219 protein-coding genes and 7 tRNA genes (2 of these 226 only partly in view) are annotated in these 226,708 nt (G+C 70.1%); 119 read left to right on the plus strand and 107 right to left on the minus strand.

The features are described 5' to 3' along the window. A protein-coding gene (locus KAF39_RS11250; protein ID WP_210677329.1) for a hypothetical protein crosses the window boundary here: on the plus strand, positions 1–21 show its final stretch. It extends 315 nt beyond the left edge of the window; only the last 21 of its 336 coding nucleotides appear in the window; its start codon lies off the left edge, out of view; it ends in the stop codon at positions 19–21. A 129-nt stretch (positions 22–150) separates the two neighbouring features. Beyond that, positions 151–1,755: a phosphoglycerate dehydrogenase gene (gene serA, locus KAF39_RS11255; RefSeq protein ID WP_210677330.1), complete on the plus strand. Its 1,605-nt coding sequence runs from the start codon at positions 151–153 to the stop codon at positions 1,753–1,755. Between the two features lie 61 nt (positions 1,756–1,816). Here serA and KAF39_RS11260 read toward each other — a convergent pair whose 3' ends face one another. Continuing rightward, a complete protein-coding gene (locus KAF39_RS11260; protein ID WP_210677331.1) occupies positions 1,817–2,359 on the minus strand; it encodes a TetR/AcrR family transcriptional regulator in 543 nt (180 codons plus the stop codon). A gap of 96 nt (positions 2,360–2,455) precedes the next feature. Between KAF39_RS11260 and KAF39_RS11265 the strand changes: the two genes are divergently transcribed. The 8 genes from KAF39_RS11265 to KAF39_RS11300 all read left to right on the plus strand — a co-directional run bounded on the left by KAF39_RS11265 (position 2,456) and on the right by KAF39_RS11300 (position 10,882). Continuing rightward, complete coding sequence (locus KAF39_RS11265; RefSeq protein WP_210677332.1) at positions 2,456–3,991, plus strand: MFS transporter; 1,536 nt, start codon at positions 2,456–2,458, stop codon at positions 3,989–3,991. A gap of 82 nt (positions 3,992–4,073) precedes the next feature. After that, positions 4,074–5,117 (plus strand): 3-isopropylmalate dehydrogenase, encoded by a 1,044-nt coding sequence (locus KAF39_RS11270; RefSeq protein ID WP_210677333.1) that lies wholly within the window; start codon positions 4,074–4,076, stop codon positions 5,115–5,117. A 62-nt stretch (positions 5,118–5,179) separates the two neighbouring features. Next, positions 5,180–6,280 carry a branched-chain amino acid aminotransferase gene (locus tag KAF39_RS11275; protein ID WP_210677334.1) on the plus strand — a complete coding sequence of 367 codons (1,101 nt, stop codon included), beginning with the start codon at positions 5,180–5,182 and terminating at the stop codon, positions 6,278–6,280. Positions 6,281–6,378: 98 nt separating this feature from the next. Continuing rightward, the gene (locus KAF39_RS11280; RefSeq protein WP_149085158.1) at positions 6,379–7,158 is read left to right on the plus strand and encodes a fumarylacetoacetate hydrolase family protein; all 780 of its coding nucleotides are present in this window, start codon (positions 6,379–6,381) and stop codon (positions 7,156–7,158) included. Continuing rightward, positions 7,155–8,414 carry an MFS transporter gene (locus tag KAF39_RS11285; RefSeq protein WP_210677335.1) on the plus strand — a complete coding sequence of 420 codons (1,260 nt, stop codon included), beginning with the start codon at positions 7,155–7,157 and terminating at the stop codon, positions 8,412–8,414. Before KAF39_RS11280 ends, KAF39_RS11285 begins: the two co-directional genes overlap by 4 nt. Further along, positions 8,411–9,175, plus strand: a complete 765-nt coding sequence (locus KAF39_RS11290) for a class I SAM-dependent methyltransferase (RefSeq protein ID WP_210677336.1) — start codon at positions 8,411–8,413, stop codon at positions 9,173–9,175. The genes KAF39_RS11285 and KAF39_RS11290 overlap by 4 nt, the downstream gene beginning before the upstream one ends. A gap of 29 nt (positions 9,176–9,204) precedes the next feature. Next, positions 9,205–10,710, plus strand: a complete 1,506-nt coding sequence (gene gltX, locus KAF39_RS11295; RefSeq protein ID WP_210677337.1) for a glutamate--tRNA ligase — start codon at positions 9,205–9,207, stop codon at positions 10,708–10,710. A gap of 100 nt (positions 10,711–10,810) precedes the next feature. Then, a tRNA-Gln gene (locus KAF39_RS11300) sits at positions 10,811–10,882 on the plus strand. Between the two features lie 80 nt (positions 10,883–10,962). On the opposite strand, the gene KAF39_RS11305 is transcribed toward KAF39_RS11300, so the two are convergent. The 3 genes from KAF39_RS11305 to KAF39_RS11315 all read right to left on the minus strand — a co-directional run bounded on the left by KAF39_RS11305 (position 10,963) and on the right by KAF39_RS11315 (position 14,429). Beyond that, positions 10,963–11,817 (minus strand): class II glutamine amidotransferase, encoded by an 855-nt coding sequence (locus KAF39_RS11305; RefSeq protein ID WP_210677338.1) that lies wholly within the window; start codon positions 11,815–11,817, stop codon positions 10,963–10,965. Positions 11,818–11,913: 96 nt separating this feature from the next. After that, positions 11,914–12,741 (minus strand): hypothetical protein, encoded by an 828-nt coding sequence (locus tag KAF39_RS11310; protein WP_210677339.1) that lies wholly within the window; start codon positions 12,739–12,741, stop codon positions 11,914–11,916. A gap of 59 nt (positions 12,742–12,800) precedes the next feature. Next, entirely contained in the window at positions 12,801–14,429 is a 1,629-nt protein-coding gene (locus KAF39_RS11315) for a DHA2 family efflux MFS transporter permease subunit (protein WP_210677340.1), read from the minus strand. Positions 14,430–14,689: 260 nt separating this feature from the next. On the opposite strand from KAF39_RS11315, the gene KAF39_RS11320 reads away from it, so the two are divergent. Together KAF39_RS11320 and pepN (KAF39_RS11325) are read left to right on the plus strand one after the other, a co-directional pair. Then, complete coding sequence (locus tag KAF39_RS11320; RefSeq protein ID WP_210677341.1) at positions 14,690–15,700, plus strand: DNA topoisomerase IB; 1,011 nt, start codon at positions 14,690–14,692, stop codon at positions 15,698–15,700. A 73-nt stretch (positions 15,701–15,773) separates the two neighbouring features. Continuing rightward, positions 15,774–18,257: an aminopeptidase N gene (pepN, locus tag KAF39_RS11325; protein ID WP_210677342.1), complete on the plus strand. Its 2,484-nt coding sequence runs from the start codon at positions 15,774–15,776 to the stop codon at positions 18,255–18,257. Here the strand turns inward: pepN (KAF39_RS11325) and KAF39_RS11330 are convergent. Continuing rightward, the gene (locus KAF39_RS11330) at positions 18,254–18,787 is read right to left on the minus strand and encodes a GNAT family N-acetyltransferase (RefSeq protein WP_307805195.1); all 534 of its coding nucleotides are present in this window, start codon (positions 18,785–18,787) and stop codon (positions 18,254–18,256) included. The two genes, pepN (KAF39_RS11325) and KAF39_RS11330, sit on opposite strands and share 4 nt — an antisense overlap. Continuing rightward, positions 18,784–19,422 (minus strand): MBL fold metallo-hydrolase, encoded by a 639-nt coding sequence (locus tag KAF39_RS11335; RefSeq protein WP_210677344.1) that lies wholly within the window; start codon positions 19,420–19,422, stop codon positions 18,784–18,786. The genes KAF39_RS11330 and KAF39_RS11335 overlap by 4 nt, the downstream gene beginning before the upstream one ends. 150 nt (positions 19,423–19,572) lie before the next feature. Between KAF39_RS11335 and KAF39_RS11340 the strand changes: the two genes are divergently transcribed. Next, positions 19,573–19,645: transfer RNA gene (locus KAF39_RS11340), tRNA-Glu, on the plus strand. 63 nt (positions 19,646–19,708) lie between these two features. Here the strand turns inward: KAF39_RS11340 and KAF39_RS11345 are convergent. The 4 genes from KAF39_RS11345 to KAF39_RS11360 form a co-directional block, all read right to left on the minus strand. Continuing rightward, entirely contained in the window at positions 19,709–20,923 is a 1,215-nt protein-coding gene (locus KAF39_RS11345; protein WP_307805196.1) for an MFS transporter, read from the minus strand. A gap of 26 nt (positions 20,924–20,949) precedes the next feature. After that, on the minus strand, positions 20,950–21,498 hold the full coding sequence (locus KAF39_RS11350; RefSeq protein WP_210677346.1) for a helix-turn-helix domain-containing protein: 549 nt from the start codon (positions 21,496–21,498) through the stop codon (positions 20,950–20,952). 88 nt (positions 21,499–21,586) lie between these two features. Next, complete coding sequence (locus KAF39_RS11355) at positions 21,587–22,705, minus strand: DUF4349 domain-containing protein (protein WP_210677347.1); 1,119 nt, start codon at positions 22,703–22,705, stop codon at positions 21,587–21,589. Beyond that, on the minus strand, positions 22,702–23,259 hold the full coding sequence (locus KAF39_RS11360) for an RNA polymerase sigma factor (RefSeq protein WP_210677348.1): 558 nt from the start codon (positions 23,257–23,259) through the stop codon (positions 22,702–22,704). The genes KAF39_RS11355 and KAF39_RS11360 overlap by 4 nt, the downstream gene beginning before the upstream one ends. Before the next feature lie 270 nt (positions 23,260–23,529). Here KAF39_RS11360 and KAF39_RS11365 point away from each other — a divergent pair, with 270 nt between their 5' ends. Then, complete coding sequence (locus tag KAF39_RS11365; protein WP_210677349.1) at positions 23,530–24,537, plus strand: TerC/Alx family metal homeostasis membrane protein; 1,008 nt, start codon at positions 23,530–23,532, stop codon at positions 24,535–24,537. Positions 24,538–24,552: 15 nt separating this feature from the next. On the opposite strand, the gene KAF39_RS11370 is transcribed toward KAF39_RS11365, so the two are convergent. Continuing rightward, positions 24,553–25,866 (minus strand): LLM class flavin-dependent oxidoreductase, encoded by a 1,314-nt coding sequence (locus tag KAF39_RS11370; protein WP_210677350.1) that lies wholly within the window; start codon positions 25,864–25,866, stop codon positions 24,553–24,555. Continuing rightward, positions 25,863–27,158: an O-acetylhomoserine aminocarboxypropyltransferase/cysteine synthase family protein gene (locus KAF39_RS11375; RefSeq protein ID WP_210677351.1), complete on the minus strand. Its 1,296-nt coding sequence runs from the start codon at positions 27,156–27,158 to the stop codon at positions 25,863–25,865. The genes KAF39_RS11370 and KAF39_RS11375 overlap by 4 nt, the downstream gene beginning before the upstream one ends. Positions 27,159–27,345: 187 nt before the next feature. Here KAF39_RS11375 and leuC point away from each other — a divergent pair, with 187 nt between their 5' ends. The 6 genes from leuC to KAF39_RS11405 all read left to right on the plus strand — a co-directional run bounded on the left by leuC (position 27,346) and on the right by KAF39_RS11405 (position 33,707). Next, complete coding sequence (gene leuC, locus KAF39_RS11380) at positions 27,346–28,782, plus strand: 3-isopropylmalate dehydratase large subunit (protein ID WP_149085177.1); 1,437 nt, start codon at positions 27,346–27,348, stop codon at positions 28,780–28,782. Positions 28,783–28,784: 2 nt separating this feature from the next. Continuing rightward, positions 28,785–29,405: a 3-isopropylmalate dehydratase small subunit gene (gene leuD, locus KAF39_RS11385; RefSeq protein ID WP_210677352.1), complete on the plus strand. Its 621-nt coding sequence runs from the start codon at positions 28,785–28,787 to the stop codon at positions 29,403–29,405. A 62-nt stretch (positions 29,406–29,467) separates the two neighbouring features. Then, positions 29,468–30,835: a UDP-N-acetylglucosamine 1-carboxyvinyltransferase gene (gene murA, locus KAF39_RS11390; RefSeq protein WP_210677353.1), complete on the plus strand. Its 1,368-nt coding sequence runs from the start codon at positions 29,468–29,470 to the stop codon at positions 30,833–30,835. Positions 30,836–30,840: 5 nt separating this feature from the next. After that, positions 30,841–31,596 carry a 1-acyl-sn-glycerol-3-phosphate acyltransferase gene (locus KAF39_RS11395; RefSeq protein WP_210677354.1) on the plus strand — a complete coding sequence of 252 codons (756 nt, stop codon included), beginning with the start codon at positions 30,841–30,843 and terminating at the stop codon, positions 31,594–31,596. A 7-nt stretch (positions 31,597–31,603) separates the two neighbouring features. Continuing rightward, a complete protein-coding gene (locus KAF39_RS11400; RefSeq protein WP_307805198.1) occupies positions 31,604–32,725 on the plus strand; it encodes an NAD(P)H-dependent glycerol-3-phosphate dehydrogenase in 1,122 nt (373 codons plus the stop codon). After that, positions 32,625–33,707 carry a D-alanine--D-alanine ligase family protein gene (locus KAF39_RS11405; protein WP_210677356.1) on the plus strand — a complete coding sequence of 361 codons (1,083 nt, stop codon included), beginning with the start codon at positions 32,625–32,627 and terminating at the stop codon, positions 33,705–33,707. The genes KAF39_RS11400 and KAF39_RS11405 overlap by 101 nt, the downstream gene beginning before the upstream one ends. A gap of 21 nt (positions 33,708–33,728) precedes the next feature. Here the strand turns inward: KAF39_RS11405 and KAF39_RS11410 are convergent, their stop codons facing one another. Further along, positions 33,729–34,211: a DUF3515 domain-containing protein gene (locus KAF39_RS11410; RefSeq protein WP_210677357.1), complete on the minus strand. Its 483-nt coding sequence runs from the start codon at positions 34,209–34,211 to the stop codon at positions 33,729–33,731. A gap of 23 nt (positions 34,212–34,234) precedes the next feature. On the opposite strand from KAF39_RS11410, the gene thiL reads away from it, so the two are divergent. Further along, positions 34,235–35,230, plus strand: a complete 996-nt coding sequence (gene thiL / locus KAF39_RS11415) for a thiamine-phosphate kinase (RefSeq protein WP_210677358.1) — start codon at positions 34,235–34,237, stop codon at positions 35,228–35,230. Here thiL and rsmD read toward each other — a convergent pair. Beyond that, positions 35,200–35,814 carry a 16S rRNA (guanine(966)-N(2))-methyltransferase RsmD gene (rsmD, locus tag KAF39_RS11420; RefSeq protein WP_210677359.1) on the minus strand — a complete coding sequence of 205 codons (615 nt, stop codon included), beginning with the start codon at positions 35,812–35,814 and terminating at the stop codon, positions 35,200–35,202. The genes thiL and rsmD overlap by 31 nt on opposite strands. A 61-nt stretch (positions 35,815–35,875) precedes the next feature. On the opposite strand from rsmD, the gene KAF39_RS11425 reads away from it, so the two are divergent. The 6 genes from KAF39_RS11425 (at position 35,876) to mutM (ending at position 40,981) form a co-directional block, all read left to right on the plus strand. Next, positions 35,876–38,050, plus strand: a complete 2,175-nt coding sequence (locus KAF39_RS11425) for an ATP-dependent DNA helicase RecG (RefSeq protein WP_210677360.1) — start codon at positions 35,876–35,878, stop codon at positions 38,048–38,050. Between the two features lie 31 nt (positions 38,051–38,081). Beyond that, positions 38,082–38,579, plus strand: coding sequence for a pantetheine-phosphate adenylyltransferase (gene coaD, locus KAF39_RS11430; protein ID WP_210677361.1), 498 nt, complete (start codon positions 38,082–38,084; stop codon positions 38,577–38,579). A 136-nt stretch (positions 38,580–38,715) separates the two neighbouring features. Beyond that, the gene (locus KAF39_RS11435; RefSeq protein WP_210677362.1) at positions 38,716–39,210 is read left to right on the plus strand and encodes a DUF177 domain-containing protein; all 495 of its coding nucleotides are present in this window, start codon (positions 38,716–38,718) and stop codon (positions 39,208–39,210) included. Positions 39,211–39,212: 2 nt separating this feature from the next. Further along, complete coding sequence (gene rpmF / locus KAF39_RS11440; RefSeq protein WP_013586329.1) at positions 39,213–39,422, plus strand: 50S ribosomal protein L32; 210 nt, start codon at positions 39,213–39,215, stop codon at positions 39,420–39,422. Between the two features lie 10 nt (positions 39,423–39,432). After that, entirely contained in the window at positions 39,433–40,125 is a 693-nt protein-coding gene (gene rnc / locus KAF39_RS11445; RefSeq protein ID WP_210677363.1) for a ribonuclease III, read from the plus strand. Further along, positions 40,118–40,981 carry a bifunctional DNA-formamidopyrimidine glycosylase/DNA-(apurinic or apyrimidinic site) lyase gene (mutM, locus tag KAF39_RS11450; protein ID WP_210677364.1) on the plus strand — a complete coding sequence of 288 codons (864 nt, stop codon included), beginning with the start codon at positions 40,118–40,120 and terminating at the stop codon, positions 40,979–40,981. The genes rnc and mutM overlap by 8 nt, the downstream gene beginning before the upstream one ends. Positions 40,982–40,992: 11 nt before the next feature. Here the strand turns inward: mutM and KAF39_RS11455 are convergent, their stop codons facing one another. From KAF39_RS11455 to KAF39_RS11470, 4 genes are all read right to left on the minus strand, one after another. Next, the gene (locus KAF39_RS11455) at positions 40,993–42,312 is read right to left on the minus strand and encodes an FtsX-like permease family protein (RefSeq protein ID WP_210677365.1); all 1,320 of its coding nucleotides are present in this window, start codon (positions 42,310–42,312) and stop codon (positions 40,993–40,995) included. Continuing rightward, positions 42,309–43,004, minus strand: a complete 696-nt coding sequence (locus KAF39_RS11460) for an ABC transporter ATP-binding protein (protein WP_210677366.1) — start codon at positions 43,002–43,004, stop codon at positions 42,309–42,311. The genes KAF39_RS11455 and KAF39_RS11460 overlap by 4 nt, the downstream gene beginning before the upstream one ends. 99 nt (positions 43,005–43,103) lie before the next feature. After that, positions 43,104–44,183, minus strand: coding sequence for a GNAT family N-acetyltransferase (locus tag KAF39_RS11465; RefSeq protein WP_210677367.1), 1,080 nt, complete (start codon positions 44,181–44,183; stop codon positions 43,104–43,106). 113 nt (positions 44,184–44,296) lie between these two features. Beyond that, complete coding sequence (locus tag KAF39_RS11470; RefSeq protein ID WP_210677368.1) at positions 44,297–44,581, minus strand: hypothetical protein; 285 nt, start codon at positions 44,579–44,581, stop codon at positions 44,297–44,299. Positions 44,582–45,104: 523 nt separating this feature from the next. Between KAF39_RS11470 and smc the strand changes: the two genes are divergently transcribed. The 3 genes from smc to KAF39_RS11485 all read left to right on the plus strand — a co-directional run bounded on the left by smc (position 45,105) and on the right by KAF39_RS11485 (position 50,219). Continuing rightward, a complete protein-coding gene (smc, locus tag KAF39_RS11475) occupies positions 45,105–48,647 on the plus strand; it encodes a chromosome segregation protein SMC (protein ID WP_210677369.1) in 3,543 nt (1,180 codons plus the stop codon). A 155-nt stretch (positions 48,648–48,802) separates the two neighbouring features. Then, complete coding sequence (gene ftsY / locus KAF39_RS11480; RefSeq protein WP_210677370.1) at positions 48,803–49,675, plus strand: signal recognition particle-docking protein FtsY; 873 nt, start codon at positions 48,803–48,805, stop codon at positions 49,673–49,675. Between the two features lie 43 nt (positions 49,676–49,718). Beyond that, positions 49,719–50,219 carry a DUF2004 domain-containing protein gene (locus tag KAF39_RS11485; RefSeq protein WP_101845969.1) on the plus strand — a complete coding sequence of 167 codons (501 nt, stop codon included), beginning with the start codon at positions 49,719–49,721 and terminating at the stop codon, positions 50,217–50,219. 15 nt (positions 50,220–50,234) lie between these two features. Here KAF39_RS11485 and lipA read toward each other — a convergent pair whose 3' ends face one another. Both lipA and lipB read right to left on the minus strand, forming a co-directional pair. Then, the gene (gene lipA / locus KAF39_RS11490) at positions 50,235–51,224 is read right to left on the minus strand and encodes a lipoyl synthase (protein WP_210677371.1); all 990 of its coding nucleotides are present in this window, start codon (positions 51,222–51,224) and stop codon (positions 50,235–50,237) included. After that, the gene (gene lipB / locus KAF39_RS11495; protein ID WP_210677372.1) at positions 51,221–51,874 is read right to left on the minus strand and encodes a lipoyl(octanoyl) transferase LipB; all 654 of its coding nucleotides are present in this window, start codon (positions 51,872–51,874) and stop codon (positions 51,221–51,223) included. Before lipB ends, lipA begins: the two co-directional genes overlap by 4 nt. 85 nt (positions 51,875–51,959) lie before the next feature. Between lipB and KAF39_RS11500 the strand changes: the two genes are divergently transcribed. From KAF39_RS11500 to ffh, 4 genes are all read left to right on the plus strand, one after another. Continuing rightward, a complete protein-coding gene (locus KAF39_RS11500) occupies positions 51,960–52,547 on the plus strand; it encodes a TetR/AcrR family transcriptional regulator (RefSeq protein ID WP_210677373.1) in 588 nt (195 codons plus the stop codon). Between the two features lie 66 nt (positions 52,548–52,613). Then, complete coding sequence (locus tag KAF39_RS11505; RefSeq protein WP_210677374.1) at positions 52,614–53,216, plus strand: hypothetical protein; 603 nt, start codon at positions 52,614–52,616, stop codon at positions 53,214–53,216. Beyond that, positions 53,213–53,722, plus strand: coding sequence for an RNA polymerase sigma factor (locus KAF39_RS11510; RefSeq protein WP_307805202.1), 510 nt, complete (start codon positions 53,213–53,215; stop codon positions 53,720–53,722). Before KAF39_RS11505 ends, KAF39_RS11510 begins: the two co-directional genes overlap by 4 nt. A gap of 13 nt (positions 53,723–53,735) precedes the next feature. After that, positions 53,736–55,298 carry a signal recognition particle protein gene (ffh, locus tag KAF39_RS11515; protein ID WP_025103333.1) on the plus strand — a complete coding sequence of 521 codons (1,563 nt, stop codon included), beginning with the start codon at positions 53,736–53,738 and terminating at the stop codon, positions 55,296–55,298. A 12-nt stretch (positions 55,299–55,310) separates the two neighbouring features. Here ffh and KAF39_RS11520 read toward each other — a convergent pair whose 3' ends face one another. After that, a complete protein-coding gene (locus KAF39_RS11520; RefSeq protein WP_210677375.1) occupies positions 55,311–56,219 on the minus strand; it encodes an EamA family transporter in 909 nt (302 codons plus the stop codon). Positions 56,220–56,297: 78 nt separating this feature from the next. Between KAF39_RS11520 and KAF39_RS11525 the strand changes: the two genes are divergently transcribed. After that, a complete protein-coding gene (locus tag KAF39_RS11525; protein WP_210677376.1) occupies positions 56,298–57,173 on the plus strand; it encodes a LysR family transcriptional regulator in 876 nt (291 codons plus the stop codon). A 159-nt stretch (positions 57,174–57,332) separates the two neighbouring features. Here the strand turns inward: KAF39_RS11525 and glpK are convergent, their stop codons facing one another. The 3 genes from glpK to KAF39_RS11540 all read right to left on the minus strand — a co-directional run bounded on the left by glpK (position 57,333) and on the right by KAF39_RS11540 (position 61,441). Further along, a complete protein-coding gene (gene glpK, locus KAF39_RS11530; RefSeq protein ID WP_210677377.1) occupies positions 57,333–58,847 on the minus strand; it encodes a glycerol kinase GlpK in 1,515 nt (504 codons plus the stop codon). A 36-nt stretch (positions 58,848–58,883) separates the two neighbouring features. Further along, positions 58,884–59,639 (minus strand): MIP/aquaporin family protein, encoded by a 756-nt coding sequence (locus tag KAF39_RS11535; RefSeq protein ID WP_210677378.1) that lies wholly within the window; start codon positions 59,637–59,639, stop codon positions 58,884–58,886. Positions 59,640–59,731: 92 nt separating this feature from the next. Further along, the gene (locus KAF39_RS11540; RefSeq protein WP_210677379.1) at positions 59,732–61,441 is read right to left on the minus strand and encodes a glycerol-3-phosphate dehydrogenase/oxidase; all 1,710 of its coding nucleotides are present in this window, start codon (positions 61,439–61,441) and stop codon (positions 59,732–59,734) included. A gap of 102 nt (positions 61,442–61,543) precedes the next feature. Between KAF39_RS11540 and KAF39_RS11545 the strand changes: the two genes are divergently transcribed. After that, positions 61,544–62,515: a sugar-binding transcriptional regulator gene (locus tag KAF39_RS11545; RefSeq protein ID WP_210677380.1), complete on the plus strand. Its 972-nt coding sequence runs from the start codon at positions 61,544–61,546 to the stop codon at positions 62,513–62,515. Between the two features lie 12 nt (positions 62,516–62,527). Here the strand turns inward: KAF39_RS11545 and KAF39_RS11550 are convergent, their stop codons facing one another. Next, positions 62,528–63,679 (minus strand): glutamate--cysteine ligase, encoded by a 1,152-nt coding sequence (locus tag KAF39_RS11550; RefSeq protein WP_210677381.1) that lies wholly within the window; start codon positions 63,677–63,679, stop codon positions 62,528–62,530. Positions 63,680–63,887: 208 nt separating this feature from the next. On the opposite strand from KAF39_RS11550, the gene rpsP reads away from it, so the two are divergent. Genes rpsP through KAF39_RS11580 form a run of 6 tightly spaced genes read left to right on the plus strand, consistent with a single transcriptional unit; the run spans position 63,888 to position 67,145 of the window. Next, on the plus strand, positions 63,888–64,325 hold the full coding sequence (rpsP, locus tag KAF39_RS11555; RefSeq protein WP_210677382.1) for a 30S ribosomal protein S16: 438 nt from the start codon (positions 63,888–63,890) through the stop codon (positions 64,323–64,325). A 6-nt stretch (positions 64,326–64,331) separates the two neighbouring features. Beyond that, on the plus strand, positions 64,332–64,562 hold the full coding sequence (locus KAF39_RS11560; protein ID WP_017830729.1) for an RNA-binding protein: 231 nt from the start codon (positions 64,332–64,334) through the stop codon (positions 64,560–64,562). A 1-nt stretch (position 64,563) separates the two neighbouring features. Further along, positions 64,564–65,163, plus strand: coding sequence for a ribosome maturation factor RimM (rimM, locus tag KAF39_RS11565; RefSeq protein WP_210677383.1), 600 nt, complete (start codon positions 64,564–64,566; stop codon positions 65,161–65,163). 19 nt (positions 65,164–65,182) lie between these two features. Next, entirely contained in the window at positions 65,183–65,878 is a 696-nt protein-coding gene (trmD, locus tag KAF39_RS11570) for a tRNA (guanosine(37)-N1)-methyltransferase TrmD (RefSeq protein WP_210677384.1), read from the plus strand. Positions 65,879–65,931: 53 nt separating this feature from the next. Then, a complete protein-coding gene (locus KAF39_RS11575; RefSeq protein WP_210677385.1) occupies positions 65,932–66,666 on the plus strand; it encodes a class I SAM-dependent methyltransferase in 735 nt (244 codons plus the stop codon). Then, positions 66,663–67,145, plus strand: a complete 483-nt coding sequence (locus KAF39_RS11580; RefSeq protein ID WP_210677386.1) for a pyrimidine dimer DNA glycosylase/endonuclease V — start codon at positions 66,663–66,665, stop codon at positions 67,143–67,145. Before KAF39_RS11575 ends, KAF39_RS11580 begins: the two co-directional genes overlap by 4 nt. On the opposite strand, the gene map is transcribed toward KAF39_RS11580, so the two are convergent. Then, positions 67,108–67,890: a type I methionyl aminopeptidase gene (gene map / locus KAF39_RS11585; protein ID WP_210677387.1), complete on the minus strand. Its 783-nt coding sequence runs from the start codon at positions 67,888–67,890 to the stop codon at positions 67,108–67,110. The genes KAF39_RS11580 and map overlap by 38 nt on opposite strands. A 108-nt stretch (positions 67,891–67,998) precedes the next feature. Between map and KAF39_RS11590 the strand changes: the two genes are divergently transcribed. The 9 genes from KAF39_RS11590 to KAF39_RS11630 all read left to right on the plus strand — a co-directional run bounded on the left by KAF39_RS11590 (position 67,999) and on the right by KAF39_RS11630 (position 75,039). Then, complete coding sequence (locus tag KAF39_RS11590; protein ID WP_210677388.1) at positions 67,999–68,487, plus strand: MFS transporter permease; 489 nt, start codon at positions 67,999–68,001, stop codon at positions 68,485–68,487. Between the two features lie 169 nt (positions 68,488–68,656). Next, positions 68,657–69,007: a 50S ribosomal protein L19 gene (gene rplS / locus KAF39_RS11595; RefSeq protein ID WP_025103348.1), complete on the plus strand. Its 351-nt coding sequence runs from the start codon at positions 68,657–68,659 to the stop codon at positions 69,005–69,007. A 119-nt stretch (positions 69,008–69,126) separates the two neighbouring features. Next, positions 69,127–69,852, plus strand: coding sequence for a signal peptidase I (lepB, locus tag KAF39_RS11600; protein ID WP_210677389.1), 726 nt, complete (start codon positions 69,127–69,129; stop codon positions 69,850–69,852). Further along, entirely contained in the window at positions 69,849–70,508 is a 660-nt protein-coding gene (locus KAF39_RS11605; protein WP_210677390.1) for a ribonuclease HII, read from the plus strand. The genes lepB and KAF39_RS11605 overlap by 4 nt, the downstream gene beginning before the upstream one ends. Before the next feature lie 56 nt (positions 70,509–70,564). Continuing rightward, complete coding sequence (locus KAF39_RS11610) at positions 70,565–70,891, plus strand: DUF2469 family protein (protein WP_017204525.1); 327 nt, start codon at positions 70,565–70,567, stop codon at positions 70,889–70,891. A 121-nt stretch (positions 70,892–71,012) separates the two neighbouring features. Beyond that, positions 71,013–71,375, plus strand: coding sequence for a YraN family protein (locus tag KAF39_RS11615; RefSeq protein WP_210677391.1), 363 nt, complete (start codon positions 71,013–71,015; stop codon positions 71,373–71,375). Beyond that, positions 71,372–72,901 (plus strand): YifB family Mg chelatase-like AAA ATPase, encoded by a 1,530-nt coding sequence (locus KAF39_RS11620; protein ID WP_210677392.1) that lies wholly within the window; start codon positions 71,372–71,374, stop codon positions 72,899–72,901. The genes KAF39_RS11615 and KAF39_RS11620 overlap by 4 nt, the downstream gene beginning before the upstream one ends. Further along, positions 72,898–74,079, plus strand: a complete 1,182-nt coding sequence (gene dprA, locus KAF39_RS11625; RefSeq protein ID WP_210677393.1) for a DNA-processing protein DprA — start codon at positions 72,898–72,900, stop codon at positions 74,077–74,079. The genes KAF39_RS11620 and dprA overlap by 4 nt, the downstream gene beginning before the upstream one ends. 57 nt (positions 74,080–74,136) lie before the next feature. Further along, positions 74,137–75,039: a tyrosine-type recombinase/integrase gene (locus KAF39_RS11630; protein ID WP_210677394.1), complete on the plus strand. Its 903-nt coding sequence runs from the start codon at positions 74,137–74,139 to the stop codon at positions 75,037–75,039. Between the two features lie 23 nt (positions 75,040–75,062). Here the strand turns inward: KAF39_RS11630 and KAF39_RS11635 are convergent, their stop codons facing one another. Continuing rightward, on the minus strand, positions 75,063–75,668 hold the full coding sequence (locus tag KAF39_RS11635; protein WP_246878294.1) for a murein hydrolase activator EnvC: 606 nt from the start codon (positions 75,666–75,668) through the stop codon (positions 75,063–75,065). A 303-nt stretch (positions 75,669–75,971) separates the two neighbouring features. Between KAF39_RS11635 and rpsB the strand changes: the two genes are divergently transcribed. The 9 genes from rpsB to KAF39_RS11675 all read left to right on the plus strand — a co-directional run bounded on the left by rpsB (position 75,972) and on the right by KAF39_RS11675 (position 82,699). Further along, positions 75,972–76,913 (plus strand): 30S ribosomal protein S2, encoded by a 942-nt coding sequence (gene rpsB, locus KAF39_RS11640; protein WP_210677395.1) that lies wholly within the window; start codon positions 75,972–75,974, stop codon positions 76,911–76,913. A gap of 41 nt (positions 76,914–76,954) precedes the next feature. Beyond that, complete coding sequence (gene tsf, locus KAF39_RS11645; protein ID WP_025103357.1) at positions 76,955–77,782, plus strand: translation elongation factor Ts; 828 nt, start codon at positions 76,955–76,957, stop codon at positions 77,780–77,782. A gap of 89 nt (positions 77,783–77,871) precedes the next feature. Next, a complete protein-coding gene (gene pyrH / locus KAF39_RS11650) occupies positions 77,872–78,588 on the plus strand; it encodes a UMP kinase (protein WP_210677396.1) in 717 nt (238 codons plus the stop codon). Positions 78,589–78,657: 69 nt separating this feature from the next. Then, positions 78,658–79,212, plus strand: coding sequence for a ribosome recycling factor (frr, locus tag KAF39_RS11655; protein WP_210677397.1), 555 nt, complete (start codon positions 78,658–78,660; stop codon positions 79,210–79,212). A gap of 5 nt (positions 79,213–79,217) precedes the next feature. Continuing rightward, on the plus strand, positions 79,218–80,351 hold the full coding sequence (locus tag KAF39_RS11660) for a phosphatidate cytidylyltransferase (protein ID WP_210677398.1): 1,134 nt from the start codon (positions 79,218–79,220) through the stop codon (positions 80,349–80,351). Continuing rightward, positions 80,351–80,932: a DivIVA domain-containing protein gene (locus KAF39_RS11665; protein WP_210677399.1), complete on the plus strand. Its 582-nt coding sequence runs from the start codon at positions 80,351–80,353 to the stop codon at positions 80,930–80,932. The genes KAF39_RS11660 and KAF39_RS11665 overlap by 1 nt, the downstream gene beginning before the upstream one ends. A gap of 67 nt (positions 80,933–80,999) precedes the next feature. Continuing rightward, a complete protein-coding gene (locus KAF39_RS11670; RefSeq protein WP_210677400.1) occupies positions 81,000–81,683 on the plus strand; it encodes a transglycosylase SLT domain-containing protein in 684 nt (227 codons plus the stop codon). Positions 81,684–81,692: 9 nt separating this feature from the next. Further along, a complete protein-coding gene (locus tag KAF39_RS16035) occupies positions 81,693–81,980 on the plus strand; it encodes a hypothetical protein (protein ID WP_246878295.1) in 288 nt (95 codons plus the stop codon). 2 nt (positions 81,981–81,982) lie between these two features. After that, positions 81,983–82,699 carry an alpha/beta hydrolase gene (locus KAF39_RS11675; protein WP_210678044.1) on the plus strand — a complete coding sequence of 239 codons (717 nt, stop codon included), beginning with the start codon at positions 81,983–81,985 and terminating at the stop codon, positions 82,697–82,699. Between the two features lie 15 nt (positions 82,700–82,714). Here KAF39_RS11675 and KAF39_RS11680 read toward each other — a convergent pair whose 3' ends face one another. Next, positions 82,715–83,776 carry an AI-2E family transporter gene (locus tag KAF39_RS11680; protein ID WP_210677401.1) on the minus strand — a complete coding sequence of 354 codons (1,062 nt, stop codon included), beginning with the start codon at positions 83,774–83,776 and terminating at the stop codon, positions 82,715–82,717. 180 nt (positions 83,777–83,956) lie between these two features. Between KAF39_RS11680 and KAF39_RS11685 the strand changes: the two genes are divergently transcribed. Together KAF39_RS11685 and KAF39_RS11690 are read left to right on the plus strand one after the other, a co-directional pair. Then, positions 83,957–85,876, plus strand: coding sequence for a glycosyl transferase (locus tag KAF39_RS11685; RefSeq protein ID WP_210677402.1), 1,920 nt, complete (start codon positions 83,957–83,959; stop codon positions 85,874–85,876). Next, positions 85,873–86,808, plus strand: coding sequence for a tetratricopeptide repeat protein (locus tag KAF39_RS11690; protein ID WP_210677403.1), 936 nt, complete (start codon positions 85,873–85,875; stop codon positions 86,806–86,808). The genes KAF39_RS11685 and KAF39_RS11690 overlap by 4 nt, the downstream gene beginning before the upstream one ends. Before the next feature lie 25 nt (positions 86,809–86,833). On the opposite strand, the gene glgB is transcribed toward KAF39_RS11690, so the two are convergent. The 3 genes from glgB to glgX all read right to left on the minus strand — a co-directional run bounded on the left by glgB (position 86,834) and on the right by glgX (position 93,239). After that, positions 86,834–89,035, minus strand: coding sequence for a 1,4-alpha-glucan branching protein GlgB (gene glgB / locus KAF39_RS11695; protein ID WP_210677404.1), 2,202 nt, complete (start codon positions 89,033–89,035; stop codon positions 86,834–86,836). After that, positions 89,032–91,044: an alpha-1,4-glucan--maltose-1-phosphate maltosyltransferase gene (locus KAF39_RS11700; RefSeq protein ID WP_210678045.1), complete on the minus strand. Its 2,013-nt coding sequence runs from the start codon at positions 91,042–91,044 to the stop codon at positions 89,032–89,034. Before KAF39_RS11700 ends, glgB begins: the two co-directional genes overlap by 4 nt. A gap of 122 nt (positions 91,045–91,166) precedes the next feature. Next, positions 91,167–93,239 (minus strand): glycogen debranching protein GlgX, encoded by a 2,073-nt coding sequence (gene glgX, locus KAF39_RS11705; RefSeq protein ID WP_210677405.1) that lies wholly within the window; start codon positions 93,237–93,239, stop codon positions 91,167–91,169. 101 nt (positions 93,240–93,340) lie between these two features. On the opposite strand from glgX, the gene KAF39_RS11710 reads away from it, so the two are divergent. The 3 genes from KAF39_RS11710 to ligA are packed head-to-tail and all read left to right on the plus strand — an operon-like array spanning position 93,341 to position 97,981. After that, entirely contained in the window at positions 93,341–94,516 is a 1,176-nt protein-coding gene (locus tag KAF39_RS11710; protein ID WP_210677406.1) for a cysteine desulfurase family protein, read from the plus strand. A 9-nt stretch (positions 94,517–94,525) separates the two neighbouring features. Then, the gene (gene mnmA, locus KAF39_RS11715; protein WP_210677407.1) at positions 94,526–95,623 is read left to right on the plus strand and encodes a tRNA 2-thiouridine(34) synthase MnmA; all 1,098 of its coding nucleotides are present in this window, start codon (positions 94,526–94,528) and stop codon (positions 95,621–95,623) included. A gap of 42 nt (positions 95,624–95,665) precedes the next feature. Next, a complete protein-coding gene (gene ligA, locus KAF39_RS11720) occupies positions 95,666–97,981 on the plus strand; it encodes an NAD-dependent DNA ligase LigA (RefSeq protein WP_210677408.1) in 2,316 nt (771 codons plus the stop codon). A 3-nt stretch (positions 97,982–97,984) separates the two neighbouring features. Here the strand turns inward: ligA and KAF39_RS11725 are convergent, their stop codons facing one another. From KAF39_RS11725 to KAF39_RS11735, 3 genes are read right to left on the minus strand one after another with little or no spacing between them, the layout of a single operon-like run. After that, positions 97,985–98,464 (minus strand): GNAT family N-acetyltransferase, encoded by a 480-nt coding sequence (locus KAF39_RS11725; RefSeq protein WP_210677409.1) that lies wholly within the window; start codon positions 98,462–98,464, stop codon positions 97,985–97,987. Positions 98,465–98,472: 8 nt separating this feature from the next. After that, positions 98,473–100,329, minus strand: a complete 1,857-nt coding sequence (locus KAF39_RS11730; RefSeq protein ID WP_374093664.1) for a DEAD/DEAH box helicase — start codon at positions 100,327–100,329, stop codon at positions 98,473–98,475. Between the two features lie 46 nt (positions 100,330–100,375). Further along, positions 100,376–102,076, minus strand: coding sequence for a long-chain-fatty-acid--CoA ligase (locus KAF39_RS11735; protein ID WP_210677410.1), 1,701 nt, complete (start codon positions 102,074–102,076; stop codon positions 100,376–100,378). A 64-nt stretch (positions 102,077–102,140) separates the two neighbouring features. On the opposite strand from KAF39_RS11735, the gene gatC reads away from it, so the two are divergent. The 6 genes from gatC to KAF39_RS11765 are packed head-to-tail and all read left to right on the plus strand — an operon-like array spanning position 102,141 to position 107,693. Beyond that, positions 102,141–102,440: an Asp-tRNA(Asn)/Glu-tRNA(Gln) amidotransferase subunit GatC gene (gatC, locus tag KAF39_RS11740; protein WP_210677411.1), complete on the plus strand. Its 300-nt coding sequence runs from the start codon at positions 102,141–102,143 to the stop codon at positions 102,438–102,440. After that, on the plus strand, positions 102,437–103,954 hold the full coding sequence (gene gatA, locus KAF39_RS11745; protein WP_210677412.1) for an Asp-tRNA(Asn)/Glu-tRNA(Gln) amidotransferase subunit GatA: 1,518 nt from the start codon (positions 102,437–102,439) through the stop codon (positions 103,952–103,954). The genes gatC and gatA overlap by 4 nt, the downstream gene beginning before the upstream one ends. After that, complete coding sequence (gatB, locus tag KAF39_RS11750; protein ID WP_210677413.1) at positions 103,954–105,468, plus strand: Asp-tRNA(Asn)/Glu-tRNA(Gln) amidotransferase subunit GatB; 1,515 nt, start codon at positions 103,954–103,956, stop codon at positions 105,466–105,468. The genes gatA and gatB overlap by 1 nt, the downstream gene beginning before the upstream one ends. 48 nt (positions 105,469–105,516) lie before the next feature. Beyond that, positions 105,517–106,773 (plus strand): DNA polymerase IV, encoded by a 1,257-nt coding sequence (locus tag KAF39_RS11755; RefSeq protein ID WP_210677414.1) that lies wholly within the window; start codon positions 105,517–105,519, stop codon positions 106,771–106,773. Between the two features lie 37 nt (positions 106,774–106,810). Beyond that, positions 106,811–107,128, plus strand: a complete 318-nt coding sequence (locus KAF39_RS11760; protein ID WP_210677415.1) for a hypothetical protein — start codon at positions 106,811–106,813, stop codon at positions 107,126–107,128. Then, a complete protein-coding gene (locus tag KAF39_RS11765) occupies positions 107,112–107,693 on the plus strand; it encodes a hypothetical protein (protein ID WP_210677416.1) in 582 nt (193 codons plus the stop codon). The genes KAF39_RS11760 and KAF39_RS11765 overlap by 17 nt, the downstream gene beginning before the upstream one ends. 12 nt (positions 107,694–107,705) lie before the next feature. Here KAF39_RS11765 and KAF39_RS11770 read toward each other — a convergent pair whose 3' ends face one another. From KAF39_RS11770 to orn, 6 genes are all read right to left on the minus strand, one after another. Next, complete coding sequence (locus KAF39_RS11770) at positions 107,706–108,203, minus strand: DUF2017 family protein (protein WP_210677417.1); 498 nt, start codon at positions 108,201–108,203, stop codon at positions 107,706–107,708. Next, complete coding sequence (gene clpS / locus KAF39_RS11775) at positions 108,200–108,487, minus strand: ATP-dependent Clp protease adapter ClpS (protein ID WP_246878297.1); 288 nt, start codon at positions 108,485–108,487, stop codon at positions 108,200–108,202. Before clpS ends, KAF39_RS11770 begins: the two co-directional genes overlap by 4 nt. A gap of 2 nt (positions 108,488–108,489) precedes the next feature. Continuing rightward, positions 108,490–108,837, minus strand: coding sequence for a metallopeptidase family protein (locus KAF39_RS11780; protein WP_210677419.1), 348 nt, complete (start codon positions 108,835–108,837; stop codon positions 108,490–108,492). Positions 108,838–108,870: 33 nt separating this feature from the next. Beyond that, a complete protein-coding gene (locus KAF39_RS11785; protein ID WP_210677420.1) occupies positions 108,871–109,500 on the minus strand; it encodes a LysE family transporter in 630 nt (209 codons plus the stop codon). Between the two features lie 68 nt (positions 109,501–109,568). Beyond that, positions 109,569–109,644: transfer RNA gene (locus KAF39_RS11790), tRNA-His, on the minus strand. Positions 109,645–109,680: 36 nt separating this feature from the next. Continuing rightward, positions 109,681–110,307 carry an oligoribonuclease gene (gene orn, locus KAF39_RS11795; protein WP_210677421.1) on the minus strand — a complete coding sequence of 209 codons (627 nt, stop codon included), beginning with the start codon at positions 110,305–110,307 and terminating at the stop codon, positions 109,681–109,683. Positions 110,308–110,367: 60 nt separating this feature from the next. Here orn and KAF39_RS11800 point away from each other — a divergent pair. Further along, positions 110,368–110,443, plus strand: a tRNA-Arg gene (locus KAF39_RS11800). Positions 110,444–110,469: 26 nt separating this feature from the next. On the opposite strand, the gene KAF39_RS11805 is transcribed toward KAF39_RS11800, so the two are convergent. Next, positions 110,470–110,748, minus strand: a complete 279-nt coding sequence (locus KAF39_RS11805) for a hypothetical protein (RefSeq protein ID WP_210677422.1) — start codon at positions 110,746–110,748, stop codon at positions 110,470–110,472. 127 nt (positions 110,749–110,875) lie between these two features. On the opposite strand from KAF39_RS11805, the gene KAF39_RS11810 reads away from it, so the two are divergent. From KAF39_RS11810 to KAF39_RS11820, 3 genes are all read left to right on the plus strand, one after another. Further along, positions 110,876–111,361, plus strand: coding sequence for a hypothetical protein (locus tag KAF39_RS11810; protein WP_210677423.1), 486 nt, complete (start codon positions 110,876–110,878; stop codon positions 111,359–111,361). 80 nt (positions 111,362–111,441) lie between these two features. Continuing rightward, positions 111,442–113,121, plus strand: a complete 1,680-nt coding sequence (gene ettA / locus KAF39_RS11815) for an energy-dependent translational throttle protein EttA (protein ID WP_210677424.1) — start codon at positions 111,442–111,444, stop codon at positions 113,119–113,121. 7 nt (positions 113,122–113,128) lie between these two features. Continuing rightward, positions 113,129–113,617, plus strand: a complete 489-nt coding sequence (locus tag KAF39_RS11820; protein WP_210677425.1) for a thioesterase family protein — start codon at positions 113,129–113,131, stop codon at positions 113,615–113,617. Between the two features lie 25 nt (positions 113,618–113,642). Here KAF39_RS11820 and KAF39_RS11825 read toward each other — a convergent pair whose 3' ends face one another. Further along, complete coding sequence (locus KAF39_RS11825) at positions 113,643–114,530, minus strand: acyl-CoA thioesterase II (protein ID WP_210677426.1); 888 nt, start codon at positions 114,528–114,530, stop codon at positions 113,643–113,645. A 49-nt stretch (positions 114,531–114,579) separates the two neighbouring features. Here KAF39_RS11825 and KAF39_RS11830 point away from each other — a divergent pair, with 49 nt between their 5' ends. Continuing rightward, on the plus strand, positions 114,580–115,245 hold the full coding sequence (locus KAF39_RS11830) for a hypothetical protein (protein WP_210677427.1): 666 nt from the start codon (positions 114,580–114,582) through the stop codon (positions 115,243–115,245). A gap of 34 nt (positions 115,246–115,279) precedes the next feature. Here the strand turns inward: KAF39_RS11830 and KAF39_RS11835 are convergent, their stop codons facing one another. The 4 genes from KAF39_RS11835 to pepN (KAF39_RS11850) all read right to left on the minus strand — a co-directional run bounded on the left by KAF39_RS11835 (position 115,280) and on the right by pepN (KAF39_RS11850) (position 121,091). After that, complete coding sequence (locus tag KAF39_RS11835; protein WP_210677428.1) at positions 115,280–116,944, minus strand: FAD-binding dehydrogenase; 1,665 nt, start codon at positions 116,942–116,944, stop codon at positions 115,280–115,282. Beyond that, positions 116,941–117,390: a globin gene (locus KAF39_RS11840; protein WP_210677429.1), complete on the minus strand. Its 450-nt coding sequence runs from the start codon at positions 117,388–117,390 to the stop codon at positions 116,941–116,943. Before KAF39_RS11840 ends, KAF39_RS11835 begins: the two co-directional genes overlap by 4 nt. Next, positions 117,387–118,460 carry a mechanosensitive ion channel family protein gene (locus KAF39_RS11845; protein ID WP_210677430.1) on the minus strand — a complete coding sequence of 358 codons (1,074 nt, stop codon included), beginning with the start codon at positions 118,458–118,460 and terminating at the stop codon, positions 117,387–117,389. Before KAF39_RS11845 ends, KAF39_RS11840 begins: the two co-directional genes overlap by 4 nt. Before the next feature lie 78 nt (positions 118,461–118,538). Beyond that, positions 118,539–121,091, minus strand: coding sequence for an aminopeptidase N (gene pepN, locus KAF39_RS11850; RefSeq protein ID WP_210677431.1), 2,553 nt, complete (start codon positions 121,089–121,091; stop codon positions 118,539–118,541). 167 nt (positions 121,092–121,258) lie between these two features. Between pepN (KAF39_RS11850) and KAF39_RS11855 the strand changes: the two genes are divergently transcribed. The 5 genes from KAF39_RS11855 to KAF39_RS11875 are packed head-to-tail and all read left to right on the plus strand — an operon-like array spanning position 121,259 to position 126,137. Beyond that, on the plus strand, positions 121,259–122,443 hold the full coding sequence (locus tag KAF39_RS11855) for a ferrochelatase (RefSeq protein ID WP_210677432.1): 1,185 nt from the start codon (positions 121,259–121,261) through the stop codon (positions 122,441–122,443). Positions 122,444–122,474: 31 nt separating this feature from the next. Further along, a complete protein-coding gene (locus tag KAF39_RS11860) occupies positions 122,475–122,960 on the plus strand; it encodes a ribose-5-phosphate isomerase (protein ID WP_210677433.1) in 486 nt (161 codons plus the stop codon). A 1-nt stretch (position 122,961) separates the two neighbouring features. After that, a complete protein-coding gene (locus tag KAF39_RS11865; protein WP_210677434.1) occupies positions 122,962–123,960 on the plus strand; it encodes an Fpg/Nei family DNA glycosylase in 999 nt (332 codons plus the stop codon). A gap of 42 nt (positions 123,961–124,002) precedes the next feature. After that, entirely contained in the window at positions 124,003–124,644 is a 642-nt protein-coding gene (locus KAF39_RS11870; RefSeq protein WP_210677435.1) for an FMN-binding negative transcriptional regulator, read from the plus strand. After that, complete coding sequence (locus KAF39_RS11875; protein ID WP_210677436.1) at positions 124,641–126,137, plus strand: amidohydrolase; 1,497 nt, start codon at positions 124,641–124,643, stop codon at positions 126,135–126,137. The genes KAF39_RS11870 and KAF39_RS11875 overlap by 4 nt, the downstream gene beginning before the upstream one ends. A gap of 63 nt (positions 126,138–126,200) precedes the next feature. Here KAF39_RS11875 and KAF39_RS11880 read toward each other — a convergent pair whose 3' ends face one another. Then, positions 126,201–126,686 (minus strand): Dps family protein, encoded by a 486-nt coding sequence (locus tag KAF39_RS11880; protein ID WP_210677437.1) that lies wholly within the window; start codon positions 126,684–126,686, stop codon positions 126,201–126,203. A gap of 128 nt (positions 126,687–126,814) precedes the next feature. Between KAF39_RS11880 and KAF39_RS11885 the strand changes: the two genes are divergently transcribed. Together KAF39_RS11885 and KAF39_RS11890 are read left to right on the plus strand one after the other, a co-directional pair. Continuing rightward, on the plus strand, positions 126,815–127,351 hold the full coding sequence (locus tag KAF39_RS11885; RefSeq protein WP_210677438.1) for a gamma carbonic anhydrase family protein: 537 nt from the start codon (positions 126,815–126,817) through the stop codon (positions 127,349–127,351). 29 nt (positions 127,352–127,380) lie between these two features. Beyond that, a tRNA-Ile gene (locus tag KAF39_RS11890) sits at positions 127,381–127,457 on the plus strand. A 2,231-nt stretch (positions 127,458–129,688) separates the two neighbouring features. Here the strand turns inward: KAF39_RS11890 and KAF39_RS11900 are convergent. Together KAF39_RS11900 and KAF39_RS11905 are read right to left on the minus strand one after the other, a co-directional pair. Further along, positions 129,689–129,994, minus strand: coding sequence for a hypothetical protein (locus tag KAF39_RS11900; protein ID WP_210677440.1), 306 nt, complete (start codon positions 129,992–129,994; stop codon positions 129,689–129,691). Positions 129,995–130,081: 87 nt separating this feature from the next. Beyond that, a complete protein-coding gene (locus KAF39_RS11905; protein WP_210677441.1) occupies positions 130,082–130,243 on the minus strand; it encodes a hypothetical protein in 162 nt (53 codons plus the stop codon). A 448-nt stretch (positions 130,244–130,691) separates the two neighbouring features. Here KAF39_RS11905 and KAF39_RS11910 point away from each other — a divergent pair, with 448 nt between their 5' ends. From KAF39_RS11910 to KAF39_RS11925, 4 genes are all read left to right on the plus strand, one after another. Beyond that, positions 130,692–132,458, plus strand: a complete 1,767-nt coding sequence (locus KAF39_RS11910; protein WP_210677442.1) for a DUF5979 domain-containing protein — start codon at positions 130,692–130,694, stop codon at positions 132,456–132,458. Between the two features lie 155 nt (positions 132,459–132,613). After that, on the plus strand, positions 132,614–133,132 hold the full coding sequence (locus KAF39_RS11915) for a hypothetical protein (RefSeq protein ID WP_210677443.1): 519 nt from the start codon (positions 132,614–132,616) through the stop codon (positions 133,130–133,132). An 11-nt stretch (positions 133,133–133,143) separates the two neighbouring features. Next, a complete protein-coding gene (locus KAF39_RS11920; protein ID WP_210677444.1) occupies positions 133,144–134,355 on the plus strand; it encodes a globin domain-containing protein in 1,212 nt (403 codons plus the stop codon). A gap of 120 nt (positions 134,356–134,475) precedes the next feature. Further along, a complete protein-coding gene (locus tag KAF39_RS11925) occupies positions 134,476–134,736 on the plus strand; it encodes a DUF6458 family protein (protein WP_210677445.1) in 261 nt (86 codons plus the stop codon). A 72-nt stretch (positions 134,737–134,808) separates the two neighbouring features. Here KAF39_RS11925 and KAF39_RS11930 read toward each other — a convergent pair whose 3' ends face one another. Both KAF39_RS11930 and KAF39_RS16265 read right to left on the minus strand, forming a co-directional pair. Continuing rightward, positions 134,809–135,126 (minus strand): hypothetical protein, encoded by a 318-nt coding sequence (locus KAF39_RS11930; protein ID WP_210677446.1) that lies wholly within the window; start codon positions 135,124–135,126, stop codon positions 134,809–134,811. Positions 135,127–135,310: 184 nt separating this feature from the next. After that, complete coding sequence (locus KAF39_RS16265) at positions 135,311–136,225, minus strand: AraC family transcriptional regulator (RefSeq protein ID WP_210677447.1); 915 nt, start codon at positions 136,223–136,225, stop codon at positions 135,311–135,313. A 133-nt stretch (positions 136,226–136,358) separates the two neighbouring features. On the opposite strand from KAF39_RS16265, the gene KAF39_RS11940 reads away from it, so the two are divergent. Next, a complete protein-coding gene (locus KAF39_RS11940; RefSeq protein WP_210677448.1) occupies positions 136,359–137,258 on the plus strand; it encodes an alpha/beta fold hydrolase in 900 nt (299 codons plus the stop codon). Here KAF39_RS11940 and KAF39_RS11945 read toward each other — a convergent pair. After that, on the minus strand, positions 137,230–137,703 hold the full coding sequence (locus tag KAF39_RS11945; protein WP_210677449.1) for an Lrp/AsnC family transcriptional regulator: 474 nt from the start codon (positions 137,701–137,703) through the stop codon (positions 137,230–137,232). The two genes, KAF39_RS11940 and KAF39_RS11945, sit on opposite strands and share 29 nt — an antisense overlap. A 172-nt stretch (positions 137,704–137,875) precedes the next feature. On the opposite strand from KAF39_RS11945, the gene pdhA reads away from it, so the two are divergent. The 3 genes from pdhA to KAF39_RS11960 are packed head-to-tail and all read left to right on the plus strand — an operon-like array spanning position 137,876 to position 141,380. After that, a complete protein-coding gene (gene pdhA, locus KAF39_RS11950) occupies positions 137,876–138,991 on the plus strand; it encodes a pyruvate dehydrogenase (acetyl-transferring) E1 component subunit alpha (RefSeq protein ID WP_210678047.1) in 1,116 nt (371 codons plus the stop codon). Positions 138,992–138,993: 2 nt separating this feature from the next. Further along, complete coding sequence (locus KAF39_RS11955; protein ID WP_210677450.1) at positions 138,994–140,004, plus strand: alpha-ketoacid dehydrogenase subunit beta; 1,011 nt, start codon at positions 138,994–138,996, stop codon at positions 140,002–140,004. After that, the gene (locus KAF39_RS11960) at positions 140,001–141,380 is read left to right on the plus strand and encodes a dihydrolipoamide acetyltransferase family protein (protein WP_210677451.1); all 1,380 of its coding nucleotides are present in this window, start codon (positions 140,001–140,003) and stop codon (positions 141,378–141,380) included. The genes KAF39_RS11955 and KAF39_RS11960 overlap by 4 nt, the downstream gene beginning before the upstream one ends. Here the strand turns inward: KAF39_RS11960 and KAF39_RS11965 are convergent. After that, entirely contained in the window at positions 141,373–141,975 is a 603-nt protein-coding gene (locus KAF39_RS11965; protein ID WP_210677452.1) for a TetR/AcrR family transcriptional regulator, read from the minus strand. The two genes, KAF39_RS11960 and KAF39_RS11965, sit on opposite strands and share 8 nt — an antisense overlap. 112 nt (positions 141,976–142,087) lie before the next feature. On the opposite strand from KAF39_RS11965, the gene KAF39_RS11970 reads away from it, so the two are divergent. From KAF39_RS11970 to KAF39_RS11990, 5 genes are read left to right on the plus strand one after another with little or no spacing between them, the layout of a single operon-like run. Continuing rightward, on the plus strand, positions 142,088–143,641 hold the full coding sequence (locus KAF39_RS11970; RefSeq protein ID WP_210677453.1) for a carboxyl transferase domain-containing protein: 1,554 nt from the start codon (positions 142,088–142,090) through the stop codon (positions 143,639–143,641). Positions 143,642–143,646: 5 nt separating this feature from the next. Next, positions 143,647–145,584 (plus strand): biotin carboxylase N-terminal domain-containing protein, encoded by a 1,938-nt coding sequence (locus tag KAF39_RS11975; protein WP_210677454.1) that lies wholly within the window; start codon positions 143,647–143,649, stop codon positions 145,582–145,584. Beyond that, positions 145,584–146,732: an acyl-CoA dehydrogenase family protein gene (locus KAF39_RS11980; protein ID WP_282595530.1), complete on the plus strand. Its 1,149-nt coding sequence runs from the start codon at positions 145,584–145,586 to the stop codon at positions 146,730–146,732. Before KAF39_RS11975 ends, KAF39_RS11980 begins: the two co-directional genes overlap by 1 nt. A 10-nt stretch (positions 146,733–146,742) precedes the next feature. Next, positions 146,743–147,231, plus strand: a complete 489-nt coding sequence (locus tag KAF39_RS11985; protein WP_210677456.1) for a MaoC family dehydratase — start codon at positions 146,743–146,745, stop codon at positions 147,229–147,231. Then, a complete protein-coding gene (locus tag KAF39_RS11990) occupies positions 147,228–148,034 on the plus strand; it encodes a CoA ester lyase (RefSeq protein ID WP_210677457.1) in 807 nt (268 codons plus the stop codon). The genes KAF39_RS11985 and KAF39_RS11990 overlap by 4 nt, the downstream gene beginning before the upstream one ends. A 6-nt stretch (positions 148,035–148,040) precedes the next feature. Here the strand turns inward: KAF39_RS11990 and KAF39_RS11995 are convergent, their stop codons facing one another. Beyond that, complete coding sequence (locus KAF39_RS11995; RefSeq protein WP_210677458.1) at positions 148,041–148,628, minus strand: histidine phosphatase family protein; 588 nt, start codon at positions 148,626–148,628, stop codon at positions 148,041–148,043. Continuing rightward, positions 148,625–149,464 carry a Sir2 family NAD-dependent protein deacetylase gene (locus KAF39_RS12000; protein ID WP_210677459.1) on the minus strand — a complete coding sequence of 280 codons (840 nt, stop codon included), beginning with the start codon at positions 149,462–149,464 and terminating at the stop codon, positions 148,625–148,627. The genes KAF39_RS11995 and KAF39_RS12000 overlap by 4 nt, the downstream gene beginning before the upstream one ends. Before the next feature lie 65 nt (positions 149,465–149,529). On the opposite strand from KAF39_RS12000, the gene KAF39_RS12005 reads away from it, so the two are divergent. Next, positions 149,530–150,330 (plus strand): RNA methyltransferase, encoded by an 801-nt coding sequence (locus KAF39_RS12005; protein ID WP_210677460.1) that lies wholly within the window; start codon positions 149,530–149,532, stop codon positions 150,328–150,330. Positions 150,331–150,345: 15 nt separating this feature from the next. Here the strand turns inward: KAF39_RS12005 and KAF39_RS12010 are convergent, their stop codons facing one another. Further along, complete coding sequence (locus KAF39_RS12010; protein ID WP_210677461.1) at positions 150,346–151,173, minus strand: SGNH/GDSL hydrolase family protein; 828 nt, start codon at positions 151,171–151,173, stop codon at positions 150,346–150,348. Positions 151,174–151,318: 145 nt separating this feature from the next. On the opposite strand from KAF39_RS12010, the gene KAF39_RS12015 reads away from it, so the two are divergent. Both KAF39_RS12015 and KAF39_RS12020 read left to right on the plus strand, forming a co-directional pair. Beyond that, on the plus strand, positions 151,319–153,061 hold the full coding sequence (locus KAF39_RS12015) for a DEAD/DEAH box helicase (protein WP_210677462.1): 1,743 nt from the start codon (positions 151,319–151,321) through the stop codon (positions 153,059–153,061). A gap of 130 nt (positions 153,062–153,191) precedes the next feature. After that, positions 153,192–154,289, plus strand: coding sequence for a VIT1/CCC1 family protein (locus KAF39_RS12020; RefSeq protein ID WP_210677463.1), 1,098 nt, complete (start codon positions 153,192–153,194; stop codon positions 154,287–154,289). A gap of 86 nt (positions 154,290–154,375) precedes the next feature. On the opposite strand, the gene KAF39_RS12025 is transcribed toward KAF39_RS12020, so the two are convergent. Next, positions 154,376–154,458: transfer RNA gene (locus KAF39_RS12025), tRNA-Leu, on the minus strand. A gap of 113 nt (positions 154,459–154,571) precedes the next feature. Here KAF39_RS12025 and KAF39_RS12030 point away from each other — a divergent pair. After that, positions 154,572–155,867: a M20/M25/M40 family metallo-hydrolase gene (locus KAF39_RS12030; RefSeq protein ID WP_210677464.1), complete on the plus strand. Its 1,296-nt coding sequence runs from the start codon at positions 154,572–154,574 to the stop codon at positions 155,865–155,867. Positions 155,868–155,914: 47 nt separating this feature from the next. After that, a complete protein-coding gene (locus KAF39_RS12035) occupies positions 155,915–156,745 on the plus strand; it encodes an undecaprenyl-diphosphate phosphatase (RefSeq protein ID WP_210677465.1) in 831 nt (276 codons plus the stop codon). Between the two features lie 12 nt (positions 156,746–156,757). On the opposite strand, the gene KAF39_RS12040 is transcribed toward KAF39_RS12035, so the two are convergent. After that, complete coding sequence (locus tag KAF39_RS12040) at positions 156,758–157,606, minus strand: PAC2 family protein (protein ID WP_210677466.1); 849 nt, start codon at positions 157,604–157,606, stop codon at positions 156,758–156,760. 80 nt (positions 157,607–157,686) lie between these two features. Here KAF39_RS12040 and KAF39_RS12045 point away from each other — a divergent pair, with 80 nt between their 5' ends. From KAF39_RS12045 to lnt, 9 genes are read left to right on the plus strand one after another with little or no spacing between them, the layout of a single operon-like run. Continuing rightward, on the plus strand, positions 157,687–158,379 hold the full coding sequence (locus KAF39_RS12045) for an HAD family phosphatase (protein ID WP_210677467.1): 693 nt from the start codon (positions 157,687–157,689) through the stop codon (positions 158,377–158,379). Next, the gene (locus KAF39_RS12050; RefSeq protein WP_210677468.1) at positions 158,376–159,395 is read left to right on the plus strand and encodes a tRNA (adenine-N1)-methyltransferase; all 1,020 of its coding nucleotides are present in this window, start codon (positions 158,376–158,378) and stop codon (positions 159,393–159,395) included. Before KAF39_RS12045 ends, KAF39_RS12050 begins: the two co-directional genes overlap by 4 nt. A 10-nt stretch (positions 159,396–159,405) precedes the next feature. Then, positions 159,406–160,338 (plus strand): hypothetical protein, encoded by a 933-nt coding sequence (locus tag KAF39_RS12055; protein WP_210677469.1) that lies wholly within the window; start codon positions 159,406–159,408, stop codon positions 160,336–160,338. Further along, positions 160,338–161,330 (plus strand): YafY family protein, encoded by a 993-nt coding sequence (locus tag KAF39_RS12060; RefSeq protein ID WP_210677470.1) that lies wholly within the window; start codon positions 160,338–160,340, stop codon positions 161,328–161,330. Before KAF39_RS12055 ends, KAF39_RS12060 begins: the two co-directional genes overlap by 1 nt. Further along, entirely contained in the window at positions 161,327–162,310 is a 984-nt protein-coding gene (locus tag KAF39_RS12065) for a YafY family protein (RefSeq protein ID WP_210677471.1), read from the plus strand. Before KAF39_RS12060 ends, KAF39_RS12065 begins: the two co-directional genes overlap by 4 nt. A gap of 45 nt (positions 162,311–162,355) precedes the next feature. Continuing rightward, positions 162,356–162,592, plus strand: a complete 237-nt coding sequence (gene tatA, locus KAF39_RS12070) for a twin-arginine translocase TatA/TatE family subunit (RefSeq protein WP_210677472.1) — start codon at positions 162,356–162,358, stop codon at positions 162,590–162,592. Between the two features lie 57 nt (positions 162,593–162,649). Continuing rightward, complete coding sequence (gene tatC / locus KAF39_RS12075) at positions 162,650–163,408, plus strand: twin-arginine translocase subunit TatC (protein ID WP_210678048.1); 759 nt, start codon at positions 162,650–162,652, stop codon at positions 163,406–163,408. Then, on the plus strand, positions 163,405–165,879 hold the full coding sequence (locus KAF39_RS12080) for an RNA helicase (RefSeq protein ID WP_210677473.1): 2,475 nt from the start codon (positions 163,405–163,407) through the stop codon (positions 165,877–165,879). Before tatC ends, KAF39_RS12080 begins: the two co-directional genes overlap by 4 nt. A gap of 11 nt (positions 165,880–165,890) precedes the next feature. Continuing rightward, the gene (gene lnt / locus KAF39_RS12085; protein ID WP_210677474.1) at positions 165,891–167,414 is read left to right on the plus strand and encodes an apolipoprotein N-acyltransferase; all 1,524 of its coding nucleotides are present in this window, start codon (positions 165,891–165,893) and stop codon (positions 167,412–167,414) included. Here the strand turns inward: lnt and KAF39_RS12090 are convergent. From KAF39_RS12090 to KAF39_RS12105, 4 genes are all read right to left on the minus strand, one after another. Continuing rightward, positions 167,411–167,794 carry an RNA polymerase-binding protein RbpA gene (locus KAF39_RS12090; RefSeq protein WP_210677475.1) on the minus strand — a complete coding sequence of 128 codons (384 nt, stop codon included), beginning with the start codon at positions 167,792–167,794 and terminating at the stop codon, positions 167,411–167,413. The two genes, lnt and KAF39_RS12090, sit on opposite strands and share 4 nt — an antisense overlap. A gap of 118 nt (positions 167,795–167,912) precedes the next feature. Then, complete coding sequence (locus KAF39_RS12095; RefSeq protein WP_210677476.1) at positions 167,913–168,689, minus strand: glycerophosphodiester phosphodiesterase family protein; 777 nt, start codon at positions 168,687–168,689, stop codon at positions 167,913–167,915. After that, entirely contained in the window at positions 168,686–169,615 is a 930-nt protein-coding gene (locus KAF39_RS12100; protein ID WP_210677477.1) for an SPFH domain-containing protein, read from the minus strand. The genes KAF39_RS12095 and KAF39_RS12100 overlap by 4 nt, the downstream gene beginning before the upstream one ends. 8 nt (positions 169,616–169,623) lie before the next feature. Next, positions 169,624–170,097 (minus strand): NfeD family protein, encoded by a 474-nt coding sequence (locus tag KAF39_RS12105; protein ID WP_210677478.1) that lies wholly within the window; start codon positions 170,095–170,097, stop codon positions 169,624–169,626. A 122-nt stretch (positions 170,098–170,219) separates the two neighbouring features. Between KAF39_RS12105 and KAF39_RS12110 the strand changes: the two genes are divergently transcribed. Further along, on the plus strand, positions 170,220–170,984 hold the full coding sequence (locus KAF39_RS12110) for an SDR family oxidoreductase (protein WP_210677479.1): 765 nt from the start codon (positions 170,220–170,222) through the stop codon (positions 170,982–170,984). Positions 170,985–171,046: 62 nt separating this feature from the next. On the opposite strand, the gene KAF39_RS12115 is transcribed toward KAF39_RS12110, so the two are convergent. After that, positions 171,047–171,634 (minus strand): HdeD family acid-resistance protein, encoded by a 588-nt coding sequence (locus KAF39_RS12115; RefSeq protein WP_210677480.1) that lies wholly within the window; start codon positions 171,632–171,634, stop codon positions 171,047–171,049. Between the two features lie 179 nt (positions 171,635–171,813). On the opposite strand from KAF39_RS12115, the gene KAF39_RS12120 reads away from it, so the two are divergent. From KAF39_RS12120 to KAF39_RS12130, 3 genes are read left to right on the plus strand one after another with little or no spacing between them, the layout of a single operon-like run. Next, complete coding sequence (locus tag KAF39_RS12120) at positions 171,814–172,212, plus strand: helix-turn-helix transcriptional regulator (RefSeq protein ID WP_210678049.1); 399 nt, start codon at positions 171,814–171,816, stop codon at positions 172,210–172,212. 5 nt (positions 172,213–172,217) lie between these two features. Continuing rightward, a complete protein-coding gene (locus KAF39_RS12125; protein WP_210677481.1) occupies positions 172,218–172,628 on the plus strand; it encodes a VOC family protein in 411 nt (136 codons plus the stop codon). A gap of 27 nt (positions 172,629–172,655) precedes the next feature. Then, positions 172,656–175,013, plus strand: coding sequence for an excinuclease ABC subunit UvrA (locus tag KAF39_RS12130; RefSeq protein ID WP_210677482.1), 2,358 nt, complete (start codon positions 172,656–172,658; stop codon positions 175,011–175,013). 77 nt (positions 175,014–175,090) lie between these two features. Here KAF39_RS12130 and KAF39_RS12135 read toward each other — a convergent pair whose 3' ends face one another. From KAF39_RS12135 to KAF39_RS12145, 3 genes are read right to left on the minus strand one after another with little or no spacing between them, the layout of a single operon-like run. After that, on the minus strand, positions 175,091–175,909 hold the full coding sequence (locus KAF39_RS12135) for an ornithine carbamoyltransferase (RefSeq protein ID WP_307805205.1): 819 nt from the start codon (positions 175,907–175,909) through the stop codon (positions 175,091–175,093). A 28-nt stretch (positions 175,910–175,937) separates the two neighbouring features. Continuing rightward, positions 175,938–176,723 (minus strand): peptidoglycan recognition family protein, encoded by a 786-nt coding sequence (locus tag KAF39_RS16050; RefSeq protein WP_210677484.1) that lies wholly within the window; start codon positions 176,721–176,723, stop codon positions 175,938–175,940. Beyond that, entirely contained in the window at positions 176,720–176,878 is a 159-nt protein-coding gene (locus KAF39_RS12145) for a hypothetical protein (protein WP_210677485.1), read from the minus strand. Before KAF39_RS12145 ends, KAF39_RS16050 begins: the two co-directional genes overlap by 4 nt. 303 nt (positions 176,879–177,181) lie before the next feature. Between KAF39_RS12145 and KAF39_RS12150 the strand changes: the two genes are divergently transcribed. Continuing rightward, positions 177,182–177,688, plus strand: coding sequence for a hypothetical protein (locus KAF39_RS12150; RefSeq protein WP_210677486.1), 507 nt, complete (start codon positions 177,182–177,184; stop codon positions 177,686–177,688). Between the two features lie 10 nt (positions 177,689–177,698). Here KAF39_RS12150 and KAF39_RS12155 read toward each other — a convergent pair whose 3' ends face one another. Then, on the minus strand, positions 177,699–178,067 hold the full coding sequence (locus KAF39_RS12155; protein WP_210677487.1) for a VOC family protein: 369 nt from the start codon (positions 178,065–178,067) through the stop codon (positions 177,699–177,701). A gap of 54 nt (positions 178,068–178,121) precedes the next feature. On the opposite strand from KAF39_RS12155, the gene KAF39_RS12160 reads away from it, so the two are divergent. After that, positions 178,122–179,447, plus strand: coding sequence for a nitrate/nitrite transporter (locus KAF39_RS12160; RefSeq protein ID WP_210677488.1), 1,326 nt, complete (start codon positions 178,122–178,124; stop codon positions 179,445–179,447). Between the two features lie 18 nt (positions 179,448–179,465). Beyond that, positions 179,466–180,647, plus strand: coding sequence for a DUF4232 domain-containing protein (locus tag KAF39_RS12165; protein ID WP_210677489.1), 1,182 nt, complete (start codon positions 179,466–179,468; stop codon positions 180,645–180,647). A gap of 15 nt (positions 180,648–180,662) precedes the next feature. On the opposite strand, the gene KAF39_RS12170 is transcribed toward KAF39_RS12165, so the two are convergent. From KAF39_RS12170 to polA, 7 genes are read right to left on the minus strand one after another with little or no spacing between them, the layout of a single operon-like run. After that, positions 180,663–181,475 (minus strand): arginase family protein, encoded by an 813-nt coding sequence (locus KAF39_RS12170; RefSeq protein ID WP_210677490.1) that lies wholly within the window; start codon positions 181,473–181,475, stop codon positions 180,663–180,665. 57 nt (positions 181,476–181,532) lie between these two features. Then, positions 181,533–182,279: an SUMF1/EgtB/PvdO family nonheme iron enzyme gene (locus KAF39_RS12175; protein ID WP_210677491.1), complete on the minus strand. Its 747-nt coding sequence runs from the start codon at positions 182,277–182,279 to the stop codon at positions 181,533–181,535. 19 nt (positions 182,280–182,298) lie between these two features. Further along, on the minus strand, positions 182,299–183,054 hold the full coding sequence (locus KAF39_RS12180) for an SGNH/GDSL hydrolase family protein (protein WP_210677492.1): 756 nt from the start codon (positions 183,052–183,054) through the stop codon (positions 182,299–182,301). Positions 183,055–183,082: 28 nt separating this feature from the next. Further along, a complete protein-coding gene (locus KAF39_RS12185) occupies positions 183,083–184,435 on the minus strand; it encodes an MFS transporter (protein ID WP_210677493.1) in 1,353 nt (450 codons plus the stop codon). Between the two features lie 51 nt (positions 184,436–184,486). Beyond that, complete coding sequence (locus KAF39_RS12190; protein WP_210677494.1) at positions 184,487–185,521, minus strand: LLM class flavin-dependent oxidoreductase; 1,035 nt, start codon at positions 185,519–185,521, stop codon at positions 184,487–184,489. Positions 185,522–185,576: 55 nt separating this feature from the next. Continuing rightward, positions 185,577–187,253 (minus strand): DUF885 domain-containing protein, encoded by a 1,677-nt coding sequence (locus KAF39_RS12195; RefSeq protein WP_210677495.1) that lies wholly within the window; start codon positions 187,251–187,253, stop codon positions 185,577–185,579. A 39-nt stretch (positions 187,254–187,292) separates the two neighbouring features. Next, entirely contained in the window at positions 187,293–189,926 is a 2,634-nt protein-coding gene (gene polA / locus KAF39_RS12200; RefSeq protein ID WP_210677496.1) for a DNA polymerase I, read from the minus strand. A gap of 45 nt (positions 189,927–189,971) precedes the next feature. On the opposite strand from polA, the gene KAF39_RS12205 reads away from it, so the two are divergent. After that, positions 189,972–190,400 (plus strand): hotdog fold thioesterase, encoded by a 429-nt coding sequence (locus KAF39_RS12205; RefSeq protein WP_210677497.1) that lies wholly within the window; start codon positions 189,972–189,974, stop codon positions 190,398–190,400. Here KAF39_RS12205 and KAF39_RS12210 read toward each other — a convergent pair. Both KAF39_RS12210 and KAF39_RS12215 read right to left on the minus strand, forming a co-directional pair. Then, positions 190,375–190,938: a GNAT family N-acetyltransferase gene (locus KAF39_RS12210; protein WP_210677498.1), complete on the minus strand. Its 564-nt coding sequence runs from the start codon at positions 190,936–190,938 to the stop codon at positions 190,375–190,377. The genes KAF39_RS12205 and KAF39_RS12210 overlap by 26 nt on opposite strands. 10 nt (positions 190,939–190,948) lie before the next feature. After that, a complete protein-coding gene (locus KAF39_RS12215) occupies positions 190,949–191,566 on the minus strand; it encodes an ANTAR domain-containing response regulator (RefSeq protein ID WP_025103469.1) in 618 nt (205 codons plus the stop codon). Between the two features lie 100 nt (positions 191,567–191,666). On the opposite strand from KAF39_RS12215, the gene KAF39_RS12220 reads away from it, so the two are divergent. After that, positions 191,667–191,752: transfer RNA gene (locus tag KAF39_RS12220), tRNA-Leu, on the plus strand. A 21-nt stretch (positions 191,753–191,773) separates the two neighbouring features. On the opposite strand, the gene KAF39_RS12225 is transcribed toward KAF39_RS12220, so the two are convergent. The 31 genes from KAF39_RS12225 to KAF39_RS12375 all read right to left on the minus strand — a co-directional run. Further along, the gene (locus tag KAF39_RS12225; protein ID WP_210677499.1) at positions 191,774–192,484 is read right to left on the minus strand and encodes a triacylglycerol lipase; all 711 of its coding nucleotides are present in this window, start codon (positions 192,482–192,484) and stop codon (positions 191,774–191,776) included. Next, positions 192,424–193,230 (minus strand): alpha/beta fold hydrolase, encoded by an 807-nt coding sequence (locus tag KAF39_RS12230; protein WP_210677500.1) that lies wholly within the window; start codon positions 193,228–193,230, stop codon positions 192,424–192,426. Before KAF39_RS12230 ends, KAF39_RS12225 begins: the two co-directional genes overlap by 61 nt. 110 nt (positions 193,231–193,340) lie before the next feature. After that, on the minus strand, positions 193,341–194,789 hold the full coding sequence (gene pyk / locus KAF39_RS12235) for a pyruvate kinase (protein WP_210678050.1): 1,449 nt from the start codon (positions 194,787–194,789) through the stop codon (positions 193,341–193,343). Positions 194,790–194,845: 56 nt separating this feature from the next. Next, positions 194,846–196,312 carry a glutamate synthase subunit beta gene (locus KAF39_RS12240; RefSeq protein ID WP_210677501.1) on the minus strand — a complete coding sequence of 489 codons (1,467 nt, stop codon included), beginning with the start codon at positions 196,310–196,312 and terminating at the stop codon, positions 194,846–194,848. Further along, positions 196,305–200,828 (minus strand): glutamate synthase large subunit, encoded by a 4,524-nt coding sequence (gene gltB, locus KAF39_RS12245; RefSeq protein ID WP_210678051.1) that lies wholly within the window; start codon positions 200,826–200,828, stop codon positions 196,305–196,307. The genes KAF39_RS12240 and gltB overlap by 8 nt, the downstream gene beginning before the upstream one ends. 143 nt (positions 200,829–200,971) lie before the next feature. Beyond that, the gene (lgt, locus tag KAF39_RS12250; RefSeq protein ID WP_210677502.1) at positions 200,972–201,997 is read right to left on the minus strand and encodes a prolipoprotein diacylglyceryl transferase; all 1,026 of its coding nucleotides are present in this window, start codon (positions 201,995–201,997) and stop codon (positions 200,972–200,974) included. Between the two features lie 10 nt (positions 201,998–202,007). Continuing rightward, a complete protein-coding gene (gene trpA, locus KAF39_RS12255; protein ID WP_210677503.1) occupies positions 202,008–202,811 on the minus strand; it encodes a tryptophan synthase subunit alpha in 804 nt (267 codons plus the stop codon). Continuing rightward, entirely contained in the window at positions 202,808–204,076 is a 1,269-nt protein-coding gene (gene trpB / locus KAF39_RS12260; RefSeq protein ID WP_210677504.1) for a tryptophan synthase subunit beta, read from the minus strand. The genes trpA and trpB overlap by 4 nt, the downstream gene beginning before the upstream one ends. After that, complete coding sequence (trpC, locus tag KAF39_RS12265; protein ID WP_210677505.1) at positions 204,073–204,849, minus strand: indole-3-glycerol phosphate synthase TrpC; 777 nt, start codon at positions 204,847–204,849, stop codon at positions 204,073–204,075. The genes trpB and trpC overlap by 4 nt, the downstream gene beginning before the upstream one ends. Next, entirely contained in the window at positions 204,849–205,079 is a 231-nt protein-coding gene (locus KAF39_RS12270; RefSeq protein WP_210677506.1) for an HGxxPAAW family protein, read from the minus strand. The genes trpC and KAF39_RS12270 overlap by 1 nt, the downstream gene beginning before the upstream one ends. A 47-nt stretch (positions 205,080–205,126) precedes the next feature. Then, positions 205,127–205,717, minus strand: a complete 591-nt coding sequence (locus KAF39_RS12275) for a Trp biosynthesis-associated membrane protein (protein ID WP_210677507.1) — start codon at positions 205,715–205,717, stop codon at positions 205,127–205,129. Then, positions 205,714–206,088 (minus strand): phosphoribosyl-AMP cyclohydrolase, encoded by a 375-nt coding sequence (gene hisI, locus KAF39_RS12280; protein ID WP_374093885.1) that lies wholly within the window; start codon positions 206,086–206,088, stop codon positions 205,714–205,716. The genes KAF39_RS12275 and hisI overlap by 4 nt, the downstream gene beginning before the upstream one ends. A gap of 5 nt (positions 206,089–206,093) precedes the next feature. Beyond that, positions 206,094–206,855, minus strand: coding sequence for an imidazole glycerol phosphate synthase subunit HisF (hisF, locus tag KAF39_RS12285; protein ID WP_210677509.1), 762 nt, complete (start codon positions 206,853–206,855; stop codon positions 206,094–206,096). Continuing rightward, on the minus strand, positions 206,855–207,694 hold the full coding sequence (gene hisG / locus KAF39_RS12290) for an ATP phosphoribosyltransferase (RefSeq protein ID WP_025103483.1): 840 nt from the start codon (positions 207,692–207,694) through the stop codon (positions 206,855–206,857). Before hisG ends, hisF begins: the two co-directional genes overlap by 1 nt. A 38-nt stretch (positions 207,695–207,732) precedes the next feature. Next, the gene (locus KAF39_RS12295; RefSeq protein WP_149085329.1) at positions 207,733–207,996 is read right to left on the minus strand and encodes a phosphoribosyl-ATP diphosphatase; all 264 of its coding nucleotides are present in this window, start codon (positions 207,994–207,996) and stop codon (positions 207,733–207,735) included. Further along, the gene (gene rpe, locus KAF39_RS12300; protein WP_210677510.1) at positions 207,993–208,673 is read right to left on the minus strand and encodes a ribulose-phosphate 3-epimerase; all 681 of its coding nucleotides are present in this window, start codon (positions 208,671–208,673) and stop codon (positions 207,993–207,995) included. The genes KAF39_RS12295 and rpe overlap by 4 nt, the downstream gene beginning before the upstream one ends. A gap of 4 nt (positions 208,674–208,677) precedes the next feature. Then, positions 208,678–210,045, minus strand: coding sequence for an RsmB/NOP family class I SAM-dependent RNA methyltransferase (locus KAF39_RS12305; protein WP_210677511.1), 1,368 nt, complete (start codon positions 210,043–210,045; stop codon positions 208,678–208,680). A 98-nt stretch (positions 210,046–210,143) separates the two neighbouring features. After that, positions 210,144–211,064, minus strand: a complete 921-nt coding sequence (gene fmt, locus KAF39_RS12310; protein ID WP_210677512.1) for a methionyl-tRNA formyltransferase — start codon at positions 211,062–211,064, stop codon at positions 210,144–210,146. Positions 211,065–211,082: 18 nt separating this feature from the next. Beyond that, a complete protein-coding gene (locus tag KAF39_RS12315) occupies positions 211,083–213,041 on the minus strand; it encodes a primosomal protein N' (RefSeq protein ID WP_210678052.1) in 1,959 nt (652 codons plus the stop codon). 16 nt (positions 213,042–213,057) lie between these two features. Further along, the gene (gene metK, locus KAF39_RS12320; RefSeq protein WP_210677513.1) at positions 213,058–214,251 is read right to left on the minus strand and encodes a methionine adenosyltransferase; all 1,194 of its coding nucleotides are present in this window, start codon (positions 214,249–214,251) and stop codon (positions 213,058–213,060) included. A gap of 88 nt (positions 214,252–214,339) precedes the next feature. Beyond that, complete coding sequence (gene rpoZ / locus KAF39_RS12325; protein ID WP_025103490.1) at positions 214,340–214,594, minus strand: DNA-directed RNA polymerase subunit omega; 255 nt, start codon at positions 214,592–214,594, stop codon at positions 214,340–214,342. Between the two features lie 109 nt (positions 214,595–214,703). Further along, positions 214,704–215,615 (minus strand): guanylate kinase, encoded by a 912-nt coding sequence (gmk, locus tag KAF39_RS12330; protein ID WP_210677514.1) that lies wholly within the window; start codon positions 215,613–215,615, stop codon positions 214,704–214,706. Then, on the minus strand, positions 215,608–216,453 hold the full coding sequence (pyrF, locus tag KAF39_RS12335) for an orotidine-5'-phosphate decarboxylase (protein ID WP_210677515.1): 846 nt from the start codon (positions 216,451–216,453) through the stop codon (positions 215,608–215,610). The genes gmk and pyrF overlap by 8 nt, the downstream gene beginning before the upstream one ends. Further along, positions 216,450–219,737 carry a carbamoyl-phosphate synthase large subunit gene (gene carB / locus KAF39_RS12340; protein WP_210677516.1) on the minus strand — a complete coding sequence of 1,096 codons (3,288 nt, stop codon included), beginning with the start codon at positions 219,735–219,737 and terminating at the stop codon, positions 216,450–216,452. Before carB ends, pyrF begins: the two co-directional genes overlap by 4 nt. Continuing rightward, positions 219,737–220,915 (minus strand): glutamine-hydrolyzing carbamoyl-phosphate synthase small subunit, encoded by a 1,179-nt coding sequence (carA, locus tag KAF39_RS12345; protein WP_210677517.1) that lies wholly within the window; start codon positions 220,913–220,915, stop codon positions 219,737–219,739. The genes carB and carA overlap by 1 nt, the downstream gene beginning before the upstream one ends. After that, positions 220,912–221,424 (minus strand): hypothetical protein, encoded by a 513-nt coding sequence (locus KAF39_RS12350; protein WP_210677518.1) that lies wholly within the window; start codon positions 221,422–221,424, stop codon positions 220,912–220,914. The genes carA and KAF39_RS12350 overlap by 4 nt, the downstream gene beginning before the upstream one ends. After that, complete coding sequence (locus KAF39_RS12355) at positions 221,421–222,725, minus strand: dihydroorotase (RefSeq protein WP_210677519.1); 1,305 nt, start codon at positions 222,723–222,725, stop codon at positions 221,421–221,423. The genes KAF39_RS12350 and KAF39_RS12355 overlap by 4 nt, the downstream gene beginning before the upstream one ends. Next, positions 222,722–223,687: an aspartate carbamoyltransferase catalytic subunit gene (locus KAF39_RS12360; RefSeq protein WP_210677520.1), complete on the minus strand. Its 966-nt coding sequence runs from the start codon at positions 223,685–223,687 to the stop codon at positions 222,722–222,724. The genes KAF39_RS12355 and KAF39_RS12360 overlap by 4 nt, the downstream gene beginning before the upstream one ends. Beyond that, positions 223,684–224,214: a bifunctional pyr operon transcriptional regulator/uracil phosphoribosyltransferase PyrR gene (gene pyrR, locus KAF39_RS12365; RefSeq protein WP_210677521.1), complete on the minus strand. Its 531-nt coding sequence runs from the start codon at positions 224,212–224,214 to the stop codon at positions 223,684–223,686. Before pyrR ends, KAF39_RS12360 begins: the two co-directional genes overlap by 4 nt. Positions 224,215–224,300: 86 nt before the next feature. Then, entirely contained in the window at positions 224,301–225,878 is a 1,578-nt protein-coding gene (locus tag KAF39_RS12370; RefSeq protein ID WP_210677522.1) for a Rieske 2Fe-2S domain-containing protein, read from the minus strand. Positions 225,879–225,959: 81 nt separating this feature from the next. Beyond that, on the minus strand, positions 225,960–226,708 hold the 3' end of the coding sequence (locus tag KAF39_RS12375; protein ID WP_210677523.1) for a DEAD/DEAH box helicase. The gene runs 2,215 nt beyond the window's last position; 749 of the gene's 2,964 nt are visible here — the last part of the coding sequence; its start codon lies beyond the right edge, outside the window — the gene reads right to left on this strand; the stop codon is at positions 225,960–225,962.

Consider the following 226,708-nt stretch of genomic DNA (forward strand, 5'->3'; position numbering starts at 1 on the left):
CTCACGCTTCCCAGCGCCTGAGCCAGCGCCGTGCCCGTCACACGGCACGGAGCGGTCCCGACGCTCCGGTAGAGTTGTCGCGATCGCGCCCCCGACGGTGTGCGGCGCATCGGCCCCTCCCGCCTGTCGCGCTGCCCCGAAGGATCCACTGTGCCGAAGCCTGTCGTGCTCATCGCCGAAGTACTCTCTCCCGCCACGATCGAGGCGCTCGGCCCCGACTTCGACGTCCGCCACGTCGACGGCACCGATCGCGAGGCGCTCTTCGCCGCTCTCGCCGAGTCGGACGCGGTGCTCATCCGCTCGGCGACGCGCATCGACGAGGAGGCGCTGTCGCACGCGCCGAAGCTCAAGGTGGTCGCGCGGGCCGGTGTCGGTCTCGACAACGTCGACATCAAGGCGGCGACGGCTGCCGGCGTCATGGTCGTCAACGCGCCGACGTCGAACATCGTCTCCGCCGCCGAGCTGACGGTCGGCCACATCCTCAGCCTCGCCCGCCGCATCCCGGCCGCGCACGCCTCGCTGGCCGCCGGTCAGTGGAAGCGCAGTTCCTTCACCGGTGCCGAGCTCTTCGAGAAGACCGTCGGCATCGTCGGCCTCGGCCGGATCGGCGCGCTGGTCGCCGCCCGCCTGGCCGCCTTCGACATGCGCGTCGTCGCGTACGACCCGTACGTCACGTCGGCGCGCGCCCAGCAGCTCGGCGTGCAGCTCCTCTCGCTCGACGAGCTCGTCGCCGAGGCCGACTTCCTCACGATCCATATGCCCAAGACCCCCGAGACGACCGGCATGATCGGCGCCGAGCAGTTCGCCGCGATGAAGCCGACCGCCTTCGTCGTCAACGTCGCCCGCGGCGGCCTCATCGACGAGGAGGCGCTGCACGAGGCGCTCGTCGCCGGCGAGATCGCCGGGGCCGGGCTGGACGTCTTCACCTCCGAGCCCCCGGCCGAGGGCGGCAGCGCCCGCGCCCTGCTCGATCTCCCGAACGTCGTCGTCACCCCGCACCTCGGTGCGAGCACGGAAGAGGCGCAGGAGAAGGCCGGCGTCTCGGTCGCGCGCTCGGTGCGGCTCGCCCTCGGCGGCGACCTCGTCCCGGATGCGGTCAACGTCGCGGGCGGCGTCATCGACCCGTACGTGCGCCCTGGCATCGCGCTCGTGGAGAAGCTCGGTCAGATCTTCGCGGCGCTGGCCACGTCGCCGCTCACGAGCCTCGACGTCGAGGTGCACGGCGAGCTCAACGACTACGACGTGAGCGTGCTGAAGCTCGCCGCGCTGAAGGGCGTCTTCACGAACATCGTCAGCGAGACGGTGTCATACGTGAACGCGCCCCTGCTGGCGGAGCAGCGCGGCATCGCGGTCCGTCTGCTCAAGGACGACGTGAGCGAGGAGTACCGCAACGTCATCACCCTCACCGGCGCCCTGTCCGACGGTTCGCAGCTCTCCGTGTCCGGCACGCTGACGGGCCCGAAGCAGGCCGAGAAGCTCGTCGGCATCAACGACCATGCCCTCGAGCTTCCGATCGGGAAGCACCACGTCGTGATGCTCTACACCGACCGCCCCGGCATCGTCGCGGTCTACGGCCAGAAGTTCGGCGAGGCAGGGATCAACATCGCCGGGATGCAGATCTCCCGGCGCGCGGCCGGCGACCAGGCCCTCAGCGTGCTCACGCTCGACTCGCCCGTCTCCGAGGAACTGCTCGACGACGTGCGCGATGCCATCGACGCCGACCTCTTCCGTCAGATCGAGATCACCGAGGTCTGACCAGCGGTCGGATCGAGAGGGGCGGGAGCGTGATGCTCCCGCCCCTCTCGCGTCCCCCTGGTCAGGCGGTGGCGCGCAGGACCAGAGCGATGAGGTCGGCGAGCTCGTCGCTGCGCGGCACCAGGCGCTCCGGCCCGTGCACGTCGAGCGAGTTGTTGAAGTAGAGGCCGTCGCTCACGAGCATCACCAGATCGAGGCTCGCGGTGTCGCGGACGTGCGGGCGGATCTCGTCGGCCCAGCGACGGCGGGTGTCTCGGAGCATGTCGGCCGCCGGGATCGAGCCGCCCTGCGCCAGTCGCGTCGTCGCGATCAAGGCGCGATCGAGCGCGTCGTCCTCCATGACGGAGGTGCGCACGTAGTACGCGACCGGACCCTCGTCGGCCGCACGCATGCGCTCCAGGTCGAGGGCGGTCAGGTGGTCGAGCCGCTCCAGGAGGCCGGCTTCGAGGTCATCCTTGGAGCGGAAATGGTAGAGCAGGCCGCCCTTCGACACCCCGGCGGCCTTCGCGGTCGCCTCCAGCGTCGCGGCGCGCTCGCCCTCGTCGATGAGGATCGCCTCGAAGGCGTCCAGGACCTTCTCGCGGGCGAGGGGAGGGCGGGGCATCGGTCATCCTCTATGCGGGATCGGGAGGGCGGCATCTGTTACTATACCAGCCAGACGGTTCACAAACGACCGGTCCCGGAAAAGGAGAGGTGTTCCATGACCCGTACTGCGTCGATCCCGACGACAGAGACGGAAGCTCCCCGCGTCGGAGCCCGAGGGTGGGCGGCACTCGTCGTCCTCATGCTCCCGGTGCTGCTGGTGTCGGTCGACAACACGGTGCTGAGCTTCGCGCTGCCCGAGATCGCCATCTCGCTCGCACCGAGTGGCGCCGAACAGCTGTGGATCATCGACGTCTATCCGCTCGTGCTCGCCGGACTCCTCGTCACGATGGGCACGCTCGGCGACCGCTTTGGGCGCCGCCGCCTGCTCCTCATCGGCGCGACCGGATTCGCGGTGGTCTCCGCGCTGGCCGCGTTCGCCCCGACCGCCGGCCTCCTCATCGCCGCGCGGGCCCTGCTCGGCTTCTTCGGCGCCATGCTGATGCCGTCGACGCTGTCGCTGCTGCGGTCGATCTTCCAGAACCGCGACCAGCGCCGCATGGCCATCGCGGTCTGGGCGTCCGCGTTCTCCGCCGGATCCGCGCTCGGCCCCATCGTCGGCGGCTTCCTCCTCGAGCACTTCGCGTGGGGTTCGGTGTTCCTCATCGCCGTGCCGGTGCTCATCCCGCTGCTCATCGCCGCGCCCCTGCTCGTGCCGGAGAGCCGCGACCCGAACCCGGGCCGCATCGACCCGCTCAGCATCCTGCTGTCCATGGCCGCGATGATCCCGGTGGTCTACGCCATCAAGTCCTTCGCGGTCGACGGTCCGTCGCTGTACGCCGCGGGCTGGGCCCTGCTCGGCCTGGTGATGGGCACGCTGTTCGTGCGTCGCCAGCTCCGCGCCGAGACCCCGATGCTCGACATGGCCCTGTTCCGCCGCGGCTCGTTCTCCGGAGCGATCCTCGTGAACCTGCTCAGCGTCGTGGCCCTCGTCGGGTTCCTGTACTTCGTGTCGCAGCACCTGCAGCTCGTGCTGGGACTCTCGCCGATGGTCGCGGGCCTCGCTCTCGTGCCCGGCATGGCGGCCATGATCGTCGCCGGTCTCACGGTGGTGCCGATCTCACGGCGCGTCCCGCCGCACGTGCTCATCCCGGCGGCGCTGGTGTTCTCGGTCGCCGGTTACCTCATCGTCGCCGTCACCACGCACGCGCACGGGGTGGTGCCCCTGATCCTCGCCTTCGTGGTCCTCGGCATCGGCATCGGTGCGGCGGAGACGATCTCGAACGAGCTCATCCTCTCCAGCGCCCCCGCGGCGAAGGCCGGTGCCGCCAGTGCGGTGTCCGAGACGGCGTACGAGCTCGGTGCCGTGCTGGGGACCGCGATCCTCGGCGGCATCATGACCGCGTTCTACCGCGGCGCACTGGCGCTGCCCGAGGGACTCCCGGCCGAGGTGGCCCGCGCTGCGCAGGAGACGCTGGCGGGCGCCTACACCGCCGCCCACGAGCTCCCGGCCGCGCTCGGCGACGCCCTGTGGCAGGCAGCGGCCGACGCGTTCGGCTCGGGCGTCACGGTGACCTCGCTCATCGGTGCGGGCCTCGTCGTCGTCGCGGCGGTCATCGCGGCCGTCACACTGCGCAAGGCACCCACGCACTGACCACTACGCTGGGGGGACCGGCCCGTTCGACCCGCGGTCGCGCCGCGGCCGGTCCACCCCCGTGCAGTGCGCAAGGAGTCTCATGTCGCGTGTCGTGAAGCTGGCCGTCATCCCGGGTGACGGCATCGGTCCCGAGGTCATCGCCGAGGCGGAGAAGGTGCTCGACGCCGTCACCGCCGACAGCGCCGTGACGTTCGACAAGACCCGCTTCTCGCTCGGAGCCGACCGGTACCTCGCGACCGGCGACACGCTCACCGACGACGACCTCGCCGCGATCTCCGCACACGACGCGATCCTTCTCGGCGCGGTCGGCGGCACCCCGGGCGACCCGCGGCTGAAGGACGCGAACATCGAGCGGGGCCTGCTGCTGAAGCTGCGGTTCACCCTCGACCACTACGTGAATCTGCGCCCCTCGAAGCTCTTCGCCGGAGCGCCCGGTCCGCTGTCCGACCCGGGGGAGGTCGACTTCGTCGTCGTCCGGGAAGGGACGGAGGGGCCCTACGTCGGCAACGGCGGAGCGATCCGGAAGGGGACGCCGCACGAGGTCGCGAACGAGACGTCCGTGAACACGGCCTTCGGTGTGGAGCGCGTCGTCCGCTACGCCTTCGCGCTCGCGGAGCGTCGTCGCAAGAAGCTCACGCTCGTGCACAAGACCAACGTGCTCGTGCACGCCGGTGCGATCTGGCAGCGCATCGTGAACGAAGTCGCGGCCGAGCACCCCGACGTCGCCGTGGACTACCTGCACGTCGACGCCGCCACCATCTTCCTCGTCACCGATCCCTCGCGCTTCGACGTGATCGTGACGGACAATCTCTTCGGTGACATCCTCACCGATCTCGCCGGCGCCGTCACGGGCGGCATCGGCCTCGCCGCCTCGGGGAACATCAACCCCGATGGCGCCTTCCCGTCGATGTTCGAGCCCGTGCACGGCTCGGCTCCGGACATCGCGGGTCAGCAGAAGGCCGACCCGACCGCCGCGATCCTCTCCATCGCGCTGCTGCTCGACCACCTCGGCCTGACGGCCGAGTCGGCGCGTGTGAGCGCCGCGGTCGAGGCGGACATCGCCGCCCGCAGCGGTGCCCGCACCACCGCGGAGATCGGCTCCGCGATCACTGCCCGTCTCTGAACGGCGGGCGTAGGCTGACAGGGCGCGAGGATGCGCCCACCCCACGAGGATTGGATAACGACATGACGACGATCGATGCCGAGACGAGCGTGGCTCCCCTGGAGTTCGCCGTGACGAAGAACCTGAACGCGGCCTCGCCGGCGCGCGTCGCCGAAGTGCTGGAGAACCCCGGGTTCGGGGTCGTCTTCACCGACCACATGGTCGACATCTGCTGGTCGGTCAAGGGCGGGTGGCACCGCCCCCGGGTGCAGCCGTATGGTCCGATCCCGCTCGACCCCGCCGCCTCCGTGCTGCACTACGGGCAGGAGATCTTCGAAGGCATCAAGGCCTACCGGCACGCCGACGGCTCGATCCACACGTTCCGTCCCGACCGCAACGCCGCGCGCCTGCAGGCGAGCGCCCGCCGCCTCGCGCTGCCGGAGCTGCCCACCGAGTACTTCATCCAGTCGCTGCGCGAGCTCATCGCCGTCGACGGCCGCTGGGTGCCGTCCGGCGCCGACCAGAGCCTCTACCTGCGGCCGTTCATGTTCGCCAAGGAGGCCTTCCTCGGGGTGCGGGCGGCGCAGAAGGTCGCCTACTACGTGATCGCGAGCCCCGCCGGTGCCTACTTCACCGGAGGCGTGAAGCCCGTGCGGATCTGGCTCTCCGAGGACTACGCCCGTGCGGGCCGCGGCGGCACCGGCAAGGCGAAGACGGGCGGCAACTACGCCTCCAGCCTCCTCCCGCAGGCCGAGGCCAGCGCGAGGGGCTGTGACCAGGTCGTCTTCCTCAACGAGAAGCGCGACGTGGAGGAGCTCGGCGGCATGAACGTCGTCTTCGTCTTCAAGGACGGCCGCATCGTCACGCCCGAGTCCGACAGCATCCTCGAGGGCATCACGCGCGATTCCCTCCTGCAGCTCGCCGAAGACCGCGGCTACACGGTCGAGAAGCGGCCGATCTCGATCGACGAGTGGCGCCAGGGCGTCGCCTCCGGCGACATCGTCGAGGTGTTCGCCTGTGGCACGGCCGCAGTCGTGACCCCGATCGGTGCTCTGGTGGGCGAGGGCTTCGATGAGCCGCAGCCGCTGGGCGAGCTGGCGCTGTCGCTCCGCGAGGAGCTCACCGACATCCAGTACGGTCGCCGCGAGGACAAGCACGGCTGGCTCCTCCGCCTCGACGCCTGATCCGCCTCCCCGAGACCCCGCCTTCCCGCCGACACCCCGCCGTGTCGACGCGTGGAAGGCGGGGTCTCGTCGGCAGAGCGGGGATCTAGGCTGGAGCCATGAAGATCGCCCGGTTCAGCCACGACGACGCCATCATGTACGGGATCATCGACGAGCGGGAGCTCGTCGTGCTCGCCGGGGATCCGATGTTCTCCGGATACGAGACCACCGGCGCGCGCGTCCCGCTGACCGAGGTCACGCTGCTCGCGCCCGTGATCCCGCGCTCCAAGGTCGTGTGCGTCGGCAAGAACTACCACGACCACGCTGCTGAGATGGGCGGCGTGGCCCCCGAGGAGCCGTTGCTGTTCCTCAAGCCGAACACCGCCGTGATCGGCCCGGACGACGCCATCGTGCGCCCCACCGCGCTGTCCGAGCGGACGGAGTACGAGGGCGAGCTCGTGGTGGTGATCGGTCGGATCGCGAAGAACGTGAAAGCGGAGAACGCCCTCGATCACGTGCTCGGGTACACGATCGGCAACGACGTCACGGCGCGCGACTTGCAGCGCAAGGATGGGCAGTGGTCCCGCGCGAAGGGCTTCGACACCTTCTGCCCCCTCGGTCCCGTGATCGAGACGGACTTCGACCCGGCGCAGGCCACCATCGAGACGCGCGTGAACGGTGAGGTCCGCCAGCATGCGCCGCTCACCGACATGATCCACTCGGTCGCCGCGATCATCGAGTACGCGTCCGCCGTGTTCACCCTTCTCCCGGGCGACGTCATCATGACAGGCACCCCCGCGGGCGTGGGGACGTTCGAGGCGGGCGACACCGTCGAGGTCGAGATCTCGGGACTCGGCATCCTGCGCAACACCGTGCGCGACGCCGTTCCCGGGTCATGACCGACGTCGCCCTCACGGCGGCGCAGCAACAGGCGGTCCAGCGCCGCACGGTGCTGGTGCTGTCGCTCGGCCAGGTGCTCGGTGGCATCGCCTTCGGCGCCACCGTCTCGCTCGGTGCGCTGCTCGCCGCGGACATCTCGGGCAGCGATGCGCTCTCCGGGCTCGCGACGGCGTCGGTGACGCTGGGAGCGGCACTCTGCGCGATCCCGCTCGCCCGGATGGCCGCTCGGCTCGGACGGCGCCGCGCCCTCACCCTCGGTAACCTCTTCGCCCTCATCGGGATCGCCGTGGTCATCCTCGCGGCATCCGTGCGCGTCTTCCCGCTCCTGCTCGTCGGCATCCTGCTGATCGGAGCGGGCAACGCGGGCAATCTGCAGTCCCGGTTCGCGGCGACGGACCTCGCGGCGCCGCAGCACCGCGGGCGCGACCTCTCGATCGTCGTCTGGTCCACGACGATCGGCGGGGTGGCGGGACCGCTGCTGCTCGGTCCGGGGGAGATCGTCGGTCAGACGATCGGCATGCCGCCGCAGACCGGTTCGTACGTGTTCTCGTTCGTCGCGCAGTGCGCGGCGCTCGTGCTCTACCTCGTCGCCCTCCGCCCGGATCCGCTGCTCGCCGCGCAGCGACTCGCGCAGGCGGCGGCCGCGACGACGAGCGCCGTCGTGGCGGATCGCCCGCGAGTGGCCCGCTATGCGATCTTCGCCATCGCCGGCTCGCACGTGGTGATGGCATCGGTCATGGCGATGACGCCCGTGCACCTGTCCCACATGGCCCACGGCGCCCACGGTACGGCGGCGACACCGGCTGACGTCTCGGCTCTGGTGGGCATCACCATCGCGCTGCACGTGGGCGGGATGTACGCCCTCTCACCGGTCTTCGGCGTGCTCGCCGACCGCTGGGGGCGGCTCCGTGTGGTGCTGCTGGGGCAGGCTCTCCTCGGCGGCGCCCTCGCATTCGCCGTCTTCACCGGCACCGAAGCCTGGGGTGTGATGGTCGCCCTGATCCTCCTCGGCCTCGGATGGAGCGCGGCGACGGTGGCCGGTGCGGCGCTGCTCACGGAAGCCTCGGCGCCGGAGGTGCGCACACGGCGCCAGGGGCGCAGCGACTCGCTGATGAGCCTCTCGGCCGCAGCGGGTTCCGTCCTCGCCGGCATCGTGCTGTCGCACTTCCAGTACGCGGGGCTCGGGATCGCCGCGTCCGTGCTGGTCGTGGCGATCGTGGCGCTGTCCCCACTCGCCCGGAGCAGCGCACGGTGAAGGACTGGGACGGCGTCGGGGAGGCGTACGCCGCCTCCTACGCGGCCCTGTGCGCGGGCACGTTCGATGCCCTTGCCGCCGCCCTCGGCACGGTTCCCGGCGGAACACTCCTCGACGTCGGTGCGGGGGAGGGAGGCATCGCGGCCCGCTTCGCCCATCGCGGGTGGGAGGTCACTGCCTGTGAGCCCGAACCGACGATGCGCGCCGTCGCCCTCCGGACGTACCCGACGCTGCACATGGTGGAGGGCGGACTGCCGTCGCTGCCGTTCGCGGACCGCTCCGTCGACGCCGTCGTGGCGAACTTCGTGCTGAATCACGTGCCGTCCCCGCGCGCGGCCGCCCGTGAGCTCGGTCGTGTCGCGCGGGGCACGGTCGTCGCGACGATCTGGACCCGTTCCCCCTCGTGGTTCTGGACCGGGGTCGTCGAACGCGCGGGGCTGCCGCCGTATGCGGGGGAGAGGCTTCCGGCCGAGGAGGACTTCGCACGCACCGCGGACGGCTTCGCGGCCATGCTCGTCGAGGCCGGACTCCCGGAGGTCGTGGTCAGCGAGCACACCTGGACCTGGGAGGCCGACCCCGAGACGCTGTGGACCTCCGTCGAGGGCCGTGTGGCCGGTGCGGGCGCGCAGTACGCCGCGCTCTCCTCGTCCGAGCGGTCACGGTTCCGCGCGGGGTTCGAGGAGACCGTCGCGGCGCACCGAATGGGCGGTGCGCTGCCCCTGGAGCACCGCGCGGCCGTGGCGGTCTCGCGCCGGGGCTGACCTTCCCGCACCCGTAGAATCGAAGGGCTATGGCTACTCCGCATCCCCTCACCACGACCGCCAGCGGCGCCGACGTCCGCGTCCGCTTCTGCCCCTCTCCGACGGGGCTGCCGCACGTCGGCATGGTCCGCACGGCTCTGTACAACTGGGCCTATGCCCGTCACAACGGCGGGAAGATGGTGTTCCGCATCGAGGACACCGACGCCGCCCGCGACAGCGAGGAGAGCTTCCGCCAGCTCGTCGACGCGCTCACGTGGCTGAAGATCGACTGGGACGAGGGTGTCAAGGTCGGCGGCCCGCACGCCCCGTACCGGCAGTCCGAGCGGCACGACATCTACCGCGAGGTCATCGACAAGCTGCTCGCGACGGGCGCGCTCTACGAGAGCTACTCGACCGCCGAGGAGATCGACGCCCGCAATGAGGCGAACGGTCGCGCGAAGCAGCTCGGCTACGACAACTTCGACCGCGACCTGACGGATGAGCAGAAGGCCGCCTTCCGCGCGGAGGGCCGGCAGCCCGCCCTCCGCCTGCGGGTGCCGGACGAAGACCTCACGTACGTCGACCTCATCCGCGGCGAGGTCACCTTCCCCGCCGGATCCTTCCCGGACTTCGTCGTGGTTCGCCCCAACGGCGTGCCGCTGTACACGTTCGTGAACCCCGTCGACGACGCGCTGATGGGCATCACCCACGTTCTCCGCGGTGAGGACCTCATGCCGTCCACTGCGCGCCAGCTCTCGCTCTACGCGGCGCTCATCGACGCGGGCGTGACGACGTTCGTGCCGCGGTTCGCCCACATGCCGCTCGTGCTGGGGGAGACCGGCAACAAGAAGCTCTCCAAGCGCGACCCGCAGGCCGACCTGTTCCTGCACCGCGAGCGCGGCTTCATCCACGAGGGTCTGCTGAACTACCTCGCGCTGCTGGGCTGGTCGATCGGTCCGGACCGCGACGTGTTCTCGCTCGATGAGTTCATCGCCGCGTTCGACATCGCGAACGTCAACCCGAACCCGGCCCGCTTCGACCAGAAGAAGGCCGAGTCGATCAACGGCGACCACATCCGCATGCTCGACGTGAAGGACTTCGCGGAGCGCACCGTGCCGTACCTCGCCGCGGCCGGCCTGTTCGACGAGCCGACCCATGAGCAGCTCGTCCTGGCGTTCCGTGCGGCGCCGCTGGTGCAGGAGCGTGTGCAGCTGCTGGGCGAGGTGCCGGGCATGCTCGGCTTCCTGTTCCGCGACGAGGTGTCGTATGACGCGGATGCGCTCAAGGGGCTGCCGGCCAACGCGGCCGAGGTGCTGGACGCCTGCGTCGCCGCCCTGGAGCCGGTCACGGACTTCACCCCGGAGAAGATCCAGGAGGCGCTGTCGACGGCGCTCGTGGAGAACCTCGAGCTCAAGCCGCGCGTGGCCTACGGGCCGCCGCGTGTGGCCATCACCGGACGCCGCGTCTCACCGCCGCTGTTCGAGTCGATGGAGCTGCTGGGCAAGGACGAGTCGCTGCGCCGCCTGCGCGCGCTCTCGGCGTTCCTCGCCAACTGATCCGCGACGCGCCCGAGCGGCGACACGGCACCGGTGGTTTTGCTGATCGGTCGCCGCTCGGGTAGGCTTGACTCTCGGTGCGAGGCTCCGGTTTCGCCCTTGGGGTATGGTGTAATTGGCAACACGGCTGATTCTGGTTCAGTTGTTCTTGGTTCGAGTCCAGGTACCCCAGCACTTCGCGAAACCCCCGCTCCGGCGGGGGTTTCTTCGTCTCCGCCGGCGGGCGTTCACAGCCTGCGAGGCGGCTGCTCCTCACGCGGCGCCGAGGAACGGCTCATGGCGGTAGCCCGTCGCGTCGATGATCGCGACCGTCGATTCCGGCACCTCGAGGAACGCCCCCGGCAGATCGGTCAGCGGTTCCGAGACGATCACGTGGGCATGACGGCCGAAGGCGCGCAGGCGTTCGGCATGCGGATACATCTGCCGGAGGACGTCGATGTCGGTGGAGTGGAAGAGCGTGCGGGACCGTCCCACGCTCGAGTACCGGAACGCCCACAGTGTGGTGCCGTCGGAGACGGCGAAGGTGCCCTGCACCGGGAAGCGGATGTCGTGCGCGTTCCCGATGCGCTCCGTCTCGCGGATGGCTGCCCGCATCCCCGCGATCGGGTCGTCCTGCAGGCCGTGGCTCAGCGCGAGATGGAACAAGACCTCCGAATCGGTGGTGCCCTGGATCTCCGGGTACAGCGACGGGTCGACCGCGAGGGTCAGGTCGCGCTTCATCGTCAGGAAGTCCGCGAGCCCGCCGTTGTGCATGAACAGCCAGTTCTCGTGTCGGAACGGATGGCAGTTCGTCTGCTGGATGGGGGGACCGGCGGCCGCCCGCACATGGGCGAGGAACAGCGGGCTGCGGATCGTGCTCGAGATCTCGCGGAGGTTCTGATCGTTCCATGCGGGCTCCGTGCTGCGGAACAGCGCGGGCTGCGGAGGTCGCCCGCCCGCCCCCTCGGTGTCGACCACGGGATACCATCCGAGCCCGAAGCCGTCCCCGTTGACGGTCTCCGCCCCGAGCGGCGAGTTCAGGGACTGCGCCACCAGGGAGTGGCGCGAGTCGAGGATCACCTCCGACGGATGCAGCGGTTCTCCTGCGTAGGCCAGCCAACGACACATGTCGACACCCCGTCCCGGACCTCATCGGGTCCTAACCCGACCATACGCCGCCGAGGCCGACTCGGGGTTTCGATGAGGGAGAAGCAGGCGCCGGCGCTACTCGCACTCTCCGAGGAAGCCGAGGTAGCAGACCGCCTCATGCGTGACGGCGGGCTCGTGGTCGTCGTTCGAGACCTGGCGCGTCGCCATCTCGGCGGTGCGGGTGAGGTGCCCGAAGTCACCCAGCGAGGCGACGTACATCCCCTCCGCGTCCGCCGCGATCATCCGGTCGATCTCAGCGCGATGCTGCGCGCAGAGGTCGGCGGAGGCGGGCACCAGCTCGACCCCGGCGCAGGCCCCGGCATATTCGGCTTCCATCAGTCCGATGCAGTCCGTCCAGTCCTGGTCCACCGCGCACGGGCTCACACCATCGTCCGTGACGATGTACTTGCCGGTCTCGTACTCCTCGCTGTGGAAGGTCTCCGGCTTCTCGGGGACGTCCACCTTGGTCCAGTGTCGCGCGGTCGCGAACGCGAACACCGTGACGATGGCGGCGATCAGCAGCAGTACGCCCACGATGCCGAGCGTCACCCAGAGGCCGACGCGCCGCGTGCGCTCCGGGGCCTCGGGGCCGGGTGCCACCGCGCCGACGGCGGAGCCGCCCTGGTATGCGGATGCCTCGACGGAGGGGGCCGCAGCGGGTGGGGGCGCCGCCGCGAAGCCGGGAGCCGCGGCGACCGGGAGCTCGTGCCCGCCCGGCAGACCCGCAGAGGTCGAGGGCGCCGCCGGGGCGTGGGTCGCCAGCCAGTAGTCATACCAGCTGCGGCTCGCCTGCTCGTCCGCGGCCACTTGCTGGGCTTCGGCGTCGGTGAGCGTGAGCCCCCACGATTCGCGGGTCTGCGCGTGCATCAGGGACGACCGGAACTCTTCGAATGACAGCGGCATGATCGCAGAATATCGGCTTCCCGCCGGTGCATCGGGTCGCCGCGACCGATCGGTGCTCCTCAGGAGCCTCCTGTGGTGGCGCGTCGCAGGCGGGCGGCGCCGGCGAGGCCGAGGATGAGGAATGCGGTGGCGATGAGGAGGGCGCTGCGGGTGCCGTCGGTGAAGCCGTCGGCGAGGGCGTTCACGGCCTCGGTGGTGTCGCTGCCGAGTGGGCTGTCGTCTCCGGCGGTGCGGAGCTGACCGATCGTGGTGCCCGCGGTCTGCCGGGTGGTCTCGGCGAGTCGGTCGGCGGTGGCGTCGCTGAGTCCGGTCTTCTCGAGTGCGGCGGGCAGGGTGATGGCGAGGGAGACGGACAGTGCTGCTCCGGCGAAGGCGGTGCCGAGCGCGGAGCCGATCTGCCGGACGGTGCTCTGGGTGGCCGACCCCTGGCCGGAGAGGTTCACGGGGACGTCGCGCAGGACGGTCCCGGTGAGCTGTGCAGAGGCCAGCCCCAGGCCGAGCCCGTAGACGACGAGCGGGATCGCGACCAGCCATCCGGGGGTGGTGGCCTGGATGATGAGGGCGACGACGACCACGCCGGTGACTTCGAGGCCGAGTCCGATCAGCACGGTCCCGGGGGCGCCGAAGCGATCGGCGAGATGTCGGGCCGCGGCACCGGACAGGAAGGCGCCGACGGCCATGGCCGCGAGCACGAGTCCGGCGCCCATCGCATCGAGACCCAGCGCGTTGACCAGGTAGAGCGGCAGGACGAAGATGATCGCGAACTCGCCCACCGCGACCATCGCCGCGGTGAGGTTGCCCCAGGAGAACGTTCGGTAGCCGAACAGCTCCAGGTCCAGCAGGGCGGAGCGCTGCACCTTCTCGCGGTGCCGCTCCCAGACGACGAACAGGGTCAGAGCGATCGCGGCGATGAGCAGGGCGATCGGGACCGCCGAGATCGGCGCGGTCTGCGGCCACACCCAGCCGAAGATCGTGAGGTCCTGCTGGGGCGTCCACCACCCGAGATCCGGTCCCTCGATCACGGCGAACACCAGGGCACCGAACCCGACGATGCTGAGCAGCGCACCGTCGACGTCGACGCCGGGGCGCTTCTTCGCGCCCCGCGTCTCCGGGACGGTGACGATCGCCGCGACGAACACCACCGCCCCCAGCGGCACGTTGACCAGGAAGATCCAGTGCCAGGAGGTCCACTGCGTCAACGCGCCCCCGGCCAGCGGCCCCACCGCCGCCGCCCCGGAGATCACCGCACCCCACACACCGAACGCGGCCGCCCGATACCGGCCGCGGAACACGGCGTTCACCGTCGAGAGCGTCGAGGGCATGATCAGCGCGGCCCCGACGGCCTGCACGGCGCGGGCGCCGATGAGCGCGCCCGACGACTCCGATGCCGCCGCGAGCACACTCCCCGCGACGAACACGACCAGCCCCGCGAGGAACAGCTTCTTCCGACCCCACCGGTCGGCGAGATTCCCCGTGGACAGCAGCAGCGCGGCTAACAGCACCGCATACAGACTGTTCACCCACTGCGCGTCCGTGAGATCCAGGTGCAGATCCTCGATGATGGTGGGCAGCGCGACCCCGACGATCGTGCCGTCCAACACGATCATCCCCAGTCCGACCGCCAGGACGGCCAGCCCGAGCCAGTCCCGCGCGGTGGGGGCGTCGGTCGTGACGGCATCGGTGGTCATCGAAGTGCCTTTCTGCCGGGGAGGCGTCACTCCGTGTCGTCGGCGCGACCGCGGCGACCTCCGTCCTGACCCTGCGACGGCCGCGGCTCTCCGCGCCCCAGCCTGCCTGGTGGGCGGCGATTCCGGTAGGGACCTCGGTCATCTCGCGACTGTCGCGGTCCGGTCGGCGATAGCACGTCCGCCGGGGGAGACGCCACTCCCTTCCGGCGGCGACCGGTGCCCTCCACACTCGGAGGGGAAACGACGGGGAGGAGACGCGAATGGCGCGACTGGTGCGAGTGGTGCCGGGTCAGGACCCGGGGTTCACGCGGAAGCGGACGAGCTCGGGGTTCCGGTATGTCGACCCCGCGGGGCAGCCTGCTCCCGATGCGGATCGCGAACGCATCAGCGATCTCGTGATCCCGCCGGCGTGGCAGGACGTGTGGATCGCGGCCGACCCGCTCGCGCACATCCAGGCGGTCGGGATCGACGGCGCCGGACGCAAGCAGTACCTCTATCACCCGCTCTGGCGGGTCTCGCGCGACCGCCGGAAGTTCGTCCGCGCCCTCGACCTCGCTTCCGCCCTGCCCAGCGCCCGCGCGCAGGTGACCAAGGCGCTCAAGGACGAAGGGCAGACCAAGGAGCGCGCCCTGGCGATCGCGTTCCGCCTCCTCGACGACGCCGCCCTGCGCATCGGATCGGAGCGCTATCTCGCCCGCCACGGCAGCCGGGGTCTCACCACCCTCCGTCGCCGTGACGTGCGCATCGACGGCGGGGACGTGGCCCTCTCCTTCCCGGCGAAGAGCGGACAGACTGCGGCGATCGAGATCACCGACGAATCGCTGGCCGAGGCCCTCACGGACTTCGCGAGCGGAGCGTCGTCCGCCTTCCTCCTCGCGTACCGCCGAGGCCGTCGACGCGTGAAGATCACCCCCGCGGAGGTGAACGCCTACCTCAAGGAGGTGCTGGGAGCGAGCTTCTCCGCCAAGGACTTCCGCACCCTCCACGGCACCATCATCGCCGCGGACGCCCTGGCCCGCATCGGTGTCCTCGACCGGCGCGGGCAGCGGAATCAGGCCGAGCGTCTGGCCGTGCAGGCCGCGGCGACGGCACTCGGCAACACGACGGCCGTGGCCCGCAACAGCTACATCGACCCGCGGGTGTTCCGGCAGTACGCCCGGGGGAGGACGCTCGACCTCGACGTCACCCCGGAGACCGCGATCAGGCGGCTTCTCGGAGGACCCGAGACATCGCGCAAGGTCAACCGGAGAGGGACGGCCGCTCGACGCTGACGAGCAGGGGGAGTGCGCGCGTCCCGCGCACCGGCCACCCCGCTCGGCGACGGGAAGATGCCAGGATGGAAGGATGCACACCGCGAACCTGACCCGTGAGGAGACCGCGGCGCGATCCGCCGCGATCACCCTGCACCGCATCCGCGTCGAGCTCGATCTGACCGGCGCACCGGAGCGGGCGCGCACGGGCTTCCCGACCACGACGATCCTCGAGTTCGACGCGACCGTCGACCGCACCTGGCTCGACTTCATCGGCGAGGAGGTCCGTCGGGTCGAGGTGAACGGCATCGCGCAGGAGGTCGTCTACGACGGCGCACGGATCGCACTGGAGGGTCTCGCACCGTCGAACGTCGTCCGGGTCGAGGCGGTCGGCGTCTACAGCCGTTCCGGAGAGGGTCTGCACCGGTTCCACGACCCCGTCGACGACCGCACCTACCTCTACACGCAGTACGAGCCGGCCGACTCGCGGCGTGTCATGGCCTGCTTCGAACAGCCCGACATGAAGGCCGAATACACATTCGTCGTGGACGCCCCCTCCGGATGGGAGGTGTTGTCGAACCAGTCGCCCGCCCACGTCGACCTCGGCGTCGGCGTGCAGCGCGTCCAGTTCGCGCCGACGCTGCCCCTCTCCAGCTACATCACCGCCGTCGCCGCCGGACCGTATGCCCGCGTCGACGGGGAGTGGAGCCGGGACGACCAGCAGATCGCGCTGGGGGTCTTCGTCCGGCGCTCGCTCGTGGAGCACCTCGAGGCGGACGAGATCCTCGAGGTCACCCGCCAGGGACTCGACTTCTTCACCGACGCGTTCGCGTACCCGTACCCCTGGGGCAAGTGCGACCAGATATTCGTGCCCGAGTACAACCTCGGCGCCATGGAGAACCCGGGGCTGGTGACGTTCACCGAGGCGTACCTCTCCCGCGGCGCGGCCACCGAGGCGCAGCGCGCCGGCCGGGCCAACACGATCCTGCACGAGATGGCGCACATGTGGTTCGGCGACCTCGTCACGATGACGTGGTGGGACGACCTGTGGCTCAAGGAGTCGTTCGCCGACTACATGGGCTCGCACGCCTCGGCGGTGGCCACCCGCTTCCACGACGCGTGGGTCACGTTCGCGATGCGGCGGAAGGCCTGGGCCTACCAGCAGGACCAGCTGCCGACGACGCATCCGATCGTCGCCGACATCCCCGACCTCGAGGCGGCGAAGCTGAACTTCGACGGGATCACGTACGCCAAGGGAGCGTCGGTGCTCAAGCAGCTCGTCGCGTTCGTGGGGGACGATGCCTTCTTCGAGGGCGCCCGACGGTACTTCGCGGCGAATGCGTTCGGCAACACCACCCTCGACGACTTCCTCGTCGAGCTCAGCGCGGTGTCGGGCCGCGACATGACCGACTGGGCGGCCGCGTGGCTGCAGACCACCGGCGTCTCGACGATCTGGGCGGAGACCGACGCCGACGGGACGCGGTATCTCATGCAGGACGACGTCCGCCCGCACCGTCTCCGGGTCGGTCTCTACGACCGGGTGGACGGACGCGTCGTGCGCCGGGAGCAGCGGGAGCTCGACCTGATCGGCGCGCGCGTGGCCGTCGACCTCCCCGAGGCCGACCTCGTGCTCCTCAATGACGACGACCTCACGTATGCGAAGGCGCGCCTGGACGAGCGCTCGATCCGCACGGTCGAGGAGTCGCTCTCCGACATCGAGGATCCCCTCGCCCGGGCGCTCGTGTGGTCCTCCCTGTGGAACGCCACGCGCGACGGCGAGCTGGACGCGACGCGATTCGTGGCGATCGTGCGCACGCATGCCCCCCGCGAAGGCAACGGCGGACTGCTGGCTGCAGCCCTCCTCGACGCGGCGTTCGCGATCCGGCACTTCGTCGCCGACGACCGCCGCGCCGCCGAGCAGCGGTCCTGGACGGAGGCGACGTGGTCGGCGCTCCAGCACGCCGAACCGGGCAGCGATGCGCAGCTCTCCTGGGCACGGGCGCTGGCGGCCGCCTCCGCGTTCGACGACGTGCACCACGCCGAGGTGCGTGCCCTGCTCGACGGCGAGGTGCCCGACGGTCTCGTCGTCGATCCCGATCTTCGCTGGCAGCTCCTCACCGCCCTCGTCACGACCGGCCACGCGGGCCTCCCGGAGATCGCAGCGGAGGAGCAGCGGGACGACACGGGCGACGGGCGGACGGCGGCGCGTCGCGCGCGCGCATCCCTTCCCGAGGCCGCCGTGCGTGCCGCGGCCTGGACGTCAGCGTGGGAGGACGAGACGCTCTCGAACGATCACCTCGATGCCGAGATCGCCGGTTTCCGCGCCGGAGGACGCCGCGACCTCATCGAGCAGTACGACGAGCAGTACTTCGCGCGGATCGAGCCGGTCTGGGCGCAGCGCAGCATCGAGCTCGCCAAGCGCCTGGTGCTGGGGCTGTTCCCGGCGACGCCGTCGGCCGACCTCGTCGACGCGTGGCTGGCGACGCACCCGGACGCTCCCGCGGCCCTGCGACGGCTGGTCATCGAGCAGCGCGACCACCTGCTGCGCGATCTGCGGGTGCGGGGCGCGCAGAGCTAGCCGGCGGCGGGCTCGACGGTCATCCCCATCACGGTCCGGACGATCCAGGGGTGGGCGTGGTCGTCGTCGATGTGGGTCATCCCGAGCTTGGCGGCCACGCGTCGCGAGGCGTCGTTCGCCGGATGGATGATGGCCGTGAGCAGGACGGGAGCCCACTCGCGCGCGACGAGCTCCACGCAGGCCCGAGCGGCTTCGCTCGCGTATCCGCGGCCCTGGCGGTCGGCGCGCACGTGGTATCCGACCTCGAGCACGGGGTCGCCGTTCACCGACTGCCAGGTGAGTCCGCAGTCGCCGAGGAACTCGCCGTCGTGGGTCTCGATGATCCACAGCCCGTGCCCGTGCTCGGCGTAGCGGGCCTGCATGCGGGCGATCCAGTCGGCGGCTTCGCCTCGGGATTTGGGTGCGGGGTAGTACGCCATGACCTCGGGGTCACCCAGCAGCGCGGCCATGTCATCGAGGTCCGCCTCCGTCATCTCCCGGAAGGCCAGGCGGGAAGTCGGAGCGGGAAGAAGGCGGCGGGAGGCGCTCACAGATCCACGGAGTCGCCGGGCTCGAGCACGAGGAACTCGCCACCGTTCTGTTCGGTGGCCCACTGCAGCCGCTGGCGGTGCATGTTCTTGCCGATCACCGACAGGGTCATGTCGTGCGTGCCGAACGCCTGTCGGGGCTTCACGGCGAGGACGTAGTCGATCGCGTCCCCGATCTTGAGCCAGGGCGCTCCGAGCGGCGCGGCGAGCGTGCCGACCTCGACCCCCGCGGGGACGGCGTAGGAGTCTCCCGGGTAGTAGAAGGTGTCGTTGACCAGCACTCCGACGTTGTCGATGGTCGGGATCGACGAGTGGATCACCTCGTGCGTGCCGCCGAAGAAGCGCAGGGTGAAGGCCCCGACCTCCACGGTGTCGCCCGGGGAGACGACGGTGATCTCGTAGCCCTCCGCGGCCTTCGCCACGCCCTCGGGGCCGAAGATCGGCGTGCCGGGGGCGGCGCGCAGGATGCGGTCGAGGTGCTCCGGCGTCCAGTGGTCGGGGTGCTCGTGGGTGAGCACGATGCCCACCAGGCCGCTGAGATCGTGCAGCGGCGCGGTGAAGGAGCCGGGGTCGATGAGGAGGGTGTCGTCGTTCTGGTCGAGGCGGAGGGTGGCATGTTCGAACTTGGTGACGCGCATGAGACGAGTCAACTCCTTCCCGGGGCCTCCGGCAAACGGAATCCGGCGCGCCACGCCCGGGCGTCGGGCAGGAGTGGCGTCGATTTGGCGCAGCGAGAATCGCCGTGGCATACTTGAACGGTTGTCGCGGAACGGAAAGCTCCGCCAGACGGCCCCATCGTATAGCGGCCTAGTACGCCGCCCTCTCACGGCGGTAACGCGGGTTCGAATCCCGCTGGGGTCACACAACACGACGAAAGCCCTCCGGTTCTCCGGGGGGCTTTCGTCGTTCCCGTGGGCCGGACCATCAGGCGTCGGCGCGGAGCGCGAGCGTCCGGAACGTGCGGGCGCTGAGCGGCATGATCATCAGGGCCATCATCACCCCGCCGAACACGGCGAACGGCACCCACAGGGCGGTGACGGACGCGAGGGCGCCGAACACCGCCATGGCGAGCGGCATCAGGCAGTCGTCGCCGAGCCGGGTGAGGGCGCTCATCCGGCCGAGGTAGGCCGTGTCGACGGTCGCCGCGAACGTCGCGCTCAACAGCACGGAGGCATACCCCGCGGTGGCTCCGATGATCGCGGCGGCCACAGCCACGGTCCATGCCGGGCCGAATCCGAGGGCGACGATCGCGGCCCCCTGCACGACGAGCGCCGCGAACCCGCTCCGCGCCTCGTGCCGGGGCCGGCGACGAACAACCGCCACCGCGCCCGCGGCGGCCCCGAGCCCCAGGAGCGCTTCGAACAGTCCGACGGCCGGAGCGCCCCAGCCCTCGGCATGCGCCCGCAGCGCCAGGCCGATGCCGACGGCGGGGCCGACGGCGAGGTTGAGTCCGGAGAGGGCGATCACGAGGATACGCGTCGTGGGCTCGACCCGCAGGTGGCGGAAGGCGGCCCCGATCGCCTGGAGCGATGAGGTCCGTGGGGAGCGGGCGAGGCGGAACCGCGGGCGCAGAGCGATGGCGAGAAACCCGACGACGAGCGAGAACGTCAGTGCGTTCGCCGAGGCGCTTCCCGCAAGGCCGGCGTTGGCGACGAGCACGCCGCCCACAGCGGCTCCGCCCATCGTCCCCAGACGCGACGCGGTCTGCGCGACGGCCCCGTAGGACGGGAGGTCAGCGGCCCGCACCAGTCGTCGCGAGATCGTGCCGGCGGACGGTTCGAAGAACGCGTCGCACACACCGAAGGCGACCGCGGCGCCGAGCAGCAGCGGAACGGTGGGCGGGGTCTGGAGTACCCAGACGGCGACGGTGCACAGCACGGCCACCCGCACCGTGTTGCAGAGGATCATCACCCGGCGGGCGTCCGTGCGGTCCGCCAGGGCGCCTCCGAAGAGCAGGACGACGGCGCGCGGGAGGGCGCCAGCGGCGACGATGAGTCCCGCGACGGCGGGCGAGGCGATCTGGACCGCGGTCCAGGCGAGGGCGATCGTCCACAGGGCGTCACCCACGTCGGACAGCGCCTTCACGCCGATCCAGGCGTGCACCATCCGGTCGCGCCGGAAGGGGGGAGGGGCGGACACTTCCGTGACCCCCGGGAGGGCGGTCATCACGGTTCCGTGGGGAACGCGTGGGCGAAGAAGAAGACGGGTGTGCGCTCCTGGCCGTCGTCCTCGTCGATCGATGACTGCCAGCCCCGCACCGCCCGCAGGACGCGTGCGGAGAGATCGCGCAGTTCCTCCGGGGTCGCCCACGCGGTGCTCTCCGTGTTGGAGGCGTCGTAGGCGGCCACGGCGGGATCACCTCGGCGGCGGTGCCAGCGCTGCAGGCGCTCGATCTGCATGCGGATCCCCTGTCGCTGCGCCTCCCGGGCGAGGAGGGCGTCGGCCGGGGAGTCCGCGTAGTCGTCCGCAGACCAGGTCAGGCCACGCCGGGCGACCTTCCACCAACTGGTGCGACGGTCGCCGGACGCCTCGGGAACCCGCTCGACGATCCCCGCACGCTCGAGCATCCGGAGGTGATGGCTGATGCTGCCGACCTGGCTGTCGAGCGCGCGGGCGACCACCGTCACCTGCGAGGTGCCGTAGAGCAGGAGGTAGTCGTAGATGCGACGTCGGAGCGGGTGGTGCACGGCGGTGATCACGGAGATGTCTTCCACGCCCGGAAGGCTAGGACGCACCCCGTGACTGCACAAGAGTCCTTGTACATCTCCGGACGGCGGGGACCGCCGGGTCCGCGTCCCCGCTCTACGGGCGGGCGGAGGGCGGCTCCTCCGTCGCGTCGCGAGTCGCCGCGAGGCGCCGATTGCGCCGGACGCGACGGGCGAGCCAGACGATCAGGACGACGATTCCGGCGACGGCGAGCCAGGGGAGGAGGAACCCGATCGCGATCACGAGGGCGTTGAGGGATACGACGAGCCCGTTCCAGCCGGCCCGCAGACCATCGCCGAAGCCCGCGGGATCGGCCGACGCCGTCGTGCCCTCCCGCGTGAGTTCCACGGTCAGGGACGACAGCGCCACCTGGTCGTCGAGCGCGGCGAGCTGCTGCTCGTACGACTCGAGCTGGGCCTGGCGGTCGGTGAGCGCGACCTCCGCCTCGATGAGGTCGGCGACGGAGCCCGATTGCCCCATGAGCTCCGTGAGCCGCTGCACCGATGCGCGGGTGGACTCCACGCGCGCCCGGAGGTCGATCGCCGTGGAGGTGACGTCCTGCTTCGCGATCGAGGACGACAGCACCTCGCCCGTCTCGGAGAGAGCGGCGATCACGGTCGTCAGGTCGTCGGCCGGCACACGGATCGTGATCCAGCCGTACCCCGAGTCCGCGGGCACCCGCTCGGTGGGCGCGTCCGCGGCGACCGTCTTGCCGACCTCGGTGCTCTCGACGTACCCGCCGTGCGCCTCGGCGAGCTCGCCGATGTCGGCGGCCGCGTCGGCGACGTCCTTCACCTCCACCGAGGCCTGTGCGCTCGCGATGATGTCGCGAGCGTCCTCCGCCGTGCCCGCCGCAGCATCTGCGTCGACCGTGCCCCCGATGGCCGGGACGGGCGCCGCGTCGACCATCCGGTCCGGGATGGACGATCCCGATTCCTCCATCGACCATCCCGCGGGCCCGTCCGCGGTGGATACGGCCGACCCACCACCGCCGACGGTGTTGAGGATCGGCGGCGTCACGAGGATCCCGACGACGAAGGCGGCGGCGATCCCGCCGGCCGTGAGCCATCGCCGGCGGCGCGTCCTCGTCCGCGACGCGGGGGCCGACGCGCGGGGACGGTCGTCGGCGATCTCGGCGAACACGGCCTCCTCGATCCGGGCGACGGTGTCGTCCGACAGTGCGGGGAGCCCGGTCTGGGGGGTCTGGTCGTTCATGCGTCTCTCACTTCCTTGACGGCACCGCGCAGCTGGGTGCGCACGCGTGAGAGACGGTTCCGGACGACGGCGTGGGTCACACCGAGTTCCTCCGCGGCGGCCTGGTAGGCGTACCCCTCCGCGGCGCACAACCGGAAGATCTCCCGGTCGAGGTCGCCCAGGGTGCCTACCTCCGCGGCGATCCGCGCGGCGAGCGCGGCCGTGATCACCTGCTCCTCGACGCTCACGACGTCGGGGAGCTGATCGTCCGCCGCCTCCGTCGTGTGCGCCTGATCGCGACGGCGCTGGCGGAGCCGGTTGGCCGCCTGGAAGCGGCAGATCGTCGCGAGCCAGGGCAGGATCGACTCTCCCTGCAGTTCCAGGCCCGGCAGCTTGCGCCACGCGACCACGAAGGTCTCCTGCGTCACGTCTTCCGCATCCGCCGGGGAGCCGAGGATCCCCTGGGCGATCCAGTACACGGGTCGGACATGGGCACGGTACAGCGTGCGGAAGGCGCTCTGATCGCCGGCGGCCGCCAGGGCGGCCCAGCGCTGGTCACTCGTCTGCGGGGGCATCGTCGGTTCCGTTCGGTGTCTCTCACTCGGAGAGTGTCGTCGGCCGCCCCATCGTCTCAGGTGGGGATCCGATCCGCATCCGGCCGTCCACGGCGTGGTCCCGACGCGGCGCTCCTCCGGTAGCATTGCCCGGGCGAGAGGGAGTATCCCGGATCCGCGCGTAACGTCATCACGAGCATCGACATCGCTGCTCCGGGCGCGCGCCGCACGCTGTGCGGGGGAGAGACTTTCGACTCATTCCCGACCCCTCGCGAAAGGTGCACAGCGCCCGTGGACATCCCCGTCTGGTTCGAGATCACCTCGATGGTCGTGCTGTCGATCATCCTGATCGCCGACCTGCTCCTCATCCGGCTGCGCCCGCACATCCCCTCCACGAAGGAGTCGACCCTCTGGGTCGTGTTCTACGTGGGGCTCGCGTTGCTGTTCGCGGTGCTGCTGGGCAATGTCGGGGGCTGGCAGAACGCGGGGGACTTCATCACCGGCTGGGCGCTCGAATACAGCCTGTCGGTCGACAACCTGTTCGTCTTCGTGCTGATCATGGCGCAGTTCGCGGTGCCGCGGCGGCTGCAGCAGCAGGTCCTCATGGTCGGCATCATCATCGCGCTCGTCCTGCGCGGATTGTTCATCCTCGTCGGCGTGACGATCATCGAGAACTTCTCGCCCATCTTCTACGTGTTCGGGGCGTTCCTGGTCTACACGGCCATCCGTCAGGCGATGCCGGAGGGCGACCACGAGGACGAGGTCAAGCAGGAGAACTTCATCGTCCGGCTGCTCCGGCGGCGCATCGACATCAGCGAGACGTACGACGGCTCACGGATCCGGACCACGGTGGACGGCCGGCGCATGTGGACGCCGATGATCATCGTGTTCGTCACGATCGGCGTGACCGATCTGATCTTCGCGATCGACTCGATCCCCGCGATCTTCGAGATCACCACCAACGGCTTCCTCGTCTTCGCGGCCAACATCTTCGCCCTGATGGGTCTGCGGCAGCTGTACTTCCTGTTGGGCGACCTGCTGGACCGCCTCCGCTACCTTCACTACGGCATCGCCGTGATCCTCGGATTCATCGGCATCAAGCTGATCCTGCATGCGCTGCACGTGAACGAGCTGCCGTTCATCAACGGCGGCGAGCACGTCGAATGGGTCCCGGACATCGACAACATGGTGTCGCTCGGCGTGATCCTCGTGTCGATGACGGTCGCCACCATCGCGAGCCTCATCGCGTCGTCCCGGGAGAAGCGCGCCGCGCGTCGCGGCGCCCCGAGCGGCGACTGATCACCACCCGCCTCGTCAGAAGGCGTGCAGATTCGCCTGCAGCCCGCCGTCCGCGTACTCGCGGCGCAGCAGCCCGCGGCGGCGGAGGATCGGCACGAGCTCGTCGAGGGTGCGGTGCAGGGTGACGGGGTGGAAGTCGCCCCAGAGCAGCACGCCGTCGTTGCCCCAGTCGCCGAGCTCCTCGACGAGATCGGCGAACTCCTCCGCGGTGCCGACGAAGCCGCTGCGGTCCCGCAGCCGCCCCGCACGGGCGAGGGCGGTCAGATGCGCCCGCAGCGGCGCATCCTCGCCCCGGTCGCCGATCAGCCGCTGGATGCTGCCCCGCGACACATGCGGGCCGAACAGCGACGGATCGAGGGGACGGTCGAGGTCCAGCGTCGTGAGATCGGTCTCCAGGTCGCTGGACTGCTTCCTGGCGATCTGGGCGAGTGCCGCGTCGTCCGGTCGCGCCGAGGCGGCGACGATCCGATCCGCCTCCTCGGCCGAGGTCGTGATGACGGGCTGGATGGCGAAGAGGATCTTGACGTCGTCGGGGCGTCGTCCCCGCGCGGCGGCCGCGTCGTGCACGCGCTGTCGATACTCCCGCACCGCCTTCTCGTGGAGGGGCGCGAGCGCGAGCTGGACGTCGGAGTTGGCCCCCGCGAACGCGAGGCCGCGTCCGGAGCCGCCCGGAGAGACGATGGCCGGCTCCCCATCCGGAAAGGGCAGGGCGTTCAAGGGGCCGTCGAAGGCGTAGTGGGTACCGCGATGCTGCACGGCGCGCATGCGGGTGCCGTCCGCGTAGACGCCGGATGCGGGGTCGGCGACCAGAGCATCGTCGTCCCAGCTCCGCCAGAGGGCACGGAGGCCGGCCAGCCACTCCTGGGCCCGGTCGTAGGCCTCGTTGTGTCCGAGCTGCGGGGCGTCCGAGAAGTGCCGGGCGCTTCCGGTGTCGGTGACGACGTTGAGGCCGAGCCGGTGCCCGCTGAGATGCTGCAGCGTCGCGAACTGTCGGGCGGCGGTGTAGGGAAGGAAGGCTGCCGGATTGACGGTCGGCACGACCCCCAGGTGCCTCGTCGCCTGGAAGAGGTACGGCGCGAGCAGCAGCGGGTCGTGCTTCGGGCCGCCGAAGGCGTGGCGCACGCGCAGGTCGATCGTGTCCGGGGAGCCGAGTGAGGGGCTGTCCTCGATGATCACGAGGTCGAAGCCGGCCTGCTCCAGGGTGCGCGCAGCCTCCTGGTAGACCTCCGGGCGCGTCCAGTCGTAGTCCCAGTCCAGGGACGGGTACCCCCAGCCCTGAGGACCGAACCCCCGGGCGAGGAACCAGCCGAAGTGCTGCGGGCGGCTCATGACACCGTCTCCCGGACGCTCTCGAGCACGCGCGCGAGATCGCCGATCAGGTCGTCCACATCCTCGATGCCGATCGACAGCCGCAGGGTGCCGGGCCCCACACCGAGGATTCGGCGCTCCTCCTCGGTGCGCTGCGCGTGGCTGGTGGTGCCGGGGTGCAGCACCAGCGATCGCACGTCGCCGATGTGGGTCATATGGGTGAACACGGACACCTCCTCCACGAAGCGACGGGCCGCGGGCAGTCCGCCGCGCAGGGTGAAGGTGAAGATGGAGCCGAACCCGCCGTCGAGGTAGCGCTGTGCGGTCGCGTGGTGCGGGTGCGAGGGCAGACCGACGTAGTCCACGCTCTCCACGGCGTCATGCGCGGCCAGCCAGCGGGCGACGGCGAGGGCGTTCTGCGACTGCCGCTCGACCCGCAGCCCGAGGGTCTCGGTGCCCTGCCCGATGAGGAACGCGTTGAGAGGCGAGGGGGAGGCGCCGAACCGCGGCGCCACCGACTCCCTGGCGTACCCGATCCGGGCGCGGCCGCCGTGTCGCGCGACGACACTCGGAGTGCTGCCCCGGCCCGGAAGCACGAGGTGCGGGGCGTTGTGCCCCGCGCGATCGGCGTCGAAGCGGCCGTCGTCGACGACGACACCCCCGAGCACCGCTCCCTGACCGGCGAGGAACTTCGACGCGGAGTGCACGACGATGGCGGCGCCGTGCTCCAGCGGCCGGAGCAGCGCGGGCGTCGCCAGGGTGTTGTCGACGATCAGGGGGACCGCGATCTCGTCGGCCACGGCACTCACCGCAGCCACGTCCAGCACGTCGTTGCGGGCATTCGCGAGCGATTCCGCGAACAGGGCCCTGGTCGTCGGACGCACGGCCTCGCGCCAGGCGTCCGGGTCGGCGATGTCGTCCACGAACGTCGTCTCGATGCCGAGGCGGGCGAGATTGTCCAGGAACAGCCCGCGGGTGCCCTCGTAGATGTGGGTGGACGAGACGATGTGGTCGCCCGCCCCCACGACCGAGAGCAGGGCGGTCGTCACCGCCGCCTGTCCGCTGGCGACGAGCACGGCGTCCGCGCCGGATTCGAGGCTCGCGAGCTGGCGTTCGACGGCGTGCACGGTCGGGTTCCCGGTGCGCGTGTAGCCGAAGCCCGTGCCGGTGCCGAAGTGGTCCGCGGCATGGTCGAAGTCGTCGAATTCGAACCCGGCCGTGAGGTAGATGGGCGTCACGCGGGAGGCGGCCGACGCCCGGCCTCTCGCGGCGTGGACGGCGCGGGTGGCGAAGCGGGCGGTGTCGGCGGTCATGCGGGGCCTCTCGGTCGGTCGGGTGAGCAACAGAGTGTCACGGCGTGTCTCGGCGTGTCCGAGCGGTGGTAACCTGACGTCATGCGGACCGTGCTCCTTCTTAGCGGCCGCGGCGAGACCTCGATCTGAGCCCCTCCTCGTCGCGGAGTCCATCGTGGGCCGAACCGCCATTCCCAGGAGACACGCCATGACCACCACCGCCGGTGCGGATTCCGCACGCCCCAGGACGCTCGCCGAGAAGGTCTGGGACGACCACCTCGTCGTCAAGGGCGAGGACGGCCAGCCCGACCTCATCTACATCGACCTGCACCTCGTTCACGAGGTCACGAGCCCGCAGGCCTTCGACGGCCTCCGCAGCGAAGGGCGTCCGCTCCGCCGGCTCGACCTGACGATCGCCACCGAGGACCACAACACGCCGACGTGGGAGATCGACAAGCCCATCGCCGATCTGACCAGTCGCACCCAGATCGAGACGCTGCGCCGCAACGCCGCCGAGTTCGGTGTGCGACTGCACTCGCTGGGCGACGCGGAACAGGGCATTGTGCACGTCGTCGGCCCGCAGCTCGGTCTCACCATGCCGGGCATCACCGTGGTCTGCGGCGATTCGCACACGTCGACGCACGGCGCGTTCGGCGCGATGGCGTTCGGCATCGGGACCAGCGAGGTCGAGCACGTCATGGCGACCCAGACCCTGCCGCTGAAGCCGTTCAAGACGATGGCCATCAACGTCGAGGGCACGCTGCGGCCCGGCGTCACCGCGAAAGACATCATCCTCGCCGTGATCGCGAAGATCGGCACCGGCGGCGGCCAGGGCTACGTGCTCGAATACCGCGGCAGCGCGATCCGCGCGCTCTCCATGGAGGGCCGTATGACGATCTGCAACATGTCGATCGAGGCGGGCGCCCGTGCCGGCATGGTCGCCCCGGACGAGACGACGTTCGCGTACCTCGAGGGGCGTCCGCACGCCCCGAAGGGACAGGACTGGGACGACGCGGTCGCCTACTGGCGCACGCTGCCGACGGACGAGGGGGCCGTCTTCGACGCCGAGGTCTTCATCGACGCCGACGAGCTGGAGCCGTTCGTGACGTGGGGGACGAACCCCGGACAGGGGAGCTCGCTCTCTGCCGCGGTGCCGGATCCCGCGCAGATCGCCGACCCGAACGAGCGGGCCGCGGCGGAGCGGGCGCTGGAGTACATGGACCTGACGCCCGGCACTCCGCTGAAGGAGGTGCCCGTCGACGCGGTCTTCATGGGTTCGTGCACGAACAGCCGCATCGAGGACCTCCGGGCGTTCGCGTCCATCATCCAGGGCAAGAAGAAGGCCGACGGGGTGCGGGTCATGGTGGTCCCGGGTTCTGCGCGTGTGCGCCTGGAGGCCGAAGCCGAGGGCCTCGACCAAGTCATCAAGGACTTCGGGGCGGAGTGGCGCTTCGCCGGGTGCTCCATGTGCCTCGGCATGAACCCCGACCAGCTCGCTCCCGGGGAGCGCTGCGCATCGACGTCGAACCGCAACTTCGAAGGGCGCCAGGGCAAGGGCGGACGCACGCATCTCGTGTCGCCGCTCGTCGCCGCGGCGACCGCCATCCGCGGCACCCTGTCCAGCCCGAGCGACCTGGAGGCCTGATCATGGAGAAGTTCATCACCCACACCGGGATCGCCGCGCCGCTGAAGCGGTCGAACGTCGACACCGACCAGATCATCCCCGCCGTGTTCCTCAAGCGCGTCACGAAGACGGGCTTCGAGGACGCCCTGTTCCACGGCTGGCGGCAGGACCCCGAGTTCGTGCTCAACCAGGCTCCGTACCAGGGGGCGTCCATCCTCGTCGCCGGGCCCGATTTCGGTACCGGTTCCAGCCGTGAGCACGCCGTCTGGGCGCTGCGCGACTTCGGCTTCAAGGTCGTGCTCAGCCCGCGGTTCGCCGACATCTTCCGCGGCAATGCGGGCAAGCAGGGGCTCCTCGCCGCGACCATCTCGGAAGAGGACCTGGAACGGTTCTGGGCGGTGCTGGACAAGGATCCCGGCGCGCGGATGACGGTCGACCTCGAGGCGCGCACCGCCGCCATCGGCGACCCCACGGGCGGCGCGGAGGCCGGCTTCCAGGCCGACATCGGGATCGACGATTACACTAGATGGCGGCTCCTTGAAGGGCTCGATGACATCGGGCTCACGCTGCGCAACGAAGACAAGATCGCGCAGTTCGAGGCCCGTCGCGAGTCGTGGCGGCCGCGGACCCTCCCCGTCCAGTGAGACGGAGGGGGGCGGGGGAGCCAGGGGTAACCCCGCCCCCGATGAATGAAGTGAGGCCCCGAATGACGACACCCGTGCGCGACGCTCTCTCCGACGACGCCCCCGCGCTGACCGGAGACGTCCTCGCCATCCGCGGAGGTCGTCCGCTGCGCGGACGCGTCGACGTCAAGGGCGCGAAGAACCTCGCCACCAAGGCGATGGTCGCGTCCCTGCTCGGGGAGACTACGAGCGTCCTGCGCGACGTGCCGGCCATCAGCGACGTCGCCGTGGTGCGCTCGCTGCTCGAGGTGCACGGCGTCCGCGTGTCCGAGGGCGACGAGCCCGGCTCCCTGGTGTTCGACCCGAGCGACGTCGAGTCGGCCCACTTCGAAGAGATCGACGCCCACGCCGGTGCGTCCCGGATCCCGATCCTCTTCTGCGGTCCCCTGCTGCATCGCCTCGGCCAGGCGTTCATCCCCGACCTGGGCGGCTGCCGCATCGGCGACCGTCCGATCGACTTCCACCTGGACGCGCTGCGCAAGTTCGGCGCCATCGTCGAGAAACTGCCCAGCGGCATCCGCCTCTCGACGGGTGGCAGCCGGCTGCACGGGGCGAACATCCACCTGCCGTACCCGAGCGTCGGCGCCACCGAGCAGGTGCTCCTCACCGCGGTCCGTGCGGAGGGCATCACCGAGCTCCGCAACGCGGCGATCGAGCCCGAGATCATGGATCTCATCGCCGTCCTGCAGAAGATGGGCGCGATCATCTCCTACGAGCCGAACCGCGTCATCCTCATCGAGGGCGTCGAGAAGCTCCGCGGCTACGACCACCGCTCGATCTTCGACCGGAACGAGGCGGCGTCCTGGGCGTCCGCCGCGCTGGCCACGGACGGCGAGATCTTCGTCGGCGGCGCCAAGCAGCAGGAGATGCTGACGTTCCTCAACGTCTTCCGCAAGGCGGGCGGCTGGTTCGACATCCAGGAGGATGGCATCCTCTTCCGCCGCGACGGCGACATCAAGCCGGTCGTGATCGAGACCGACGTGCACCCCGGATTCATGACCGACTGGCAGCAGCCGCTCGTGGTCGCACTGACGCAGGCGCACGGCCGCTCAGTCGTGCACGAGACCGTGTACGAGAACCGGATGGGCTTCACGGAGGCCCTCGTCAAGATGGGCGCGGACATCGTCGTGCACCCGCAGGGGCTGCAGGACGGGCCGCGTCGCGTGCCCCGCCGCGACCTGGAGCAGGCGGCCGTGATCACCGGTCCGACGCCGCTGCACGGCGCCGACATCGTGGTCCCGGATCTGCGCGGCGGCTACAGCCACATCATCGCGGCGCTGACCGCGACCGGCGAGTCGAAGGTGTCGGGCGTCGACATCCTCAGCCGCGGGTACGAGAAGTTCCTCGCCAAGCTCGACGCGCTCGGCGCCGACTTCGACGTCATCCGGTGAGCCCCATGGCTTCCCGGTCTCCGGAGAAGACGCGGCCGAGCCTGTTCTGGCCGCTCGCGGCGATCGTCGTGCCTCTCGTGTCGCTGATCGCCAAGATCCGCATTATCGGCGCGGAGAAGCTCCCCCGGGAGGGTGCGTTCGTCCTCGCACCCAACCATTACTCCGAGTTCGACCCGCTCATCGTGGCGATGGCGGTGTGGCGCATGGGGCGGGCCCCGCGGTTCATGGCGAAGGAGAGCCTGTTCCGCGTCCCGGTGCTGGGCTGGTTCCTGCACAAGACGGGGATGATCCCGGTGGCCCGCACCTCGTCCGCCGCTGCCGCGAAGCAGACGATGGCGCAGTCCGCCGCCCTCGTGGAGCACGGACGCGGGGTCATCGTCTACCCGGAGGGTACGCTCACCCGCGACCCGGACATGTGGCCGATGCGCGGCAAGTCCGGTGCGGTCCGCCTCGCTCTCGCCGACGGCATCCCGCTCATCCCGATGGCCCAATGGGGCACGCAGGCGATCATGGGGCGCTACCAGAAGGGGCTGAGCCTGTGGCCGCTCCGCAAGCCCGTCACCGTGATCGTCGGAGACGCGGTCGACGTCTCCGACCTCCGCGACCGGGCCGACGAGCCGGCGGCGCTGACGGAGGCCACCAACCGACTCATGAACGCGATCACGGCGCTGCTGGAACAGGTGCGTGACGAAAAGGCCCCCGCGGAGCGCTGGAACCCGGCGAGCCACGGGCAGAAGGAGACCGGACGCCTTGACTCCTAAGAGAACCGTGCCGACGGGTCCCCGCGTGGCCGTGATCGGCGCCGGCAGCTGGGGGACCACCTTCGGCAAGATCCTCGCCGACGGCGGCGCGCACGTGACGATGTGGGCGCGTCGCGCCGAGCTGGCGCACGAGATCGACGAGGCCAAGCGCAACTCCCGCTATCTGCCGGGCATCAACCTGCCCCGCACCATGGCGGCCACGCATGAGCTGGCGACCGCGCTGGACGGCGTGGACCAGGTCTACCTCTCCGTCCCGAGCCAATCGCTGCGGGAGAACCTCACGGCGCTCCGTCCGCTCCTCGCGTCCGGCGATGCGAAGATCGTCAGCCTCATGAAGGGCGTCGAGCGCGGCACCGGGCTGCGGATGAGTCAGGTGATCCAGCAGGAGCTGCAGTGCGATCCCGACCGGGTGGCCGTGGCGTCCGGTCCCAACCTCGCGTTGGAGATCGCCCGCGAGCAGCCCACCGCCGCCGTGATCTCCTCGCGCAGCCAGGAGACGGCGGACGTTGTCGCCCGGGCGGCGCGCAACTCGTACTTCCGCACGTTCGTGAACACGGATGTCATCGGCACGGAGTTCGGCGGGGTCTTGAAGAACCTCATCGCCGTGGCGATCGGGATCGTGGACGGCGTCGGCTACGGCGAGAACACGAAGGCCTCGATCATCACGCGCGGCCTGGTGGAGATGACCGACTTCGCGGTCGCGAACGGCGCCCAGCCGGAGACGCTGCAGGGTCTGGCGGGCCTCGGCGACCTCATCGCGACGTGCCAGTCGCCGCTGAGCCGCAACAACACCGCGGGTCGGCTGCTGGGGCAGGGCTACAGCTTCCAGGACGTGGTGAAGCAGATGCAGCAGACGGCGGAGGGTCTGGCCTCGGTCGCCCCCGTCCTGCAGCTCGCCCGCGAGGCTGACGTGCACATGCCGATCGTCGAGCAGGTCAAGATGGTGCTCGACGGCAGGATGGATCCCCGGGATATCGCCCCGCATCTGACGACGGACGACGACACCCCGCAGGGGGAGAGGACCAACCATGGACAAGCAGACGGTGGTGGTGCTCTTCGGCGGGCGCTCCAGCGAGCATTCGATCAGTTCCGCAACGGCGGGGGGAGTGCTGGGCGCGATCGATCGTGACCGCTATCGGGTGATCCCGGTGGGGATCACCCGTGACGGCGCGTTCGTCCTCGAGGACGACGATCCGGCGAAGTTCCCCCTGGACGCCGCGCATCTGCCGGAGGTCGTGGACAACGGCACCCGCGTGCTGTGGCCCGAGCCGGGCGGTGATCGCACGCTGCGTGTGGTGCATCCCGACGGGGAGACGCAGGGGCTCGGCGAGATCGACGTCGTCCTGCCCATCCTCCATGGACCGCACGGCGAGGACGGCACCATCCAGGGGTTCTTCGACACGCTCGAGGTGCCCTACGCCGGCGGCGGAGTGCTCGACTCGGCGCTGTGCATGGACAAGCACTTCATGAAGATCGCCCTGCAGGCGGCCGGGATCGCGGTGGCGCCCGGGATCACCGTCCGGCGCCGGGACTGGGACGCGGATGCCGCGGACGTGCGGCAGCGTGCCGCGCAGCTCGGGCTGCCCGTCTTCGTCAAGCCCGCACGTGCGGGCTCGAGCGTGGGCGTGTCGAAGGTGACCGCGCCGGAAGAGCTCGACGCTGCTCTGGCGATCGCTTTCGCCGAGGACGACAAGGTGCTCATCGAGACGGGCGTGACCGGTCGTGAGATCGAGGTCGCGGTGCTCGAGACGGCCGACGGGGTGCGCGCGTCGCTCCCGGGGGAGATCGTGCTGACGGACCGGGGCTTCTACGACTTCGAGGGCAAGTACCTCGGCGGCGACGGGGTCGACGTGGTGTGCCCGGCCGAGCTGAGCGCAGCGGAGGTGGCGGCCATCCAGGACGCCGGTGTCCGCGCGTTCGAGGCGGTGGAGGGCCGCGGCCTCGCCCGCGTCGACATGTTCCTGACGTCGACGGGCGAGCTCATCGTCAACGAGTTGAACACCATGCCCGGCTTCACGCCGATCTCGATGTTCCCGAAGTGCTGGGTCGCCTCCGGGCTCGGCTACGGCGACCTCATCACTGAGCTGATCGAGGCGGGCCTGCGTCGCTGAACCGGTCGTCCCCGCGGGTGCTCAGCTCGCGGGGAACTCGACCCGGTCGGTGCACTGCGCCGTGGCCGGGGCCAGGCCGGACTGGATGTTCGACGAGAGCGTGTCGACGATCGACTGGAAGTCGACCTGCTCACCGCGGCGGATGATGACCTCGATGGCCGGCTCCCGCCCGTAGGTGACGAGGCGCTGACGCTCCTCCTCCTGCTCGAGCACGAGCCAGTCGACCCCGCCGAGGGTGGTGCACACGAGGTCGGACGGGGCGGGCGGCTCCACCCCGCAGCGCAGGACGACGGTGGGGTCTCCCCAGGCGCCGGTGGCCTGGGCGTCGGTCCACACGCGCTCGTAGCCGCCGACCGAGTCCGGCAGCAGCACGGACACGTTCGCGCACGCCGGGTCGTTGGCGTCGTCCGCCGGCTCGAGGTGCACGGTCGTGGAGCATCCGGCGAGGCCGGCGGCGAGAGCGATCGCCCCCGCGACGGCAGCGAGGCGGCGGGAACGAAGCATGCTTCCAGGCTACCTTTGACGACATGCCCTCCCGACCCGACTCCGACGATCCGCGCCTGGGAGATCTCTCGGAGGGTCGCATCCTCCGTGCCATCCTCCAGCGCACCGCGCCCGGCACGCACACGCTTCTCGGCCCCGGAGACGATGCGGCCGTGATCGCCGCTCCCTCGGCCTCGGTCGTGGCGACGACGGACACCCTCGTGCACGGCCCGGACTTCCGGCTCGCCTGGACGAATGGCTATGACCTCGGCTGGAAGGCCGCGGCGGTCAATCTCGCCGACATCGCTGCGATGGGCGCGCGTCCGACCGCGCTGCTCGTGGCTCTGGCGGTGCCGCGTGACCTCCGGCTGTCCTTCGTGGAGCGCCTGGCCGACGGTTTCCGCGAGGCCTGCGTGGCGCTCGCCCCCGGGTGCGCGGTCGTCGGTGGCGATCTCACCGTCTCCGAGGCGCTCACGGTCGCCGTGACGGCCCTGGGCGACCTGGAGGGCCGCCCGCCGGTGACGCGGGCGGGGGCGCGACCGGGCGACGTCGTCGCCGTCGCGGGGGAGCTGGGCCATGCCGCGCACGGGCTGGCGGTGCTGTTCGGACGCTTCCGTGACGGCGACACACCGGTGCCGGTCGATCCCACGGCTCTCGCACCGGGGGAGAGCGCTGCGGTCGCCGCCCAGCTGCGGCCGTCGCCACCCATCGGCCTCGGCGTCGTCGCGGCCGCGGCCGGGGCGACCGCGATGATGGACGTCTCGGATGGTCTCGCCCTCGACGCGCGGCGCCTCGCGGAGGCGTCAGGCGTCACTCTCGCGCTGGACGGCGCATCGCTCGGCAGCTCTCCGCAGCGGGCGCTCGCGGGCGGTGAGGATCATGCCCTGCTCGCGACGTTCCCGAACGACGTGTTGCCGCCGGGATTCCGGGCGATCGGTGTCGTTCGTGCGCGGGGCGCGCACGACCTGCTGTGTGACGAGCAGCCGGTGGACGTCAGCGGCTGGGACCCCTACCGGGACTGGGACTCCGTCTCGGGCTGAACATCCGCCGACGCCGCGTCCTCCCGGTCCGGCTCCGCCCACCAGAGCGTCGTGTCGCCGTATGTCTTCTCGCGGAACACCCGGAGGCCGGCCGCCGGGAAGTCGGGAGCGGTGGACCGACGGGCGCGCTCGACGACCACCACGGCGTCATCGCTGAGCAGCGGCGCGAGGGCGGCGAGGTCGCCGTCCATCGCCTCGTCGTCGATGTCGTACGGCGGATCCGAGAAGACGAGGTCGTACGGTCCGGACGCCCGGCCGAGGAAGGCGCGGACCGTCGCCTCCTGCACACGTGCGGGGGCGGTTCCAGACGCCTTGGCCACCGCCGCGACGTTGCGCCTCACGACCGCGGCCGCCTGACGTCCGCGCTCGACGAGGTCGGCGCTCCGCGCCCCGCGGCTCAGCGCTTCGAGGCCGAGTGCCCCGGAGCCCGCATAGAGGTCCAGGACCCGGGCGTCCGCGATCGCGTCGAGCGACTCGAGGGCGCCGAAGAGCGACTCGCGCACGCGGTCACTCGTCGGCCGGGTCCCGGTACCGGGGACGTCGAGCCGGGTGCCGCGTGCCGTTCCGGCGATGATCCTCGTCACCCGTTCACGATACGACAGCCCGCGGGCCGGACGTGTCCGTGCGGTTCCCTAGACTCGGAGCATGTCGCTCACGCTCGATTCCTCGCTCGAGGAGGCCCTCGGTGCGGCGTCGGCCAAGACGCTCGACCGCGCCTTCGGCATGAAGACCGTGGGCGACCTCCTGGCGCATTACCCGCGCCGGTACGCCGACCCGGGGGAGCTCACCCCCATCCGCGATCTTCCTCTGGGTGAGACGGTGACGATCGTCGCCGAGGTCCTCTCATCGAGCTTCCGCCGCATGCGCAACCGCCCCGGCGCGATGGTCGACGTCGTCATCGGCGACGGTGTCGGGCGCATGTCGCTGACCTTCTTCGCCAAGAACGTCGGGGCGGCGGAGTGGCGCGCGAAGGATCTGGCGGTCGGGCGGCGGGGGGTCTTCTCCGGCAAGGTCGGCGAGTTCAACGGCATGACCCAGTTCGCTCACCCCGAGTACGAGCTCTTCGACGACGAGGACGCGGCGCGACGGCGGGCGGATGCCCGGGCGGCGGTGCCGATCCCGATCTACCCGGCGACGTCGGCGATCCAGACCTGGCAGATCGCCCGACTCGTCGGTCGGGTGCTCGACGACCTCGCGACCGTCCCCGACCCGCTGACCGCCGAGATCCGCGCGCGGGAAGAACTACTGACGGCGCGAGAGGCGCTGGAGGCCATCCACCGCCCGCGCTCCCGCAACGACATCGATCCCGCGGTGCGCACGTTGCGCATGCACGAGGCGCTGACCCTGCAGACCGCACTGCTCCAGCAGCGCGACGCCGTGCGGGCGCTGGCGGCCACCTCGCGTCCGGCGTCGCCGGGCGGGCTCCTGGAGCGCTTCGACGCGGCGCTGCCGTACACCCTCACGCCGGACCAGCAGACGGTCGGCGCGCAGATCGCGGACGACCTCGTGGGCTCGTGGCCCATGAACCGGCTGGTGCAGGGCGAGGTCGGTTCGGGCAAGACGCTCGTGGCGCTGCGGGCGATGCTGCAGGTCGCCGAGAGCGGCGGCCAGGCGGCCCTGATCGCTCCGACCGAGGTCCTGGCGGGGCAGCACCTGCGCTCGATCACCAAGATGGTCGGTCCGCAGCTGGCACCGCTGGTGATGCCCACCCTCCTGACGGGGCAGATGCCGGCAGCGGATCGGCGTAAGGCCGCGTTGCGCGTCGCCTCCGGGCAGGCGCTCATCGTCGTCGGCACGCACGCGCTCCTCGGGGAGAAGACCACCTTCGCGGACCTCGGTCTCGTCGTGGTCGACGAGCAGCACCGGTTCGGGGTCGAGCAGCGCGAGGCGCTCCGCGCGAAGGGGTCGAGTCCGCATGCGCTCGTCCTCACCGCGACGCCCATCCCGCGCACGGTGGCGATGACGGTGTTCGGCGACCTCGACACCTCCGTGATCCGCACCATGCCGGCCGGGCGCGCCGGGATCGAGTCGTATGTCGCGCCGCTGGCCGAGCACCCCGGATGGTTCAACCGCGTGTGGGAGAGGGCGGCGGAGGAGATCGCCCAGGGTCGCCAGGTCTTCGCCGTGTGCGCGGCGATCGATACCGCGGCCAAGACGGCGGAAGCGGGGGAGCAGGCCCTGCTGGCGCCGGAGGGCGGCAAGGGGCCGCGGTGGGGTGTCGTCCAGCTGGACGAGGCGCTGTCCACCCATCCCACGCTCGGCGGACTCCGTCGGGCGGTCCTCCACGGCAAGATGCCCTCGGAAGAGAAGGACGCCGTCATGCAGGCCTTCGCCCGGGGCGAGATCGATCTCCTCATCGCGACGACCGTGATCGAGGTCGGCGTCGACGTCCCGAACGCCTCGACGATGATCGTCCTCGACGCGGATCGTTTCGGGGTCTCCCAGCTGCACCAGCTCCGGGGCCGGGTGGGGCGAGGGGGCGTTCCGGGGCTGTGCCTGCTCGTGACGGAGGCGGAGGCCGGGACGGTCGCCCGGGAACGGGTCGATGCGGTCGCCGCGACGCTCGACGGCTTCGCGCTGGCCGAGGTCGATCTCGAGCTGCGCGGCGAGGGCGATGTGCTGGGCGCCGCGCAGGCCGGGGTCCGTTCCTCCCTTAAGCTCCTGCGGGTGGTCAAGGACGCCGGACTCATCACGCGCGCCCGGGAGCTCGCGGAGGACATCCTCACCACCGATCCGGAGCTCGCGGCTCATCCGGGGCTCCGGGAGGCCATCGGCCGACGGGTCACGGACGAGGATCGCGCCGCCCTCGCGAAGAACTGAGTGTCCGCCGAGGTGCCCTAGGCTGGGAGCCATGAGCAGCCGGATCGCCGTCGTCCCGGGTTCCTTCGATCCGCCGACCCTGGGTCACCTCGACGTGATCCGTCGTGCGGCCGCCCTCTACGACGAGTTGCATGTGCTCGTGGTCCACAACCCGGGCAAGGAGGCGATGCTCCCGATCGCGCAGCGCCTGTCCCTCCTCGAGCGTTCGATCGCCGAGGACGGGATGGAGGGCGAGATCGTCATCGGCTCCTGGAGCATGGGGCTGCTGGTCGACTACGCGCGTGACGTGAACGCCGGTGTGCTCGTGAAGGGCATCCGCTCGCAGGTCGATGTCGCCTACGAGTCGCCGATGGCCATCGTCAACCGGCACCTGGCCGACATCGAGACCGTCTTCCTGCTCCCGGACCCCGCGCACGCGATGGTCTCGAGTTCGCTGGTGCGCCAGGTCGCGAGCCTCGGGGGGGACGTCTCGCCGTTCGTGCCGCCGGCCGTCGCCTCGTTCCTCGACACCGGCGCGCGCGGAATCTGATCGGCGATCGCGGTCCCATTCCCGGCGGTCTCCCGGCCCTCCTCGCCGGTGACCCGGGTAGCATGGCGGGGTGCGTTCCCGACTCAACAGCCCTTTCGTCCTCCCCGTCCGTGACATCGTCCGGCGCCCGGGGGAGATGCGCGAGCACTCCTTCTCGGTGCCCCTGACCGAGCAATGGGGGGAGGGCATCGTCTCGTTCGAGGCGGGCTCCGAGCTCGATCTCGACGTGCGCCTCGAGTCCGTCCACGAGGGCATCCTCGTCACCGGAGAAGCCGAGGGGGAGTACGTCGGGGTGTGCGGCCGATGCCTCACCGACATCGCTCGGCCCGTCGAAGTCGAGTTCCAGGAGCTTTTCGCGTATCCTGGTGAGGAAGAAACTGACTTCGAGGTTCAAGACGACCACGTGGATCTTGAAACTCTCGTCAGGGATGCGGCCGTATTGGCCCTTCCTTTTCAGCCGGTGTGTCAGCCGGATTGCCTCGGGCTCGACCCGGTCACAGGCGAGAGGCTGACCGAGAGCACCGGAACGGAGCAGGTCGCTCCCATCGATCCTCGGTGGAGCGCGCTCCAGCAGATCACAGACCAGGACGGCACGGCAGAACGCGGTGCCGCCGAGAAAGAAGAGAGCTAGTCATGGCTGGTAACCCCCCGAAGCGCAAGGTCTCCCGTTCGAACACCCGCTCGCGCCGCGCGCAGTGGAAGGCGGAGGCCCCCGCGCTCGTCAAGACCATCGAGAACGGCAAGGTCGTCTACAGCCGTCCGCACCAGGCCAAGGTCGTCACCGATTCGCAGGGCACCGAGCTCTTCCTCGAGTACAAGGGCCGCAAGGTCGCCGACGTCTGAGTCGCGAACCGTGACGGAGGTCCCCGGGGGGACGAGACCTCTCCCAGCCAAGCTCCGCGTCGATATCGACGCGGAGCTTCTGGAGTTGGCCCTCACTCACCGCTCCTACGCGTACGAGCACGGCGGCATCCCGCACAACGAGCGGCTCGAGTTCCTCGGCGACTCCGTCCTGGGACAGGCCGTGACGGTGATGCTCTTCACCCGGCACCCCGAGCTCGACGAGGGCGAGCTGGCGAAGCGTCGGGCCAGCGTCGTGTCGACGGTCGCTCTGGCCGAGGTCGCGCGCGGCATCGACCTGGGTAGCCACCTGCTGCTCGGACGCGGTGAGGAGCAGACCGGTGGGCGCGACAAGGACTCGATCCTCGCCGACACGATGGAAGCCGTGATCGGCGCCACGTACCTATCGGCCGGGCCCGAGGCCGCGACGGCGCTCGTGCTCCGGCTGACCGAGCCGTTGCTCGCCGACCCTGAGCGGTACGGCGCCGCCATGGATCCGAAGACCAGCCTGCAGGAGCTCGCGGCCCGCCTCGGCGCCACACCGCCCCAGTATTCGGTCGAGGCCAGCGGCCCCGATCACGACCGCCGCTTCACGGCGACCGTCGCGGTCGGCGACGTCCGGATGACGGGGGCCGGCAGCAGCAAGAAGACGGCCGAGATGGCCGCGGCACTCAGCGCCTGGCGCACGCTCAGCGAGCGTGCCTGAGCTCCCCGAGGTCGAGGTCGTCCGCTCCGGCCTCGCACCCGCTGCCGTCGGCGCGGTCATCACCGGCGTGAGCGTCTTCGATGAGCGAGCCCTCACCCGCCACACCGCCGGCGCCGCCGACTTCGTGCAGCGCCTGGAGGGGCGTCGTTTCACCGCGGCCGCGCGACGCGGCAAGTTCCTCTGGCTGCCGTTGGACGACGAGGATTCCGCTCTGATCGCCCACCTCGGCATGAGCGGGCAGATGCTGCTCCGGGCGCCGGACGCGCCGGCGGAGCGCCATGAGCGCATCCGTCTCGGCATCGAGCACCCACGGCACGGCGAGCTCGCGATCGTGTTCGCGGACCAGCGCACGTTCGGATCGCTCGCCGTCGACGCCCTGATCACCGACGGATCGTCGCGGATCCCGACGCAGGTGGCGCACATCGCCCGCGATCCGCTCGACCCGTTCTTCGACGATGGCGTATTCCGTGTCGCTCTCGCTCGTCGGCACAGCGCGATCAAGCGGGTGCTGCTGGACCAGGGCGTCGTGAGCGGCATCGGCAACATCTACGCCGACGAGGCGCTGTGGGCCGCGCGGATCCACCCGGAGACCCCTGCCGACGCGCTCCCGACGCGGGCCGTGAACCGCCTTCTCGCCGAGGTGCGCTCCGTTCTGCAGAAGGCCCTCGCCGAGGGCGGCACGAGCTTCGATGCGCAGTACGTCAACGTGAACGGACAGGCCGGGTACTTCGCCCACAGCCTCAACGCCTACGGCCGTGGCGGCAAGCCGTGTCCTCGCTGCGGGACGCCGATCACCCGTGCCGCCTTCATGAACCGCTCCTCGCACTTCTGCCCGCGCTGCCAGCGGAGACGCTGAGGTCTCCACCGTCACGCCGGAGCGAAGGCCCGCTCCAGCAGCGGACGGGTCGCCCAGGTGCTGGCCCAGACGACGCCGATCCCGACTGTGAGGACCGTGGCGATCGTGAGCAGCGAGAGCGGAGCGACGATCAGCGCGATGCCGATGAGGGGGAAGACGAGCGCGGCCGCGCAGATCGCCGACCCCACAGCGGTGACCAGCAGGGGCGACATGATGGCCCGGCGACGGGCCCGGTCGACGGTCTCCAGCGGCATGCCCAGATGATGCAGGCTGCGGTGGAGATCGCTCTTGTCCAGCACGTCCGAGGCCTGGTTGACGCCCACGGAGGCGGCGACCATCAGGAAGGACCCGATGAGGGTGATGATGAGCCCGGTCTTGATGTCCTCGGCGAGGGCGATGCTGGCCGGGTCGTCACTTGCCCCGAGCGTGTCGAGAAGAGCGACGCCGGTGCCGGCGAAGACGGCCATGAAGCTGGCCATCGCGATGCCGCCGACCTGACGCCAGGCGGCCTTCGGTGCGTCGAGCACGAGCCGCGCGGCCAGCAGACGCTCGGGGCGCTCGGCCCGGCGGAGCTGACGGCCGGCGGAGACCTTCAGCACCCACGGGCCGAGGACGTTGAGCACGGCGAGGGCCAGGGCGAACATCGCTGCCACGACGGCGATCGTCGCGACGACGCCTCCGATCATCGGGAACACCTTGATGAGGACGAACGCGGTGGCGATCCCGGCGACGGCGATCACCGCACGGATCCAATGGACGTTCGGCGGGGTGGTGCGCGTGCGGACGCCGAGCGGCGAGATCACGACACGACGCAGTCCGACGACCCCGCTGCCGGCCGCGAGCAGCAGGGCTCCCGCGACCACGGCGGCGATCATCGCCGGCGGCAGGACCACGGAGGGGAGACCGAGCGGCTCTCCCCGGAAGGGGATGAGCCCGATGAGCGGGCTGAGGGCGAGATGACCCGCCACCCCGATGAGCGCCCCCGCCGCGGCGACGAAGACGGATTCCACCACCGTCGCGACCGTGACCCCGCCCGGAGTGACGCCGAGCAGACGCAGCGTCGAGAGGCGCTCATCGCGGCGACGGGCCGAGAGCCGGGCGGCGGCGCCGCCGAGGGAGGTCAGCGGGACCACGAGGAGGACGAGGGCGATCGCCGCGAGGGCCTGGTAGAGCATCGCCTCCGGGTCGGTCCAGGTCCAGAACGCCTGGGCGCCGCCGATGACCGTGAGCACGAGGGTCGTGACGATTCCGAACGCGATGATCGGGAGGGCGAGGACGCTGCGCTGCCCGGGCGCGGGACGCAGGAGCAGGCCGAGGACGGAGAGGTTCACGCGTTCACCGCCGAGGAGACGATGCGGCCGTCGCGCACGGCGACGGTGCGTCCGCAGCGGGCGGCCACCTCCGGGTCGTGCGTGACGACGATGAGGGTGCGTCCCTGGCCGGTGGTGGACCACAGCAGGGCGTCCATGACCTCGGACGAGGTGTGCGAGTCGAGGGCGCCCGTCGGCTCGTCCGCGAAGACGAGTTCGGCGCCGGTGGCCTGTGCGCGGGCGATCGCGACGCGTTGCGCCTGCCCGCCCGAGAGCTCGCCGATCCGCCGTTCCTCCATGCCGGCGAGTCCCAGCGCCGCGAGCCAGGATGCCGCGTGCGGCAGGGCGTCCTTCTTCGCGACGCCGTTGATCATCGACGCGAGGGCGACGTTCTCCACGGCGGTCAGCTCGGGGATCAGCAGTCCCTGCTGGAAGACGAAGCCGAAGCGTTCCCGGCGCAGGCGTGACCGGGCGGCCTCGCCGAGCGCGGTCACCTCGATGGGCGTGCCCGTGGACGGGTGGAAGACCACGCGCCCCGTGTCGGGGGCGGTGATGCCCGCGAGCACATGCAGGAGGGTGGTCTTGCCTGAACCGGACGCGCCCATGATCGCGACGGCCTCGCCGCGGTGCACGGTGAGGTCGACACCGGCGAGGGCGTGCGTGACGCCGAAGGTCTTGGTCAGGGCGTGGGCTTCGATCACGGGGGTGTTCATGCTCCCAGCCTCGCGGGACGGCGGGGTCGACGTCGTCGGCCCCGCGGATGAACCGCGGCGGCGGACGTCATCCGGGAGGATGACGTCCGCTGGAGACGCTCAGATCTTCTTCTGCCATGCCCCCGCGTACGACACGGGGACGAAGCCGATGGCCTCGTTGATGTCGAGCATCGGCCGGTTCTCCTCCGCGTTGAAGGTGGACACCACGGACGAATCCGGGACGAGCTCCCGCCAGCGCAGGAGATTGGCGCACTTGACGATCGTGCCGAGCCGGTGACCGCGATGCTCCTTCGCGACGAGGGTGCCGAACTGGTGGGTCGTGCCGGTCCGCTCCGCACCGATCAGCAGCTCGTTGTACGCGACGAGCGTGCCGGACGGGATGTGCTCCACGGCGGCGACGGAGACCGTCTGACCGGCGGCGGTGAGGCGACCGTCGCGGCGGATCACCCGATCCGCGTCATAGACCTCGGCGACGAAGTCCATGTCCCCGCTGGGGGCGTCGGTCGACAGCCGGGCGAGGACGGCGGCGTACCCGTCGCGGAGTTCCGGCGGAGTGGGCAGCTGCCATTCGATCACCCGATACTCCGGCCCTGCGGCTTCGAGAGCCGCCGCCAACGCGCGGCGGAGCGGCTCCGGATCGGCGCGCAGATCGAGTTCGCTGTTGCGCTCCACCTGCTCCAGCGTGAATCCATGCGCCTCGACCGCGTCGCTCAGCGACGTCGCCGGGATGCGCCCCCACCCGGTCCGCGGCACGAGCATGCGCTCCGCCTCCTCGGGCCGGTGGAGCGTCCAGATCTGAAGTACGGTCCGTCCGCGCTCCCTGGCCTCGTCCTCGGCGCGCGTGAGCAGCGCCTCCTCGACACCGCGACCACGGTGGGCGGCGGCAACCAGGAGGTCGATCTCGGCCGCATGCGCCTCCGCCTCCTGGGCGAAGGAGACGGTGACCATGCCGATGATCTCGTCGCCGTCCCGCGCCACGAAGCCGAGGTCGAGCGCGTCCGAGTCGTCCTGCCAGTTGGGCAGCATCTGCGCGGCGTCCGGCGCCAGGTCGGGGAGGCCGACCTCTTCGTCGCAGATCAGCCGGTTCAGGTCCCCGTAGGCGCGGAAGTCCGCGGCGTCGTCGGCGGCGAGGGTGGCCGGGACGATCAGCGGTGTGATCGTCAGAGCGGCGGTCGTCATTGTCAGGTCCTTCGGGGTTCGGCGGGAGGCAGAGGGTGCCGGGTGTCCCGGCGCCCGTCCGGGAGGAACGGACGGGCGCCGGGCCGGCGTCGATGCGGTCGTCATCGCCCGGCTCAGCGCAGGCCGCGCTGCATGTCGAAGACGAGGAGGGCGTGCGATTCCGCGGCGGAGCGGTGACGCTGCTCTCCGACGAGGAGCAGGTCGCCGGGGTCGACCGTCCACGAGCGGCGCGGACGTCGGGGGCGCTGCGCCCGCTGGAGCAGCCAGAGGCCGATCCGGAGGGAGAGGCGGTCCGCGACGCCGAGCCGACGCAGTTCGTCGTCCCGGGGGATGTGGAGGACCTCACGGTCCTCGGTATCGGGCGGATGGGTGATGCTGCGTGACAGCGTGGTGTTCACGATGGTTCCTTCGAAAGGGATGGATGTGGTGCGGAAGCACCGCGTCAGGACCGAGTCGTCGGCCGCGGCGGGTACGGACGAGAGCAGCGCCGCCGGAGCCGCGGAACGCGGAAAGCCGGAGGCGGCGGGGATCCATGATCCGAGGGATCAGAGGGTGGGACGCGACAGAACAGGCGGGAGAAGACCCAGTTCGGGCCTGCATTCCCTGGCTGCGGTTCTAGCCGAGCGAGCCGTGACGGACGCCGGCGGTCACCGATGCCGCAGGGCGCGGCGCGGAGTGCGCGGGCGCGGCGAGGCTGTATGCCTGTGCGGTGTGCTGAGTGATCATCATCGGTAACCTCCTTTCGTGTGGCGATCCGGAGGCCCACCGTAGCGAAACTCACAGGAGAACGTCAAGCATTTCGTGCTAGCACCGGCGTGTCGTGGCCTGAGGAGCCTCCGCGGCCCCCGCGCGGGATACCCGACGATCCGCGGAATTCCGGTAGCGTAGCGACGTGAATCTCCCTGGACGAGCGGTCGCCCCATGCACCTGAAGAGCCTGACGCTCAAGGGGTTCAAGTCGTTCGCCCAGCCGACGACCTTCGTCTTCGAGCCGGGTGTCACCTGCATCGTCGGCCCGAACGGCTCCGGCAAGTCCAACGTCGTCGACGCGCTGGCCTGGGTGATGGGCGAGCAGGGCGCGAAGACCCTGCGAGGCGGGAAGATGGAGGACGTCATCTTCGCCGGGACGTCGACCCGAGGACCCCTCGGGCGTGCCGAGGTCCAGCTCACGATCGACAACGCCGACGGCGCCCTCCCGATCGAGTTCGCCGAGGTGACGATCAGCCGCACCCTGTTCCGGAACGGCTCCAGCGAGTATGCGATCAACGGGGAGAGCTGCCGGCTCCTCGACGTGCAGGAGCTTCTCAGCGACTCCGGTCTCGGGCGCGAGATGCACGTCATCGTGGGGCAGGGGCGGCTGGACACCGTCCTCCAGGCCTCGCCGGAAGACCGCCGGGGCTTCATCGAGGAGGCCGCCGGCATCCTCAAGCACCGGCGCCGCAAGGAGAAGACCCTGCGCAAGCTCGACGCGATGGAGGCCAACCTCACCCGTCTGAGCGACCTCGCGGGGGAGATCCGGCGCCAGCTCAAGCCCCTCGGCCGTCAGGCGGAGATCGCCCGCGAGGCGCAGACCATCGCCGCCGTGGTGCGTGACGCCAAGGCCCGCCTGTTCGCCGACGACGTGGTCGCCCTGCGGACCGCCCTCGCCGATCACACGCGGACCGAGCAGGAACGGCACACCGAGCGGCTCGTGCTGTCCGATCAGGCCGAGGCGGTCCGCGCGGGGATCGCTCGTCTCGAGAAGGACCAGAACTCCATCGCCGTCGACGAGGCACGCAGCGTCGCGTTCGGACTCGAGCAGGTGCAGGAACGCATGCGGGGCCTGTACACGCTCGCCAACCAGCGTCTCGCGTTGCTCGGCTCCGAGGAGGATGACGCGGCGGTCACCGCAGTGACCGTGACGCAGGCGACGATCGACGAGGCGCGGGAGGACATCGAGACGATCTCCTCGGGTCTCGGCGATGCGCAGGATGCCGCCGCGGCGGCGAGCCGCGAGGTCGTGAACGCGCGCGCCGAACTCGACACGTTGGACGTGGACATCGCCGAGCAGAGCGCCCTCGTGTCGGAGTACGACATGCGTCTCTCGTCGCTGCGGGGGACCGCCGACGCCGCCGCTTCCGCGCTGGCAGCCGTCCGCGGCGCGGTGCTCCGCCAGGAGAACGCGCTCGAGGCGGCGCATGCACGTCGACGTGAGGCCGAGGAAGCCCTCGCGGCGACCGACGACGCCGAGGCGCCGGAGGGCACGGCGGTCGAGTATGCCGCCGCCTACGAGAGCGCGCAACGTGCGGCGACGGCGGCGGAGGCCGAGCGGGAGAGCCTGCGGGAACGGCTGCATGCCGCCGAGCGCGAGGTCGACGCCCTCACCGCCAAGGCGGCCGCTCTGAGCAGCGCGCTGTCGTTGTCCGGCGGCGCCGCCGAGATCGTCGCCGAAGGCGGGTCCGGCATCCTCGGCCTCGTCGGAGACGCGGTCCAGGTGCGGGCCGGATACGAGGCGGCCATCGCCGCCGTCCTCGGCCCGCTGGCCGAGGGCGTGCTCGTGGGGACGGCGGACGACGCGTTCGGACTCGCTGCGGAGGCCGCGGAGCGGCGTCGCGGGGTGGTCGACTTCGTGGTCGCCGAGGCCCCGTGCGAGAACCCCGCCCATCCGGTGGTCGACGGGGTGATCCCGGCGGCGGAGACCGTGACGGCTCCCGACGGCATCCTCGGCATCCTCGCGCACGTGCTCATCGCCGACGACCTGGATGCCGCCCGCGCGGCCCGGCGTGCCCTGGATACGGCGGGCGACACCGCCACCACGATCGTGACGACGGGCGGCGACGTCATCACCGCCCAGACGCTGCGGACGGGATCCGGAGGGGAGCGGTCCCGGCTCGAACTCGCGGCGGAGCGCGACGCGGCGACCGACCGGCTCACCGAGATCCAGATCGTCGTAGACTCCCTCCGCGAGGCGCGCATCGACGCCGACGAGGCGGTGGAAGAGACGCGGCGGCAGGCGAAAGACGCCCTGCGTGCGCTGCGTGAGCACGACGCCGCCCTCGCGACGCACGCGGAGCAGGTCAACAAGGTGACCGTGCGGCATGAGGCCGCTGTCGCGGAGTGCGATCGTCTGGAGACCGGTCTCGCCCAGGCGCAGGCCGCCGTGGCCGACGCGGAGGCGAAGGCGGAGGCCGCCAAGGCGGAGCTCGATGCGGCCGTCGCCGCGCCCCGCCCGGTGCTGGACGCCTCGGCCCGGGACGGCCTGCTGGAGGCGCTGGAGCGCGCCCGTGAAGGCGAGGTCCGTGCCCGCCTGGAGGTCGAGACCCTGCGCGAGCGCGTCCGTGCCGCCCAGTCCCGGGTGACCGCGCTGGAGCGGCAACGCGAGCAGGAGCGGGACGCCGCGGCCGAGGCGGCCCGCCGGGCCGTGATCCGTCGCGCCCAGCGCGAGGCGGCATCCGGAGTCGTGGAGGAGCTGCCGCGCATCCTCGACTCCCTCGACCGCTCGGTCACCGAGGCCCGCGTCGCGCTGGCGGAGGCGGAGGCCGCCCGATCGGCGCAGAACGAGGAGCTCGTCGCCCTGCGCGCCCAGGAGTCGTCACTGCGCGAGCGTCTGGCCGGTCTCACGGAGAGCGTGCACGGCTTGGAGCTGCAGATCCACGAGAAGAAGCTCCACCTGAACAGCCTGCTGGAGCGCGTGTCCTCGGAGCTCGCCCTCGACGAGGACGTGCTCGTCGCCGAGTACGGCCCGGACCAGCTCGTTCCGCGGGATCCGGGTGCGGAGCCCGCCGACGGCGAGCTGCTCGACGACACCGCGATCCCGTTCGACCGGCGCATCCAGCAGCGGCGTCTCGCGGACGCCGAGCGCAAGCTCGCCCAGCTCGGCCGGGTCAACCCGCTCGCGCTGGAGGAGTTCGCCGCCCTGGAGCAGCGCCACGCGTTCCTCACCACGCAGCTCGCGGACCTGACCCAGACGCGGCAGGATCTGCTGACGATCATCGCCGACCTCGACGAGCGCATGCAGACGATCTTCGCGAGCGCGTTCGAGGACACCAAGGAGGCGTTCGGCCAGGTCTTCCCCCTGCTGTTCCCCGGCGGCACGGGCAGCATCTCGCTGACCGACCCGGACAACATGCTGACGACGGGGATCGAGGTCTCGGTCCGTCCCGTCGGGAAGAAGATCGAGCGCCTGTCGCTGCTGTCCGGCGGTGAGCGGTCTCTGGCCGCGGTGGCGCTCCTGGTGGCGATCTTCAAGGCGCGCCCCAGCCCGTTCTACATCCTGGATGAGGTAGAGGCCGCGCTGGACGACGCGAACCTCGGCCGGCTGCTCACGGTCTTCGAGCAGCTGCGCGAGAGCTCCCAGCTCCTCGTCATCACGCACCAGAAGCGGACGATGGAGATCGCCGACGCGCTCTACGGCGTGTCGATGCGTCAGGACGGCGTCTCCGCGGTGGTGGGCCAGCGCGTCGGCGACCGCGCCGCCGCTGTCTGACCTCGGTCCGTCCTCCGCCCTCCCGCCCCGGGCACAGCTTCGGAGATCGTGGCCCCCATCCGGCGTGTCGATGGTCGGATCCGGCGTGTCGCCCGCGGTCTCCGAAGCCGTGATCAGCGTCGGAGAGGGGGCGCTGCTACCCGTAGGCTGGACGCATGGCAGAGAAGTCCTGGTCTCTCGGTCGCGCGCTGCGCGGCATGTTCGTGAAGCCCACCATCGACGAGACGACGTGGGAAGACCTGGAGACGGCGCTGATCACGGCGGACTTCGGCCCCGACATCAGTGAGCGCATCGTCGACGAGCTCCGCGACAAGGTCGCGAAGTACCGCACCACCGACCCCAAGGACCTCCAGCGCATGCTGCGGGAGACGCTGGAGGAGCACTTCGCGAAGTTCGACACGACCCTGAAGCTGACCGAGCGGCCCGCCGTGGTGCTCGTCGTCGGGGTCAACGGCGTCGGCAAGACGACGACGATCGGCAAGTTCACGAAGTTCCTGCGCGGCTATCAGCGGAGCGTCGTCGTGGGGGCAGCGGACACCTTCCGCGCCGCCGCCGTCGACCAGCTCGCGACGTGGGCGCAGCGCGGGGGAGCGGCCATCGTCCGACCGCAGCAGGAAGGTCAGGACCCGGCCTCCGTCGCCTTCCAGACGGTGGAGTATGCGAAGCGCGAGGGCATCGAGATCGCGATCATCGACACCGCCGGACGCCTGCACACCAAGGGCGGCCTCATGGACGAGCTCGGCAAGATCCGCCGCGTCGTCGAGAAGCAGGCACCGATCAGCGAAGTGTTGCTGGTGCTCGACGCGACGACGGGGCAGAACGGCGTCATGCAGGCGGAGACCTTCCTGCAGCACGCCGGGGTCACGGGACTCGTGCTCACCAAGCTCGACGGCTCCGCCAAGGGCGGTTTCGTGCTCGCCGTTCAGGAGCGCACGGGCATCCCGGTCAAGCTCCTCGGACAGGGCGAAGGCATCGACGATCTGACCGGTTTCACGCCGCACCTCTTCGTGCAGGCGCTGGTCGGCTGACACAGGGCTACCGTCCCGGGCATCAGGCTGGTTTCATAGCGTTATGGCGATCGAACACGACTACTTCGGACTGCTGTCGTCGGGCCCCGACGGCTCGATCTTCTGGTCGGAGACGGTCGAGCTCGGCGACCAGAGCGTGACCGTGGACCTGACCGCTCCGGACCAGGACGACGTCTCCGCGGATGCCCTCGACATCGCCGCCGGTCTCATCGCGGGGCTGGAGAACGTCGACGCCACCGCGCGCCGGGGCATGCTGTCCGAGGTGGACGACCGGACGAGCGAGGTGACCGAGTACATCCTGCAGCAGCAGGAGGTGTTCGGCGACGACCTCCCGGACGTCCTCATCGACGTGTCCGGAGACGCGGCCGTGGACATCATCCGGTCCCTGCGCCTGATGAGCATGACGATCCTCGCCGACGAGCACGGCGGCTCCGAGCCGTTCGCCGTGCTGGAGTACGCGCTCGACGACAGCGCGACCGACGACGTCCTGCTGGTGAACCTCGGGTCCGACGGCAGCGTGCAGTCGGTCATGAGCGCCGACTGACCGCCCCGCGGCTCGTCAGACCGCCTGCGCGAAGCCGAGCTCGGCGCTCTCGGCGATGTGCGCGAGGTGGGCCGGGATCTCCCGTCCCTTCGACGTCATCGACTGCGCCCACAGACGCCCGGCACGGTACGAGGAGCGCACCAGCGGGCCGGCGAGCACTCCCAGGAAGCCGATCCGCTCCGCCTCCTCCTTGAACTCGACGAACTCGGCCGGCTTCACCCATCGCGACACCGGGAGATGTCGCGGCGTCGGGCGGAGGTACTGCGTGATGGTGATGATGTCGCAGCCGGCGTCGTGGAGGTCCTGCAGCGCCTGGACGACCTCCTCCGGCTCCTCGCCCATGCCCAGGATCAGATTCGACTTCGTGATGAGTCCGGCATCGCGAGCCTGCGTGAGCACGTTCAGGGAGCGCTCGTATCGGAACGCGGGGCGGATGCGCTTGAAGATGCGGGGGACGGTCTCCACGTTGTGCGCGAACACCTCGGGGCGCGCGTCGAAGATCTGCCCGAGGAAGGCCGGGTCGGCGTTGTGCTCGTTGGCCAGCAGCTCCACGCCGGTGTTCGGGTTGAGCTCGTGGATCTTCCGGACGGTCTCGGCATTCAGCCAGGCGCCGGTGTCGGGGAGGTCGTCGCGGGCCACACTCGTCACCGTCGCGTAGCGGAGGTTCATCCGCTGCACGCTCTCGGCCACCCGTCGGGGCTCGTCGGTGTCGTAGTCGGCAGGTTTGCCGGTGTCGATCTGGCAGAAGTCGCAGCGACGCGTGCACTGGGAGCCGCCGATGAGGAAGGTCGCCTCGCGGTCCTCCCAGCACTCGTAGATGTTCGGACACCCGGCCTCCTGGCACACCGTGCGCAGGTCCTCGCTCTTCACGAGCGAGTGCAGGGCGGAGTACTCCGGCCCCATCTTCGCCTTCGTCTTGATCCACTCGGGCTTCCGCTCGATGGGGGTCTCCGCGTTGCGGATCTCGAGGCGGAGGAGCTTGCGTCCTTCGGGGGCGGCGTTCATGCCGGGACTCCTGTCATCGTCGAAGCGGCGTGGGCGGTGAGGAAGGCGTCACGCACGGCGTCGACGAGGTCGAGCGGGCCGATCACGCGGCCGGTCACCTCGCTCACGGTCGTGACTCCGGCGTCGGTGATCCCGCACGGGATGATGCCGCGGAAGGGTGCGAGGCTGTTGTCGCCGTTGATGGCGAAGCCGTGCATGGTCACGCCCTGCTGCACGCGCACACCGATGGCGGCGACCTTGTCCTCCGAGAGCGGCCGACGCACCCAGACGCCGCTCCGCCCGTCGACCTGGTGGCCGTCGACCCCGAACGGTCGCAGCACGTCGATGAGGATGCGTTCCAGACGCCGGACGTGCGCCACCACGTCCATCGGCTCGGGGAGCCGGAAGATCGGGTAGCCGACGAGCTGGCCCGGACCATGCCAGGTGATCTTGCCGCCCCGGTCCACGTCGATGACCGGCGTGCCGTCCTGCGGGCGCTCATGCTCCTCGGTGCGCTTGCCGGCGGTGTACACGGGGGCGTGTTCGAGCAGGATCAGGGTGTCAGGGCGGGCCCCGGAGACCACGTCCGCGTGCACGCGGCGTTGCAGTTCCCACCCTTCGGAGTAAGGGACGGGGTTCGGCATGAAGCCGGGAGTGAGGATGTCGAGCATGCGTCGTCGCTTCCCTCGAATAGATGGAGTGCGTCCAACAATACCCGGTGGTCGGGGGGAGAGGCTCGCGCGGTAGCGTGAAGGCATGAATCGGACTGGTCGCGCCGGCCGCCCCAAGGCCTCCTCACGCGAGACCCTCGCCGAAGCCGCCTGTGAACTGTTCCTCGAGCAGGGGTACGACGCGACGTCCGTGGCCGATATCACGCAGCGCGCGGGGGTGAGCCGGTCGAGCTTCTTCAACTACTTCACGTCCAAGAGCGACGTGCTGTGGTCGGGTATCGACGAGCGCATCGGCGTCGCGGTCGGCGCTCTGGACGACCTCGGCCGCGACGCCACGGGGGAGCGGGTGCGCGGGATCCTGCAGGGGATCGTGGACGACTTCGCCCCGGATCCGCTGGCACTGGCGCTGCGGAACGCGGAGGCCATGGCGCTCGAGGAGGAGCTGGTGCGGGAGACGGGTGTCCGTCTGGCCCGCCTCGCCGCCGCGGTCTCCCGTGCGGCGTGTGCGGCGGGCATCGATGTGATGCGTGCGGACGTGCTGGGAGCGGCGCAGGCGGCGGCTGTCCTGTCCGCCCTGCGCGTCTGGGCCGAGGAGGGGGCGGGCCGGGGCACACCGGAGTCCGTGCTCCGCGAGGCACTCGCTCGGGTGCACGATCTGCCCTGGGGGGAATGACGCGCGGACGGATCGGTGTCGGCCGGACACGTCAGTGATGAAGGCATCCCTGACGAGGAGGACACCATGACCACGGATCCGCTGGACGACCTGCTGGACGGCTCCGCGCCGCCCACCCCCGCTCTCGCTCGACACGAGCTGCGGGCGATGATCGACGCGTCCCGTCGGCGCGCTCGGCCCCGACTCCGGTCACGCGGCGTGATCGCCGCTGTGACGGCGGTGGTCCTGGTGGGCGGCGCCGGGGTGGCGACCGCATCCTCCGACTGGCTCTGGGGTGACGGTCTTGAGGATCCCGCACGGAGCTACCGGTTCACCGCGCCGACCTGGGGGGAGTGCGAGATCCGCTTCAGTGGCCTCGACACGCACAACCCGCTGATCCAGGCCGAAGTCGATCGCGTCATCGATCAGTGGTTCGCCTCGGCGGATGTGGAGGCGGAGGCCGCGCCCTACGTGGACGGCCAGCTGCGGATGCTCGAGCAGGGCGACGAGGCTGCGGGCGTTCCGGCCACGGATCGGAATGCGGCGGACACGCGGGCCTGGATGGCTCATGAGGGCGCGTTGAACGAGGCGCTCCACGCCGAACTCGAAGAGCACGGGTTCGGTCCGATCCCCGGAGCCGACTCCCACTCCCAGGTGCACTGCGACGACGAAGCCTGGAGCGGCGAGTGAGCAGCCGTGCCGACGACACGGCACTGATCGCCGCGTTCGAGGCGTGCGCCCCTGATCTCCTGGCCTATCTCGCGCGCCGCGTCGGGGCGGATGACGCCGGCGACCTGCTCGGCGAGACGATGGTCGTCGCCTGGCGGCGCGTCCGGCATCTGCCCGACGACCCCGAACGGGCGCGGATGTGGCTGTTCGGGGTCGCTCGCAAGACCCTGCTCAACCACGCCCGCGGTGAGCGGCGTCGGCACGCCCTGCACGAGCGGGTGCGGGGAGAGGGAGCGGAAGCCCGGCTCCAGGCACCGCCGGCGGACGGGGGCGCGGAGGTGCGCGACGCCATCGCCCGCCTCGATCCCGACCTCGCGGAGGTCATCCGCCTGGTGCACTGGGACGGATTCAGCCTGACCGATGCGGCCGCGCTGCTCGGCGTTCCGGCGTCCACGGTGAGAGGGCGGTACCAGCGCGCCAAGGAGCAGCTCCGTGCCGCGCTGAGCGTGGAGGCTCCACTCGCGTAGAATCGTAGGCACCATGGCTACCTTTGGCACGCTCTCCGATCGGCTCACCGACACCTTCCGCAACCTGCGCACGAAGGGAAAGCTCACCGCCGCCGACGTCGACGGCACGGTGCGCGAGATCCGTCGTGCCCTGCTCGACGCCGACGTCGCGCTCGCGGTCGTCAAGGACTTCACCGCCAAGGTGCGCGAGCGCGCACTCGGCGACGAGGTCAACAAGGCGCTGAACCCCGCGCAGCAGGTGGTGCAGATCGTGAACGAGGAGCTCGTCCAGATCCTCGGCGGAGAGCAGCGGCGCCTGCAGTTCGCCAAGACCGCGCCGACCGTGATCATGCTCGCGGGCCTTCAGGGCTCGGGTAAGACGACGTTCGCCGGCAAGCTCGCCAAGCAGCTCGAGAGCGAGGGCCACACGCCGCTCCTCGTGGCCGCCGATCTCCAGCGACCGAACGCCGTGAACCAACTCCAGGTCGTCGCGGAGCAGGCCGGGGCCACCGTGTATGCGCCGGAGCCGGGCAACGGCGTCGGCGACCCCGTGAAGGTGTCGCGCGACGGCGTCGAGCACGCCCGCCGCCAGCAGCACGACGTGGTCATCATCGACACGGCCGGACGCCTCGGTGTCGACGCCGAGCTCATGAAGCAGGCCGCCGACATCCGCAAGGCGGTCAACCCGGACGAGGTGCTCTTCGTCATCGACGCGATGATCGGTCAGGACGCCGTCAACACCGCCAAGGCCTTCCAGGAGGGCGTGGACTTCACCGGCGTCGTGCTCTCCAAGCTCGACGGCGACGCGCGAGGCGGAGCGGCGCTGTCGGTCGCCTCGGTCACGGGTCGCCCGATCATCTTCGCCTCCACGGGCGAGCGGCTGGAAGACCTCGAGCCGTTCCACCCCGACCGGATGGCGAGCCGCATCCTCGACCTCGGCGACATTCTCACCCTCATCGAGCAGGCCCAGCAGGCCTTCGACGAGGAGGAGGCACGCAAGGTCGCGGAGAAACTCGCGAACGAGGCGTTCACCCTGGAGGACTTCCTCGAGCAGCTCCAGCAGATGAAGAAGATGGGCTCGATGAAGAAGATGCTCGGGATGCTCCCGGGCATGGGCCAGATGAAGCAGCAGCTCGAGGATTTCGACGAGCGCGAGATCGACCGCACCGAGGCCATCATCCGGTCCATGACGCCGGTCGAGCGTCGCAACCCCAAGATCCTCAACGGCTCGCGCCGTCTGCGCATCGCGCGCGGTTCCGGCATGACCGTCACGGACGTGAACCAGCTTGTCCAGCGCTTCGAGCAGGCCGCGAAGATGATGAAGACGGTCGCCCGTGGCGGCACGCCGAACATCCCCGGCATGGGCCCGGTGCCCGGCATGGGGAAGCCCGGCGCCTCGTCGAAGCGCGGCAAGAAGGGCAAGGGTGGCGGCGGCAACCGCTCCCGCTCCGGCAACCCCGCGAAGCGCGCGGCGGAGAACGCCGGCCTCGCGGCCTCGTCAGCACCGACCGGCTCGGGCTTCGGCCTCGGCGGGGGAGGCGCGGCCCCCTCCGAGGCGGACCTCGCTGAGATCCAGAAGCTGTTCGGCAAGGGCTGAGCGGCAGGGACCTCAGCGCACGGCGACCGGCGCGGCCGAAGGATCGGCCGTGGTCGCGGGCGTGCCTCGCGGCCGTGCCGCGAACTGCCCGCCGATGAGGGCGGCGAGTGTGATCACGATGCCCGCCACCTGGACCGGGGTGAAGCTCTCGCCGGCGACGAGGACGCCGAGCAGCGTCGCGACGACCGGCGAGAGCAGTGCAAGGAGACCGGGCACGATCACCGGCAGGCGCTGGATGCCGCGGAACCACAGCGTGTAGGCGATGATCCCTCCCGCGGTCGCGAGCCAGAGGTAGCCGAAGAGCGCACCCGCGTCGAGGGCAGGCGGCGGGCCCTCGACAGCGAAGGTGAGGGGGAGGAGCAGCAGCCCTCCCGCGGTGAGCTGCCAGCCCGCGTAGGCCACGGGGCCGACACCGGAGGGGCGTCCCCAGCGCTTGGTGAGGATCATCCCGAGGCCGGTGGCGGTCACACCGCCCAGGGCCGCGATGAGGCCACAGAGATCCAGCGCCGCTGCGGGGCCGAGGACGACGAGGGCGACGCCGCCCGCTCCGACCACGGCTGCCGCGGCGGACGCCGGTCGGATGCGTTCCCCGAGGACGAGCGCCCCGAGGCCCAACACGATCAGCGGCTGCGCTCCGGCGACGGCGGCGGCCACCCCGCCGGGGAGGCGTTCGGCCGCGAGGAACAGCAGCGGGAAGAACGCGCCGATGTTGAGGGCACCGAGCACGAGAACCTTGCCCCACCAGGCTCCGTGCGGCAGACGGCGGGCGAGCAGCACCGCGAGGAGACCCGCGGGCAGCGAGCGGAGGAGGCCGGCGAGGAGCGGATGCCCGGCGGGGAGCAGCTCCGTCGTGACCAGGTAGGTCGTGCCCCACGCCGCAGGAGCCAGAGCCGTGACGAGGGTGAGCGTGAGGCGGTTCATGCTTCCAGCCTGCGACGCTCGTCATCATGAGTCCAACGCATTGTTGTCACGTAATCCATGAAGCGAGATCATGGGTGCATGGAACTCCAGCAACTCCGGTACGTCGTCGCGGTGAAGGACACGGGGTCGTTCACCCGCGCGGCGGACCGCTGTCACGTCACCCAATCCGCACTCAGTCACCAGGTCGCCGCTCTCGAACGCGAGTTGGGCGTGCGGCTGTTCGCGCGCACCAGTCGCAGCGTCCGCGCGACCGAGTCCGGTGAGGCTTTCCTCCGCTCTGCCCGTCTGGCGGTCCGCGCGGCAGATCAGGCACGGGAGGATGCGGCGGCGGCGAGCGGTGAGGTGGTGGGAACACTGCGACTGGGCATCATCCCCACGGTGACGGCTGTCGACGTCCCCGCACTCCTCGTGGCCTATCGCGCCGCGCATCCGGCTGCGCGCGTGGAGCTCCGCGAGGGGAACAGCGATTCACTCGCGGCCGCGATCCGACAGGGCGATCTGGATGTCGCATTCCTCGGGCTTCGGGAGGGCGCGGAGCCTGAGGGGGTGGCCTCCCGTCCGTTGTCCCGCGAGCCGCTGGTGGGCGTGGTGCCCCGCGGGCATCACCTCGGGGCGAAGCGGGTCGTGCGGCTCAGCGACCTCGCGGATTCCCCTTTCGCCGACTTCCCCGCCGGCACGTCGGGGCGAGCGCAGAGCGACGGGGCGTTCCTGACGGCACGGGTCCGGCGGGACGTGGCCTTCGAATCCGACACGGCCGCGAGCCTGATCGGCCTGGTCGCTGCGGGCCTCGCGGTCACGCTGCTTGCGCCCGGGGTGGTGCGCGGGTGCCGGGAGATCGTGGACACCGTGGCGGTGCAGGACGGCCCTGTCCGCGTCGAACACCTGGCCTGGGACGCCGCCGCACCGCGCAGCGCGGCACGCGCCTTCCTCGACATCGTGGCGGCGGCCTCCTGAGCCACGTTCCGCCTGCACGACGTGCGGACGACTGCACGACGGAACCCCCGGAACGGGCGGGCCACCGGATCTGGATCGTGCAGGCGAGTCGGCAGGGGTCGAACCGGAGACGACGAAGCGGGCCCGGGGAGAACCCGGACCCGCCACGTCATACGGTGATCAGCGCACGTCGTCGTCGACCCAGTCCATCGACTTGGTGACGGCCTTGCGCCACAGGCGCAGCTGACGGTCGCGCTCGGCGTCGTCGAGCGACGGCTCCCAGCGGCGGTCCTCCTGCCAGTTCGCGGAGAGGTCGTCGAGACCGCTCCAGAAGCCGACAGCGAGACCGGCGGCGTAGGCCGCCCCGAGCGCCGTGGTCTCCGCCACCACCGGGCGCACGACCGGCACACCGAGGATGTCGGCCTGGAACTGCATGAGCGCGTCGTTGGCGACCATGCCGCCGTCGACCTTGAGCTCGGTGAGGTCCACGCCGGCGTCCGCGTTGACCGCGTCGAGCACGTCGCGGGTCTGGAAGGCCACGGCCTCCAGGGCGGCGCGCGCGATGTGGTTCTTGTTCGCGTAGCGGGTGAGGCCGACGATCGCTCCGCGGGCATCCGGACGCCAGTACGGCGCGAAGAGACCGGAGAACGCCGGGACGATGTACACGCCGCCGTTGTCCTCGACCTTCTCGGCCAGCTCCTCGACCTCGGGGGCGGAGGAGATGATGCCGAGCTGGTCGCGCAGCCACTGGATGAGCGATCCGGTGACCGCGATCGATCCCTCCAGCGCGTAGTGCGTGGGCTGGTCGCCGAGCTTGTAGCCGACGGTGGTGAGCAGCCCGTTCTTCGAGCGGACGATCTCCTCGCCCGTGTTGAAGATGAGGAAGCAGCCCGTGCCGTAGGTGTTCTTGCTCTCGCCCTTCTGGAAGGCCGCCTGGCCGAACGTCGCCGCCTGCTGGTCGCCGAGGATGCCGGCGATCGGCGTCTCGCGCAGCAGCGACGAGCTCTCGGCGGCGCCGTACACCTCGGAGGAGGAGCGGATCTCCGGCATCATCGAGCGCGGCACGCCGAACGCTTCGAGGATGTCGTCGCGCCACTCCAGCGTCTCGAGGTCCATGAACATCGTGCGCGAGGCGTTGGTGACGTCGGTCGCGTGCACGCCCCCGTCGATGCCGCCGGTGAGGTTCCACAGCACCCACGAGTCGGTGGTGCCGAAGAGCAGATCGCCCGCCTCGGCCTTCTCCCGAGCGCCTTCGACGTTCTCCAGGATCCAGGTGATCTTGGTTCCGGAGAAGTAGGTGGCCAGGGGGAGGCCGACGATCGACTTGAACCGGTCGACGCCCTCGTCGCCCGCGAGGCGGTTGACGATCTCCTGCGTGCGGGTGTCCTGCCAGACGATGGCGTTGTAGACCGGCTTGCCCGTCGTCTTGTCCCACACGACCGCGGTCTCGCGCTGGTTGGTGATGCCCACCGCGGCGATGTCGTGACGTGTCAGATCGGCACGACCGAGGGCGAGGCCGATCACCTCCTGGACGTTGCGCCAGATCTCGGCGGCGTCGTGCTCGACCCAGCCGGCCTTGGGAAGGATCTGCTCGTGCTCCTTCTGCCCGGTGGCGACGATGCTGCCCTTCTTGTCGAAGATGATCGCGCGGCTCGACGTCGTTCCCTGGTCGATCGCGATGATGTAGTCAGCCATGTGTTCTCCTTTGAATTCCCGAGTGGTCGAGGGGGATCAGCCGGCGAGGCCGAGCAGGGCCGGGGCGGCGAGGGCGGCGATGACACCACCGATGAGCGGACCGACGACGGGCACCCACGAGTAGGACCAGTCGCTGGAGCCCTTGCCCTTGATCGGGAGGATCGCGTGCGCGATGCGGGGACCGAGGTCACGGGCGGGGTTGATGGCGTATCCCGTCGGACCACCGAGCGAGGCGCCGATCGCGACCACGAGCAGAGCCACCGGCAGGGCGGTGAGCGGGCCGAGGCCGCCGGGCGTCCCGATCTCGATGTCGCCGTAGTCCGCGAACGCGAAGATGACGAACACCAGGACGAAGGTTCCGATGATCTCGGTGACGAGGTTCCAGCCGTAGGAGCGGATCGCCGGGCCGGTGGAGAAGACGCCGAGCTTGTTGGCGGCCTCCGGCTCCTCGTCGAAGTGCTGCTTGTAGGCGAGCCAGACGACGATCGCACCGAGGATCGCACCGACGAGCTCCGCGGCGGTCGCCGTGAGGAACATCGCCACCGAGATCTTGCCGGCGACGAAGAGGCCGATGCCGACGGCCGGGTTCAGGATCGCGCCGGAGTACGCGGAGACCAGCACACCCGCGAACACCGCCAGACCCCATCCCCAGTTGACCATCAGGAAGCCGCCGCCGAAGCCCTTGTTCTTCGCCAGGGCGACGTTCGCGACCACACCGCAACCGAGCAGGACCAGCATCGCTGTGCCCACGAGCTCCGAGAGGAAGTAGAGACCGAGATTGACGTCAGTCATGTCTTCGTTGACCTTTCTTGCAGGTCGGGGCCCCTCTGCCCCGACCCCTTATGGGGTAGCACCGCGAGGAGGGCGCGGTGGTCGGAGCCCCGTCAGCCGCGGGCGCGGGACGGGATGTGGAGTCCGTGTCGCTCGTTCAGCAGGAGACGCGTCTGCTCCACCTCGGCGTCATGACGCTCGCGGTCCCACCCGAGGAGGGGGGCCAGCGCGTCGGCGATCTCGTCGAGCACCTCGGCACGTGCGCCGCCGGTGAAGGCGATGCTGGTGCGGCGAAGGATGACGTCCTCCAGTCGGGCGACCATCTCCTCGTCCACCATCCACTCGAGCTCGCGCGTGGACAGGTCGCCGCCGGCGAGGGGCGCGTCGTCGCCCTGCTCGATGTACGCCCAGACCTGGGCGGCCCTGGTGCCGTAGCGGGCGAGCAGCTGGTCGGCCCGGTCGCCGGCACCCGTGAGGTTCTCCTGCATCCAGATGCGCTTCGCCTTCTCGGTGCGCGGGAACTCGCGTCCTCCGCCGATCACGCGTCCCGCCGTGGAGACGGTGCGGCTGCGGCCGAGGAGACCGAGCACGGTGTCGGAGAGCGATTCCCCGAGCGCGCGGAACGTGGTCCACTTGCCGCCGACCAGGCTCACCAGCGGGACCGCGCCCTGACGGTCCACCTCGACGCGGTAGTCACGCGAGACGAAGCCCGGGGCGGTGTCCTCGTGACGGGGGAGCGGCCGGATGCCGGAGAAGTTGTACACGATCTGCTCGCGCGTGACGGCGATCGAGGGGAACACATGGTGGATGAGGTCGAAGAAGTAGTCGATTTCCTCCTCCGTGCACACCGGGACCTCGCGCGGGTCCGCGTCGATGTCGGTCGTTCCGACCAGGACCCGGCCCTTGAGCGGGTAGATCAGCACGATGCGGCCGTCGGAGTGCTCGAAGAAGATCTCGCGGCCGCGCGTGGCCTCGAGCAGCTCGGGGTGGTCGAGCACGATGTGCGACCCCTTGGTGCCGCCCATGAAGTGCGTGTCGGTGCCGAGCGCGTCGTTCGTCAGGTCGGTCCAGGGACCGGAGGCATTGACGACGACATCCGCAGTCACCGCGAACTCGGTGCCGCTCTCGCGGTCGCGGAGGAGGACCTTCGCGCCGTCGCGACCGATCGCCTCGACGTAGTTGAGGGCGACGGCGCCGGGGTGCGCCGCACGGCCGTCCTGCAGCACGTCCAGCGCCAGGCGCTCCGGATCGTGCATCGACGCGTCGTAGTACGTCGCGGTGTACTTGATCTTGGGGTCGAGCGAGGGCAGCTCGGCGAGCGACTTCTTCCGTCCGAGGAAGCGGTGGCGGGGAACGGTGCCGCCGTCGCGCGAGAAGGTGTCGTAGATCGTGAGGCCGACCTTGATGAGGAACGCGCCGCGCTCCTTGGGCTTGCCGCTCTTGTGGGTGAGGAAGCGGAGCGGAGCGGACAGGATCCCGGAGAACGTGGAGTAGATCGGGATGGTCGTCTGGAGGGGCTTGACGTAGTGCGGAGCGATCTTGAGCAGACCGTTGCGCTCCTCGACGGACTCGCGCACGAGACGGAACTCGCCGTTCTCGAGGTAGCGGATGCCGCCGTGGATCATGTGGCTCGACGCGGCGGAGGCGCCGGAGGCGAAGTCGCCGCGCTCGACGAGGACGACGTCGACGCCCTGGAGGGCGAGGTCGCGGAACGTCGAGATGCCGTTGATGCCGCCGCCGATGACGAGGACACTGGTGCGCCCGGAGTCGCGGAGCGCGCGGACCGCGTCCCGCTCCGGGGACGTGTGGGTGGAATCGATCATCATCGACCCTCTCTTCCTTGCTTGCCACCAGCATCGACCTCCGGGACGTCGCGCGCAACCTGGCTGCACATATGTGCAAGGATCGAGGGACAGGAGGTCGTCATGGCGGGATCCGGAGCGCAATCACGCGACGGCAAGTTGATCGCCGCGCTCACAGCCGCGCAGCTCTACTACATGCAGGACAAGACCATGGAGGTCATCGCGCAGGAGCTCGGCACCTCGCGATCGTCGGTGTCGCGGCTGCTGAGCTTCGCGCGGGAGAGCGGCCTCGTCGACATCCGCATCAATTCGCCTCTGGAACGTCTGGGGATGCTCGAACAGCGCATCCGCGACCGGCATCGCGTGGTCGCTCATGTGGTGCCCATGGCGGAGATCGTCAGCGAGGTGGAGCGCCTCGAGCGGGTGGCGCTGACCGCCGGACGCCTGCTGTCGCAGTTCGTCGACTCCAACATGATCGTCGGTGTGGCCTGGGGGTCGACCATCAGCGCCGTCAGCCGCGGTCTCACCCAGAAGGAGACGCACAACACCACGTTCGTGCAGCTCAACGGGGCGGGCAACACCCAGACCAGCGGCGTCGAGTACTCCAGCGACATCCTGCAGCGCTTCGGCAGCGCCTTCGGTGCGCAGGTGCAGCAGTTCCCCGTGCCGGCGTTCTTCGACGACCCGGCGACAAGGGAGGCTATGTGGCGAGAGCGCAGCACCCGACGCGTCCTGGACCTCCAGGCGAAGATGGACATAGCGGTGTTCAGTCTCGGCTCGCCGGCGGCGGAGGTGCCCAGCCGGGTGTACGTGGGCGGCTACCTCGGGCGCGAGGACTACCGCAGTCTGCGGGAGGACCAGGCGATCGGAGACGTGGCCACCGTGTTCTTCCGCGCGGACGGTTCCTGGCGCGACATCCGTCTCAACGCCCGGGCGACCGGACCGGGGCTCGACCGGCTGCGCCGGGTGCCCCGGCGTGTGTGCGTGGTGTCGGGGGTGCCGAAGCTCGCCAGCCTGCGTGCGGCGATGGCCGCGGATCTGGTCACCGACGTCGTGCTCGACGAAGGTCTCGCGCGACGGCTCGTCGAGGACTGAGTCGCCCCCGCGTCACTCGCCTTCGATCGAGGACTGCGGGCCGGTTCGGAACTCGCGGATCAGATGCTGCACGACCGCGCGGAGATCCCCGCCGGTCGCGTCGGCGACGGCGAGCTGTCGCGCGTAGCTCGCCCCGCCCTCGAGGATCGTCGCGATGCTCCCGAACTCGCGCACGCAGCCGAGCTCGACCGCGATCGGCGCGAGCTCCTCGATCTTCTCGGTGAGGTGCTCGCGCACCGGGCGCTCGGTGCCGATCGTGTCGACGATGACGCGGGCGTCGAGCCCGTAGCGGGCCGCCCGCCACTTGTTCTCGCGGTGGAACCATGCCGGCAGGTCGGGCAGTGCTGCCCCCTCGTCCAGCAGACGGGAGAAGTGCTCGACGAGGACCTGCACGAGCGCCGCGACGGCGGCCATCTCCGACAGGGTGGACAGCCCGTCGCAGGCGCGGACCTCGATGGTGCCCCAGCGCGGAGCCGGACGGATGTCCCACCGGACCTCGGTGGCGTCGGCCATCACGCCCGTGCGCACCATGTCGTCGAGGTACCGCTCGAACTCCGACCAGTCGCGGAGCGGCCAGGGCAGGCCGGCGGTGGGCAGCTGCTGGAACACGAGCGCGCGATTGGAGGCGTACCCGGTGCGCTCTCCCGCCCAGTAGGGGCTCGACGCGGAGAGCGCCTGCAGGTGCGGGAGGTACGCGGACAGGGCGTTGATGATGGGGAAGACCTTGCGCTGCTCGTCGATGCCGACGTGCACGTGGATCCCCCAGATCATCATGTTGCGTCCCCACCACTGGGTGCGCTCGATGAGCGTGTGGTACCGGGTCTTGTCGGTCACCTCCTGGTCGTACCACTGCGCGAACGGATGGCTGCCCGCGGAGAGGAGCTCGATGCCCGCGGGATCGGTCGCCGCGCGCACGGCGGCGATGGCGTTCGCGATGTCGTCGACAGCGTGCGCGACCGAGTCGCCGATGCCGCTGGTGACCTCGATCGTGTTGGTGAGGAGCTCGCCGGTGACGGTGTGGCGTTCATCCTCGCTCTCCGCCTCGAGCGCGGCGAGGAGCTCGGGCGCGCGGCCGACGAGATCACCGGTCTCGGGATCGGCGAGCATGATCTCCCACTCGAGACCGACGGTGGAGCGGGCCGAAGCGGCGAAGTCGAGCTGCACGTGCACAGTCTGACACGGTGCCGGGGAGACTCCGCAACGCCGTGTCGCCGGGTTTCGCGCCGGGCGCGCGCATCTGGCAGAATAGAGGGTCGGACGACGTGCTCGACCCTCTATCCAGCGCTCGTCCTCCTCATTTGAGCTTCCGCCGGGTGTGCACCCCACGCTCCAGGCGACCGGTTCGTTTCCTTCCACACCATTCAGGAGAATCGTGGCTGTCAAGATTCGTCTCAAGCGCATGGGCAAGATCCGCGCGCCCTACTACCGCATCGTCGTCGCCGACTCGCGCACCAAGCGCGACGGTCGTGTGATCGAGGAGATCGGCAAGTACCACCCCACCGAGGAGCCCTCGTTCATCGAGGTCGACTCCGAGCGTGCGCAGTACTGGCTCTCCGTCGGCGCGCAGCCGACCGAGCAGGTCGCCGCCATCCTCAAGATCACCGGCGACTGGGGCAAGTTCAAGGGCGACAAGGACGCGAAGTCCACCCTCAAGGTCGCCGAGCCCAAGGCCGCCTTCGAGGCCGACGCGTCCAAGAAGTCCGTCGTCAAGCCCAAGGCGGAGAAGAAGGAGGAGGCCCCCGCTGCGGAGGCCCCCGCTGCCGACGCCGACGCGGAGGCCGCTGAGGCTCCCGCCGCCGACGCCGAGTAATTCATCGTGCTCGCCGCCGCGCTCGAACACATCGTCAAGGGGATCGTCGATCACCCGGAGGATGTCCGCATCAACGAGTCCACATCGCCGCGAGGCGACCTCCTCGAGGTGCGCGTGCACCCCGACGACCGTGGACGCGTGATCGGGCGCGGCGGCCGCACGGCCAAGGCCCTTCGCACCCTCGTCAGCGCTCTCGCCGACGGGCGTCGGGTCCGCGTCGACGTCGCGGACGACTGACGTGGTGTCGAAGGACCGCACCCAGGGCCGCAACCAGCTGCGCGTCGGTCGGCTGGTCAAGGCGCACGGGCTCAAGGGAGCCCTCAAGCTGGAGCTCTACACCGACAACCCCGAGCGGCGCTTCGTGCCGGGGTCCGCGTTCACGTTGCAGGTGCCTGAGGCGTCTCCGTGGCACGGCAAGGACATCACGGTCCGGGAGTACCGGGTGATGAACGGCAACCCCGTCGTCTTCTTCGAGGACGTGGACGACCGGAACGCAGCCGAGAGCCTCGTCCGCGCCATCCTCTGGATGGACCAGGACGAGGACGAGGTCGAGGACAACGCCTGGTTCGACCATCAGCTCGTCGGTCTCGACGTCGTCCGCGATGACACCGTCATCGGGCGGGTCGTGCGGGTCGAGCATCTTCCGGCTCAGGATCTGCTGATCGTGAAGCCGTCGACGTCCGGTGCGGCTGATGAGGTCATGGTGCCGTTCGTCGAAGCGATCGTCCCGACCGTCGACGTCGCCGCCGGCCGCGTCATCGTTACCCCGCCCGCCGGGCTCTTCGAGGAGCTGCCCGAGTCGGAGGACGACGCCGCTCCCTCCGACGCCGCCGAGTGACCGCTGGTACGGTTCCTCCGTGCGCATCGACGTCGTCTCCATCTTCCCGTCGTACTTCGACGGCCTGACCCTCTCGCTGCTCGGCAAGGCCCGTGGATCGGGTCTCCTCGACCTCCGCGTGCACGATCTTCGCGATTGGACGCACGACCGGCACCGCACCGTCGATGACACCCCGTACGGCGGGGGAGCGGGCATGGTCATGAAGCCCGAGCCCTGGGGTCTCGCCCTCGACGAGCTCACGGCGGACGCCGCCCCGGCGCCGACCATCATCTTCCCGTCGCCCGCGGGCGAGGTCTTCACCCAGGCGACCGCGCGAGAGCTCGCAGGGCGAGACCACCTCGTGTTCGGCTGCGGCCGCTACGAGGGCATCGACGAGCGGGTCTTCGAGTACGCGGCCGAGCGCGGGGAGGTGCGGCTGCTGAGCCTCGGGGACTACGTGCTCAACGGCGGCGAGGTGGCGACGATGGCGATGATCGAGGCCATCGGGCGTCTGATCCCGGGCGTCGTCGGCAATCCGGAGAGCCTGGTCGAGGAGTCGCACGAGGACGGCCTCCTCGAATACCCGTCCTACACCAAGCCGTCGGTCTGGCGGGAACGCGCGGTCCCCGATGTGCTCCTCAGCGGCAACCACGGCGCGATCGCGGCCTGGCGGCGCGAGCAGCAACTCGTGCGCACCCGGTCGCGGCGCCCCGATCTGCTTCCTGACGCGGACTGAGGGCTGACCCGGCAGGGACCATCCACCGCGACGACTGCTGTTAGCGTCGTGACATGGTGGATGTGACGCGCGCACGATCGTTCGAAGGAATCGGCGAGGAGTACGACCGGTACCGACCAGGGTTCCCGCAGCGCGCGGCCGACGTCATCATCCCCGAGTCGGTCGACGCGGCCCTCGACCTCGGAGCCGGCACGGGCAAGTTCACGGGCCTGCTGCTCGGTCGCGCGGCGCGGGTGATCGCGGTCGAGCCTTCCGCGCCGATGCTCGCCGTGCTCGCGCGGAACCTGCCGACCGTCGACGCCCGGTCGGGGTCCGCGGAGAGCATCCCCGCGCCGGACGGCTCCGTCGACGTCGTCAGCGTCGCGCAGGCGTTCCACTGGTTCGACCGGGCGGCGGCGTCCGCGGAGATCGCTCGCGTGCTCGTCCCCGGAGGCACGCTCGGGCTTCTCTGGAACCGCGCCGACCCTGCGTGCGCGTGGGATCTCGCCTGCCACCGGGTGGCGCACCCCGCGGTCGGCGCGGATGACGACACGTCCGCATCGGCGACGGACCTCCCCGGCTTCGTCCTGGACCTGCACGAGGAGGTGCGCTGGACGGAGCGGATCACCCGGGAGGACTACCTGCGACGGTGGGGCACCGTCAGCAGTTTCCTCGTGGCGGACGATGCGGAGCGCGCGGCGATGGTGGCGTCGCTGGAGACGGTGCTGGACGGCGCGGACGAGACGCGCGGCAAGGCGGAGTTCGACCTCCCGCACCTCACCGACGTGTTCCGCTACCGCCGCGTATGAGGATCTGGTCGCTGCACCCGGCGTACCTCGACCGTCAGGGGCTCGTCGCCTGCTGGAGAGAGACGCTCCTCGCACAGGCTGTTCTCGCCGACGAGACGAAAGGGTATCGGCAGCACCCGCAGCTCGAGCGCTTTCGAGCGGTGACCGACCCGGTGGCCGCAGTGGGCACCTACCTCGGCGGCATCGCCGATGAGGCGGACGCCCGGGGCTACCGCTTCGACCGCACGCGGATCCGGCAGCCGGGGTCGGCCGTTCCCACGATCCCGGTCACGACGGGGCAGCTCGCGAGGGAGTGGGAGCACCTGCGGGCGAAGCTCGCCCAGCGCAGTCCGGAAGTGCTCGTGCGACATCAAGCCGTGGCACTCCCGCACGCGCACCCGCTGTTCGTCGTCGTCCCCGGGCCGGTCGCGACCTGGGAGCGCGCCGACCCGGCAGCGGAGGTCAGTCCACCCCGAGGAACGACCGATCCGTCAGGATGATGGGTCCGTCGTCGGTGATGGCGATGGTGTGCTCCGAGTGCGCTCCGCGGGAGCCGTCGGCGCTGCGCAGCGTCCATCCGTCGGGGTCGGTGACGAGCTCGTCGGTCGTGGCGAGGAACCACGGCTCCAGGGCGAGGACGAGCCCCGCACGGAGCGGGAAACCGCGGCCCGCACGGCCGTCGTTCGCGACGTGGGGGTCGCCGTGCATCGTGCGGCCCACGCCGTGGCCGCCGAAGTCGGTGTTGATGGAATAGCCCTCGCCGTGGGCGACGTCGGCGATCGCGGCCGAGATGTCTCCGATGCGCTTGCCGACCACCGAGCTTTCGATCGCGGCCGCCAGCGCGCGCTCCGTGGTGTCGATGAGGCGGAGGTCCTCGTCCCGCGGCGTGCCCACGACGAAGGAGACGGCGGAGTCCGCGACCCAGCCGTCGACCGACACAGCGAAGTCGAGGGTGACGAGGTCACCGTCCTTGAGCGTGTAGTCGTGGGGCAGGCCGTGCAGGACGGCGTCGTTCACCGAGGTGCAGATGACCTTGCCGAACGGGCTCGCCCCGAACGACGGGTGGTAGTCGATGTAGCAGGACTCGGCGCCGGCCTTGCGGATCATGTCGTGGGCCCGGCGGTCGATCGCCAGGAGGTTGGTGCCGACCTTCGTCTCGTCGCGCAGGGTCGCCAGCGTCTCGGCGACGAACCGGCCTGCCGCGCGCATCTCATCGATCTCGGCAGGGGTGCGCAGTTCGATCATCAGTGTCCTCTCGTCCTCTCCATTCTCCCTGATCGGGCCGGTGCCCGGCGCCTGCCGCTCTCAGCGAACACCCGTGACGCGCAGGCGGGCTCGCCGTAGCATCGGAGCATGTGGATCCGACAGGCCTTCTTCCGCTGGCTGCTGCCGTCGGCGTTCATCCTGCCGTTGTGGCTGCTCATCGGTTGGGCGGTGTTCCAGGGCGGCTGGTCGATCCTCTGGGTCCTGCTCATCGCGATGCCGTCGGTGTTCGTGGGGCAGCTCCTGCTGACGCTCCTGACGCGGTCCCGTCCCTCGGTCCGCGCCGAGCGCGCACTGTCCTGGTGGGACGTCGCCGGTTTCGGACTGTGGCACGCGCTCACGATCGCGGTCGGCTTCTTCATCGAGGGGGCTTTCGGCTGGCTCCTGGCTGCGGCCATCGTCGTCGGCATCGGACTGGTCTGGCTGCAGCTGTGGCAGCTCTGGAACGAGGCACGGGGGAGCGGGACACGGATCCGCGAGACGATCTCCTGGTCGACCGTCACACCGCCCCGAGCCGACGCGCCGCCGACGAGCGTGCACGAGGTGATCGTGGTCCGGGAGACCGACGACCGGTCCTGACCGACCGTTTTGGTGCGGCCTGTCATCCGTGGCAGAATGGTTGTTTGTGCCGTGACCGGCTCTGCCTCAGGGGAGCCCGCGGACGCGTCAGCGCCGTTCGGCACACACCCATTCTTGTTCCTTCCTAATCCGTGCATCCGACCTGAGGCGAGTGCAGAGAGAGACGATCATGCAGATCCTCGACGCCGTCGACGCGGCTTCGCTCCGTTCCGACATCCCCGAGTTCTTCCCCGGTGACACCGTCAAGGTGCACGTCAACATCACCGAGGGCAACCGCTCCCGTATCCAGGTCTTCCAGGGCGTCGTCATCGGCCGCCAGGGCGACAGCGTCCGCGAGACCTTCACGGTCCGGAAGATCAGCTTCCAGGTGGGTGTCGAGCGCACCTTCCCCGTGCACTCCCCGGTGATCGACCACATCGAGGTCGTCACCCGTGGTGACGTGCGTCGCGCCAAGCTCTACTACCTGCGCGAGCTCCGCGGCAAGAAGGCGAAGATCAAGGAGAAGCGCGTCAACAACTGACGCGTAGCTTCTTCACAGCACCCCGGGACACGATGTCCCGGGGTGCTTTCGTTCCGTCCCCGGTATGCGACCCTTGATACTGCCGTGCGCTCACGGTGCACTCTTCGAGAAGGAACCAGATGACTGACGCTCCGTCCGCACGCCCCACACGACGGCGGCGCGGGTTCCTCATCTTCCTCCGCGACGTGCTGGTGATCGTGGTCATCGCCGCGCTGGTCTCGTTCGTGATCAAGACGTTCGTGGTCCGCTCCTTCTACATCCCCTCGGCATCCATGGAGCGCACGCTGCTGATCGACGACCGCATCCTCGTCGACGAGCTGACCCCGCGGTGGACGGGCTACGAACGTGGCGACATCGTCGTCTTCAAGGACCCGGGCGGCTGGCTCGACCCGATGCCCCAGAAGCCCGCGCAGCCGCCGCTGGTCCAGGCCATCGACTGGGTGCTCACGTTCGTGGGGATCTCGGCCACCGACACCCAGGACCACCTCGTCAAGCGGGTCATCGGCGTCGAAGGCGACCACGTGGTGTGCTGCAACGCGCTCGGCCAGATCACGATCAACGGTGCGCCGATCGACGAGCTCAGCTATCTGAACCTTCCCGAGGGCGACACGGCCGCCTCCAACGAGCCGTTCGACGTCGTCGTCCCCGAGGACTCGGTCTGGCTGCTCGGCGACAACCGCGATCGTTCGCGAGATGCCCGAGCGCACCAGGACCTGCCGAGCGGGGGCTTCGTCCCGGTCTCCAACATCGTCGGCCGGGCGTTCCTGACGACCTGGCCGCTCGACCGGTTCGGGACGATCGATTCGCATCACGAGATCTTCACCGGAGTGCCGGATCCCGAATGACCGTCGTCACGCCTCGATTGACCCTGGAGCGCCGGCTCCTGGGGGAGTGCGGGCTGATCATCGCCCTCGACGAGGTGGGGCGTGGCGCCCTCGCCGGACCGGTGGCCGTCGGTGCTGCGGTGATGGATGCGAAGGGAGCGCGGCGTCGCGTCCCGGAGGGTCTGCGGGACTCGAAGCTGGTTCCGGAGCGGCGGCGTCCGGAGGTCGCCGCCCGCGCAGCCGCCTGGGTGCAGGCCTCGGCCGTCGGCTGGGCCACCGCTCAGGAGGTCGACGAGGTCGGGATCATGCGCGCGCTGGGGCTCGCGGCGTCGCGCGCGGTGGAGGCGGTCGTGGCGCAGGGCGCTGCCGTGGATGACGCGCTGGTCCTGCTGGACGGCAACCACGACTACGTCTCCCGCGTGCATCCGGTCCCGCTCCGTGTGCGCCCGGTGATCAAAGCGGACCGCGACTGCGCGTCCGTCTCCGCGGCGTCCGTGATCGCGAAGGTCGCCAGGGACGGGCTGATGGCGGAGCTCCATGAGGATCACCGCGACTACCAGTGGGACCGGAACAAGGGCTACGCGAGCGCGGAGCATCGGGAGGCCATCCGTGCGCATGGGCTCTCTCCGCACCACCGCTCGTCGTGGGCCATCGCCGACGCGCCCACCCTGTTCTGAGCCCTCAGGCCCGGGATGCCGCGGGCCGCGCCGGACGACCATAGGATGGACTCATCATGGATGAGGAAGCCTTCGACGACTACGACCGCGAACTCGAGCTCGCGCTGTTCCGCGAGTACCGCGACGTCGTCTCTCAGTTCCAGTACGTCGTGGAGACCGAGCGTCGCTTCTATCTGGCCAATGAGGTCAATGTCGTGCGCCGGGACACCGAGCACGACTTCTACTTCGAGATCTCCATGAGCGACGTCTGGGTGTGGGACATCTATCGTGCCGACCGGTTCGTCAAGGCCGTCCGGGTGCTCACGTTCAAGGACGTGAACGTCGAGGAGCTGCAGCGCCGCGAGTTCGAGCTGCCGCAGGAGCTCTCCCTCGACGGCGAGTGACGACGCGGCGGGCACGCGCCGTTCCTGCACCCCCGTCCTGTTCTTCACGATCTCCACAGCCTCCGGGGCAGAGGCCGCGGTCTGACGGCATGGTGGGGGCGCTGACCTCCATCCTGTGGGGATGGCAGCGAAAGACGACCTCGGACGAGCCGGGGAGCAGCAGGCGGCGGACTATCTGACGAGGCGCGGATACCGGATCCTCGACCGCAACTGGCGGTGTTCTCAAGGAGAGGTGGACATCGTCGCGGCCGTCGACACCCATCTCGCCATCATCGAGGTCAAGACGAGGCGATCGGCGGCATTCGGCCACCCGTTCGAGGCGATCGACGACCGGAAGCGGCGCCGACTGTGGCAACTGGCCTACGCGTGGCGCGCAGCGCATCCCGACCTCGCACGGGGGCGGATCCTGCGGGTCGAGGCGATCGGCATCGTCGGCGAGGTCCCCGCGAGCGCCGCGATCGAGCACCTCGAGGACATCGCGTGAGCACGGCGCGTACGTGGTCCGTCGCCCTCACCGGTGCCGATGGCCACGTGGTCGAGGTCGAGGCCGACCTGTCGTCGCAGACACCGGAGTTCCGCATCATCGGTCTGCCGGACAAGTCGCTCGGCGAGGCGGTCCAACGCGTGCACAACGCGTGCACGAATGCAGGACTGCCGCTTCCCCGCCGACGACTGACCGTCAACCTCTCGCCGGCCAGCCTTCCGAAGCACGGCTCGGCGTTCGATCTGGCGATCGCCGTGTCCGCCCTCGCCGCGAGCGACGTGATCGCCCGCGGGGCGGTGCGGCAGACCGTGCACCTCGGCGAGCTCGGGCTCGACGGACGTCTGCGCCCCGTTCCCGGCGTTCTCCCGGCGGTGTTCGCCGCGGCGCGCGCGCGATTCGACCGTGTGATCGTGCCAGCCGGCAATGCGACGGAGGCCGCCCTCGTGCCCGGTATCGAGGTCCGCGCGGCCTCGTCGCTCGCCGAAGTGGCCGCATGGCACGGTGCCGAGGTCGACGTGCCGGAGGTCGAGCCGGTCGCCGGGCCGACCGCGCCCGAGGACGACCCGGATGAGCGGGACCTGAGTGACGTGGTCGGGCAGGAGGAAGCCGTCGAGGCGCTGATCGTCGCCGCCGCCGGCGGCCATCACATGCTGCTGAGCGGACCGCCGGGGGCCGGCAAGACCATGCTCGCCGCCCGTCTGCCCGGCATCATGCCTCCGCTCACCGAGCAGGAGGCCATCGAGGTGGCCTCGATGCGATCGCTCTGCGGCGAGGCGGTGTCCGGGCTCGGCGATCGCCCTCCGCTCGTGACACCGCACCACAGCGCCTCGGTCGCAGCGATCGTCGGCGGCGGGTCGAGAACAGCCCGACCGGGCGCGGTCGCTCGGGCCCATCGCGGCGTGCTCTTCCTCGACGAGGCGGCGGAGTTCTCGCGGGTGGCCTTGGACGCCCTGCGGCAGCCGCTGGAGACGGGGTTCGTCGACGTGCACCGTTCCGGCTTCGTCGTGCGCTTCCCGGCGAGGTTCCAACTGCTGCTGGCGATGAATCCCTGCCCGTGCGGCAATCGGGGCGTGCGGGATGGCGACTGCAGCTGTGCGCCGCAAGCACTGCGGCGGTACGCCACCCGCCTCTCGGGACCGCTGCGCGATCGCATCGACATCGACCTTCCCGTGAGCCGTGTCGGGGCCGCGCGCTCGCTGGCGGCCACGCAGTCCGGAGTGACGAGCGAGCTGGCCAGGGAGCGGGTGTCGCGCGCACGATCGCGAGCCGCGGAGCGGTGGCGCGGGATGCCCTGGCGACGCAACGCCGACATACCGGGAACCGTGCTGCGGCACTCGACGTTCCGGCTGTCGGCGCCGGCGCGGGCCGGGCTCGATCGCGCGCTGGAGCGCGGCGTGCTGACGCTGCGAGGCTACGACCGCGTTCTGCGGGTGGCGTGGACGATGGCGGACCTCGCCGGGCGAGCGCGGCCCGAGGCCGAGGACGTCGGTCGTGCGCTGCTCCTCCGGACGGGGGTCGTTCGATGATCGACGAGCTGCTCGGGCACTCAGAGGCGGTCGAAGCGGCGCGCCGGCTGCGGGGGACGGACGACGTAAGCGAGGCCCTCGCCCGCGTCGCCTGGACCGTCGTCGCGGACCCCGGAGATGCGGTCGCCGCAACGCTGCAGCGGGAGTTCGGCCCCCTCGACGCTCTGCGGTTCGCGCTGGATCCGGGCCGCCGCGCGTGGCCGTCGATACGGTCCGTCGGGGCGCGCCGGGCTCTCGATGCGGCGCGCGCACGTTGGAGCGAGCGCGCCCGCCCGACGTCCGTGGTGCAGGCGCTCGGCGGTGCGGTGCAGGTGGGCGCACGCCTTCTCCTCCCGGGAGATGCGGACTGGCCGCGTGCACTGGACGACCTCGACGCGGAGACGCCCCTTCTTCTGTGGGCCCGAGGGCGCTCGGAACTCCTGACGCTACCGGCGCGGGTGGCCGTCGTCGGCGCTCGGGCCGCGACGGCCTACGGAGAGCGTGTCGCTTCCGACATCGCCGGGGACCTTGCGGCGACGGACGCGGCCGTGGTGTCGGGTGGGGCGTACGGCATCGACGGTACCGCCCATCGCGCTGCCCTGGCCGTGGGCGGCGCGACCATCGCGGTGCTCGCCGGGGGAGTGGATCGCGCCTACCCGGCCGGACACCGCGATCTCCTCACACGGATCGCCGGAGAGGGAGTGGTCGTCAGCGAGATGCCGTGCGGCACGACACCGGCCCGCTGGCGCTTCCTGTCGAGGAACCGCGTGATCGCCGCGCTGGGACAGGCGACCGTCGTCGTCGAGGCCGGCTGGCGCAGCGGATCCCTGAACACCGCCGGTCATGCGGCGACGCTCGGAAGACCGCTCGGCGCGGTACCCGGTCCCGTCACGTCCGCATCATCGGCCGGATGCCACCGGTTGCTCCGTGAGTATGGCGCGGTCTGTGTCACGACAGCCGAGGAGGTGAGGGAGCTCCTTCCCGCCGACGCACACCCGGACCGCGCGCAGATGCCGGCGAGCGAGGGGAACACCCGGATACTGGGCGCGCTCAGCACGCGCACCTCCCGCTCCGAAGAGGAGATCGCACATCGTTCAGGCCTGAGCGTCGACCAGGTGCGGGCCGGCCTGGGGTTGCTGGATCTCGACGGATCGGTCCGACGCGAAGGAACGGGATGGCGACGCGCGGGTGTGGTGTAGCGACCGATGTCGGCGGGGCGCACCGCTCCAGCATCCCGTGACCGGCAGGCTGTCGGTATGGACTTCGCGGTCGCGGTCGAGGCATTCGCCGACCACCTCGAAAAGGTGCGCCGGCTGTCTCCGGCGACCGTGAAGGCCTACCGCTCCGACCTGCGCGATCTCGGGGGCAGCGTCGGTGGTGGCCCCGTCAACCGGATAGATCTCGAGATGCTCCGCGAATGGCTCTGGCAGGCGACGCAACGCGGGGATGCGCGTGCGACGCTGGCGCGCCGGGCGGCCACGGCCCGGGCGTTCTTCGGATGGGCGCGGGAGCACGACCTCATCCCCGTCGACCCGAGTCTCCGTCTGGTGGCACCCAAGCGAGCGAAGACACTGCCGACCGTGGCGTCGAAGGACGCGATGGCGGAGCTTCTGGAGACCCATCGCCAGGCTGCCTCCGAGGGGGACCCCGTCGCGCTCCGCGACCACGCGGTGCTCGAACTCCTCTACGGCGCGGCCGTCCGCGTCTCCGAGCTCTGCGGCCTCGACGTCGACGACCTCGACCTCGATCGCGGGACCGCCCTCGTACGGGGCAAGGGCGACAAGGAGCGCGTCGTCCCCTTTGGCGTTCCGGCCAGGGATGCGCTGGGCGCCTACCTCCGTCGCGCGCGACCCGCACTCCTCGCCCGTGCGGCGGCCACGTCCCCCGCCGTCTTCCTCGGCAGTCGAGGGCGCCGACTCGGCCCTCGCACGGTCTACGAGGTCGTCGCCCGCGCGCTCGCGCCCGTGGTCGGAGCAGAGACGGTCGGCCCGCACGCGCTCCGCCACACCGCCGCCACGCATCTCCTCGACGGCGGCGCGGACCTGCGCGCGGTGCAGGAGATCCTCGGTCACGCGAGCCTCGGGACGACCCAGATCTACACACACGTGTCGGCGGAGCGGCTCACGGCGACCTACCGGCTGGCGCATCCCCGCGCCTGACCGCTACCGGCGGAGGCCGCAGGTCACGAGTCGCAGCAGGGGAGGAGCCGTGCGCGGGGTACCTCCTCGAACAGCAGCATCGGATTGATGTACACCCCGTCGCGTCGCACCCCGACATGCAGCGCACCCGGGGCCGTGTGCCCTCCGGCGGCGACCCGACCGATCTCCTGACCCTGACGGACCGTGTCACCCGGGCGGAGCGACGACTCCAACGGCTCGAACGTGCTCACGAGACCATCGGCGTGACGGATCGTGAGCACAGGACGGTCGACCACCATGCCCTGGAACGCGACGACGCCGTCCGCCGGAGAGGTCACCGCGCTGGCCAGGGGTGCACCGACGTCCATGCCCCGGTGCCCGGGACCGTAGGCATGCGCCGGCGCGCGATACGCCGTGCTCACCTCGCGGGCGCCGTCGACCGGCCATCGCCAGGGGGCCTCGGGTCCGGGCTCATCCTGGAGGGACCGTCCGGGGTGGGACGCCGTCGCCGCCTGCGCGGATGGTGTGTCCGCGAGTGGAGCGCCCATCCCCAAGAGGATGAGGCCGGCGAGCACGGCCGGGATCGCGAGACGAGCGGCGCGCGACCGGCGCGAACTGACGTGGTTGTGAGGTCGGAGGGGAGGAGTCATGGGGTGAGTCTGGGCCGCAGTCGATCGCACGGTCGGACACCTCGGACGGTGGACCCGGACGCAGGGGAGAATGCGTAGGATCACGTGTCTGTGCAGGACGATCCGAGGGTGCGTGATCCTGTATGCTGGACGAGCACCTCGATCTCGGGGTGACTACGCGTGCCCAGAGCGACTCCGTCGTGGCATCCACTCCCGCAGGTCCCGTCTCCGAACGGGTGGGCGTGAGCCGGGCACCAGGATGTCCGACCGTCCGGTCGGCATGACAACCTCAACGGCGCCCTGCGCCAGAATCAGGAGACGACCATGGCTGTGGTCACCATCCGCCAGCTGCTCGACAGCGGCGTGCACTTCGGACACCAGACGCGTCGGTGGAACCCGAAGGTGAAGCGCTTCATCCTCACGGAGCGCAGCGGCATCCACATCATCGACCTCCAGCAGTCGCTCGGCTACATCGACAAGGCCTACGACTTCGTCAAGGAGACCGTCGCGCACGGCGGCACGATCCTCTTCGTCGGCACCAAGAAGCAGGCGCAGGAGATCCTCGCGGAGCAGGCCACCCGTGTCGGCCAGCCCTACGTCAACCAGCGCTGGCTCGGCGGACTCCTCACCAACTTCTCCACCATCGCGAAGCGTCTCGCCCGCATGAAGGAGCTCGAGGAGTTCGACTACGAGAACCCGGCCGCCTCCGGCTTCACGAAGAAGGAGCTGCTGCTCAAGAAGCGCGAGCTGGACAAGCTCCACAAGTCGCTGGGCGGTATCCGCAACCTCACGAAGACGCCGTCCGCCCTCTGGGTCGTCGACGCCAAGCGCGAGCACCTCGCCATCGACGAGGCCAAGAAGCTCGGCATCCCGGTCATCGGCATCCTCGACACGAACGCCGACCCGGACGACTTCCAGTACCCGATCCCCGGTAACGACGACGCGATCCGCTCGGTCTCGCTGCTGACGCGCATCATCGCCGACGCCGCCGCCGAGGGCCTGCAGCAGAAGCACAACCCGGAGTCGGGCGACGCGGAGCCGCTGGCCGAGTGGGAGAAGGAGCTCCTCGAGGCTCCCGTCCAGGAGTCCGCGGACGCTGCCGAGGTCGTGACCGCTGACGACGAGGCCGCTGTCGTCGAGACCCCGGCCGCCGATGCCACCGCCGCCGACGAGGCCGGTGCCCAGGCGCACGACGAGGCGATCGCCGCCGCTTCCGGTGAGGAGACCTCCGAGGTCGCCGCCGCCGAGGCCGCAGACGCCAAGTAATCCCTCCTCCACCCACATAACGAAGCAAGGAGCCACCACACATGGCCAACTTCACCATCGCCGACCTCAAGGCGCTGCGTGAGCAGCTCGGCACGGGAATGGTCGACACCAAGAAGGCGCTCGAGGAGGCCGACGGCGACGTCGAGAAGGCCACCGAGATCCTGCGTCTGAAGGGTGCGAAGGGCAACGCCAAGCGCGCCGACCGTTCGACCAGCGAGGGCCTCGTCGTCGCTCGCGAGCAGGACGGCGCCGTGACGCTCGTCGAGCTCGCCTGCGAGACCGACTTCGTCGCGAAGAACGAGCGCTTCATCGCGCTGGCCGACAAGGTCGCCGACGCCGTCGCGGCCGTGAAGGCCGACTCGGTCGAGGCCGCTCTGGCCGCTCCGGCGGGCGACAAGACCGTCGAGCAGCTCATCTCGGAAGAGGCCGCCATCATCGGCGAGAAGGTCGAGCTCCGTCGCGTGCGCACCGTCACCGGTGACAGCGTCGAGGTCTACCTGCACCGCACGAGCAAGGACCTGCCCCCGCAGATCGGTGTCGTCGTCGCCTACACGGGTGACGACGCCGCGACCGCGCGGAGCATCGCTCAGCACATCTCGTTCGCCAACCCGTCGTACCTGTCCCGCGAGGACGTGCCGGCGGACGCGGTCGAGAAGGAGCGCGAGATCGTCACCGAGATCTCCCGCAACGAGGGCAAGCCCGAGGCCGCCCTGCCGAAGATCGTCGAGGGCCGTGTCGCCGCGTTCATCAAGCAGGTCGCCCTGCTCGAGCAGGACTACGCGAAGGACAACAAGCTCTCCGTCGCTCAGGTGGCGAAGGACGCCGGTATCACCGTGACGGACTTCGCGCGCTTCAAGGTCGGCGCGTAGCACTGTCGAAGGGGTTCGGATCGCACGATCCGAACCCCTTCTTCATGCCCACCAGGCACTATCTTGAATCGGGACGAGAGGACACTCCCATGACTGAACGCACCGGACGCCGTCGCGTCCTCCTCAAGCTCTCCGGAGAGGCGTTCGGCGCCGGACAGCTCGGCGTCAACCCCGACGTGGTCAGCCAGATGGCTCGGGAGATCGCCGCCGCGGTCGACCGTGTGGAGGTGGCCGTCGTCGTCGGCGGCGGCAACTTCTTCCGCGGCGCGGAGCTCAGCCAGCGGGGGATGGACCGCGGCCGAGCCGACTACATGGGCATGCTGGGTACCGTCATGAACGCCCTCGCCCTGCAGGACTTCCTCGAGCAGGCCGGTGCGGCGACCCGCGTCCAGTCCGCCATCGCGATGACGCAGGTCGCGGAGCCGTACATCCCGCGGCGCGCGGAGCGGCACATGGAGAAGGGGCGCGTCGTGATCTTCGGCGCCGGCGCGGGCCTTCCGTACTTCTCCACCGACACCGTCGCGGCGCAGCGCGCTCTGGAGATCGGCGCCACCGAGGTCCTCGTCGCCAAGAACGGCGTCGACGCCATCTACACCGCCGACCCGAACAAGCATGCCGACGCCGAGCGCATCGAGCGCGTCACCTACCGTGACGCACTCCAGCAGGGCCTCAAGGTCGTCGACTCGACGGCGTTCAGCCTCTGCATGGACAACAACATGGACATGCGCGTGTTCGGCATGGAGCCGGCGGGCAACGTGACGCGTGCGCTGCTCGGCGACCCCATCGGCACCCTCGTCACCGCCTGAGCGCCTGCACGGGACGGGAGCCCGCTCCCGATAGAATTTCCAGAACACCCCGACGATAGGAGCACCACCGTGATCGCGGACGTCCTCGCTGAAACCACCACCCGCATGTCCCGAGCTGTCGAGGCTGCCAAGGAGGACTTCGCCACGGTGCGCACGGGCCGTGCGAACCCGCAGCTCTTCCAGAAGGTGCTGGTGGACTACTACGGCACCCCGACGCCGCTCGCACAGCTCGCGTCCCTGGCGAACCAGGAGGCTCGCACCCTCATCATCACGCCGTACGACAAGTCGGCCCTCAAGGCGATCGAGCAGGCGATCCGCGACATGCCGAACCTCGGGGCGAACCCCACGAACGACGGCAACCTCGTGCGCGTGACGATGCCGGAGCTGACGGCTGAGCGCCGCAAAGAGTACGTGAAGCTGGTCAAGTCGAAGGCCGAGGACGCGAAGGTCCACGTCCGCGGCATCCGTCGGAAGGCGAAGGACGAGCTCGACGGCCTCAAGAGCGAGCTCGGCGAGGACGAGATCGCTCGCGGCGAGAAGGAGCTCGATGCTCTGACCCGTCAGCACGTCGACCTCATCGACGACGCGCTGAAGCGCAAAGAGGCCGAACTGCTCGAGGTGTAGCCCGGATGTCCGACGAATCGCGAGGCGCCGAGGGGGACACGCCGGTGTCCCGCCGGGAGGCGCGGCCGGAGGGCGAAGCCGACGCGGGTGTCCCGCTGGCGGATGCCGCGTTCCCGGCGTTCGACGCCGCGCGCGTGCCACCGCGACCGCCGCTCCCCGGGACGCCGGTCACGGTCGATCCGCTCGACACCGCGGATCACAATGCGATCCGCGAGCAGTGGCGCCAGGCGCGGGATGAGTTCGGCACCCACGTCTCGCATGCACGCGATCAGCTCGATCAGGCCAATGAGCGCATCAAGCAGCGCACGGGCCGCGATCTGATCCTCGCGATCCTGATCGGTCTCGCGTTCGGCGCCGCTCTCCTCGGATCGCTGCTGTTCATCAAGGCCCTCTTCGTGCCGTTCGCGCTGGCAGCGGCGCTTCTCGGCGTCTACGAGCTGTCGCGCGCCCTGCGCGCCGCCGGACGACGCGTCGACGTGATCCCACAGCTGGGTGCCGCCGCGTTCCTCGTGTTGTCGGCGTACTTCGCACAGCCGTGGCTGAGCTGGGTGATGCTGTTCGTGTCCGTCGCCTTCGTTATCGTGTGGCGTCTGGTCGCGCAGATGGTCGCCAAGGACGGGCGCACCTATGGCGACGTCCTCACGGATGCGGTCATCGGCGGCTTCGTGCAGATCTACGTACCGTTCCTGGCCGGCGTCGCCCTGATACTGCTCGAACAGGAGGGCGGGCAGTGGTGGGTGCTGAGCTTCATCGCGATCGCCGTGGCCGCCGACACAGGCGCATATGCGGCGGGTCTCGCCTTCGGGCGCCATCCCATGGCTCCGCGGATCAGCCCCAAGAAGACCTGGGAGGGCTTCGCCGGCGCTGTGGTCGCGTCCCTGCTCGTGGGCGTGCTCCTGGCGATGTTCCTGCTCGATCTGCCCTGGTGGGGCGGGGTGATCTTCGGTGCGGCCATCCTGCTCTCGGCCACGCTCGGCGACCTCGGCGAGTCCATGCTGAAGCGCGACCTGGGCATCAAGGACATGAGCTCGTGGCTCCCCGGCCACGGCGGGCTGCTCGACCGTCTGGACAGCATCCTGCCGTCCACGATCCCGGCTCTGTGCCTCTACTTCCTCCTCTCTCCCTGGGTGGTGCTGTGATGACCGAAAACCGGATCGATACCGCGACGCGGAGCACGGCGAAGCCGGCCTTCGCGCTCACCAGCGGGCGGACGAAGGGCTATCACCGCGCCGCCGTGGACAGCTTCCTCGCTTCGGCGCGCCGGGCTTTCGAGACCGGCGGCGATGATCTCACCGCCGCGGACGTTCGGACCGCCTCCTTCCCTCTGGTCAAGGAGGGCTACGTCGTCGCGGACGTCGACGCTGCTCTGGGCCGTGTGGAGGACGCGTTCGCCGCACGCGAGCGGGAGCGCGCGGTGCGTTCCCTCGGTGCAGGAGCATGGGTGGAGCAGGCGCGGTCGGACGCCCAGGTGATCCTCGACCACCTCGCCCGGCCGCGCCGCCATCGCTTCGCACGCACCGGATTCCTCACCTTCGGCTACCGTGTCGATGAGGTCGACCACGTGACCTCGCGCATCGTCCGCTATCTGCGCGACGGCGATGCCCTGACCGCCGAGCAGTTGCGGTCCGCGGCCTTCCGGATGCAGCGCGGCGGCTACCGCGAGGAGCAGGTCGACGCGCTCCTCGACGCCACGATCGACGTCATCCTCGCCGTCCGCTGAGCCTGCCTGATGGCCAGTTCAGGCAGGTATGCGTAAACTGTCCTCCATCGTGAACTCCCGAAACGACATGATTCCCGAACGAAGCGACGCCGCGCTGGTACCCGCAGCGACGGCGACGTCCGCCTCCCGAGGTACGCGCCGCTGGTCGCGGCGTCGTGGCGTCGTCGGCGTCTTCAGCTCTCTCGCCGTCGTGGGTTTCGCCGCGGCGATGGTCGCGCCCACCGGTGTCGCCCTGGCTCAGCCGGTCACCGCGGACGCTCCGGAGTCGGTGTACTCGGCCGCTCTCGCGGACACCCAGAACCTGACAGTGACGGTCGAGGGCGCCGCGATCACGCCGGTCGAGCGCGGGACCTTCGAGGTCTACGTCAAGCCGAAGCCCAAGCCCAAGCCGAAGCCCGCTCCGGCGAGCACATCCTCGTCTTCCGGCTCGCAGGGTGGATCGTCCGGCGGCGGTCTCCCGCCGTACAGCGGGGGCGGCGCCCCCGCCGAGTGGATGGCGGCCGCGGGCATCGCCCAGAGCGACTGGCAGTACGTGGACTACATCGTCTCGCGCGAGAGCGGCTGGAACCCGAACGCCACCAACTCGTCGTCGGGTGCATGCGGCCTCGTGCAGGCACTGCCCTGCAGCAAGGTGCCGGGCAACGGCTACAACCCCGTGGACAACCTGCGCTGGGCCACCGGCTATGCGACCGGTCGCTACGGCAGCTGGGCCGGCGCGTACAACTTCTGGGTCACCAACCACTGGTGGTGAGCCGGCACCATGCCCCGCTCACGCCGACGTCCTTCCGCGCGCCCTGAGGGCGAGGACTCGTTCGACCGTCTGCTCGCGGGGTGGAAGCGCACCGAGGTCCGTCGGGGCGTCGAGTGGACCGTGCAGCCGGTGTCGGCCCTCCAGGCGCAGAAGGCCTATGTGTGCCCGGGCTGCGGCAGGTCTGTGGAGCCGGGGACGGCCCATGTCGTCGCCTGGCGGGCGGACGGCGTTCTCGGTGAAGCGGCGGCCCTGGCCGACCGCAGACACTGGCACAACCACTGTTGGAGGATCGCATGACCATGGAGATCCGCGGACCGCGGGAGCTTCCGGCGCGGCGCGAGGACATCGAGCTGCACACCGCGGACGGGTTCACCCTGGTGGGCGAGCTGGCGCTGCCGGAGACATCCGCATCGGTGGCGACCCTCGTGACGTTGCACCCGCTGCCGACCGCGGGCGGTTTCATGGACTCGCACATCCTCCGGAAGGCGGCCGCGCGGCTCCCGGAACTGGCCGACCTCGCGGTCCTGCGCTTCAACACCCGTGGGACGACCTCGCCGCGCGGCACCAGCGAGGGCACATTCGACGGGGGCGGTGCGGAGCAGTTCGACGTGGCTGCCGCGATGGAGTTCGTCCGCGAGCGAGGACTACCGCGCCCGTGGCTGGTCGGCTGGTCCTTCGGCACGGAACTCGCCCTCAAGTACGGCGCCGACCATGACATCGAGGGCATCATCCTCCTCTCGCCGCCGTTGCACCGGGCGTCGGCCGATGAGGTCGCCGCGTGGGCGGGCGGCGAGCATCGTGTCGTGATCCTCGTCCCCGAGTTCGACGACTACCTCCGGCCGGCGGAGGCCCGCGAGCGGTTCGCAGCGATCCCGCACGCGCAGATCATCGCCGTCGAGGGCGGGAAGCACCTGTGGGTGGGGGAGACCCAGACACGGCGGGTGCTCACCGAGATCGTCGCGGCAGTGAATCCGGAGGCATTGCCTCTGCCCACCCACTGGCCCGCGCAGGACTGAGGGCGAACGCCGCGGTCAGCGCTCGTTCATGCGAGGGATGAGCACCTGCCGATAGATGATCAGGATGCTGGCGGCCACCGGGATCGCGATGAGGGCGCCGAGCAGGCCGAGCAGGCTGCCGCCCGCGAGCGCGGCCACGACGACGACGGCGCCGGGCACCGAGACCGCCCGGCTCATGATGCGCGGGGAGATCACGTACGCCTCGATCTGCATGTAGATGAGGTAGTAGATGGCGGCGGCGAGAGCCGTGCCGGGGGAGCCGAGGCCGGGGATGAGGCACACGAGGACGATGATCGTCGACCCGGTCAGCGTCCCCACCAGGGGGATGAGCGAGAAGAAGAACGCGACCACGGCGAGTACGGCGGGGAAGGGCGCGTCGATGATCGTGAGGTAGATCGCGCTGAGGACGCCGTTGATGACGCCCTGGCTCACCTGCCCCATGACGTAGTAGCCGACCGAGTCGGTGATCTGCTCGGAGAGGTCGATGAAGCGGTCGCGCTTGGACGCCGGCACGAGCTGGTAGACGGCCCGCTTGAGCGAAGGCGTCGAGGCGGTGAGGTAGATCGTCAGGATGAGGACGATGAACGCGCCGAACACGCCGCTGAGCACGGCCCCGCTGGCGATCAGCACGCCCTGGCCGATCGACCCGCCGATCTCGGCGAGATTGGTCGTCAGCCAGTCCTCCACGTAGGCGAAGACGTCATCGACGAGGAGGTTGGGGAAGGAGTCCTGGATCCAGGTCTTCAGATCCTCGATCGCGGTGCCGCGCTGCACGATCGTCGTGATCTGTGCGATGAGCTGCGAGATCTGATCCACCAGAACGGGGAGCACGATGAGCACGATGCCGACGAAGACCGCCAGCACCGCGAGGATCGTCGTCAGCACCGCGAGCCAGCGCGGCAGGCGCCGCCGCTCGAGGAACGTGACCAGCGGATCGAGGCCGAGGCTGAGGAACAGGGCGGTGCCGATGTACAGCAGGACGGTCGACAGCGTCTGCACGCTGCTGATCAGGACGATCCCCAAGCCCACGCCGAGTGTCGCCACGAGGGCGGTGCGGAACGGGTTGTGGATCTTCATGCAGACTCCTCGGGTACGGCTGCAGCAAGGCTACCGATGCGGAGGGCCGTCTCGCCGCCGACGTGCCGGGTCACGGCCCGGGGGAGCCCCCTCGTGGGCAACACACAGGTGACTTCGCTAGTCTGAAATGTCGAGTATGGCGTCGCGGGCGGGAAGCCGCGATGCGTGAGGAGACTATTCGTGCGTTTCGTATGGGCCGTGGTGGCCTTCGTGCTGGCTGCCGTGCTGATCGGTGCGGGCATCGCCCAGCGCACCATCTTCGTCGGCCCCTCGTCGCAGCAGACCAGGGTGGACATCGAGGAGCCGGCACCGTTCGTCCTGATGGACGGCGACGTGCTGCGTCTCAACCCCGGCGCTCAGAAGCTGCTGATCCGCGGCGACGGCGAGATCTTCGCCAGCTACGGGCGCACCGCCGACATGGAGGCCTGGCTCTCCGACTCCGACTACAACCACGTCTCCGTCAGCGATGAGGACGAGCTCGTCGTGGATCACGTCGCCGCGCCGGATGCGGAGGGGGACACCGCGACTCCCGCTCCCGAGGAGGGCGCGGAGGAGCCGGCGGGCCGCAACCCCGTCGGGTCCGACCTGTGGCTCGACTCCTTCAGCGAGGAGAACTTCCTCACCACCGACAACATGCAGCTGCCGGAGGGCACGAGCGTACTGATCGCCTACGACGGCACGAAGGATGCTCCGGACGACATCGTCGTCTCCTGGCCGCTGGACACGAGCACGCCTCTCGCCGGCCCGCTGATGGTCGCGGGCGGAATCGTGCTGCTCGTGGGCCTGGTGCTCTACGTCCTGGCGATCCGCCACCAGCGTCGCGGCCGTGGGCCGCGGCGGAAGGGCCCCGGTCCGCTGCCGACCACCCAGCCCATCGACGTCGCGGCTCTCCCGCCCGCCGAGCGCGAGGCATTGGAGGCCCCCGGTGACGCGGCGCCTCAGGAGGCGCCGGGAAAGGACGACGTGGAGGACGCAGAGATCGTCGACGAGAAGAAGTCGGACGGGAAGACGTCGATGCGCGGAGTGCGACGCCCGCCGCGCCGACGTCTGCTCGCCCTGCCCGCCCTCGGCCTCACGGCCGTCCTCGCCGCCGGCTGCTCGGCGGAGTCGTGGCCGCAGTTCGGTGACGCCTCCAGCTCGCCCTCGCCGAGCCCGACCGTGATCGCCCCGGAGAACCAGAAGCCGCCGGCGGTGACCGAGTCGCAGGCCGATCGCATCCTCCGCGAGGTGTCCGACACCCTCGTGCAGGCCGACGAGGCCAAGGACATCGATCTCGCCGCCACCCGTCTCGACGGTGCCCCGCTGGCGACGCGGACCACGGAGTACACGCTGCGTGAGAAGATCCCCGATCGTCCGGCGTCGGCCGCGATCCCGACCGACGACGTGGAGGTCGTCCTGCCCGAGGCCACGGACCGCTGGCCGCGCACCGTCCTGATGCTCTCGAAGAGCACGGGGGACGACACGGTTCCGCCGGTCCTGCTGACGATGACCCAGGCCGACCCGTGGTCCAACTACAAGGTCACGAACATGGCCGAGATGTCGGCCGACGCCGTGTTCCCCGAGGTCGCCGCGAGCTGGCTGGGCACGTCCCTCGTGCCCGCCGACTCCGCCTTCCTCTCCGTTCCGCCGAACGAGGTGGCCGCCGCCTTCGCGGACGTCGTGGACAACGGCGAGAAGAGTGCGTCCTACGGCATGTTCGACGAGCTGGCGCTCAACCTCGCGACGTCGATCAGGGACAGCCGGCAGACCCTCGTGCAGGGGCTCGCCGACGCGGGCGCCGCCAAGACGTCCAAGGCCGCGTTCGACATGAAGCCGACGGACGCCGAGCCCGTCTCCCTGACGACGCTGGACAGCGGGGCGATCGTCGCCGTCTCCGTGCTCGATGTCGAGACCATCACGCCCACGTCCTCCGATGTCGTCATCCGTTTCGGCGACAACAAGGAGGCGAAGGCTCTCACGGGAGCCAACGAGTCCGCCAAGGGCGCGGAGACGACTTACGAGTTCCAGCTGTTCTTCGCCGTCCCGTCCCAGGGATCGAGCGAACCGATCCGGCTCCTGGCCTCGCGCCAGGACCTCGTCTCCGTGAAGGTGATCAAGTGAGCGAGATCTCTCCCGCCGCCCTGCGCGGTGCCGTCGACCTGTCGAGCCTGCGCAACCGTCCGTCCGGTGCCGCGGGTGCCGCGCCCGTCTCCGCCGGTGGCCCCGTCACCGATGTGGTGGTCGACGCCACCGACGAGAACTTCGGCCAGGTCCTCGAGCTCTCGCGCACGGTTCCGGTCGTCGTCGATCTGTGGGCCGAGTGGTGCGGGCCGTGCAAGCAGCTCAGCCCCATCATCGAGAAGGTGACGCGCGAGCTCGGTGGTCGCGTGCTCCTCGCCAAGGTGGATGTCGACGCCAACCCGCAGCTCGCGCAGAGCTTCCGGGCGCAGTCGATCCCGATGGTCGTCGCGCTGATCGCCGGGCAGCCGGTGCCGATGTTCACCGGGGCCGTCCCCGAGCAGCAGGTGCGCGACGTCTTCGCCCAGCTGCTGCAGGTGGCGGCGCAGAACGGCGTCACCGGCACGCTGCCGATGGGCGACGCCGAGTCCGGCGACGCCGCGGCACCTGCCGAACCGGAGCTGCCGCCGCTGCACGCCGAGGCGTACGCCGCGATCGAGCGCGGTGACTATCGTGCGGCGATCACCGCGTACGAGAAGGCACTAGCGGAGAACCCGCGGGACGAAGAGGCGATCGCCGGTCTCGGGCAGGTGCGCCTGCTCGACCGGGTGCAGGGCCTCGACCTGCAGCAGGCGCGAGCCGCCGCGGCCGACGCGCCCCTCGACGTCCAGGCCCAGTTCAACGTGGCCGACCTCGACCTCGCCGGGGGCCACGTGGACGACGCCTTCGGACGTCTGCTCGATCTGTTCTCCCAGCTGCCCTCCGATGAGCGCGCACCGGTGCGCGAGCGCCTCGTCGAGCTCTTCGGGCTCATCGGCGCAGGCGACCCGCGCGTCGTGGCTGCGCGGAACCGCCTCTCCTCGCTGCTGTTCTGAGAGACGCCGGGCCGACCGGCTGCCGTCAGCCGTTGTTCACGGTGGGCACGTGCGGTTCCGGCTGGTGACGCAGCCAGATCGTGGACAGTGCCGGCAGCGTGAGGGAAGCGGTCGGTGCCTCTGCGTCACCGGACTCCGCGACCACCATTCCGAGGTTCCCCGAGCCGCGTCCCCCGTACACGGCGGCGTCGGAGTTGAGGATCTCCTGCCACACGCCCGCCCGGGACATGCCGAGGCGGTAGCCGGTGCGCTCGACTCCGGCGAAGTTGCTGACCACCACGAGGCGGCCGCCGTGGGAGTCGCGTCGCTCGAAGGCGATGACCGACGGGTCCCAGCTCGGCGCCCCGAGGCGGGTGAACCCTGAGCCGTCACTGTCGCGCTCCCACAGCGGTGCCTGCACCCGGTACACGCCGTTCATCGCGGCGACGAAGTCCTGCAACTGGGCGTGCGACGGCTGGTCGCGGAGCCACCAGTCCAGCTCCCGTCCCTCCGACCACTCGGCGAGCTGCCCGAACTCCTGTCCCATGAACAGGAGCTTCTTGCCGGGATGTCCCCACATGTACCCGAGGAAGGCCCGGGCATTGGCGAGCTTGTGCCAATGGTCGCCCGGCATCTTCGACAGCAGGCTCCCCTTGCCGTGCACGACCTCGTCGTGGCTGATGGGAAGGACGTAGTTCTCCCCGAACGCGTACACGAACGAGAACGTCATCTCGCCCTCGTGATGGGCCCGGTACATCGGATCGCGCCCGATGTACTGCAACGAGTCGTTCATCCAGCCCATGTTCCACTTGAACCCGAAGCCGAGGCCGGCGTGATCGGTCGGCGCCGTGACCCCCGGGAAGCTGGTGGACTCCTCGGCGATCATCAGGATCCCGGGGTGCAGACGGTATGCGGTCGCATTGACCTCCTGGAGGAACCGGATCGCCTCGAGGTTCTCGCGTCCGCCGTGGATGTTCGGCTCCCACTCGCCCTCCCGGCGCGAGTAGTCGAGGTACAGCATCGACGCCACGGCGTCCACGCGCAGCCCGTCGACGTGGAACTCCTCGAACCAGTAGAGCGCGTTCGCGACGAGGAAGCCGCGGACCTCCGGCCGGCCGTAATCGAAGATCAGCGTGCCCCAGTCCTGGTGCTCGCCGCGACGAGGGTCGGGGTGCTCGTACAGCGGCTGACCGTCGAACCGCGCCAGGGCGAACTCGTCCTTCGGGAAGTGCCCCGGCACCCAGTCCAGGATCACGCCGATGCCGGCGCGGTGCAGCCGATCGATGAGGTACCGGAGGTCATCGGGGGAGCCGTAGCGGCTCGTCGGCGCGTAGTACCCGCTCACCTGATAGCCCCAGGAGCCGCCGAAGGGATGCTCGGCCAGCGGCATGAACTCGACGTGGGTGAAGCCGGTCTCCTGCACATGGGCGATGAGCGGGTCGGCCATCTCGCGGTAGCCCAATCCACCGCGCCAGGAGCCGACGTGCACCTCGTACACCGACAGGGGCTGAGCGACGGCATGGGTCGCGGCACGCCGGGTCATCCACGCGCCGTCCTGCCAGGTGTACGAGGACGCGGTCACGACCGATGCGGTCTCGGGCGGGACCTGGGCAGCCTGTGCCATCGGGTCGGCTTTGAGGATCCAGGCACCGCTCCGCGTGCGGATCTGGTACTTGTAGCGCGTGCCGACCGCCAGGTCGGGCACGAAAAGTTCCCAGATGCCGCTGGCGCCGAGGGAACGGAGGGCATGGGTCTCGCCGTTCCAGCCGTTGTGGTCGCCCGCGACGCGGACGGCCGTGGCGTCGGGCGCCCAGACCGCGAAAGAGACTCCCTGCTCGTCGCCGTGCGTGCGCGGGTGCGCCCCCAGCACCTCCCAGAGGCGTTCGTGGCGTCCTTCGGCGATCAGGTGGAGGTCGAGTTCGCCGAGCGTGGGCGCGTGTCTATAGGGGTCGCCGGCGACGGTCTCCTCCTCATCCCGGTAGCGGGTCGCGACCCGGTAGGGGAGCGAGGGCCCAGGATGCGTGCCTTCCCAGATGCCGTGTGCGGCGTGGACGAGGGGGAGGCGGCTGCCATCGCCGAAGACGGCCTCGACTGCTTCCGCGAGAGGACGTCGCACGCGGATCGTGGTGATGGTGCGACCCGCGGCGTCCTTCGTGGGATGAGCGCCGAGAACGGCATGCGGGTCGTGGTGCTGTCCGGCCGCGACGGCCTCCCAGTCCGCCGTCGCGGTGTCGTCGATGCGGCTCATGCGCGCTCCCTCACCTTCAGGATGTGGACCGGCTCGGCGAAGGCGTCGAGCCGCACGTAGTTGTGATCGCTCCAGGTCCAGACGCTCCCGGTGAGGAGGTCCTCCACCTCGAAGGACTCGCCGAGGGGCACACCCCATCGGGTGGTGTCGAGATGGACGGTCGTCTCCCGCACCGAGTGCGGATCGACGTTCGCCACCACGATGAGGGTGTCGGCATGCCCGGTACCGGTGAACGCCGCATCGAGATGCTTGCTGTAGACGAGGATCGCGTCGTCGTCGCTCCAATGGAGCTCGAGGTTGCGCAGCTGCCGCAGCGCGGGATGCTCAGCGCGGATGCCGTTCAGCCGCCGCAGCAGGGGAGCCAGGGACTCGCCCCGCTCCTCGGCTCCGGACCAGTCGCGGAACTTGTACTCGTACTTCTCGTTGTCGATGTTCTCCTCGGAGCCGGGACGCGCCACGTTCTCGACGAGTTCGTACCCGGCATACACGCCGTACACGGGGCCCGCCGTCGCGGCGATGCAGGCGCGGATCCGATAGGCCGCCCGGCCGCCGAACTGGAGGTACTCGGTGAGGATGTCGTGCGTGTTCACGAAGAGGTTCGGACGCATGTAGTCGGCGGTCTCGTGCGAGATCGAGGTGAGGAACTCCTCCAGCTCGGCCTTGGTGTTGCGCCAGGTGAAGTAGCTGTAGCTCTGCTGGAACCCAACCGCGGCGAGCGCGCGCATCACGGCGGGGCGGGTGAACGCCTCGGCCAGGAAGATGACGTCGGGATCCGTCTCGTTCACGGTGGCGATGAGCCATTCCCAGAAGCGGAGCGGCTTGGTGTGGGGGTTGTCGACGCGGAAGATGCGCACGCCCTCGCCCACCCAGTGACGGACGACCCGCAGCATCTCGGCGGCGATGCCGTCCCGATCGTTGTCGAAGTTCAGCGGGTAGATGTCCTGGTACTTCTTCGGCGGGTTCTCGGCGTAGGCGATGCTGCCGTCCGGGAGGGTGGTGAACCACTCCGGGTGCTCGCGCACCCACGGATGGTCGGGGGAGGCCTGCAGGGCGAGGTCGAGGGCGACCTCCAGTCCCTCCTTCCGCGCCGCGCGGATGAAGGCGTGGAAGTCCTGGGCTGTGCCGAGATCCGGGTGGATGGCGTCGTGGCCCCCCTCCGCCGACCCGATCGCGTAGGGGGACCCGGGGTCTCCGGGTTCGGCGACGAGGGTGTTGTTGCGGCCCTTGCGGTTGGTGGTGCCGATGGGGTGGATCGGGACGAGGTAGATGACGTCGAAACCCATGCCGGCGACGTCCGGCAGTCGCTTGGCGGCGGTGCGGAACGTCCCGCTGCGCACGGTGCCGTCCTTGAGCCGTCGCGCGCCCTCGGATCGGGGGAAGAACTCGTACCAGGCCCCGACACCGGCACGCGTGCGCTCGACCCGCAGCACCTGGGGCTCGGACGCGGAGCGGAGAGTCGTGACGGGGCGGTCCCGGAAGATCGCCGCGAGCTCGGGGTCGACCGCCAGCGCCGCCGTGGTGGCCGCGTCTCCGGCCCGGAGCGAGTCGGCCTGTGCGCGCAGGCGGGTGCGTTGCGCGGCGGGGCGGTCCTTCTCGGCGGCCGCCCTGCGCAACAGCTCCGCGCCGAGCGCCGCCATCACGGGGACGTCCACTCCCGCCGCGACCTTGAGGTGCGCCGCATGCGCCCAGGTCGCGAAGTCGTCGGAGAACGCCTCGAAGCGATAGCGCCAGAGCCCCTCCGCATCCAGAGCGATCGGCGCCTCCCAGCGGTCGGTCCCGTCGGCGCGGGGGGTGAGGCGATGCAGGCTCTCCTCGCCGGTCGGCGCGGTCAGCCGCACGTGCACGCCGATGAGGTCGTGTCCTTCCCGGAACGCCACGACGCTGAACGGCACGACCTCTCCGGCGAACGCCTTGGCGGGGAAGCCGCCGGGCACGGAGGGTCTGCCGTCGAGCAGCGGGATGCGGGTGGTCCGCAGATCCCCCGGAAGGTCCGCGTCGGCGACGCGCATCGGGATCTGGGCGGGGCTCCGCAGAGCCGAGGGCCGGGTTCCTGCTCGTGCAATCACATGCCGAATCTACCGCTCGGGGCGCGCGCGAACCTACCGGTCGACCGCGGCGGTGAACCGTGCTATCACTCCACCCGGAACAGGCGCATGGAGGTGCCGGGGATCGGCAGGACGTCGCCGGGCGAGAACGTCTCCTCGGTCTCCGCCGGGCGCTCGTCGGCGCTCGACCAGAGGGACACGAAACGGCTCGCCCCCTCGATCTCCTTCGGCAGCGTGACGTCGATGGGCGCCTCCGTGCCGTGCACGATCAGGAGGATGCGGTTGGCGGCCTCCTTGTCCGGTGTGGAGGCCGCGACGTACTGGATCGTCCGGTTGCCGGGGTCGGTCCACTGCGCGGGCTCCATGGTGGCGCCGTCCTGGTCGTACCAGTCCATGACAGAGGCGTTGGGGATGTGCTCGCCGAGCCGGGCATAGCGACCGGGGCGCAGCGCCGGGTTCTCCCGGCGGAGACGGGTGAGTCGTGCCACGTGGGCACGGAGGTCGTCCTGCCACGGTTCGACCTCCCAGGACAGCCAGGAGACCGGGGAGTCCTGCGCGTAGGCGTTGTTGTTGCCGCGCTGGGTCCGGCCGACCTCGTCGCCGGCGGTGAGCATCGGGATCCCGGCGGAGAGGAGGAGCGTGCCGAGCAGATTGCGCATCGCCTTGCGCCGCGCGGCGAGGATCGCCGGGTCGTCGGTGGGCCCCTCCACGCCGTGGTTGAAGGACCGGTTGAGGTCGGCGCCGTCGCGGTTGTGCTCGCCGTTCGCCTCGTTGTGCTTGACGTCGTACGAGACGAGGTCGTGGAGGGTGAAGCCGTCGTGCGCGGTGACGAAGTTGACGCTCGCCAGGGGCCCGCGCTGCTCGCTGAAGGTGTTCGACGAGCCGGCGAGCCGGGTGGCGAAGCCGCCGATCCCGACCGGCGCGGATGCCCGACGGGCGTAGTCGATGTCGCTCAGCCAGAAGTTGCGCACGCGGTCCCGGTAGCGATCGTTCCACTCGTGCCAGCCGGCCGGGAAGTTGCCCGTCTGCCAGCCGCCCAGACCGACGTCCCACGGCTCGGCGATGAGCTTGGTGTCGGCGAGCACGGGGTCGGCCGCGATGGCCTGCAGGAGCGGATGGTCCGGGGTGTACGCGTGCGACGCGTCCCGGGCGATGGCGGTCGCCAGATCGAACCGGAAGCCGTCGATCTGCATCTCCTCGGCCCAGTACCGCAGGGAATCGAGGACCAGGCGCGCCGCCGCATCCGTCGCCGTGTTCAGCGTGTTCCCGCATCCCGTGGTGTCGATGTAGGCGCCGGTCGCGTCCTGTCGGTAATAGCTCGCGTTGTCGATGCCGCGGAGACTGGAGCGCGGACCCCCGATGCCCTCCTCGGAGGTGTGGTTGTAGACCACGTCCAGGATCACCTCGAGACCGGCCTCGTGCAGCAGGCGCACCATCCCCTTGAACTCGGCGATGATCGCCTCGGGGCCGCGTTTGCGAGCGTCCTCCGTCGCGTAGGCGGTGTGCGGTGTGAAGTAGTTCAGGGTGTTGTAGCCCCAGTAGTTGGTCAGCCCGCGCTCGAGGAGGCGCGGTTCGGGGACGAAGGCGTGGATGGGGAGCAGCTCCACCGCCGTCACGCCGAGCTCGTGCAGATGCGCGATCATCGCGGGATGGGCGAGACCCGCATAGGTGCCGTGCAACGCCGGCGGGATATCGGGGTGACGCTTGGTGAGACCCTTCAGATGCCCCTCGTAGATCACGGTGCGGTCCGTCGGGATGCGCGGCTTGGTCGACGCGCCCCAGTCGAAGCCGTCTTCGATGACCACGCCGCGCCACTCCTGATAGCCGTGCCCCTGGGCGAGACCACGGGCGTACGGGTCGATGAGCAGGGTCTCCGGGTTGAAGGTGTTGCCGGGGCCGTGGGGCCCCTCGACACGCAGCGCGTAGCGCACGCCCGGCTGCAGCAGCGGCGTCGTGACCTCCCAGACACCGCCGGGACGGCGCTCCAGTGCGGCCTGATCGACCACCCAGTCGAGGTCCGTCGCGTCGAACACGACCAGCTCCACGGCGGAGGCGTTCTGCGACCACACCCGCAGCGTGCCGCCGTCGTCGTGCAGACGGACGCCGAGATTGTCCAGGACCGGACCACCGGGCACGACGGAGACGCGGGACGCAGGCATGAGTACACCCTAAACGTGCGGGCATTTCCATCGGATGACGAGCACCTCGCTCTCACCCGGGGGAGCGTGCCCCGTGCGCCGGATCGCGAGAGAATCGACGTATGCGGCACTATCTCGACCATGCGGCGACCACCCCGCTGCGCCCCGAGGCCAGAGACGCCTGGCTCGAGGCGTCGGGGATCGTCGGCAACGCCTCGTCCACGCACGGCGCGGGTCAGGACGCGCGGCGCCTGCTGGAGGAGTCCCGCGAACGCGTGGCCGCGGTCCTGGATGCCGACCCGATCGAGATCGTCCTCACGTCCGGCGGGACCGAGTCGATCAACCTCGCGCTGCAGGGGCTGTGGCAGTCGCGGCCGTCGGAGAGCGATGCGGTCGTGATCCCGGACGGCGAGCATCACGCGACGATGGACACGGTGGGGGCGCTCGAGTCTGATGGCGCGGTGCTCCGCCCCGTCCCGGTGTCGGCGACCGCCCGGATCGACGCAGACCGCTTCGCCGCCGCGCTGCCGGGCGCGGCCCTCGCGACGGCGCTCGTGGCGAACAACGAGACCGGCACCGTGAACGACGCGGCGGCGCTGGCCGAGGCCGCCGCCCACGCCGCCGTGCCCCTGCACCTGGACGCCGTCGCCGCACTCGGGCATGTCCCGCTGTCGTTCCGCGCTCTGCGGGGACCCGCCGCGGACGGTGCGGGATTGGTCGCCCTGAGCATCGCGGGCCACAAGGTCGGCGCCCCCGTGGGCGTCGGGGCTCTGGTGGTCGCACGGTCGGCGCGCCTCGCGCCGCTCCTCCGGGGCGGCGGTCAGCAGCGCGGACTCCGTGCCGGCACCCAGGACGTGCCGGGAGCGGCGGCACTGGCCGTCGCGCTGGAGCTCGCCGAACGGGAGCGCGCAGCGGAGGACGACCGCGTGGGGGCGCTCCGCGACCGTCTCGTCGACGGGGTCCGCGCGCGTGTGCCCGCGGTCGAGCTCCTCGGTGACCCCGTGCACCGCCTCCCCGGCACCGCCCACCTCCTCTTCCCCGGCGCGGTGGGGGAGAGCCTGCTGTTCCTCCTGGACATGGCCGGGGTCTCCGCGTCCACCGGCTCCGCGTGCCAGGCCGGAGTCGCCGAGCCCTCCCACGTCGTGATGGCGATGGGCCGCAGCGAAGCGGAAGCCCGCAGCGTCCTGCGGTTCTCCCTCGGACGCACCTCGACGGACGACGACGTCGATGCGGTGCTCGCGGCGATCGCCGAGGCGTATGAGCGGGCGTCCGGGTCCCGTGCAGGCGCGCACTCGTAGACTGGACCCATGCGGATCCTTGCGGCGATGAGCGGTGGCGTCGACTCCGCCGTGGCGGCCGCGCGGGCGGTCGAGGCGGGGCACGACGTCGTCGGCGTGCACCTCGCGCTGTCCCGCGCGGGAGGCACGCTGCGCACGGGGAGCCGCGGCTGCTGCACCATCGAGGACGCGCTCGATGCGCGCCGCGCCGCCGACCTGCTCGGCATCCCTTTCTACGTCTGGGACTTCTCGGAGCGGTTCCGTGACGACGTGATCGACGACTTCGTCGCCGAGTACCGCGCCGGTCGTACGCCGAACCCGTGCATGCGGTGCAATGAGAAGATCAAGTTCGCGGCACTGTTGGAGCGCGCTCGGGAGCTCGGCTTCGATGCCGTGTGCACCGGGCATTACGCCACTCTCGTCGACGGGCCGGACGGCCTCGAACTGCATCGCGCTTCCGACAACGCGAAGGACCAGTCCTATGTGCTCGGCGTGCTGACGGCCGCGCAGCTCGCGCACACCTACTTCCCGCTCGGCACGACCCCCTCGAAGGCGCTCGTGCGCGCGGAGGCGGAGCGGCGCGGCCTCAGCGTGGCGCAGAAGCCGGACAGCCATGACATCTGCTTCATCCCGGACGGTGACACGCGGGGCTGGTTGGCTGAGAAGGTCGGCACCGCCACCGGGGAGATCGTCGACCGCACGGGAGCCGTGGTCGGTGAGCACGAGGGTGCCCACGCGTTCACCGTCGGCCAGCGACGCGGCCTCAAGCTCGGCGCCCCCGCGCCCGACGGCAAGCCGCGGTTCGTCCTCGAGGTGCGACCGGTGTCGAACACCGTCGTCGTCGGTCCGAAGGAAGCGCTGGCGATCGCCGAGATCGCGGGGGAGCGGTTCAGCTGGGCGGGGGCAGCGCCGACGGCGCGTACGTTCGCCTGCGACGTGCAGATCCGTGCCCACGCCGAGCCGGTCCCGGCCACGGCCTCGGTGACCGCGGAGGGCGTCCGGGTGGTTCCGGACAGCCCGCTCGACGGAGTCGCCCCCGGCCAGACGGCGGTGCTCTACGTCGGCACGCGTGTGCTCGGTCAGTTCACGATCGACACCACGGTGTCGGCGGTGCCGGTCGGCGCCTGACGGCACCCGACGGATGTCGGCGACCGCTCCTAGACTGGCGGGGTGCCGGAGAACATCTCACTGGAAGACGCCCGCAGCGAGGCTGAGGAGCTGACCACCCGCATCCTCGAGGCGAAGGACGCCTACTACGGGCGTGACACGTCGCTCGTCGACGATGCGACCTACGACGGGTGGATGCGACGGCTGGAGGAGATCGAGCGCCTGCACCCCGAGCTGCAGGGTCAGGACTCACCGACCCAGATGGTCGGTGCCGCCGAGGCGACCGGGCTCGCGACGATCGAGCACGCGGAGCGCATGCTCAGCCTCGACAACGTCTTCTCGATCGACGAGCTGCGCGACTGGGCGAGCAAGACGCGGGCGGCCGCCGGCCGCGACGTCGACTGGCTCACCGAGCTGAAGATCGACGGACTCGCGATCAATCTCCGGTACGAGGACGGTGTCCTCACCTCGGCCGCGACGCGCGGCGACGGGCGGGTCGGCGAGATCGTGACCGAGAATGCGCTCCGCCTTCCGGAGATCCCGGCACGCCTCTCCGGCGAAGGGCACCCGCCCCTCGTCGAGGTGCGTGGCGAGGTCTTCATCCCGGTCGCCGCTTTCGAACGTCTGAACGCGGCGCAGGCGGCTTTCCGCGACCGCGCCTACGCCGATGCCCTGGCACGCTGGGAGGCCAGAGGCGGTGCCAAGAAGCCCTTCGACGAGGAGAAGGCGCGCACGGCCGCCGCGCGTCGATTCCCCGCGTTCGCCAACCCGCGCAACGCCGCCAGCGGCGGCCTTCGTCAGCAGATCGACAAGAAGGACGGGCTGGAGCTCGAGGCGGGGCTGCTGCGCATTGAGTCACTCGCCCTGTATGTGCACGGCATCGGCGCCTGGCCCGACCCGCCGGTCGCCGCACAGAGCCAGGTGTACGACCTGCTGGCCGGATGGGGCCTCCCGACCAGCCCGCACACCCGCGTCTGCCACACGATCGACGAGGTGGTCGCCTTCGTCGAGCACTACGGCGAACACCGCCATGATGTCGAGCACGAGCTCGACGGCATCGTCGTGAAGGTGGACGAGCTCGATCTCCACGACGAACTCGGTGCGACGAGCCGCGCACCCCGGTGGGCGATCGCCTACAAGTACCCACCGGAGGAGGTGCAGACGAAGCTGCTCGACATCGTCGTCTCCGTCGGCCGCACCGGCCGCGCCACGCCGTTCGCGGTGATGGCTCCCGCTCACGTCGCCGGTTCGGTGGTGCGCCAGGCCACCCTCCACAACAAGGACGTCGTCAAGGCGAAGGGCGTCCTCATCGGCGACACCGTCGTGCTCCGCAAGGCAGGCGACGTGATCCCCGAGGTGCTGGGCCCGGTGGTGGAGAAGCGCGACGGGTCGGAGCGGGAGTTCGTCATGCCTGCGGAGTGCCCGGAGTGCGGCACGCCCCTCCGTCCGATGAAGGAGGGCGACATCGATCTGCGCTGCCCCAACGCGCGGTCCTGCCCCGCGCAGGTACGCGGGCGGGTAGAGCACATCGGCTCCCGGGGAGCGCTGGACGTCGAGGCCCTCGGGGAGGTCACAGCGGCCGCCCTCACGCAGCCCACCAGCCCGCCAGAGCCGCCCCTCGTCACCGAAGCAGGGCTGTTCGCGCTGACCCTCGAGCAGCTCGTCCCGATCGAGGTCGTCGTCCGCGACGCGGAGACCGGGCTTCCGAGGGAAGACGAGGACGGCCTCGTGAAGACCCGTGCGCCGTTCCGCCGTAACCCGACCGCGGCCGAGAAGAAGTCGGGACTCGAGGGTCCGCAGCCGTCGTCGCAGGCACTCACGCTCCTCGCGGAGCTGGAGAAGGCGAAGACGAAAGACCTCTGGCGTCTGCTCGTCGCACTCAACATCCGCCACGTCGGCCCCGTCGCGGCCCGCGCGCTCGCACAGTGGTTCGGATCGCTCGAGGCGATCCGCGCGGCGTCCCGCGAGGAGCTCGCCGCGGTCGAGGGCGTCGGCGGCATCATCGCCGACTCGCTGCGCGCCTGGTTCGAGGTGGACTGGCACCAGGACATCGTGACGCAGTGGGCGGAGGCCGGCGTGCGCTGGGCGACCCCCGGCCATCCGGGACCGGGAGGAGCTGTGGCCGCCGGTGGCGTGCTCGATGGGCTCACGGTCGTCGCGACCGGATCCCTCGACGGCTACACCCGCGAGGGCGCCCAGGAGGCGATCATCCAGGCCGGAGGCAAAGCGGCATCGAGCGTCTCCAAGAAGACGGACTTCGTGGCGGCGGGGCCGGGGGCCGGATCCAAGCTCGCGAAGGCGGAAGAGCTGGGCATCCGCATCCTCGATGCCGCTCAGTTCCACGTGCTGGTGACGGAAGGCCCCGAGGCGCTCGACTGATCCTCAGGAGGTCTCCGGTGCCGCCGTGGTCGGAGCGAGGAACTGCAGCAGCCGCGGGGAGTCGTCGAAGCCGAGCCCGCGGTAGAGGCCGACGGCGGCCTCGCTCGAATGCACGGTGACGCGTTCGGCGCCGATCGACACGGCGTGCGCGCAGGCCGCCGCGACGAGTCCCCGGCCCGCACCCCGCCCTCGATACTCCGGCAGCACGAACACGCTCTGGACGTCGGCGGAGATCCGGTCGGCCGCTCCGGGTCGCGGAACACGCGGGACGGAGGCCACCCAGGCGGCCCCGATCACGCGATCGTCGTCCGAGCGTGCCACGAACGCGACGTGCGTGCGCTCATGCGCCCGCCACCACTCCTCGAGCTCGACGGTGAAGGCCGCGAGCGATCGACCGGCCGTCAGCTCTGCCGGCACGTCCGCCCACTTCAGGGCGGCGAGCGCGGCGAGATCGTCCCAGCCGGCGCGGTCGATGCGCATCATGCGTCCGTTCAGGCCTTGTGGCGGGGCTTCCGGAACGGCTTGTCGTCGCGCTCACGGTGTGCCGGGCGCTCGTCGCGGTCGCGTCGGTCGGTCCGCTCCCGCTGGTCGTATCGCGGGGAGCGTCCGCGACCGTCGCCGTCGCGCGACGACCCACCGCGCCGTGCACCGGGACCGCGGTCGGGGGCGATCTCGATCAGCCGGCCGGAGATGCGCGTGTCGCGGAGCTTGTCGAGGACGGCCGGGTCGAGGTTCGCCGGGAGCTCGACGATCGAGAAGTCGGGGCGGATGTTGATCGCGCCGAAGTCGTCGCGACCGAGTCCTCCCTCGTTCGCGAGGGCGCCGACGATCTGCCGCGGCTCGACGCGGTGACGACGGCCGACCTCGATCCGGTACGGCGTGTAGTCGCCGCGGCCACGGCGTTCGCGGGGTTCGCGAGGCTCTCGCGTCTGACGCTCGCGCGCCGGCCGGTTGTCGGCGGCGATCGCCTGGGAGAGGGCGTCGTCGGCCGGGTCGAGCAGCAGCGGTGTGGCGCCCTGCGCGACGACCGCGAGGGCTGCGGCGACGTCGCCCTCCGGCACGTCGTGATGCCGGACGTAGTGGGCGATGATGTCGCGGAACGCGTCGATGCGCGACGTCTCAGAGAGCGCGGTCGTGATCGCGTCATCGAAGCGGGCGAGCCGGGTCGTATTCACGTCCTCGGTGCTCGGCAGCTGCATCTGCGCGGGCTGCTGACGCGTCGCCTTCTCGATGTGCTTGAGCAGGTAGCGCTCGCGCGGGGTGATGAAGCTGATCGCGTCGCCCGTCCGACCGGCCCGCCCGGTCCGTCCGATGCGGTGGACGTAGGACTCGGTGTCGGTGGGGATGTCGAAGTTGACGACGTGGCTGATGCGCTCGACGTCGAGTCCGCGGGCGGCGACGTCCGTGGCGACGAGGATATCGAGCTTGCCGTCCTTGAGCTGGTTGACGCTGCGCTCGCGCTGCACCTGCGGCACGTCGCCGTTGATCGCCGCGGCGGAGTATCCGCGGGCACGGAGTTTCTCGGCCAGGGTCTCGGTCTCGTTCTTCGTACGGACGAAGACGATCATCCCGTCGAAGTTCTCGACCTCGAGGATGCGGGTCAGGGCGTCGACCTTCTGCGCGTAGGACACGACGAGGTAGCGCTGGGTGATGTTCGTGTTGGTCGCCGTCTTGGACTTGACGGTGATCTCTTCCGGGTCGCGCAGGTACTGCTGGGCGAGACGGCGGATCTGCGCGGGCATCGTCGCCGAGAAGAGAGCGACCTGCTTCTCCTCGGGGGTCTGAGCGAGGATCTGCTCGACGTCCTCCGCGAAGCCCATCTTCAGCATCTCGTCCGCCTCGTCGAGGACGAGGTACTGCAGTTCGGAGAGGTCGAGCGTCCCCTTGGCCAGGTGGTCCATGATGCGGCCGGGCGTTCCGACGACGACGTGGACGCCGCGGCGCAGGGCGGACAGCTGCACCCCGTAGCCCTGGCCGCCGTAGACGGGGAGGACGTGCACCCCCTTCATACGGGAGGCGTAGGACTCGAACGCTTCGCAGACCTGCAGGGCGAGTTCGCGGGTCGGCGCGAGGACGAGTGCCTGCGGCGTCTTCTGGGCGACGTCGAGCCGTTCGAGGACGGGAAGCGCGAAGGCGGCGGTCTTGCCGGTTCCGGTCTGCGCCATGCCGACTACGTCACGGCCGGCGAGAAGGGTCGGAATGGTCGCGGCCTGGATGGGAGACGGGGTCTCGTAGCCGAGGTCCTTGATGGCCTTGAGGACCGGACCGGTGATGCCGAGGTCCTCGAATCCGGGGGTGGCAGGGGACTCGTCGGGGGCGTCGGCGGGGGGCACTTCTTCAGGGGTCACTTCCCAAGGGTAGCGCGCCTGGCCGCCCGCTTCCTGTGGGGCGGGCTCAGACGCCGGACGTGAGGGCGAGCAGCTTCTCCTTCACCTGCCGGCGGAGCACCTTCCCGATCAGCGACTTCGGCAGCTCGTCCACGACGAAGACCCGGCGCGGCACCTTGTACGGGGTGAGGATGCTGCGGGCGTACTCGCGGATCGCTTCGACGTCGACATCGGCCCCGGGGTCGACGACGATCGCCGCGACGACTTCCTCGCCCGAGTGGTCGCTGGGCAGCCCGACGACCGCGGCGTCGGTGACCGACGGGTGCTGACGCAGCGCGTTCTCCACCTCCGTGGGGGCGACGTTGAAACCCCCGGTGATGATGAGTTCCTTGATGCGGTCGACGATGCGCACGAAGCCGGCGTCGTCGATCGTGACGATGTCGCCCGTGCGGTACCACCCGTCGACGAAGACGGCCTCGGTCTCCTCGGGCTTGCCGTAGTACCCGGAGAAGACCTGAGGGCCCCGCACGATGAGCTCGCCGGCGGAACCGGCTGGGACATCTTCGGTGGGATTCTCCGGATCGACGACGCGGCACTCGGTCCCGGGGAGGGGGAGGCCCACCGTGCCGGGGACGCGGTTGTCGGCGACCGGGTTCGCCATGAGGACGGGCGAGCATTCGCTGAGACCGTAGCCCTCGACGAGGTAGCCGTGCGTGGCGGCCTCGAAGGGCACGACGAGTTCATGCGGCAGGGCCATCGCGCCCGAGATCGCCACCTCGATGCCGTCGAGCGACACGCCCTTGGCGTTCGCGGCGGTGAGCAGCCGATCCGCGATCGGCGGGACCAGCGGGAGGAAGGTGGCCGGGTGCTTCTTGACGACGTCGAGCACGAGGTCCGGATCGAACTTCGGGAACAGCACGAGGCGCGCTCCCATTGACATCGCGAAGGTGAGGCAGAGCGTCAGCCCGTACGCATGGAACATCGGCAGCACCGCGTAGACCACGCAGCCCTTGCCGCGCTGGATCGACGGGACCCAGGCCTGGGACTGTGCCGCGTTGGCGAGCAGGTTGCGATGGGTGAGGGCGGCGCCCTTCGGCGTGCCCGTGGTCCCGGACGTGTACTGGATGATCGCCAGGTCATCCGTGTCGGGCTGCGGATGCGAGGCGGGGATCGGGGTGCTGGCCACCACCGACTCCCACAGCACGGTGCCGCGGACGCGTTCGGTCAGCGCGGCCCGCGACTCCCTGGCCTTCGCGACGGGCAGGCGGAGGGCGAAGCGGGTGAGGGCCGGCATGGCGCGCGTGACATCCACGGACACGAGGGTCGAGACGGCCAGGTCGCTCGGGAACTCCTGCACCGTCGCGACGACCTTGTTCCAGACGATCGCGTGCTTGGCGCCGTGATCTTCGAACTGCTTGCGCAGCTCGCGCGGGGTGTAGAGCGGGTTGTGCTCGACGACGACGGCGCCGAGCCGGAGCACGGCGTAGAAGGCGATGATGTGCTGCGGGCAGTTCGGCAGCACGATCGCGACCGGGTCGCCCGCGCGGACGCCGAGATCACGGAGCCCCGCCGCGGCGCGATCGATCGCCTCCTGCAGCTGCGCGTAGGTCGTCTCCCTGCCGAAGAACTGCAGGGCGGGGGCATCGGGATAGTCCCGCGCCGACGCGGCGACGATGTCCACGAGGGAGCCGCTGACGGGGGCGAGGTCCTCCGGGACGCCGTCGGCGTAGCTGGCGATCCACGGGCGAGGGGGCTGGAACGTGCTCACGCGCCCAGCATAGGCGGGACGTGCCGCGCCGAGCGGTGGGCGGCACGGCAACTAGACTGAGGGCGTGTCTGAAATCACCCCTGATCTTGTGCGCCATCTCGGCGTGCTCGCGCGCATCCAGCTGAACGACGACGAGGTGACACGGCTCACGGGCCAGCTCGACGCCATCGTCGACAACATCGCCAAGGTGTCCGAGGTCGCGACCGCCGATGTCGCGGCGACCAGCCACCCGATCCCGCTGAGCAACGTTTTCCGTCCCGACGCGGTGGGCGAGACGCTCACGCACGAGCAGGTGCTGCAGAACGCCCCGGACCAGGCCGACGGCCGGTTCCGCGTCACCGCGATCCTGGGAGAAGAGCAGTGAGCGACATCATCCGGCTGACCGCGGCGGAGCTCGCCGACAAGCTCGCGGCGCGCGAGGTCTCCAGCGTCGAGGCCACGCAGGCGCACCTCGACCGCATCGCTGCGGTCGACGGCGACGTCCATGCCTTCCTGCACGTCAACGAGCATGCGCTCGACGCGGCGGCCGACATCGACGCCCGCCGCGCCGCGGGGGAGGAGTTCGGGCCGATTGCCGGCGTCCCGCTCGCCATCAAGGACGTCCTCGTCACCACCGACCAGCCGACCACGAGCGGCTCGCGGATCCTCGAGGGCTACCGCTCGCCGTACGACGCGACGGTCGTCGCCCGCTCCCGCGCTGCCGGCCTCATCCCGCTCGGCAAGACGAACATGGACGAGTTCGCGATGGGCTCCTCGACGGAGCACTCCGCCTACGGCCCCACCCGCAACCCCTGGGATCTCGACCGGATCCCCGGCGGCTCGGGTGGGGGTTCTGCCGCCGCCGTCGCCGCCTTCGAGGCCCCGCTCGCCCTCGGCTCCGACACCGGCGGTTCGATCCGTCAGCCCGCTCACGTCACCGGCACGGTCGGCGTGAAGCCGACCTACGGCGGCGTCAGCCGCTACGGCGCGATCGCGTTGGCGTCGAGCCTCGACCAGGTCGGCCCGGTCACCCGCACGGTGCTCGATGCCGGTCTGCTGCACGACGCGATCGGCGGCCACGACCCGAAGGACTCCACGTCGCTCGACGAGCAGTGGCCGTCCTTCGCCGCGGCCGCACGCGAGGGCGCCCGCGGAGACGGCCTTCAGGGCCTTCGCGTCGGCGTCATCCGCGAGCTTCCCGACAGCGGTTTCCAGCCGGGCGTCGCGGCTTCGTTCCGCAGCGCGCTGGCGCTGCTCGAGGCGCAGGGTGCCGAGATCGTCGAGATCGGTGCACCGCACTTCGAGTACGGCGTCGCCGCCTACTACCTGATCCTGCCGGCCGAGGCCTCGAGCAACCTGGCCAAGTTCGACTCGGTCCGCTTCGGTCTGCGGGTCACCCCGGCGGGCAACCCGACCGTCGAGGACGTGATGTCCGCCACGCGCGACGCCGGTTTCGGCGATGAGGTCAAGCGCCGCATCATCCTCGGCACCTACGCGCTGTCGGCCGGCTACTACGACGCGTACTACGGCAGCGCGCAGAAGGTCCGCACACTGATCCAGCAGGACTTCGCCGCGGCCTTCGCCGATGTCGACGTCATCGCGACCCCGTCGGCCCCGACCACGGCCTTCAAGCTCGGGGAGAAGATCGACGACCCGCTGCAGATGTACCTCAACGACATCACCACGATCCCGGCGAACCTCGCCGGCGTCCCCGGCATCTCGATCCCGAGTGGTCTGGCGGCCGACGACGGGCTGCCCGTCGGCATCCAGTTCCTCGCCCCGGCACGGGAGGACGCCCGCCTCTACCGGGTGGGTGCCGCCCTCGAGACGCTGCTCGTGGACTCCTGGGGCGCGCCGCTGCTGTCCCGTGCCCCCCAGCTGGAAGGAGGCGCGCGCTGATGGCCGCCGCCACGCTCATGGACTTCGACAAGGCGCTCGAGCTGTTCGAGCCGGTCCTCGGTTTCGAGGTGCACGTCGAGCTCAACACGAACACGAAGATGTTCTCCGACGCGCCCAACCCCGCGAACGAGGCGTACCACGCGGCAGAGCCGAACACCCTGATCGCGCCGGTGGACCTCGGTCTGCCCGGTGCGCTTCCGGTCGTCAACGAGACGGCCATCCGATCGTCGATCAGCCTCGGGCTCGCGCTCGGCTGTTCGATCGCGGAGTCCAGCCGGTTCGCTCGGAAGAATTACTTCTACCCGGACCTCGGCAAGAACTACCAGATCTCCCAGTACGACGAGCCGATCGCCTTCGAGGGCTCGGTCGAGGTGGAGCTCGAGGACGGCACGATGGTGACGATCCCGATCGAGCGCGCGCACATGGAGGAGGACGCCGGCAAGCTCACGCACATGGGCGGCTCGACCGGTCGCATCCAGGGCGCCGAGTACTCGCTCGTCGACTACAACCGCGCCGGCGTCCCGCTCGTCGAGATCGTGACCAAGACGATCTTCGGAACCGATCACCGGGCTCCCGAGGTCGCCAAGGCGTACGTCGCCGCGATCCGCGACATCGTCCGCGGACTCGGGATCTCCGAGGCTCGGCTCGAGCGCGGCAACCTGCGATGCGACGCCAACGTCTCGCTCCGTCGTAGGGGTGAGGAGAAGCTCGGTACGCGCACGGAGACGAAGAACGTCAACTCCATGCGATCGGTGGAGCGCGCGGTGCGGTACGAGATCCAGCGTCAGGCGCAGATCCTCGCCGACGGCGGCACCATCATCCAGGAGACCCGGCACTGGCACGAGGACACCGGGACCACCTCTCCCGGGCGGCCGAAGTCGGACGCCGACGATTACCGGTACTTCCCCGAGCCCGACCTGCTGCCGGTGCAGCCGCCGCGCGAGCTGATCGATGAGCTGCGTGCCGCCCTGCCCGAGCAGCCCGTCGCCCGCCGACGCCGACTCATGGACGAGTGGGGCTTCACCCCGCTGGAGTTCCAGGACGTGCGCAACGGCGGCCTGCTCGACGTCGTCGAGGCCACGATCGCCGCCGGGGCCACGCCGGCCGCGGCGCGGAAGTGGTGGACGGGGGAGATCACCCGCCTCGCCAACGCGCAGGAGAAGGACGCGGTCGATCTCGTCAGCCCGGAGAACGTCGCGGCGCTGCAGCAGCTCGTCGACGCCGGGACGCTGACCGACAAGCTCGCACGCCAGGTGCTGGAGGGCGTGATCGCCGGCGAGGGCACGCCGCAGGAGGTCGTCGACGCCCGCGGTCTTGCCGTGGTCTCGGACGACGGTGCGCTCATCGCGGCGATCGACGAGGCCCTCGCCGCGCAGCCGGACGTGATGGCGAAGATCCAGGACGGCAAGGTCCAGGCCGCGGGTGCCATCATCGGTGCGGTCATGAAGGCCATGAAGGGCCAGGCCGACGCCGCTCGCGTCCGCGAACTCATCCTCGAGCGCGCCGCGCAGTGATTCGTCCCCCTGGGCCTCGATGTCGGAGGCCCAGGGGACAATGGGTTCATGGGACACGGTGATGGCAGAGGCCGCATGGTGTCCTCGGCCGACGCCGACGACTCCGGCACGCGCATCCTCCACGTCGACATGGACGCGTTCTATGCGGCCGTCGAAGTGCTGGATGACCCGAATCTCCGCGGCCTGCCCCTGATCATCGGGTCTCCCGATGGGCGCTCCGTGGTCTCCAGCGCCTCGTACGAGGCGCGGCGCTACGGCGTCCGTTCGGCGATGCCGGTGTCGCAGGCGCTGCGGCTGTGCCCTACCGCGCGGATCGTCCCGCCGCACTTCCCCCGGTACCAAGAGGTCTCGCGGCAGGTGATGGCGATCTTCGAGTCGTTCACGCCGCTCGTCGAACCGCTGTCGGTGGACGAGGCGTTCCTCGACGTGCAGGGCGTGCGCCGGCTCTGGGGGAGCCCTGCCCGCATCGCCGCCCGGATCCGCGAGCGCGTTCTCGCCGAGGTCGGCATCACCTGCAGCGTCGGGGTCGCCGCGACCAAGCATGTGGCGAAGATGGCATCCACGATCGCCAAACCCGACGGGATGCTCGTGGTCGCCGAGGCCGACACGCTGGCGTTCCTCGCGCCGCGACCGGTCCGGGCGTTGTGGGGTGTCGGGCCGAAGGCCGCGGAAGCCCTCGAGGCGCGAGGTCTGCGCACGATCGGCGATCTCCGCACGGCGCCGCCGGAGATGCTGGACCGCGCCGTCGGGCCGGCACTGAGCGCACGGCTCGTCCAGCTGGCGCGCGGAGAGGACGCCCGTGCGGTCGACACCGAACGGGTCGAGAAGAGTATCGGACACGAGGAGACCTTCGATCACGACATCGTCGATCGGGACTTCCTCCGGGCCGAGCTTCTCCGGCTCGCCGACCGCGTCGGGGCGCGCCTGCGTCGGGCGGGATGGGAGACCTCGACCGTCGCGATCAAGATCCGATTCGACGACTTCCGGACGGTGAACCGGTCGCAGACGCTGGGAGAACCGACCGCGGTCGGTCAGCGCATCGGTGAGGCCGCGCAGGGGCTGTTCGAGCTCATCGAACGTCGAGACCCGATCCGGCTTGTGGGCGTCCGAGCCGAGAACCTCCGGCCGGCGGGAGGAGGTGCGCTGGCCTTGTGGGACGAGGACGAGGGGTGGCGCAAGGTCGAAGGGGCCGTCGACGAGGCCATGGCGCGGTTCGGAGCGGCGACGATCAGCCGGGCGCGCCACATCGGCCGCGGTGAAGGACGGGGTGCCGCGCGGCATCCGAAGGACCACGGCGTCGATTGACCGCGCGCGCGACGCCGGTGTCGGCTAGCGTGGGACCATGCCGAACATTGCACTGGAACTCGGGAATCAGGTCGCCTCCTTCGGCGTGAAGAGCGCGTACGGGGAACCGCAGGAGATCGACGGCGTGACCGTCACTCCGGTCGCGTTCACCTACGCGGGCTTCGGCGGCGGGAGCGGTGAAGGCGGCGAAGGGGGCGGCGGTGCCGGGGTGTCGGTGCCGGTCGGTGTCTACGTGCGTCGCGAAGAGGGCCTGCGCTTCGAGCCGAACATCGTGACGCTCCTCGTCGTGGCCGTGCCCTTCGTCTGGGTCGCCGGTCGGGCTCTCACGCGCATCATCCGTGCCCTCAAGAAGTGACGATGCGGTCGCGGCGGCGCTCGCGCGCGCAGCGGAGCTGATCGCAGCGGATATCCGCGCCCTATCCGCGTCCAACCCCGTCGTACTGATCGATGGGGGCAGCGGAGCAGGCAAGACGTCACTGGCGGCTCGTCTCGCGCAGGGCTGGCCTCTCGCCGGACGCGTGCAGGTCATCGCCCTGGACTCGCTGTACCCCGGATGGGACGGGCTGGACGAGGGCGCGGAGCGGGCCCTCGAGGGCATCCTCCGTCCGCACGGTCGCGGCCTCCTCGGCGCCTGGCGGCGTTGGGATTGGGCACGGGGCGCGGAGGCGGAGACGCACGCCGTCGATCCCGCCCTCGGGGTCATCGTCGAGGGCAGCGGCATCCTGCGCCCGTCGACCGCGCGACTGGCGGACATCCGCGTCTGGGTGGAGTCCGCCGAGACCTCGCGGAAAGCGCGTGCTCTCGCGCGCGACGGCGACACCTACCGTCCGCATTGGGACCGCTGGGCGGCGCAGGAGCGTCGTCACATCGACCGGGATCGTCCGCGCGGGCTCGCCACGCGCGTCATCGAGGTGCCCTGAGCGAGCGCGGACTCAGCGCAGGGCGTCGGCGTCGCTCTCGTCGACGGCCTCGATGAGGAGTTCGAGACGGTACCCCACCCAGTCGTACACGGCTTGACCGTCTCCTCCAACGTCCGGCTGCTCCTCGGTGATGCCGAGACGGGTCGCGATGACGAGCCGGATCGCGGTGAGCGTCCGCAACCACGCATCCACGTCCTCACGCCGCACGATCACATCACGGGGTGCACGGGCGACCTCATCCGTCACGTCGGCGTCCGGGTCGAAAGCGTCGAGCGCGGATCGCATCGTGCGCGCGTCGTGCAGGCGGCGATCGAGCAGGTCCGCGCGGGTGGCCGCGGCGAACGCGGCAGAGGCGTCGTCATCGTCGGGATAAGCGTCCGGGGTCAGCCGGGCGACGCCGGGATCATCCTCTTCGGTCTCCCGCAGCAGAGCGACGAAGTCGTCCACCAGGCGGGCCAGGTGCATTCCTTCGATGGTGGCGACGGTGAGGACGATCGGTGAGGTGTTCATGCGGCCTTCCTGACGGTCGCCCAGAGTCCGTAGTCGTGCATGGCCTGGGCATGCACCTCCATCGTCTCGCGGGGACCGGTCGAGACGATGGCGTGGCCGTCGTGGTGAACGGCGAGCATCAGCCGGGTGGCGTGCTCGCGCGAGTAGCCGAAGTAGGTGCGGAAGACGCGCACCACGTAGCTCATCAGGTTCACCGGGTCGTTCCAGACGACGACCTCCCAGGGCTCCAGGGGAGCGGCGACCAGGTCGAGGTCCTCCTCGATGTCGGGCAGTGCGGTCGACATGGTCAGGCCCATCCCAGCTCGTGGAGCTGCGCATCGTCGATACCGTGGAAGTGCGCGATCTCGTGCACGAGGGTCGTGTGGATCTCGTCGCGGAGCTCATCGAGCGTGTCGCATTGGGCGAGGTGCGGCTCGCGGTAAACGATGATGCGGTCGGGCAGTTCCCCCATGCCGTACTGGGTTCGCTCCGTCAGTGCGAGGCCGTCGTAGAGCCCCAGCAGGTCCAGACTGCCGTCTTCGGGACGGTCTTCGACGACGAAGACGACATTCTCCAGCTGCTCGACCATCTCGTCGGGCAGCTGATCCAGCTCGTCGATCACGAGGGCCTCGAAGGCGGCGGCGTCCAGTTCCATCCCCTCCAGCCTACGGCGACCAGCGGCGAGTCTTCAGTGAAGGAGGACCAGGAGGGCGGCGACACCGATGAAGAGGCTTCCGAAGACGGTGTTGAGGATGCGCTGTCCCCGCGGAGATCGCGTGAGACGCCGGAAGGGTCGTGCCGCGGTGGCGAAGAAGCCCCACATCACCAGGACATCGACGATCACGACCGTCGTGATGAGTGCGAGGTACTGGGGAAGCGGCGGTTGGTCGATGCGGATGAACTGCGGGATGAAGGCGAGGAAGAAGACGATCGCCTTCGGGTTCAGCAGGTTCACCCAGAAGCCCCGACGCATCATCGACCAATGGCTCTCGCGGGAGTCCACGGGGGAGGGGGCATCGTCGATCACGGGGGCGGGTCGGGCGATGATCAGCCGGATGCCGAGGTAGACGAGGTAGGCGGCACCGGCGTACCGGATGACGTTGAAGAGGAAGTCGGAACGCGAGACCAGGAGGCCGACCCCGGCGGCGACGATCGCGACATGGACGATGAGGGCGATCTGCTGGCCGATGATCCCCCAGATCGACCGCTTCCAGCCCTGGGTGAGCGAGTTCGACATGGTGTTGATCGCGCCGGCACCCGGCGTGAAGCTGATCACGACGGATGCGGTGAGCAGGGAGAACCAGACCGCCAGTGACACCAGGACAGTCTAGGGCCGTGGAGGGAAGCGAAGAGGCTCGGACCGTGACGGTCCGAGCCTCTTCGAGCTGGGGTGAGTAACGGGGCTTGAACCCGCGACCTCCTGGACCACAACCAGGCGCTCTACCAACTGAGCTATACCCACCATGCGCCCGCCGTAACAGGCAACCCCACGAGTCTATTACATGTTCGCGGTGAACTCGGACACGGTGCGGGCCGCGATCTCCTTGGCGTCGTCGCTGGACGGTCCGGGCTCGGCCACGAACACGGCGTCGCGGTAGTACCGGAGCTCGCGGATGGACTCGAGGATGTCCGCGAGAGCACGGTGGCCGCCGTCCTTGGCCGGAGCCTGGAAGAACACGCGCGGGTACCAGCGCCGCGAGAGCTCCTTGATGCTCGAGACATCGACGTTGCGGTAATGCAGCCACTGGTCGACCTGCGGCATGTACTTCGCGAGGAACATGCGGTCCGTACCGATGGTGTTGCCGGCGAGCGGCGCGCGACGCTCCAGCGGGACGAAACGGCGGATGTACGCCAGCGTCTGCTCCTCAGCCTCCGCGAGGGTCACCCCGCCCGGGATCTCCTCGATCAGGCCGGACGTCTCGTGCATCTTCGTGACGAAGTCGTTCATGTGGGCGAGGGCCGCCGCGCTCGGACGGATGACGACCTGGAAGCCGGGGTCGAGCGGGCGCAGCTCGAAGTCGGTGATCACGACCGCGATCTCGACCAGCTCGTCGACGGCGAGATCGAGTCCCGTCATCTCGCAGTCGATCCAGACGAGACGGTCGTTCTCGGATGCAGTCACCATGTCGCCATCCTATCGATCGTCCCGACATCGCCCGCCGGAGCGCGGTACGGTAGAACGTCCGCCTCCGTAGCTCAGGGGATAGAGCAGGAGCCTTCTAATCTCTTGGTCGCAGGTTCGAATCCTGCCGGGGGCGCCAACCGTCGTCTCTCTCGACGACCGCCGTCAGCAGTGGCGCAACGCGTCCACGGCGTCGTCGGCACGCCAGAACTCGCCGATCACGCGGAACCCGCCCGTCGCGAGGTGGAGCCGTTCGGCGCGGTACCGCAGGCCCAGGGGATCGGGCACGACGCGGAGGTGACCGAGGACGTGCTCACGACTGTCCTGCACACGCCACAGGTGGTCGGCGGCACGCACGAGGTGCTCACGGCGCGAGGCGAGGTGCGGCGCGGCGAACGGGACACCGGGGACGGGAGCGATGACGGGGCTGGGCGTGGTGGACATGGTCTCTCCTCTCAGGACTCGAACATACGACCGACCTCCGACATTCACGGAGGGACGGATACCGATCGTGATCAGGGGTGTTCCCCGTTCGCAGGAGGATGCGTGGGAAGCGGCTTAGACTCTGCTCGTGCTTCGAACGGTCTTCACCTCCCGCGCTGCGGCGCTGCTCCTCATCGCCGGCGCATCGATCGCGACCCTGGCCGGGTGTGCGGGAGAACCAGCCCCGGCACCCTCGGTCACCCCCACGGCGACTGCCGAGCCCACGGCGCCGGCGGGGCCAGTGCTGCTCCCGGACGGGACGGCGGAGGAGAACCTCCCCGTGTTCACGCAGGTCGTCGAACAGGTCTGGGGCACGGAGCGACGTGCCGAGGGGCGTGCCTACATCGACGCGCTGGTCGCCGCGGGCTTCGATCGCGATGCCATGCAGGTGACGTCCGACCGATCGACGGTGGGGAACCCGGCCGAGAGCATCCAGTTCTCCGTACGCTGGGGCGAGGAATCCTGCCTGGTCGGACAGGTGGGTCCTTCCACCGGCGCAGCGGTCACCATGGCGCTGCCGCAGCTCGCCGAGGGACGCTGCCTGGTCGGCGCGACGCGGCCGATCGACTGGTGACCCGCGCACACAGATAAGGCCGTCCCCGGCCGGTAGGCTGGAGTGTCGATCTTCGACGCCAACAGAAGGAGCGGTTTTCGGTGGCTGAGTACATCTACTCCATGGTTCGTGCCCGCAAGGCGGTGGGTGAGAAGCTCATCCTGGACGACGTCACGATGGCGTTCCTCCCCGGCGCGAAGATCGGCATGGTCGGCCCGAACGGTGCCGGAAAGTCGACGATCCTCAAGATCATGGCGGGGCTCCACACCCCCTCCAACGGTGAGGCCAAGCTCTCGCCCGGCTACTCGGTCGGCATCCTCATGCAGGAGCCGGAGCTCGACGAGTCGAAGACGGTGCTGGAGAACATCCAGGACGGCATCGCCATCAAGGCGAAGGTGGACCGCTTCAACGAGATCTCCGCGCTGATGGCCGACCCCGACGCCGACTTCGACGCGCTCCTCGCCGAGATGGGAACACTGCAGGAGGAGATCGACGCGGCCGACGGCTGGGACCTCGACTCGCAGCTCGAGCAGGCGATGGACGCCCTGCGCACCCCGCCCGGGGACGCCGCCATCGCTCCGTTGTCCGGTGGCGAGAAGCGCCGTGTGGCGCTGGCCAAGCTGCTGCTGCAGAAGCCCGACCTGCTGCTGCTCGACGAGCCCACCAACCACCTCGACGCGGAGAGCGTGCTCTGGCTCGAGCAGCACCTGCAGTCCTACAAGGGCGCCGTGATCGCGATCACCCACGACCGGTACTTCCTCGACCACGTGGCCGAGTGGATCGCCGAGGTCGACCGCGGACGTCTCATCGGCTACGAGGGCAACTACTCCACGTACCTCGAGAAGAAGGCCGAGCGCCTCGACATCCAGGGCAAGAAGGACGCCAAGCTCGCCAAGCGCCTGAAGGACGAGCTGGACTGGGTCCGCTCCAGCGCGAAGGGCCGCCAGACGAAGTCGAAGGCCCGACTGGCCCGGTACGAGGAGATGGCGGCCGAGGCGGAGCGGACGAGGAAGCTGGACTTCGAGGAGATCCAGATCCCCGCCGGTCCTCGACTCGGCAACGTCGTCATCGAGGCCAAGAACCTCCAGAAGGGCTTCGACGGGCGCTCGCTCATCGACGGCCTCAGCTTCAGCCTTCCGCCGAACGGCATCGTCGGCGTCATCGGTCCGAACGGTGTCGGAAAGACCACGCTTTTCAAGACGATCGTCGGCCTGGAGCCCCTCGACGGCGGAGAGCTGAAGATCGGCGAGACCGTCAAGATCAGCTACGTCGACCAGTCGCGTTCGTCGATCGACCCGAACAAGACGCTCTGGGAGGTCGTGTCCGACGGACTCGACTTCATCACCGTCGGCAAGACCGAGATCCCGTCGCGCGCCTACGTGTCGAAGTTCGGTTTCAAGGGTCCGGACCAGCAGAAGAAGGCCGGTGTGCTCTCCGGCGGTGAGCGCAACCGCCTGAACCTCGCGCTCACGCTCAAGGAGGGCGGCAACCTCCTCCTCCTCGACGAGCCCACCAACGACCTGGACGTCGAGACCCTGAGCTCGCTGGAGAACGCGCTGCTGGAGTTCCCCGGCTGCGCCGTGGTCATCACCCACGACCGGTGGTTCCTCGACCGGATCGCCACGCACATCCTCGCCTACGAGGGGACGGACGAGAAGCCGGATCAGTGGTACTGGTTCGAGGGCAACTTCGAGGCGTACGAGCAGAACAAGATCGAGCGCCTGGGCCCGGACGCGGCCAAGCCGCACCGGTCGACGCACCGCAAGCTCACGCGCGACTGAGGCGGCCATGAGCACCACCGCGCCGGGCTCCCGCCTGCACATCCCGATCCACCTCCGCTGGGGGGATCTGGATGCGTTCAACCACGTCAACAACACCTCGATGCTGAAGCTGCTCGAGGAGGCACGCGTCCGCGCCTTCTGGCGGGCGGGACCCGGTGAGGAAGCGCCGTCCACGGCGGTGCTCGACTCCGGGATCGAGGAGGGCATCCTCACCCTCATCGCGCGGCAGGAGATCGAGTACCTCGCTCCGGTGCCGTACCAGCGGCGCCCGCTGGAAGTGCAGATGTGGTTCGGGAAGCTCGGCGGCTCCAGCGTCGAGGTCTGCTACGAGGTGCACAACGACCCGACCGCCGAGCTGCGGGAACTCTACGCGCGGTCCACGGCCGTCATCGTGCTCGTCGATGCGGGCACCGGCCGACCGACCCGGCTGACCGCGGAGATGCGTGAGGCATGGGAGCCGTATGTCGGCCCGTCGATCGAGTACGCCCACCGCTGAGCCGGCCGGCGCTGCGCGTGGCTGATCAGCGGTCGGCGGGCACGCGGATCATGATCTCCTGCGCGACGCTCGCCACGAGCGTGCCCTCGCGCGTGTAGACGCGCCCGGTGGCGAGGCCCCGGCCGCCGCGCGCGCTCGGCGACTCCTGCACGTAGAGGAGCCACTCGTCGACCCGTGCCGGGCGATGCCACCACATGGCGTGATCGAGGCTCGCGACCTTCAGGCCGGGGAGGGACCACGAGACGCCGTGCGCGCGCAGGATCGACTCCTGGATCGTCATGTCGCTGAGATAGGCGAGCGCGGCACGATGCAACCGCTGATCGCCCGGCAACGGGGCCCGCAGACGCATCCATACCGCCTGCCGCGGAACGCGTGCGTCGTCGTTCGGCAGGTAGAGCGGCGAGTCGACATGGCGGATGTCCGCGGCGCGGTCGCTCAGCATGCGTCGAGCGCCGCCGGCGAGCCCGGGGACGCGGTCCTCATCGGGCACGAGCTCCTCGGGGACGGGAATCCCCGACGGCATCGGCTCGGCGTGCTCCACCCCGGGATCGGCATCCTGGAATGACGCGATCATCGAGAAGATCGGGACGCCGTTCTGGTACGCCTGAGTCCGGCGGGTGGAGAACGAGCGGCCGTCGTGGATCCGGTCCACGGCGATCGTGATGCCCTGGCTGGCATCGCCCGGGCGGAGGAAGTACCCGTGCATGGAGTGCACCGCACGGTCCTCGGGGAGGGTGCGCTCCGCGGCGACGAGGGTCTGCGCGAGCACCTGCCCGCCGTAGATGCGCCCACTGGGCATCGGGTGCGACGAGCCGGTGAAGATGTCCTCGGTGGTCCGCGCCTGGGTGGCGTCGAGGTCGAGGACGTCGAGAAGACGCTCCACGGTCTGGATGGCGTGCTCGTCGGCGCTCATGTGTTCCCCTCCGCGGCCCGGGTCGCCGCTCGTTGGTAGTTTAGAACGCGTGACCCCTCAGCTCCTCCTCGCCGATCCGGACACGGCGAAGGATGTCCTCACGTTCACGGGGCGCGCCGCCCGGGTCTCGGACGAGGGCGTGCGGCTGCAGGCGAGCGGGGGCGTTCTCGCCCTCACCACGGCGGTCCTCGCGCCGTCGGGCCTCTTCGACCAGACGCCGACGATCCTCGCCATGCGCATCGTCCGTGCCGATCCGGAGCTCGAATGCGACCTCGTGATCGACAGCCTCACCCCCACGGATGATCCGGAGCGGCTCGCGCTGCCGGAGACGGCGCTGTCTCCCGCGTGGGCCGGTGTCGCGCCCCCACGACAGGGGTGGGCGCTGGAGTCGACCCTTCTCGCCTCCGTCGTCGCGCAACGCGCCCAGTGGGGCATCTCCGCGGTCGCGCACGGCGCCGGGCCGGGATCCGGGGAGGAAGCCGTCCGTTCGCTCCGTGCGGCGATCTGGGGCGAGCCGGACGATGACCTGGGAGGTCTGCCTCGGGGTGTCGCCTTCGCGGCGGATGCGCTCGGTTTCATCTCCGGCGAAGAGGATGTGCCCGTGACGCGCTCCGGTCGCTGGACGCGGCTCGCGTTCCGTCGCGGCCACGTGCTCGCCCGCGGTCCCGTCGCCTCCGGACTGACCGGGGTACGCGCCACCGGCTCCCGCGCCTGACGCGATCACGCGACAGCACCGGGGACGGCGCGGTTCAGCCGAGAGCAGCCGCTGCGCGGCCGGCCTGGCGTCCGGAGAACAGGCACCCGCCGAGGAACGTGCCCTCCAAGGCGCGGTAGCCGTGTGCACCGCCGCCGCCGAAGCCGCTGGCCTCGCCCGCGGCGAAGAGACCCGGAATCGGCGCGCCGCTTCCGTCCAGGGCGCGACCATCGAGATCCGTGTTGATCCCCCCAAGGGACTTCCTGGTGAGCACGTGCAGCTTGACCGCGATCAGCGGTCCGGCTGCGGGGTCCTGCAGCCGATGCGGAGCCGCCGTGCGGATGAGCTTGTCTCCGCGGTACGTCCGCATCGAGCGAAGCATGCCGATCTGCGCGTCCTTGGTGAAGTCGTTGACCATTTCGCGATCGCGGGCCACGACCTCGCGGCGCACGGCATCGATGTCCAGGAGCTCGCCCCCGGAATGCGCCGCCATCTGCTCCAGCAGTGACTCCAGGTCGTTCTCGACGATGAAGTCCTCGCCCTCGTCGAGGAACGACTGCACGGGTCCCGTCGGCCCTTTGGCGAGGCGGGACTTGAGCAGAAGGGCCACGTCCTTGCCCGTGAGGTCGGGGTTCTGCTCACTGCCCGACAGGGCGAACTCCTTCTCCACGATCTGACGCGACGTCACGAACCAGGAGTGGTCGTGCCCGGTCTTGCGCAGGTGCTCCAACGTGCCCAGGGTGTCGAAGCCGGGGAACAGGGGAGTGGGGAGCCGCTTCCCGGTCGCGTCGAGCCACAGCGACGACGGACCGGGGAGGATGCGGATCCCGTGCTGCGGCCACACCGGATCCCAGTTGGTGATGCCCTCGACGTAGTGCCACATCCGATCGCCGTTGATGAGGCGGGCGCCGGCCGCCGCACTCACCTTCTGCATCGAGCCGTCGACATAGGCGGGCACTCCGGAGAGCATGTGCGCCGGGGGCGTGCCGAGGCGCGCCGGCCATGCCGCGCGGACGAGATCGTGGTTGCCCCCGATGCCGCCGGAGGCCACGACCGTCGCGGTGGCATCGATCTCGAACCCGCCGATGACCTCGCGAGAGGAGGGGACACCGCGGGCGGCGCCATCGGAGGACAGCACGCTGCCCCGCGCCCCGGTGACCCGCCCCGCGGTGAGGACGAGCTCTTCGACGCGGTGTCGGGCGAGGACGGTCAGTCGCCCCTCCCGTTCGCCCTGCTCCACCGCCGCCGCGAACGGGGCGACGATCCCCGGGCCGGTGCCCCAGGTGATGTGGAACCGAGGGACCGAGTTTCCCGGACCGATCGCGCCGTACCCGCCGCGCTCAGCCCATCCGACGACGGGGAAGAAGCCGACGCCGCGCGCGCGGAGCCACGATCGCTTCTCGCCGGCGGCGAACTCGAGGTAGGCCTCCGCCCACCGGCGGGGCCACTCGTCCTCAGGCCGGTCGAACCCCGCGTTGCCGAACCAGTCCTGCGTGGCGAGCTCCAGCGAGTCCGTGATACCCAGGCGGCGCTGCTCGGGGGAGTCCACCAGGAACAGTCCGCCGAACGACCACCACGCCTGCCCGCCGAGATTCGTCCGAGGTTCCTGGTCGACGATGACGACGCGGCGACCGGCGTCCAAGGCCTCCGCCGCGGCGACGAGTCCGGCCAACCCCCACCCGATCACCAGGACGTCTGCGGTCGGGGGCGTGGTCGTCATGAGTTCTCCGTTGATTCCTGACGTGAGCGGGTCTCCAGGGTGGTGCGGCCCTGCGGCGCCGCACCGATGCCGGACGGCTCGAATGTGTTCACCATGGCATAGGCGGCGCGCTCGAGGTAGTCCCAGAGGGTGGTTTCGTGCAAGGGCGACAACTGGGCCTCGTCCAGAGCGGTGCGCATATGACGAAGCCACCGATCGCGTGCGTCGGGGTCGACGCGGAAGGGCATGTGACGCATCCGCAGCCGCGGGTGCCCGCGGGTCTCCCCGTAGGTGGTCGGCCCGCCCCAGTACTGCTCCAGGAACAGCAGCAGCCGTTCTTCGGCCGGGCCGAGGTCCTCCTCGGGATACATGGGCTTGAGTACCGGATCGAGAGCGACCTCGCGATAGAAGACCGACACGATCTTCGCGAACGTCTCGCGTCCGCCCACCTCGTCGTAGAAGCTCACTTCTCCGTACTCCCCTCACCGGTGTTCTTCTTGCGCCGCCAGATCCCGCGGTCCGGGACCACCGGGACGCCGGTGACGGCGTTGGGGCGCGTCTTCGGCGGGTTGGCGCCGCGCACGCGGCGTGCGCCCTCCAACCCGGTGGGGACGACGTCCGCGAGGCGCGGAACCTCGATCTCCTTCTCGAGGAGCGCGGCCCGCAGACGACGCCGCAGCTCCTGCGCCACGTCGTCGCGAGCATTGGCCCTCGTCTTGATGACGGCGCGGACGATGAGGGCGTCGCCGTCCACGGACTCCAGCCCCCAGAGTTCCGGCTTCTCCACGATGCGTGTGCGCCACTTCGGGTCCTTCGCCAGCCCCTGCGCGGTCTCCAGGAGGATGTGCTCGACCTGCTCGAGATCGGCGTCCGGGGCCACGCCGATGTCGACGATCGCACGCGCCCAGCCCTGGGACATGTTGCCGATGCGGGTGACCTCGCCGTTGCGGACGTACCAGAGGGTGCCGTTGACGTCCCGCACCTGGGTCACGCGCACGCTGACGTACTCGACGACACCGCTCGCGAGGCCGAGGTCGACGACATCGCCGATGCCGATCTGGTCCTCGGCGACGAGGAAGATGCCGTTCAGCACATCCTTGACGATGTTCTGGGCGCCGAAACCGAGGCCGGCACCGACAGCCGCGGTGAGCAAGGTGAGTGATCCGAGCAGCGCATTGTCGATGGTGTTGACGATGAGGATGATCGCGATGATGACGAGCATCACGTTGACGATGTTCTGCAGGATCGTCCCCAGGGTGCGGGTGCGCTGTACGAGGCGCATGTCCGCGAGCGGGGAGCGCTCGAGCGCCTGCGTGTCGTCGACGGCCGCCTTGTTCTTCGCGCTGTCGACGATGCGGTGTACGACACGCGTGATGACACGGCGCAGGATCAGTGCGATGAGGACGCAGGAGCCGATGATGATGGCGATCGTCAGCAGCTTGCCGCCGACGTCCGTCAGCAGCGCGAGCATGCCCTTCGCCCAATCGGGGAGCTCGGATGGCGTCGGCGCGGGGGTCGTCTCGGCGGGAATCAGCATCGTGTCGATGTTACCGAGCGGGCCTCTGCGCCGGCTGGAAGAGCGGCGTCAGAGGCCCGGAACGGTGACCGTCGGTCGTCAGTCCTCGGCGTCGCGGGACTGCGCGGCGAGCGCGCGCTCCACATCGGCGAGGTTCTCCAGCACGAGCCGACGCAGTGCCGGCGGAGCGTCCTGATGGGCGGAGAGCCAACCGCGGGTCGCATCACGCAGCGCGATGTCCGCGAGAGCCGTCGGGAAGAGCCCGACGATGAGGTACTGGGCGATCTGATAGGTGCGCGACTCCCAGATGGGAAGGAGCATGTCGAAGTACTTCGGCACGAACTCTCCGAGCACCGCGGTCCCGGCTGGGTGCACGAACCCGAGGGCCGCGGAGCGGACGATCGTGTTCGGGGCGTCGTCGCGCTCGATCAGGGCCTCCCATGCGGCCTGCTTGGAGGCGGCGTCCGGAAGCGCGGCGCGCGCCTGTGCGGCGAACTCCGCGCCCTTGGCCGTGTTGTCCGCGGCCAGGGCGGCATCGATGGCGCCGGCGTCCGTGGCGCCGATCGTGGCCAGGCCGACGAGGAGCTGCCAGCTCAGGTCGGCGTCGATCTCCAGTCCGGGCAGCGTCTCCTCACCCGACCGGAGACGGCCGATGATGCCGGCGTGCTCGGGGGTCACGAGCGCATTCGCGAATGCGGTGACGAACTGCAGCTGGCTGTCGCTGCCGGGTGCGGCGGACTCGGCCAGCGCCCAGAGCCCGTCGGCGACCTTGAGGCGCGCGGCCTCGCGCTCCGCGGGGGCGACGTAGAGGGTCGCGGCCGTCCGCAGCTGGGTGAGGGTGGTGCGTACCGTCGTCGACTCGGTCTCGCGCCCGATGTTGCCCAGGACGAGGTCGATGTAGTCGGACGCCGGCGTCTCCGCGTCGCGGGTCTGGTCCCAGGCCGCTCCCCACACGAGCGAGCGGGCGAGGGGGTCATGGATGTCGGCGAGGTGCGCGATCGCCGTCTTCAGCGACTGCTCGTCGAGACGGATCTTCGCGTAGGCGAGGTCGTCGTCGTTGAGGAGGATGAGGTCAGGGCGGGCGAGTCCCTGGAGCTCGGGGATCTCGGTCCGATCACCGTCGACGTCCACCTCGATGTGGTGGGTGCGCGTGAGAGCGCCGTCGGCGAGGGAGTAGAAGCCGATCCCCAAGCGGTGGGGACGGATCGTCGGGTAGTCGGCGGGCGCCGTCTGCGTGACCGCGAAGCGTGAGATCCGGCCGTCGTCGCCCTCGACCACGACCGGCTCCAGGGTGTTGACGCCGGCCGTCTCCAGCCACTTCTTCGACCAGGTGCCGAGGTCGCGGCCACTCGTGGCCTCCAGCTCCGAGAGCAGGTCACTGAGCTCGGTGTTGCCCCACGAGTGCTTCTGGAAGTACTGCGACACACCGGCGAAGAACGCCTCGATGCCGACCCAGGCGGCGAGCTGCTTGAGGACCGACCCGCCCTTGGCGTAGGTGATGCCGTCGAAGTTGACCTGAACGTCCTCGAGGTCGTTGATCTCGGCGACGATCGGATGCGTCGACGGGAGCTGGTCCTGACGATAGGCCCAGGTCTTCTCCATGGCGTTGAACGTCGTCCACGCCTCGGTCCACTCGGTGGCCTCGGCGGTCGCGATGGTGGACGCCCATTCGGCGAACGACTCGTTGAGCCAGAGGTCGTTCCACCACTTCATGGTGACGAGGTCGCCGAACCACATGTGGGCGAGCTCGTGCAGGATCGTCACGACGCGACGCTCCTTCACCGCATCGGTGACCTTGCTGCGGAAGACGTAGGTCTCCGTGAAGGTCACCGCGCCCGCGTTCTCCATGGCGCCGGCGTTGAACTCCGGGACGAAGAGCTGGTCGTACTTGGCGAACGGGTACGGCACGCCGAACTTGGACTCGAAGTAGGCGAAGCCCTGGCGCGTCTTGTCGAAGATGTAGTCGGCATCCAGGTGCTGCCAGAGGCTCTTCCGGCCGTACACGCCGAGGGGGATCACCTGACCGGAGGCGCTGGTCAGCTCCGAGAAGGTGGCTTCGTACGGGCCCGCGACGAGAGCGGTGATGTACGACGAGATGCGAGGAGTGGGCTCGAAGCCCCAGGTCGCCGTCACGCCGTCGTCATGGACGATGGGCTCGGGGGTCGGGGAGTTGGAGACGACCTTCCACTCCGCGGGGGCGGTCACCGTGAACTGGAAGGTGGCCTTGAGGTCGGGCTGCTCGAAGACCGCGAACACGCGGCGGGAGTCCGGCACCTCGAACTGCGAATAGAGATAGACCTCGTCGTCCACGGGGTCGACGAAGCGGTGGAGGCCCTCACCGGTGTTCGTGTAGAGGCAGTCGGCGTCCACGACGAGGACGTTCTCCTCCTGCAGGCCGCTGAGGGCGATGCGCGAGTCCGCGAAGACCTCGCGGGGGTCGAGCTGCTCGCCGTTGAGCGAGATCTCGCGGACCTCCTGGGCGATCAGGTCGATGAAGGTGAAGCTGTCGGGGGACGCGGAGAAGCGGACGACGCTCCGGGAACCGAAGACCTCGGCGCCCTTGGTCAGATCGAGGGCGACCTCATAGGAGTGCGTGTCGATGACATCGCGGCGCTCCTGCGCTTCGATTCGGGTGAGGTTCTCTCCAGGCAAAGCTGTACTCCCAGGGGTGAGGGGACGTAACCGGGGTCGGCGCAGTTGGCGCCGACGGCAACCCTGACAGCCTACGCCAGTGCGAAGCGCCCGCCGGTGACCCGGAAACGGGGCATTGTCACGGCCGTGCGGCCGCTCGCGGTCCTCCGAGGTGGGAAGATGGAGGGGTGACCGCGATCGAGCCGAATGCCGTGCCCTTTGCTTCGCCCGCCGCTGCCGGCGGTGCCCCCTACGTGACGGCCCCCGTCGCCTATGACGCCATCCTCTTGGCGAGCTTCGGCGGCCCGGAGGGCCAGGATGACGTGATCCCGTTCCTGCGGAACGTGACGCGTGGCCGTGGCATCCCGGACGAGCGTCTCGAGGAGGTCGCGCACCATTACCGGCACTTCGGCGGCGTGAGCCCGATCAACGGGCAGAACCGCGTCCTCAAGGAGGCTCTGGAGAAGGCGCTGGTCGCCCGGGGCATCGACCTCCCCGTCTACTGGGGAAACCGCAACTGGGGCCCGTACCTCGAGGACGTCGTGCCGGAGGCCTCCGCCAACGGCCACACCACCCTGCTGGCCTTCGCGACGAGCGCGTACAGCTCGTTCTCCAGCTGCCGTCAGTACCGCGAGGACTTCGCTCGCGTCCTGACGGAGACGGGACTCGGCGACACGGTCACGATCGACAAGATCCGTCCCTTCTACGATCACCCCGGTTTCGTCGAGGCGTTCGAGGCGGGCGTGCGCGAGGCCGTGCAGGGCTACCTCGATCAGGGCTTCGCGCCCTCCGAGATCCAGGTCCTCTTCTCGACCCACAGCATCCCGACGGCGGACGCGGAGCGCTCCGGCGCCCGGGATATCGACTGGGGTGAGGGCGGCGCCTACGCCGCTCAGCACCTCGCCGTCTCGGAGTGGACGATGGACCAGGTCCGCGCGGCCGTGCCCGCGGCCGCCGATGTGCCCTGGGAGCTCGTGTACCAGTCCCGCTCCGGCCCCGCCTCGCAGCCGTGGCTCGAGCCGGATGTCTGCGACGTGATCGCCGAGCTGCCGGGGCGCGGTCGCAAGGCCGTCGTGGTCGTGCCCGTGGGCTTCATGAGCGACCACATGGAGGTCCTGTGGGATCTCGACACGGAGGCATCGGAGGCGGCCGAGGAGGCCGGCCTGGCCTTCGTCCGCACTCCGACGCCCGGTGTCCGCGAGGCCTTCGTGGAGGGCATCGTCGACCTCATCGAGGAGCGGCTGCAGGGGCGCCCCAATGAGGACCGTCCGCATGTGACCGACCTTCCGGGTGCCTTCGACGTCTGCCGTCCCGGATGCTGCGAGAACGTGCGGGCGGGATTCAAGCCCGCAGCCGCCGGCATCGCCCCCTGACCCGCGGACCGCGGATCCTAGGATGGAGACCATGCGCATCCACATCGCCACCGATCACGCCGGACTCGACTTCTCGACCCAGCTGCAGGAGCACCTCCGAGCGGCCGGACACGAGGTCGTCGATCACGGTCCGGTGGAGTACGACGCGCTCGACGACTACCCGGCGTTCTGCATCCGGGCCGCGCAGGCGGTCGTTGCGGACCAGGCGGCGGGCGTCTCTGCTCTGGGGGTCGTCTTCGGCGGCTCCGGCAACGGCGAGCAGATCGCGGCGAACAAGGTCGCCGGCGTCCGTGCAGCGCTCGTGTGGAACCTCTCGACCGCCGAACTCGCCCGCGAGCACAACGACGCGAACGTCATCTCGATCGGGGCGCGTCAGCACACCTACGACGAGGTGACCGGCTTCATCGACCGTTTCATCGCGACACCCTTCTCGGGGGAGGAGCGCCACGTGCGACGCATCGGCCAGATCGCGGACTTCGAGCGCGACGGCTCGCTGCTCCCGGATCCTCGGGCCTGACATGCCCGAGGGGCACTCCGTCCACCGCATCGCCCGGCAGTTCGATCGCAACTTCGTCGGGAAGACGCTGCACGCCTCCAGCCCGCAGGGGCGCTTCGCCGAGGGGGCGGCGGTGCTCGACGGACGCCAGGCCGTGAGCGTGCAGGCGGTCGGGAAGCAGATGTTCCTCGAGGCGGAGGGCGACCTCTGGCTGAGAGTGCACCTCGGCCTCTATGGCGCGTGGGACTTCGCGGGAGAGATCCTCGTCGATCCGACCATCGCCTCCGCGAACGGGCGGATGGGGCAGACGAATCAGCGCGGCACCACCCTCGACGAGCCGATCCTCGACGATGCCGGGGAGAACTCGCTCGCCTCGATCGGGGCTCCGCGCCGCACCCGGGTCCACGTGCGGATGTCCGAGCAGACGAAGGGGCTGACCGACGACGTCGATGAGTGGCCCCCTCCCGTGGTCGGGCAGGTGCGCCTGCGGCTGATGACGGACATCACCGTGGCCGACCTGCGCGGCCCGACCGCGTGTGTGCTGCAGACCCCGGAGGAGATGCTCGCGACCGTCGCGAAGCTCGGGCCTGATCCTCTCGTGGGCGATCCCGCGGAGAACGAGGAGCGCTTCGTCCGCGCGGTGCGGAAGAAGCCGACGCCGATCGCCCTGCTGCTGATGGATCAGGCGGTCGTCAGCGGGATCGGCAATGTGTATCGCGCGGAGATGCTCTTCCGTCAGCGGTTGAACCCGCACACCCCCGGGCGGGATGTTCCGGAGGAGACCGTCCGCGCCCTCTGGCACGACTGGGTGCGGCTCCTCGCGATCGGCGTCGAGACCGGTCAGATGATGACGATGGACGGCCTTTCGCCCGACGAGTACCGTGCGGCCATGGCCAGCCGGGACGATCGGCACTGGGTGTACCACCGCGCCGGTCTTCCGTGCCGGGTGTGCGGGACCGAGATCGCCTTGGAGGAGATCGGCGCCCGCAAGCTCTACTGGTGCCCTCGCTGCCAGGCCTGAGCCCGCGCGCCCGAGGACGTCACCAGCCCTAGGCTGGGATCCATGCGACAGAATCCGAGCTTCACGCTCGCCGATGTGGCCGAGATCCGCCGCGTCATCGACGCGAATCCGTGGGCGACGGTGGTGAGCGCGCCGGAGGGCGGTCTCGTCGCCTCCCACTATGCCGTCCTCCTCGACGAGAGCCGGGACGATCTGACGATCGTCGGCCATGTCGGGCGCCCCGACGACGCGATCCACGGGCTCGGCACGGAGGAGCTCCTCGTCGCCTTCCAGGGCCCGCACGGCTACATCTCGCCGGGATGGTACGGGGATACTCCCGCAGTGCCCACCTGGAACTACACCGCGGTTCATCTGTCCGGTGTGCCGGAGATCCTCAGCACGGCGGAGAACCTGCGCGTGCTGGACGCCCTCGTCGCCCGTTTCGAGTCGCGGTTGCCCGCGCCGCGGCTGATGTGGGAGCGCCCGAACGACGCGGGGTTCATCGAGCGCCTCGAGGCGGGGACGGTCGGCTTCCGTCTCACGCCGACGCGTGTCGTCGCGAAGCGGAAGCTGAGCCAGAACAAGCCCGTCGAGACGGTCGAGGCGGTGATCGCGGCGCTTCGCCATGAGGGGCCGTATGAGAACGCCGCCCTCGCCGCGGAGATGCGTCGTGCGCAGGACGCACGGACGGGAGGAGCCGCGTGAGCGTGCGCGGAGTAGAGATCGGGACGGTTCGCGCGGTGCGGCCGGTGGGGCCGGGACGCGAGTTCCTCATCGACGACGAACCGGTCGATCTGCTCCTGTCCGGGGGTCGCATCGTCGACATCGCACCGGCCGGTGTCCTTCCCGCCCGCGGCGAGGTCGTCGACGCGGAGGGGGCCTGGGCGGTCCCGGGCCTCTGGGACAACCACGTGCACACGGTGCAGTGGGCTCTCGCCGCCGAACGGGTGCCGCTCGGGGCGGCCGATTCGGCATCGGCTGCGGCACGGATCATGCGGGATGCCCCGATTCTGCCGGATGGGCGTCGGATCGGCACCGGGTTCCGCGATGCCCTCTGGCCCGACCGGCCGTCCCTCTCCGAGCTCGACGCGCAGACCGGAGTCGTACCGACCTACCTGATCAACGCCGACGTGCACAGCGTCTGGTTGAACACGGCGGCCCTCGCGCGCGAGGGGTTCCGCGGGGATGACGGTGTGCTCCGCGAGGAGGACGCCTTCGAGATCTCGCGGCGGCTCAATGCCGTCGATCCTCTGCACAGCGATGAGGCGGTGATCCGCGCAGGCCGGGCTGCGGCGGCGCGGGGAGTGACCGGCCTCGTCGATTTCGACATGGCATGGAACGCCGAGGCCTGGCCGCGGCGAGTCGCGGCGGGCTTCGATGCCCACCGTGTCGAGTTCGCGTTCTATCCGGCCGACCTCGAGCGTGCGATCGCCGGAGGGCTGCGCACCGGCGAGCTGCTGGACGTGCCGGACACGACCGGCTTCCTCGGTTCCCTGATCCGGGTCGGGGCCTTGAAGGTGATCAGCGACGGCTCCCTCGGAACGCGGACCGCGGCGTGCTCCCACGCCTATCCCGGCGACCCCGGCAACTACGGAGTCCTGACGGTGCCCCCGGAGGAGCTCACGGCGATGCTGACAAGGGCGACGGGGGCCGGACTGGAGGTCGCGGTGCACGCCATCGGCGACCGTGCGGTCACCGCCGCCCTCGACGCCTTCGCCGCCACGGGCGCGACCGGGTCGATGGAGCATGCGCAGCTCGTCCGTCACGCCGACCTCGTCCGCTTCGGGCGTCTGGGCGTCCGTGCGAGCGTGCAACCTCAGCACGCTGTCGACGACCGGGATCTCGTGGAGCATCACTGGGCCGAGCAGACGGCCATCGGGTATCCACTCGCGTCGCTGCGCGCGGCAGGTGCCGAGCTGCGCTTCGGCTCGGACGCCCCGGTCGCCCCGCTGGACCCGTGGCAGGCGTTGTCGGCGGCGGTCTGGCGCACGGACGACGACCGTCCCGCCTGGCATGCGGAGGAGCGGCTGACCCTGGAGCAGGCGTTGGAGGCGAGTGCGCGCACCTCGCTGCGTCCGGGCGAGGTCGCCGATATCGCGCTCATCGGGCGGGACCCGAGGATCGCGGACGCGATCGAGCTCCGCACGATGCCGGTCGAAGCGACGCTTCTCGGCGGTCGGCTCACCCACATCGTCTGAAAGCCCGCGGATACGGCGAGGGGCGGCCCCGGAACTCCGGGGCCGCCCTTCGTAGCCGTGGACTCAGGCCGCGATGTGCGACACGAGGAACCAGCGGTCCTTCTCCAGGCCGCGCTGGATCTCGATGGCGACGTCCTGGCTGGTGAGGTCGACCTCGTCGAGGCCCTCGACGGCGGCCTTCACGTCCACGAGGATCGCGTCGATGTCGGCGATCACGGCGCGGATGAGGTCGTCGGACTGCGCGAAGCCGGCGGGAACGCCCGTGGGGCCGGCCTTCTCAGCGACGGCGTTGACGCGCGCGTCGATCGGCAGGCCGAGAGCGACGATGCGCTCCGCAGCGGTGTCGGCGAAGTCACCGGCGTGGGCGACGATCGTGTCGAGGAGTTCGTGCACGCCGACGAAGTTCGCGCCGCGGACGTGCCAGTGGGCCTGCTTGCCGTTGACGGTCAGCGCCTGGAGGCCGAGCACGACGGGGGAGAGGAACTGCGCCGCACCCGCGGCGACGGTCGGGTCGATGGCGGTGGTGGAAACGGTCTGGGCCTTGCTCATCTTGTGCTCCTCCGTGAGAGTTCTCTGACTGACGAGTACAACGCTACTCAGGCTCAGACATTCCGCAAGGAAGCTGAGGCTCCACTCACTTCCGCGTGATTCCGCGGAAGTGAGGGTAGTCTCGCCTCATGAGCATCGCCCCCGGAGCTTCCGTCCTCGCCCTGCCGGATCGCACGCCGGAGCTCGACGACACCGCATTCATCGCGGACGGCGCCCGTATCGTCGGCGCTGTCACCCTCGCTGCAGGAGCGAGCGTCTGGTACAACGCCGTGCTCCGCGGGGACTCGTCGGACATCGTGATCGGTCCGGACAGCAATGTCCAGGACAACGTGTCTGTTCACGTGGATGCCGGTCATCCCGTGCGCATCGGGGCCCGCGTGTCCATCGGTCACAACGCGGTGGTGCACGGCTGCACGATCGGTGACGGTTCACTGATCGGCATGGGCGCTGTCGTCCTGAGCGGAGCGGTGATCGGAGAGGGGTGCCTCGTCGCGGGTGGCGCGTTGGTGCTCGGGGGGACCGAGGTGCCTCCGGGCTCGCTGGTGGCCGGCGTGCCGGCGAAAGTCCGGCGGTCACTGTCGGACGAGGAGCGCGCGTCGCTCCTCGACAACGCCGCGATCTACCGGGAGCACTCCGCGACGCATGCCCGCGCGACCGCGCGCTGAGGCCGCGCCCCGTTAGGCTGGTGGGGTACGGGGCGGTGGCCAAGCTGGTTAAGGCAGTGGGCTCATAACCCAACGACCGCGGGTTCAAGTCCCGCCCGCCCTACCACCAGCACGCTGGTCCTCAGCATTCACGGCGAGCAGATGACCCAGGCCGTCAGCGTGTAGTTGTTTGTTCCGGGGCCGACCTGCAACGCGGACACTGACCACCCGGTCGCCGCGGTGCCCGCTGCAGGCAGGCCGCCGGTGGCAGTGATCGGGAGGCTCCGCCAGAGCACGACATTCTGCCCCGAGCCCCAGCCGCTGGTGTTTCCTCCGCCGCCCAGTGCGCTCTGTCCCGCAGGACACTGCACATCCACACGAAGTTGCAGCCCGCTGGAGCCCGGCCCGATCGTGTTACTCGCCGTTCTGACGTTCGTACTCAGTTGCCCAGGCTCTCCCTGCGGTCCTGCCGGACCGGTGGGACCCGCAGGGCCCGTGGCTCCCGTGGGACCGGCCGGGCCCGCCGGGCCAGGTTCGCCTTGGGGGCCGACGGGCCCAGCGAGTCCTGGCTCTCCCTGCGGCCCTTGTTCGCCCTGAGGACCGGCGGGGCCGATACTCCCCTGAGGACCTATCGGTCCGGTGAGCCCTATCTCGCCTTGCGGCCCCGCGGGGCCGGCCTCACCTCGCGGACCGGCGGGCCCGTACACGCCGTTCTCACCCGGGGGGCCCGGGGGTCCGATCGGGCCGGTGAGTCCGGTTTCGCCCTGCGCCCCGGCGGGGCCTGCTTCGCCCTGCGGGCCGACGGGGCCGGTGAGCCCCGTCTCGCCCTGCGGTCCGGCGGGGCCGGTCTCGCCTTGGGGGCCCGTGGCTCCGGTCTCGCCCTGGGGTCCGATCGGGCCGGTGAGTCCGGTGTCGCCCTGCGGTCCGGCTGGGCCTGCTTCGCCCTGGGGGCCGGTGGGTCCGGTGAGTCCCGTCTCGCCCTGAGGTCCGTCGGGGCCGGTCTCGCCTTGAGGTCCGGGAACGCCTTGGGGTCCCGTGGCTCCGGTCTCGCCTTGGGGACCGGTCTCGCCTTGGGGACCGGGATCGCCTTGGGGGCCGATCGGGCCGGTGAGTCCGGTGTCGCCCTGCGGTCCGGCGGGGCCTGCTTCACCCTGGGGGCCGATGGGGCCGGTGGGTCCGGTGTCGCCCTGCGGTCCGGCGGGGCCAGTCTCGCCCTGAGGTCCGGGAACGCCTTGGGGTCCGGTGGCTCCGGTCTCGCCTTGTGGACCGGGATCACCTTGGGGGCCGATGGGTCCGGTGAGTCCGGTGTCGCCCTGCGGTCCGGCAGGGCCTGCTTCGCCCTGGGGACCGGCGGGGCCAGTGAGTCCGGTGTCGCCCTGCGGTCCGGCGGGGCCGGTCTCGCCTTGAGGTCCGGTGTCGCCTTGAGGTCCCGTGGCTCCGGTCTCGCCTTGGGGGCCGATGGGTCCGGTGAGTCCGGTGTCGCCCTGCGGTCCGGCAGGGCCTGCTTCGCCCTGGGGACCGGCGGGGCCAGTGAGTCCGGTGTCGCCCTGCGGTCCGGCGGGGCCGGTCTCGCCTTGTGGACCGGTCTCGCCTTGTGGGCCGGGCTCGCCTCGGGGGCCGATATCGCCTTGGGGTCCGATGGGGCCGGTGAGTCCCGCCTCGCCCTGGGGGCCGATCGGTCCGGCGGGCCCGGTGACGCCCTGGGGTCCGGCGGGGCCTGCTTCACCCTGGCGTCCGATCGGTCCGGCGGGGCCGGTTTCCCCCTGCAGGCCGGCATCGCCTTGGGGCCCAGTAGCCCCGGGTTCGCCCTGAGGGCCACGCTCGCCTTGCGGACCGGGGTCGCCTTGCGGGCCTGCTTCGCCTTGTGGGCCGATGGGCCCGGTGAGTCCGGTGTCGCCCTGCGGCCCAGGCGCTCCGGTCTCGCCCTGAGGGCCGATCGGGCCGGTGGCTCCCGTTTCGCCCTGGGGCCCCATGGGACCCGCGAGCCCGGTCTCGACTCGGGGCCCGACGGGACCTGCGTCGCCTTGTGGTCCGACGGGGCCGCTGGGGCCGGCATCGCCTTGTCGACCGGGCTCGCCTTGCGGACCGACGGGGCCCGTCGGTCCGGTCTCGCCCTGGGGCCCGACGGGGCCTGTCACTCCGCTATCGCCCTGTGGTCCCGAAGGACCGGTCGGACCGGTGTCTCCCTTCCGGCCTGGCTCGCCCTGAGCGCCAGGATCTCCCGGCACCCCGGCTCTCCTGGATCCGCGGACGTCTGTACGACGGGTCCGGCGAGGCCGTTGTCAGGCTCGGGCCAGGGAAGCGACGGGCCCGTTGTCAGCGCGGCCGCCAGAACCGCGGCAGCGATCACACGAACGGTCATGGCCCATCCGTGAGTCCCAGCGGGAACACGTCTCCCGCGCCCACAAGCTCGAACGACTCGCCATCCTCCGGCGAGAAGACCTCGACCTGGAAGGCGCCGCTCGGGAACGCGAAACACGTGCTCTTCGGATTGGCCTCGGGAACAGCGATGAGGGCTCCGGAGTCGGACGTGGAGAGCTCGGCCGAGTCACCCAGGGCTTCGAGCGCGCCGTAGCCGGCGAGGTCTCTGTAGGTCGCTACCGAGATCGCCTTCTCCGCATCACCCGCCGAGGATTCGTCGGGCAGGTAACGGATCAGCACCATGGCGGAGGACACCGTGAGTTCGAGATCGGTGCCGTCGCGGTCGCCCAGCCAATAGACCGTGCCGAGGATCGGTTCGAGCTCCTGGAGCTAGTCGGCGTCGACCATGTGGGGCTCACCGTCCGCGAGGCGCTCGGCGAGCGGCTCCTTCGGCACTTGTGCGGCGCCCCACACATAGCCGACCGCGCCAGCGGCACCTGCGGGGGCGACCGCAGCGACGACGGTCACACCGATCCACGCACGACGATTCATCGGAACCTCGATCCCAACAAACCCGCCCTACTCCTCGCAGTGTGACCACTTCGCGCGGGCATGTCAAGGTCTCCGTCGCTCTGCGGACGGACGGGGAAGGAGGTGCCGGGAGCGGGGAGAGACAGCAAGCCCCCGGCACCACGTAGACGGCGAGTGCCTCTACAGATGGACGGATGCGTCCGAAGGTGACCGCTCCGTCACAGGAGAGATGCGGGGCCGCACGATTCATGACGTCGTTCCGTGCAGGATCACGGCATACTGCGCGACCGACGCGGAAACCGTGTCGGCGAATCGCGTAACAGAACGAGCACTTCTGCATCTCTTTGAGGACACCGTTCGCGCGGGACGAGCCAGCCGCGCGCGTCATCGATAACTGGGGGAATCGAAAGTGCCATCACATCACCATGCCTACGCATCGGCCGCGCCGGGAACGCGCCCGAAGAGACTCGTGGCCGCGCTGCTCGCGCTCTGCGTGGCGGTCATCGCCGCCGTCTTCGCGGTCCCGACGACCGCGCACGCCGCCGAGGTCGACGGGATCACCTCGCTGACGATCACCGAGCCCACCGACCAGATCAATGTCTGGGACAGGATCGCCTTCGAGGCGACCTGGGCGGTGCCGGATTCAGCGACGGCGGGGGACACCTTCCGCCTCGCTTTCCCGACGAGCCCGAGCCTCACGGGAATCCGCGACTCGTTCCCGCTCACCGCTCCGGACGGGCAGACCATCGGGACCTGCGAGGTCTCGACCGGAGAGCTGGTGTGCACTCTCACCGACTACGTCGACAGCCATGACGACGTCAGTGGAACGCTGCACTTCCGTGCGCGTGCCGACGAGGAGACGACCCTGACCGAGATCCCGTTCACCACGGGTGGGGGGACCGTCGTTTCCGTCGAGGTGCCTGGCGGCATCGGGCCGGTGCCGGAGTTCCCGGCACCGACGACCCCGCACAAGTGGGGAGACGTCACCCTGGACGGGCGTCACATCTCGTGGGGAGTCAACATCCCGTCATCCGCGCTGAGCGGCGAAGCGCCGTCTCTCACGGACACCTTCACCGCCGGTCTCGACCTCGACCCGGCGTCCGTGACGTTGGTGTATGTGCTGGCGAAGGACTGGGCCGGCGGCCGGTACACCCAGTCGACCCCGCTGCAGTCGGGCACGGACTACTCGGTCGCAGAGCTCAGCGACAACTCGTTCCGGGTCACGGTGGAGGCCCCGATCGTCACCGATGCCATCTACGTCCTCCGGTACCGCACGGCGCTTCCCGCCGATGTCCAGACGGGAGACGCCTTCCACAACACGGTGACCGGCTCACGATGGGTCGCCGAGAGCACACCGGTCATCTACTCGCAGGGCGGTGGTGACGGCGACGGCACGCTCCCGGTCGGCGGTTTCAGTGTGACCAAGCAACTCGCCGGTTCCGGGGCGTCCCTGGTGCCCGACGACCGCGCCTTCACTGTCGCGTACTCCTACGACAAGGCGGGCACCACCGTGTCCGGAGAGCTCGTGGTCCGCGCCGGGCAGACCGAGAGCCTGACCGGGCTGCCGGAAGGCACCGTCGTCACTCTGTCGGAGAAGGCGCCGGCGGCTGTCGAGGGCATGCAGTGGCAGACCCCGGTCTTCACCGGCAGCGGGGTGCACGCGACGGAGGGCACCGCCACCGTGACGATCGGGCGGGCGACGACCGTCGCCGTGACGCTCACCAACCCGACGGCCATCACCCCGCCGCCGCTCGGTGGGTTCACGGTGACGAAGAAGGTCACGGGTGAGGGGGCGTCGCTGGTGCCCGCGGATCAGGAGTACGCGGTGACCTACTCCTACGAACGCGACGGCAAGACCGTGAATGGAGAGCTGACGGTCCTGGCAGGACAGAGCGAAGGGCTCGAGGGGATTCCCGCCGGGACGATCGTCACGCTCCGCGAGAAATCGCCGGAGCCCGTCGACGGCGCGACCTGGCGGACGCCGATCTTCTCGGGGACCGGTGTAGAGACGGGAGAGGACAGCGCTGTCATCACGATCAGCGCCGGGAGCGCCGTCGCGGTGACCCTCACCAATCCCACCTCGCTCACTCCGCCGCCGGCACCCGGCGGATCGCTCGCGCTGACGGGCACCGAGACGCCGGCAGGGGCGATCGCCCTTGCGGCGCTGCTGCTGCTGACCGGCTTCGCCGCGTTCCACGCGCGACGTCGAGCGACGGGGTCCCGGACCGAGGCCTGAGCGCCGAACGAGCGGCGCGAACCGCAAGCGATCGATCACGCGACGAGTTTTCGCTCGTCGCGTGATCGATCGCGCTTTTCGGCGTCGTGTGTCCGTCGGGGCGGATCGACCCCGACATCGGATCCGCCGGATGGCGTCGTAGAAAGGCAGTGCTCATGAAAAGGATCTCCCTCGTCCGCACCACGCAAGCGCTCGGCGTGGCGACAGCGCTCGTCCTGACCGGCGCCGTCCTCACACCCGCCGCCCACGCCTCGGAGCCTGACCCCGGTCCGTCCTCCTCCTCGATCGTGCCGAGCACCGCGAGCACCGGGGTGCGCACGCAACGGGTCGGCCCGGCATGCCTCACGTTCCACTACACGTTCGATGCGGGCCCGACCGACCCGCAGATCGGCGAGACGGTCACCTACACGATGCAGCTGGCGAACAACAGCGAGGTCGACTCCTCGAGAAGCACGATCGTGTTCCGCGTCGACGGCCTCCTCGACGATTCCACCTGGGCACCGGCGAGCCTCCGTGCCTCTACGGGAGAGGTGACGGTCGCGGGCGACACGATCGCATGGACGGGGCCCCTGGACGCGGGTGAGGACGTGGTACTGCGCTTCACCGGCGTGTGGGACGGTGCGGGGGACGGCTTGGCGTTCCCGCGCGTGGAGTCGTACGGCTACGTCCGCTGAGGGACGACGGCATGCAGCTCTCGCGAGAGTCCGAAGCACTCGTCCGCGCCACGGCCGGTCTCGTCGCCGCGCACGCCGACGAGATCACGACGCTGTTCTACTGGCGGATGTTCGAGGCACACCCTGAGTTGCTGAACGTGTTCAACAAGGCTCATCAGGTGCAGGGCACGCAGGCGCAGGCGCTGGCGGCGGCCGTCGTCGCGTTCGCCGTCCACCTCATCGACCCGACGGCGCCGGACTTCACGCCGACGCTCAGCCGGATCGCCCATCGGCACGTCTCGCTGGGTGTCTCGGCACGGCAGTACACGATCATCGGTCGGCATCTGCTGGCGGCTGTCGACGACGTCCTCGGCGACCGCGTGACGCCGGCGGTGCACGCCGCCTGGGACGAGGTGTATTGGCTCTTCGGGTGCTCGCTGATCGCCGAGGAAGCGCGCCTCTACGCGCGCGCCGGGACGGATCCCGCGCACCCCTGGCGGCCGCACCGCGTGATCGAGCGTGTGGAGGAGGCCCAGGACGTCATCTCGCTCGTGCTCGAACCACTGGACGGTCGCGTGATGCCGCGTCGAACGGGACAGTATGTCGCCGTGTCCGTGCCCGTCCCCGGTGGCGGGCGTCAGCCGCGGCAGTACACCGTCTCGTCGGCAGGTCAAGTCGGCACTCTTCGGATCACGGTGAAGCGGATCCGGGGCGCGGCAGGGGCTCCGGATGGGCAGGTCTCGACATGGTTGCATGTGAACGGTCATGTCGGTGCCGTGATCGACGTCTCCCAGCCCGCCGGAGACGTGTTGCTCGACGAGTCGGACGCACCGCTGGTGCTGATCTCCGCCGGCATAGGGATCACCCCGGTCGCGGCGATGGTCGACGACCTCGCCGCGCAGCCATCCGAGCGTCCTCTGCTCCTGCTCCATGCCGATCGGAGGAGGGAGACCCACGCTCTGGCCCGCATCATCCGGGACAGAGGGCGAGAGCTGGTGAACATGCGCTCGATCACCTGGTACTCGGCCGAAGGGAGAGCGGCGGCGACGGAGCGATCGGGCCGGATGGACCTCGCCCACGTCGAGCTCCCGGAGGAGGCCAGGGTCTTCCTGTGCGGACCGCTGCCGTTCATGCAGTCGATCCGCCGCGTGCTCATCGCACGCGGTATCGCGGCCGACCACATCGAGCACGAGGTGTTCGGTCCGAACCTCTGGGGCGAAGCGCGCACTCCCGAACCTGCCTGACGTCACTCATCTCGTCAACGGCGCAGAAGGTCAGCGGCGCGATGTCAAGCCCCTCGTCCGCGGCGCGCGAGAGGGGCAGAGTGCATCCGTGCGGCATAGCGCCGCGGAACGGGAGTGATTATGAGCATCGGCAGCGGAATCGCGCTCTTCGTCATCGGAGCGATCCTCGTCTTCGCCGTCAACGTCGACGTGCCGTGGGTGAACCTGGACATGGTCGGATACATCCTCATGGGTGCCGGCGTGATCATCTTCCTCATCGGCATCGTGCTGTTGGCCCGGCGCCGTCGCACGGAAACCGTGTCGCGCACCTCGGTGGATCCCGCTACGGGCGCCCCCACCACCCGGCGGTCGGTCAGCTCGACCTCCGACGAAGGACTCTGAGCCGGACGGTTCACGGACACACGAAGGGCCGCGGGAATCTCGCGGCCCTTCGTGCGTCTGGAGGACACGTCGTCAGCCGACGTCAGCCCCCTCCAGGTGCTCTTCGACGAGTGTGATGCCTCCGCTCGAGTTCGCCGAATGGGCGAGTTCCTCGATCCAGCGACGGCTCAGCTCGGGCGGCTCGGCCTCTTCGAAGACGAAGCGGAGCGGAATCGACGGGTGCAGCCACAGGGTGGAGCGGCCGGGCGCATCGCCTTCCGGGTGCCGCCACGACAGCGTGAAGCTCTCGTTGCGGCGGAGCTTCGTGGCGATGACGACCTTCAGGTGCGCCAGCGCGCGGTCGTCGATCTGGATCGGCGTCTGGGTGTCGCCGTAGTAGAGACTGCCCATCGTCAGCCGACCTTCGGGGCAGGGGCGGCGGGGGTTTTCATGGCGCTCCTTCGGAACGTACGTGTGGAGCCCTCACGGCTCAGGGGGATACTTGGACTCTAGTCAAGATGCGCACGTGAGCGTGCGCATTGACGTGATTCACGGCTCTGCGCGCACACAATCTGCGCGCGGTGTCAGTGTGGCCTCAGAGCGGCGTGAGAACCGGCGGGCTGCCATACGCCTCGCGATAGGCGACGGCGAAGCGCGAGACGTTGCTGAAGCCCCACCGCCGGGCCACGGCCGAGACGGACGTGCCCTTGCCGTGCCGGAGGTCGCGGTGAGCCCCGTCGAGCCGTGCGCGGCGCAGCGCTTCGTTCGGGGTGATGTCCAGCGCGCGACGGAACGCATACTGCAACCCCCGAATGGACATGAACGCGGCCGCCGCGACATCGTCCACGGTGATCGGCAGGTGCGCGTTGTCCTCGATGTACGCGAGAGCGCGCCGCACCGAGGCGGGGGCGGCGGACCGCTGCGCCGGACGGTCCAGTGACTCGCTGAACGTCGTGGGGAAGGCGGCCATGGTGAGCAGCAGTGCGTGACGTTCGAGCTCTGCGGCGATGAGGGGATCGGCGCCGTTCGGGCCGAAGGAGCCGTCGACGTACGAGAACATTCGCTCCCAGCGCGCGCCGTCCTCCCGCGAATGGGGGGAGAGCCCGGTGGCGCGGAGTTCGAGCCGGTCATCGCCGGTGATCCGGCGGACCGCATCGCGCGCGGCGACGCGATCGAACACCAGCGCACGGACCCGGGCGACCTGGTTCCACTTCGCCTCGACCCTGGCCCCGTCGGTGAGCCAGGGCTGACCGGCATCCAGTCCCTGCCGACCCGACCAGATGCGCGCGTCGGCGGCGTCGACCCGGCACACGAGAAGCTGGTCCTCAGGTTCGGCACGGGAGTGCACCTGGGCGGCGAGCTCATACCGGACGAGCGACATCGAGCCGAGCTCCACCGAGCGCCAGTCGAAGCGGAAGCGGCGCGGGTCCACGTCCTGCAGGCTCGCCGACGGGACGAACTGCTGCCAGGTGGACTCGACCTGCTCGATGTCCCTGGATGTGAACTGCACCGACGCTCCTTGCTGCTCCCTGTTCCGAACGGTCGGGGCATCTTGGACAGTAACCTATGCCCCCGACAGACGGATGGGGAGAGCCTGGGTGCCCGGGGCGGGCGAGGCGGGTGACGGCTCGTAGACTCGGAGCATGAGCGTGTCTTCCCCGTATGCCGAGCGGCTGAACCGTCTGCCGGTGCAGCGCCACGACATCGAGATCCGTGGCGGGACGACGGCGTACTGGGTCTACGGTCCCGACGATGCGGAGACGACCGTCATCGCTGTGCATGGGTTCCGCGGCGAGCACCACGGCCTCGAGTCGGTCCTCGCGTTCCTGCCGGAGTTGCGGGTGATCGCCCCCGATCTGCCGGGGTTCGGCGAGTCGGCGCCGCTGCCCGGGCGCCGGCACGATCTGGGCGAATACGCCGGGTGGCTGACCGACTTCGCGGCGGCGACCGCCCCCGGCGCCGTGATCCTCGGGCATTCGTTCGGGTCGATCGTGACGGCCGCCGCCGTCGCCGGCGGGCTGGAGACGCCGCGGCTGATCCTCGTGAACCCGATCGGCGCGCCGGCCCTGGAGGGGCCGAAGGGCGTGCTGACGCGCCTGGCCGTGCTGTACTACGCCCTGGGGGCCAAGCTGCCGTCGCGCATCGGGACGGCCCTGCTGCGCAACCGGGTGATCGTGCGGGTGATGAGCATCAGCATGGCGAAGACCAGGGATCCGCAGCTCCGGCGCTTCATCCACGATCAGCACGACACCTACTTCTCCCGGTTCTCCGACCGGGATGTGCTCCACGATGCGTTCGTGGCGAGCGTCTCGCACGACGTCCGGGAGTTCGCCCCCTCGATCGCCGTGCCCACACTCCTCATCGCTGCGCAGCGAGATGACATCACCCCGATCGAAGCCGAACGGACGCTCGCCACCCTCTTCCCCCACGCGTCCCTCGTCGAGATCGCCCAGGTGGGGCACCTGATCCACTATGAGACGCCCGCCGAGGCGGCCGGGGCGATCCGTCGGTTCCTCAGGACTCCCGTCGCGCGAGGCCGATGAGTCCCGCCACCCGGAACGGGATCACCTCGCCCATGGCCAGGGAGGTCTCGGTCCGCTCGACCCCCTCGATGGACAGGATCCGGGCGTCCGTGTCGAAGAGGTGACGCGCATCGCGGCACGCGACCCGCGCCAGCAGGTCGATGGACCCGCTCAGCCCGTGCGCCTGGACGACCTCCGGGATGCGCGCGAGCTCGTTGATGATCCGGGGGAGTTCCGTCTGCCGCACCCCGATGCTCACGAACGCCTGCAGGGGGAAGCCGAGGACGTCGGGGGAGAAGGACCTCTCGTAGGAGAGGAACACGCCGCTCTGCTCGAGCCGCGCCATCCGTGCCTGAATGGTGTTACGGGAGAGACTCATCCGCTCCGCGAGGGCGACGATGGTGACCCTCGGGTCGTCGGCGAGCGCCGTGAGCAGTTCCAGGTCGATGCGGTCGAGTCCAGGCATAGTGCCAAACCCTAGCAGGACGCGATTCGCGGAAAATGAGCAACATGCTCAAGCGGGAGTGAATTGCTTGAGCGAGGTGATGACCGGACGTACCCTCAAACCATGCCGGTGATGACGCCGGCGTCATCGGGTGAAGCCTCACGAGGGTCGCCCAGGGACGAGGAGGACGATGATGTCGCCGCAGACCACCCCCATCGCGGACACCGCCCAGGATCTGGAGCTCTCCGAGCGGATCCTCGCACCGGATGGCTCCCGGATGCCGAACGCGCGCCTGGACGCCTTCGTCGCGGACGTCGATGCCGCGCAGCTGCGCGCCCTCCACCGCGACATGGTCGTCCTCCGCCGCATCGACGCGGAGGGCGTCGCCCTGCAGCGACAGGGCCAACTGGGCCTATGGGCACCGTGTCAGGGCCAGGAGGCCGCGCAGATCGGCACCGCCCGCGCCCTCGACCCGCAGGACTACGTCTTCCCGAGCTACCGCGAGACCGGCGTGATCTACGCACGCGGCGCGCAGCCCGGCGACTACGTGCGCATGTGGCGCGGGGAGGAAGGGGCCGCGTACGACCCCGCGGCGCTCCGGGTCGCCCCGCTCCAGATCATCATCGGTGCGCAGACCCTCCATGCCGTGGGCTATGCGCTCGGCATCCGTCACGAGAACGCCCCGGAGGTCGCGGTCACGTACTTCGGTGACGGCGCGACCAGCCAGGGCGACGTGAACGAGGCCATGATCTTCGCCGCCTCCTACCAGGCTCCCGTCGTGTTCGTCTGCCAGAACAACCACTGGGCCATCTCCGAGCCGGTGACCGTGCAGTCGCAGTACCCGATCGCGGGCCGGGCGCCGGGATTCGGAATCCCGAGCCTCCGCGTGGACGGGAACGACGTGCTCGCCTGCCTCGCGGCGATGCGGTGGGCGCTGGAGCACGCCCGCTCCGGCAAGGGGCCGGCATACATCGAGGCGGTGACCTACCGGATGGGTCCGCACACCACGGCGGACGATCCCACGCGCTACCGCGATGACGCGGAATGGGAGTCCTGGCGGGACCGCGATCCGATCGCGCGACTGGAGGCCCACCTGCGCGCGTCCGGCGACCTGACCGACGAGCACGTCGCGGAGACGCAGGCAGCCGCGGACGCGGTCGCCAAGGAGATGCGCGCCGCCTGCCTCGGCATGGTCACCCGGCCGCCGCTCGCGGTGTTCGACGGCGTGTACGCCGAGCCGCACACCGGGCTGGAGCGCCAGCGCGATGAGTACGCCGCCTACCTCGCGTCGTTCGAGAGCGAGGCGTGACCATGACCCAGCTCACGCTCGGCAAGGCGCTCGGCGCCGGCCTCCGTCAGGCGATGCGGGACGATGAGAAGGTCGTGCTGCTGGGCGAGGACATCGGCAAGCTCGGCGGCGTCTTCCGGATCACCGACGGTCTCCTCGACGAGTTCGGCGCGGCACGCGTCATCGACACGCCGCTCGCGGAGTCGGGCATCGTCGGCACGGCCGTCGGCCTCGCCTTCCGCGGATACCGTCCGGTCGTCGAGATCCAGTTCGACGGTTTCGTCTACCCCGCCTTCGACCAGATCGTCTCCCAGGTCGCCAAGCTGCATTACCGCACCCAGGGGCGCGTGAAGATGCCGGTCACGATCCGGATTCCGTGGGCGGGCGGCATCGGCGCCGCGGAGCACCACTCGGAGTCGCCCGAGGCATACTTCGCCCACACGGCCGGGCTTCGGGTGATCGCGGTGTCGAACCCGGAGGACGCGTACCGCAGCCTCCGTCAGGCGATCGCGTCGGACGATCCCGTCGTGTTCTTCGAACCGAAGCGGCTCTACCACCACAAGGGGGAGGTCGACCTCGACGCCCCGCTCGCCGATGCCCCGCCGATGGGGCTCGCGCGCGTGGTGCGCCCGGGCACGGACGCCACCGTCCTGACCTACGGCGCCATGGTGGGGACGGCGCTCCAGGCGGCCGAGGCGGCCGAGGACGAGGGCATCGCGCTGGAGGTCGTCGACCTGCGCTCGCTGTCGCCGGTGGACTACGACTCGGTGGCCGCCTCGGTGCGGAAGACCGGACGCGTCGTCGTCGCGCACGAGGCATCCCGGGAGGCCGGCCTCGCCGCGGAGGTCATCGCGAGCGTCACGGAGCGCTGCTTCGAGTACCTCGAGTCGGCGCCGCTGCGGGTGACCGGGCACGATGTGCCCTACCCGCCCGCGAAGCTCGAGAAGTACCACCTCCCCGACCTCGACCGGATCCTCGATGCGGTGGACCGGGTACTCGACCGCCCGCACAGCCTGACGGGAGCAGACGCATGATCGCCGAATTCCGCCTGCCGGACCTCGGGGAGGGGCTCACCGAGGCCGAGGTCGTGCAGTGGCTCGTCGCCCCCGGAGACAGCGTCACCCTCAACCAGACCCTCGCCGAGGTCGAGACGGCCAAGGCCGTCGTCGAGCTGCCGTCCCCCTATGAGGGCACGGTCGCCACCCTGCACGCGGAGGCGGGGGAGACCGTCGCGGTGGGCGCTCCTCTCATCGCGTTCGCCGTGGAGGGTGAGGAGGCACCGGACGCGCCGTCGGGCAGCGCCGAGGAACCCACGGACGAGAAGGCGCAGCCGAACCTGGTGGGGTACGGCGCGGCGCCGACGTCGAGTGGCCGTCCCGCGCGACGAGCCCGCCGCCGCGGCGCCCCGGCCACCGTGTCGGGCAGCGACACCGCCGTGCTCGAAGCGGCCCCGCACGACGCCACCCCGTCCGCCGCGGTGGAGACGGTCGTCGAACGACCGCGGTCCACGCCGCCCGTGCGGGCTCACGCGAAGCGCCTGGGGGTCGACCTGGTGCTCGTCGCGGCGGAGGTGGGCGACCGCCTGATCACACGGGCGGATGTCGACGCCTATGCCGCACGCATCGGCAGCGGGGCGGCAGTCCCCATGCCCGCACCCGAGACGCCGGTGTCCGCTCCGTCCCATCCGCATCCGGTCGGGGAGGATCGTCCGCGCGAGACACGCATCCCGATCCGCGGCGTGCGCAAGCACACCGCAGCGGCGATGGTGCAGAGCGCTTTCAGCGCGCCGCACGTCACGGTCTTCCACACGGTGGACGTGACGGCGACCATGGAGATGCTCGGCCGCCTCCGTGACGACAAGTCGCTGTCGGCACACCGGATCGGGCCGCTCGCGGTCGTCGCCAAGGCGGTGTGCCTCGCCCTCCGTCGTGCGCCCGGACTCAACTCCCGGTGGGATGAGGAGGCCGGGGAGATTGTCCAGTACAGCTACGTCGACCTCGGCATCGCCGCGGCTACAGAGCGCGGGCTGATCGTACCCATGATCCGGGATGCCGAGCGGATGAACCTCGTCGAACTGGCGACCGCCCTCAAAGAGCTCGCGGAGACGGCCCGCGCCGGGCGGACAACCCCGGCGGAGCTCGCCGGGGGCACGTTCTCGCTCTCCAACATCGGGGTCTTCGGCGTGGAGGCGGGCACGCCCATCCTTCCGCCCGGACAGTCGGGGATCCTGGCGGTGGGTGCCGTCCGGAGGCAGCCCTGGGAGTACCGCGGAGAGATCGCCCTCCGTCAGCTGCTGACGCTGAGCCTCTCGTTCGACCACCGCCTCGTCGACGGCGCGGAGGGGGCGACGTTCCTCAAGGACGTGGCGGACATCCTGGAAGACCCGGGTCGGGCGATGCTGGTCAGCTAGCGGCGCGGAGCGCCGCCTCGGCCATCGCGACCAGCACGGTCGCGGTGGCCGCGTGCCGCCTCGTGGCCGCGCGCGTGCTGTGCGGCGTGGAGTTGATGAGGCCGAAGCAGGCCTGCACGCGCAGACGCAGCTCGTCCCGTCCGAGTGGTCGCGGACCGTCGAGGGCGGCGAGCGTGTCCATCCACAACTCGATGTACGCGCGCTGCAGGCGGCGGACCTCTGCGCGGTCGACGTCGTCCAGGAACGCGAGATCACGGTCCTGCACCTGGATGACCTCGGCGTTGCCGAGCGCGAACTCCACGTGGAAGCGGATGAGGGCTCGCATGCGCTCGTCCGCGTCGGTCGGCTCTGCGGCGACCCGGCGGCCGCCGGCGACGAGGTCCTGGCTGACCTTCACGAGCACGGCTCCGAGGAGGGCCTGCTTGCCGGCGAAGTGTCGGTAGACGGCGGGCCCCGAGACGCCGACGGCGGCACCGATCTCCTCGAGGCTCACGCCGCTGTATCCGCGCGCGGCGAAGAGACGCGCCGCGGCATGGAGGAGGGCGTCGGAACGTTCCGCCTTGGCGCGGTCGCGAGCCGTGGAGGGGCTTGTCATTTCAGTTAATCCTCGCTAACCTGAATCAACGGGTTAGTGAACACTAACCGAGAATGCATGCAGCGCGCCAGGTGGACACCGCGGCGCGACGTGGGTCGAGGAGGACATCACGATGCCGGCAACCCAGGAAGCGCTCGCCCAGGAGCTCCGGGATCGTCTCGCGACGGCAGCCGAAGGCGGACCCGCGGCCTCGCGTGAGCGGCACGTCGCGCGCGGGAAGCTGCTGCCGCGCGATCGGGTCGCGCGTCTCCTCGACGAGGGCAGTCCGTTCCTCGAGGTCGCGCCGCTCGCCGCCGACGGGCTGTACGGCGGAGATGCACCGGGGGCGGGCGTCATCGCCGGCATCGGGCTCGTCCACGGCCGACACGTGATGGTCGTGTGCAACGACGCCACCGTCAAAGGCGGTACCTACTATCCGCTCACCGTGAAGAAACACCTGCGCGCGCAGGAGATCGCGCTGGAGAACCGGCTCCCGTGCCTCTACCTCGTCGATTCCGGCGGGGCTTTCCTCCCCAAGCAGGACGAGGTCTTCCCTGATCGCGACCACTTCGGCCGCATCTTCTTCAACCAGGCCCGGCTGTCGGCGCAGGGCATCCCGCAGCTCGCCGCGGTCCTCGGATCCTGCACGGCCGGCGGCGCCTACGTGCCGGCCATGAGCGACGAGACCGTCATCGTGCGCGGCCAGGGCACGATCTTCCTCGGAGGCCCTCCGCTCGTCAAGGCCGCGATCGGCGAGATCGTCACGGCGGAGGAACTCGGCGGGGGAGAGCTGCACGCACGTCGCAGCGGTGTCGTCGACCATCTCGCCGACGACGACGAACACGCGCTCGAGATCCTCCGTGACATCGTCGCCACACTGCCACCGCCGGCCCCTCCGGCCTGGGACGTGGAGGAGAGCCGTCCGCCGACCGAGCAGGGAACCCTCTACGACGTCGTCCCCGTGGACGTCAACGCCGCCTATGACGTGCGGGAGGTGATCGCCCGTCTCGTCGATGGCGACAGCTTCCATGAGTTCAAGTCCGAGTACGGCACGACGCTCGTGACCGGATTCGCCCGGCTGCACGGCCACCCGGTCGGGATCGTCGCGAACAACGGCGTGCTGTTCAGCGAGTCCGCACTCAAGGGCGCGCACTTCATCGAGCTCTGCGACCAACGCGGCATCCCGCTCCTGTTCCTGCAGAACATCACCGGATTCATGGTGGGATCCGACGCCGAGGCGGGCGGCATCGCGAAAGACGGGGCGAAGATGGTCACCGCCGTCGCGACCACGCGCGTTCCGAAGCTCACCGTCATCATCGGCGGATCCTTCGGCGCCGGCAACTACTCGATGTGCGGGCGCGCGTACTCGCCCCGGTTCCTGTGGACGTGGCCGGCGAGTCGCATCTCGGTCATGGGCGGGTCGCAGGCGGCCTCCGTGCTCGCGACCGTCAAGGAGGACCAGCTGGCGGCGCGCGGGGGCTCGTGGAGCGCCGACGAGCGTGCCGCCTTCGAGGAACCCATCCGCGCGCAGTACGAGGAGCAGGGCGAGCCCTACCACGCGACCGCCCGGCTCTGGGATGACGGCATCGTCGATCCGGCACAGACGCGCGACCTCCTCGGCCTCGCCCTCGATGTCGTCTCCCGCAGCCCGCTGCCCGAACCGCGCTTCGGCGTCTTCCGGATGTGAGTCCCATGTCGTCATCACCCCCTGTCTCGTTCTCCTCGGTGCTCGTCGCCAACCGCGGCGAGATCGCCCGCCGGATCATCCGGACGCTCCGCGAACTCGGCATCCGCAGCGTCGCCGTCTACAGCGACGCGGACGCCGACGCCCCGCATGTCCGCGAGGCGGACGGCGCCGTCCGGATCGGTCCCGCACCCGCCGCCGAGTCGTACCTCGACATCGACGCGGTGATCGCGGCCGCGCGGGCGACCGGAGCCCAGGCCATCCATCCGGGCTACGGATTCCTCTCCGAGAGCGTCGGCCTGGCCGAGGCGTGCGCGGAGAGCGGGATCATCTTCATCGGCCCGACCGTCGACGCCCTGCAGATCATGGGCGACAAGGCCAGGGCGCGGGACCACGTGGCACGGAGCGGCGTGCCGGTGGTGCCCGGCTTCGATGCCCGGGGACTGTCGGACGCCGAGATCCGGGAGGAGGCGGAGGCGGTCGGTTTCCCACTCCTGGTCAAACCCAGCGCAGGAGGAGGCGGCAAGGGCATGGAGGTCGTTCTCTCGTCCGCTGACCTGCCTGGCGCCCTCGCCTCCGCTCGTCGGGTCGCGGCGTCCGCATTCGGTGACGACGCCCTCATCCTGGAGCGGCTCATCCGTCGGCCGCGGCACATCGAGGTGCAGGTCTTCGGAGACGTGCACGGGACGGTCCTGGCGCTAGGAGAGCGCGAATGCACCCTCCAGAGGCGTCATCAGAAGGTGATCGAGGAGGCGCCGTCGGCGGGGATCCCGGCGGACACCCGCGACCGGCTCCTCGCCGCAGCCGTGCGGGCGGCGGAGAGCGTGGCCTACGTCGGGGCGGGAACGGTGGAGTTCCTGGTCGACGCGGATGCACCGGAGGACGCGTTCTTCATCGAGATGAACACCCGGCTGCAGGTGGAGCATCCCGTGACGGAGGAGGTGACGGGGCTGGACCTGGTGGCCCTGCAGCTCCGTATGGCGGACGGGCAGGCGCTCGATGTGAGACCGCGCACCTCCGGCCACGCGGTGGAGGCCCGGGTGTACGCGGAGTCGCCCGAGCGCGGATTCCTGCCCTCGACCGGGACGGTGCTGCTCTTCGAGCCGCCGGCCGGCGTCCGTGTCGATGCGGCCGTCGGAACCGGGAGCACGGTGAGCGGCTTCTACGACCCGATGATCGCGAAGATCATCGCGTGGGCGGAGGACAGGGAGACGGCGCTGCAGCGACTCGATGACGCGCTCGCACGCACGGTCGTGCTCGGTGTGGAGACCAACATCGGCTTCCTCCGGCGGCTCCTTCACGACCGGCGCGTCATCGAGGGCGACCTCGACACCGGGCTCATCGAGACGCTCCTCCCGATCTCCGCCGCCGCCCCGTCGGCGGCCCTCGTCGCAGCGGCCGCCCACTGCGCGGCGCGCACCGCCGCGGACGGCGCCCCGCGACGGGAAGGCGCCGGCCCGCTGTGGCGGGCCCTCCCGGGCTGGCGTCTCGGCGCGAAAGCGCACGCGCCAGAGCCGTTCGCGGTCCTCACCGACGATGACGCGATCGTCACCGCGACCGCGTCCCCGGTGGATTCCGGCCGGGTCCGCGCGGCGAAGGATGCCGAAGGTGCGATCTGGGTGTGGGACGAGGGGAGGACGCTGCGGCTGCGCCCTCTCGACCGTCGCGCGCGGATGCGGCTCCGGCTCGCCGCCGCCGAGCGTGAGGCACGTGCCACCGAGCCCGAAGCCCGCGCGCCGATGCCGGGCGGAGTGGTCGCTGTCCACGTCTCGGACGGAGCGACCGTCGCCGCGGGGGCGCCGCTGATGTCCATCGAGGCGATGAAGATGGAGCACCCCGTGCTCGCGCCGCAGGACGGCGTGGTACGGATGCTGGTCGCGGTCGGCGACCAGGTGCGGCGCGATCAGCCGGTCGCCCGCGTGACGATGACGGAGGAGGACTCATGATGCACGATCTCACCGAGGAGGAGCGCGAGCTCGCCGCGATGGTCCGCGACTTCGCGGAGTCCGTGGTGGCCCCGCAGTCCTACGAAGCCGACCGCACCCACACGCTCTCGATGGACGTCGTGCGGCAGATGGGCGAGCTCGGGCTCTTCGGGCTCCCGTTCCCCGAGCAGTACGGCGGACAGGGCGGCGACTACATGGCGCTGGGTCTCGCCATCGAGGCGCTCGGGCGAGTGGACCAGTCGATCGCGATCACCCTCGAAGCCGGCGTCAGCCTGGGCGCGATGCCCGTCTTCCGCTTCGGCACCGAAGCGCAGAAGGAGGAGCTGCTGCCCGATCTGCTCGCGGGGCGCGCCCTCGCCGGGTTCGGCCTCACGGAACCCGAGGCGGGAAGCGACGCCGGAGCCACCCGCACGACGGCACGGCTCGACGGCGACGAGTGGGTGATCGACGGATCCAAGCAGTTCATCACCAACTCGGGCACCCCGATCACGCGGTTCGTGACGGTCACCGCGGTCACCGGTCAGAGCGACGGACGCAAGGAGATCTCCACGATCATCGTCCCGAACGGAACGCCGGGCTTCACGGTCGAGCCGCCCTACGACAAGGTGGGCTGGAACGCCTCGGACACGCATCCGCTCACGTTCGACGGTGCCCGGGTGCCGGCCGGCAACCTCCTCGGTGACCGGGGGAGCGGCTTCCGCAACTTCCTCAGCATCCTCGACGAGGGCCGCATCGCGATCGCCGCCCTCTCGACCGGGGCGGCGGAGGGGTGTCTGGAAGCGGCGGTGGAGTACGCACGGAGCCGCACCATCTTCGGCAGCGCCCTCAGCACGCGGCAGAACGCGCAGTTCACGCTCGCTCGCATGCGCGCCCGCGTGCACACCGCCCGGCTCGCGTGGCATCACGCCGCCCGGTTGCGCGACGCCGGGGAGCCCTTCGCCGAGCAGGCCGCCATCGCGAAGCTCGTCGCGGGCGAGGCGGCGATGGACAACGCCCGGGATGCGACGCAGATCTTCGGCGGCAACGGGTTCATGAACGAGTTCCCGGTGGCCCGGCACTACCGCGACTCGAAGATCCTGGAGATCGGGGAGGGGACGACCGAGGTCCAGCTCCTCGTGATCGCCAGGGCGCTCGGTCTCGCCCGGTAGCGTGGAGGGCATGACCATGCGCGAGATCGTGCAGCGCGGCCTCTTCTACGAGGAGTTCGAGACGGAGGTGCGCTACGTGCATCGCCCCGGTCGCACGGCGACCGAGGCGGACAACGTCCTCTTCACGACGTTGACCATGAACACGCAGGCGCTGCACCTCGACGCCGCCTTCGCGGATGCCCAGGAGCCGTTCCATGCGCGCCTCATGAACTCGATGTGGACGCTGTCGACGATGGTGGGCTCCTCCGTCGCGCAGCTGACCCAGGGCACGCTGGTGGCGCAGCTCGGCCTGGGGGACATCGCGTTCCCGCATCCGCTGTTCGCGGGGGACACGCTCACCACCGAGAGCGTGGTGCTCGACAAACGCCTCTCGTCGTCGCGCCCCGGTCAGGGAGTGGTCCGGATCGCGCACACGGGCCGCAACCAGGACGGCACGGTCGTCGCGACCGCGACCCGGACCGTCCTCGTCCGCTGCCGACCGGAGGAGGAGACGGAGTGAGCGTCGAACTCGGTCCTGCCCTGCTGTTCTGCCCTGCCGACCGTCCCGAGCGCTTCGCGAAGGCGCAGGAGCGGGCCGACGCCGTCATCCTCGATCTGGAGGACGCGGTGCTCCCGGAGGCGAAGGCCGACGCCCGGAAGAACATCGCAGCCGCGGACCTCGATCCCGCCCGAGTGATCGTGCGCGTCAACTCTCCCGCGACGTCGCACTTCGCTGACGACCTCGAGGCGTTGGCCCGGTCACCGTTCCGGACCGTCATGGTCGCGAAGACCGAGAGCGCAGAGAGCCTCGACGTCTTCGGCTCCGCCTATAGCGTGCTCGCCCTGTGCGAGACGGCGCGCGGAATCCATGCGGCCCCCGAGATCGCCGCGCATCCCTCCGTCGCCGGGCTGATGTGGGGCGCCGAGGACCTCGTCGCGTCTCTCGGCGGCACGTCGTCCCGGACGGCGGAGGGCGGCTATCGTGACATCGCGCGCTACGCCCGCTCCCGGGTGCTTCTGGAGGCGGGGGCGTACGGCAAGGCGGCGATCGACGCCGTGCACGTCGACATCGGCGACACCGAGGGGCTGGAGCGTGAGGCCCGCGATGCGGCGGCGTCGGGTTTCCGCGCGACCGCGTGCATCCACCCCAGTCAGGTGGAGGTCATCCGTGCGGCCTACGCGCCGGAACCCGAGACGGTCGCCTGGGCGCGAGGGGTCCTCGCGGCGGCAGCGCAGGAACGCGGCGTGTTCCGGTTCGAGGGGCGCATGGTCGACGAGCCGGTGCTCCGCCACGCCCGGGCGGTCGTCGCGCGGGTCGGCTGAGGGCGGTCAGAGGACCGGCGACTCCTCGAGCAACCGGAGGTAACCGGGAGCGGCGACGAACCGGTGCGCGGACCCGTTCCGCAGCACCTCGCCGTCCCGGGGCAGCGTGCCCCCGGAGACATGATCGATCACGGCGCGGATCACTCCGCCGTGCGTCACCACCAGCACGGATTCGGCCTGGGGAGCCGACCGACGGCGGGCGTCCCTGGCGATCCGGTGGAGGGCGGCGATGGCACGGACGCCCACGTCATGGAGGGATTCGGCGCCGGGCACCTCGGCGTGCCAATCGCCGTAGGTGGCGATGTAGTCGGGGACGAGCATCCCCTCGCCCTCGCCGAACTCGCGCTCCCGGATGTCCGGGACGACGCCGGCGATCTCCAGGCCGAGACGGTCGGCGATGATGCCGGCGGTCTCGCTCGCGCGCACGAGCGGGCTCGTGTAGACGGCGTGGTGCGTCGTCCCGGCGAGCTTCTCGGCCGCCCACCGTGCATCCTCGCGGCCGGTCTCGTTCAGGGGGATGTCGGTGGAGCCCTGGATGCGGCGGGCCAGGTTCCAGTCGGTCTGACCGTGGCGGATGAGGGTGAGATAGGTCACGAGAGCATCTCCTGGAGGGCGGGGAGCACGTCGCTGGTCCCGGCGGCGATGGTGACATCGGCCCAGGGGTCCGCACGGGTCGGCTCGCGGTTGATGATGATCAGCGGGATGCCGCGCCGACGGGCGCGGTTCACGAGGCGGACCCCGGAGTTGACGACGAGCGACGAGCCGGCGACGATGAGCGCGTCGCTGGAGCGGAGGAGCGACTCCGCGGCGCGGAAGCGGTCCTGCGGCACATACTCCCCGAAGAAGACGACGTCGGGCTTGAGCATCCCGTCGCAGACCGTGCACGTCGGCACGAGGAAACCGTCCGTGCTCTCCGGCAGCACATCGCCGTCCGGTGCCAGTGCGACGTTCTCCGGGACGGTGATCCAGGGATTGCGCTCCTCGATCTGCACCGCGATGTCCCGCCGGTCGAACACCTGCCCGCAGTGCAGGCACAGGACGCGGCGCATGGTGCCGTGCACCTCGATCACATGGGAGCTGCCGGCGCGCAGATGCAGGCCGTCGACGTTCTGGGTGATGACGCCGGAGACGGCACCGGCGGATTCCATCGCGGCCAGCGCACGGTGCCCGGGGTTGGGGGAGGCCTGCGCGAACGCCCGCCAGCCGAGGTGGCCGCCGACCCAGTACCGCCGTCGCGCCGCCTCGTCGCCGAGATAGGTCTGGATCGTCATGGGGTTGCTGCGGGTGCGCGCGCCCTCACCGCGGTATGCGGGGATACCGGAGTCCGTGGAGATCCCCGCGCCGGTGAGGAGGGCGATCCGCTTGCCGCGCAGCAGGGCGGCGGCGTGGGTGAGCTCGGCCGACGGCTCGACGGTGTTCTTCGCGCGCACAGGACCTCCGGGATCGAGTCTACGGGGCGTGCGGGAGGCCGGAAGCGGGATGGCAGAGTGGAGCAGTGGACCTCCAGCATGTGACCGATCTCGCCGACCCGCGGCTGGACGACTATCGCGACCTCACCGACACCGCGTTGCGCGCGGTGCGGGAGCCCGCGGACGGCCTGTACATCGCCGAGACGTCCAAGGTGATCGCGCGTGCGGTTGCGGCGGGGCATGAGCCACGGTCCGTCCTCGTCTCGTCCCGTCGTGCCGACGAGGTGCGCCGGATCGTGGGGGAGCGGCCGGTGCCGGTGTTCGTGGTCTCCGACGAGGTGGCGGAAGGCGTCACCGGGTACCCGGTGCACCGGGGCGCTCTGGCCGCGATGCACCGCCCGCCGCTGCGTCCGGTCGCGGATGTGGTGCACGGGGCGCGGCTCGTGCTGGTGCTGGAAGACCTCGGCGACCACACCAACGTCGGCGCGGCGTTCCGTGCCGCCGCCGGGCTCGGGGCGGATGCGGTGCTGGTGTCGCCACGCTGCGCCGATCCGCTCTACCGGCGCAGCGTGCGGGTGAGCATGGGGACCGTGTTCCAGGTGCCGTGGACGCGCATCGATGACTGGGACGCAGCCGTGTCGGCCCTCCGCGCCGGTGGCTTCGAGATCGCCGCGCTCGCGCTGAGCGACTCCGCGGTCGATCTGCGGGACTATGCGGCGCGACGACCCGACCGGGTCGCCCTGCTGCTGGGCGCGGAGGGCGATGGGCTCAGCCGTACGGCGCTGGAGAGCGCGGACGCGGTGGTGACGATCCCGATGTCCGGAGGCGTGGACTCGCTCAACGTCGCCGCAGCGGCGGCCGTCGGCCTGTGGGCCCTCGCCCGGTGACCGTCGCCGTCTGACTCACTCCCTGCCGGGGAAGATGACCGGCGAGGGCTCGGGACGCTTCGCGGCGATGTGGTCGCCGGACGACTGGTGGCGCAGGCGGCGCAGCACCCAGGGAACGAGGTGCTCACGGGCCCAGCCGAGGTCTTCCGCACGGGCGGCTCGCCAGTTGCGCAGCGGCAGCGGTTCCGGCTGCATCGCCTCCAGGTCGTTCGGCACGTTCAGGGCCCGGAGCACCATCCGGGCGACCTCGTGGTGCCCGAGCGCGTTGTAGTGCAGGCGGTCGTCGTCGAAGAAGCGGGGGTCCTGCACCACCTTCAGTGCCCACTGGTCCGCGACGATGCAGTCGTGACGCTCGGCGATCGCCCGCACGTTCTCGTTGTAGATGGCGACCTTGCCGCGGAAGGGGCGGAACACCGGGGTGAAACCGGTGTCGATGCCGGTGAAGAGGATGACGGCGGCGCCGGTCGAGGCGAGCCGTGCCACGGCGTCCTCCAGCTGGGCGGCGATGGCGTCCGGGTCGGTGCCGGGGCGGATCACGTCGTTGCCGCCGGCGCAGATCGAGACGAGGTCGGGGTGCAGGGCGACGGCGGGCTCCACCTGGTCGGCCACGATCTGCGCGATGAGCTTCCCGCGGACGGCGAGGTTGGCGTAGGCGAAGTCGTCGACCTGCTGGGCGAGCACCTCGGCGACGCGGTCGGCCCAGCCGCGATGGCCGCCGGGGGCCGCAGGGTCCGGGTCGCCGATGCCCTCCGTGAACGAGTCGCCGATCGCGACGAATCGGCGCCACGGGTGCGGGGTCTCGTTCGCGACGTACGGGGTCCTGGTCGATTCCTGATCGCTCATCCGGCTCTCCTTCACGAACGCGTGCGCGCACGATGGTGACCGCCGCGCAGTGACCGAGCCTACCCGTGCCGCTGCTCGAGAGGGGGACGCGCGCGGCTTCGCGGCGGATGCCCCGGTGTCCGTGGGAGCGATTATCGTGGAGTCGATGCTCTCTCCGTCCTTCCCTCAGCGCGCCCCGTGGGGAACGGCGAACAAGCTGCGGGCATGGCAGCAGGAGGCCCTGGACGCGTACTTCCAGGCCGACCAGCGTGACTTCCTCGTGGCCGCCACCCCGGGCGCCGGCAAGACCACGTTCGCCCTCACCCTCGCGGTCGAGCTCATGCGCATGGGGGTGGTGAACCGCGTCATCGTCGTCGCTCCGACGGAGCATCTGAAGACGCAGTGGGCGGACGCCGCCGCCCGCGTGCACATCCGGCTCGACCCGCGCTTCCGCAACAGCCACTGGGCGCCGGCCCGGCATTACCACGGCGTCGTCGTGACCTACGCGCAGGTCGCCGCGAAGTCGTCCGTCCACCGTCACCTCACGGAGGACGCGAAGACGCTGGTCATCCTCGACGAGGTCCACCACGGCGGAGACGCCCTCAGCTGGGGTGACGCGATCCGCGACGCGTACGGTCCGGCGACGCGGCGGCTGCTGCTCTCCGGAACGCCGTTCCGCAGCGATACCGCACCGATTCCGTTCGTCGACTACCTCCCCGACGAGACCGGTGCCCGGGTCTCGCGCACGGACTACGCCTACGGCTACGGTCGTGCCCTCGCGGACGGCGTCGTCCGCCCGGTGCTCTTCCACATGTACGCCGGCAAGATGCGCTGGCGCACGAGCACGGGAGACGAGCTCGAGACGCATCTCGGACAGGACAACACGAAGGACGTCACCTCCCAGGCGTGGCGCACCGCCCTGGATCCCGAAGGCGACTGGATGCCCGCGGTGCTCTCCGCGGCCGACCGACGCCTGACGGAGATCCGCCACCACGTCCCCGACGCCGGCGGCCTGGTGCTCGCGACGGATCAGACGGTCGCTCGTGCCTACGCGAAGATCCTGCACAGCATCACGCGCGAACAGCCGACCATCGTGCTGTCGGACGATGCCACGGCGTCGGAGCGGATCGAGAAGTTCTCCGCGGGCACCGCGCGGTGGATGGTCGCGGTGCGCATGGTGTCGGAGGGCGTCGATGTGCCGCGGCTCGCGGTCGGCGTCTACGCGACGTCCTCGTCCACCCCGCTCTTCTTCGCACAGGCCATCGGCCGGTTCGTGCGGGCCCGGCGTCGTGGCGAGGCGGCGAGCGTCTTCCTGCCGCACGTGCCGGTGCTCATGAAGCTCGCGAACGAGATGGAGAAGCAGCGCGACCACGCCCTGGACCGCCAGTCGAAGGACGAGGACGGCCTGGACGACTCGCTGCTGGAGAGCGCGAACCGGGAGGACGACGCGTCCGACGCCCTCACCCAGGAGTTCAGCTACCAGGCCATCTCCTCCGTCGCGCACTTCGACCGCATGGTCTTCGACGGCAAGGAGTTCGGGCAGCTCGCCGAGCCGAACACGCCGGAGGAGGAGGAGTTCATCGGCTTCCCCGGTCTCCTCGAGCCGGAGCACGTGCACGAGCTCCTCATGCAGCGGCAGGCGCGGCAGTCCCGGCATCGCGAGGTGCGAGAGGCCCAGGCCGAGCCCACGCAGACCACGACCCTGCCGGCGCCGCTGCACCGCACGCTGCGCGAGCAACGACAGCTGCTGAACAGCCTGGTGGGCCTCTACGCCCGTCAGTCGGGCCAGCCGCACGGTGCGGTCCACGCCGAGCTGCGTCGCATCTGCGGCGGGCCGGCCGTGGCTCAGGCGACCGTGACGCAGCTCCAGTCCCGCATCGAGGTGCTGCGCAAGCGCGTCCGTTCCTGAGCCGCTTCCGGCGCTGCTTCGGATCCCCGAAATGCTGGCAATCGCTGCCAGGACGCGGCTCGCAGGGTGTCCCGCGGATAGCGTGGAACGGTTGCCCGGACGCCGGGCGACCGTGACATCTGGAGGTTCCATGACAGCCCCTGCCGCAGCCGACTCGACGGCAGCCGACCGACGGCGTTGGGCCCGCTATCTCGTCGAGGAGCGGGCGGAGGGCGCCGTGTATCAGCGTCTCGCCGCCCGCCGGTCGGGAGAGGAGAGGGCGATCCTGCTCGGTCTCGCCGAGGCCGAGCGACGCCATGAGAAGCACTGGCTCGATCTCCTCGGCGGCGAGCCCGGCCGACTGCCGCGTGCAGGGGTCCGCTCCCGATTGCTCGGGTGGATGGCGGGACGCTTCGGGTCGATCTTCGTCCTCGCGCTCGCGCAGAGCGCCGAGGCGCGCTCCCCGTACGATGCCGAGCGATGGGCGACCCCCGCCATGCGCGCCGATGAGAAGGTGCACCACGAGGTCGTGCGCGGTCTGGCGGCGCGGGGGCGCCGCCGCCTCTCGGGATCCTTCCGCGCCGCGGTGTTCGGGGCGAACGACGGGCTCGTCAGCAACCTCGCGCTCGTCCTCGGCATCGGGGCGACCGGGGTGAGCTCGGGCTTCGTGCTCTTCAGTGGCATCGCCGGCCTGCTCGCCGGTGCACTGTCGATGGGGGCGGGCGAGTTCGTCTCCGTGCGTTCGCAGCGCGAGCTCCTCACCGCGACCGAGGCGAACGAGGACGCCGCTGCCGCCGCCGCGGATCTCGACATCGACGAGAACGAGCTCGCGCTCGTGTATCGCGCCCGCGGCATGGACCAGAGTGAGTCGCTGGCCAGGGCCCGCCGCATCGTCCAGGCGGCCCAGGAGGGCGTCCGACGAGCGGCCACGGGGCCCGTGACGGTCCCGGGCGGTGACGCCCACGAGGTCGTCGGCAACGACTGGACGGCCGCGATCTCCAGCTTCCTCCTGTTCGCGTCCGGCGCGATCATCCCCGTCCTGCCGTGGATCTTCGGGATGGAGGGCACGGCCGCGATCGTCCTCGCGCTGGTGCTGGTCGGCATCGCGCTGCTGAGCACGGGGGCGATGGTCGGCGTGCTCTCCGGCGGTCCGCCCCTGCGGCGCGCGCTGCGCCAGCTCGCGATCGGATTCGGGGCTGCCGCGGTGACCTATGCCCTCGGCCTCCTCTTCGGCGTCGGCGCCGTCTGACGGCAGAAGCCCCGCCCGGACGGGCGGGGCCGCTGCCGCAGACGACGAAGGCCCCGGATCCGTGGATCCGGGGCCTTCGCTCTCTGTGCGCGGAGGGGGACTTGAACCCCCACGCCCTATCGGGCACTAGCACCTCAAGCTAGCGCGTCTACCATTCCGCCACCCGCGCAGGTGTGGGATTTGATCGTTGCCGACCGAAGAATGAGATTAGCACGTTCTCGGAGACGTCTCGAACCGAGCGTGACGCCCGGGCGTGGCACGGCGTTTCGATAGCCTGAGTCCATGACCGACTCCTCCCTCCCGGAGGTCGCCCGTATCGCGAGCGACCTCATCCGGTTCGACACCTCCAACTACGGCGGCGGCAACGCGAAGGGGGAACGGGAGGCGGCGGAGTACGTCGGTGCGTTCCTCACCGGGCTGGGTCTCGAGGTCGAGTACTACGAGCCGATCCCGCGGCGCACGAACGTCATGGCCCGTGTGCCGGGCCGCGACCGTACCAAGCCGGCTCTCGTCGTGCATGGTCATCTCGACGTCGTCCCCGCGGTGGCCGAGGACTGGACCGTCGACCCGTTCGCCGGGATCGTCCGGGACGGGATGCTCTGGGGGCGTGGCGCCGTCGATATGAAGAACATGGACGCGATGATCCTCACGGCCGTCGCGGACATCCTGCGGGCGGGCGAGCAGCCGGAGCGTGACCTCGTGCTGGCGTTCTTCGCCGACGAGGAGAACGGCGGTGTCGAGGGCTCGGCGCTCGTCGTGAAGGACCGCCCGGAGTGGTTCGCGGGCGCGACCACGGCGATCAGCGAAGTCGGCGGCTACTCGATCTCGGTCGACGATCGCCGTGCCTACCTGCTGCAGGTGGGGGAGAAGGCGCTGATCTGGATCCGGCTGGTCGCGACCGGACGGGCCGGGCACGGCAGCCGCCTGCACGACGACAACGCGGTGACGAAGCTCGCCGAGGCGGTCGCCGCCATCGGTCGCACCCGCTGGCCGATCCGTCTCACGCCCACGACGGAGGCGCTGCTCGAGGGACTCAGCGCGCTCACCGGTCGGAGCACGGAGGACCCCGACGCCCTCGCCGCGGCTGCCGGACCGGCGGAGGCCTTCCTCCGGTCCACGTTCCGCACCACCACCAACCCGACGGCGCTGACCGCGGGATACAAGCACAACGTCATCCCGGAGCGTGCCGAGGCACTCATCGACGTCCGGGTGATCCCCGGGACCGAGGACGATGTGCTCGCCGAGCTCCAGCGCATCGTGGGCGACGACATCCGGATCGAGACGGTCGTGCGCGACATCGGGATGGAGACGCCGTTCACGGGCGAGCTGGTCGACGCGATGGTGGCGGCGCTGGGGCGCCACGACCCCGGTGTCCCGGTCATCCCGTATCTGCTGGGAGCAGGCACCGACAACAAGGCGCTGGCCGCTCTCGGCATCACCGGCTATGGCTTCGCCCCGCTGCGGCTGCCGGCGGATCTCGACTTCACCGGGATGTTCCACGGAGTCGATGAGCGGGTGCCCGTAGACTCACTTGTCTTCGGTCAGCGGGTGCTGGCCGATCTCCTGCGCACGTACTGAGCGGCCTCCGGGCGCTCCGTGCCGTCCCGAAAGACGAAGGCCTCTCCATGCACCTGCTCGAAGCACTGATCCTGGGAATCGTCCAGGGCCTCACCGAGTTCCTGCCGATCTCCTCGAGCGCGCACCTGCGCGTCGTCGGCGCGTTCCTGCCTTCGGGGGAGGACCCGGGGGCGGCCTTCACCGCCATCACGCAGATCGGCACCGAAGCGGCGGTCGTCGTGTTCTTCTGGCGGGACATCGTCCGCATCATCTCGCAGTGGTTCCGGTCCCTCGCCGGCAAGGTGCCGCGGAATGATCCGGATGCGCGGATGGGCTGGCTCATCATCATCGGCAGCATCCCGATCGTGCTGCTCGGGCTCCTGTTCCAGGACCAGATCGAGACGGTGTTCCGCTCGCTCTGGATCGTGGCGATCATGCTCATCGTGTTCGGCATCCTCCTGGGGATCGCCGACCACGTCGGCGCCAAGCGCCGGAAGCTCGACGATCTGACCTACCCGCACGGCATCGCCTTCGGCCTCGCGCAGGCGCTCGCCCTCATCCCCGGCGTCTCGCGGTCCGGGGGCACGATCACCATGGGGCTGTTCCTCGGCTACGAGCGCGCCGCCGCCGCCCGGTACGCCTTCCTGCTCGCGATCCCCGCCGTGTTCGGCAGCGGCTTCTATCAGCTGTTCAAGAGCTGGGGTGAGCCGTCCTTCTTCTCGCTCGGCGACACGGTCGCCGCGACGGGCGTCGCCTTCGTCGTCGCACTCGGCGTGATCGCGTTCTTCATGAGCTGGATCTCGAAGCGCAGCTTCCTGCCGTTCGTGATCTACCGGATCCTGCTGGGCGGCGTGCTGCTCGTCCTGCTCGCGATGGGCGTCATCCCGGCCTCGGCCTGAGCCGAGCGCTGTTCAGCGCTTGCGGTCGCCGCGGCCGTCGTCACGGCGCCGCAGATAGCGCTCGAAGGCCTGGGCGATCGCGTCTCCCGAGGCGTCGGGGGAGTCCCAGGTGTCCCGCGTGCGCTCCAGCTGCCGGATGTACTCGGCCATGTCCTCGTCCTCGGACGCGGCGGCATCGATCGACGCCTCCCACGCGGCAGCCTCGGTCCGGAGGTGCCGGCGGTCGACATCCACGCCCGTCAGCTCTTCGAGGCGATCGAGCAGCGCGAGGGTGACCTTGGGGGACGGCGCAGCAGAGGCGACATAGTGCGGCACGCTCGCCCAGAGGCTCACGGACGGGATGCCGGCGTTCTCGGCGAAGTGCTCCAGGACGGTGAGGATGCCGACGGGTCCCTCGTACACGGACCGTTCCAGGCCGTGCGCCTCCCTGACCTGCTCGTTCTGACTCGAGGCGAAGATGGAGATCGGCCGGGTGTGCGGGACGTCGGACAGCATGGCGCCGAGAGTGACGAAGCCGGAGATGTCGTCGCGCAACGCGACATCGATGAACTCGGAGGCGAACGCCTGCCAGGTCCGCGCCGGTTCGGCACCGGTGAGCAGCCAGAACTCCGGACCGGGCGCGGGGTCGCGCGGACGCCACAGCCCGGCCTCCGGCCAGGTCATCTGCCGCCGCCCCTCGCCATCGAGTCGGGTCGCCGGACGGGTGTACTGGTAGTCGAAGTAGAGCTCCGGGTCGACCGAGTGGACGAGGTCGTACTCGGTCGCGGTCTGCAGCGCGCTCACTGCGCCGGTGGCCGCTTCGCCGGCGTCGTTCCAGCCGTCGAAGGCGGCGATGATGATGCGGGGACCGAGAACGTCCATGCCGTGCTCCCTTCGCGGTCGTGGATGCGATCCCCCCAGGCTAGCCCGCGACGAGGGGATGTGGGCGGGGCCCGGCTAGCATGGGTTCAGTGAGCAACAAGCCCCGCGCGGTCCTCTGGGACATGGATGGAACACTGGTCGACACCGAGCCGTACTGGATGGCGGCCGAGACCGCCCTGGTGGAGTCGTTCGGCGGCACCTGGTCCCACGAGGACGCTCTGCGGCTCGTGGGCAGTGGTCTCATCGACAGCGCGATCATCCTCCAGGGCGCCGGCGTCGACATGGCTCCCGAGGAGATCGTCTCCCGGCTGACCAGTGCCGTGCAGGAATCCCTGCGCGCCCAGGGCGTGCCCTTCCGTCCCGGAGCGCGGGAGCTGCTCCGCGACCTCCGTGCCGCCGGCATCCCGACCGGTCTCGTCACGATGTCGCTGCGGCGGATGGCCCTCGACGTGGTGGGACTGATCGACTTCGAGGCCTTCGACGTCGTCGTCGCGGGTGACGACGTGGAGAACCCCAAGCCGCACCCCGAGCCCTATCTCCAGGCCGCTGCCCTGCTCGACGTCGACATCGCCGAGGTCGTCGTCATCGAGGATTCCCCGACGGGCCTGCGTGCGGGGCTGGCCTCGGGAGCGCTGACGCTCGGCGTCCCGCACATCGTCCCGCTCGACGGGCTCGGCGCCCACGAGCTGTGGCCGACTCTGGACGGCAGGGGAGCGGCCGACCTGGTCGAGCTCTTCGGCTCCCGCACCGCGATCTCGGAGGCGACCCGATGACGACCGCTCCCGCCCCTCGCCCCAGTGGCCCGTTCCGCGAGGGCGATCGTGTGCAGCTCACGGGCCCGAAGGGCCGCCTGCACACGGTGACGCTCCGTGAGGACGGTGAGCTGCACACCCACCATGGCGTGCTCCGCCACCGCGATCTCATCGGGCTTCCGGACGGCTCGGTGGTCGCGAACAGCTCGGGGCACGAATACCTCGCGCTGCGTCCGCTGCTGCGCGACTTCGCGATGTCCATGCCGCGCGGCGCGGCCATCGTCTACCCGAAGGACGCCGCCCAGATCGTCATGCAGGCCGACATCTTCCCCGGTGCGACGGTCGTCGAGGCCGGCGTCGGCTCTGGGGCCCTCTCGCTCTCGCTCCTGCGCGCGGTGGGGCCGGCGGGTCGCCTGCTGTCGTTCGAACGCCGGGAGGACTTCGCCGAGGTCGCGCGGGCGAACGTCGAGACCTTCTTCGGGGAGCGCCCCGACACCTGGAGTGTCGTGGTGGGCGACCTCGTCGCCTCCCTGCCCGAGCAAGTGGAGCCCGGTTCGGTGGACCGGGTGGTGCTGGACATGCTCGCCCCCTGGGAGTGCATCGAGGTGGTGGCGGATGCGCTCACTCCTGGTGGGGTCGTGCTCTGCTACATCGCCACGGCGACGCAGCTCTCCCGGGTCGCCGAGTTTATCCGGGGCACGGGTCTCTTCACCGACCCCGAGGCATCGGAGACCATGGTCCGCGGCTGGCATGTCGAAGGGCTGGCGGTGCGCCCCGACCACCGCATGGTCGCGCACACCGGCTTCCTGCTGACCGCGCGACGGCTGGCACCGGGGGCGGTGGCCCCGTCGGTCAAGCGGCGTGCGTCCAAGAGCAGCTACAGCGACGAGGACGTCGAGCTCTGGACGCCGGGAGCGGTGGGCGACAGGGAGATCACCGACAAGAACCTGCGGAAGCGGGCGCGTGAGGCCGGGAAGGCTGCCGAGGGCGCGCGGTTGGCGGCGGCTTCGCGCGAATCCGAGGACGCGACGGAATAGACTGGAGCGCGTGCGTAAAACGTCCGCCGTTCTGGCCACCCTCAGCCTCGCCGCCCTCGCTCTGACGGGGTGCAGCGTGACCGCGTCGTCCGCCGATGCCTCGTGCGATCGTGATGGGCACGCCAACGGCATCGACAGCGCCGTCACGGTCACCGGCGACATCGGCGCGGAGCCGGACGTCGAGGTCTTCGCGCCGGTGCGCCTCACCGAGACCTCGTATGCCGACGTCGTGACCGGGGATGGACGTGCGCTGGTGGACGATGCGCAGCCGCTGGTCGCCGAGATCTCCATCTACAACGGGTCCACCGGAGAGCAGGTCTTCGAGACCGCGTACGACGAGGATTCCTCGCGGGCGACGAGCATCGGGTACTGGGCCACGCAGTCGCCGGGCCTCGCCGACGTCATGGCGTGCGCTACGGCCGGCACCCGCATCGTCGCCGGCCTCACTCCCGAGGACTTCGGCGAGGCGAACCTCGCCGGACTCGGCATGGAGGACGACGATATCGCGGTCTTCGTGATCGATGTCGTCGACGCCTATCTGCCCAAGGCCGAGGGCTCCCTGCAGTTCAACGACGCGCAGGGCATGCCGACGGTCGTCCGCGCCGACGACGGCACCCCCGGCATCATCATCCCCGACAGTGATGCTCCGGATGAGCAGGTCGTACAGACGCTGATCCGCGGCGACGGCGAGGAGCTGACGGAGGAGGACACGCCTCTCGTGCACTTCGCCGCGGTCGACTGGGACAAGAAGACCGTCCTCCAGAGCACCTGGGGTCAGAGCGCCGCCGCGAACCTCCGCGAGATCGCCGCGCCGGTCGCCGATGCCCTCGTCGGACAGCCCGTCGGATCGCAGGTCCTCGTCGTGCTGCCCAAGACAGAGAACTCCACCGCCATGGCGGTCGTGGTCGACATCCTCGGCGTGTCCCCGGTCTCCGCACCCTGATGGCCGCCCGGATCCCTGCCGAAGAGCGCCTGACGAATCTCGTCGTGGCGCTCATGGCCACGGAGATCGGGCTCACCAAGCAGCAGATCCTCGACAACGTCTCCGGCTACCGCCAGCGCGCCGACGCCGGGACGCGCTCGGACGCGCTCGAGAAGATGTTCGAGCGGGACAAGGACGAGCTCCGTTCCCTCGGCGTCCCGATCGAGACGATCGGCGATGCCGCCGACCCGAACGACCTCCGTGAGGCGCGGTACCGTATTCCGCAAGCGGAATACGACCTGCCAGGAGACATCGAGTTCTCTCCCGCGGAGCTCGCCGTCCTCCGACTGGCGGGGAGCGTGTGGAGCGCGGAGTCGGCCTCGGGCGACGCGCAGTCCGGAGTCCGTAAGATCCGTGCGCTGGGCATCGACGGCGACGAGCCGATCATCGGCTTCGCCCCCCGCATCACGGCGCGCGACGCGGCCTTCGCCCCTCTGCAGGACGCGATCGAGCGCTGTCGGGTCGTCGCGTTCGACTACCTGAAGCCGGGCGAGGACGCTGCGCGGCGCCGCCGCATCCGGCCCCTCGCTCTCGTCGACTACGAGGCGCGGTGGCACGTCTACGGCGTGGATGTCGACATCGAGGAGGACCGCACGTTCCTGCTCAGCAGGATCGTCGGAGACGTGACGGTGAGCGCGACGAGCTTCGACCCCGCGCTGCGCGAAGGGGCGGGGGAGCGGGCGCTGAGCGGACTCGAGCGCGTGGCGGCTGAGAACTCCGCACTGCTGGAGATCACCCCCGGCACGGAAGCGGCGCTGCGGCTGGGGCGTCGCGCGAGCGCGGCGCCCCAGGGCATCCGCGTGCCCTTCGTCGATCTGCACATCTTCGCGGACGAGCTCGCCTCCTATGGTCCGGAGGTCAGGGTCGTCGAACCGGCGCCGCTGCGGGAGGCCGTCATCGCCCGGCTCCGTGCGGTCGTCGACGCGCATACGGACACGGAGGTCCGCTCATGAGCGCCGCTCACAAGCCGCTCCTGGCCGCCGACCGGGTGCGCCTCTACCTCACCCTCGTGCCGTATCTGCTCGAACACGGTCCCGTGTCGCTCGCGGAGGCCGCAGAGGAGTTCGGGGTGACCCCGCGGGAGATGCGGGCGATGGTCGAGAAGCTGACGGTGATCGGTCTCCCCGGTGAGGCAGGCTACTGGCAGCAGCCGCAGGAGATGTTCGACATCAACTGGGACCTCCTCGACCTCGAAGACGTGATCGAGATCACCAACGACGTGGCGCTCCGCCGCGTGCCGCGGTTCACCGCGCGGGAGGCGGCCGCACTCCTCGCCGGCCTCCAGATGGTTGCCGCGGTACCCGCGGTCTCGGACTCCGGACTCGTCGCCGGCCTCATCTCCAAGCTCTCCCGCGGTGCGGCTGACGCCCCCGCGGACGTCGTGATCGCACCCACCGCGGTCGACGAGGTGCGCGAGGTGGTCGCACGTGGCCTCCACAATCGCGTGGCCATCTCGTTCACGTATCAGGCCCCCGATGCAGCGCCGACGACGCGGACCGTCGACCCGGTGCAGATCCTCATCACCAACGGGCAGTGGTACCTCCAGGGGTGGTGCCACATGCGCGAGGCGATGCGCACCTTCCACCTGGATCGCGTGAGCGCCCCCGTCCTCACCGACATCCCGATCACCCACGGTGGCGATCGTGTGCCCGAGGCCTTCGCGGGGCTCGACGAGGAGCGGGAGGTGACGGTGCGGGTGCCGGAGCGCCTCGCACCGCTCCTCGGCGGCTTCGTGCCGTCCGAGACGCTGCGGGCCGACCACGGAATGGTGACCACGCAGCTGCACCTCGCCGACCCGCGGGGCATCAAGCGCCTCGCGGCCCGCTTCGGGGGAGCGATGGAGGTCTGCGAACCCGGCATCGCGCGCACGGCCACGCGTGAGTGGGCGTCCGCCGGACTCGCGCTCTACCACCGGCCTGATGCCGAGGTTTGATCTGTAGACTGGGGCGGAAAGCCCCCCTACGACGGGATTGTCGATATGTTCGCTGGAATGCAAGGCTGGCACCTGCTCATCGTGCTGGCCGTTATCCTCCTCCTCTTCGGCGCTGCCAAGCTGCCGGCTCTCGCGAAGAGCATGGGCCAGTCGGCCCGCGTCTTCAAGGGTGAGATGAAGGCCATGAAGGAAGAAGACGCGGTTCGTGCCGAGTCGGCTCCCGCGGAGCCGACGACGGTGAAGGACTCGGGCATCGACCCTGAGACTCCGCCTCGCGCCTGACCGGCCGTGGCAGCCATCGAACCGACCGTGATGCCGACGGCGGATCGGGATCGGCGGATGTCGCTGGGCGCACATCTCGTCGAACTGCGCAAGCGCCTCATGTACGCGGCGATCGCTCTGGTCGTCGGCATGGTCGTGGCGTTCATCATCGCGGACCCGGTCATCCATTTCATCACCGGTCCGATCCGCATCATCTCGGACCAGCGAGGTGATGACTTCAGCGCCTTGAACTTCGCGACAGTGACGTCCGCGTTCGACATGCGTATGCGCATCGCCTTCACGATCGGCCTGTTCCTCTCCGCACCCGTCTGGCTGTGGCAGATCTGGGCCTTCATCATGCCCGGCCTTACCCGCAAGGAGATCCGCTACACCGTCGGCTTCGTCGTCGCCGCGGTGCCGCTGTTCTTCGCGGGGTGCTATCTCGGGGTGCAGATCATGCCGCACGTCATCGAGCTCATGTGGAGCTTCACCCCGGAGGGCGGAACCAACTTCTACTCCGCGCAGGAGTACTACGACTTCGTGTTCAAGCTGATGATCGTCATCGGCATCTCGTTCGTCCTCCCCGTCTTTCTCGTCGCACTCAACCTCGCTGGCGTGATGTCGGGCCGCGCCATCCTCAAAGGGTGGCGGGTGGCGATCCTCATCGCGACGATCTTCGCCGCGCTGGCGACCCCGGCAGCGGATGTGGTGAGCATGCTGATGCTCGCCGGCATCCTCATCGTCCTCTTCTTCGCGGCCGCCGGCCTGTCCCTCCTGTTCGACCGGCGTAAGCGCAAGCGCGATTCCGCGGCCGGACTCGTGCCGGACGCCGCATGACTTCGCCGTCCGAGCGCTATGCGCGGGCGCAGGAGAGCGCGGCTCATCCGGAGACGGCGGCATTCGCCGCACGGCAAAGGTTCCAGCTCGATCCGTTCCAGGTGGCGGGGTGCCATGCGCTCGAGAACGGGCGCAGCGTGCTCGTCGCCGCTCCGACGGGCGCGGGGAAGACCATCGTGGGGGAGTTCGCCATCCATCTCGCGATGCAGACGGCGACGGACAAGGCGTTCTACACGACGCCGATGAAAGCCCTCTCGAACCAGAAGTTCCGTGAGCTCGTCGATGTGTACGGGCCCGACGACGTCGGGCTGCTGACCGGCGACACGAACATCAACGGCAACGCCCGGATCGTCGTCATGACGACCGAGGTGCTGCGCAACATGATCTATGCCGACTCCTCGGCGCTGCGCGAGCTGCGGTACGTGGTGATGGACGAGGTGCACTACCTCGCCGACCGCTTCCGCGGCGCCGTGTGGGAAGAGGTCATCATCCACCTTCCGCCCCGAGTGCGCCTGGTCTCACTCAGTGCCACGGTGTCGAATGCCGAGGAGTTCGGGGACTGGCTCGACACCGTCCGCGGCGACACCGAGGTCATCGTCTCCGAGATCCGGCCCGTTCCCCTGGAACAGCACGTGCTGGTGCGGGACGACCTCCTGCCGCTGTTCGACGACCGCGCCGGGATTGCCACCGCACAGGTGAACCAGGAGCTCATGCGGATCCGGTCGTTCACCGGCTCCACGTACGACAACAATCGGCAGGCGCAGGCCTATCGCAGCAATCGGCACGCGGGGCGGCAGGCCGCGCGACCGCCGCGGGGCGGCCGGCGACCGGTCAGGGCCGCGAACGCTCGTCGCATCGAGCGCATGGACCGGCCGGACGTGGTCGAGCTGCTCGAGCGCTCCAACCTCCTTCCGGCGATCTTCTTCATCTTCAGCCGTGTCGGCTGCGATGCGGCGGTGCAGCAGGTCCGTCGCTCGGGGCTCCGGCTCACCTCTGCGGAGGAACGAGCCGAGATCCGGGCCATCGTCGAGGATCGGACGCGCACGCTGCAGGACGAGGACCTCGGCGTGCTCGGGTACTGGGAGTGGCTCGACAACCTGGAGCGCGGCGTCGCCGCGCACCATGCCGGTCTGCTGCCGGCGTTCAAAGAGGTCGTCGAGGACCTCTTCCAGAAGAAGCTGCTGAAGGTCGTCTTCGCGACCGAGACGCTGGCGCTCGGCATCAACATGCCCGCGCGGACGGTCGTGCTCGAGAAGATGGAGAAGTTCAACGGCGAGGCCCGCGTCGCCATCACGTCCGGAGAGTACACGCAGCTTACGGGGCGCGCCGGCCGGCGCGGCATCGACGTCGAGGGACACGCCGTCGTGCAGTGGAGCGAGGGCATGGACCCGCAGGCCGTCGCCGCTCTCGCCTCCCGTCGGACATACCCGCTCAACTCCAGCTTCCGGCCGACCTACAACATGGCCGTCAACCTGATCGACCTGTTCGGTCAGACCAGGGCCCGGCAGATCCTCGAGTCCTCGTTCGCCCAGTTCCAGGCCGACCGGGCCGTCGTCGGGCTGGCCCGGCAGGTGCGGGAGGCGGAGGAGTCGCTGGAGGGCTATCGGTCCGCGATGGCGTGCGAACACGGGGACTTCCCGGAGTATGCGGCGATCCGCCGCGAGCTGAGCGACCTCGAGAAGAAGAACCGGCAGGACACCCAGGCACCGCGAGCCGCACGCGACAAGCGCATGAAGCGCATCCAGACGCTCCGCACCCGGATGCAGCGCCACTCCTGCCACCGGTGCCCCGACCGCGAGGCGCACGCCCGCTGGGCGGAGCGCTACTGGAAGCTCAAGCGGCAGACCGATCGCACCCGCCGGCAGATCGAGACGCGGACCGGGACGGTGGCGCGGGTCTTCGACCGTGTCGTCGAGGTCCTGGAGACGCTGGACTACGTGCGGCGCGACGAGGACGGCATGCAGCTGACCGATGCCGGACGCACGATGCGCCGCATCTACGGCGAGCGGGACCTCCTCGTGGCCGAGTCGCTGCGTCAGGGGCTCTGGAAGGGGCTGGACGCGCCATCGCTCGCGGCGATGGCCTGCTGCCTCGTCTACGAGCCACGTCGCGACGAGGCCAACGCGGGGGAGCGGAGCCTCCCGCGGGGCGCCTTCCGGGCCGCCTACGAGAAGACCACGACGCTCTGGGCGGAGCTCGACGACCTCGAGCAGGACCACCAGCTGCCCGGAAGCGAGCCACTCGCCGCGGGTCTCGCCGGCGCGATGCACGCGTGGGCGCGGGGCGGGATGCTCGACCGGGTGCTCATCGACGCGGACATGGCCGCGGGTGACTTCGTCCGCTGGGCCAAGCAGACCATCGACCTCCTCGACCAGCTGTCGATCGTCGCCGAGGACGCGGTGCTCGCGCGGACGGCGCGCGCCGCCCTCGACGGCGTACGTCGCGGCATCGTCGCGTATTCGTCGATGTGAGGTCTCTGCGAATGACTGACACTCCCGCGCCAGCGCGCGCGCTTCTGCCCCTCTGGGCTGCGGTCCCGACCGCCGCCGTCGCCGCACTCCTCATGGATCTGACGTTCCCGGAGGCGGCGATCTGGATCCTCGCGTTCCCTGCCACCGCGCTCCTGCTGCTCGCCCTCATCGGGCGGCGGGCCGGTGGCGCGCTCCTGGTGGGCCTGGTCTACGGGATCGTGTTCTTCGCGTTGCTCGTGTCCTGGACATCGCGCTACCTCGGCCCGTTGCCCTGGGCCGCGTTGAGCGTGGTCGAGGGAGCGCTGACGGCGCTCGCGTTGATCCCGCTCACCCTGGCCTACCGGTGGGTGCCGCGGGCCTGGCCGGGCACCCGCGGACGCCTGCTCACGCTCCCCGCCGTGATCGCGGCGCTGTGGGTCGGCCGCGAACTGTTCCTCGGTTCCTGGCCGTACGGGGGCTTCCCCTGGGCGCGTCTCGGGATGAGCCAGGCGGAAAGCCCGCTCGCGACACTCACCTCGTGGGTCGGTGTGAGCGGGCTGAGCTTCCTCATGGTGTTCCTCGTCGCGATGGCGATCGAGATCGTCCGCACCGGCATCTGGCGTCGGCCCGTCGCCCTCCTCGCGCCCGCCGCGCTCGTACTCGTCCTCTGCGTCACTCCGCTCTTTCCGACCACACCGTCCGGTTCGATGCGCATCGCTGCGGTGCAGGGGAACGGACCCACCGGGTACTTCGACGAACGGGAGCCGTTCGCCGTGGTGCAGGCGCAGACCGACGCGACGGAACCGCTGTACGGCGAGGACGTGGACCTCCTCGTGTGGCCCGAGGGCGGACTCGATACGGACCCGTTCGCCAACTCGATCATCGCGCGCCGGATGACCCTCGTCGCGAACCGGGTCGATGCCCCACTGCTCGCGAACGCGGCGACCGGCCGCGGTGACCGGTACTACAACACCTCCATGCTGTGGCTGCCGGACGGCACGGCGACGCAGACGCACGACAAGCGCCACCCGGTGCCCTTCGGCGAGTACGTGCCCGACCGTGCGTTCTTCAACGCTCTCGTGCCCGATCTCATCGGCCTGATCCAGCGGGAGTACACCCCGGGCACCAACCCTCCGATCGTCGAGGTCGACGACGTCCGCGTGGGACTCGCCATCTGTTTCGATGTCATCTACGACGACGTCATCACCGAGGGTCTCTACGGCGGTGCCGAGGTGCTGGTCTTCCAGACGAACAACGCCGATTTCCGGGGCACGGATGAGAACCTCCAGCAGCTCGCCTTCGCTCGGATGCGCGCGATCGAAACGGGCCGGAGCGTCGTCAACATCTCGACCGTCGGCACGAGTCAGATCATCCTTCCGGACGGCCGGACGGTCACGAGCCTGGATGCGGATGAGGCCGGAGCGATGCTCGAGGATGTCGAGCTCCGCTCCGGCCTCACGGCGGGAATCGTTCTGGGCCCCTGGCTGCAGCAGGTGCTGCTGTGGGGCGGTTTGGGCGCGCTCGGTCTCGGGTGGTGGCGCGCCCGTCGGCGTTAGGCGCCGATCTTCTCGCGGGTGGGGTCTTCCCCGGCACCGCGACGGGCGCGGATGTAGGCGAGGCGCTCTTCGAGAAGCTCCTCCAGCTCCGCACGGGTGCGGCGCTCCAGCAGCATGTCCCAGTGGGTGCGGGCCGCCTTCTCGTCGGTGGCCTCGAGCGTGACGGCCTCGCCGTCGACCTTCAGACGTGCCTCGGCGCCGCAGGAGCGGCATTCCCAGGTCTGAGGCGGCTCGGCATCGGCCGCGAACATGAGCGTGGTGTCGTGTCCGCAGGTGTCACAGGTGTAGGTGGTCTCACGGCGCTCCATGAAAACGACGCCCTCTTCGCTCTGTAGGCTCTGGGCGCCGAGTCGGATGCCGCGCAGGCTGCGATCTGCCATTGTGTGGTCCTCTCGTCGCTGTCAGGTATAACGTTCGAGCCTGTGCGCTTCATCCACGTCCGCGCGTTCTGGGCGGTATTCACAGGGGAATCCCAGCGCCGGAGGTTATGGGGGCTTCTCAGGCGGGGCGGAGGGTCGCGAGTGCCACGTCGGAGTGGTCGGTGACCACTCCGTCGACGCCCGCGGCGACGAGACGCCGCATGTCCTCCGCGTCGTTCACCGTCCACACATGGACTTCGGTGCCGGCGCGGTGGGCGGCGCGCAGGAGAGCGGGCGTCAGCACCCGGATGCCGCCTCGACGCTCCGGGATCTGCAGGGCATCGACGTCACGGAGCAGCCGGCCGGGGGAGAGGCGCGCGGCGGAGAGAGACCGGACGGCCGCGATCGTCCGGGTGCCCCCGGACGTCGCCGGACGGAGATCCGCCCCCGCCTTCCGGATCGAATCGATCGTCGCCCGTCTGTTGGCGTCGGAGAAGCTCGTCACCAGCACGCGATGGGTGTGCGCGGACAGGATGCTGCCGAGCGGGTCGGCCGCCGCCGGGGTCTTCACATCGATGTTGAAACGCATCTCGGGGAAGGCGGAGAGCGCCTCGGTGACGGTGAGCAGGCCGCCGTGCTCGGCGAACAGGGCGGCCAGCTCGCGCGTCCGCACCTCGTGCACTTCCCGAGCGTCATCCAGCAGGCGCCGGAGGTCGGAGTCGTGGAACAGGACGACGTCACCGTCCGCGGTGACCTGGCAGTCGGTCTCGATGTAGTCGACACCCGCGGCGTGGGCGGCGGCGAACGCGGCGGCGGTGTTCTCCCAGACCCCGGACTCCCGGCCCTCCGCGGTGACGAGACCGCGATGGGCGAGGATCCGTGGCTGAGCGGTCTTGGCGAAGAACGGGTGGGTCACGCGCCCGGAGGGGGAGTGGGTGAGCCCGGGCCGGCCTTCGGCGTGAACGCGGTGCCGATGCCCTTCAGCGCCTCGGTCAGCTCGCTGGGGATGATCCACAGCTTGCTCGACGGGCTCTCGCTGATCTTCGGTAGCATCTGCAGGTACTGGTAGGCGAGGAGCTTGTCGTCCGGGGCGCCCTGATGGATGGCACTGAAGACGCTCTGGATCGCCTCCGCCTCACCCTGCGCCCGCAGCACCGCGGCCTGCTTGTCGCCCTCGGCGCGGAGGATCTCCGCCTGGCGCAGACCCTCGGCCTCGAGGATCGCGGACTGCTTCGTCCCTTCCGCCGTCAGGATCGCCGCACGACGGTCCCGCTCCGCACGCATCTGCTTCTCCATGGAGTCCTGGATGGAGACCGGCGGGTCGATCGCCTTGAGCTCGACGCGGCCCACCCGGATGCCCCACTTGCCGGTCGCCTCGTCGAGGACCACCCGGAGCTGGCCGTTGATGTTGTCGCGGCTGGTCAGCGCCTCTTCGAGGTTCAGACCGCCGACGACGTTGCGGAGGGTCGTCGTGGTGAGCTGCTCCACGGCCCCGAGGTAGTTCGCGATCTCGTACGTCGCGGCGCGGGCGTCGGTCACCTGGAAGTAGACGACGGTGTCGATCGAGACGACGAGGTTGTCCTCGGTGATCACGGGCTGCGGAGGGAAGGACACGACCTGCTCGCGCATGTCGATCAGCGGCCGCAGACGGTCGATGAAAGGCACGAGGATGTTGAGGCCGGGGGAGAGGGTCTTGTGATAGCGGCCGAGGCGCTCCACCACGCCGGCGGTCGCCTGCGGGATGATCCGGATCGCTCGGGCGATCGTGACGATCACGAAGATGATGACCGCGATCACCAGGATCCAGATGATCACGGTGGGGATGATCGATGCGTCGTCCACGCGGGCTCCTAGTCGTTGAGGGGTCGGACGATGGCGGTGGCGCCGTTGATCGCGCTGACGGCGACGGGAGCCCCCGCGGGGATGGCGATGGAGGTGGACGTCCTGGCGGTCCAGGTGTCGCCGTTGGCGAGCTTCGCCTGACCCGAGATCTGCGTGATCTCGCTCAGCGCGATGCCGCGGAGGTCGACCAGCGCCTCGACGTTCGAGCGCGTCGGGTCGGCGCCCCGGTGCAGCCGGCGGAGCAACGGCGGACGCAGGAACAGGATGAACAGTGCGGCGGCTGCGGCGGCGATGAGGATCTGGATCCAGACGGGGAGACCGAGGAAGTCGGTCACGAGACCGACGACGCTGCCGAAGCTCAGCATGAGGAAAGTGAAATCGAGGGAGAGCATCTCGATGACCAGGAAGACCGCGATGAGGACGAGCCAGCCGATCCATGCCCACTGGTCGATGAACGTGACGAACGTCGAGAAGTTGTCCATACGGCCTCCTTTGTCGTCAACGTATCACGCGCGCCGGCGCCCAGCCGGCTGCCACCGCGCCCCCTTGGTAATCTGTGAGAGCCGTGCGCTCACGGCGTTCCACGCACCATGAGGAGTCACCCGTGACCGACGTTCTTCCCGCAGGATCCCTCGACGGCAAGGTGGCCCTGGTCACCGGCTCATCCCGCGGGATCGGCGCCGACACCGTCCGGTATCTCGCCGAGGCGGGTGCTGACGTCGTCATCAACTACCGGAACAAGGCGCCGCGCGCGGAGAAGCTCGCGGCGCAGCTTCGCGAGCTCGGCCGTCGGGCACTGGTCATCGGTGCAGACCTCACCGACCCCTCGTCGGTCGCCGAGATGTTCGACGCCGTCCGCGCCGAGTACGGGCGCCTCGACGTGCTCGTCCTCAACGCGTCGGGTGGCATGGAGTCGGGCATGGCCGAGGACTACGCCCTGAAGCTCAACCGGGACGCGCAGCTCAACGTCCTCGAAGCCGCGACGTCGCTGCTGTCGGACGGCGCACGAGTCGTGTTCGTCACCAGTCACCAGGCCCACTTCATCCGCACGACCCCGACGATGCCGGAGTACGAGCCCGTCGCGCTGTCCAAGCGCGCCGGTGAGGACGCGTTGCGGGAGCTCATCCCGGGTCTTGCCGAGAAGGGGATCGGCTTCACCGTCGTCTCCGGCGACATGATCGAGGGCACGATCACCGCGACGCTGCTCGAGCGCGCGAACCCGGGCGCCATCGCTGAGCGGCGCGACTCCGCCGGCCGCCTCTACAACGTGTCGGAATTCGCCGCCGAGGTCGCCAAGGCCGTGATCGACCCCGTCCCGGCGGACAACACCCGCCTCGTCGGCGACGTGAGCGCCTTCGCCGCGGAATAGTCGCCGGACGCGAGACGCCCCGGAACCGCTGCTGCCGGTCCGGGGCGTCTCGCGTCTGCGGATCAGACGTCGGCACCGCCCGTGGTGAAGGCCTTCTCGTCCTTGCCGAGCGTGATCGCGCGGACGATCTGCACGATGCCGAGCACGACGAGGGAGATGCCGAGGAGCAGCCACAGGGCGAAGCCGGCGATCACGGGCGAGAAGAGGACGATGATTCCGGCGATGATGCTGAGGATCGCGTACAGCAGGGTCCAGACGCGCGAACCGTCGCTGCCGAGCAGCGAGAGCGCCACGACGCCGTCCACGATCCAGCTCACGCCGATGAAGATCACGACGACCAGCGCGAGCGTGGCGGCGGCGACGTTCAGGTTGAAGAAGGCGATGACGCCGGCGACGATGTAGAGCAGGCCGAGCACGATGTGTCCCACGCGCGACCAGCCGCCCTTCGCGCGGGAGAAGATGCCGAGGCCGATGTAGACGACGCCCGCGACGATCAGGTAGGAGGCGAAGATCGCCGTCACGATGACGGCGGACTTCACCGGCCAGACGAGCAGCGCGATGCCCGCGAGCAGGGCGAGAACGCCGGAGACCGCGAGAGCGACGCGGATCGACTTGAAGAACAACTTCGTTTCAGAGAGTGCTTCAGACATGGCGGGGAACCCCTTCTGAGAGAATCCTGTGAGGATGCCCCCAGGGTAGCGCCGGATGTCCGCCTGTGGGGGAGGAGAGGCTCCGCGCGTCGCAGATGGTCATTCCCCGTCTTCCGGCGTCATGGCAGGATCATCACGTGACATCGGTGGATGACGCTCGTCTGCGGGAGCTTGTCGTGATGCGGAAGGTCCGCGACCGTATCGATCGGGAGTACGCGAAGCCCCTGGACGTCGAAGCCCTGGCACGGGGCGTCCACATGTCCGCCGGTCATCTCAGTCGGCGGTTCCGCGATGCGTACGGCGAGTCCCCGTACTCGTATCTCATGACCCGCCGCATCGAGCGCGCCATGGCGCTGCTGCGTCGCGGCGACCTCAGCGTCACCGAGGTGTGCTTCGCCGTGGGCTGCTCCTCGCTGGGAACGTTCAGCACCCGGTTCTCGGAGCTGGTCGGTGTCCCGCCCAGCGTGTACCGTGAACGCGCCGCGAGCGTCGAGGGCATCCCGTCGTTCCAGGCCAAACAGGTCACCCGACCGATCAGGAATCGAGAAGCGCCGCGCCCCGAGGCGCACCTAACGTGAGCAGCATGAAGATCAGCATCCACTACGCCTTCCTCCCGCATACCGACGCCGACGCCGCTCTCGGCTTCTACCGCGACGCCCTCGGCTTCGAGGTGCGCAACGATGTCGGATACGACGGCCTGCGCTGGCTCACGGTCGGCCCGGTCGATCAGCCGGAGACCTCGATCGTCCTCCACCCGCCGGCCACCGACCCGGGCATCACCGACGCGGAACGGCAGACCATCCTGGAGCTCATCGCGAAGGGCAGCTACGGCGCTCTCACGCTTGCGAGCGACGACCTGGATGCCCTGTTCGACCGGCTGGTCGCCGTCGGGGCCGATGTCGTCCAGGAGCCCATGGATCAGCCTTACGGCGTCCGCGACTGCGCATTCCGCGATCCCGCGGGAAACCTGCTCCGTATCAACCAGGCCGCCTGACGGCCCCACCACCACGAAGGACGCCGCATGACCGCTGCCGAGCACCCCGCGGACACCCACGATCTCATCCGCGTGCAGGGCGCGCGCGAGAACAACCTCAAGGACGTGAGCGTCGACATCCCCAAACGGCGGCTGACGGTGTTCACCGGTGTCTCGGGCTCGGGGAAGAGCTCTCTCGTCTTCGACACGATCGCCGCCGAATCGCGCCGGATGATCGACGAGACGTACAGCGCCTTCGTGCAGGGCTTCATGCCGTCCGTCCCTCGTCCCGACGTCGACGTGCTGGAAGGCCTCACCACGGCGATCATCGTGGACCAGGAGCGCCTCGGCGCGAACCCGCGGTCCACCGTCGGCACGGTGACGGACGCCAACGCGATGCTCCGCATCCTGTTCAGCAAGCTCGGACGGCCCTACATCGGCGGGCCGACGGCGTTCTCGTTCAACATCCCGACGCAGAAGGCCAGCGGTGTGATGACCGGGCCGGGCGGAGAGGAGAAGATCGTGAAGGATGCGATCTATCTCGGTGGAATGTGTCCACGATGCGAGGGCAGGGGAGTGGTGTCGGACCTCGATCTGTCCCAGATCGTCGATGAGTCGAAGTCCCTCGACGACGGCGCGATCATGGTGCCCGGGTACACCGCAGACGGCTGGATGGTGAAGGGATTCTCCCAGTCGGGGTTCTATCCGGGCGACAAGCCGATCGCGTCGTTCACCGATAAGCAACGCCACCTCTTCCTCTACGGAGAGGTCACCAAGGTCAAGATCTCCGGCATCAACATGACCTACGAGGGCCTGATCCCGAAGATCACGAAGTCGATGCTCTCGAAGGACCTCGACGCGCTGCAGCCGCACATCCGTGCGTTCGTCGAGCGCGTCGCCACCTTCGCCGTGTGCCCGGAGTGCGACGGCACGCGTCTCACCGAGGGGGCGCGGTCGTCGAAGATCGACGGAGTGAGCATCGCCGACGCCTGCCGCATGCAGGTGACGGATCTTGCCGCGTGGGTCCGCGGCCTGGATCTCCCGGGTGCAGGGCCGCTGCTCCAGGCGCTGAGTGCCAACCTCGACGCCTTCGTCACCCTCGGTCTGGGGTATCTGAGCCTGGACCGGCCCTCAGGGACGCTGTCCGGGGGAGAGGCGCAGCGGATCAAGATGCTGCGGCACCTGGGCTCCTCACTGACCGACGTCACCTACGTGTTCGATGAGCCGACCATCGGGCTGCACCCGCACGACATCGAGCGGATGAACGGGCTGCTGCTGCGCCTGCGCGACAAGGGGAACACGGTGCTCGTCGTCGAGCACAAGCCGGAGACCATCGCGATCGGCGATCATGTCGTGGATCTCGGTCCGGGTGCCGGAAGCGCCGGGGGAGAGATCTGCTATCAGGGGAGCGTCGAAGGCCTCACGGCCAGTGGAACGCTGACGGGGCAGCACCTCGATGACCGCGCGCAGCTCAAGGACGCCGTGCGTGACCGCACCGGCGCCATCGAGGTGCGCGGCGCGTCCACGAACAACCTGCAGAACGTGGACGTCGACATTCCGACCGGCGTCCTGACTGTGGTCACCGGTGTCGCCGGATCGGGGAAGAGCTCGCTCATCCACGGTTCGGTGACCGGACGCGAGGGCGTGGTGGCGATCGACCAGTCCGCCATCAAGGGCTCGCGTCGCAGCAACCCCGCGACCTACACCGGGTTGCTCGAACCCATCCGCAAGGCCTTCGCCAAGGCGAACGGCGTGAAGCCCGCCCTGTTCAGCGCGAACTCCGAGGGCGCATGTCCCACCTGCAAGGGCGCCGGCGTCATCATCACCGAACTCGGGTTCATGGACACCATCGAGACGCCGTGCGAGGACTGCGGCGGTAAGCGCTTCCAGGCGGCCGTGCTGGAGTACAAGCTGGGCGGCAAGGACATCACCGAGGTGCTCGACCTTCCGGTATCGGAGGCCCGCAGCTTCTTCAGCGAGGGCGAGGCGAAGCTCCCGGCAGCGGCTGCCATCCTCGGACGTCTGGAAGACGTGGGGCTCGGCTACCTGTCGCTCGGACAGCCGTTGTCGACGCTGTCGGGCGGTGAGCGCCAGCGCATCAAGCTCGCGATCCAGATGGGTGAGAAGGGCGACGTCTACGTGCTGGACGAGCCGACGACGGGTCTGCATCTCGCCGACGTCGACACGATCCTCGGTCTGCTGGATCGCCTTGTCGACGCGGGCAAGACGGTGGTCGTGATCGAGCATCATCAGGCCGTCATGGCACACGCCGACTGGATCATCGATGTCGGACCGGGAGCCGGCCATGACGGTGGTCGCATCGTGTTCGAGGGAACGCCTGCCGACCTCGTCGCGGACGGCTCCACACTGACGGGTGAGCATCTGGCGGCCTACGTCGGCGGCTGACGGCGCCCATATGGATTATCCGATAATGCACATTATGTCAGTAAAGTGAGAAACCGCTCATGCGGCTGTCTCCCCCTTCATCCCTCGATCGCCCATCCCATGATCGCCTTCTGCACGCTCTTCAGGTGACGTTTGAACTCGTAGCCCACGAAGGCAGGATGGTTGGCGGCAGCGACCGAAACCTCACGCCCACGGACGAACGGCGGGCACGGCGCGAAACGAACACCGTCCGGGGCGCTGTCGAGGAGATCCGCAGTGATCCGATAGGGCGCCATGGCCGTGGCGTGCTCCCCCGGCCCGTCCGTGATGATCACATCGGCCTCTTGCACAGCATCGCTGAGATCCTCCTTCCACGGCAGCGCGGGTGTGCGGACCTCCTGCGGGCAGGCCTGCACGACATCGATTCCGAAAGCCCGATGGGCTTCCTCCCAGGCTCGAGCGATGTTGCCGTCCGGTCCCACCACGAGGACTCGGAGCGAGCGGACATCCCTCTCCCGCGATAGCGCGAAGAGATCGGACAGCACCTCGCACGGGTGGTTCACGTCCGTCATCGCGTTGACCACCGGGAGAATCCCAGGGGCAGCCAGCTGCCGAAGGACTTGCAGATCGGGATGTCGGACGACGAGCAGTTCGACCCACGCTGACAGGTATCCGACGACGTCGACCGCTTCCTCGACGGTCTCAAGCGCCTCCGGAGGAAAGACGATCGGCTGCAAACCCATCTCCGCAGCACCGCGTTCGAATGAGACACGCGTCCGCAGGCTCGAAGAAGGGAAGAACAGTGCCGCCGCGCCGTCCCTCCTCGCGAGGGTGCCCGCTTCGATCCGCGCAGCGCGCGCGAAGATCTCCCTCAGATCGTCCTCGGTGAGTTCGGTCAAGGAGAGAAGGTGGCGCACTCCCCTATTGTTGCGGACGGCTCCCGCCTCATGACGTCGTGAAGATCTCCTGTGCCCGCGCCACGATGTCATCCACTCGCGATTGGAGGAACGGACCGGGACACTCCGTTCCCGACCACGTCTCCTGGTGGGTGATGACGTGCTCTCGGTCGATCCGGAAGCGCACCGGAACGCCGTCCAGGGTTCGGCCGTCGAAGCCTGCGAGCCACGCGATCATCTGCGCGATCTCCTCCAACTGCGCCGGGGTCACCGTGTACTCCGGAGCCCCGGTGAAATCGAGCGTCTCCACCGCCACGGACCGCCAGTTCCAGTCCGCGCCGGTGGACGACGGCTTCGCTCCCGGGCGGATGGTCTCGATGACCGAGCCGTCGTGCCGCAGATAGAAGGTGGGAGCCGATGATCTCCTGTTGCAGCGGGAGAAGAAGTCCAACTGGTCGGATGTCGTGCCGGTGTGGTGGATGATGAAGCGGTCGATGACCGGGCCTACGGTTCGACGGTCGCGTCCCGCGATGCTCCGGTCAGCGCGCACCGTCGGGTCTGCGCAGTTCTCGAAGCCGAGCGGTACCTCGAGCCCCGTGACCGCGCGTTCGTAGACCGGCTCGTACTCGGGCAGCGCTCGGGGATTGTTCGGACTGCGTCCCGCGTCGTCTCCCTCTCCCCCGGAGTTCGTAGAGAGCCAGATGCCGACGCCGGTCACCGCGACGCCGGTTCCGGCAGCGATGAGGAATCCCCGCCGCGTGTGCGTCGCGACCCGGTCGTCGACGTCCCGTGCTCCCGGGCCCTCCGGACGCTGGCCCTCCCCGCGTGTGCTCACGCGGCCGGGCCGTTGTGGGGTGGCTCTCGGAGCACGACCGACACGATGCCACCGACGAAGAACTGGCTGAGGATGAGCGAGGCCGTCGAGGCGTCTGCTCCCCGGAAGCCCCCGCGTTTCCGCAGGTCTGCAGGGACACGGCCAGGGGAGGTCATATCGCGATCCTACGAGGTGCGCCTTGCCGAGCGGGTGTGCCCGGCGGGGCTCCCCATAGGTCTCGCGACGGCTAGGGTGAGTGCGGGAGCGATGGGGCCGAGAACGCAACTGCTGACAGTCGAGCGCGTCGGCTCACATGGGTCACCGGCGGAATCCTGCTCCTCCTCTCGGTCGTCATCTGGTTCACAGCCCGCGGGGCGCTCGCGTCCTTCGCGATCGCGAAGGACGCCGTGTTCGCATCGGCGGCCGTTCTGTTCGTGATCGGTTTCGGGCGTGCGGGTAGCGTCACCGATCGGCGGCCCGTGAGCACCGTCGCGGCCTTCGCGCTGGCTGTCGCGCCGTTCGCCCAGTCTCTCTGGTTTGGCCTCGTCCCGGAGTCGCCCGGCGACCCCAACGCGCGCGAAGACGCCTGGGTGCTTGCTGCCGCGCTGTACTACGGGAGTCTGGCCACGTTCGCGATCATCGCCGCTGTCGGAATCGGACGCGCGAGGGTCCTCCCGTCGCCCTGGCGCTGGGCCCCGCTGTGGGTCGTCTTCTGGACGCCACTCGCTTTCGTCGTCGGAATCACCGTTTCCTCGTCGGTGCCCTTTGACACCGCGACATCGAGGATCGCCGGTCATCTCGTCGTCGACGGGCCCGTGATCGGCACCGCCTTGCTCGGCGTCGTCGCCCTCGTCCTCGGCATCCGCGAGCAACGTCCGCGCATCGCGCCGGTCACCAGCACCTGGCCGTCCCCACCAGCCGACGATCCCCCGTCTGTCAGCGACTCATCCTCGCAGTCCGGAACTCATCCGCCCGCCGCGCGGTGATCTGCAACGCCTAGTACGAGGACCAGACGCCGAGCTCGTTGCCGCTCGGGTCGGCGAAGTGCAGGCGCCGGCCACCGGGGAACGCATACGGCTCCTGCAGGATCCGGCCGCCGGCGTCCTGGATCGCAGCGCTGGTCGCATCGAGGTCGTCGGAGTAGAGCAGCACGAGCGGACCGCCGACCGGTCGCGGCGCGTCCGCGAGCAGGAGCCCGCCGACCTCGCTCCCGTCGCCGCGGGGCGAGAGGATGCCCGCATAGCCGGGCCCGTAGTCCCGGAAGCTCCACCCGAAGGCGGTGGTGAAGAAGCGCTTCGCCACGTCGAGATCCGTGACGACGAGTTCAACGTAATCCAGGGCGTGGTGCTGCGAGGAGGCTGTCATGTGGGCACTCTAGCCACGGCGTCGGACATCGCTATGCAGGAGTAGCGTGGAAGGGTGCCTCAGGTCTCCCACTCCCCCGTCTCCACGCCGGGGTGGCGGGCCTGGGCGATCTGGTCCGTCGGCGTCGCGGCCTACGTGCTCGCCATCACCAACCGCACGTCTCTGGGTGCCGTCGGTGTCGAGGCCGCCGACCGGTTCCAGGCGGACGCCTCCACGCTCGCGCTGTTCGCCGTGGTGCAGCTCGCAGTCTACGGCGGCATGCAGATCCCGGTCGGCGTGCTCCTCGATCGCTACGGCTCTCGTCCGATCATCACGGCGGGGATGCTGCTCATGGCGGCCGGACAGCTCACCATGGCCCTCTCCCCCAGCATCGGCATCGCGATCGTCGCGCGCATCCTGCTCGGAGCCGGCGACGCCGCCGTCTTCCCCGCCGTGCTGCGACTGGTGGCCACGTGGTTCCCCGCGCAGCGCGGCCCCGTCATGGTCCAGTTCACCGGGATCATCGGGCAGGCCGGGCAGCTGATCGCGCTGGTGCCGGTCGCCGCCCTGCTGCACGCCACCACCTGGTCGATCACGTTCGGCAGCATCGCCGGCCTCGGCCTGCTCTTCACGATCCTCGTGTGGCTCATCGTGCGCAACAACCCCGCCGAGAGCGGCCCCGACGTGTCGGTGAACACGGACACCGGAGTCGTGCGTGTCGTGACGTCGGCGATCGACACGGGCGTCGGCATCCGGGCGGCGTGGGCGCATCCCGGCACGCGGCTCGCGTTCTGGTCGCACTTCACCACTCCGTTCGCCGGCACGGTGTTCGTGCTGCTGTGGGGCATGCCGTTCCTCACGGCCGGCGAGGGCCTGACCACCGCCCACGCAGCGGGGATCATCTCGATCTACGTGGTCGCGGGCATGATCCTCGGTCCGATCATCGGCGACCTCTCCCGCCGTCTGCCGAATCACCGCTCCCTCGCTCTCGTGCTCCCCGCGGTCGGCCTGCAGATGGCCGCGTGGATCGCCGTCATCGCCCTCCCCGGCCCCGCCCCGGACTGGCTGCTCTGGGTCCTCGCGATCGCTCTGGCGACCGGGGGCCCCGCGTCGATGATCGCCTTCGACCACGCGCGCACGCACAATCCCGTGCATCGCCTCAGCACGGCCACCGGCGTGACGAACGCGGGTGGTTTCATCGCGGCCCTGATCGCCGTGTTCGTGATCGGTCTCCTTCTCGACGCCCAGGGCGCCGGCACTCCGGACACCTACACGCTCGACGCGTTCCGTGTCGCGTTCCTCACCCTGATCCCGCTCTGGGTCCTCGGAGTGGTGTTCATCCTGATCGAACGCAAGCGGACGCGGATCCGCATGGGGCTGGATCCCGAGCGGCGCCGCTGAGCGCCCATAGGATGAGGCATGGCCTCCGCTCCCCCGTCGACCGCCGCCCTCCCGAGCGCCCGAGCCGGCCGCACGAGGCCACCGTTGACGGCGGGGCTGCTCGCCGGACTGCTCCTCGGTGCACTCTGGATCGTCTCCGGCGCCATCGCCCGACTGACCGGTTCCGACATCGTGCTGACGCGGTTGCTGAGCTTTGCCGGTGTCGGCCCGCTGCAGAGTCATGCCTGGCTGCTCCCCGGTGCGTGGGGCATCCTCGTGCTGGCGATGACGGCCGCCGTCCTGTGCAGCGTGGTCTGGATCGTGGGACGCGGAGCGCGGGGCGTCGGCCGGGCTCCCGCGTTCCTCGTGCTCTGGTTCGGTGCCGTCCTCGCCGGAACGGTCGTCGGGCTATGCGACGACGTCACCCGGGTGCTGTCCTTCCTCCCTCTCTCGGGTCTGCACGGTCTCACGGCTGCGGTCGTCGAGTCCGCGCCGGACACCGCCTACTGGGGACTCGCCTGGGGCTGGATCCCCGCCTGGGCGTTCTCGCGCAGAGCCGGTGAGGAATCTGCGCGGCGATGGTCCCCGCGCCTCCTCGGTCTCGCCGTCGCGAGCGCGGTCGCGCTCGTCGTCGTCGGGAGCCTGGCCGATGCCGCGTGGCAGCGCCAGATCGTCGAGGAGAACGCCGCGCTGCAGGGCATCACGGACGAGTCCGGAGCCTTCGTCGATCCGGCGGCCGTGGGCGATCCGGTGCCGGAGCGGGCCCCGGGGGATTCGACACCCCAACTCCCCGCAGACGCTTGCACCCCCGACAACGCCACGCTGCTTCTCGGAACCGCCGACGGGGCCACGGGGCACCGGGCCCAGAGCATCCGTCTGATGAACGTGGGAGAAGAGCCCTGCGTGGTCGAGGGGTATCCCGACATCGCCTTCGCCGACCAGAACGGCCATGCGCTCGACGTCGAGGTGCGGCCCGGTTCGTCCTTCCTGGCGACTGACCCCGGCTCCGTGCCCGTGACCGTGCCGCCCCAGGGCGAGGCGACCGCGGTGATCGGCTGGGACGCCCACGCGACGGACGGCGCTCTCGTGGCGCGTGCGCTGCACGCCGCCCTGCTCCCCGGGTACGACCGCGGTTCGTGGCCGGTGGAGCTCGACATCGTGTCGGGCTCGGTCGTCGAGATCACGGCCTGGCATCTGGGGGACGCACCGGCCGCGCCGTGACGGCGCTCCCCGCCGTCAGCGCAGCAGGTGCTGGAACGTCTCCACGATCAACTCGACGCTGACGCGCTCCGGCACCTCCGCGTCACCCGCTTCGAACTCGGCGAGCTCCACGCCGCGGACGTCGGCGGCCGGGATGGCGGCGAACAGCGCGGCCACCTGGTGCGGCAGCAGACCGTCGCCGACCCGATAGGCCGCGGGGATGTAGCCCGGCTCCAGCACATCCCAGTCGACATGGATCCACACCGGTCGCCCGGCGATGAGAGCGCTCAGCCGCTCCGGCGTGCTCTCCGCAGGGCTGAGGACGGTCACTCCCGCGCCGGCGAGGAGCTCCCCCTCGGCGGGGTCGATGTCGCGGCCGCCGACGACGATGACCTGCCGCGGGTCGATCCCAGCCCCGTGGCCGCTGTCCCACAGCCCGCAGGCGGCGGCGAGGACCATGCCACCGAGGTAGCCGGAGTCGGTGGTGTCGGGCGTGTTGAAGTCGCCGTGCGCGTCGATCCACAGCACCACCGCGTCGGGGTGGTGCTCGGCCACGCTCGGCAGCGTTCCGAGGCTCGCCGCACACGTGTTCGTCACGAGGAGCGGCGTCGCCTCCGCCGCGATCGCCTCCTGCACCGCGGCACGGAGGCCCGCGAGCGTGTCCGCAGCTTCGGGCAGCGCGACCGACCAATCGTCGAGCCGACCGGGCTCCGGAGTGCCGACCACCACCGGCTCCTGACGCAGAAGCGAGGACAGCGCGTCGGCGACGCGGCGCGCCCCGACGAGCGCTCCGTCGGTGCGGTCGGCGACGCGACCCTGGTTGAGGATGAGCGCGAACGGCCTGGTCATCCGATCAGTCTCGCACCCGGCCGAGACGGGAACCAAAACCGGTCCAGGACGCCTCGGCTATCGGCCGCGCGGCGTCCAGCCGGGCGACAGACTCCCGTCGACCATCGCGCGTTCCCTGTCCGCCGCGGCCGACCAGCCCTGTGCCTCGTTTTCGGTGTCGAAAGCGCCGCGCGCGACGCGGAACCCGACGTCCTCGTGATGCATGCGCGGTGCTCCCCCACGGCGGACCGACGCGCGCACGCTCCACGCGTCGTCGGCGAACCCGCCGCCACGGAAGACCCGATAGTCGTCATACCGTGCCGGGTCGAGGAGGTCCCAGCACCACTCCCAGACGTTGCCGAGCGTGTCGAACAGCCCGTGCAGGTTCGGGAGCTTCCCACCCACGTTCTGCGGCGTTCCCACCCCGTCGGCGGCGGTCCACGCGGCCTCGGCCAGCGGGGCATAGTGCGGCCCGGTGGCACCGGCGCGGCAGGCGTACTCCCACTCGGCCTCGGTCGGGAGCCGGTAGCCGTCCGCCGTGGTGTCCCAGGCGACGTCCTCGCCCTCGAAGTGGTACACGGGATCGAGTCCCTCCCACTCCGAGGCGGCGTTGCAGAAGTGGATGGCGCGCAGCCAGCTCACGTCGGCGACCGGGCGACGAGGATGCAATGACGGCGTGCCCAGGACCTCGGTGACCTGTTCTTCGGTCACGGGGAAGACGCCCACGGCGAAGGGCTCGAGCTGCACGGTGCGCCGTGTACGGCGACGGGCGTCGTGCAGCGTCACCGCTCCCGCGGGAAGACGGACCAGCTCGATGTCGCTCATGCGCGGGGCGTCACGAAACTCACGCCGGCGTCCGCTCGACCCAGGTCGGGTACTTCGCCGCACGGCCGTCTCCGGACGAGGTTTTCGTCACACGACGACGCACCCACGGCCCGACGAACTCCCGGTAGTAAGCGAGACCCGCGGGGCCGGCGGTCCACCGATCGACCGGCGCCCACCAGCTCTCCGGAGGCTCGAAACCGAGGCCGTGGAGCACCCGCGCCGCCACACGATGGTGGCCGGCTGCGTTCATGTGCAGGCGGTCCTCCGACCAATAGGCCGGCTGCGACAGCTCCTTGTCCGGCCAGTTGAGGGCGCGGATCACGTCGGGCCGGTCCTCGATCCGCCGCAGGACCGCCTCGGAGAGCAGGTCGCCACGGCGCTGCACGAGAGAGCCCATCGGGAGCTGCCCGCTGGGGTTGGCGCCGGAGAGCAGGATCATCGTCACGCCCTCCTCGTCGCACCGTCGCAGCACCCGGCTGAACGCATCAGCGATGTGCTCCACGTCGGTCCGCGGCCGCAGCATGTCGTTGCCGCCACCGTTGAACGACAGGTGCGTCGGACGCAGAGCGAGCGCAGGCTCGAGCTGCTCCTCGACGATCGGCCAGGCCAGCTTCCCCCGGATCGCCAGGTTCGCGTACTGGATGGGGTGCCCGGCGGCATCCGCCCACCCCTGCGCGGCGATGTCGGCCCAACCGCGCTCGCGCCCATCGGGGAGCACATCGCCCACGCCTTCGGTGAAGGAGTCGCCTATCGCGACGAAACGTACATCAGCCACGCGCCCAGCCTATTCCCGGACCGGGACGTCACCGATCGTCCAGCGCCACTCCGCTCCGGTCGGCGAGTCCCCAGGCCGCCGCCGCAGCGACGAGGAAGCAGGCCGCGAACATGACGAACAGCAGGGGCGCGCCGCCGGCCCCGAGGAGGACGGGAACGGCGAGGGGCGCCACGATGGAGGCGATGCGGCCCACCCCGGCGGCCCAGCCGGCCCCGGTGCCGCGCAGCGAGGTCGGATAGATCTCGGGCGTCACGGCGTAGAGCGCGCCCCAGGCACCGAGCGTGAAGAACGACAGGGCCATGCCCGCCCCGATGATCATCGGCACGGTCGTGGCGGTGCCGAAGACGACGGCCGAGGCGGTCGCCCCCAGCAGGAAGACCGACAGCGTGATGCGGCGTCCCCACACCTCGATGAGCCAGGCCGCCACGGCATAGCCCGGAAGCTGCGCGAGCGTGATGATGAGGGTGAAGCCGAACGAGCGGACGAGGTCGAATCCGGCATCCACGAGAATGCTGGGGATCCAGATGAACGCCCCGTAGTACGCGAAGTTCACGGCCAGCCACACGAGCCACAGGCACGCCGTCCGCACGCGGAACTCGGCATTCCAGAGGGTCGCGAGCCGGGCCCGTGCCGTCATCGCGATCGCCCGCGACGCCGGCTCCTTCCGGATGGGCGGGGTGTGCGCGACACCGGCGTCGGCCTCGAACGCCGCCGCGATGCGATCGGCCTCCGCGATGCGTCCGCGCGACGCCAGCCAGCGCGGTGATTCGGGCAGACCCCACCGCACGACGAGCGCATAGACGGCGGGGACCGCGCCCAGCGCGAAGGCCCACCGCCACCCTGACTCGGACGCGGGGATGACGAAGAACCCGATGAGCGCGGAGGCCGTCCAGCCGACGGCCCAGAACGCTTCGAGGATGACGATCAGCCGCCCGCGGATGCGTGCAGGGGCGAACTCGCTCACGTAGGTCGACGCCACGGGCAGTTCCGCGCCGAGCCCGAGGCCGACGAAGAAGCGCAGCACGAGCAGGGCCGCCACTGATCCGACGAGCGCGCTCGCTCCCGTTGCGATGCCGTAGACGAGAAGCGTGAGAGCGAACACCTGGCGACGACCGAAGCGGTCAGCGAGGAGACCGCCGAGGGTCGCGCCGACCGCCATACCGACGAAGCCGAGCGACGCGATCCAGCCGGCTTCGCTCTTGGTGAGATCCCACTGCTGCGTGAGCGCCGCGATGATGAACGAGATGAGTCCGACGTCCATCGCGTCGAGCGCCCAGCCGACGCCGGAACCCGTGAGCAGGCGCAGGTGCCGGCGGGTGAACGGGAGGACGTCGAGGCGCTCGGCGAGCGACGTGCGGCTCGGCAGGGCGGTATCGGCCATGACTCTCATCGTAGGGCCGCCCGTCCCGCCGAGCCGCGAGATGACGCCTGCTCAGTCGCGGTCGGCGAGGAGCTTCCGCACCCGAGGGATCACCTCGGTGCCGTACAGCTCGATGCTGCGCATCATCGACTCGTGCGAGAGGGTGCCCGTCGCGTACTTCAGGTCGAAGCGGCCGAGGCCCAGGGTCGTGATCGTGTCGGCGATCTTCGCCGCGACACGCTCCGGCGACCCGGCGTAGAGAGAGCCCTCGGGGCCGATGTCGTTCTGGAACCGCGCGCGGCTGTAGGGCGGCCAGCCGCGCTCCCGACCGATGGTGTTGTTCATCGCCTCGAAGCCCGGGTAGGCCTCGTCCCAGGCCTCCGCGTCGGTGGGGGCGATATGGCCGGGCGAGTGCACGGCCACGGGATGGGCGGTGGTTCCGAAGGAGGCGACCGAGCGGTGGTAGAGGTCGACGAACGGCTTGAATCGCCCGGCCGGGCCGCCGATGATCGCCAGCATCAGCCCCAGCCCATGACGCGCGACCCGCACGACGGACTCAGGGCTGCCGCCCACGCCGACCCACGTTCGCAATCCCGTCTCCGTCTTGGGGAAGACGTCCGCGTTCTCGAGCGAGGGGCGCAGAGAGCCGGACCAGGTCACGGGCTCCTCCTTGAGGAGTTCGACGAACAGCTCGAGCTTCTCCTCGAACAGCCGGTCGTAATCGCGCAGGTCGTAGCCGAACAGCGGGAAGGACTCGATGAACGAACCGCGCCCGAGCACCACCTCCGCCCGCCCGCCGGACAGGGCGTCGAGGGTCGAGAAGCGCTCGAACACGCGCACCGGGTCGTCCGAGGACAGGACGGTCACGGCGGTTCCCAGCCGGATCCGCTCGGTGCGGGCGGCGATGGCCGCGAGCACCATCTCCGGGGACGACACCGCGAACTCGCGCCGGTGGTGCTCCCCCACCCCGAAGAAGTCCACGCCGACCGTGTCGGCCAGCTCCGCCTGTGCCACGACGTTCCGGATCGTCTGCGCACCGCTGAGCAGCTCGCCGTCCTGATCCCGGGTGATGTCGCCGAACGTGTCCAGCCCGAACTCGATGTCCATGTCACACCTTCCTATTCAGGTGAATGGAACACGCGGAGGCAGGTGGGCATTCCCGTCACCGAGGGAGCAGCGCGCTCCGCAGCGTGTCCAGCCCGACACCGCCCAGATCGAGGGCCCGCTTGTGGAAGCCCTTGAAGCTGAACGCGTCGCCCTCCGCCTGCTGGACGGCATCGCGCACCTGCTCCCAGATGCGCTGACCGACCTTGTACGACGGCGCCTGACCCGGCCAGCCGAGGTACCGGTTGACCTCGAACTGCACGAACTGGTCCGACATGTTGACGTTGCGACGGAGGAAGTCGAGCGCGTAGTCGGCATCCCAGACGCCGTCACCGTCGAGACGGGGCTTGCCGAGGTGCACGCCGATGTCGAGGACCACGCGCGCCGCCCGCATTCGCTGCCCGTCCAGCATGCCGAGGCGATCCGCCGGGTCATCGAGGTAACCGAGCTGCTCCATCAGCCGCTCCGCATACAGCGCCCAGCCCTCCGCGTGCCCCGACGTGCCGGCGAGCAGCCGCCGCCAGGAGTTGAGCTCGGCGCGGTTGTAGACGGCCTGGGCGATCTGGAGATGATGCCCCGGCACACCCTCGTGGTACACGGTGGTGAGTTCGCGCCACGTGTCGAACTCGGTGACGCCCTCGGGGACCGACCACCACATGCGACCGGGGCGGGAGAAGTCGTCGGTGGGACCGGTGTAGTAGATCCCGCCCTCCTGCGTCGGCGCGATCATGCACTCCAGGGTGCGGATGGCCTCGGGGATGTCGAAGTGCGAGGCGCCCAGCTCGGCGACCGCGCGGTCGCTGGTCTCCTGCATCCACTGCTGGAGCGCGTCCGTGCCGACGAGCTTGCGCGCGGGGTCGGATTCCAGGTGCGCGACGGCCTCCTCCACGGAGGCGCCGGGGAGGATCTCGTTCGCGATCGCCGTCTGCTCGGCCACCATGCGGGCGAGCTCTTCGCGACCCCACTCGTAGGTCTCGTCGAGGTCGATGGTCGCGCCGAGGAACCGGCGGGAGTTCAGAGCGTAGAGCTCGCGACCGACGGCGTCGTTCTCTCCGGCCTCGGGGGCCAGTTCCTCGGCCAGGAACCGGCGCAGCTCACCGTAGGCGACCCGGGCGGCCGCGGAGTTGTCGGCCAGGGCACGCGCGAGAGACGCGGGCAGCTGCCCTTCCTCCGGGTCCGCATGGGCGACGAACGCCGCGAAGAAGCCGTCGTCGGCGATGTAGCGGTCGATCTGTGTCGCGACCTCCGCAACCTGGCGTCGTGCGGGCGTGACGCCCTCGGCGATGCCCAGACGGAGCGTCTCGATGTACCCCCGCAGCGCGGCGGGAACCGCGGAGAGTCGCGTGGAGATGACCTCCCAGTCCTCGACCGTGGCGGAGGGCATCAGGTCGAACGCGGAGCGCACGTCCTGTGCGGCGGATGCGATGACGTTCAGATCGCGCAGGTGCCACTTCGCCTCGTGCAGCTCGAGGTCGAGGCGCAGTTCGGCGCTGAGGTCGGTCTTGGTGACCTCGTCGATCGCATCGACGGGCTCCAGCGCGGAGAGCTTGTCGAGCGTGGCCCGGGTCGCCGCGGCGATCTCCTCATGACCTTCCGGGCTCAGATCGCCGAACCGGTCGTTGACCTCGGAGCGGCCGATGTAGGTGCCGAGAGTCGGCGCCAGGACAGCGATCGTGTCGACCCATTCATCGGCGACCGTGTCGATGGCAGAAGGGGTGCGGGGTGCTGAAGTCATACCTTCCAGCCTAATCCCCGCCCCCGTCGGCCACTGGGATCAGTGCGCTGCTTCGTTCCAGTCCCGACCGCGGCCCACCTGCACATCGAGCGGCACGGAGAGCTGGGCGGCGTCGCCCATGCGCGTGCGGACGATCTGCTCCACCGCATCCCACTCCCCTGCCGCGACCTCGACGACGAGTTCGTCGTGGATCTGCAGCAGCACCCGTGACTCCAGCTTCGCGGCGTGGAGATCGTCGTGGATGTGGAAGAGCGCGATCTTCATGATGTCGGCCGCGCTGCCCTGGATCGGAGCGTTGAGGGCCGCGCGCTCGGCGTTCTCACGCAGCACACGGTTCGGGCTCGCGAGGTCGGGGAACGGCCGTCGGCGCCCGAAGATCGTCTCGGTGTAGCCGACCTCCTTGGCCTTCATCACGGAGGCCCGCAGGTAGTCACGGACCGCGCCGAACCGTGCGAAGTACTCGACCATGAGCTGCTTCGCCTCGGACTGCTCGATGCGCAGCTGCTTGGAGAGTCCGAACGCGGAGAGGCCGTAGACGAGGCCGTACGACATCGCCTTCACCTTGGTGCGCATCGCCGGCGTGACCTCGGAGGGATCGACGCCGAACACGCGGGCGCCGACGAAACGGTGCAGGTCTTCGCCGCTGTTGAAGGCTTCGATGAGCCCCTCGTCGCCCGAGAGGTGCGCCATGATCCGCATCTCGATCTGCGAGTAGTCGGCGGTGAGCAGCGTCTCGTACCCCTCGCCGACCTGGAAGGCGCTGCGGATGCGCCGTGACTCCTCGGTGCGGACCGGGATGTTCTGCAGGTTCGGGTCGGTGCTGGACAGACGTCCGGTCTGGCTGCCGGTCTGCACGTACGTCGTGTGGACGCGGTGGTCGGCACCGATCGCGGTGTCGAGCGACTCGATGATCTGCCGCAGCTTCGTCGCCTCGCGGTGCTGCAACAGCAGGCTGAGGAATGGGTGCGGGTGGGACTCCTGCAGGTCCGCGAGCACCGCCGCATCGGTCGAGTACCCGGTCTTCGTCTTGCGCGTCTTCGGGAGCTGCAGATCTTCGAACAGCACCTCCTGGAGCTGCTTGGGCGACCCGAGGTTGAACTCGCGACCGACGACCGAGAACGCCTCCTGGGCCAGGGCGTCCGCCCGCGTCGCCAGTTCACCGGAGAACGTCGAGAGCACCTCGTGCGACACGGCGACGCCAGCGAGCTCCATGTCGGCGAGCGTGCGGAGCGTCGGCAGCTCGATGTCGCGGAGCACGGCGTCGACCGGTTCCGGCAGGTCGTTCCGCAGCGCCTCGGCCACACGGAGGATGAACCACGCCTCCTGCGACGGGGTGGCGCCCTCGGTCTCGGGCACGAGCTGAGACGGATCGGCTTCGGGGAGCTTCTCCCCCAGGTAGCGCTGGACGAGGTCGGACAGCGTCTTGTCGGGGAAGCTGGGGCGGAGCAGCCAGCCCGCGAGGCTCGTGTCGTAGGCGAGCCCGCCCAGACGGATGCCCTGACGGAGCAGCGCCTTCACCTGTGGCTTGGCGTCGTGCAGCACCTTGGGCGCGTCGGACTCCAGCCACGTGCGCAGCGCCGCAGCGGCCTCGTCCGACCAGTCGAGCTCGCTCAGCTCGGTGCCCGTGGCGGCGCCGATGCGCACGGGTGCTCCGGACTGCACGACGACCCGCAGGGCGACGTCTCCGTCCTGCGCCGTGGCCCAGGCGGCGAGATCGGGGGCGGGCACCTCGGCCGGCGTGGGCATCTCGACGACGGACGCCGGGTCGTCGGCCACCTCGCCCGCGCCGACGGCCTCGAAGACCCGCGGCAGCAGCGTGCGGAACTCCAGCCGGGCGAAGATGTCGCGGACGGCCTCGGCGTCGATCGGTGCGACCGCGAGGTCGGCGGGCGACACCGGCAGCTCGACATCGGTGAGAAGACGGTTGAGCTTGCGGTTGCGCCGGACGTCCTCGATGTGGTCGCGGAGGTTGCCGCCGACCACGCCCTTGATCTCGCCCGCGCGCTCGAGCAGCTCGTCGAGGGACCCGAACTGGGTGAGCCACTTGACGGCCGTCTTCTCCCCCACCTTCGGCACGCCGGGGAGGTTGTCGCTGGTCTCGCCGACGAGGGCGGCGATGTCGGGATACTGCTCGGGGCGGACGCCGTACCGCTCCTGCACGGTCGTCGGGTCGTAGCGCTTGAGCTGCGAGACACCCTGCACGGACGGATACAGCAGCGTGACGTCGTCGGTGACGAGCTGGATGGTGTCGCGGTCTCCCGACACCACGAGAACGTCGTAGCCCTGGGCCGCCCCCTGGGTGGAGAGGGTGGCGAGGATGTCGTCGGCCTCGATGCCCTCCTGCGTCAGCACCGGGATCGACATCGCGGCGAGGCAGTCCTGCAGCAGCGGGATCTGGCCCTTGAACTCCTGCGGCGTCTCCGACCGGGTCGCCTTGTACTCGGGGTACTCGTCGGTGCGGAACGAGTGCCGCGACGTGTCGAAAGCGATGGCCATGTGGGTCGGCTGCTCGGCCTTGATGAGGTTGACCAGCATGGACAGGAACCCGTAGATGGCGTTCGTGTGCTGGTTGTCCTTGGTGGTGAAGTTGTCGACCGGGAGAGCGAAGAAGGCCCGGTAGGCGAGCGAGTGGCCGTCGACGACCATGAGGGTAGGCTTTGCGGAGTCCGTCACCCTGTCAGCCTAACGAGGAGCACGGACACCCGCAGAGGAGGATGCATGAGCGAGGTCGCCACCAGCGAAGGACTCGAGTGGGCCGCCGCCCGCGGCATGGGAGCCCTGGCCGAGAAGATGGGCATGGAGTTCATCGAGTTCGGCGTGGACCGGTGCGTGGCGACCATGCCGGTCGAGGGCAACACCCAGCCGGTCGGCCTCATGCACGGCGGTGCGTACGTCGTCCTCGGAGAGTCACTCGGGTCCATGGCGGCCAATCTGCATGCGGGAGCGGGCCGCCTCGCGGTCGGCGTCGACATCAACGCCACCCACACCCGCTCGGCCACCTCGGGCATCGTGACCGGCGTCTGCACGCCCGTCCATCTGGGCCGCAGCATCACGGTGCACGAGATCGTCGTCACCGACGATCAGGGACGCCGCTGCTCGACCATCCGGATCACCAACATGATCAAGGACGCTCCCGCCGAGCGCTGAGCGGCTCCTCCAGCAGCAGCTGGAACAGGATGTGGTCCTGCCACTCGCCGGCGATCCGCAGATACTTCGGCGCGACCCCGATCCGCTCGAAGCCGTTCGCAGTGAGGACCCGCTGCGACGCCATGTTGTGCAGCAGGGTCGATGCCTGCAGCCGGTGGAGCCGCAGCTCGTCCCTGGCATGGGTCGCGACCAGCGCGACCGCGCGGCGGGCCAGACCCCGGCGCAGCCGGGAGGCGTCGATCCAGTACCCGAGATCCGCACTCCAGAACGCGCCGCGAACGATCGTGTTGAGGTTCATACGACCGCGGATCTCTCCGTCGTCGGACAGGATCACGAATCGGAGACTGCGACCGAGCGCGGCCTCGGCGACGCACTGCTGCGCGTTCTGTTCCTGCCACTCCTCCGAGAAGAAGGCCTCGGTGCGCGTCGGCTCCCACGGGGCCAGATGCTCCCTGTTGGCGCGGTAGGCGCGCGCCAAGGCGGCGCCGTCACCGGAGCGGACAGGGCGCAACACGTGCTCGGCATCGACCCGGAGCACCGGAGGCGTCCTACTTCTTGGGCGCGAGCTGCTCGATGATCGCCTTGGCGACGTCCTGCATCGTCAGGCGACGGTCCATCGACGCCTTCTGGATCCAGCGGAAAGCCTCGGGCTCGCTCAGGCCCATCTTCTCGTTCAGCAGCCCCTTGGCGCGATCGACCAGCTTGCGGGTCTCGAAGCGCTCGACCATGTCGGCGACCTCGGCCTCGAGCGTGATGATCTGCTCGTGACGGGCCAGCGCGATCTCGATCGCCGGGAGGAGGTCGTTCGGGGTGAAGGGCTTCACCACGTACGCCAGGGCCCCGGCCTCGCTCGCACGCTCGACGAGCTCCTTCTGGCTGAAGGCCGTGAGCAGCACGACCGGTGCGATGTTGCCCTTGTGCAGCTTCTCGGCGGCGCTGATGCCGTCGAGCTGGGGCATCTTCACGTCCATGATGACGAGGTCGGGACGCAGCTCGGTCGCGAGGGCCACCGCCGTCTCACCGTCGCCGGCCTCACCGACGACATCGAAGCCGTTGTCGCGGAGGATCTCGACGATGTCGAGACGGATCAGCGACTCGTCTTCGGCGACGACGACGCGTCGGGGTGCGGATGCCGTGGGCTGCTCAGCCTGTTCTTGCTCGGTCACCCCTCCATCCTAACGGAGACGTCCGCTCCCCCGGCTGAAGAGCGCGGGCGCGCGAGGAACCCTCCCTCGTCTGCGCTACAGTCGAAGTCGCGAGACACGGGCCGGCGTGGCGGAATGGCAGACGCGGAGCACTCAAAATGCTTTGTCCGAGAGGGCGTGTGGGTTCGAGTCCCACCGCCGGCACCACGATCTCGCGCCTCTGACCCCTCACTCGGCGAGGGCGGCCAGCTCGGCGAGAACCCGCGGGTGGGCGAGGATACGGAAGTGCCCGCCCGTCTCCAGCACGACGTTCTTGGCCCCCGGCAGTTCGCTGCCCTCGGGGATGTGCGGATCGAAAGCGGCGTAGATCGAGACGATGCGCGCGTTCACGGCGAGTTCGCGATTCAAGGCCACGATCGAGGGATCGTCCGGCGAGAACGCCCGCAGCACCCGGCCGGGCAGCAGCCGCGCGTACCGGGAGCCGCCGAACGGCGTGGCGATGGCGAGCATGCCGCGGATCCGCCCTCCCTCCGGGCCGGTCATCACGAGCTTCCCGGCGAGGCCCCCCTTGCTGTGCGCGACGAGGATGACGCCGGAGAGGTCGTGCGCGCGCAGGTAGTCGGCCACCTGATCTGCTTCGTCCTGCACCGGGAACCGGTTGCGGCGCAGTGCGTCCACGACGTGCACGGGGTGGCCCCGGTCGTGCAGCGCCACGATGAGCGGCTCCAGGAAGCGCCAGGTCTCGTAGACGCCGGCGAGGACGACGATCGGGGCGCGCGCTCCGGTGGCGAAGTCGTCGGCCTGATCCCGGCCGAAGAACGCGCGGACCTGCCAGAACCCCGCATACGCGTAGTCCGCGACCCACCAGCCCAGCCTCCTCAGGACGCCGATGGTGTCCTCCCCCGCCGGGCGGACGCGGTGGGCACCACGGTCGGCCATGCTCCCGCCGTGTGGGCGAGGATCGCCGATGCCACGGCACGCGGTGCGGACTGCTGCGCGACGTGGTGATGCCCGGGGATCTCCACCAGTCGGGACATGGCCGCCGCGTCGCGCAGACGACGGCACCATGCGCGTCCGGCGATCGGATCCTCGCTCCCCCGCACGACCAGGACCGGCATCGTGAGTGCCGCGATCCGTCCCTCCAACGGGTAGGCCAGCATGTGCCGTGCCTGGCGCAGGTACCACCGCACGCCGCACCGGAGGTAGTCGGTGAAGACGACCGTGTTGATCGAGGGTGTCTCACCCAGGGTGTCGAGCGCGAGCGCCCGCGCCTGTGCGCCGAGCGACCGGTGCTCGTCGTCGACGACGGGTCCGATCGGGACGACCGCACGGACATACTCGGGATGCCGCAGCGCCGTCTCGGCGGCCCACTGCACCCCCATCGAATGGCCGACCAGCACGACCCGATCGTCGTCGAGACTCGCGATGGCCTGTGCGAGACCCGCCGCCATCTGCGGGATGGAGACGTCGAAACGCGGCTTGGGCAGGCCGCCGAAGCCGGGGAGGTCGACGGAGACCACGCGGGTCGTGGCCGCGAGCACGTCGTGCAGGCGCGACAGGTACCGGTGGGACATCCCGATGCCGTGCACGAGCACCACGGTCGGGGCGTGGCTGTCGGCGGGCCGCGGACTCTCCAGGATGCGGAACGTCAGCCCGGAGGTGACGAGGAGGCGACGGAGGACCATGGCAGCACGCTAACCGAGGTCGCCGTCACGGCCGAGAGGCTTGACGACCCGCCCCGGAGATGACAGAGAGGGGCGGGGCCGAAGCCCCGCCCCTCTCGGAACGTCCTGCGTCAGACGCCGGCCTTGTAGATCGGTGCCGCGCCACGGAGCGCATCGCCGACCTTGTGCACGCGCAGGTCGTTCGTGGAACCGATGATCCCGGGAGGGGACCCGGAGATGACGACGACCTTGTCCCCCTCGACGGCGAGGCCGTTCTCGAGGAGGTACTCGTCCACCTGGTGGTACATGAGGTCGGTGTGCTGCACCATGTCGACGAGCGTGGAGCGCAGGCCCCAGGTCAGCGCCATGCGGCGACGGATCCCCGGCTCCGGCGTGAAGGCCAGCATCGGGATGCGAGAACGCAGGCGCGACAGGCGGCGCGCCGAGTCACCGGACTGCGTGAACACGCAGAGGAACTTGGCGTCGACGAACTCCGCGACCTCGAGCGCGGCGAGGGTGATCGCCCCGCCCTGGGTGCGGGGCTTCGTCGTGAGCGGCAGGATGCGCTCCAGGCCGTGCTCCTCGGTCGACTCGATGATCCGGGCCATCGTCTCGACGACGACGACCGGGTAGTCGCCCACGCTGGTCTCGCCCGAGAGCATGACCGCGTCGGCGCCGTCGAGGACGGCGTTGGCGACGTCGGAGGTCTCGGCGCGGGTCGGCACCGGGCTGTTGATCATCGACTCGAGCATCTGCGTCGCCACGATGACCGGCTTGGCGTTGCGACGGGCCAGCTCGACGGCACGCTTCTGCACGATCGGGACGGCCTCGAGGGGCAGCTCCACGCCGAGGTCGCCACGGGCGACCATGATGCCGTCGAACGCGTCGACGATCTCCTCCAGCGCGTCCACCGCCTGCGGCTTCTCGATCTTGGCGATGACGGGGACGCGGACGCCCTCCTCCGCCATGATCTCGTGCACGCGGGTCACGTCCGAGGCGTTGCGCACGAACGAGAGCGCGATGAGGTCGGCTCCGGTCCGCAGGCCCCAGCGCAGGTCGTCCTCGTCCTTCTCGCTGAGCGCGGGGACGTTCACGGCGACACCGGGGAGGTTGATGCCCTTGTTGTTCGAGACGGCACCGGCCACGACGACGCGGGTGGTGACGGTCACGCCGTCCGTCTCGACGACCTCGACCCGGACCTTGCCGTCGTCGATCAGCAGGAAGTCGCCGGGCTTGACGTCCTGGGGAAGGCCCTTGAATGTGGTGCCGCAGATCTCCCTGTTGCCGATGATGTCCTCGGTGGTGATCTTGAAGATGTCGCCCTTGGCGAGCTCGTAGGGCCCGTCCTCGAATCGGCCGAGACGGATCTTCGGGCCCTGGAGGTCGACGAGGATCGCGACCGCACGGCCGGAGTCCTCCGCCGCACGACGGACGTTCGCGTAGTTGTTCTCGTGCACGGAGTAGTCGCCGTGGCTGAGGTTCAGTCGAGCGACGTCCACACCCGCATCGATCAGTGCGCGCACCGTCTCATACGTGGAAGTGGCGGGGCCCAGGGTGGCGACGATTTTCGCGCGTCTCAACATGTCTCCAGGGTAGAAGTGGGGGATTACGAACAGGCGACACTGCCGGCCTCAGCCTACGCGGGCTGGAGGCCGATCGCGACATCGCTCGGGCGCACCGGCTCCGGCAGCACGGTGGTGCCCATGAGGAAGCGGTCGACGTTCGCCGCCGCCGCACGGCCTTCCGCGATGGCCCAGACGATGAGGGACTGACCGCGCCCCGCGTCACCCGCCACGAACACGCCGGGGATCGACGACTCGTAGCTCGCGGCCCGGCGGAAGGCGCCGCGGTCGGTCACCTCCGGTCGGGTGTCCTCGGTGTAGCCGTCCTGCTCCGGCCCGGTGAAGCCCATCGCGATGAGCACCAGGTCAGCCGGGATCTCCCGCTCCGTGCCGCTCTTGGGCACGCGGCGACCGTCGATGTACTCGGTCTCGGCGACGCGCAGCGCGCGCACCTCGCCGACGTCGTTCGACAGGAACTCCACGGTGGAGGCGAGGAAGACCCGCTCCCCGCCTTCCTCATGCGCCGAGGCGACCTCGAAGATCGTCGGCATCATGGGCCACGGCTGGTGGTCCGGGCGCGTCTCGCTCGGCTGCTTGCCGATCGCGAGGTTCGTCACGCTGAGCGCTCCCTGCCGATGCGCGGTGCCGATGCAGTCGGCGCCGGTGTCGCCGCCGCCGATGACGATGACGTGCTTGCCCTCGGCGGTGATCTGGTCGGGCACGGTGTCGCCGGCGACCGCGTGGTTCGACTCCACGAGGTACTCCATCGCGAAGTGGACGCCGTCGAGGTCGCGACCAGGGATCGGCAGGTCGCGCGGAACGGTGGCACCGGTCGCGATCACGACCGCGTCGTACCGGGCGCGCAGGTCGGCCCAGGAGATGTCCTTGCCGATCTCGACACCGGCGCGGAAGCGCGTGCCCTCCTCCTGCATCTGCCGCAGCCGGGCTTCGAGCTGCGTCTTCTCCATCTTGAAGTCCGGGATGCCGTAGCGCAGCAGGCCGCCGATGCGGTCGTCCCGCTCGAAGACGGCGACGGTGTGACCGGCGCGGGTGAGCTGCTGGGCGGCCGCGAGGCCGGCGGGGCCCGAGCCCACGACCGCCACGGTCTTGCCCGTCAGCCGCTCCGGCGGCTCCGGCTCGACCCAGCCCTTGGCGAAGGCCTCATCGATGATGGAGACCTCGATCTGCTTGATCGTGACGGCCGGCTGGTTGATGCCGAGCACGCAGGAACTCTCGCACGGGGCCGGGCAGAGGCGGCCGGTGAACTCCGGGAAGTTGTTCGTCGCGTGCAAGCGCTCGATCGCCGCGCGACCCTCGCCGCGCCACGTGAGGTCGTTCCATTCCGGGATGAGGTTGCCGAGCGGGCAGCCGGAGTGGCAGAACGGGACCCCGCAGTCCATGCAGCGGCTGGCCTGGCGGCGCAGCACTGCCTTGTCGCCGGGCTCGTACACCTCTTTCCAGTCCATGATGCGCACGGGCACCGGACGGCGAGCGGGAAGCTCCCGCTCGGTCACCTTCAGAAAGCCTTTGGGATCAGCCACCGGTCACCTCCAGGATGCGGTTCCAGACGATGTCGCCGTCGGGGTCGATCCCCTCGGCCAGAGCCTCCTCGCGCATGCTCCGCACGGCGGCGAAGTCACGCGGGAGCACCTTCACGAACTCCGCAGCACGGGCGTCGAAGTCCTCCAGCAGGGCGGCTGCGCGCGGCGACGCCGTGCGCTCCTCGTGTTCGACGAGCAGACCCCGCAGGACCTCCAGGTCGGCACGGTCCAGCGGCTCCAGACGGAGCTCGCCGCTGCCCAGCGACTGCGCGTTGACCTTGGCGGTGTCCAGAGCGTGCACGTAGGCCACTCCTCCGGACATCCCCGCGCCGAAGTTCCTGCCCGTCGGTCCGAGAATCACGGCCAGGCCGCCGGTCATGTACTCGAGCGCGTGGTCGCCCACGCCCTCGACGACCGCGGTCGCTCCGGAGTTCCGGACGAGGAAGCGCTCGCCCACCACGCCGGAGATGAACATCGTGCCCGAGGTCGCGCCGTAGCCGATGACGTTGCCGGCGATGACGTTCTCGTGCGGCGCGATCCGCGAGCCGCGCGGCGGCCGGATCGTGATGTCGCCGCCGGAGAGGCCCTTGCCCACGTAGTCGTTCGCGTCGCCCTCCAGCCGCAGGATGATGCCCGGCGGCAGGAACGCGCCGAGCGACTGCCCCGCGGTCCCGGTGAGGGTGACGTCGATCGTCCCCGGCGGAAGTCCGGTGGCACCGTGCCGCGAGGTCACCTGGTGTCCGAGCATCGTGCCGACCGCGCGCTCCGTGTTCGCGATCGGGAGCTCCACCACGACCGGTTCGCCGTTGAGCAGCGCCGCCTTCGCGATGTCGATGAGCTTCACGTCGAAGTGCTTGTCGAGCTCGTGGTCCTGGGCGCGGCCGCTGCGACGCGGTTCGCCGGCAGGGAACGCAGGGCCCTCCAGCACCGGACTGAGGTCGAGGCCCTCGGCCTTCCAGTGCGCGATGGCCGCGTTCGTCTCCAGGAGCTCCGTGCGGCCGACGATCTCATCGATCGACCGGTACCCCAGCTCCGCGAGGAGCTCGCGCACCTCCTCCGCGATGAACTCCATGAAGTTCACGACGAACTCGGGCTTGCCGGTGAAGCGGTCACGAAGCACGGGGTTCTGCGTCGCGACGCCCACGGGGCAGGTGTCGAGGTGGCAGACGCGCATCATGATGCAACCGCTGACGACGAGCGGGGCGGTCGCGAAGCCGAACTCCTCCGCTCCGAGCAAGGCGCCGATGATGACGTCCCGCCCGGTCTTCAGCTGACCGTCGACCTGGACGACGACACGGTCGCGCATGCCGTTGAGCATGAGGGTCTGCTGCGTCTCGGCGAGGCCGAGCTCCCACGGGGTTCCGGCGTGCTTCAAGGAGTTGAGCGGGCTCGCACCCGTGCCGCCGTCGTGACCGGACACGAGGATCACGTCGCTGAGCGCTTTGGCGACGCCGGCCGAGACCGCGCCGATGCCGGACTGGCTGACGAGCTTCGTGTGGATCCGCGCCTCGGGGTTCGCCCGCTTCAGATCGAAGATGAGCTGCTTGAGGTCCTCGATCGAGTAGATGTCGTGATGCGGCGGCGGCGAGATGAGCCCGACGCCGGCTGTGGCGTGCCGCGTGCGCGCCACCCACGGGTAGACCTTCGTCGGCGGCAGCTGGCCCCCCTCGCCGGGCTTGGCGCCCTGCGCGAGCTTGATCTGGATGTCGTCGGCCTCGGTGAGGTAGAGGCTCGTGACACCGAACCGACCGGAGGCCACCTGCTTGATGGCGCTGCGCCGCTCGGGATCGACGAGACGGTCGGGGTCTTCCCCGCCCTCTCCGGTGTTCGACTTGCCGCCGATCCGGTTCATCGCGATCGCGAGGGTCTCGTGCGCCTCCTTCGAGATCGAGCCGTAGCTCATCGCCCCGGTGGAGAAGCGCTTGACGATCGCCGAGACGGGCTCGACCTCGTCCAGCGGCACGGGCTTGCGTGTGCCGGTCCGCAGCGAGAAGAGACCGCGGAGCGTCTTCAGCTCGGCCGCCTGGTCGTCGACGAGCTTCGTGTACTCACGGAAGATGTCGTAACGGCGCGTGCGCGTGGAGTGCTGCAGCTTGAACACCGTCTCCGGGTTGAAGAGGTGCGGAGAGCCGTCGCGACGCCACTGGTACTCACCGCCGGTCCACAGACGCTCGTGGGCGCGGGCCGCGGCATCCTCCGGGTACGCGTAGTCGTGGCGAGCCTGGTTCTCGGCGAAGATCTCCTCGATCCCGATGCCGCCGAGCTTCGACTCGGTGCGCGTGAAGTAGGCGTCGATGAACTCCTGGCTGAGGCCGACCGCCTCGAACACCTGCGCGCCCGCGTAGGACGACACCGTGGAGATGCCCATCTTCGACATGATCTTCAGCACGCCCTTGCCGAGCGCGTAGATGAGGTTCCTGACCGCCTTCTCCGGCGAGATCCCCGTGATGTAGCCGGTGCGCACGAGGTGCTCGACCGTCTCCATGGCCAGGTAGGGGTTGATCGCGGAGGCGCCATACCCGATCAGCGTCGCGACGTGGTGCACCTCGCGCACGTCCCCGGCCTCGACGATCAGACCGACCTTCATCCGGTTCTCGCGGCGGATCAGGTGGTGGTGGATGGCCGACACCATGAGCAGCGACGGGATCGGGACGAGGTCCTTGTTGGAGTCGCGGTCCGACAGGATGATGAACTCGGCGCCGTCCTCGATCGCCTGATCGACCTCGGCACACATCTCGGTGAGTCGCTCCGCGAGCGTGTGGGGGCCGGCGTCGAAGTGGTACAGGCCGCGGATCGTGGCGCTCGACCGGCCGGGCAGGGCCTTGTCGATGTGCCGGATCTTCGCCAGCTCGTCGTTGTCGATGACCGGGAAGTCGAGCGACACCGTCCGGGTGTGCTCCGGACCCCACGTCAGGAGATTGACCTCCGGGCCGAGCCCGAGCTTGAGGCTCGTGACGACCTCTTCCCGGATCGAGTCGAGCGGCGGGTTGGTCACCTGCGCGAACTGCTGCGTGAAGTAGTCGAACAGCAGCCGTGGGCGCTTGCTGAGCACGGCGATCGGCGTGTCCGACCCCATGGCGCCCAGCGGCTCGACGCCCGTCTGGCCCATGGGGGTGAGGAGGATGCGGACCTCCTCCTCGGTGTAGCCGAAGGTGCGCTGGCGCCGTGTGATGGAGGCCGGAGGGTGCACGATGTGCTCGCGCTCCGGAAGATCCGCCAGGCGTACCGAACCTGCGTCGAGCCACTCCTGCCACGGGTGCATCGTGGCGAGGTCGTGCTTGATCTCGCGGTCCTCGACGATCCGACGCTGCGCGGTGTCGACGAGGAACATCTTGCCCGGCTGCAGGCGGCCGCGACGCTTGATGCGCTCGGGCTCGAAGTGCAGGACACCGGTCTCGGAGCCGATGACGACGAGGCCGTCGGTGGTCTCCGTCCAGCGTCCGGGGCGCAGGCCGTTGCGGTCGAGGGTCGCGCCGACGAGCGTGCCGTCGGTGAAGATGAGGGCGGCCGGGCCGTCCCACGGCTCCATCTGGTTGGAGTGGTACTCGTAGAACGCGCGCAGCTCCGGCGAGATGTCCGCCTGCTTCTCGTACGCCTCCGGCACCATCATCATGATCGCGTGCGGCAGGCTGCGGCCGGTGAGGGTGAGCAGCTCGAGCACCTCGTCGAACGAGGCGGAGTCGCTGGCGCCGTCGGTGCAGATGGGGAGCAGCGGCGAGATGTCGCCGAGCAGCTCCGACTCGAGCTGCGACTGACGGGCGCGCATCCAGTTGCGGTTGCCGCCGACCGTGTTGATCTCGCCGTTGTGCGCGAGCATGCGCAGCGGCTGCGCGAGCGGCCACGACGGGAAGGTGTTGGTCGAGTAGCGCGAGTGCACGACCGCGAGCTCGGAGGCGAAGCGCTCGTCCTGCAGATCGGGGTAGAACGGCTCGAGCTGGAGCGTGGTGACCATGCCCTTGTAGCCGAGCGTGCGGCTGGACAGGGAGACGAAATAGGCGCCGAGCTCATGGCCCGCACGCTTGCGCAGACGGTAGGCGACGCGGTCGAGCGCGATGCCCGTGAGCGGTGCGTCGGCGAGAGTCGCCCCGCCGGCGCTGACGAAGAGCTGCTCGAAGGCGGGGCGGGCCTCATCGGCGAGCTTGCCGAGGTTCTCGTTGGCCGTGGGGACCTCGCGCCAGCCGAGGACGCGGAGCCCCTCCGCGCGGGCGATCTTCTCGATCCCGGCCTTCTGCTGGCGCCGCTCGCTCGAATCGCGAGGCAGGAAGGCCAGCCCGGCCGCGTACTCCCCCACGGGCGGCAGTTCGAAGCCGGTGACCGCGCGGAGGAAGGCGTCCGGCATCTGGGTGAGGATGCCGGCTCCGTCCCCGGTGCCCGCGTCGGACCCGATGGCCCCGCGGTGCTCCAGGTTGCGCAGGGCCTCGAGGGCCAGCGCGATGATGTCGTGCCCGGCTTCGCCGCGCAGCGTTGCGACCATGGCCAGGCCGCAGGCGTCCTTCTCGAACGCCGGGTTGTACATGCCCTGCTTCGGGGGGTATGCGCCGGAGGCGCCGTAAGGGGGCTGGAAGTACACCAGTTACCGTCCTCAGATCTTCAGTGAAACCCGGGGACGTCGTCGGCCCGCTCGTTCAGTGCAATGGTTCTCCCGCCGCGAGGCGGCGTTTATCGGGAGCCGTCCCCGCTCGAGGGAGCAGCGCTTGTGGCAGTGGCTCCGGCGGCGACTTCTTCGGCCGGAGGCTCGCTCACGTCCACGAAATCAGAGGGATTGTCCTGCGATTGTACATCAGCGTCCAGGTCCTTCCGTCCGCGGCCCGGCCGGTACGGCGAGGGCTCGAGGCCGGGGTGACGACGGGTCTGCACCACGAGGATGACCAGTCCCACCACCACGCCGATGATCGCGGCCCAGACGTTGCTACGCAGACCGAGGATGATCTCGCTCGGGTCGATGCGGATCGACTCCCACAGGATGCGACCGGCGCTGTACCAGATGAGGTAGATCGCGAAGAGGCGTCCCCACTGGAAGAACAGCTTGCGGCCGAGCCAGAGCAGGACGAGGACGCCGAGCCCGTTCCAGATGACCTCGTAGAGGAAGGTCGGGTGGAAGAGCGTCCCCTCGGGGAGGCCGGGAGGGAAGGCCGAGTTGGTCGACTCGATCTCCAGTCCCCAGGGCAACGTCGTCGGCAGACCGTAGAGCTCGTGGTTGAACCAGTTGCCGAACCGGCCCATCGCCTGCGCGAGCAGCAGCCCGGGGGCGAGGGCGTCGGCGAACGTCCAGAACCGGATACCGGTCCACCGGCAGCCGAGGTACGCGCCCACGGCGCCGCCGATAAGGGCGCCGAAGATGGCGATGCCACCCTCCCAGATCGCCCAGACCGAGCCCGGCTCGAACGGGTTCCAGGTGTTCTTCCCCTCCCCGAAGTAGAAGTTCGGGTGGGTGAGCACGTGGAAGATGCGCGCGCCGATGATCGCGAGCGGCACCGCGAGGATCGAGATGTCGATGACCACCCACGGCTCCGCGCCCCGCTTGGTGAGGCGGTGGTTGGTCATCAGCGCCGCGGCGATGATGCCGGCGATGATGCAGAGAGCGTAGAAGTGGATCCGGAGCGGACCGAGGTCGATGTACGACACGGGCGGGCTCGGGATGCTGGCGAGCACGCCGGCGGCGGTGCTGTGGAGCGCGGAGGACATGAGTGCGATCCTACTTCTCTGAGACGAAGCGCGCCGACGCGGTGCCGGCGGCCAGGGTACGGGTGACCTCGGCGAGGGCGGGCACGCCGCCGTCGCGGAGGGCGCGGACGAGGGCGGTGCCGACGATGGCGCCGTCGGCGTACTCCGAGACGCCGGCGATCTGCTCAGGCGAGGAGATGCCGATGCCCACGCACGCGCGGCGGGCGCCGTGGTCGCGCAGCCGCGACACCAGGGTGCGGGCCGCGCGGTCGAGCTCGGCGCGCTCCCCCGTGATGCCCATGGTCGACACCGTGTAGACGAAGCCGGTCGACGAGCGCACGACGAGTCCGAGGCGCTCGTCGGAGGAGGTCGGAGCGGCGAGGAACACCCGGTCGAGACCGAGACGCTCGCTGGCAGCGATCCACTCCCCCGCGGCCTCCGGCGTGATGTCCGGGGTGATGAGACCGGCGCCGCCCGCGGCGAGCAGATCCTCCGCATAGCGGTCCACGCCGTACTGCAGCACGGGATTCCAGTAGGTCATCACCAGGACGGGGACGTCGGTCGCCGCGGTGATCGCGCGGATCGCCGTGAAGAGGTCCTTCATGCGGAAGCCGGCGGCGAGGGCCTTGGTGGTCGCCTCCTGGATGATGGCGCCGTCCATGACGGGATCGCTGTAGGGCGGCCCGAGCTCGATGATGTCGACGCCGTTCTCGGCGAGGGCGATGGCGGCCTGGATGCTCGTCTCCAGGTCCGGGAAGCCGACGGGAAGGTAGCCGACGAAGGCGCTGCGGCCGGCGTCGTGCGCGCGCTGGATGGCCTGTTCGACGCGGCTCACAGCTGCGGCTCTCCCTTCGAGGCCGCTTCCTCGGCGGCGCTCTCCTCGGACACGTCGTGCGCGACGGCTTCCTCGTCGTAGAGCTCGAAGTAGCGGGCGGCGGTGTCCATGTCCTTGTCGCCACGGCCGGAGAGGCAGATCGCGATCAGCCCGTCCGGGCCGAGCTCGCGGCCGATCCGCAGCGCGCCGGCGAGGGCATGAGCCGACTCGATGGCGGGGATGATGCCCTCGGTCCTGCTGAGCAGCCGCAGGGCCTGCATGGCCTCGTCGTCCGTCGCCGGGATGTACTCAGCGCGCCCGATGTCCGCCAGCCAGGAGTGCTCGGGGCCGACGCCCGGGTAGTCGAGACCGGCGGAGATCGAGTGTGATTCGACGGTCTGGCCGTCCTCGTCCTGCAGCACGTACGTCTTCGCGCCGTGCAGCACGCCGGGGCGTCCGCGCTCGATGGACGCCGCGTGCTTGTCGGTGTCGACGCCGTCGCCGGCGGCCTCGACGCCGTACAGCCGCACGCCCTCGTCGTCCAGGAACGCGTCGAACATGCCGATCGCATTGGACCCGCCGCCCACGCAGGCGACGACGGCGTCCGGAAGCCGGCCGACCTCGTCGAGGATCTGGGCACGGGCCTCTTCGCCGATGATCTTCTGGAAGTCGCGGACCATCGCCGGGAACGGGTGCGGGCCAGCGGCCGTGCCGAAGATGTAGTTGGTGGTCTCGACCGAAGCGACCCAGTCGCGGTACGCATCGTTGATCGCGTCCTTCAGGGTGCGCGAGCCGGAGGTGACCGCCACCACCTCGGCGCCCAGCAGCCGCATGCGAGCGACGTTCAGGGCCTGACGCTCGGTGTCGACCTCGCCCATGTAGATCGTGCAGTCGAGACCGAACAGCGCGGCCGCCGTCGCCGTGGCGACGCCGTGCTGACCCGCCCCTGTCTCGGCGATGACGCGCGTCTTGCCGAGACGCTTCGTCAGCAGCGCCTGACCCAGCACGTTGTTGATCTTGTGGGAGCCGGTGTGATTGAGGTCCTCGCGCTTGAGGAACACGCGCGCGCCACCGGCGTGCTCGGCGAACCGGGGCACCTCGGTGAGCGCGGACGGTCGCCCGGCATAGGACGACAGCAGATGGGCGAGCTCGGCACGGAACTCCGGGTCGGCGGCGGCTTCCTCGTACGCGACCGTCAGCTCGTCGATCGCGGCGACCAGGGACTCCGGCATGTACCGCCCGCCGAAGTCGCCGAAGAACGGGCCATGCTGGTCGCGCAGACTCACTTCGCCTCCAGGAAGCTCTCGAGAGTGGCGACCGGGTCTCCGGTCACCAGGGCCTCGCCGATCAGCACGACGTCGGCACCGGCCGAACGGTAGTGCGCGACGTCGGCGGGGGTGAGCACCGCGGATTCCGCGATCTTGATCGCCGTGTCCGGGATGCGGTCCACGAGTCGGCCGAACAGGTCACGGTCGAGCTCGAGGGTCTTGAGGTTGCGGGCGTTCACGCCGATCAGGGCGGCGCCGAGGTCGATCGCGGCCTCCAGCTCGTCCGCCGAGTGGGTCTCGACAAGCGGGGTCATGCCCAGTTCGAGGATGAACCCGTACAGATCGCGCAGGACGTCGGGCTCCAGGCCGGCGACGATCAGCAGCACGAGGTCGGCACCGGCGGCGCGGGCCTCCAGCACCTGGTAGCGGGTGGCGATGAAGTCCTTGCGGAGGACGGGCAGCGACACCCGGGCCGTGACCGCTTCGAGATCGGCGAGACTGCCTCCGAAGCGGCGCTCCTCCGTGAGGACGCTGATCGCCGACGCGCCCCCGGTCTCGTACAGCGCGGCCTGATGGGCGGGATCCGGGATCTCGGCCAGAGCGCCACGGGACGGACTCGCCCGCTTCACCTCGGCGATGATCTTGACCCGCTCTGCGGGGGCGAGGAACGAGAGTGCGTCCTTCGCCGCGGGGCGCGCGAGCGCGTCACGCTCGACCACCGCGAGAGGACGGGAGAGGGAACGACGCTCGGCGTCTGCGACAGCGCCGGCCGTCAGGTCGGCGAGGACCACTAGTGCGCCTTCGGGGCGTACTTGGGACCCTTCACGCCGTAGCCCGCCTTCGCGAGCACCCAGCCGACGATCGCCCCGATCGGGATCAGCGCCGCCGAGATCCACACCAGGGTCGGCTGCTCGAAGCAGAACGCGACGGTGCCGGCGGCGAAGCCGACGAGCATGATCACGACAGCGGTCCAGGCCGCAGGCGAGTGTCCGTGGCCAGGGTCGGCGATCGGGTTGGTCATGTTCTCCTCCGGGGACGACGTGGGGATCTGGATTCAGTCTATCGGGGTCAGCGCGTCGGGTCGGACCCGCGGGACAGCTCGTCCCAGGAATCCACGGCGTCGACGGGCCCGTCGTGCGGTACGTCGCTCGGCGCGTCGGTGCGGTAGCGGCGCCCGCCCGCCTTCCAGCGACGCCAGGTCACCAGCACCAGCACCGCGGCGGCGAGCAGGATCACCCAGCCGCCCAGCGCGAGGAACGGCCATGCCGAGGGCGTGATACTCGCCGCGACGTCATGGACGGCACCGCTGCCGGCGAGACCCGTGGTCTCGGTGACGGTGGCGGCGACCGCACCGTACGCATCCCCCAGGAGGAGCTGCAGGGTGGACAAGCCGAGGAACAACGCGGCGGCAGCGGCGAGGACGCCGAACACGAGCCGCACCGTCCGCCCGGCGATCGCGAGGGCGGCCCCCAGAGCGAGCACGGCGAGGCTCAGCGGGGCGAGCAGGACGAGGGCGGAGGCGCCGGGGACGAGGATGTCCTCTCCCGCATCCGCGCGCTGCACGGTGAACCACGTCTGGGTCGAGGAGATGATGCCGACGGCACCGGCCAGCAGGAAACCGGTCACCGACAGGGAACGCCCGCGCTCCGCGATCGTCACGACGCGCTCACCCCGTCGACGGCCTCGAGGTCGGTGGTGTCGAAGCACGTCCGGGTGCCGGTGTGGCACGCCGGACCGGTCTGGTCGACGAGCAGGAGCAGCGCATCGCCGTCGCAGTCGAGCCGCGCCTCGCGCACGACCTGGATGTGCCCCGAGGTGTCTCCCTTGCGCCAATACTCCTGGCGGGACCGCGACCAGTACGTCGCGCGCCCCGAGGTGAGCGTGCGGCGGAGTGCTTCCGCGTCGACCCAGGCGAGCATGAGCACCTCCCGCGTGTCCCACTGCTGCACGATGATGGGCGCGAGGCCGTCGGCGTTGAAGGCGACCTGCGCGATGCGGTCGTCCACAGAGACGGGCTCCGGATCCGGCATGTCGGTCATCGGACGAGCACCCCTTCCGCGCGCAGCGCGTCCTTCACGTCCCCGACGGTGAGGGCTCCGGTGTGGAACACACTCGCTGCGAGCACCGCGTCGGCCCCCGCCTTGATGGCCGGCGCGAAGTCGGTCGCCCGTCCCGCGCCACCGGAGGCGATCACGGGGATCGGCGCGGCCTCGCGCATGAGGCGGACGAGCTCGAGATCGAAGCCGTCACGGGTGCCGTCGGCATCGATGGAATTGACGAGCAGCTCCCCCGCCCCGCGTTCGGACGCTTCGCGCGCCCAGTCCAGAGCGTCGAGGGTGGTCTGCGTGCGGCCGCCGTGCGTGGTCACGACGAACCCCGAGCGCGTGGTGTCGGCGCGCTTGACGTCGAGCGAGAGCACGAGCACCTGGGCACCGAACCGGTCCGCGATCTCGCCGATGAGCTCGGGACGGGCGATCGCCGCCGAGTTCACGCCGACCTTGTCCGCGCCGACCGAGAGGAGCCGCGCGACGTCGTCGACGCTGCGCACCCCGCCTCCGACGGTCAGCGGCACGAAGACCTGCTCGGCGGTGCGCTGCACGACGTCGTAGGTCGTCGCACGCGCGTCGACCGTCGCGGTCACGTCCAGGAAGGTGATCTCATCGGCGCCCTGAGCGGCATAGTGCCGAGCGAGCTCGACCGGGTCGCCCATGTCGCGGAGATTCTCGAAGTTGACGCCCTTGACGACGCGGCCGTCGGCCACGTCGAGGCACGGGATGACGCGGCTCGCGAGGGTCATCAGAGCCTCGCTGCGTGGATCGCGGTCACCAGGATCGCCCGCGCGCCCAGCGCGTAGAGGTCGTCCATCACCTGGTTCACCCGACGGCGCGGGATCATGACGCGGACGGCCACCCACGCGGGATCGCGGAGAGGCGAGATCGTCGCGGACTCCCGGCCCGGGGCGATGGCGACGGCCTGATCCACGAGCTCGGTCGGCAGGTCGTAGTCGAGCAGGACGTACCGACGGGCCACCATCACGCCGCGCAGGCGACGCAGGAGCGTCTCCACCCCGTCGGCCTCGCCGGGACGGCTGATGAGCACGGCCTCCGACTCGAGGATCACCGGACCGAAGATCTCCAGTCCCGCCTGACGAAGGGTCGTCCCGGTGGAGACCACGTCCGCCACCGCGTCCGCGACACCGAGGCGGACCGCGGACTCGACCGCGCCGTCGAGCTGCACGAGCTCGGCGTTCACGCCCTGGTCACGGAGGAACGAGCCCACGAGGCCCGGATAGGCCGAGGCGACACGGACGCCGTCGAGGTCCTGGACGGAGGTGAAGCGTCCGGGAGGGCCCGCGAAGCGGAACGTGGAGGCTCCGAAGCCGAGCTGCTCGATCTCGCGTGCCGGCTGCTGCACGTCGAGGAGGAGATCGCGACCGGTGATCCCGACGTCGAGCGCCCCGGACGCGACGTACGTGGCGATGTCACGCGGACGGAGGAAGAAGAACTCGACGTCGTTCTCGGCGTCGATGACATGCAGGGTCTTGGGATCGCGGCGGCCGGCGTAGCCCGCCTCCGCGAGCATCTCGGCGGCGGTCTCGGAGAGGGAGCCCTTGTTGGGAACGGCGATGCGCAGCATGAACGGCTTTCAGTTCGAAGGAGTGGGACCGGAGCGCATCACAGATGTCGATAGACATCCTGCAGGGTGAGGCCCTTGGCGAGCATCATCACCTGCAGGTGGTAGAGCAGCTGGGAGATCTCCTCCGCGGCGGCGGCATCCGACTCGTACTCCGCCGCCATCCAGACCTCGGCGGCCTCTTCGACGATCTTCTTGCCGATCGTGTGCACGCCGCCGTCGAGCTCGGCCACCGTGCCCGATCCCTCGGGGCGGGTCTCGGCCTTGACGCTGAGCTCGGCGAACAGCTCGTCGAAAGTCTTCACCCCTCCAGGCTACCGGCTCGCGCGAGGTCCCTGAGCCGGGTGACGGCCGCTTCCACATCGTCCGCCCCGTACACGGCGGACCCGGCGACGAAGGTGTCCGCTCCCGCCTCTGCCGCCTGGGCGATCGTCCGATCGGAGATGCCGCCGTCGACCTGGAGCCACACGGAGGAGCCGCGTCGTCGCGCCTCCGCGGACAGCGCCCGCAGCTTCGGCATGGTCTCCGGCAGGAAGCCCTGACCTCCGAACCCGGGCTCCACGGTCATCACGAGGATCTGGTCGAACTCGTCGAGGAGGTCGAAAAGCCCGTCGACGGGTGTGGCGGGTTTCACCGCGACGCCCGCGCGCGCCCCGATGTCGCGGAGGCGGCGAGCGAGAGCCACCGGCTCCCCCGCTGCCTCCAGGTGGAAGGTGACGCTGGCGGCGCCGAGCTCGGCGTAGCCCGGTGCCCAGCGGTCCGGATCGGTGATCATCAGGTGCACGTCGAGCGGGACCGGGCTGGTCTCCTGGATCCGCTGCACCATCTGCGGCCCGAAGGTGAGGTTCGGGACGAAGTGGTTGTCCATGACGTCGACGTGCGCGAAGTCGGCCGTGGCGATCCGGGCGAGCTCCGCCTGCATGTTGACGAAATCGGCGGCGAGGATGCTGGGATTGATGCGCGGGGCGCGGGGCAGATCCATGGTCTCAGCCTTCCGTCGAGGTGTCGGGTGCGGATGCGGGGCGCTGCAGGAGCGCGAGGAACATCGCATCGGTGCCGTGCCGGTGCGGCCAGAGCTGCGCGCTGCCCGTGCCGGGGCGGCCGTCGTCGGCGAGATCGATCGGCGACCGCGCCACGCCGCGCACGACTGCCCGGGCGTCGAGCTCCACGAGATCCGGACGGTCGCGCAGGACCTCCTGCACGACACCGGTGGTCTCGGCCAGGTGCGGCGAGCACGTGACGTAGGCGACGATGCCGCCCGGCGCCAGGGCGTCCACCGCCGCGCGCAGAAGCCCCACCTGCAATGGCACGAGTTCGGCGACGTCCGCCGGGGACTTGCGCCAGCGAGCCTCCGGGCGTCGACGCAGCGCGCCGAGACCCGTACAGGGCGCGTCCACGAGGATGCGGTCGAACGCGCCCGGCCGCTCCGCCGCCAGCTCACGTCCGTCGCGCTCGTGCACGACGACCTCTCCGGGGACGGCGCGCAGCGCGTTGCGCACGAGCCGGGCGCGGGCCGGCACCACCTCGTTGGCCTCGAGCACCGCGTCGTTCTGCCGGGCGACAGCGGCGAGCAGGGCGGTCTTCCCGCCGGGACCCGCGCACAGATCGAGCCACCGCTCCCCCGTGCGAAGCGGCGTCGCCGCGGTCAGCGCGAGCGCGACGAGCTGAGACCCCTCGTCCTGCACCCGGACCGCTCCCTCGGAAGCGGTGAGCGCGAGACGCGGATCGCCTCCCGGAGACGCGAACGCCGTGGCGGCGTAGGGGCGGCGCGGCTCCTGCGGCTGGGCGAGCCCGGGGAGGGCGACCAGCGTGACCTCGGGCGAGACGTTGTCGGCCTCCAGCAGCGCGTCCAGTTCCTCGACCCGGTCCTCAGCGGCGAGAGCTCGACGCAGGGCCCGGATGATCCACACGGGATGCGCAGCCCGGAGCGCCAGCCGTTCGTCGTCCGATCGCGCCGCATCCTCGACGCGTGCGAGCCACTCACCCGGCGACTCGCGGGCGATCCGCCGGAGCACCGCGTTGGCGAAGCTCGACGCCCCGCGCCCTGCTGTGAGTGCCACGAGGTTCACGGACTCGTTGACGGCGGCGTGCGACGCCACCCGTGTCGCGAGGAGCTGGTGCACCGCGAGCCGGAGGGCGTCGAGCACGGCGGGGTCGATCGCGTCGGTCGGGCGATCGGCGGCGGCGGCGATGATCGCGTCGTAGGTCCCCCGGCGCCGGAGGGTGCCGTAGGTCAGCTCCGTCGCGAGAGCCGCGTCCTGGGGGTCCAGTCCCGCCTCGGCGATCGCGGTCGGCAGCAGCAGGTTCGCGTAGGCGTCGGAGTCCGACACCGCTCGCAGCACGTCGTACGCCACCCGGCGCGCAGGCTGGACCGATCGGTTCGGGCCACGTCCGCCGCCGTTCCGCTCCCGACCCCCGCGCTTTGGGCCGGTGCCGGGGCGTCGTCGGTCGTTCACGATCCGGCCACCGGGGTCGAGCCCTGCAGGCCGCGCCACCAGTCCGCGGCGTTCATGGGGCCCTTGCCGGCGGGCTGCAGACGGGTGACGGCCAGCGGTGAGGTGGCCGTCCCGATCAGGACCGCCGCGCGCGTGCCCGCCATGGTGCCGGGTGGCAGGTGCTCCGCCTCGGCGCCGGCGGGTCGCGCCTCCACGATCTTCAGCCGCTGACCGTCGATGGTGGTGTGCGCCCCCGGCTCCGGAGTGACTCCGCGGAACCGGGCGTAGACGGCGGGCAAGGGCTCGCGGAAGTCGAGCAGGCCGTCCTCGAGCGACAGCTTTCCGGCGAAGGTCGGCTCACCCTCCTGCGGCACCGCGCGGGCAGTCCCGTCCGCGATCTCCGCGACCACGTCCGCGGTGAGGGCCGCGCCGTCGACGGCCAGGGCCTCCAGTGCCTCGCCGGCCGTCGCCGTCGGCGGAAGGTCGACGGCGCGCGTGGCGAACACGTCGCCGGCGTCGAGCTCGGGGACGAGCTGGAACACGCTCGCGCCGAGGACGGCGTCTCCGGCGATCAGCGCGCGCTGCACCGGGGCCGCCCCTCGCCAGGCGGGAAGCAGGGAGAAGTGCAGGTTGATCCAGCCGGCATCGGGCGCCGAGAGGAGAGGTTCGCGCACGAGACCGCCGTACGCGACGATGACCCCGAGCTCCGGGCGCAGCGCGGTGATCTCCGCCGTCACGACGTCGTCGAGTCGCGCGGCCCGGATGATCGGCAGACCGAGCTCCTCCGCCGCCCGGGCGACGGGCGACGGGGTCAGCACCTTCTTCCGTCCCAGCGGGGCGTCGGGGCGCGTCACGACCGCGGCGATGTCGTGGACCGCGGCGAGGCGGCGCAGAGTGGGGACCGCGGCGGCGGGGGTGCCGGCGAAGACGAGGCGCATGAAGGTTCTCCGGAAGGGTCAGAGTTCTGGATCGAGGATATCGAGGCGGACCGAGAGCGTGCTGCGGGCCGCCTTGGTCCGACCGCGGCGGCCGCTGACCGCCTCGGCGACGACGGCCGCGCGGAGGGTGGTGGCCACACGGCTTCCCGCACCGTAGTCGAAGCGCACGAGAGCGCGGACCCGCGGCGGGACGTCGTCCGATTCGACGGGGACGGGACCGAGCACCGCGTCGGTGGGCAGGGAGAGCTCGGACAGCGCCTCCAGTGCGCGCCCCACGGCGGCGGACGAGCCCTCTACGAGCGCGACGCGTGCGGTCGGGGGCATGTGCAGCGGCGCGCGCTGCTCCAGCTCGGTGCGCGCGTAGGCCGGGTGGTTCCAGGTGGCCAGTGCCCTGGCGACGCCACCGTCCACGCCGACGAGGTGGATCGGAGCGCCCGGGGCGGCCAGGGCGGCCGCGTTCGACCACCACCGCAGACACGCTTCGCCGATGCGCAGATCCGGTGCCTGCAGCATGCGCGGGCCGTCGAGCAGCACGACCGCACGGTAGCCGCCCTCCGCGAGTGGCTCGGCGCCGCGCGTGGCGACCACGAGAGCCGGACGCGCGTCGACGCGTTCCACCGGATGGCTGCCGTCGGCGACGATGACGCGGACGCCGGGGAAGGCGCGACCCAGCTCATCGGCGGTGCGTTCGCTGCCGGACGAGGCGAGCCGGAGACGGGTCGAAGAGCACGCCGGACAGGTCCACGCCCTGGCCCCGCGTCCGCACCACCCGCACACGGGGACCGCACCGCGATGGCGGGCACCGAGCGGACCGCCGCAGTGGGGGCACCGCGCGGGTGCCCGGCAATCCGCGCAGACGAGGGACGGCGCGAACCCGGGCCGCGAGACCTGGATGAGCACGGGCCCTTCCGCGGCGGCGTTCCGTGCCGCGAGGAAGGCCGACGACGGCATCCGCTGGGGCGTGGGCTGCTCCATCTCCTGCGGTGTGCTCAGCACGACGCGCGGCAGCACGCGTCGTGCGGCACGGATGTCCTGCAACCACCCGTGTGCGACGAGCCGTTCGATCTCGGTCGTCCGGGTATGTCCGGCGAAGAGGAGGGCCGACCCCTCGGCCTCCTGGCGCAGCAGCGCCGCATCGCGCGCATGGACGTAGGGTGCGAGCGGCTCCCCCAGCAGGCTGTCGCCGTCGTCCCACACCGCGACCAGACCGGCGACGACGGGGGCGTAGACGGCGGACCTGTTCCCGACCACGATGCACGGCGCGTCCTCGAGGGTCCGCAGGAACGAGCGATACCGATCCGGGTTGGTCTGCCGGGAGTCGTGTCGCGCGATCGCCTCCGCCGGGACGAACGCGTCGAGAGCGGCCAGGAGCCGATCGAGGTCGCGGTGGTCCGGCACGACGAGGATGCTCGACCTCCCCGCCGCGAGCGTCGACGCTGCGGCGGCGGCGAGCATCCGCGCCCAGCCCGGAGTGTCATCGGTCAGCTGCGGGATGGCCTCGACCGCCGCACGCCCGCTCTCATCGAGGACCGCCTGCAGGCCGTCGTACAGTCCGACGACGGATGCGGCGTCCTCTCGCCCCTCGGGCGTCGGCTGCGGGATCGGAGAGTCGGCGGTCCACGCCTTCTCGACGCGCACCTGCCGTTTGGGGATGACCAGACGCAGCACGTCGGACGCCGACCCGGCGGCGCGATCCGCGACCCGTCGGGCCAGCCGGTACAGGCGATCCGGCAGCACGGGGACCGCGGACACGACGCTCTCGACCTCGGAGAGGGGCCGATCCGCGTCGTCCTCCACGTCCAGCTCCACGACGAAGCCCTCGACCACCCGGCCGGCCGTCCGCAACGGCACCCGCACGCGGACTCCGGGAACGACATCGCCCAGCTCCGCCGGCAGCGCGTAGTCGAACAGGCGGTCGAGCTGCGGCAGTGGAGACTCGAGGAGCACCCGGGCGATGCGCCGGCTCTCCGGAGAGATCAGCACCGCGGTCCCGTCAGAGCCCGGCAGCGCGCCGCAGCTCCTCGGCCCGGTCCGTCCGCTCCCAGGTGAAGTCGGGAAGCTCGCGGCCGAAGTGCCCGTACGCGGCCGTCTGGGCGTAGATCGGTCGCAGCAGGTCGAGCTGCTCGATGATGGCCTGGGGCCGCAGGTCGAAAACCTCGTCGATCGCGCGGGTGATGACCTCATCCGAGACCCGTCCGGTCCCGAACGTCTCCACGTACAGGCCGACGGGACGGGCGACGCCGATCGCATAGGCGACCTGGACCTCGAGCCGGTCGGCGAGGCCCGCCGCGACGGCGTTCTTCGCCACCCAGCGGGTCGCGTAGGCACCCGAACGGTCGACCTTGGAGGGGTCCTTCCCGCTGAAGGCGCCGCCGCCGTGCCGGGCGGCACCGCCGTACGTGTCGATGATGATCTTGCGTCCGGTCAGCCCGGCGTCGCCCTTCGGACCGCCCGTGACGAAGGGGCCCGCGGGGTTGATGTAGTACGTGACGTCGTCGAGGTCGAGGCCCGTCGTGCCGAGCACCGGGTCGATGACGTGCTCGCGGATCTGCGCCTTGAGGTCGTCCTGGGCGATGTCCGGATTGTGCTGGGTCGACAGCACGACGGCGTCGACGGTCTTGGGCGTGAAGCCGTCGTACCCGAGGGTGACCTGCGTCTTGCCGTCCGGACGCAGGAACGGCAGGAGGCCGCTGCGACGGACCTCGGTGAGGCGCTCCGCGATGCGGTGCGCGGTCCACGCGGCCATCGGCATGAGCTGAGGAGTCTCGTTGGTGGCGAAGCCGAACATGATGCCCTGGTCGCCGGCGCCGAGCCCGTCGAGCGGGTCGACCGACGAGCCGTCGCGGTGCTCCTGCGCGTTGTCGACGCCGTGCGCGATGTCGGTGGACTGCTCGCCCACGGAGACGCTGACCCCGCACGAGTCGCCGTCGAATCCGGTGTCGGAGGATGTGTACCCGATGCCGTTGACGACCTGCCGGACGATCGTCGGGATGTCGACGTAGGCGTCGGTGCGGATCTCGCCGGCGACGTGCACGAGCCCCGTCGTGACGAGTGTCTCGACGGCCACACGGGAGGCCGGGTCCTTCGCGAGGAGTCCGTCGAGGATGCTGTCCGAGATCTGGTCGCAGATCTTGTCCGGATGCCCTTCGGTGACGGACTCGGACGTGAACAGACGCAGGGCGCTCATCGATGCTCCAGAACGGGGACGGACGGTGGGAGGGTGTGGCACCCATTCTGGACCGCGCCACCGACGTCGCGGCGGCGCGGTCGTCGACTCACTCCGCGTGACGCAGGCGGAGCTTGTCCTCGTTGATCTCGTGCAGGGCGATGGTGAGCGGCTTGTCCTCGACCGAGGAGTCGACGAGCGGGCCCACGTTGTCGAAGAGATTGCCCTCGTGCAGGTCGGAGTAGTAGTCGTTGATCTGACGGGCGCGCTTGGCGGCGTAGATCACGAGCTCGTACTTGGAGTCGACGCGCTCCAGCAGGTTGTCGATGGGGGGATCGATGATGCCGTTGTTGCGTCCGGCCATGGGTGGACCTCCTGATCAGGCGACGGGAATCGTCGCGAAGACGGTGCTGCGGGCGCGCGACCCTTCGACGAGCTCAGGGATCGGCGTGGTGCTCGACCCGGGAATCGGGTCAGCGCGCAGAGCTTGTAGACAAGTCTACGACCTCGCGAGCGGCGGTGGCGACGTCCTCGTTCACGATCAGGTGGTCGAACTCGTTCTGCGCTGCCAGCTCCACCTTCGCCGTCCGCAGCCGTCGCGCGCGTTCCTCAGCGTCCTCCGTGCCGCGGCCGACCAGTCGGTGCACCAGCTCGTCCCAGCTCGGCGGCAGGAGGAAGATGAGCGTCGCCGACGGCTCCGCGTCGCGCACCTGACGAGCGCCCTGCAGGTCGATCTCGAGGAGCACGGTCTTCCCCTCGGCCAGCGCCGCGTCGATCGGGGCGCGCGGCGTGCCGTAGCGCGACCGGTTGTGCACGACCGCGTACTCCAGCAGCTCGCCGTCGGCGATGAGGCGGTCGAACTCGGCGTCGTCCACGAAGTAGTAGTGGACGCCGTCGACCTCCCCCGGTCGCGGCGATCGCGTGGTGGCGGACACCGACAGGTGGATCTCGGGGTTGTTCTCCCGGATGTGCGCCGCCACCGTTCCCTTGCCGACCGCGGTGGGCCCGGCGAGGACGAGGAGCCGGCTGCGGGCGCCTCGCGGGGCGGGTGCCGGGAAGCGTTCGTCCAGCCACTCCTCCAGCACCCGCCGCTGACGGGCGCCCAGCCCGCCCAGCCGCTTGACCGGGGAGATGTGGAGCTGCTCGAGCACCCGGTCGCGCTTGCCGGCGCCGATCGCGGGGAGAGCCAGCAGGAAGTCGGTGATGCGCATCGAGCCCTCGACGGAATCGGCATCCTCCGTCGCACGATGCAGCACGGCCTGCGGGGTGACGACCCTCATCGTGAGGTCGCGCTTGAGGGAGGCCCTGGCGCGGCGTCGCTCGACCGCGCGGCGTGCGGCGGCGGCCCGGTCGACCTCGGGGACGGTGCGGCGTTCCTCAGCCACGGCTGACCTCTCGATACTGGGCGGCGCGGTCGGCGATCGTCTCGGCGAGGGCCGCCGGCCCCGCGGAGAGGAGGCTGCGGCTCTCGCTCGCGATGACGGACCCCGCGGTGGGGCCGAAGCGGCGCACGAGATCCGCCGGGGTGGCGCCCTGCGCGCCGAATCCGGGCGCGAGGATCGCGGCGACGGGCGCGAACGGCGCGAGGCCGGCCTCCGCCGCGTCCACGGTGGCACCGATGACGAAGCCGAAACTCCCCCACTCCCCCGCGGGCGTCGCGTCGGCGTTCCGGCGCGACACCTCGGCGATGACGGCGGCGGACACCGTGGCGCCGTCCGCGGTCGTCGCCCGCTGGAGGCCCGTCGCCTCGGGATTGCTCGTCGCGGCCAGCACGAACAGCCCTTTGCCGTGCTCCTCCGCCAGCGCGAACGCGCCATCGAGAGCACCGACGCCGAGATATGGACTCACCGTCAGCGCATCCGCTTCCAGCGGAGCACCGACCGGCAGCCACGCCTGCGCGTAATCCGCCATGGTCGATCCGATGTCGCCGCGCTTGGCGTCGGCGATCACGAGCAGTCCCGCCGCTCGCGCGGCGGCGAGCACGTCCTCCAGCGCGGCGAACCCGGCCGCGCCGTACCGCTCGAAGAACGACACCTGCGGCTTGACGATGCCGACCCGTCCGGCCGCCGCCTCGACCGCGCGCAGGCCGAACTCGCGGACGCCGGACGCATCGGCGGCGAGCCCCCACGCCGCCAGCAGGGCGGCGTGGGGGTCGATGCCGACGCAGAGCGGGCCGTGCGTCTCGAGAGCTGCGCGGGCCCGCTCGCCGAAGCGTGTCGTCATCCCGCAGCCACCCGGTCCTGCGCGTACTCCTGCAGGCTCTTGACCTGGAAGCCCTCGTGCGCGGCGTCCATCCCGCTCACCGCCGCGCCGAGCACAGCGATGGTCGTGAAGAGCGCCTTGTCCGCGGCGACGGCCGCGGCGCGGATCTCGTAGCCGTCGGCACGGGCCGCACCACCGGACGGGGTGTTCACGACGATGTCGATCTCCCCGTCGTTGATGAGGTCCACGATGTTCCGGGCGCCTGACTCCTGGGTCTCGCTGTACTTCTCGACCACGGTGACGGCGATGCCGTTGCGGGACAGGATCTCCGCGGTGCCTTCCGTCGCCACGATCGTGAAGCCGAGCTGCTGGAGGCGGTGCGCCGGAAGGATCACCGCGCGCTTGTCGGAATCGGCCACCGAGATGAACACCGTGCCCGAGGTCGGCATGCCTCCGTAGGCCGCGGCCTGGGACTTCGCGAACGCGGTCGGGAAGTCCCGGTCGATGCCCATGACCTCACCGGTCGAGCGCATCTCCGGGCCGAGGACCGAGTCGACGGTCTTGCCGTCGGCGGTGCGGAACCGCTTGAAGGGCAGCACGGCCTCCTTGACCGAGACGGGGGCGTCCAGCGGCACGCGCGAGCCGTCCTGCTCGGGCAGCATGCCTTCGGCGCGGAGCTCGGCGATCGTCGAGCCGGCCATGATGCGGCTCGCGGCCTTCGCCATCGGGATGCCCAGCGCCTTGGAGACGAACGGGACCGTGCGGCTGGCGCGGGGGTTCGCCTCGATGACGTAGAGCACGCCGGCGCTGATCGCGAACTGCACGTTCAGCAGCCCGCGCACGCCGACGCCCTCTGCGATCGCCAGCGTGGCCTCGCGGACCCGGTCGACGTCGCTGCGGCCGAGAGACACCGGCGGGAGCGTGCAGCTCGAGTCGCCGGAGTGGATCCCGGCCTCCTCCAGGTGCTCCATCACGCCGCCGATGAAGAGGTCGGTGCCGTCGTACAGGGCGTCCACGTCCAGCTCGATCGCATCGTCGAGGAAGCGGTCGACCAGCAGCGGCTTGCCCTCCTCGATGACGACCTCTCCCGCCGTCCGCACGAAGTAGTCGCGCAGCGCGTCGGTGCCGTAGACGATCTCCATGCCGCGGCCGCCGAGCACGAAGCTCGGGCGCACGAGCACGGGGTAGCCGATCTCCTCGGCGATGCGCACCGCGCCCTCGACGTCGATCGCCGTGCCGTTGCGGGGCGCGAGCAGGCCCGCGTCGTCGAGCAGCCGCGAGAACAGCTCGCGCTCCTCGGCGAGGTCGATGGCCTCCGGGCTCGTGCCCAGGACCGTGTACCCGGCCGCCTCGATGCCCTTCGCGAGGCCGAGCGGCGTCTGGCCGCCGAGCTGGCACACGACGCCGAGGATGGTGCCGCTGGCCGCCTCCGCGTCCAGCACCTCCAGGACGTCCTCGAGCGTCAGCGGCTCGAAGTACAGGCGGTCCGAGGTGTCGTAGTCGGTCGACACGGTCTCCGGGTTGCAGTTGACCATGACGGTCTCGAATCCGGCGTCCGAGAGGGCGAACGACGCGTGCACGCAGGAGTAGTCGAACTCGACACCCTGACCGATGCGGTTCGGGCCCGACCCGATGATGACGACCTTGGTGCGCTCGGACGGCGCCACCTCGGTCTCGGCGTCGTAGCTCGAGTAGTGGTACGGCGTGAGGGCGGGGAACTCGCCCGCACAGGTGTCCACCGTCTTGTAGACCGGTCGGATGCCGAGGCCGTGGCGCACGCCGCGGATCTCGCTCTCGCTGTCACCCCGCAGCTGGGCGATCTGCGCGTCGGAGAAGCCGTGCTCCTTGGCATAGCGCAGAGTCGCGGCGTCCAGCTCCTCCGCGGTACGGACGACCTCGGCGACCTCGTTGATGAGGACGATCTGGTCGAGGAACCAGGGATCGATGGCCGTCGCCTCGAACGCCTGCTCGATCGTCGCGCCCTTGCGCAGCGCCTGCTGCAGGGTCACGATGCGGCCGTCCGTGGGCGTCTTCGCGATCTCGAGCAGTTCCTCGACGCTGCGCGACTCCTCGCCCCAGTGGAAGCTGGAGCCCCGCTTCTCGAGCGACCGGAGCGCCTTCTGCAGCGCCGTGGCGTAGTTGCGCCCGATGGCCATCGCCTCGCCGACCGACTTCATGGTGGTGGTGAGCGTGGCGTCCGCGGCCGGGAACTTCTCGAATGCGAAGCGCGGGACCTTGACGACCACGTAGTCGAGCGTCGGCTCGAAGCTCGCCGGGGTCACGCCGGTGATGTCGTTCGGGATCTCGTCGAGACGGTAGCCGAGCGCCAGCTTCGCAGCGAGCTTGGCGATCGGGAAGCCGGTGGCCTTCGACGCCAGGGCGCTGGACCGGGAGACGCGGGGGTTCATCTCGATGACGATGATGCGCCCGTTCTCGGGGTTGACCGCGAACTGGATGTTGCAGCCCCCGGTGTCCACGCCCACGGCACGGATGATGTCGATGCCGATGTCACGGAGCTTCTGGTACTCGCGATCGGTCAGGGTCAGCGCCGGCGCCACCGTGATCGAGTCGCCGGTGTGCACGCCGACGGGGTCGACGTTCTCGATGGAGCAGACGACCACCGTGTTGTCGGCGGTGTCGCGCATGAGCTCGAGCTCGTACTCCTTCCAACCGAGGATCGACTCCTCCAGGAGCACCTCGGTCGTCGGCGAGTCGCGCAGACCCGCCCCGCCGATGCGGCGCAGGTCCTCCTCGTCGTAGGCGAAACCGGAACCGAGACCGCCCATCGTGAAGGACGGGCGCACGACGAGCGGGTAGCCGAGCTGCTCGGCGCCGGCGAGGAGGTCGTCCATGGTGTGGGCGATGACGCTCTTGGCCACGTCCGCGCCCGCCTCGAGGACGAGCTCCTTGAAGACCTGACGGTCCTCGCCCTTCTTGATGGCGTCCACCTTCGCACCGATGAGCTCGACGTCGTACTTCTCGAGGATCCCCTGCTCATGCAGCGCCATCGCAGCGTTCAGCGCCGTCTGACCGCCGAGCGTCGGCAGGATCGCGTCGGGCTTCTCCTTCGCGATGATCGTCTCGATCACCGCCGGGGTGATCGGCTCGATGTACGTCGCGTCGGCGAAGTCCGGGTCGGTCATGATCGTCGCCGGGTTCGAGTTGACGAGGATGACCCGGACGCCCTCCTCGCGGAGGACGCGGCACGCCTGGGTGCCGGAGTAGTCGAACTCGCAGGCCTGGCCGATGACGATCGGGCCGGAGCCGATGACGAGGACGGAGCGGATGTCGTCGCGCTTGGGCATTACTTTGCGTCCTTCTTGTTCGCGATGACCATGTCGCGGAAGCGGTCGAAGAGGTAGTTGGCGTCGTGCGGTCCGGCCGCGGCCTCGGGGTGGTACTGCACCGAGAAGGCGGGGATGTCGAGGGCGCGCAGGCCCTCCACGACGTTGTCGTTGAGGCCGACGTGGCTGACCTCGACCTTGCCGTAGCCGTGCGGGCTGTCGAAGGAGCCCTCCAGGGGCGCCTCGACGGCGAAGCCGTGGTTGTGCGCGGTGATCTCCACCTTGCCCGTCTGCTTGTCCAGCACGGGCTGGTTGATGCCGCGGTGGCCGAACGGCAGCTTGTACGTGCCGAGGCCGAGGGCCCGGCCGAGGAGCTGGTTGCCGAAGCAGATGCCGAAGAACGGCAGGCCGTCGTCGAGCACCGCACGCAGCAGTTCGACGTGGTCGCCCGAGGCTGCGGGGTCGCCGGGGCCGTTCGAGTAGAACACGGCGACGGGTTCGATCGCCCGGATCTCGTCGATGCTCACGTCCTGCGGAAGGACGTGGACGTCGAACCCGCGGGCGGCGAGGTTGTCGATGGTCGCCTGCTTGACGCCGAGGTCGAGCACGGCCAGGTTGCCGATCCGCTCCCCCACCGCGGGGGTCACGGTCGCGCTCTCGACGGACACCTGTGCGGAGAGGTTGAGGCCGGTCATCTCCGGGGCCTCGCGGACGATCCGGAGCTGCTCCTCCGGATCGAGCTCCGCGTCGGCACCCGAGAAGATGCCGCCGCGCATGGAGCCCGCCGAACGGATGTGGCGCGTCACCGCGCGGGTGTCGATCCCGCTGATGCCGACGATGCCGTCCGCCACGAGGACGTCGTCGAGGGAGGCGTTCGCACGCCAGTTGGAGACGACGCGCGAGGGGTCGCGCACGATGTAGCCGGCGACCCAGATACGCCGCGACTCGGTGTCCTCGTCGTTCATGCCGGTGTTGCCGATGTGGGGCGCGGTCTGGAGCACGATCTGTCCCGCGTAGGACGGGTCCGTGATCGTCTCCTGGTATCCCGACATGCCGGTGGCGAAGACGACCTCGCCGAGTGTGCGGCCGCGGGCGCCGTAGGCGTGACCGCGGTGGCGGGTGCCGTCCTCCAGGACGAGGACGGCGGGATCGGGAAGGCGGGCCGCGGAGGCCTGCGGGGAGGAAGTCGAGAGTGTCATGACGTTGCTCCTGTGTCAGGGGCGGCGGGGATGAGCCGCTGCAGGTCGGAGATGAGGGTCGGGAGGTCGCCGCCGGTGAGGCGCAGATAGCTGTCGACGACGGTGGCGTCGTCGACGTGCCACGAGATGCGCACGAGTCCGCCGGGCTCCACCACGCGATCGATGGTGACGGTCGCGCGGTCGACGGAGACGAGGCGGTCGGCGGCGAGGAAGACGGTCGGGGCGCCGTCCAGGGCCAGCGCGATGCCGCGGTCGGTCACAGCCAGCTCGCCGCGTGCGCGGAATGCCAGCGGGGTGATCGCGAGCCGTTCGAGGGGCTGCTCGTGCCGGGTGGTGGACACGTAGAGCACCTCGTCGCGGCGCGTCACCTCCGCGTGCTCCGGCACCCCGAGCGGGGCCGTGTACGCGGCATCGCGCCGCACTCGTCGTCGCCAGGCGAACAGCATCGACAGGAGGATCAGCAGCGCGAGGGCGATGATGATCGCGACCGCGAGGTCCCGTGTGCTCATGCGCCGAGCTCCTCGACGACGGTGCCGCCGTCGACCGTGAGCGTGCCGCCGTGAACGGTGAACTCCACACGACCGGGCAGGGCCCGACCGAGGTACGGCGAGTTCACGCTGCGCCCGTGCAGGTCGGCCGTGGTGAACACGCCGTCCACCGACGGGTCGTACAGCGTCACATGCGCGGACTGTCCTGCCGCGAGGGGCGTGCCGTGTCCGTCGAGGCGGCCGATGCGCGCCGGTGCGGCGCTCATGACCCGGGCGACGTCGGTCCAGGTGAGCAGTCCGGTCTGCACCATCGACTGGTGGACGACCCGCAGGGCGCTCTCCAGACCGACCATGCCGTTCGCGGCGGCCTGCCACTCGCAGGCCTTGTGCTCGCTCGGATGCGGGGCGTGATCGGTCGCGACGATGTCGATCGTCCCGTCCGCCAGGCCCTCCCGCACGGCGAGCACGTCCTCTTCGCGACGCAGGGGCGGATTCACCTTGTACCGCGCGTCGTATCCGCGGACGAGTTCGTCCGTGAGCAGCAGGTGGTGCGGCGTGACCTCGGCCGTCACGTTCACGCCCCGTTTCTTGGCCCAGCGGATGATGTCCACCGAGCCGGCCGTGGAGAGGTGGCACACGTGCAGACGCGAGCCGACGTGCTCGGCAAGGAGGACGTCGCGAGCGATGATCGACTCCTCGGCGACCGCCGGCCAGCCGGTGAGTCCCAGCTCCGCCGAGACGGTGCCCTCGTTCATCTGGGCGCCCTCGGTGAGGCGCGGGTCCTGAGCGTGCTGCGCGACGACGCCGTCGAACGACTTCACGTACTCCAGCGCGCGGCGCATGATCAGCGGATCCCACACGCAGAAGCCGTCGTCGCTGAACACGCGCACCCGGGCCCGCGAGGTCGCCATCGCGCCGAGCTCGGCGAGCCGCTCCCCCTTCTGGCCGACCGTGACCGCCCCGATCGGCTGGACCGTCGCATACCCGGCGGCCTCGCCGAGGGCGAGCTCCTGCTCGACCACGCCCGCGGTGTCGGCGACCGGGGAGGTGTTCGGCATCGCGAACACGGCGGTGAATCCGCCGGCGGCGGCCGCCCTGGTGCCGGTGAGGATCGTCTCCGAGGCCTCGTACCCCGGCTCGCGCAGATGGGTGTGCAGATCGACCAGTCCCGGCAGCGCGACCAGCCCCGACGCGTCGATGACGCGGGCGCCGGAGCGGGTGAGCCCGGTCCCGACCTCGGCGATCACGCCGTCCTCGATGATGATGTCGGCGCCATCCGCGCCGAGCAGCTGTGCGCCGGTGATGACGAGGGTCTCGCTCACTGGTCTCCCCCTCGTTCGTCGTCTCGTTCCCCTGCCAGCAGCAGGTACAGCACCGCCATGCGCACGGAGACTCCGTTCGAGACCTGTTCCAGCACCGTCGAGCGGGGGGAATCGGCTGCTTCGGAGGAGATCTCCAATCCCCGGTTCATGGGTCCGGGGTGCAGGACAATGCTACCGTCCGGGAGAGCGGCCACGCGCCGCGCGTCCAGACCCCATCGGCGCGAATACTCCCGCTCAGTGGGGAAATACGCCGCGTTCATCCGCTCGAGCTGGATGCGCAGCATCATCACCGCGTCCGGACCTTCCGCCAGAGCCTCGTCCAGGTCGTAGACGACACGCACCGGCCACAGCGACACGTTCTGCGGGACGAGGGTGGGCGGGGACACGAGCGTGACCTCCGCCCCGAGCGCGGTGAGGAGCCAGACGTTCGATCGCGCGACGCGGGAGTGCAGCACGTCGCCGACGATGGTCACGCGGACGCCCTGAAGGTCGCGTCCCCGGCTGTCCGCGCCGAACCGGCGCTTGCGGATCGTGAAGGCGTCCAGGAGCGCCTGTGTCGGGTGCTCGTGCGTGCCGTCGCCCGCGTTCACGACGCCCGCGGAGATCCAGCCGCTCGTGGCGAGGGTCTGTGGGGCGCCGGAGCCCGGATGCCGGACGACCACCGCGTCCGCGCCGATGGCCTCGAGCGTCTGTGCGGTGTCCTTGAGGCTTTCGCCCTTGGAGACGCTGGAGCCCTTGGCCGCGAAGTTGATGACGTCGGCGGACAGGCGCTTCGCCGCGGCCTCGAAGGAGATCCGCGTGCGCGTGGAGTCCTCGAAGAAGAGGTTCACGACCGTCTTGCCGCGCAGCGTGGGGAGCTTCTTGACCTCGCGGGACTGCGTGTCCGCCATGTCCTCCGCGACGTCGAGGATGCGCAGGGCGGTCGCTCGGTCGAGCGTGCGGGTGTCGAGGAGATGCCTCATTCGCCGATCGTCACCTCCTCAGCGCCGTCGTTCTCGAACAGGCGCACGTTCACGCGCTCGGTGCGGGCGGAGGGGATGTTCTTGCCTACGAAGTCAGGGCGGATCGGCAGCTCTCGATGGCCGCGGTCGATGAGGATCGCGAGGCGCACGACGGCGGGGCGGCCGATGGACTGCAGGGCGTCGAGCGCGGCGCGGATGCTCCGGCCGGAGAACAGGACATCGTCGACGAGGACGACCGTCTTCCCGTCGATGCCGCCCGGGGGGATCTCCGTCGGCTGCGGAGATCGCGTCGGGTGCTTGGCGAGGTCGTCGCGGAAGAGCGTCACATCGAGGGCTCCGACCGGAACAGAGACCTGCGCGATCTCGCTGATCAGGGCGGCGAGCCGGTGGCCCAGCGTGACGCCGCGGGTCGGGATGCCCAGCAGGACCAGGTTCTCAGCCCCGCGATTGGACTCGAGGATCTCGTGCGCGATCCGAGTCAGCGCTCGTGAGATGTCGGCTTGGTGCAGCACCGTGCGCACACCCATCAGCCGCTCCCTTCTCCGCCTCACAGGACGGGGTTAAAGGTTGCTTGGTGGTGCCAAGTCTATCGGACCCGCGATGGTCCGCCCGGTCAGCTCGCCTCGCGGAGCACCGGGTCGGTCACGTCGTCGATCTTGGAGGACCGGATCGGGTGACCGCTGGTGGACAGGCAGCGCCCGGTCTTCAGGTCCCACTTCCAGTCGTGCATGCTGCACGTGAGGATGCCGTCCTCGTCGACCTTCCCGGTCTTGGTGAGGTCGGCGCGCAGATGCGGGCAGCGGCGCTGGACGACCCAGTCGCCGATCTCCGCGTCCTCCGTCTGGTCCGTCTGCTCCTGGTACCAGTTCTCCACGTATTCGATCCGGTCGACCGAGAGGCACTTCAGGAACGTGGTGAGGAACTCGTTGAACTTGCCGCTGCGGCCGACCGAGAACTGCATCGACAGGAAGATCGAGTTGGACCAGTCGATCTCGTGGTCGCGGATGTTCGTCGAGACGAGGTCGGCCGGGATCGTGTACCAGTAGACGCACTCCTCGCCGGCGTACTCGCGCACCTTGGCGCGCGGGAAGTCGACGACCATGTCGAGCTCGCCGATGCGGAACCGGACGTGTCCCCCGACACCGAGGCGGATGGTGCGCGACTTCTTCAGCAGCGGCTCCCACCATTCCTTGATGGCGGCCAGCATCTCGTCGGGCGGGATGATCTCGGCGCGGGAGGCCTCCTCGTCGCGGATCTCCTGCTGCCTCGTCGCGCGCTGCTCTTCGAGGTAGTCCCACTTCTTATCGAAGATGTGGGCGAGCTCGGCCTCGGAGTAGAGCGTCTGCTCGGTGGTCACCGCACCGCCGTCGATCGTGACGAGCGTCCCGGGGACGAAGAGCTGCCCGTCGTACTTCGGCGCCAGCTCCTTCATGTGTGCGATGAACTGCTTCTGGTCCGTGAAGATGGACTCGCCGTTGCGGCCCATCCCGTTGAAGTCGAAGAGATCGTCGCGGAGGAACATGGGCGGGCCCGCCATCGGGAAGACGTGCGGAGCATCGACCTTCTCGATGTAGTACATCGCCCGCTTGTTCTGCGCCTCGCGCTTGAGGCGTGCGAAGTTCTGCTTCGCGTCCAGCGGCAGGTCGTAGACCATAGGCCACCAGATGGCCCCGGAGACCTGGGTGAAGTAGGCGTCCGGCGTGCCGAAGTGCAGGAGCTTCTCGAGGTCGAGCGGGTGCGAGTCGTTCTGGTTCAGCATCGATCCGGTGCCGTCGTCCACGCTCAGCGACGAGTCGCCGATGGGGCCGTCGCTCGGTGCCCGGAGCGGGGTGATCATCATCTTCAGCGCGCCGCGCTCCATGATCTCGCCGGCCGGCGCATACGTGATGTTCGTGTAGCCGAGCGCCCGGATGTCCTGCTCGAGGTCGTCGACCGGATACTCGGGCAGCAGCACTTCGATGTCCTTGCGGATGTAGCGCTCGAGAAGCGCCGGATCGAAGTGGTCGCGGTGGCGGTGGGAGATGTAGAGGAAGTCGGCCTCGCGGCCGTAGCGCTCCCAGTCGAGGCCGCGATTGTCGGGGAACGGGAACCAGGACCCGAAGAAGGACGGGCCGAGCACCGGGTCGCAGATGATGTTGCCACCCACCGTCTCGATGAACATGCCGGCGTGGCCGAGTCCCGTGATCCGCATTGCATTCCTCTCGAAGATGAACCGTTCGATTGTACCGACGGCTCCCTGGGCACCCGGCGGGACGAGCCGGGGAAAAGCGCGCTAGGCGTCGAAGAGCCCGCGGATGTCGTCCGCGGTGAGGCTCTGCGCGAAGAGGGCATCGTCGTCGAGCACCGCCGTGAACAGCCGCGCCTTGCGACGCTGCAGCGCGAGGACCTTCTCCTCGATGGTGCCGGTCGCGATCATCCGGTAGACGAACACCTGGCTGTCCTGTCCGATCCGGTGCGTGCGGTCGACGGCTTGCGCCTCGGCGGCGGGATTCCACCACGGGTCGAGCAGGAACACGTAGTCGGCCTCGGTCAGGGTGAGACCGAATCCCCCGGCCTTCAGGCTGATGAGGAACACCGGCTGTTCGCCGGCGGTGAACCCCGCCACGACCTGCTCCCGATGGCGCGTGGAGCCGTCGAGATGGGCGTACGGAATGCCGGCGGCGTCGAGACGCGCGGCCGCCATGTCGAGGAACGAGGTGAACTGGCTGAAGACGAGAGCGCGATGCCCCTCCGCCTGCAGCTCGACGATCCGCTCCAGGAGCACGTCGAGCTTGCGTGAGCCGAGACGGGCGTCGGCGTCGTCGATCAGACCGGGGGCGAGACTCAGCATGCGCATCAGCGTGAGCGAGCGGAAGACGATGAAGCGGTTCCGGTCGAGATCCTCCAGCAGCCCGAGCACTTTCTGCCGCTCGCGCTGCAGCACCGTCTCGTACAGCTCGCGGTGCGCGGCGCTCAGCTCGACCTCGAGCACCTGCTCCTGCTTGGGCGGCAGATCGGGCGCGACCAGTTCCTTGGTGCGCC

It is taken from the genome of Microbacterium sp. BLY (genome assembly GCF_017939615.1).
GTDB lineage: Bacteria > Actinomycetota > Actinomycetes > Actinomycetales > Microbacteriaceae > Microbacterium.

Bases quoted from the DNA above. Each gene is read 5' to 3' on its own strand.
- KAF39_RS11260 (WP_210677331.1), bottom strand. From the start codon at position 2,359: ATGCCCCGCCCTCCCCTCGCCCGCGAGAAGGTCCTGGACGCCTTCGAG.
- KAF39_RS11265 (WP_210677332.1), top strand. From the start codon at position 2,456: ATGACCCGTACTGCGTCGATCCCGACGACAGAGACGGAAGCTCCCCGC.
- KAF39_RS11270 (WP_210677333.1), top strand. From the start codon at position 4,074: ATGTCGCGTGTCGTGAAGCTGGCCGTCATCCCGGGTGACGGCATCGGT.
- KAF39_RS11275 (WP_210677334.1), top strand. From the start codon at position 5,180: ATGACGACGATCGATGCCGAGACGAGCGTGGCTCCCCTGGAGTTCGCC.
- KAF39_RS11280 (WP_149085158.1), top strand. From the start codon at position 6,379: ATGAAGATCGCCCGGTTCAGCCACGACGACGCCATCATGTACGGGATC.
- KAF39_RS11285 (WP_210677335.1), top strand. From the start codon at position 7,155: ATGACCGACGTCGCCCTCACGGCGGCGCAGCAACAGGCGGTCCAGCGC.
- gltX (WP_210677337.1), top strand. From the start codon at position 9,205: ATGGCTACTCCGCATCCCCTCACCACGACCGCCAGCGGCGCCGACGTC.
- KAF39_RS11305 (WP_210677338.1), bottom strand. From the start codon at position 11,817: ATGTGTCGTTGGCTGGCCTACGCAGGAGAACCGCTGCATCCGTCGGAG.
- KAF39_RS11310 (WP_210677339.1), bottom strand. From the start codon at position 12,741: ATGCCGCTGTCATTCGAAGAGTTCCGGTCGTCCCTGATGCACGCGCAG.
- KAF39_RS11315 (WP_210677340.1), bottom strand. From the start codon at position 14,429: ATGACCACCGATGCCGTCACGACCGACGCCCCCACCGCGCGGGACTGG.
- KAF39_RS11320 (WP_210677341.1), top strand. From the start codon at position 14,690: ATGGCGCGACTGGTGCGAGTGGTGCCGGGTCAGGACCCGGGGTTCACG.
- pepN (WP_210677342.1), top strand. From the start codon at position 15,774: ATGCACACCGCGAACCTGACCCGTGAGGAGACCGCGGCGCGATCCGCC.
- KAF39_RS11335 (WP_210677344.1), bottom strand. From the start codon at position 19,422: ATGCGCGTCACCAAGTTCGAACATGCCACCCTCCGCCTCGACCAGAAC.
- KAF39_RS11355 (WP_210677347.1), bottom strand. From the start codon at position 22,705: ATGAACGACCAGACCCCCCAGACCGGGCTCCCCGCACTGTCGGACGAC.
- KAF39_RS11360 (WP_210677348.1), bottom strand. From the start codon at position 23,259: ATGCCCCCGCAGACGAGTGACCAGCGCTGGGCCGCCCTGGCGGCCGCC.
- KAF39_RS11370 (WP_210677350.1), bottom strand. From the start codon at position 25,866: ATGAGCCGCCCGCAGCACTTCGGCTGGTTCCTCGCCCGGGGGTTCGGT.
- KAF39_RS11375 (WP_210677351.1), bottom strand. From the start codon at position 27,158: ATGACCGCCGACACCGCCCGCTTCGCCACCCGCGCCGTCCACGCCGCG.
- leuC (WP_149085177.1), top strand. From the start codon at position 27,346: ATGACCACCACCGCCGGTGCGGATTCCGCACGCCCCAGGACGCTCGCC.
- leuD (WP_210677352.1), top strand. From the start codon at position 28,785: ATGGAGAAGTTCATCACCCACACCGGGATCGCCGCGCCGCTGAAGCGG.
- murA (WP_210677353.1), top strand. From the start codon at position 29,468: ATGACGACACCCGTGCGCGACGCTCTCTCCGACGACGCCCCCGCGCTG.
- KAF39_RS11395 (WP_210677354.1), top strand. From the start codon at position 30,841: ATGGCTTCCCGGTCTCCGGAGAAGACGCGGCCGAGCCTGTTCTGGCCG.
- KAF39_RS11405 (WP_210677356.1), top strand. From the start codon at position 32,625: ATGGACAAGCAGACGGTGGTGGTGCTCTTCGGCGGGCGCTCCAGCGAG.
- KAF39_RS11410 (WP_210677357.1), bottom strand. From the start codon at position 34,211: ATGCTTCGTTCCCGCCGCCTCGCTGCCGTCGCGGGGGCGATCGCTCTC.
- thiL (WP_210677358.1), top strand. From the start codon at position 34,235: ATGCCCTCCCGACCCGACTCCGACGATCCGCGCCTGGGAGATCTCTCG.
- KAF39_RS11425 (WP_210677360.1), top strand. From the start codon at position 35,876: ATGTCGCTCACGCTCGATTCCTCGCTCGAGGAGGCCCTCGGTGCGGCG.
- coaD (WP_210677361.1), top strand. From the start codon at position 38,082: ATGAGCAGCCGGATCGCCGTCGTCCCGGGTTCCTTCGATCCGCCGACC.
- KAF39_RS11435 (WP_210677362.1), top strand. From the start codon at position 38,716: ATGCGCGAGCACTCCTTCTCGGTGCCCCTGACCGAGCAATGGGGGGAG.
- rpmF (WP_013586329.1), top strand. From the start codon at position 39,213: ATGGCTGGTAACCCCCCGAAGCGCAAGGTCTCCCGTTCGAACACCCGC.
- KAF39_RS11460 (WP_210677366.1), bottom strand. From the start codon at position 43,004: ATGAACACCCCCGTGATCGAAGCCCACGCCCTGACCAAGACCTTCGGC.
- KAF39_RS11465 (WP_210677367.1), bottom strand. From the start codon at position 44,183: ATGACGACCGCCGCTCTGACGATCACACCGCTGATCGTCCCGGCCACC.
- smc (WP_210677369.1), top strand. From the start codon at position 45,105: ATGCACCTGAAGAGCCTGACGCTCAAGGGGTTCAAGTCGTTCGCCCAG.
- ftsY (WP_210677370.1), top strand. From the start codon at position 48,803: ATGGCAGAGAAGTCCTGGTCTCTCGGTCGCGCGCTGCGCGGCATGTTC.
- KAF39_RS11485 (WP_101845969.1), top strand. From the start codon at position 49,719: ATGGCGATCGAACACGACTACTTCGGACTGCTGTCGTCGGGCCCCGAC.
- lipA (WP_210677371.1), bottom strand. From the start codon at position 51,224: ATGAACGCCGCCCCCGAAGGACGCAAGCTCCTCCGCCTCGAGATCCGC.
- lipB (WP_210677372.1), bottom strand. From the start codon at position 51,874: ATGCTCGACATCCTCACTCCCGGCTTCATGCCGAACCCCGTCCCTTAC.
- KAF39_RS11500 (WP_210677373.1), top strand. From the start codon at position 51,960: ATGAATCGGACTGGTCGCGCCGGCCGCCCCAAGGCCTCCTCACGCGAG.
- KAF39_RS11505 (WP_210677374.1), top strand. From the start codon at position 52,614: ATGACCACGGATCCGCTGGACGACCTGCTGGACGGCTCCGCGCCGCCC.
- ffh (WP_025103333.1), top strand. From the start codon at position 53,736: ATGGCTACCTTTGGCACGCTCTCCGATCGGCTCACCGACACCTTCCGC.
- KAF39_RS11520 (WP_210677375.1), bottom strand. From the start codon at position 56,219: ATGAACCGCCTCACGCTCACCCTCGTCACGGCTCTGGCTCCTGCGGCG.
- KAF39_RS11525 (WP_210677376.1), top strand. From the start codon at position 56,298: ATGGAACTCCAGCAACTCCGGTACGTCGTCGCGGTGAAGGACACGGGG.
- glpK (WP_210677377.1), bottom strand. From the start codon at position 58,847: ATGGCTGACTACATCATCGCGATCGACCAGGGAACGACGTCGAGCCGC.
- KAF39_RS11535 (WP_210677378.1), bottom strand. From the start codon at position 59,639: ATGACTGACGTCAATCTCGGTCTCTACTTCCTCTCGGAGCTCGTGGGC.
- KAF39_RS11540 (WP_210677379.1), bottom strand. From the start codon at position 61,441: ATGATCGATTCCACCCACACGTCCCCGGAGCGGGACGCGGTCCGCGCG.
- KAF39_RS11545 (WP_210677380.1), top strand. From the start codon at position 61,544: ATGGCGGGATCCGGAGCGCAATCACGCGACGGCAAGTTGATCGCCGCG.
- KAF39_RS11575 (WP_210677385.1), top strand. From the start codon at position 65,932: ATGGTGGATGTGACGCGCGCACGATCGTTCGAAGGAATCGGCGAGGAG.
- KAF39_RS11580 (WP_210677386.1), top strand. From the start codon at position 66,663: ATGAGGATCTGGTCGCTGCACCCGGCGTACCTCGACCGTCAGGGGCTC.
- map (WP_210677387.1), bottom strand. From the start codon at position 67,890: ATGATCGAACTGCGCACCCCTGCCGAGATCGATGAGATGCGCGCGGCA.
- KAF39_RS11590 (WP_210677388.1), top strand. From the start codon at position 67,999: ATGTGGATCCGACAGGCCTTCTTCCGCTGGCTGCTGCCGTCGGCGTTC.
- rplS (WP_025103348.1), top strand. From the start codon at position 68,657: ATGCAGATCCTCGACGCCGTCGACGCGGCTTCGCTCCGTTCCGACATC.
- lepB (WP_210677389.1), top strand. From the start codon at position 69,127: ATGACTGACGCTCCGTCCGCACGCCCCACACGACGGCGGCGCGGGTTC.
- KAF39_RS11605 (WP_210677390.1), top strand. From the start codon at position 69,849: ATGACCGTCGTCACGCCTCGATTGACCCTGGAGCGCCGGCTCCTGGGG.
- KAF39_RS11610 (WP_017204525.1), top strand. From the start codon at position 70,565: ATGGATGAGGAAGCCTTCGACGACTACGACCGCGAACTCGAGCTCGCG.
- KAF39_RS11615 (WP_210677391.1), top strand. From the start codon at position 71,013: ATGGCAGCGAAAGACGACCTCGGACGAGCCGGGGAGCAGCAGGCGGCG.
- dprA (WP_210677393.1), top strand. From the start codon at position 72,898: ATGATCGACGAGCTGCTCGGGCACTCAGAGGCGGTCGAAGCGGCGCGC.
- KAF39_RS11630 (WP_210677394.1), top strand. From the start codon at position 74,137: ATGGACTTCGCGGTCGCGGTCGAGGCATTCGCCGACCACCTCGAAAAG.
- KAF39_RS11635 (WP_246878294.1), bottom strand. From the start codon at position 75,668: ATGACTCCTCCCCTCCGACCTCACAACCACGTCAGTTCGCGCCGGTCG.
- rpsB (WP_210677395.1), top strand. From the start codon at position 75,972: ATGGCTGTGGTCACCATCCGCCAGCTGCTCGACAGCGGCGTGCACTTC.
- tsf (WP_025103357.1), top strand. From the start codon at position 76,955: ATGGCCAACTTCACCATCGCCGACCTCAAGGCGCTGCGTGAGCAGCTC.
- pyrH (WP_210677396.1), top strand. From the start codon at position 77,872: ATGACTGAACGCACCGGACGCCGTCGCGTCCTCCTCAAGCTCTCCGGA.
- KAF39_RS11660 (WP_210677398.1), top strand. From the start codon at position 79,218: ATGTCCGACGAATCGCGAGGCGCCGAGGGGGACACGCCGGTGTCCCGC.
- KAF39_RS11665 (WP_210677399.1), top strand. From the start codon at position 80,351: ATGACCGAAAACCGGATCGATACCGCGACGCGGAGCACGGCGAAGCCG.
- KAF39_RS11670 (WP_210677400.1), top strand. From the start codon at position 81,000: ATGATTCCCGAACGAAGCGACGCCGCGCTGGTACCCGCAGCGACGGCG.
- KAF39_RS16035 (WP_246878295.1), top strand. From the start codon at position 81,693: ATGCCCCGCTCACGCCGACGTCCTTCCGCGCGCCCTGAGGGCGAGGAC.
- KAF39_RS11675 (WP_210678044.1), top strand. From the start codon at position 81,983: ATGGAGATCCGCGGACCGCGGGAGCTTCCGGCGCGGCGCGAGGACATC.
- KAF39_RS11680 (WP_210677401.1), bottom strand. From the start codon at position 83,776: ATGAAGATCCACAACCCGTTCCGCACCGCCCTCGTGGCGACACTCGGC.
- glgB (WP_210677404.1), bottom strand. From the start codon at position 89,035: ATGAGCCGCATCGACGACACCGCGACGGCGGACTGGGAGGCCGTCGCG.
- KAF39_RS11700 (WP_210678045.1), bottom strand. From the start codon at position 91,044: ATGCGCGTCGCCGACGCGGACCTTCCGGGGGATCTGCGGACCACCCGC.
- glgX (WP_210677405.1), bottom strand. From the start codon at position 93,239: ATGCCTGCGTCCCGCGTCTCCGTCGTGCCCGGTGGTCCGGTCCTGGAC.
- KAF39_RS11710 (WP_210677406.1), top strand. From the start codon at position 93,341: ATGCGGCACTATCTCGACCATGCGGCGACCACCCCGCTGCGCCCCGAG.
- mnmA (WP_210677407.1), top strand. From the start codon at position 94,526: ATGCGGATCCTTGCGGCGATGAGCGGTGGCGTCGACTCCGCCGTGGCG.
- KAF39_RS11725 (WP_210677409.1), bottom strand. From the start codon at position 98,464: ATGATGCGCATCGACCGCGCCGGCTGGGACGATCTCGCCGCGCTCGCC.
- gatB (WP_210677413.1), top strand. From the start codon at position 103,954: ATGGCCGCCGCCACGCTCATGGACTTCGACAAGGCGCTCGAGCTGTTC.
- KAF39_RS11755 (WP_210677414.1), top strand. From the start codon at position 105,517: ATGGGACACGGTGATGGCAGAGGCCGCATGGTGTCCTCGGCCGACGCC.
- KAF39_RS11760 (WP_210677415.1), top strand. From the start codon at position 106,811: ATGCCGAACATTGCACTGGAACTCGGGAATCAGGTCGCCTCCTTCGGC.
- KAF39_RS11770 (WP_210677417.1), bottom strand. From the start codon at position 108,203: ATGAACACCTCACCGATCGTCCTCACCGTCGCCACCATCGAAGGAATG.
- clpS (WP_246878297.1), bottom strand. From the start codon at position 108,487: ATGTCGACCGCACTGCCCGACATCGAGGAGGACCTCGACCTGGTCGCC.
- KAF39_RS11780 (WP_210677419.1), bottom strand. From the start codon at position 108,837: ATGGAACTGGACGCCGCCGCCTTCGAGGCCCTCGTGATCGACGAGCTG.
- orn (WP_210677421.1), bottom strand. From the start codon at position 110,307: ATGGTGACTGCATCCGAGAACGACCGTCTCGTCTGGATCGACTGCGAG.
- KAF39_RS11805 (WP_210677422.1), bottom strand. From the start codon at position 110,748: ATGTCCACCACGCCCAGCCCCGTCATCGCTCCCGTCCCCGGTGTCCCG.
- KAF39_RS11820 (WP_210677425.1), top strand. From the start codon at position 113,129: ATGAGCACCACCGCGCCGGGCTCCCGCCTGCACATCCCGATCCACCTC.
- KAF39_RS11825 (WP_210677426.1), bottom strand. From the start codon at position 114,530: ATGAGCGCCGACGAGCACGCCATCCAGACCGTGGAGCGTCTTCTCGAC.
- KAF39_RS11835 (WP_210677428.1), bottom strand. From the start codon at position 116,944: ATGACGACCACGCCCCCGACCGCAGACGTCCTGGTGATCGGGTGGGGG.
- KAF39_RS11845 (WP_210677430.1), bottom strand. From the start codon at position 118,460: ATGCTGATTCCCGCCGAGACGACCCCCGCGCCGACGCCATCCGAGCTC.
- KAF39_RS11860 (WP_210677433.1), top strand. From the start codon at position 122,475: ATGCGCATCCACATCGCCACCGATCACGCCGGACTCGACTTCTCGACC.
- KAF39_RS11865 (WP_210677434.1), top strand. From the start codon at position 122,962: ATGCCCGAGGGGCACTCCGTCCACCGCATCGCCCGGCAGTTCGATCGC.
- KAF39_RS11870 (WP_210677435.1), top strand. From the start codon at position 124,003: ATGCGACAGAATCCGAGCTTCACGCTCGCCGATGTGGCCGAGATCCGC.
- KAF39_RS11880 (WP_210677437.1), bottom strand. From the start codon at position 126,686: ATGAGCAAGGCCCAGACCGTTTCCACCACCGCCATCGACCCGACCGTC.
- KAF39_RS11885 (WP_210677438.1), top strand. From the start codon at position 126,815: ATGAGCATCGCCCCCGGAGCTTCCGTCCTCGCCCTGCCGGATCGCACG.
- KAF39_RS11900 (WP_210677440.1), bottom strand. From the start codon at position 129,994: ATGGTGCTGATCCGTTACCTGCCCGACGAATCCTCGGCGGGTGATGCG.
- KAF39_RS11905 (WP_210677441.1), bottom strand. From the start codon at position 130,243: ATGAATCGTCGTGCGTGGATCGGTGTGACCGTCGTCGCTGCGGTCGCC.
- KAF39_RS11915 (WP_210677443.1), top strand. From the start codon at position 132,614: ATGAAAAGGATCTCCCTCGTCCGCACCACGCAAGCGCTCGGCGTGGCG.
- KAF39_RS11920 (WP_210677444.1), top strand. From the start codon at position 133,144: ATGCAGCTCTCGCGAGAGTCCGAAGCACTCGTCCGCGCCACGGCCGGT.
- KAF39_RS11925 (WP_210677445.1), top strand. From the start codon at position 134,476: ATGAGCATCGGCAGCGGAATCGCGCTCTTCGTCATCGGAGCGATCCTC.
- KAF39_RS11930 (WP_210677446.1), bottom strand. From the start codon at position 135,126: ATGGGCAGTCTCTACTACGGCGACACCCAGACGCCGATCCAGATCGAC.
- KAF39_RS11940 (WP_210677448.1), top strand. From the start codon at position 136,359: ATGAGCGTGTCTTCCCCGTATGCCGAGCGGCTGAACCGTCTGCCGGTG.
- KAF39_RS11945 (WP_210677449.1), bottom strand. From the start codon at position 137,703: ATGCCTGGACTCGACCGCATCGACCTGGAACTGCTCACGGCGCTCGCC.
- pdhA (WP_210678047.1), top strand. From the start codon at position 137,876: ATGTCGCCGCAGACCACCCCCATCGCGGACACCGCCCAGGATCTGGAG.
- KAF39_RS11955 (WP_210677450.1), top strand. From the start codon at position 138,994: ATGACCCAGCTCACGCTCGGCAAGGCGCTCGGCGCCGGCCTCCGTCAG.
- KAF39_RS11960 (WP_210677451.1), top strand. From the start codon at position 140,001: ATGATCGCCGAATTCCGCCTGCCGGACCTCGGGGAGGGGCTCACCGAG.
- KAF39_RS11965 (WP_210677452.1), bottom strand. From the start codon at position 141,975: ATGACAAGCCCCTCCACGGCTCGCGACCGCGCCAAGGCGGAACGTTCC.
- KAF39_RS11970 (WP_210677453.1), top strand. From the start codon at position 142,088: ATGCCGGCAACCCAGGAAGCGCTCGCCCAGGAGCTCCGGGATCGTCTC.
- KAF39_RS11975 (WP_210677454.1), top strand. From the start codon at position 143,647: ATGTCGTCATCACCCCCTGTCTCGTTCTCCTCGGTGCTCGTCGCCAAC.
- KAF39_RS11980 (WP_282595530.1), top strand. From the start codon at position 145,584: ATGCACGATCTCACCGAGGAGGAGCGCGAGCTCGCCGCGATGGTCCGC.
- KAF39_RS11985 (WP_210677456.1), top strand. From the start codon at position 146,743: ATGACCATGCGCGAGATCGTGCAGCGCGGCCTCTTCTACGAGGAGTTC.
- KAF39_RS12010 (WP_210677461.1), bottom strand. From the start codon at position 151,173: ATGAGCGATCAGGAATCGACCAGGACCCCGTACGTCGCGAACGAGACC.
- KAF39_RS12015 (WP_210677462.1), top strand. From the start codon at position 151,319: ATGCTCTCTCCGTCCTTCCCTCAGCGCGCCCCGTGGGGAACGGCGAAC.
- KAF39_RS12020 (WP_210677463.1), top strand. From the start codon at position 153,192: ATGACAGCCCCTGCCGCAGCCGACTCGACGGCAGCCGACCGACGGCGT.
- KAF39_RS12030 (WP_210677464.1), top strand. From the start codon at position 154,572: ATGACCGACTCCTCCCTCCCGGAGGTCGCCCGTATCGCGAGCGACCTC.
- KAF39_RS12035 (WP_210677465.1), top strand. From the start codon at position 155,915: ATGCACCTGCTCGAAGCACTGATCCTGGGAATCGTCCAGGGCCTCACC.
- KAF39_RS12040 (WP_210677466.1), bottom strand. From the start codon at position 157,606: ATGGACGTTCTCGGTCCCCGCATCATCATCGCCGCCTTCGACGGCTGG.
- KAF39_RS12045 (WP_210677467.1), top strand. From the start codon at position 157,687: ATGGGTTCAGTGAGCAACAAGCCCCGCGCGGTCCTCTGGGACATGGAT.
- KAF39_RS12050 (WP_210677468.1), top strand. From the start codon at position 158,376: ATGACGACCGCTCCCGCCCCTCGCCCCAGTGGCCCGTTCCGCGAGGGC.
- KAF39_RS12060 (WP_210677470.1), top strand. From the start codon at position 160,338: ATGGCCGCCCGGATCCCTGCCGAAGAGCGCCTGACGAATCTCGTCGTG.
- KAF39_RS12065 (WP_210677471.1), top strand. From the start codon at position 161,327: ATGAGCGCCGCTCACAAGCCGCTCCTGGCCGCCGACCGGGTGCGCCTC.
- tatA (WP_210677472.1), top strand. From the start codon at position 162,356: ATGTTCGCTGGAATGCAAGGCTGGCACCTGCTCATCGTGCTGGCCGTT.
- tatC (WP_210678048.1), top strand. From the start codon at position 162,650: ATGTCGCTGGGCGCACATCTCGTCGAACTGCGCAAGCGCCTCATGTAC.
- KAF39_RS12080 (WP_210677473.1), top strand. From the start codon at position 163,405: ATGACTTCGCCGTCCGAGCGCTATGCGCGGGCGCAGGAGAGCGCGGCT.
- lnt (WP_210677474.1), top strand. From the start codon at position 165,891: ATGACTGACACTCCCGCGCCAGCGCGCGCGCTTCTGCCCCTCTGGGCT.
- KAF39_RS12090 (WP_210677475.1), bottom strand. From the start codon at position 167,794: ATGGCAGATCGCAGCCTGCGCGGCATCCGACTCGGCGCCCAGAGCCTA.
- KAF39_RS12105 (WP_210677478.1), bottom strand. From the start codon at position 170,097: ATGGACAACTTCTCGACGTTCGTCACGTTCATCGACCAGTGGGCATGG.
- KAF39_RS12115 (WP_210677480.1), bottom strand. From the start codon at position 171,634: ATGTCTGAAGCACTCTCTGAAACGAAGTTGTTCTTCAAGTCGATCCGC.
- KAF39_RS12120 (WP_210678049.1), top strand. From the start codon at position 171,814: ATGCGGAAGGTCCGCGACCGTATCGATCGGGAGTACGCGAAGCCCCTG.
- KAF39_RS12125 (WP_210677481.1), top strand. From the start codon at position 172,218: ATGAAGATCAGCATCCACTACGCCTTCCTCCCGCATACCGACGCCGAC.
- KAF39_RS12130 (WP_210677482.1), top strand. From the start codon at position 172,656: ATGACCGCTGCCGAGCACCCCGCGGACACCCACGATCTCATCCGCGTG.
- KAF39_RS12145 (WP_210677485.1), bottom strand. From the start codon at position 176,878: ATGACCTCCCCTGGCCGTGTCCCTGCAGACCTGCGGAAACGCGGGGGC.
- KAF39_RS12155 (WP_210677487.1), bottom strand. From the start codon at position 178,067: ATGACAGCCTCCTCGCAGCACCACGCCCTGGATTACGTTGAACTCGTC.
- KAF39_RS12165 (WP_210677489.1), top strand. From the start codon at position 179,466: ATGGCCTCCGCTCCCCCGTCGACCGCCGCCCTCCCGAGCGCCCGAGCC.
- KAF39_RS12170 (WP_210677490.1), bottom strand. From the start codon at position 181,475: ATGACCAGGCCGTTCGCGCTCATCCTCAACCAGGGTCGCGTCGCCGAC.
- KAF39_RS12175 (WP_210677491.1), bottom strand. From the start codon at position 182,279: ATGAGCGACATCGAGCTGGTCCGTCTTCCCGCGGGAGCGGTGACGCTG.
- KAF39_RS12185 (WP_210677493.1), bottom strand. From the start codon at position 184,435: ATGGCCGATACCGCCCTGCCGAGCCGCACGTCGCTCGCCGAGCGCCTC.
- KAF39_RS12190 (WP_210677494.1), bottom strand. From the start codon at position 185,521: ATGGACATCGAGTTCGGGCTGGACACGTTCGGCGACATCACCCGGGAT.
- KAF39_RS12195 (WP_210677495.1), bottom strand. From the start codon at position 187,253: ATGACTTCAGCACCCCGCACCCCTTCTGCCATCGACACGGTCGCCGAT.
- KAF39_RS12205 (WP_210677497.1), top strand. From the start codon at position 189,972: ATGAGCGAGGTCGCCACCAGCGAAGGACTCGAGTGGGCCGCCGCCCGC.
- KAF39_RS12225 (WP_210677499.1), bottom strand. From the start codon at position 192,484: ATGGCCGACCGTGGTGCCCACCGCGTCCGCCCGGCGGGGGAGGACACC.
- KAF39_RS12230 (WP_210677500.1), bottom strand. From the start codon at position 193,230: ATGGTCCTCCGTCGCCTCCTCGTCACCTCCGGGCTGACGTTCCGCATC.
- gltB (WP_210678051.1), bottom strand. From the start codon at position 200,828: ATGTACAACCCGGCGTTCGAGAAGGACGCCTGCGGCCTGGCCATGGTC.
- lgt (WP_210677502.1), bottom strand. From the start codon at position 201,997: ATGTCCTCCGCGCTCCACAGCACCGCCGCCGGCGTGCTCGCCAGCATC.
- KAF39_RS12270 (WP_210677506.1), bottom strand. From the start codon at position 205,079: ATGACCAACCCGATCGCCGACCCTGGCCACGGACACTCGCCTGCGGCC.
- hisI (WP_374093885.1), bottom strand. From the start codon at position 206,088: ATGCCGGATCCGGAGCCCGTCTCTGTGGACGACCGCATCGCGCAGGTC.
- hisF (WP_210677509.1), bottom strand. From the start codon at position 206,855: ATGACCCTCGCGAGCCGCGTCATCCCGTGCCTCGACGTGGCCGACGGC.
- hisG (WP_025103483.1), bottom strand. From the start codon at position 207,694: ATGCTGCGCATCGCCGTTCCCAACAAGGGCTCCCTCTCCGAGACCGCC.
- rpe (WP_210677510.1), bottom strand. From the start codon at position 208,673: ATGGATCTGCCCCGCGCCCCGCGCATCAATCCCAGCATCCTCGCCGCC.
- fmt (WP_210677512.1), bottom strand. From the start codon at position 211,064: ATGCGCCTCGTCTTCGCCGGCACCCCCGCCGCCGCGGTCCCCACTCTG.
- metK (WP_210677513.1), bottom strand. From the start codon at position 214,251: ATGAGCGCCCTGCGTCTGTTCACGTCCGAGTCCGTCACCGAAGGGCAT.
- rpoZ (WP_025103490.1), bottom strand. From the start codon at position 214,594: ATGGCCGGACGCAACAACGGCATCATCGATCCCCCCATCGACAACCTG.
- pyrF (WP_210677515.1), bottom strand. From the start codon at position 216,453: ATGACGACACGCTTCGGCGAGCGGGCCCGCGCAGCTCTCGAGACGCAC.
- carB (WP_210677516.1), bottom strand. From the start codon at position 219,737: ATGCCCAAGCGCGACGACATCCGCTCCGTCCTCGTCATCGGCTCCGGC.
- carA (WP_210677517.1), bottom strand. From the start codon at position 220,915: ATGACACTCTCGACTTCCTCCCCGCAGGCCTCCGCGGCCCGCCTTCCC.
- KAF39_RS12350 (WP_210677518.1), bottom strand. From the start codon at position 221,424: ATGAGCACACGGGACCTCGCGGTCGCGATCATCATCGCCCTCGCGCTG.
- KAF39_RS12360 (WP_210677520.1), bottom strand. From the start codon at position 223,687: ATGAGGCATCTCCTCGACACCCGCACGCTCGACCGAGCGACCGCCCTG.
- pyrR (WP_210677521.1), bottom strand. From the start codon at position 224,214: ATGGGTGTGCGCACGGTGCTGCACCAAGCCGACATCTCACGAGCGCTG.
- KAF39_RS12370 (WP_210677522.1), bottom strand. From the start codon at position 225,878: ATGCGGATCACGGGACTCGGCCACGCCGGCATGTTCATCGAGACGGTG.